Below are 229955 nucleotides of genomic sequence, written 5' to 3'. Positions count from 1 at the left end.
TCCGGTGCCCAGCCGCGGGGGCACCGGTGCATCTCGGCGTCGGCGTGTACCGGCGTCGGTGTGGCCAGGGAGGGGTGACGATGGCCGACGGACCGCACGGGACGGGCGCAGGCTGGCGGCCGGAGATCGCCGCCGTGCTGGATGCCGCCGACGAGCTCGGGTTCGTCGAGGTGATCGCCGAGTCGGTGCGTCCGGACGACCTGCCCGCCCCGCTGCTGGGGCACGCCCGTCGCGGAGCGGTGATCCCGCACGGGGTGCGGCTGTCGCTCGGCGGCACGGAACCGGTGGACGGCCGGCGGGTCTCGCACCTGGCCGCCTGCGCGGAGGCCGTGGACGCGCCGCTGGTCAGCGAGCACGTGTCGTTCGTCCGGGCCGGTGGGCGGGAGGCCGGGCACCTGTTGCCGCTGCCGCGCACCCGGGATGCGCTCGACGTGCTCGCGGCGAACATCGCGCGGGTGCGCACCGAGGTCGACGTGCCGATCGCCGTCGAACCGATCGCGGCCCTGTTCGACTGGCCGGAGGACGAGTTCGACGAGGCCGGGTTCCTCACCCGCCTGCTCGACCGGACCGGCGCGCTGCTGCTGCTCGACGTCGCGAACGTGCACGCGAACGCCCGCAACCGGGGCCGTGACCCGCGGGAGGTGCTCGACGCGCTGCCCCTGGACCGGGTCGCGTACTGCCATGTCGCGGGCGGCGCCGACCACGACGGCTTCTACCACGACACGCACACCGACCCGACGCCGGACGAGGTGCTCGACCTGCTCGCGCACGTCGTGGACCGGCACCCCGGGCTGCCGGTAATGCTGGAGCGGGACGGGCGCTACCCGCCCGCCGCCGAGCTGCGGGCGGAACTGGCCGCCATCGCCCGGGTCGCCGGGCACGCCCCGCCCCCGGCCGACCGCCCTGCGTCCCCGGCCGACCGCACCGCGCCGCCGACGGACCGCGCCGCTTCCCAAACCGACCGCCCTGCTCCGGTGTCCCGCCGCACCCCACCCGCCGGTGCCGCACCCCCTACCGGCGTGCCGCACCCGTCGCAACCGGTGCGACACGCCGAGAAGGGGTGCGCGGCCCCGCACACCGGCACCGTGAGCGAGTCGGCCGACACGGCCGGGCGGCAGGCCGCGCTCGTGGACGCCCTGGTCGCGGACGGTCCGGATCCGGACGGTGTCGACGCCCGACGGCTCGCCGCGACCCGGGCCGCGCTGCTGCGCAAGCGCGCCGGACTGGCGGCGAAGGAGTGGCCGCGGCTCGCCGCTGCGCTGGGCGACGGTTGGCAGCGGACGTTCGCGGACCGGTTCGCCGGCATCCCACCGACCGACGCTCTGCGGGAGGGTTGGGACCTCGCGCGGGAGCTGCGCGGGCGCGGGGAGCTGCCGGCCGGAGCCGTCGCGGAGCTGGACGAACGGGAGGCCACGCTGCGCTACGACGGGCGCACCCCGCCCACGCGGCGTGCCCGGCTGGTCGCCGCGGCACGCCGGCGGCTCGCCCGGTCGTGACGCTCGCCTCCCCCGGCGTTGCCTTTACCACATCTCCCATCGGGAACTTCTCGATCCACCACTCCTAGACTGCCCGGTAACCCTGCGCCGGTGCACCGGGCCGGCGACACGACCACGAGGAGAGTTCCACCGTGCCCGCACTGAGCAAGGTCCTCGTCGCCAACCGCGGAGAGATCGCCGTCCGGGTGATCCGCGCCGCCAAGGACGCGGGCCTCGCCAGCGTCGCGGTGTACGCGGACCCCGATCGCGACGCGATGTTCGTCCGGCTGGCCGACGAGGCGTTCGCGTTGGGCGGCTCCACCGCCGCCGACTCCTACCTCGACTTCGACAAGGTCATCGGCGCCGCCAAGCAGGCGGGCGCCGACTCGATCCACCCGGGCTACGGCTTCCTGTCCGAGAACGCCGACTTCGCGCAGGCCGTGATCGACGCCGGGATCATCTGGATCGGCCCGTCGCCGCAGTCGATCCGCGACCTCGGCGACAAGGTCACCGCCCGGCACATCGCCACCCGCGCCGGCGCGCCGCTCGTGCCCGGCACGAACGATCCGGTGTCCGGCGCGGACGAGGTGATCGAGTTCGCGAAGGAGAACGGCCTGCCGGTCGCCATCAAGGCGGCGTTCGGCGGCGGCGGCCGCGGCATGAAGGTCGCCCGCGAGGAGTCCGAGATCGCCGAGCTGTACGAGTCGGCGGTCCGCGAGGCGACCGCGGCGTTCGGACGAGGCGAGTGCTTCGTCGAGCGGTACCTGGACCGTCCCCGCCACGTCGAGACGCAGGTGCTGGCCGACCAGCACGGCAACGTCGTCGTCGTCGGGACGCGGGACTGCTCGCTGCAGCGCCGGTTCCAGAAGCTCGTCGAGGAGGCCCCGGCGCCGTTCCTGACCGAGGAGCAGACGGCGACGCTGTACGACGCGTCGAAGGCGATCTGCAAGGAGGCCGGCTACTACGGGGCCGGCACCGTCGAGTTCCTGGTCGGCGAGGACGGGCTGATCACGTTCCTCGAGGTCAACACGCGGCTGCAGGTCGAGCACCCGGTGTCCGAGGAGACGACCGGGCTGGACCTGGTGCGCCAGCAGTTCGTGATCGCCGAGGGCGGCGAGCTGGAGATCGACGGCGACCCGGAGCCGCGCGGCCACGCGATCGAGTTCCGGATCAACGGCGAGGACACCGGTCGTAACTTCCTGCCCGCGCCGGGCACCGTGTCCAAGGTCTGGTACCCGTCCGGGCCGGGCGTCCGGATGGACGCCGGGGTCGAGGACGGCTCGGTGATCGGCGGGCAGTTCGACTCGCTGCTGGCCAAGCTGATCGTCCGCGGCGCCGACCGCCGTCAGGCGCTGGAGCGCTCGCGCCGCGCGCTCGACGAGTTCCAGGTCGAGGGCATGGCCACGGTGCTGGACTTCCACCGGCTCGTGGTCCGCGACCCGGCGTTCACCGCAGAGACCGGCGACGACTTCGCCGTGCACACCCGGTGGATCGAGACCGAGTGGGACAACACCGTCCCGCCGTTCGAGGGCGGCGAGGGCGCGGACGAGGACAGCTCGGAACGCCAGACCGTCGTCGTCGAGGTCGGGGGACGACGGCTGGAGGTCTCGCTGCCCGGTGACCTCGCGCTCGGCGGTGGCGGCGGGAACGGAGCGGCCAAGGCCGCCGCCCCGCGCAAGCGCGGCTCCCGCGGCGGCGGCGCGAAGGCCTCCGGCGACGCGGTCACCGCGCCGATGCAGGGCACGATCATCAAGGTCGCGGTCTCCGACGGCGACACCGTCTCGGCCGGCGACCTGATCGTCGTGCTCGAGGCGATGAAGATGGAGAACCCGGTGACGGCGACGAAGGACGGCACCGTGACCGGCCTGAACGCCGAGCAGGGGTCGTCGATCTCGCAGGGCACCGTGATCTGCGAGATCAAGGACTGAGCGCGCAGCGGAGCGGAGCCGCGCGTAAGCACTGCCCACCTCGAGCTACTCGCAGGCGACGCCGTCGCCGTCGCCGTCGAGCTCACGGCTGTAGCCGGGGTCGCCCGCGTAGAGCGGTGCGGCCCCGGCCGCCGTCGCGGAGGCACAGTCGGCGTGGACGACCTTCGGGGGTCCGGACGGGAGCGTCGTGTAGCAGCGGCGGCCGTCGCGGTCCAGCGCGCGCAGGCTGTCCAGGTAGGCCGGCGACGCGTCGTTGAAGCCCCGGTAGGCGGCCGTGTGTCCACGCTGGACCATGTACGACCCGAGATCACCGACGCCGGGGACCTCGACGTAGCGCAGCAGACGGCCGTCGCGGTCGACGTCCTCGCGTCCGGACGGCTCGCGCCGCAACGTGACGGTGGCGCCGTCCAGCACACGCGCGGCGTCGTCGCGGGCGGCCGGGCCCGCGTCGGTGCGCATCTCGCACGAGTCCGCGGCGAGCACCCGCACGACGCCGCCGCCCTCGATCACGAACGAGTCGCCCTCCCCGACCTCGACGACCGTCGCGGTCCGGTCCATCTGCCCCGGCGGCGATACGTCGGCGGCGGTCTGCCCCGGGAGCGTCGGAGCGGAGGCCGACAGCAGGCCGGTCGCGTACGCACCGCCGCCGAGCAGGAGGAGGACTGCGGTTCCGGCGACCGGGATCAGCCAGGCCCGCCGACGGCGGAGTCGGTGTCGTCCGGTCATGAACCCAGAGATCGCGATCGCCGCCCGCATTGTTACGTCGCGCAGCTTGTTGCGCACCCTGCGTAACGAACACCCCGATCCGGTGACGCACCGCGCAGGCACTGTCCACACAACGTGTCACAGGCTGTGGACAACGCGTTGACGGGGGACCGGCCGCCGCTTACCGTTCTCGATCGCCAGGTACGAACCACTGCCTCGCACCGCACTGAACAACTGCACAGCGACGCAGTGACCACCCGTGTGTCCGATCCACGGGGCCCGGTTCATTCCGCCACGCGGGACGACCGCGCCGCGGATCCGCTCGTCACGTCGGCACAGCCACGCCGCGAGCACGTCATCGACTCCTTCGACGACTCAGGATCCGTCATGCCCCCCACCCTCGTGGAGGGGTTGTCGCATTACGTGACCACCCACATCCACACCGACGGCCCGATCCCGGGCCCGCACTCCCTGCTCACCCTGGCCTCGACCGCGTTCACCGCGGACGGGGCCCCGATCGGTACGTTCACCGCGAACCTCCGGGAACTGCCCGGTGCCGGCCTGCACCCGACCTCGCTGAGCGACTGGCGCAGCCGGGCCGAGGACTGGCTCAGCACCCGGCGGGCGACCCGCCCGCCCGCAACGGTCGCGACCGCCTACGCCGCCTGGATCTCCGATCTCGGTGGCCGGCCGGCGTTCGTCACCGGACCGGACGAACCGGACCACCTGTTCTGCTACTGGTACCTGCAGCGATTCACCGGGTCGTGGCCGTTCGTGGCCACCGTCCCGGCATCGCAGCTGGACGCCCGGTTCCGCACGGTCGGACTCTGCACCCTCTCCGGCTGCCGGGACGAGACGCTCGTCCTGGCCGCCTCCTGAGGCGTTCGACGCTCGACGCCCCCGCTGTTCCGGATCGCGACCGGAGCGGTCGGGGGCGTCGTCGTGTCCGGGCGGCGTCCGGTTCGCGATCGCAACGGATCCGGGCGCGATCCGGGTCCGGAGGCCTTCCCCGGCCCTACCGTGACGACGTCCGTCACTGCCCGGAGGGGATTCATGCCCGACTCGCCCGCCCCCGACCTGCGCGTCGATCCGCACGAGCTGCCCCGCCTGCGGTCCGCCGTCGACGCGGCGCTCGAACGGGTCGACGCCTCGCTGCGCACGCTCGAGTCGAACGCCCGGCTACCCCGGCCGTGGCTCGGGGACCCGGTCAGCGCGCGCGCCGCGGCCGACTACGCGCGGGGCAGTACCGACGGGCCGTCGGCCGCGGTCGCGGCCCTGCGCGCCTACCGCGACGAGCTCGTCCGGGTCCGGGACTCGATGGGGGCGTCCGGACGGACGTACGCCGGGACGGAGGATGCGGTGGCGTCCTCGTTCGGGTCCGCCCGATGACCGGGCCGGCCGGTGACGAACCGCGTTGGGAGGGACTGACCCACCAGGAGATCCACCGGATGGTCGCCGACGGTCCGGGCGGCCAGGGATCGACCGCCGCCGAGCAGGCCTGGCGCGGGGCGGCCGACGCGCTCGCGATGCTGCGGCAGGATCTCGGCGCGCGGGCGGGCTCGCTCCCGGCCGGCTGGGAGGGCACGGCCGCGGACGGGGCGCAGGGCGGGCTGACCCGGCTCGCGTCCTGGACCGGCTCCGCCGCGGACGGTGCGAAGCGCACCGCGGACGGACTCGGCGAGCAGGCCGGGCTCGCCGCCGAGCTGCGCACCCGGATGCCACCGCCGTCCGAGCCGGGGCCACCGGACGTCGCCCCGACCGGGCAGGCCCTGCTCTCCGACTGGGCCGCGTCCGACGTCTCCGCGACGAACGGGGCGCAGCGTGCGGCGGAGCTGATGACGCGCTACGGCGAGGACAGCCTCGTGGTCGCCGCGTCGTTCGGTGGCTGCCCGTCGCCGCCCGTCGTCGTCGCCGTCGGCGGGGCGGTCGCGGGTGCCCCTGGCGAGGCCGGTTCCGCGCCGCAGGCTGCGGATCCTCCTGCGGCGCAGACGTCCGGGACGACCGCCGCCGGTGCGGTCGCGGGCGGCGCCACCGGTCTCGCCGGTGCGGCCGGGCGGGGTGGCGGTTCCGGCTCGGCGCCGGCCTCCGGTGATGCGGTCCGTCCGACCGGTCCTCAGGCGTCCCCGGCCGGATCGACGCCGTCGGCCGGACCGTCCACATCGGCCTCTGCCGCACCGGGGAGTGGTGCACCGGGTGCAGGCAGCTCCGGGCCGGATGCCTCGGTCCGTCCGGGAAGCGCGCCCGGTGCGCAGGGCGGCACTCCGCCCCCGGCCGCGACGGCGGGGTCCGGATCTCCGGGTACGGCCGGGTCGTCCGGGACGAACGGAGCCGGGTCCGCCGCCGCACCGGGTGTGCGCACGTCCGGCGCGCAGCACCGGCCGCCGTCCGGCCGTCATCTGACGAGTGGCCAGCGCGGTCGGTCCGGGACCGGTACCAACAGCCGCCGCGAGCGGGGAGGCACCACCGGCGACGGAACCACCGCCACGACACAGGCGTCCGGAGCCGACGGGACCGACCGGTCCGGGTCGGCGCAGTCCGGCACCGGGTCGTCCGGGCCGGGAAGCGGCACCGGCGCGGGTGGGGCCGGCTCGTCGGCCCTCGCGGCACCGTCCGGGGCCTCGGCGGTCACGGCTACCGGTGGACACGGTCACGCGGCGATCCACGGCGACCCCGGCACCGCGGGGGCGATGGGGCACGCGACCGGGTCGGGCACCGGCGGGTCGGGCACCAGCGGGACCGGTTCGGCCGGCGGGACCGGAGCCGGCGCAGGCGCAGGAGGGTCCGGCCCGGGCGGGGTCGGCGCGGGCGGATCCGGCAGCGGCACGACCGGCGGCACCGCTCCGAGCGGCGGCGGACCCGGCGGGACCCCGTCGGCGGGTGGCGCACCCGGCGGCGCTGTCGCAGCGGGCGGCGCCCCGAACGGCGGCACCGCACCCGGCGCGGCTGCGGCACACGTCGCCGTTCCCGGAAGCCCCACGACGGGTGCCGGCTGGACGGTCGGGACACCCGGCGGCCACACCGCAGCGGCCCCGGATCCGTCAGCCCTCGGCGCGGGGCAGCACGGGCTCCTGCCCGGCCACGCGGCGGCAGGCGGGCAGGCGGGCCACGTCCCACCCACCGGAACGGTCCCGCCCGCCGGCGCGGCGGCAGGTCCCGGCTCGCCGACAGGGTCCGGGCCCGGACTCCCGCCCGGCATGCCGATGCCCGTCGGCGCGGCGGCCGCGGGGACGCCCGCACACGCGGCGGGCCATTCCGGCGTCACGCTCGGACAGTCCTCCGGCCCCGGTCCCTCTGGCGACCCGGACCGGGTGCCTGCGTGGCGGATGATCGTCGACCAGCACGCCGTCGAGAACCCGGACGACACGTCGTGGGCCGACGTCCCGGACGCCGTCGACCCGCCTGCGCCGGCGGAGCTGCCGTCCGGTCTGTCGGCCGCCCCTGCCGTGCTGCGCCCGGAGGACCCGTGGCGGCACCGTGCCTGAGCAGCCGCGGGTCGCGACGTTCCCGGCCACCCCGGTCCACCACGTACTCACCGAGGCCGAGTTCGACGTGCTGTGGGACGAGCTGCGTCTGGGACCGACCCCGGTCGTGCTGCGCCTGCCGTCGCCGGGCCGCACCCGGGCCGAGCGGGCCCGGATCGTCGCGGCCGGACGGGACGGCCTGCGCCGCCGCGGGCTGGCCGACCTCACGGGCCCGGCGCCCGGACCGGCCCGTCTGCTCGGCCTGCTCGCCGCGCCCCGTCGGCAGCTCGAGCTGCGCGGCTGGTTCGGACGACCGGTGCGGGCTCTCGCCGCGGAACGCGACGGCGACGGCGCGCTGGCCGTACGCCGCGACGGCCGGGTCGAGCTGCACGCGGCGGGCACGCCCGCCTACGCCGTCCGCACCACGATGCCGGACCGCGCCGCAGGACGCGGACGCGCGGTGTCGCTGCCGACCGACGTGCTGGCGGACGTCGTCGCCACCACCGACGGCCGACCCGCCCCGGACGGCGTCGTCACCGGACCGTCCACCCGGGACACGCTGTCGCCGGAGGACACGGCCCTGGTCGCGCGGCTGGTCGGAGGGTCCGGCGGCCGGGCGCAGGTCGCGGCCGTCGTCCACGACCGCTGGGGCAGCCCGCACCGGCCGCTGTCGCACCTGACCGTGCTGGACACCCCGGTCGGCCGCTACCGCCTCACCCGTTCCGTCGCGGGCGACGGGACCGACTGGTCGACGCTCGCCCCGGTCGACGACCGCGGCCTGCACGCCCTGCTGACCGACCTGCTCGACGACGCCGACGCTGAGATCGCGCGGACCTGAGTCACTCCAGGTCGGAGTGCTGCATCAGCTGCCTGCCCGCCTCGGTGATCGACCCGGAGAGCGACGGGTAGACCGAGAACGTGTTCGTCAGGTCGTCCACGTCGAGCCCGTTCTGCACGGCCATCGCGATCGGCAGGATCAGCTCGCTGGCCACCGGCGCGACGACCACGCCGCCGATCACGACGCCCGACGCGGGCCGGCAGAACAACTTGACGAACCCCCGCCTGAGACCCCGCATCTTCGCCCGCGGGTTCGTCGAGAGCGGCAGCATCACGGTCCGGGCCGCCGTCTCCCCGCTGTCGATCGCGCGCTGGCCGATCCCGACGGTCGCGATCTCCGGGCGGGTGAACACGTTGCCCGCCACCGTCCGCAACCGGATCGGGGCGACCCCCTCACCGAGCGCGTGCCACATCGCGATCCGGCCCTGCATCGCCGCGACCGACGCCAGCATCAACACGCCCGTGCAGTCACCCGCCGCGTAGACGCCCGGCTCCGACGTCCGTGAGACGCGGTCGACCGGGATGAACCCGCCCCGATCGGTCTCGACGCCGATCTTCTCCAGCCCGATGTCGGTCGTGTTCGGCACCGACCCGACCGTCATCAGCGCATGCGACCCGGTGACCGTGCTGCCGTCGGACAGCGTGACCTCGACGCCGTCACCGGTGTTCCGGACGGACTCGGCCCGCGAGCGCGGCAGGATCTGCACGCCACGCTCGGCGAGCACCTCCTCCAGCACGGCGGCGGCGTCCTGGTCCTCGGTCGGGAGCACCCGGTCGCGGCTGGAGACGAGCGTCACCTCGCAGCCGAGCTCGACGTAGGCGGACACGAACTCGGCGCCGGTGACACCCGACCCGATCACGATCAGGTGCTCGGGCAGCTCGTCGAGGTCGTAGAGCATGCGCCAGTCGAGGATCCGGTCGCCGTCCGGGCGGGCGCTGTCCAGCACGCGCGGCGTCGCGCCGGTGGCGACCAGCACGACGTCGGCGACGAGCTCGGAGACCGTGCCGTCGGCGTGCGTCGCGGTGACACCGTGCGCGGCCCGCGCCGAGGCCGGTCCGCTGAACTGTGCGGTGCCGTTGATGATCCGCACGCCCTCGTGCTCGACGCGGGCCCGCACGTCCGCGGACTGCGCCTGCGCCAGCGCCTTGACCCGGCGGTTCACCGCCGGAAGGTCCACACGGGACGATCCGCGGTCGACGAGCACGCCGAGCTCCTCGGCGCGGTGCAGGTCGACCCGGACCCCGGCCGAGGAGATGAACGTCTTCGACGGCACGCAGTCGTCGAGGACGCAGGCACCGCCCATGCCGTCGCGCTCGACGACGGTCACCTCGCTGCCGTGCTGGGCCGCGACCAGCGCGGCCTCGTACCCGGCCGGTCCACCGCCCATGATCACGATGTGGGTCACGGGAAGATCTCCTCCAGGATTCGACGACGGGGCGGGGTCGCCGTTCGGCGCCGGACGGGACGCGGTCACCGTACGCGCGTTGCACCGCACGGGCGCCGAGGAGGCGACCGACGGGTGAGCGTCTACCCTGGCGCCCGTGCCGCTGTACGCCGCCTACGGGTCGAACATGGACCCGGAGCAGATGAAGGAGCGCGCCCCGCACTCGCCGATGGCCGGGACGGGGTGGCTCCAGGGCTGGCGACTGACGTTCGGTGGTGAGGACTACACCTGGGAGGGCGCGCTCTCGACGGTCGTCGAGGAGCCCGGCTCCCAGGTGTTCGTCGTGCTCTACGACGTGCCGGAGCACGACGAGGCCCAGCTCGACCGCTGGGAGGGCGGCGAGATGGGGATGCACAAGAAGCTCCGCCTGCGCGTGGCCACGCTCGACGGCAGCGCCCTGGCCTGGATCTACGTGCTCAACGCGTACGAGGGCGGCCAGCCGAGCGCCAGGTACCTCGGTGTCCTGGCCGACGCGGCCGAGTCCGCCGGTGCCCCTGACGACTACGTCAACGACCTCCGCAGCCGCCCCAGCCGCAAGTCCGGCTGACCCGCCCGCACCCGGCGCCGGCCCACCCGCCTCGCCGCGCCACCTCCCTCTCCCCGAACGAACGGCACCTTCGTTCACGAAGGGTCGCGCGTCCACACCGAACGAGGGGCACCTTCGGGCAATCAGATTGCTCGAAGGTGCCCCTCGTTCGGGACGGATGGGGTGGGGTGGAACGGGCCGGGGTGACGCCGGCGGTCAGGCCTCGGCGAGGGCGGCCAGGGCCGACTGCACGAGGACCCGGACGCCGAACGGGATGGCCCGCTCGTCCAGGTCGAACGTCGGCTGGTGCAGGTCGCGCTTCGGACCCTCCCCCGGCCACACCCCGAGGCGGGCCAGCGCACCCGGCGCCTCCTCGAGGAACCAGGCGAAGTCCTCGCCGCCGCTGGACTGCTCGGTGTCGGCCGCCGCCTGCTCGCCGCCGACGGCGATGCCCGCGTCGCGCAGGATCCGGGTCGACGACGCGTCGTTGACCACCGGTGGCACGCCACGGACGTGGTCCAGGACGTATCCGACGCCGGTCGGCGCCAGCACGGAGGCGACCAGCGAGCGGATCGTCTCCTCGAGCGAGGTCCAGGTCGCGTGGTCGGCGGTGCGCAGCGTGCCGCGGACCAGACCGGTCTGCGGGATCGCGTTGGCCGCCTCGCCCGCGTGCACCGCGCCCCAGGTCAGGACCGTGCCGGAGCGCGGGTCGACGTGCCGGGTGAGCAGCAGCGGGAGCTGCGTGACGATCAGGCCGAGCGCCTCGACGAGGTCCGCCGTCAGGTGCGGGCGCGACGTGTGCCCTCCCGGCGAGGTGAGCCGCAGCTCCAGCAGGTCGCAGGCCGAGGTGATCGGGCCGACCCGGGTGCCGAGCTTCCCGACCTCCAGGCGCGGGTCGCAGTGCAGGGCGAACGCGCGTCGCACCCCGTCCATCACGCCGTCGGCGACCATGTCGAGCGCGCCGCCCGGCTGGACCTCCTCGGCGGGCTGGAACAGCAGCCGGACCCGGCCGGGCAGCGACGGCGCCGAGGCCAGCGCCAGGCCGGCGCCGAGCAGCATCGCGGTGTGCGCGTCGTGCCCGCAGGCGTGCGCGACGCCGGGGACGGTGGACGCGAAGTCCAGGCCGGTCTGCTCGGCCAGCGGCAGCGCGTCCATGTCCGCACGCAGCGCGACGAGGGGCTCGCCGCGGCCGACGTCGCAGACCAGACCGGTGCCCCCTGGCAGCGTCCGCGGCTCGAGGCCGGCGCGCAGGAGCGTCTCGGACACGCGCTTGGTGGTCAGCTCCTCGCACCGCGCGAGCTCGGGCTGGGCGTGGATGGCGCGGCGCCAGCCGACCACCCGTCCGCGGTTCTCCCCGACCCACGCGTCCAGCCAGGCAGGACCCGACCCGGCGCCGAGGTCGACGACCGGCACGTCCGCCATCACGGACGGGTCGGCACGGTCCTGCAGCGCAGTCACCTGGACCTCCGGAGCGTCGGGCGGGCACCTCGTCACGACATGCCTCGCGGGTGTGTGTCTCCTGTCATGGTGCTCACCCGTCCGGCGGTGTTCCACTCGAATCCGCTCCGATCGCGATACGCGCGGCGAGGGGTCGCCGGGATGCTGCGGACGGAGAAACGGTCCGTGCCGAGCGGCATCCCCTGGGGCGACGAACGGGCGTAACGGCCGCTCGTCGCCTCGCGGATGTCCCGTTCGTGATCTGACCGTGCGTCACCCGTGTCCGACGTCTCGTGACCACGGACCCGGGGCCGACCGCGCCGCGCACGGCGGCTGGAACAATGAGGCCCGTGTCCGTTCCGGGTGGCGAGGTGCAGCGCCAGATCGCCGGGCGTTACCGCGTCGACGGTCCGCTCGGCTCCGGAGCCATGGGCACCGTCTGGTCCGGTTTCGACGACGTGCTGCAGCGCCGCGTCGCGATCAAGGAGCTGAAGTTCCCGGAGGGCATCCCGGCGGGCGAGGAGCTCGAGCTCCGCGAGCGGATGATGCGCGAGGCCAGGGCGCTGGCCGGCCTGTCCCACCCGAACGTCGTCACGGTGTTCGACGTGCTCGACGCCGAGGGCGACCCGCTCGTGGTGATGGAGCTCGTCCCGTCGCGCAACCTGGCGACCGCGATCACCGAGCTGGGACGCCTCGACCGGTCGCAGGCCGCCGTCGTCGGCTACGGCACGTCGGCGGCGCTGCGCGCAGCGCACCGAGCCGGCATCACGCACCGCGACGTCAAGCCGGGCAACGTCCTGATCTCCGACGACGGGCGGATCAAGCTCACCGACTTCGGCATCGCCCGCAACGAGTCGGACGCGCCGATGACGTCGGCGGGCCTCGTCCTCGGCTCCCCCGCCTACATCGCGCCGGAGGTCGCCGCAGGCCAGCCGGTGACGCCCGCCGCGGACCTCTGGGGCCTGGGCGCGACGCTGTTCGCGGCCGTCGAGGGCAGGCCCCCGTACGACGTGGACGGCGACCCGGTCCGCACGCTCACCGAGGTCGTCGACGGCACGGTGCCGCGGGTGTCCGACCCCGGCCCGCTCGGCGACGTGATCGCCGGCCTGATGGTCAAGGAGCCGGCCGGGCGGATGCCGCTCGACGAGGTCCGCGTCCGGCTGAGCCCGCTGCTGGCCGACCCGAGCGATCCGATCTTCCCGGGATCGCCGGACGTCCCGACGGTCACCGGCATGGTGCCGCCGAACGTCGCTCCGCCGAGCGCGGCGTCCGGCCCGTCGCGCGGTCGTGCGACGCGGTCGCTGCTGCGCGGACGCGCCGTGCCCGAGTCACCCGCCCGGCCGGACGCGAGCGGGCCGAACCGGGTCGCGTCCTCCCAGCCGGGGCAGGCGGCGGCACCGCTGTCCTCCGATCCCGGACCGCTGCCCGGAGGGTTCCCGGCACCGGCGGACCAGGGCCCCCGCGCCACCGGGCACTACCCGGCCCCACCGCCACCGGTACGCCCGCAGCCGGCCCCGCAGGCCGTCCGGCCCGCACCGGCCGCCCCGCGCAAGCGGATGGGCGTGCTCACCGCGATCCCCCTGGTGATCGGCGGCGCACTGATCATCCTGCTCGGCGCCGTCGGTGGCTACGCTGCCGTCCGCACCGTCGCCGGGCAGGAGGCGTTCAGCACGGTGACCGCGACGACCGACCGCGCGCACCGCGTCCCCCGCCCCGACCCGCTCGGCTTCACCGTGTCCGTGCCGGAGGCGTGGTCCCAGTTCCGCTGGGACGGCGGGCGGGCCCCGACCGTGGTCCGCTACGTCAGCCCGGACGGCAGCGAGGAGCTCGCCGTCCGCAGCGCGGCATCCGCCCGCGAGGTCACCGACAACCTGAACCCGCAGGCGCTCGGCGTCGACACGGCGACCACCGCGGGCTACGGCACACCTCCGTCCGGGACCGAGCAGATGGTCGTCCGCACCGCCGACGGCCCGCAGCGGCGCACGATGTGGCTGCGGATCGTCCCGGCCCGCGACGGGAGCGTCTGGGCCGTCTCCCTGACCGTGCCCGGCAGCCGGTCGGAATCGATCTCGTCGAACCTGTTCGAGGGGCTCGCCGACGACTTCCGCGCGACCGGCTGAACGGGTCGCCGACACTAGGGTGGCCCCATGAGCTCCCCCGAGCCCGACGACCTGGCCCGTCGCGCCGCCGACGACCTCGCCCGCGCGAGCGGAACGGACCGCCACGACGTCGCCGTCGTGCTCGGGTCGGGCTGGCGTCCGGCCGCCGACGTGATCGGCGAGGCCGCCGTCGAGATCCCGATGGCCGAGCTGACCGGCTTCGTGCCGCCGTCGGCGCACGGGCACCACGGCACGGTCCGCTCGATCCCGGTCGGTGACCGGCGCGCGCTGGTCCTGCTCGGGCGCACCCATCTCTACGAGGGACACGGTGTCGAGCCGGTGGTGCACGGCGTCCGCACGGCGGCCGCGGCGGGCTGTCGCACCGTGGTGCTCACGAACGCGGCGGGCGGGATCCGCGATGGCTTCTCCGTCGGCCAACCGGTGCTCGTGTCCGACCACCTGAACCTGCTGGCGCGCTCCCCCCTGACCGGCGCCCGGTTCGTCGACCTCACCGATGCGTACTCCCCCCGCCTGCGCGGTCTGGCCCGCGAGATCGACCCGTCGCTCGTCGAGGGCGTCTACGCGGGCCTGCCCGGCCCGCACTTCGAGACGCCCGCGGAGATCCGGATGCTGCGCGGCATGGGTGCGGACCTGGTCGGCATGTCCACGGTGCTGGAGACGATCGCGGCGCGCGCCGAGGGACTGGAGGTCGGCGCGATCTCGCTCGTCACGAACCTGGCCGCGGGGATGAGCGGGCAGCCGCTGAACCACGAGGAGGTCCTCGAGGCCGGTCGCGTGGCGGCCACGCGGATGGGCGAGCTGCTGCGCGAGCTGCTGGCGAAGGCGTGAGCGCTGCCATGATCGGCGGTCCGGCAGCGGATCCGGACAGATCCGTCCGCGCGCGCTGCCGAACCGGCGATCACCGGCGGGACCGGGCGCGGCCGTGGCCGGCCTGACCCCGTCCCTGCGGGACACGGCGATGCGCTGGATCGCCGACGACCCGGATCCGTCCACGCGGGACGAGCTGCAGCGCCTGCTGGCCACGGCGATGGCCGGCGGCCCGGGTGTCGACGAGCTCGCCGACCGGATGTCCGGACCGCTGCGGTTCGGCACGGCCGGGCTGCGCGGACCGGTGCGGGCGGGTCCGTCCGGGATGAACGTGGCCGTCGTCCGACGCGCGACGGCCGGGCTCGCGCACTGGCTCGTCGCGTCCGGTCGTCGCGGCGGGACCGCCGTCGTCGGGCGGGACGCGCGGTTCGGGTCCCCGGAGTTCGCCGCGGCGACGGCCGGCGTCCTCGCCGCCGCCGGGTTCGACGTCCGCCTGCTCGACGGCGCCGTCCCGACCCCGGTGCTCGCGTTCGCCGTCCGGCACCTCGGCGCGGTGGCCGGCGTGCAGATCACCGCGTCGCACAACCCGCCGGCCGACAACGGCTACAAGGTCTACCTCGACGACGGCGCGCAGCTGGTCCCGCCTGCGGACGCCGAGATCGAGGCGGCGATCGCGGCGATGCCGGCCGCCGTCTCGATCCCGGTGGCGCCGGTCGCGGCCGTGGAGCCGGTGACGGAGTCCTATCTGGACCGCGTGGCCCGGGTGCCGCGCACCGGCAGCAGGGGGCTGCGGATCGCGCTCACCCCGCTGCACGGCGTCGGCGGCGAGACGTGCGTGCACGCGCTGTCCCGAGCCGGGTTCGACGACGTGCGGGTCGTCGCATCGCAGGCCGCGCCGGACCCGTCGTTCCCGACGGTCGCGTTCCCCAACCCCGAGGAGCCCGGCGCCACCGACGCCGTGCTGGCACTGGCCGCGGACACCGGGGCGGACCTGGCCGTGGCACTCGACCCGGACGCGGACCGGTGCGCGCTCGGCGTCCCGGACCGGTCCGGGACGTGGCGGATGCTGAGCGGCGACGAGACCGGCGTGCTGCTCGCCGACCACCTACTGCGCCACGGCGCCGTCTCCGGCGACGTCGGTGATCCTCTCGTCGCGACGACGGTCGTCTCGTCGTCGATGCTGGGCGCCGTCGCGTCGGCGTACGGCGCGCGTTACGCGCAGACACTGACCGGGTTCAAGTGGATCGTGCGCGGCGGGCCGGGGCTCGCGTACGGCTACGAGGAGGCACTCGGCTACTGCGTCGACCCGGACGCCGTGCGCGACAAGGACGGCATCGCCGCCTGTGTGCTCGCCGCCGACCTCGCCGCTTCCCTGCGCACGGCCGGGTCCACCGTCGACGACCGGCTCGACGAGCTCGCCGTCGCGCACGGCGTGCACCGCACCGAAGGTCTCTCGTCGAGGATGGAGCCGTCCGTACGGGATGCGGCCGTGGCCCGGCTGCGCGACGCTCCCCCACCCGGCTGGGACGTCGACCGGCCGGCGCCCGACGTGCTGTGTCTGCGACGGGAGGGGGCTCGCGTGGTCGTCCGTCCATCCGGGACGGAACCGAAGCTGAAGGCCTACCTCGAGGTCGTCGAGCAGCCGTCCGGTGTGGACGATCTGGCGACCGCACGGGAGCGGGCCGATGAGGTCCTCGCCGCGCTACGCGCCGAGATCGACGATCTCCTGCAGGATGAACCCTGATGGCCCGCCTGCTGATCGTGCACCACACCCCGTCGCCCGCGACCGCGGAACTCCTGGCCGAGGTGCAGCGGGGTGCGAACGACCCGGAGATCACCGGCGTCGAGGTGACGTCGCGCGCCGCACTGGCCGGGACCGCGTCGGACCTGCTCGCCTGCGACGGGATCCTGCTCGGCACCCCTGCCAACATCGGCTACATGTCCGGGGCGCTCAAGCACTTCTTCGACCAGGTCTTCTACGTCTGCGGAGACGACACGCGCGGGCTGCCGTACGGGGTGTGGGTGCACGGCGGGTCGGACACGAGCGGGGCGGTCACGGCTGTCCGGACGATCACCGACGGAATGGGCTGGACGGCCGTCGCGGCCCCGGTCGAGGTCACCGGCGCGCCCGACGCGGCCGCCCGGGAGGCCTGCTGGGAGCTCGGCGCGACGGTCGCGGCCGGGCTGATGGAGGAGTAGAGATGCAGGGACAGGTCACCGTCCACATGGACGCGCCGGCGGAGAAGGTGTGGGACCTGGTCTCCGACGTCCGCAACACCGGCCGGTTCTCACCGGAGACCCTGGAGGCCGAGTGGCTCGGCGGTGCGACCGGCCCTGCCGTCGGCGCGAAGTTCCGCGGGCACGTCAAGCGCAACGGCCGCGGACCCATGTACTGGACGGTCTGCCGCGTGACGCACAACGAGCCGGGCCGCGAGTTCGGGTTCGTCGTGCTCGGTCCGGGCGGTCGCGAGATCAACCACTGGCACTACCGCTTCGAGCCGGCCGCCGGAGGCACCGACGTCACCGAGTCCTTCCGGCTGGAGGAGAACCCGCTGCTGAAGATCTACTCGGCGATCGCGGGCCGTGCCCGCACGAAGACGAACGACCGCAACATGCGCGAGACGCTGGAGCGGATCAGGGCCGTCGCCGAGAGCGGGTAGGTGCTCAGACGGCGCCGAACTGGCGGTCCCCCGCGTCGCCGAGGCCGGGGACGATGAACGCCGAGTCGTTCAGACGCTCGTCGACCGAGGCCGTCACGAGCGAGACGGGCAGGCCGCTCTCCCGCAGGCGGGCGACCCCCTCGGGGGCGGCGAGTGCGCAGAGGGCGGTCACGTCGTCGGCGCCGCGGCGGGTGAGCAGTTCGATCGTGTGCACCATCGACCCGCCGGTGGCGAGCATCGGGTCCAGCACGAACACCGGACGCCCGACGAGCGAGTCCGGCAGCGACTCCATGTAGGGCACCGGTTCGTGCGTCGTCTCGTCCCGCGCCATCCCGACGAAGCCCATCTGGGCCTCCGGGATCAGGTCCAGCGCCGCGTCGGCCATGCCGAGCCCGGCTCGCAGCACCGGCACCAGCACCGGCGGCGTCGCCAGCCGGTGACCGACGGTCCGGGCGACCGGCGTGTGCAGCGGCTCCTCGGCCAGCGGGGCGTCCCGGGTCGCCTCGTAGACCAGCATCAGCGTGAGCTCCCGCAGCGCGGCGCGGAACGTCGCGTTGCCGTTGCGGGCGTCGCGCATGCTGGACAGCCGGGCGCGAGCGAGCGGGTGGTCGACGACGCGGACGTCCATGGCGGGCAGCGTAGTTCAGGGACGCGGTGGTTCAGGGCGTCGCGCGGCCCGGTGTCTCGCTCGTCCAGGTCCACCGGCCGTCGGAGTCCCGACGCGCCCGCATGACGTCCTCGGCCGCGGGGCGCTGCTCGTGCTCCCGGCTCCCGGTCGCGCTCCACAGGCTGAGCACCACCTCGTCCGCCGTCGCGTCGAGCCGCAGGAACGACTTGAACAGCGGCGGGTTGTCGCCGTCGAACAGCACGGACATCAGGTTGTGCCCGGGCGCCGAGCCGCGCGTCGGCAGCCGGTAGATCACGTCCGCGATGCGTTCCTTGATCCACGACACCGTGCCCGCCCTCCCCCGCGGCGGCGTCATCCCGAGCCGCTTGGCCACCAGCCTGGTCGCCTCGACCGGCGTCAGCGCGAACAGGCCGCGCCCCAGTCCGAGGATCCGGTCGTAGCGGTGGCTGTAGTACGCCAGCGAGTCACCGCGCAGCGGGTAGCAGCGGAAGCCCTCCTCGGCCACGTCCACATCGGGCACGGTGTCCAGGTTCGGGATCGTGTGCGTCGCCGACATGTAGGCGCCGCTGCCACCCGCCACCAGGTACAGCAGCGTCCGGCCGTCACCGAGGTCGACCGGGTAGCGCTGGTAGTTGTGGTCGTCGCCGCCGATCACCGCCAGGTAGCGGGCCGCCGGGTCGGTGACGATCTCGTCCACCGAGCGCGGGCCGCCGGGGCGCGGGTCGCGGACCTCGCAGCGCTGGTACCTCGCGTAGGTCAGCAACGGCTTGCCGGTCAGCAGGATCTTCGGCCGGGAGTCCTCGTAGGACACCCGTCGGAGCCAGTCGGCCTGGTCCGCGTCGATGCCGCCGTGCAGCCCGGTGTCGATCAGCACCAGCCGGACCGGGCCCGCGTCGACCGCGCAGTACGGGCCGGGCTGGGTCGCCTGCTGGTCCGGATGCGGCCGGTACTCGCGGCGGATCGCGTCCACATCGGTCTGCGACGCGCGGGGCGCCCGTCGCCAGGTCAGCCTGCGCAGTGCCCGTCGCCATCCGGGTCCCGGCCCGGCGACCGTCGGCGGACCGCCGTCCGGCGGCTGGCCGCAGAACACGGCCATGAAGCCGAGCAGGTCGTCGTACCAGTCGTGGTTGCCGGGCAGGCCGTAGATCGGGGCCCGGTAGTCGCGGTAGGCCCGGTGGTGGTGGTCGGCGTAGGTGTCCACCCCGCCCGCCGGGTAGATCACGTCGCTGACGACGACGGCGAGGTCGCAGCCGTGCCCGCCGCCCGCGACGGTCTCCAGCACCGGCACGACGACGTACTGCGACGCGTCGCCCTCGCCGGGGTCGCCGAGCAGCGCGACCGAGATCCGGTCGCGTCCGGCGAACCGGTCCACGACACGGGTGTCCAGGTCCCGGGCCGGGTCGGGGTGCGTGCTCATCCGCTCCAGCCACGCCGTGCGGACCTCGTCCGTGGGGTCGCCGAACCATCCGGCCACCCGGTCGTTGCGCGACATCCACAGTGGAACGGGCGAGAGCCAGTTCAGACGACGGCGGGTCGGCACCAGGTCGAGGTAGCGGCCCGGCGTCTCGACGCCCCACCCGGCGTCGTGCTCGGTCGTGCGCGACGGCGGCGCCGCCGTGAACCCCCACGGCTCGGACCCGAGGCCGGTCACCTGGCGAACTCCACGACGGCCGCGGCGAGCTCCGGCCCGGCGTCCTCCTGGAGGAAGTGCCCGGCACCGGCGATCGTCGGATGCTGCCGCGCCGCCGCGCCGGGCAGCTCGCGGGCCAGCAGCGCCCGCCAGGGGCCGGTGATCGGGTCCGAGTCGGAGAACGGGCACAGCACCGGGATCTCCAGCGCCCGGAGCACGTCCCAGGCCGCGCGGTTCGCGTCGCTCGCCGGATCGTCCGGCGCGGTCGGCACGAGCAGCGGCATCGCCCGCGGGCCCGCCGCGTACGAGAGGTCCGGGAACGGCGCCGCGTAGGCGGCCCGGACGTCGTCGGACATCGGGTGGACGCACCCGGACGCGACGAGCCGCCCGACGTCCAGCGTCCCGGCCGCGCCCGCCTTCTCCACCGCCCGCCGGAACGCCCACCAGACGTCGGGCATGTCGGTGTCGCCGGTCGGGAGGCCGGTGTTCGCGGCGACCACCCGCGCGAACCGCTCCGGGTGCTCGGCGACGAGCCGCAGCCCGATCAGCCCGCCCCAGTCCTGGCCGACAACGGTCACCCGCTCCAACCCGAGGACGTCGAACGCCAGCGCGCGCGTCCACTCGACGTGTCGCGCGTAGCTGTGGTCGCCGATCTCGGCGGGCTTGTCCGAGCGGCCGAAGCCGACCAGGTCCGGCGCGATCGCCCGGAACCCCGCGGCGGCGAGCACCGGGATGACGGTCCGGTAGAGGAACGACCAGGTCGGTTCGCCGTGCAGCAGCAGCACCGGCGGCCCGTCCTGCGGCCCGTCGGCGACCCACGCCATCCGCAGCGTCCCGCCGTCGCCGTCGGGCACGTCGGCGTAGGACGGTGCGGGCAGGGGACCGGGCAGACCCACGAAGCGCTCGTCGGGGGTGCGGAGCACGCGCATGCCGCAGATCCTGACATCCTCGGCCCCGTTCCGGCCCGCCGCGGACCTTGACACGGGTGAGTGTCAGGGTTCACCGACCGTGTCGGAGCGGTCGACCCCGACGAGTGAGCGCCAACCCCGGTCGCCGCGCCGCCTGGTCCGCCCGGGTGGCGCCCGGATCACACCCGCAGGCATTGCGTGACACCGGATCCACGGACGGCCGAGAGATGACGATCAGTGTCGGTCCGGACGCGTAACGCTCACCCCATCGCATGACGATCCGCAACGAGTGATCCGGACAGCACTCAAGGTCGCCGATTTCGGGATTCACCTGACCCGAACGGGTGGTATGGCCGAAACGGTGTCACATCCGGAGCGCCGCCGACGCTGTACTAGAAGACAAGGAGGTGATCCGGTGCCGGAGAACACGACTTCCGAAGAGGCGACACTGATCGCTGCGGCGGAAAGGCTCACGCAGTGCGACGGATACGTCGTACTGGCGGTGGACCCGCAGACCGGGGAGGTGGACGCACACGGGCCGTTCGACGGGATGACCGCGACGGTGAAGGCCGACCAGCTGCGTCGCGACTTCGACCGCGGGGGACTCGAGGACGTCTCGATCGGCGTCGTCCGACTGCACAGCCAGGCCTGACCACGGACGTGCCGGCCGGCGTGCGCGGCGGACCCCGATCCGTCGTGACGCCCGGCCGGAGTTCCGGCCTCGGTGTCGGAGGACCGCCCCGACGGTCCCGGCCCCGGCCGGCATCGACCCGTTCCGTGCCGTCGTCCCGCCCCGAGGGGACGGCGGCACGCAGCGCTGTCGGGGGGCGACGCTAGGCTCGGCGTGTGGCAAGCGACATCGTGCCGATCCAGCTCGCCCTCACCCGGGGGGACGTCGTCACCCTGTGGGCCCCCCGATGGCGGGAGGACGGCGAGGAGTGGGAGGCCTTCCTCGGCGACGAGGACTCGGTGTTCGCGTTCGACGAGGTGGCCGCGCTCGCGGCGTTCGTCCGCACGGCGCGCGAACACGATCTCGTCGACCATCCCGCGTGGCCGACCGTGCCGAGCCTGTCGGTCGGCGAGCTGACCCCGGACGACCAGCACCGGTTCGACGTCGTCGGCCTGCCGGAGATCGCCGCGGGCGACCCGGACCAGTGGACGGTCGGCGAGCTCGACGAGACGATCGCGATCGTCCGGTCGATCGCCGACGTCTGCGATCTCACGGACGTCACCGGCATCCTCGACGGTGAGCCCGGCTTCGAGCTGCTGCGCCGCGGATCGGTGGCGTTCGCCGGCCGCGAGGGCCTGAAGCAGTGGTCCGCGCTCTCGGACACGATCGGCTCCCGCTGGGACGAGGTGGTCGACGCGCTGGACGAGCTCGTCGCCACGCCCGACGTGGACGCCGGCGCGCTGGACAAGTCGCGCGCCGAGGCCGAGGCCCTCGCCGAGGCCGACGATCTCGCGAGCGACGCCGACGACGACGCGGACGACGCCGAGATCGAGGACGAGACGGTCGACGACGCCGACGACGACGAGGCCGACGGCCCGACCGGTTTCTGGGCCGAGGTCGGCATCGACCCGATCCGGATCGAGACGTCCGACGGCGAGGGCGTGACCCTGCGCTGCTACCTCGACGACAAGCCGGTGTTCCTCGGCTCCGACGGCCGGATCGACGTCTACGGCACCGAGCGCGCACTGGTGCGGGCGCTCGCCGACCCGGACGAGACGATCGCCGGGACCGACCTGTCGGCCGTCGCCACGTGGCAGGAGGTCCTGGACGCCGCGCAGACCGGCGATCTGGACGCGACCGTCGAGGACATGAACACCTACGTCCTCACCGGCATCGGTGACGACCTCGCGAGCGGCGAGCTGGACATCGACCCGGTCCAGCTCGACCTCGCCGTGGAGCTGCTGCAGGACGTCGGCGACTGGGCGGGCGACGACGACGCGTCCGAGGCGCTGGCCGAGGCGAACCCGCTCGGCTGGCTCGTGTCGTTCGTGGTCCGTCCGAACCCGGCCCGCCTGGCGCCGACCCCGCCGTTCGACGCAGAGGCGGCCCGGTGGGGCGAGCTGGTCCGGGGGCTGCAGGCGCGCCTGCGCAGGCACTGAGCACGGAGCCGGCGGAGCTGCGGCCGCACCGAGCCGGCGGATCAGTCCGCGCGCAGTGCCGCGTACCCCGGCTTGATCACGTTCTCGATCAGGGCGAGCCGCTCGTCGAAGCCGATGAACGCCGACTTCATCGCGTTCACGGTGAACCACTGCAGGTCGTCCCAGCCGTACCCGAACGTGTCGGCCAGGCCGGTCATCTCGCTCGTCATGGTGCAGTCCGACATCAGCCGGTTGTCCGTGTTGACGGTGACGCGGAAGCGCAGCCGCGCGAGCAGACCGATCGGGTGGTCGGCGAGCGACGTCGCGGCCCCGGTGTGCACGTTGGACGTCGGGCACATCTCCAGCGGGATCCGGTTGTCCCGCACCCACGCCGCCAGCCGCCCGAGGCGCGGCGGCTGAGCTGGGTCGTCTCCCCGCCCACCCGACTCGATGTCGTCGACGATCCGCACGCCGTGCCCCAGCCGGTCGGCACCGCACCACTGCACGGCCTCCCAGATCGACGGCAGTCCGAACGCCTCGCCGGCGTGGATCGTGACGTGGGCGTTCTGCTGGCGGACGTACTCGAACGCGTCCAGGTGCCGGGTGGGCGGGAAACCCTTCTCGGCGCCCGCGATGTCGAAGCCGACCACACCGGAGTCCCGGTGGCGTACGGACAGCTCGGCGATCTCACGCGAGCGGGCGGCATGGCGCATGGCCGTCAGCAGGCAGCCGACCCGGATGGTCCGCCCCGCCGCCGCGGCCCGGGCGGTGCCGACCGCGAATCCCTCCAGGACCGCGTGCACGGCGCCATCGAGGTCCATGCCGTTCTCGACGTGCAGCTCCGGCGCGAAGCGCACCTCCGCGTAGACGACGCCGTCGGCCGCGAGGTCCTCCGCGGCCTCGGCGGCGGCGCGGGACAGCGCGTCCGGGGTCTGCAGCACGGCGACCGTGTGCCCGAACGTCTCCAGGTAGCGTTCCAGCGAGCCGGAGTGGGCGGCGCCCAGGAACCAACGGCCGAGCTCGGCGGGATCGGTCGTGGGCAGGTCGCGGTACCCGGCGGCGTCGGCCAGCTCGATGACGGTGCCCACGCGGAGCCCTCCGTCGAGGTGGTCGTGCAACAGGACCTTGGGAGCGGACCGGACGGTGTCGTCGTTCAGCGCAACAGGCACGAGCGCACCGTAGGATACGATCACGATCGGTCCTGTCGGTGCTGGTCGGATGCCCCGGACGGCCCAATGCATGACCGTCCGTCGATACTCGGACGGCAGTCGCTACCCTCTGGGTACTCCCCACTTGGCTCAGAGGAAGCGCACAGATGCCATGAGCGACACGAACCTCTCGTTCGATCGGATGCGCGGCATGCTCATGCGCGCGGCCGAGATCCGTGACAGCGAGCAGCAGCAGATCTTCGACTCCCTGGACGAGATCCACGCCCGGCTGGCGGCACTGGACGCCATCGGGACGGTCCGCAAGAAGCTGACCGAGATCCCGGACCGGACCGAGATCAGCGTCCTCGCCGAGCGGCTCGACGAGACCGTGAACAAGCTGGACAACCAGGAGGTCACGCTCGGCGCGGTCACCCGCGCGATCGAGTCGCTGCCGGACAAGCTGGCCAAGCCGATCGCCCAGCTCGACGGGCGCCTCGACGGGATGGGCGGGCGCCTGGAGGGCGTGTCCGGCCGGATGGACGGCCTGGACGACCGGCTCGGCGGGCTGCACAAGCGCCTCGACGACCTGGACAACCGTCTGGACCGGCACGAGATGCGCCTGGACGCGATGCCGAACGCTGTCGCCACCCCGATCAAGGAGCGGGTGGAGGGCGTCGAGCGCCAGGTCAAGGAGCAGCTCGATGCCGCCACGCACTCGTTCGAGGAGACCGGGGAGGGCCTGCGGAACCTGCTGGGCGACACCAGCGTCGGCCTGCACCGCCGTCTCGAGGAGCTGTCGGCGCGCCCGGCCGTCGACCCGACGCCGGCGTTCGACGCGCTCACCGAGCGCCTGGACGCGCTGACGGCGCGTCTGGAGCAGATCGGCGACCGGCTGGACTCCGTGGAGAGCGGCATCGACGGCAAGTTCGGCGAGCTGGGCGGCTCCGTCGACACGAAGCTGGGCGAGCTCGGCGGCTCGGTCGACTCCAAGCTCGGCGAGCTGGACCAGGCCCTGCGCACCCGCCCGGACACCACGTCGGTGAGCGCGCTGGTGGCCAAGGCCAACGAGGAGTCCGAGCGCCGCAGCGCCGGCCAGCTGGACGAGGCGATGGCCACGTTCGCGGAGCTGATCATGGGGCGTGGCGCCCAGTACCAGCAGCCGCAGCAGCCGCCGCCCCCGCCGCGCCCGGCGCAGCGCCGCTCGAGCCGTTCCAAGGCCGCCGTGAAGAGCGGCACGAACGGTTCCGCCGTGGACGTCGTCACCGACGACCCGGACGAGTAGGCACCGAGTCACCCGCGGACGCCGCGGCTCCCACCAGGGGTCGCGGCGTTCGTGTGTCCAGTGCCCCCTAGCGGGTCGACGCGCGCCCCTTCACGGCCGCCCAGCCGCCGGTGACGAGGAACAGCACGATGCCGACGATCGCGAGCCAGAACAGGCCCTTGATCACGAATCCGAGAACGGCCAGCACCACCCAGACGATCAGCAGTGCGAGAAGCAGACGCAGCATGGCGACGACGCTACGCCCGGGTGCGGCGCACGGCGCGTCAGCGACGTGAGAACCGCCGGAACACGGCGTCCAGCTCGTTGACCCGCAGCACGCGCATGCCGAGCAGGGTCACCGGCAGCGCGACGAGCGTGCCGATCACGAGCAGCGTCCACGCGCGACCGACGGCGGGCCAGTCGGCCAGCCACGCGGCGTCCAGCCCCCTGCCGACGCCCCACGCGGCCGCGGCACCGACGACGGACGCGACGAGCGTCTTGCCGAGCGTCACGACGACCTCGCGTGTCCGGATGTGCCCGAGCCGCTGGTACAGGAGCCACTGCCCGATCAGCACGCCGACCACGAACGACAGCCCGTTCGCGGCGGCGAGACCGAGCACGACCTGCTCCGGCTCCAGCAGCACCGGGCAGAGCAGCAGCAGCGGGATCTTGACCACGATCATCCCGACCTGGATCAGCGTCGGCGTCCGCGAGTCGGTCATCGCGTAGAACACACGCAGCTGCAACATCGTCACGGCGTAGGCGAGCAGGCCGAACGCCGACGCGGCCACGGTCGCGCCGAGCCGGGACGCCCCGGAACCGCTGCCCGCGCCGAGCGAGAACAGCGCGACGCCCAGCTCGGTGCCGAACACGGTCAGCAGCGCGGCGATCGGCAGCAGGCCGACCGTCGACAGGCGCGCGCCCAGCGACAGGTCGGTGACCACCTGGTTCGTGTCGCCCTGCGCGGCGGCGCGGCTCATCCGCGGCATCAGCGCCGTCAGCAACGAGACGCCGATGACGCCGTACGGGACCTGCAGGAGCAGCCACGCGTTGGAGTACGTGGACACCGAACCCGCGTCCGCGCCGGCGGCCACCCGCGTGGTGACGATGTACCCGGCCTGCCCGGCCAGCACGTAGCCGACGATCCACAGCGCCATTCCGCCGGCCGTCGACAACCGCGGGTCCCAGCCCCACAGCGGGCGGTACCGGAAGCCGATCCTCCGCATCGACGGCAGCAGCACGACGGCCTGCACGACGATGCCGATCGTGGTGCCCAGCCCGAGGACGAGCAGCTTCGGGTCGCCCATCCGGACCGGGTCGGTGGAGATCTCGCCGGGCACCAGCACGTACACGCCGAGCACCAGCAGCATGACGACGTTGTTCAGCACCGGTGCCCAGGCGAACGGGCCGAACACCTGCTTGGAGTTCAGGACGGCGCCGAGCAGCGCGCCCATGCCGTAGAAGAAGATCTGCGGCAGCAGCAGCCAGGCGAACGCCGTCGCGAGCGCGGGGTCGGCCTGTCCGGAGTCGCCGGAGCCCAGGTAGAGCCGGGTGAGCAGCGGCGCGGCCACCATCGCGATCAGCGTCGCGACCAGCAGCCCGGCCCCGACGACCGTGAGCAGCCGCCGGGTGAACGCCTCGCCGCCGTCGGTGTCGTCCTGCTGGGCGCGGACCAGCACCGGGATCATCACGCTGGTCAGCACGCCGCCGAGCAGCAGCTCGTAGACGATGTTGGGCAGCGTGTTCGAGACCGTGTAGGAGTCGTTGACCACGGCCAGGCCGAGCACGGCGACGATCGCGAGGTTGCGCAGGAAGCCGGTGAGGCGGCTGACCAGGCTGGCGATCGCGATCAGGCTCGACGAGCGCACCAGCGACCCGGCCTGCTCGCCGCCGGACGCACCGGACGGGCCCGCGTCGACGACCGGCTCGATCGGTGCCGTCGTCTCGGTGCTCGGCCGGACCGGGTTCGGGATCGGCCGGGTCATCTCCTCGGCCGACTCCGGCGGCACCGGGCCGCGCCCGACGGGGCCCCCGTGCACGGGGGGTGCCGGGGAGACCGCGGGCCGTCGCTCGTCACGCATCGTCGACCATCGTGCCCGACCGGCGCCACGACGTCGGCGGCGACCCGCACGGCCGACCGGAGCACCACACACCGTGCATGATCGGCCGAAATGTCCGGATCACGGCCACCCGGAACCGAACGAACGGCACCTTCGAGCAGTGTGATTGCTCGAAGGTGCCGTTCGTTCGCCGGGGGAGGCGCGGAGTGGGTAGGGCGCGGCGGCCCGCGCGCCTCAGCCGGAGCGGACGGTGTCCAGCACGAGGTCGCGGGGGCGGGTGGCGTCCGGGTCACCGACGATCAGCAGCGCCGCTCCGGTGACGGCCCGGCGCGCGCCCTGGAACCGGTCCGGCGTATCCGTGTGCAGCTCCAGCAGAGGCGTGCCGGCCTGCACCGGGTCCCCCGGTCCGACGAGCAGGCGGACGCCGGCCGCGGCCTGCACGGAGTCCTCCTTGCGGGCACGACCGGCACCGAGCCGCCACGCCGCGGTCCCGACGGCGAGCGCGTCGGCGCCGGAGAACACGCCGTCGCGGTCCGCGGTCACGGTCTCCACGTGTCTCGCCCGCGGCAGTGGCGCCGACGGGTCGCCGCCCTGTGCCGCGATCATCGCCTCCCACACCGGATAGGCGGCTCCGGACGCGAGCACCTCCGCCGGGTCCGGGGCGTCGGTCAGCCCGGCCAGCCGGAGCATCTCCCCGGCCAGGGTCACGGTCAGCTCGACGACGTCCGGCGGCCCGCCGCCGCGCAGCACCTCGACCGCCTCGGCGACCTCCAGTGCGTTCCCGACGGCCCGGCCGAGCGGGCGGGACATGTCGGTGAGCAGCGCCGTCGTCGGCAGGCCGTGGGCGCCGCCGATCCGGGTCATCGCGTCGGCCAGCTCGCCGGCCCGCGCGGTCGTCTTCATGAACGCCCCGGTCCCGACCTTGACGTCGAGCACCAGCCCGCCGGTCCCCTCGGCGATCTTCTTGCTCATGATCGAGCTGGCGATCAGCGGGACCGACTCGACGGTGCCGGTGACGTCGCGCAGCGCGTAGAGCTTGCGGTCGGCGGGGGCGAGCGACGGCGTCGTCGCGCAGATGACGGCCCCGACGTCGGCGAGCTGGGCGCGGATCTCGTCGGTCGACAGCGACGCCCGCCATCCGGGGATCGCCTCCAGCTTGTCCAGCGTGCCGCCGGTGTGGCCGAGCCCGCGCCCGGACAGCTGCGGCACGGCGGCGCCGCAGGCCGCGACGAGCGGCGCGAGCGGCAGGGTGATCTTGTCGCCGACGCCGCCGGTGGAGTGCTTGTCCACCAGCGGGCGCCCGACGTCGCCCAGGTCCAGGCGCTCCCCCGAGTCGATCATCGCCTGGGTCCAGCGCGCCGTCTCGCGGTCGTCCATGCCGTTCAGCAGGATCGCCATCGCGAGCGCGGCCATCTGCTCGTCGGCGACCTCGCCGCGGGTGTACGCGCCCACGATCCAGTCGATCTGCTCGGCGGTCAGCTCCCGGCAGTCCCGCTTGGCGACGACGACGTCGACGGCGGACATGCCGTTCGGCCCGGTCACGGGATCGAGCGGCGGCGCGGGCGCGCTCGTGTCCTCGCCCCAGCCCACTCCCCGGATCATCGCGGCGCTCCCGGCAGGTCGGAGGGCCCGAACGCGTCCGGCAGCACCTCGGACAGCGGGCGCGGGCCGTGCGGCGTGTCGACCAGGCACTCCGGCCCGCCGAACTCGTGGAGCACCTGGCGGCACCGTCCGCAGGGCATCAGCAGGTCGCCGTCCACGGAACGGCAGGCCAGCGCGCGCAGCCGGCCGCCACCCGTCAGGCGCAGCTGCCCGGCCAGCGTCACCTCGGCGCAGACCCCGAGCCCGTACGAGGCGTTCTCCACGTTGCACCCGGTGACGACGCGGCCGTCGTCACACAGCGCGGCCGCGCCGACGAGCAGTCCCGAGTACGGCGCGTACGCCGACGAGGCGGCCGCACGCGCCGCGTCACGCAGGTGCGCCCAGTCCAGCGCGGCCTCGGCACGGGCCTCGCGCATCAGGTCGCGACCGGCTCCGCTGGGTCCTCCACCGGCCATCAGTGCCTCGCCAGGGGACGTCGATGCCGAGATCGGCGGATCCGGGCGTCCGTCGGCAAGGCGCTGGCCGGCCCTCGTACCGGGCGTACTCGGGTCGGCCGGCAACGCCGCCGACGGGCGTCCGGGCCGTCGAGGTCCGTTTCGATCGTTCCCTGGTGGGGCACGTTACCCGCCCTCTCCACGCCGGTACTCGACGCCGAGGGCCGCCGGTGGTCGCAGTCGCTGCGACGCGACGGCCAGCACGAGCAGCGTGACCAGCTGGGGGGCGTAGGTCGCGAACTCGGTCGGCACGGTGTCGATCGTCCAGTACAGACCGTAGACGACGAGACCGCCGACGAGGGCGAGCGCCGCAGGCACCCACCGCCGTCGCGCCACCCACAGCACGGCGACGACGACGGCCAGCAGCGTCGCGGCGTAGAGCAGGGCGTGCACGGCCTCTCCGCCGGCGCGCAGCTGCAGCCCGTCGACGTAGCCGAACAGCGCGGAGCCGGCCAGCAGCCCGGCAGGCCGCCAGTTGCCGAAGATCATCGCGGCGAGCCCGATGTAGCCGCGGCCGCCGACCTGGTTCTCCAGGTAGCCGAGCTGGCCCGGGTTGAGCGCGAGCGCGGCACCGCCGAGGCCGGCCAGACCGCCGGACACGATCACGGCCGCGTACTTGTGCGCCACCACGTTCACGCCGAGCGTCTCGGCCGCCACCGGCGACTCGCCCGCCGCGCGCAGCCGGAGCCCGAACGGCGTGCGCCACAGCACGAGGTAGGAGACCGGCACGAGCAGCACGCCGAGCAGCACGACCGGCGTCAACCCGGTGACCAGGCCGCCGAGCAGCCCGGCGAGGTCGGACACGAACACCCGCTGCTGCTGTTCCAGCGCGCGCAGTCCCGAGCTGAGCAACGGCACGTCGAACTCGGTGAAGCCCTGCAGCCGTGGCGACTCACGCGGGTTCTGCGAGATCGGCTCGAAGATCAGTGTGGACAGGTACTTCGTCAGCCCCATCCCGAGCAGCGTGATCGCGACGCCGGAGACGATGTGGTTGACGTTGAACGTGACGGTCGCGACGGCGTGCAGCAGGCCGCCGAGCGCGCCGAACACGAGACCGCCGACGAGCGCGGCCCACGGGCCCCACTGGTAGCCGGCCCACGCCGCACCCCAGGTACCCAGGATCATCATGCCCTCGAGGCCGATGTTGATGATCCCGGCCCGTTCGGACCAGAGACCGCCGAGCCCGGCGAACAGGATCGGCAGCGCGAGCCGGACGGCCGCCTCGGCCGTGCCGGACGACGTCAGCTGCGTCTGGCCGGTGAGCGTGACGGTGATCGCCAGGATCAGGACGAGGAGGAGCGCGATCAGGAACGGACGGGCCCATCGGGGCACGGACAGCGAGCGGGCCCGGTCCAGGACCGTGGTCATGTCGCAGCCTCCGCCGTCTCGGTCGATGGCGCGGGCGCGGCGGCCACACGCCGTTGCTCGGCCCGCTGCCCGGCCCGTCGCACGATCTCGTAGGCGACGACCACCGACAGCACGATCAGCCCCTGCATGATCAGCACGATCTCCCGCGGCACGCCCACGACGTCGAGCGCGACGGCCGCCTTGTCCAGGAACGCCCACAGCAGGGCGCCCAGCGCGATGCCGACCGGGTGGTTGCGGCCGAGCAGCGCGACGGCGATCCCGGTGAAGCCGTAGCCCTGCGGGGACACCAGCGTGTACGCGTGGTCGCGCCCGAGCAGCTCCGGCAGGCCGACCAGCCCGGCCACCGCCCCGGACGTCAGCAGCGCGACGAGGATCATCCGGCGCGCGTTCACCCCACCCGCCGCGGCCGCCGTCGGGGACTCGCCGGACGCCTTCAGCTCGAAGCCGAACCGCGTGCGGGACAGCAGGAACCAGTAGCCGACGCCGAGCGCCGCTGCGACCAGCACCATGCCGAAGATCTCCCCGGACCCGACCGGGATGCCCGGGAACCACCCGGACTCCGGGATCGGCGGGGTGGTGATGTTGTTGCCGGCCAGCTTGCCGAACGTGTCCGGGCTGATCAGGAACGCGATCATGCCGATGGCCACCGCGTTCAGCATGATCGTCGAGATCACCTCGGACACGCCGCGGTACGCCTTGAGCAGCGCAGGGACCGCCACCCACGCGGTCCCGGCCAGCACCGCGACGACCAGGATCACGATCGTGTGCAGCACCGGCGGCAGCACCACGGTCCCGCCGACGATCGCGGCCACGCACGCCGCGACCCGGTACTGGCCCTCGACACCGATGTTGAACAGCTTCATCTGGAAGCCGATCGCGACGGCCAGCGCCGCGACGTAGTACACCGACGCCGAGTTGATCGTGTCGACGACGACCGTCCCGGACCCGATCTGGCCGACCAGCGTGGTCAGCGCCGTCAGCGGGGACGAACCGCTGATCAGCAGCGCGACGGCGCACAGCAGGGCCGCGACGACGATCGCCAGTACCGGGGCCAGCACCGCCCCGCGCCACCGCGCGATCATCGCCGCACCACCGCCCCGGTGCCGCACCGGTGACTCCACCGTGCGCGACAGCTGTTCCCGTCCGACCCGGGTGGGCGGACGGAGCGCTCGTCCGGGGATCGGGCCGGCGGGGTCATGCCGCGGCACCCGTCATGGCGGTGCCGAGCTCCTCGGGGGTGACCGTTGCCGGGTCCGCGGTGCCGACCAGCCTGCCGTCGAGGATCACGGCGAGCGTGTCCGACAGGCCGATCAGCTCGTCCAGGTCGGCGGACACGAGCAGCACCGCCAGCCCGGCCGCGCGCGCTCGTCGCAGCTCGGCCCAGATCCCGGCCTGCGCCCCGACGTCGACGCCGCGGGTCGGGTGCGCGGCGATCAGCAGGACCGGGTCGCCGGACAGCTCCCGGCCGACGACGAGCTTCTGCTGGTTGCCACCGGAGAGCGCGGCGGCGGTGACGTCGATGCCGGGCGTGCGGACGTCGAAGTCCCGGACGATCCGTTCGGTGTCCGAGCGCGCGGCGGACCGGTCGACCAGCCCGTGCCGCGCGATCGGGGTGCGGGTCTGGAACCCGAGCACCCGGTTCTCCCACAGCGTCTGCTCGCCGAGCAGCCCGTACCGCGACCGGTCCTCCGGCACGTAGCCGACACCGGCCTCGCGACGGGCCATCGTGCCGGCCCCGGTCAGGTCGCGGCCGCCGAGCAGGACCCGGCCGCGCGCCCCGCGCCGCATACCCATGATCGTCTCGACGAGCTCGGTCTGGCCGTTGCCCTCGACGCCGGCGATGCCGACCACCTCACCCGCGTGCACGACGAGGTCGATCCCGTCCAGCAGGTCGCGGTCACCGGACGGGGCGGGCAGCCCGAGCCCCTCGACGCGCAGCACCTCACGGTCGGTCACGGTGGACGCGCCCGCGTCCGGTGTGGGCAGCTCGGAGCCGACCATCATCTCGGCCAGCTCGCGGTTCGTCACCGTCGACGGGTCGGCGGTGCCGACCGAGCGGCCCCGCCGGATCACGGTGATCCGGTCCGCGATGGCGCGCACCTCGTCGAGCTTGTGCGAGATGAACAGGAACGTGTAGCCCTCGGCGCGCATGCCGCGCAGGGTGGCGAACAGCTCGTCGACCTCCTGCGGCACGAGCACGGACGTCGGCTCGTCCAGGATCACCGTGCGGGCGCCGCGGTAGAGCACCTTGAGGATCTCCAGCCGCTGCCGGTCGGCGACCCCGAGACGCTCCACCCGTTCGTCGGGTGCGGCGTTCAACCCGACCGTGCGGGCCAGCTCGGCGATCCGCTCCCGCGCGGCCCGCCCGATCCCGCCGGACGCCCCGAGCAGCACGTTCTCCGCGACGGTGAGGTTGTCGGCCAGCATGAAGTGCTGGTGCACCATGCCGATCCCGGCCGCGATCGCGTCCGCGGGCGAGCGGAACGCGACCGGCTCGCCGTCGACGCCGACCGTCCCCTCGTCCGGCGCCTGCATCCCGTAGAGGATCTTCATCAGGGTCGACTTGCCGGCCCCGTTCTCCCCGCACAGCGCGTGCACCTCGGCGCGCGCCACGACGAGGTCGATCCGTGAGTTGGCGACGACGCCCGGGAACCGCTTGGTGATCCCGCGCAGCTCGACCGCCGGAGCGGTGTCGACGCGCGCTCCGTCCGCTCCGCGCTCGCCGTCCGTCACTTCGTGGACTTGACCTGGATCTGGCCGGAGATGATCGCCGCCTTGTACGCGTCGAGCTGGGCCTTGATGTCGTCGACCTGACCACCGGACGTCGAGTACCCGACGCCGTCGACCTTGAGGTCGAAGCGCTTCGGCAGCGACGAGGTGTCGTTCTTGGCGATCGCGTTGATGTAGTCGTACACCGCGACGTCCACCCGCTTGATCATTGACGTCATGATCACCTGCTTGACCTGGGCCAGCTGCGGCGAGTTGTACTGGTCGGAGTCGACGCCGATGGCCTTCTTGTTGCCGGTCTGCGCGGCCGAGAACACGCCCTGGTTCGACTTGCCCGCCGCGGCGAACGCGATGTCCGCGCCGCCGTCGTACTCGCCGCCCGCGATCTCGGTGCCCTTGGTGGCGTCGTTGAAGCCGGTCGTGTCGCCCGCCGGGGAGATGTACTTCGCGTCGACCTGCGCGTTCGGCGCGACGGCCTTCACGCCCTGCGTGTAGCCGGCCTCGAACTTCTGGATCAGCGGGTTGTCCACGCCGCCGACGAAGCCGACCTTGCAGGTGGTCGTCTTCAGCGCGGCCGCGGCGCCGACCAGGAACGAGCCCTGCTCCTCGGCGAACACCAGCGGCGTGACGTTCGGCAGCGTGACCGTGTCGTCGTCCACGATCGCGAAGCGCACCTGCGGGTTCTCGGTCGCGACGGTCTTCAGCGCGCTCGCGTAGTTGAAGCCGACCGCGATGATCGGGTTGTGCCCGGTCGCGACGAGCTGGCGCAGCCGGTTCGCCGAGGCGTCCTCGCTCTCGCCGGGCTGGGCCGTGGCCTCCGTCGCCTTCGGCATCTTCAGCTGCGCGGACGCGCGGTCGATCCCGGCGGCGGCGGCGTCGTTGAAGGACGCGTCACCGCGCCCGCCGATGTCGTAGGCCATACCGACCTTGAGCTTGCTGGCGTCACCGGGCGTCGGCGACGGCGCGGGCTGCGCCTGGGCCGCGTCCACCGACGGCGGGGGGTTGCGCGGGCAGTTGTCCCCACCGCCGCCCTGCGCCTGTCCACCCCCGGTGTCCCGGGCGCACCCGGCCAGGACCATCGCGGTCGCCATCGCGACCGCAACCACCGCAACCCCACGTCGTGTACGCACGCCGAGTTCCCCTCCCCGCGTCCCGTCCGGTTCTGGCGGGACCGTAGTCGCTGCGGGGCCGGTGCACGAGAGCCGAAACATCGCCGTGACCAACACGTTCGCGGAGCGGGCCCTGTACCGTCCGCGGCGACGATCACCCGAGGGAGGGCGCGTGGACCAGGCGAGTGTGCGGGTCGCGGCATCGCCGGAGCGGGTCTGGGCACTGGTCACCGACATCACGCGGATGGGCGAGTGGAGCCCGGAGGCGACCGGTGGCCGGTGGCGCGACGGCAGCGGTCCCCGGCTCGGGGCGCGGTTCGTCGGGAACAACCGGCACGGTCCGATCCGGTGGAACACGCACTGCAGGGTGACCGAGTGCGAGCCGCCGTCGCGGTTCACGTTCACGGTCGCCGAGAACCGGATGGCGTGGGGCTGGCTCCTCGCCCCGGACGGTTCCGGCGGAACCGAGCTCACCCAGTGGCGCGAGCACCTCGGGCCGACGCCGTTCCTCGCGAACCTGCTGGTGATCAGTGGCCTGATCGGCCGCGACCGCGAGCACGCGATGGTCGACGGGATGCACCGGACGCTGGAGGCCGTGCGCACGACGGCCGAGCGCGCCACCTGACCTCCGGTGCGCGCCAGGGCCGTCGCCGTCACCGTCGCGCTGACGGCCGCACTGCTCGCCGGGTCCGCCGCACCGGCGCTCGCCGCGGCACCGACCGCTCCCGCCGCGGCGCCATGCCCCGGGCAGGCCGCGCCACCCGGGCCGCCGGCCGACGAGGAGACCGTCCCGGTGACGCCGCTCCCGGTTCCCGACCAGCCGGTCGGCGGCCCCGGCATGGGGACCTGCGGGGAGGTGCGCTCCCCCGGCACGGCACCCCCTCCGCCGGTCGGCGTCGCGTCCTACGTGGTCGCCGACCTGGACTCCGGCGCCGTGCTCGCGGCCCGCGCGCCGCACGCGCGGGAGCGGCCGGCGTCGACGTTGAAGATGCTGCTCTCGCTCGTGGTGACCGACCGGCTGGACCCGTCCACAGTGGTCGTCGGGACACCGGAGGACGCGAACGTGGACGGCAGCAGGGCCGGGGTCGGGCCGGGCGGCCGGTACACGGTGGACCAGCTGTTCCACGGCCTGATCCTCAACTCCGGCAACGACACCGCGAACGCCCTGGCCCGCACGATGGGCGGGATCCCGGCCACGCTGGCCGCGATGCAGTCCGAGGCGCGCACGCTCGGCGCGCTGGACACCCGCCCGGCCACGGTGTCCGGACTGGACGGTCCCGGGATGTCGTCGTCGGCCTACGATCTGGCGTTGTTCTTCCGCGCCGTGGCACAGCGGCCGCGGATCACGACCGTCATGCACACCCGGACCTACCCGTTCCCGGGGTTCGCGGACAAGCCGGGGTTCCTGACGTCGAACGACGACCCGCTGCTGGACACGCCGGGGTTCATCGGCGGCAAGACCGGCTTCACGGACGCCGCGCGGCACACGTTCGCCGGCGGCGTCGACCGCAACGGGCGCAGGCTCGTCGTCGTGATCATGCGCGGCGAGCAGCACCCGGTCCGGATGGTGGACCAGGCGAAGGCGCTGCTGGACTGGGGGTTCGCGACGCCGCGGACGGCCGCCCCGGTCGGGACGCTCGTCGACCCGGCGCCGACACCCCCCTCGGACACGGCGACCCCGGCGCAGCCGGCCCCCGCGGCCGCCGCGTCGAGCACCGCGTCGACCGTGGCGATCGCCGCGGGAGCCCTCGCCCTGCTCACGGTGGTGGCGCTGCTCGTCCTGCGCCGCCGTCGTCGAAAAGCCTGATCGCCCGTCCCGCACAGGCCGGAGCGCCCTCGCACATGCTCGGGCGTGTGCGAGCGCACCACATCCCGTGCGAGGACCGGGTCAGCGCCTGCGGAACGCCCGCACGCCGATGAGGCCGCCGATCGCGCCGACCGTGAGCAGGCCCGCCGTGGCCAGGGCGCCGGGACCCTCGCGCACGACCATCTGCGGACGGATGACGGCCGCGGACGGGACCTCCGTCGGGTCGTAGTCCTCCTCCTCGGCGCTGGCCGCCCACGCCGTCACGAACAGCAGGAACCGCGACGTGAAGAAGATGAACACGAGCAGGCCCAGGATGCCGCCGAACGCGGCACCGGCGGGCGACGACGTCACCGAGCCGAGGTAGTAGACCATCACGACCTGCAGGATCTTGAAACCGACGGCGCCGAACACGGCCGCCTTCATCGCACTGCGCAGCGAGACCGGCTCACGCGGCAGGCGGGCGATCACCCAGAGGAACACCAGCCAGTTCGCCGCCAGGCCGATCACGATCGTCGCCAGGACCAGCAGGAACTGCGCCCAGCCGACGTCGCCCAGCCCGACGAGGTTCAGGAGCGTCCTGCCCAGCGAGCCGCCGACGGCGGAGATCGCGAACGACGCGACGAGCGCCAGCCCGAGGCCGACCAGGGCGATCAGGTCGGAGCCGAGCCGCTTGAGCACCGGCGGAGCGTCCTCGCGCTGGCCCCACTGCTCGGACAGCGCCTCGCGCAGGTTGCCCATCCAGCCGATCCCGGAGTACAGCGCACCGACCAGACCGATCACACCGATGGCACCGGCACTGGTGGTCGCCGTGTCGACGACGCTGCCGAGCAGGTCGCCGACACCACCCGGTGCGGACGTCTTGATCCCGTCCCGCAGCGCCTGCAGCAGCTCGGGGTTGCCGCGCAGCACGAACCCGGCCACCGCGAACGCCACCATCAGCAGAGGCACGAGCGCCAGCACGCTGAAGTAGGTGATCGCCGCGGCGTAGTGGTCGCCGTGGTTCTCGGTGTAGCGCATCCCGGCCCGGACGAGGTGGTCCAGCCACGGCCAGCGCTCGCGGTAGCGCTCCAGGGCGGTCTTCTCACCGCCCTCGTCGGCGTACTCCGGTCGAGAGTCGACCCGCTTGTCGGCAGGCGTATCCGGCACCCGGGTCTGCGCCACGGCGGTTCACCCCGTCATCTCAGGTCGGCGGCAGGAACCCGATCCTCTCGTGAACCCGCTGCAATGTCGCGCCGGCGACGTCCCTCGCACGGGTGGCGCCGGCGGCCAGCACCCGGTCCAGCTCGGCCGGGTCATCCAGGTACCCACGGACGCGTTCGGCAAACGGTTCGGCGAACTCGGCGACCACCTCGCCCAGGTCCTTCTTCAGGTCGCCGTAGCCCTTGCCCGCGTAGTCCGACTCCAGCTCGGTGATCTTGCGGTCGGTCATCGCCGAGAAGATCGTCAGCAGGTTCGCGACGCCCGGCTTGTTCTCCGGGTCGTAGCGGATCTCCCGCTCGTTGTCGGTGACCGCGGAGCGGATCTTCTTCGCCGACGTCTTCGGTGGGTCCAGGAGCTCGACGATCCCGCCGGGCGAGGACGCCGACTTGGACATCTTCGACGTCGGGTCCTGCAGGTCGGCGATCTTCGCGGCGCCCGGCGGGATGTAGGGCTCCGGGACGACGAGCGAGCGCCCGAACCGGGAGTTGAACCGCTGCGCCAGGTTGCGGGTCAGCTCCAGGTGCTGGCGCTGGTCCTCGCCGACCGGGACCCGGTCCGCGTCGTAGAGCAGGATGTCCGCGGCCATCAGGTCCGGGTAGGTGAACAGGCCGACGGTGGCGCGGTCGGTGCCCTCCTTGGCCGCCTTGTCCTTGAACTGCGTCATCCGGCTCGCCTCGCCGAAGCCGGTGAGGCACTGCAGCACCCAGGTCAGCTCGGAGTGGGCGGGCACGTGCGACTGCACGAACAGCGTGCACCGGTCCGGGTCCAGCCCGAGCCCGAGCAACTGCGCCGCGGCGACCCGGGTCCGGCGGGCGAGCTGCTTCGGGTCGTGCTCGACGGTGATCGCGTGCAGGTCCGGGATGAAGTAGAACGCGTCGTGGTCGTCCTGCAGGGCCACCCACTGCCGCAGCGCGCCGAGGTAGTTGCCGAGGTGGAACGAGTCGGCGGTCGGCTGGATCCCGGACAGCACCCGGGGTCGATGCGGGGTGGGCGTCGTCATGGGCCCATTCTCCCGGTGCGGACCCCGCGTCCGACAGCCGGTTACCGGCCGCCGGGTTCCCGGAACGCGGGCGCGACGGAGGTCCGCTCGAACGGCACGCCGCACGCCGCACAGTCCAGCCGGACCTCCAGCGACTTCCCGCACGCACGGTGCCGGACGTCCACGTCGACCGGGTCGCCGTCGTCGCGCTCCCAGCGGTTGGCCCAGTCCACGAGACAGGCGTGGATCGCGAACGCGGCCCGCCCCTTGTCGGTCAGGCGGTAGCCGGACTGCCCGGTCCGCACCAGCACACCGTGCTCGACGAACCGCCGGAGCCGGTCGGTCAGCACCTCCGGTGAGATCGACATGACGTCGGCGAACTCGGAGAACGTGCGCAGCCCGACCAGGCAGGCGCCCAGCAGCGTCGCGCCCCACCGGTCGCCGACGATCTCCATCGCGCCCGGCAGGAACGACAGCGGATCGCTCGGCAACGGTCCACGGGTCCGCCGCGGGTGGAGCCTGGCGAGGTCGGCACCGCCGGTCACCGCGGCCACGTCCACCTCGGTGTCCCGTGGGCCGATCGGTGTCCCGCAGTGCGCGCAGCTCAGCACGACGTCGGTGACGTTGCCGCACACCTGGTGCACGACGTCCGGCAGCGGCACCTCGCGCGGCTCCCACGCACGTTCCCAGCTCCACGTCGCCAGCAGCAGCCGCCAGGTGTCGATGCCGCGCTCGGTGAGCCGGTACTCCTGTCTCGACCGGCCGCCGTCGCGGTACGGGACGGTCCGCAGCAGGCCGTTCGCGGTCATCGAGCGCAGTCGGGCGGCGAGCGTCGCGTCCGAGATGTTCAGCGTGGCCCGCCAGCCCGCGTACCGGCGCACGCCGAGGAACGCCCGCTGCAGGATGAGCAGCGTCCAGGTGTCCGCGAGCACCCCGAGCGTCCGCCCGACGGCGCCCGCCGCACCGTCCACGCGTTCCCCGGACTTCCCCGACCGCACGAGGCGACTCCTCTTGACCTGCTGCGCCCATGATCGTACCGTCGGACCTGACTCTGCCGATCGAAGTTTGCCGGCCGCGGGGACCACGCGTGGCCGGTCGTGGATCGACAGGGGGGTTCGATCCACACGGGTGGCCGGCCGGCGCCGGCGACGGCCGACTGCTGAGGGGGAAGGCCGCGTACGGGCCGGCCGGCACATCCGCCGGAGGTGAGCAGATGACCGCGGTCGAGCAGCCGAACCGCTCCGGCGTCGGGGACACCGACGAGGTGAACCCGTACCTGACCGGCATCTTCGCCCCGGTCCAGGACGAGATCACGGCGGACGATCTCGAGGTGGTCGGCGAGATCCCGCGCGACCTGAACGGCGTCTACCTGCGCAACGGGCCGAACCCGCGGTACGCACCGCAGGGCCGCTACCACTGGTTCGACGGCGACGGCATGGTCCACGCGATGTCGTTCGAGAACGGCACGGCGCGCTACCGCAACCGCTACATCCGCACCCGCGGCCTGGAGCGCGAGGAACAGGCGGGCGCTCCACTCTGGACCGGGATGATCGAGAACCCGGCGGGGAACCCGCTGGGCACGGCGCGCGGCCTGCCGTTCAAGGACACCGCGAACACCGACCTGACGTTCCACAGAGGACGGGTGCTGGCCACCTGGTACCTGTGCGGGCAGCCGATGGCGATGGACCCGCTGTCGCTGGAGACGCTGGGCGCCGAGACGTTCCTGGACACGCTGCACGGCGACGTGATGGCGCACCCGAAGCTCGACGAGCGCACCGGCGAGCTGATGTGGTTCGACTACGGCACCCGCGACCCGCTGCTGCGCTACGGCGTCGTCGGCGCGGACGGCGCGATCGAGCACGAGGTCTCCCTCGACCTGCCGGGCCCCCGGATGCCGCACGACATGGCGATCACCGAGAACTTCTCGGTGCTGATGGACCTGCCGCTGGTCGCGGACCCGGAGGCGGCGCGCAAGGGCCGCCACAAGCTGATGTTCGACCGCTCGATGCCGTCGCGGTTCGGTGTGATCCCGCGGCGCGGGGCGGCATCGGAGATCCGCTGGTTCGAGGCCTCGCCCTGCTACATCTATCACGTGGTCAACTCCTGGGAGAACGGCCGGACGATCGTCCTCGACGTCTGCCGGGTCGCCCGCCCGGAGCCGCGCCCGACCCGTCCGGGGCCGATGGGAAAGCTCCTCGGCTACCTCAAGCTGACCGCCCACCTGCACCGCTACGAGTTCGACCTGGACACCGGCACGACCACCGAGACCCAGCTCGACGACGTGAACGCCGAGTTCCCGACGATCGACTCCCGCGGTCAGGGCACGCCGGACCGCTACTCCTACGGCGTGCACATCGCCGACGCCGAGACCGTCCGCTTCTCCGGGCTGTGGCGCCGGGACGCGACGACCGGGCAGCGCACCGACCACTGGTTCGGCGGCGGCCGGTTCGGCAGCGAGGCGCCGTTCGCACCGCGCGACGGCAGCACCGGCTCCGACGACGGCTACCTCGTCTCGTTCGTGACCGACGAGCGCGACGGGCGCTCCGAGGTGGAGATCCTGGACGCCGCCGACCTCGCGGCCGGGCCGGTCGCGCGCGTACGGTTGCCGCAGCGCGTGCCGCTCGGTTTCCACGCGACGTGGGTGCGGCCCGACCAGTTCCGCACCGCCCGGTAACGACCGTGAGGCCGCACCCGCCGGAGCGGATCGACGAGTTCGTCGCGGCCGGGTGGTGGTCGCACGATCCGGCCCGTTCCTGGGACGAGATGCTCCGCGCCCGCGTCGCCGACCGTCCGGACGCGACGGCGCTGGTGGATCCGGCGAACCGCCGTGACCTCCTCGGCTCCCCGCTGGAGCGGCTGACCTGGGCCGGCCTCGACACCCGCGTCTCGCTCACCGCAGCGGCACTGGCCGAACACGGGATCGCGGTCGACACGGTGGTCGGCACCCAGCTCCCGAACACCGTCGAACTGCTGGTCACGACGCTGGCGATCGCCCGGCTCGGCGCGATCGTGTGCCCGTTCCCGACGGCGTACCGCGAGCACGAACTGTCCACACTGGCTCCGGTCGCCGGGCTCGCGGCGATGGTCACGGTCGGATCGCTGGGCGGACGCGACCTCGCCGGGCCGGCCGCGTCGACGGGCGTGCCGGTACTGGAGTGGGGCCCGGACGGACTCCGCGCCGCCGGCGGGACGGCGCCGGGCGGTGTGGGCGGCTCCGACAGTGCGGGGCGTCCCCACGTCGGAGACCGGACGCGCGGCGTGGACACCGTTCCCCGGCTGCGGCGGCACCCGTCGGAGGTCGTGACGCTGTGCTGGACGTCCGGCACCGAGTCGACGCCGAAGGCCGTCCCGCGCTGCGCGAACAGCTGGCACGTGATCGGCACCGGGTGCGCGGCGGCACCGGCGCTGACCGCCGACGATGTGATCCTCTCGCCGTTCCCGCTGGTCAACATGGCCGGATTCGGCGGGGTGCTGGTGCCGTGGCTGCTCACCGGAGCCACGCTCGTCTGCCACCATCCGTTCGACCTGCCCACGTTCCTCGGCCAGATCGCGACCGAGCGGGTCAGCTACACGCTGGCGCCGCCCGCACTGCTGGTCGGGATGCTCGACGCGCCGGGTCTGCTGGAGAGGGCCGACCTGTCGTCGTTGCGGGTGATCGGCTCCGGGTCCGCCCCGCTGCCGCCACGGCTGATCGCGCAGTGGCGCGAGCGCACCGGCATCGAGGTGACGAACTTCTTCGGCTCCAACGAGGGCATCGGCCTGATCTCCGACCAGCACACCGTGCCCGACCCGGAGCAGCGGGCCGCGTACTTCCCCTGGTTCGGAGGGCCCGCACCGGACGGGGGCACGCTGAGCTGGCCGAACCCGATCGCCGGCGCGTTCGACACCCGTCTCGTCGACCCCGCGACCGGCGAGGAGATCACCGAGCCGGACCGTCCCGGCGAGCTCCGCGTCGGCGGCCCGACCGTGTTCGCCGGGTACTGGACCTCCTCCGGACTCGACCCCTCCGCCTGGTCCCCCGAGGCGGCGTCGCCGTCCTCTGCCGCGCCGGCCACCCGCGGTCCCGGCTCAGCGATCGCGGGACCGTTCGACGAGCACGGGCGCCTGCGCACGGGCGACCTGTTCGCGATCGCGGCGCACGACCCGACGCTGCTGCGCTACGTGGACCGGGCGCGCGACGTCGTCGTCCGCGGCGGCGCGAACATCGCCCCGGCCGAGCTGGAGGCGCTGATCGGCGCCCTACCCGGGATCGCCGAGGTCGCCGTCGTCGGGACTCCGGACGATCAGCTCGGCGAGCGCGTCACGGCGGTCGTCGTACCCGCTGCGGACGCCGATCCACCTCCCACGCTCGACTCGGTCGTCACCGCGCTGCGCGAGAAGAAGATCGCGTCCTACAAGCTGCCGGAGCGTCTCGAGACCGTGGAGGCGTTGCCGCGCAACGCTCTCGGGAAGGTCCTCAAGCGGGAGCTCCGCGCCGCGCTGGTGTGAGCAGGGGATCCGGCGACGTCGGCGGGGAAACTCGTACGAGTCTCGGACGAGTTCCCGGAGGCTGACTCGCGCCGGGTGCACCGTCGACCGCCGGCGCGTCGACGCGACGTTCCCCTCGGTCGGTACCCGGCATCGGCAGGCACGTCGCGGTCGTCGCCGGCGCCGTGCTCAGTCCTCGGTGTCCGGCTCCGACTCGTCGGACGGCTCCGGGGTCGCGCGGTGGACCGGCTGCAGCTGAACGACGCCGGACTCCAGGTCGATCGGGCCGAGGCGGAACTTCTGCCCGTCGGCGGCCGCGTCCGAGTCCTCGGTGATCTTCGGCTGCGGGAACAGCGAACCCATCACACCCATGCCCCCACCGTACCCGGCCCCGCGCCACCCCTGACTCCGAACGAAAGGGAGGGGGTGTGGCGCGGGAGGTGAGTGCCGGGCGTGGGTAGGGCCGGTCAGGCGGGGGTCAGAGGCAGCATGCGCGGGCCGGACGGCGTGGCGGGGGTCAGCTGCGACGGCGAGCCCTGGTACGTCGTCGTGCGCTGGCGGACCGGGCGGCCCGCGGACGCGGCGATGGCGGTCAGCTCCTCCACCGAGCGCTCGGAGCCGTTCTCCGAGCCGGCCATGCGGCTGATCGTCTCCTCCATCAGCGTGCCGCCCATGTCGTCGGCGCCGCCGCGCAGGATGTCCGCGGCCGGCCGGTCGCCGAGCTTCACCCACGAGCACTGGACGTGGTCGATCCGGCCGTGCAGGGCGAGCCGGGCGAACGCGTGCACCGCACGGTTGTCCCGCTCGGTGGGGCCAGGACGGGCGAGCCCGGCCAGGTAGATCGGCGCGTTGTGGTGCACGAACGGCAGCGGCACGAACTCCGTGAAGCCACCCGTCCGGTCCTGGATGGACGCCAGCGTGCGCAGGTGCCCGAGCCAGTGCCGCGGCTCGTCGACGTGGCCGTACATCATCGTCGACGACGACGGGATCCCCACCTCGTGCGCCGTCGAGACCACCTCGATCCACTGCGACGCCGGCAGCTTGCCCTTCGTCAGGACCCAGCGGACCTCGTCGTCGAGGATCTCGGCGGCGGTGCCCGGGATCGAGCCGAGCCCGGCCGCCTTCAGCTCGGTCAGCCACTCCCGGATCGACACACCGGCCTTCGAGGCGGCGGACACGATCTCCATCGGCGAGAACGCGTGGACGTGCATGCCGGGCACGGCCTCGTGCACGGCACGCACCAGGTCGGCGTAGAACGACACCGGCAGCTGCGGGTCGATCCCACCCTGCATGCACACCTCGGTGGCCTGCGCCCGTGCCGCCTCCGCGGCCCGCGCGGCGACGTCCGGCAGCGACAGCCGGAACGCGTCCGCGTCGCGCTCGCGCTGCGCGAACGCGCAGAAGCGGCAGCCGACGTAGCAGACGTTCGAGAAGTTGATGTTCCGGTTGACGACGTAGGTCACGTCGTCGCCGACGACGTCGCGGCGCAGGTCGTCGGCCAGGCGCGTCATCTCCTCGAGTGCCTGCCCGTCGGCCAGGATCAGCGCCATCGCCGCGTCGGTGTTCGACTCCTCGAGCAGCGCCCCCGGGTTCGACGCGGCCAGGTCCAGTCCGGCGCGGACGTCCGCGTCCAGCCGCTCCGGAGCGACGGCCGGGTCCGAGCCGTTCCGCGACCGCTGCGACGCCAGCTCGGCCGCGACCTCGTCCCAGTCGCCGTACACCGACGCGAAGTCGCCGCGACGATCGTCGGTCCGCCCGGTCGTGTCGATCGAGGTGTTCAGGTCGGTCCGGCCGGTGGACTCGAAGCCGCCGTCCGGCTCCTGCCATGTGCGGCCCTCGACGACGGCGTCCTCGCGCGCCAGCCCGTCCGGTCCGGCCAGCGCGCCGACGTGGGCGTGCAGCCGGGTGTCGATCCAGGGCGAGCCCGCGGTCACGTATTTCGGGTACGCCGTGAGCCGCTCGCGCAGCGCGAACCCGCCCTCGGCCGTGTGCCGGGCCAGCTCGTCCAGGGCCGGCCACGGCATCTCGGGGCTGACGTGGTCGACGGTCACCGGGGAGACGCCGCCCCAGTCGTCGATGCCGGCGCGCAGCATCAGCGCGTACTCCGACCCGACGAGGTTCGGCGGCGCCTGCAGCCGCATCTTCGGCCCGAGCACGAGCCGGCTGACGGCGATCGTCGCGGCCAGGTCCTCCAGGTCGGCGTCCGGGTCGTTCGCCATGGCGGTGTCCGGCTTGGCCCGGAAGTTCTGGACGATCACCTCCTGCACGTGCCCGTGCGCACGGGAGGCGGAGCGGATCGCGAAGATCGACTCCGCGCGCTCGGTGCGGTTCTCGCCGATCCCGATCAGGATGCCGGTGGTGAACGGGACGCCGACCCGGCCCGCGTCGGTGAGTGCCCGCAGCCGGACCGCGGGCTCCTTGTCCGGGCTGCCGTAGTGCGGGCCGCCCTTCTCCGACCACAGCCTTTCCGACGTGGTCTCCAGCATCATGCCCATGCTGGCCGCGACCGGCTTGAGCCGCGTCAGCTCGGCCCAGCTCAGCACGCCCGGGTTCAGGTGCGGCAGCAGCCCGGTCTCCTCCAGGACGGCGATCGCGCACGCGCGCACGTAGTCCAGTGTGGAGTCGTACCCGCGGGCGTCCAGCCACTCCTTGGCCTGCGGCCACCGCTCCTCTGGGCGGTCGCCGAGCGTGAACAGGGCTTCCTTGCAGCCCTGGGCCGCACCCTGCCGCGCGATCTCCACGACCTCGTCGCGTTCGAGGTACATCGACTCGACGCGGTGCGGGACGGTCGCGAACGTGCAGTAGTGGCAGCGGTCCCGGCACAGCCGGGTGAGCGGGATGAACACGTTGCGCGAGTACGTGACCACGCCGGGGCGGCCGGCGTCGACGAGTCCCGCGTCGCGCACCCGGGACGCGTGGGTCAGCAGCTCGTCCAGGTGTTCACCGCGGGCCGCGAGCAGGACCGAGGCCTCGGTGACGTCGAGGACGGCGCCGTCGCGGACCCGGCGCAACGCCCTGCGGAGAGCGGAGTCACTGGGAGCGGGCTCCGCGGTGCCGGCGGGGGCGGCGGGCACGGTGGGATCCGGCAGGTCGGCCATCCCTCCACACTAGGTTCAGATCATCAATCGGGCGACAACGTCGCGTCACACCACATCGGCGGGCGTGCCCCCGGTGACGCGGACCAGCTCGTCGAACGTCGTGGGGAACACGGCGCGGGCGACGCCGCCCGCGGCCCACACGACGTCGAACTGCGCGAGGGCGGTGTCCACGAGCGTCCGCAACGGCGCCGGGTGCCCGACCGGCGCGACACCGCCGATCACCTGCCCGGTCGCCTCCCGCACGAGCTCCTTCGACGCGCGGCCCAGCGAGCCGATGCCGAGCAGCGCGGCGACCTTGTCCGTGTCCACCCGGTGCGCACCGGAGGTGAGCACGAGCAGCGGCTCGCCGTCCGCGTCGAACACCAGCGAGTTCGCGATCTGCCCGGTCTGCACGCCGAGCGCATCGGCCGCGGCCGTCGCCGTCGTCACCGCGTCCGGCAGGAGCAGCAGCCCGTCGATGCTCGCCGTCGCCGCACCCGCGTCGCGCAAGGCCTGCCGCACCCGCGCGACGCTCGGGTGGTCCGTCTCGTCCGTCATGGGTCCATCGTGGTCGACCCGTCGAACGGGTTGCGTCAGAACCCGATGACGAGGACCAGCAGCCCGATCACGATCAGGGCCAGCACGGCCGCCGCGCCGAGCAGCAGCCGTCGCGAACGACCGAGGTCACCGGAGGTCGGCCGTGGCCGGGCGGCGCGTTCCAGCAGCACGGCGGCCTCCGCGGGGCCGAGACGCTCGGCCGGGTCGGCCGCGGTCAGACCGGTGATCACTTCAGTGAGCGGACCGTTCGCCGGGGGACGGCGGCCGACCGCGTGGTGCAGCACGGCGCCGAGCGCCCACAGGTCCGCGGACGGTGCATCCGATCCACCCGCACCGCGCTCCGGGGCGGCGAACGCGCCGGGGTCGACGCTGCCGTTCGTGCCCACCGGGCGCGGCCCGACCGCACGGGCCAGGCCGATGTCGGTGACGAGCGCGCTGCCGTCCGTCGTGAGCAGCACGCAGTCCGGGGTGAGGCCGCCGTGCACGACACCGCTGTCGTGCATCGCGCGCAGCGCCACCAGCACGTCGCGCCCGACGGCCGCGACCGTCCGCACCGGCATCGGCCCGTCCGCGAGCGCCTCGGACAGCGATCGGGCCTCCGGCCGTTCGGTCACCAGGTGCTCGCGCAGCGATCCGTCGCGTGCCCGGTCGGCGACCAGGTCCTGGACCGGCACGACGCCCGGGTGGCGCAACCGGCCCGCCGTCCGGACCTCGGTGAGGAGCCGGTCGCGCAGCGAGTCCGGGCGGTCCGGAGGGTCGGGCAGCCGGATCTCGGTGACGACGACCTGGCGTCCGGTGATCCGGTCCTCGGCACGGAACGCGGGGCCGAACCCGCGCCGGTCCAGCTCGGCCAGCAGCAGGTAGCGCCCCCCGACGACCCGGCTCTCCATCACGGCCACCCCCCTGACGCCGGCGCGTACCGCACCGTGACCGGCGCGTGGTCCGACCAGCGCTCGGCGTGCGACGGCGCCCGGTCGACGACGGCGTCCTTCGCCAACACCGCGAGTCCGGGCGTCGCGAGCTGGTGGTCGATCCGCCAGCCGACGTCGTTGTCGAACGCCCGCCCGCGGTAGGTCCACCACGAGTACGGGCCATCGGCGTCCGGGTGCACCGACCGCACGACGTCCACCCAGCCGCGCTCGAGCAGCCCGGCCCACCACGCCCGCTCGTGCGGCAGGAACCCGGAGTTCCGACGGTTGCCCTTCCAGTTGCGGACGTCCGCCTCGGCGGGGGCGAGGTTCCAGTCGCCGCACACGACCATCTCGCGGCCGTCGCCGCGGGCCCGCCGCCACGCGTCGTCGAGATAGGGGGCGAAGCGTTCCAGGAAGCGGTCCTTGCGCTCCTGCTTCGGCGTCCCGGTGACGCCCTTCGGCAGGTACAGCGAGGCAGCCGTCAGCCCGGGGAGGTCGACCTCGAGGTAGCGGCCCTCGTCGTCGGACTCCGGGTCGCCGAAACCCACCCGCACGGCCAGCGGCTCGGTCCGGGACAGCACCGCGACACCGTTGCGCCCCTTCGCGGTCTCCGACGGCGCCAGCGTGAGATGCAGGCCGCGCTCGGCCAGCAGGGCGGTCAGCGCGTCCGGCACCTCGTCGGGCCGCGCCCGGACCTCCTGGAGGCAGATCACGTCCGCGTCGACGGCGACGATCCACTCCAGCAGGCCCTTGCCCGTGGCAGCCCGGACGCCGTTGACGTTGGCGGTGCTCACGGTCGGCATCGGCTCACCCTGTCGTACTACGGGCCCGCTCCGGGACCGGGGTGCTCAGCACACGCTGCCCGACGTCGCGGCCACGGATCCCGCGGGCACCCAGCGCTGCCCGCCGGTGAGCTTGCGGAAGCCGCTGTCCACGACCTTCTCCGCGCCGACCTCGGTGCCCCGCCGCAGGGTCTCGATCGGCTGCCCGGACGTGCTGGGGCTGGACCGGACCGAGACCTGGTCGGCCTGCACGGTCATCGTGCACTCGTCCCCGAGGTTGCCGGTCGCGCTGCCGTAGACGAGCGCGACGGCGGCCAGCCCGATCCCGAGGATCCCGACGAGCGGCCAGCCGGTCAGCTTCGGCACCTTGAGCCCGGGAATCGTCAACCGGTTCGGCACGACGCGTCTCTCCTCACCCGCCCGGGGGCGGCCGCCCGGACGCACCCACGGTATCCGAGCGGACCACGGCGACGGGACCGTTCCGGCCGATGTCGGACGTGTTACTCCTGCGGGCGCTCCCGGACATCGGGGGGATAGCGTGTCGGCCAGCGGGTGCCGCCGCCGGACGTCGTCGCCGGGTCCGGCCGCCGGTCCCCACCGACTTCCACGCCGACGAGCCAGGGGCAGACACCGCGATGAAGCTGACCTACACCTACACCGACGAGGCGCCGGCGCTGGCGACCCACTCGTTCCTACCGGTGATCGAGGCGTTCGCCGACAAGGCCGGGGTGGATGTGGAGACCCGCGACATCTCGCTGGCCGCCCGCATCCTCGCGCAGTTCCCGGACCGCCTGACCGACGCGCAGCGCGTCCCGGACGCGCTCGCCGAGCTCGGCGAGCTGGCGAGGACGCCGGACGCGAACATCATCAAGCTGCCGAACATCAGCGCGTCGATCCCGCAGCTCAAGGCCGCGATCACCGAGCTGCAGGGCGCGGGCTACGACGTCCCGAACTACCCAGAGGACCCGCAGACCGACGAGGAGCGCGCCGCCCGCAAGGCCTACGACGCGGTCAAGGGCTCCGCCGTGAACCCGGTGCTGCGCGAGGGCAACTCGGACCGCCGCGCGCCCGCGTCGGTGAAGAACTTCGCCCGCAAGCACCCGCACTCGATGGGCGCGTGGGCGTCGGACTCGGCGAGCCACGTCGCGACGATGACCGGTGGCGACTTCCGGCACTCCGAGACGTCGTTCACCTCCCCGGCCGACGACACGCTCCGGATCGAGCACGAGGCGTCCGACGGCACCGTCACCGTGCTCAAGGAGTCGGTGAAGGTACTGGCCGGCGAGGTCGTCGACGGCGCCGTGATGAACCGCGACGCGCTGCGGGCGTTCCTCGCCTCGCAGGTCGAGGACGCCAAGGACAGGGGCGTCCTGTTCTCCGTGCACCTCAAGGCCACGATGATGAAGGTCTCGGACCCGATCATCTTCGGGCACGCCGTGCGCTCCTACTTCGCCGACGTGTTCACCGTGCACGCCGACGACCTGGCCTCGGTCGGCGCCGACCCGGACGACGGGCTCGCCTCCATCCTCACCGCGATCGAGAAGCTCCCCGCCGACAAGAGGGAGTCGATCGAGAAGGCGATCACCGAGGCGTACTCGACCGGCCCGAGCCTGGCCATGGTCGACTCGTCGCGCGGCATCACGAACCTGCACGTGCCCAGCGACGTGATCATCGACGCGTCGATGCCGGCCGCGATCCGCACGTCCGGCCAGATGTGGAACGCCGACGACGCGCAGCAGGACGCGAAGTTCGTGATCCCGGACTCGTCGTACGCCGCGCTCTACGACGAGACGGTCAAGCACTGCCAGGTGAACGGCGCCTTCGACCCGACGACGATGGGCACCACGCCGAACGTCGGCCTGATGGCGCAGAAGGCCGAGGAGTACGGCAGCCACGACAAGACGTTCGAGATCGCGACCGGCGGGGTCGTGCGCGTCGTCGACTCCTCGGGTGCGGTGAAGCTGGAGCACGAGGTCTCCGAGGGCGACATCTGGCGCGGCTGCCAGACGAAGGACGCCCCGATCCGGGACTGGGTGCGCCTGGCCGTCGAGCGCGCGCGGGCGACCGGAGCGCCTGCCGTGTTCTGGCTCGACGAGACGCGCGCGCACGACGCGCAGCTGATCGCGAAGGTGCGCGAGTACCTCGGCGAGCACGACACCGACGGCCTGACCATCGAGATCCTCGACGTCGCCGCGGCCACCCGCTACACGCTGGAGCGGGCACGCGCGGGCGAGGAAACGATCTCGGTCACCGGCAACGTGCTGCGCGACTACCTGACCGACCTGTTCCCGATCCTGGAGCTGGGCACCAGCGCCAAGATGCTCTCGATCGTCCCGCTGATGAACGGCGGCGGGCTGTTCGAGACGGGCGCGGGCGGCTCGGCCCCGAAGCACGTCCAGCAGCTGCAGAAGGAGAACCACCTGCGGTGGGACTCGCTCGGCGAGTTCCTGGCGCTGGCCGTGTCGCTGGAGATGCTGGCGTCCAAGACGCCGGAGCCGCTGCGTGCCCGGCTGCTGGGTCAGTCCCTCGACGACGCGACGGGCGCGCTGCTGGAGAACGGCAACTCGCCGTCGCGCCGGGTCGGCGAGCTGGACAACCGGGGCAGCCACTTCTACATCGCGCTGTACTGGGCCCGCGCGCTCGCCGAGCAGACCGAGGACACCGGCCTGGCCGAGATCTTCCGTCCGCTGGCCGAGAAGCTCGGCGCCGAGGAGGAGACGATCGTCGGCGAGCTGAACGCGGTGCAGGGGTCCCCTGTCGACCTGGGTGGCTACTACTACGTCGACCGCGCCAAGGCCGACGAGGTGATGCGCCCGAGCGCGACGTTCAACGCCGCGATCGACGGGTTCCGGGCGGGCTGACGCCACACACCCTCTCCGGGGCCGCGGTCGCGAGCGGCCCCGGAGGGTTCACCGTGAGCGGTTCCGCGCGTCCGCGCGGCGCAGGACCACGGTCATCGCCAGCACGGCGAGGACGACCGGCGTCGCCACGAGCGCGAGCTCGACCCCGCCGAGACCCCACGGCAGGTCGAACACGAACCCGGCCACGACCAGCAGGACGCCGAGAACCAGGACCCCGATGAGCACGAGATCGGTCCGAGGGCCACGCCGCGACACCACGGGTGCGTTCACCGGGACCTCCTCACGTGCGGCCATTCCGGAAAGCTAACGACCGGGACGTCGCCGGTGCGCGGTGGACCGGCCCAGGTCATCACTATTGACGATCGGACCGTTCCGGGTCAGCCGCTCGCCGCGACACCGGGGATCCGGCCCTCCCGGAACGCGTCCACGAACAGCGCGTGGTCGGCGCGCACCCGGCCGGCGTACTCGTGGGCGAACGCCGTCACCCACTCGACGAACTCGTTCTCCCGGCCGTCCACGACGTGGACGATCGCCTCCTCCGTCTGGAACGCGACGAGCGAGTGGTCGGCGTCCGAGTCGGACACGCAGTGGATCTTGGCGGTCGCCCGGCCCAGGTACTCGACGACGGGGGCGATCTCGTCCGGCTCGGTGAGCTCGGACCAGTCCAGGTCGTCCTCGTACGGCGAGACCTCGCTGACCACGAACCCGACACCGTCCAGGTCGGTCCAGCCGAGCATCGGATCGGCGTGCGCCTGCAGCGCGCGCTGGGACACGGCCGTGCGGTGCCCGTGGTGGTGGAAATGCGCGGCGACGCCCGGATCGGTGACGACGCGCGAGGGGGCCGCGACGTTGCCCTGCTTCATCGAGACGACGACGTCGTTGTCCAGCGCCTGGTTGTAGCCCTCGACGAGCACGGTGTAGGCGGGCAGTCCCGCGCTGCCGATCCCGAACCCGGCCCGGCCGGCGATGTCCTTGACCTGGTACGTGACGCCCGGATGGCGCTTGTGCTCGGGAATCGTCTCCACGTAGCGCCCGAAGGCGTCCTCGGCCCGCGACCGCTCCTCGTCGCCGAGGCGGCGGACGCCGGGACCGTCGCGCAGGATCCGGTCGTAGCCCTCGGTCTCGGTGACCGAGTCCAGCAGCGCGACGCGGGTGCGCAGCTTCGCCTGCTCGAGCACGTCGTGCACGGGTCCGTCGGTGGTGTCCAGGCGCAGCGAGAACGCCCGGTCGTCGGAGGACGAGACGAACCACCGGACCTGGTCGAGGTAGGCGCGGACGTAGCGTCCGACGAGCGCGGAGATGTCGTCGTCGGAGATCGCCTTGCGCCAGCCGAGCAGCGCCATGCTCGCCGCGAACCGGGTGACGTCCCAGGTGAAGTGCCCGACGTACGCCTCGTCGAAGTCGTTCACGTCGAAGATCAGGACGCCGTCGCCGTCCATGTAGGTGCCGAAGTTCTCGGCGTGCAGGTCGCCCTGGATCCAGACCCGGGACGTCCGCTCGTCCGCCCACGGGTCCTCGCGCTCGGCGACGTCGGCGTAGAACAGGCAGGCGCTGCCCCGGTAGAACGCGAACGGGTCCGCCGCCATCTTGCGGAACTTCGTGCGGAACGCCGCGGGATCGGCGGCCATCAGGTCGTCGAACGCGGTGACGAGGGTGTCGACGATCAGGCCGGTCCGGCGCCGAGGCTCGTTCCGCCTGCGCTCCGCTCGCTCCATCCGGACATCATGCCCACGGGTCGGCTTCCCCGTCCGGAACGGACACCCGGAACACGCGCATCTGCAGCGCGAGCAGGCCGTAGTAGCCGACGAGCGTGGTCAGCTCGACGAGCCCCGCGTCACCGAGCACGTCGTGCGCGGCGGCCCAGGCGTCGTCGTCGAGGTCGCCGGTGTCCAGGAGCTCCCTGGTCGCGACGAGTGCGGCGCGCTCCACCGGGTCGTCCGGCAGTGGCCCGGTGCCCGAGCGGGCGGCGTCCACGAGCGCGTCCGGCACGCCCGCGTCGGCGGCGATCCGCGCGTGCGCCCACCACTCGAACCCGCTGCGGTGGTGCGCCGCGACGGCCAGGACGGCCAGCTCGCGGGCACGGGCAGGCAGACGGCCGCGGGTGCGCAGCGCGGCGCCGAGCTCCTGCAGCTCGGCGCCGACCCACGGGGCGTGCAGCATCGCGTTGAACGGTCCGTGCAGGCTGCCGCCCGGGCCGGTCGGGACGCCGCCGCGCGGCCCTCCGGTGATCGCGGAGTAAACCGCGCGTTGCGCGTCGTCGAGGTTCTGACGACCAAGATCGGGCAGGCGTGATCCAGTAGGCACGCCGGAGACGGTAAACCCGGACCCGGCCTGCATGATCGGATGTCGACCCGTATCGTGACCCGGGCGATGAGCATCCCCAGGACACGCGAGCAGCTCCCCCGACGCGCGGCCGACACCCTCCCGGGCCGTCGCGCGGCGCCCGTCGTGCACCGGGTGCGGAACACGAGCTCTGGCCCCGGCCGTCCCGGGAGCAAGCGGCCTGCGGGTCCGCGCAGGCCACCGACCCGCAAGCCGGCCACCCGCGTCAGCTGACGGCGAGCGAGCCCCGCGTGATCGTGAGGGCGAGCACCAGCACGGCGAAGCCGAAGCCGCTGTAGCAGAGCGCGTCGGCCATCCGGCCGCGGATCGCGAGCAGCCCCACCCGGTCGGCGGGCAGCGCGAGCCGCAGACCGGCGGCGGCCAGTGCTGCGACACCGAGCAGCGCCGACCCCTCGCGCCAGTGCTCGGTCAGCACCCTCTGCAGACCGACGAGGACGACGAGCAGCACCAGCAGGACCGGCCAGTACGCGGCGACCCGGGCCCGCAGCGAGTGCCCGGACATGCTGCTCACCGGGTTACACCCCGGCCGGACGCGGCGCAGGGAGCCGGTGTCGACCCCCGTGTCGACCCCCCTACGGTCGGGGTCCGACCGCGCGTCGACCGGCCGTCGAGCCGCTCCGCGACCCCGGCAACGCCGTCCATGACCCGTGCACCCACGCCGGCCATCCTCCCAGAACCCCCGCTCGGGTACTCCGCTCGGACGCCGCCGCTCGTCCATCACAGGCGCGTCACGGCCGGGTCACGAGGGAGGGGTCAGGCCCCCTCCTTCGACCTGACCCTGTGGTGGGGCGTGGACGGGAAGTAGAGGGTGCCTGATCGACGACCAGGCGATACGCGGAGTGAACGTGCCACAAAGGTCGAGGTCCCGGTCTGCCCGATGGGAGGGGTGAATTCAATCTTGGTGAGAGCAGAATCACTTTGCCGGTGTCGGACCGGCCACACTCGACTCGACGAGGAGTATCCCCATGAGCGTGGAGAGCGACACGGCGGGGGCGCACGCCGCCGCGGAGGCACCACCTGCGACCCCTGCTCCCAACCCGACGGCCATGGGCCTGATCACCTTCATCCCGGGCGGGATGATCCTGGGCCTGTGGTTCGTCGGGTACCTGCCCACGTCCGAGCTGCCGGGCGGCATGATTCCGATCGTCCTGTTCTGCACCGGCCTGTTCGAGCTGATCACCACCGTGCTCGCGATCCGTGCGGGCCAGAACGCGGTGGGGGCGATCTTCGGTGTCTTCTCCTCGTTCTGGATCAGCTTCGGCGTACTGCTGCTCCTGCTGAACAACGGTCTGATCATCAATGCAACCGGGGCCGACGCGGCCTCCCAGACACTGACCACCGCGCAGTCCTTCCAGATCCAGGCCGCCTACCTACTGGCCTACACGGTCACGTTCATCCTGCTCACGCTGTTCACGCTGCGCCTTCCGATCGCGTTCACCACGGCGTTCGTGTTCGTCACGGTCACGTTCGTGCTGGCCTACCTCGGTGTGGCGCTCGGGGCGACGGGACTGTTCCCGATCGCCGGCATCACCACGTTCATCTTCACGCTCCTGTTCGCGTACATCCTGTTCGACGCGTTCAACCAGGAGCTGGGCGGCAAGGCGCTGGCGATGGGCAACCCCATCCAGAAGTAGCCCCTTCCCGCGTCCGGCCCGGAGCGGGCCCCGCCGATCCGGCGGGGCCCGCTTCGGCCGTTCCGGGCCTCATCGGAAATCACGCGACCGTACGGCCACCGCGAGTGGGAGCCGCTGCAGCCGGTCGGCCAGCAGGTTGAGCACACCCTCCGGGCTGCGCTCCAGCCGTCCGCGCACGAGCAGCGCGGCGCTGCCCAGCGCCACCGTCCGGTAGCGCGCCCACAGCCCCTCCGAGCACGTCACGTTCAGCATCCCGGACTCGTCCTCCAGGTTCACGAACGTCACCCCGCCCGCCGTCGCCGGGCGCTGCCGATGCGTCACCAGGCCTCCGACGAGCACGCGGGGCGGGGCGTCCGTGTCATCTCCCGCCCGCCCGTGGTTCCGTCCCACGTCGTCGAGCCGGTCGATCCGGACCGCCCCGAGGTCGTCCATCTTCTCCCGCAGGTGCTGCATCGGGTGGCTCTGCGGCGACACGCCGGTGGCCCAGACGTCGGAGACGGTCAGCTCCGCGTCGGTCATCCCGGGCAGCGCCGGCGCCTCCAGCCCGACCGCCGTGCCCGGCAGGTGCTCCGGGCGCACGCCGGCCACCACGCCCGCCGCCCACAGCGCCTCCCGGCGGTCGACCCCGAACGAGCCGAACGCCCCGGCCGTCGCCAGCGCCTCGGCCTGCGGCCCGGTCAGGCGCACCCGCCGCGCCAGGTCCGCCAGATCGCGGAACGGGCCGGACGCGTCCCGCTCGGCGTCGATCTTCTCCGCGAGCTCGGTGCCGATCGTGCGCACCTCGGCCAGCCCGAGCCGGATCGCCTGCCCGCCCGCGGAGTCCGTGTCCGGTTGCAGGACCGCCTCCGCACACCCGTCGTTGACGTCCGGGTGCCGGACGAGCACGCCGTGCCGCCGCGCGTCGGCGACCAGCGACTGCGGGGAGTAGAAGCCCATCGGCTGGGCGTTCAGCAGCCCCGCGCAGAACGCCGCCGGGTGATAGAGCTTGAACCAGGCCGAGTAGTAGACCAGCGACGCGAAGCTGATCGAATGGCTCTCCGGGAAACCGAAGTTCGCGAACGCCAGCATCTTCGTGAAGATCGTCTCAGCGAGTTCGCCGGTGATCCCTTTCGCGGCCATGCCGTCGTAGAACCGGCCGCGCAGCCGCTCCATCTTCTCGGTGGAGCGCTTGGCGCCCATGGCGCGGCGCAGCTCGTCAGCCTCGGCCGCGGAGAACCCGGCCACGTCCACCGCGATCTGCATCATCTGCTCCTGGAACAGCGGGATGCCGAGCGTCTTGTGCAACGCGGGCTTGAGCAGCGGGTGGTCGTGCTCCCACTTCTCGATGTCGTTGCGACGGCGGATGTACGGATGCACCGAGCCGCCCTGGATCGGGCCGGGGCGGATCAGCGCGACCTCGACCACCAGGTCGTAGAACTCGCGTGGGCGCAGCCGGGGCAGCGTCGCCATCTGGGCGCGCGACTCCACCTGGAACACCCCGACCGAGTCCGCGCGGGAGAGCATCGCGTAGACCTCCGCGTCGGACTCCCCCAGCGCGTGCAGCTCGACCTTCTCGTTCTCGTGCTCGGCGACCAGGTCGATCATCAGGTGCAGCGCGGTGAGCATGCCGAGCCCGAGCAGGTCGAACTTGACCAGTCCGGCCGCCGCGCAGTCCTCCTTGTCCCACTGCACGACGGTCCGGTCGGCCATCCGGGCCCACTCCACCGGCACCACCTCGGAGACCGGGCGGTCGCAGATCACCATCCCCCCGGAGTGGATGCCGAGGTGCCGGGGAGCGCCCATCAGCTGCCCGGCCAGGTCCACCAGTTGGTCCGGCATCTCCGACGGGAGCGCGCTCGCCTCCAGCGCGTGCCAGCGCTCGACGCGCTTGCTCCACGCGTCCTGCTGGCCCGGCGAGAACCCGAGCGCGCGGGCGGTGTCCCGGACGGCGGAGCGCGGGCGGTAGGTGATCACGTTCGCGACCTGCGCGGCCTGCAGGCGGCCGTAGCGCTCGTAGACGTACTGGATCGCCTCCTCCCTGCGGCCGGACTCGATGTCCAGGTCGATGTCCGGGTAGCCGTCCCGATCCGGGGACAGGAAGCGCTCGAACAGCAGGCCGTGGCGCACCGCGTCGACGCTCGTGATGCCCAGCGCGTAGCAGACCGCGGAGTTCGCGGCGGAGCCCCGGCCCTGGCAGAGGATGTCCCGACGCCGGCAGAACGCGACGATGTCCTGCACGATCAGGAAGTAGCCGGGGAAGTTCTTGGCCTCGATGATCGCCAGCTCGTGCTCGACCATGTGCACGGCGCCCGGGTTCTCGTCATAGCTGCCATAACGCTCGACCGTCCCGCGACGGGTCAGCACGCGCAGCCAGCTCGCCTCGGTCTCGCCCGGCGGCACGTCGAACGGTGGCAGGTCCGGGGCGACCAGCCGCAGCTCGAACGCCAGCTCCCGCCCGAGCTCGGCGGCCCTGGCGACGGCTCCGGGGTGGCGGCTCTCGAACCGCTCGGCCATCTCCGCGCCGCCGCGCAGGTGCGCCGTCCCGGCCGGGGGCAGCCACGGGTCGATCTCGTCCAGGCTGCGCCGGGCCCGCACGGCGGCCATCGCCGCGGCCAGCGGGGCACGGTCCGGCGTCGCGTAGTGCGCCGCCGTGGTGGCGACGGTCGCGACGCCCGCGTCCGCGGCGAGCGCGGCGAGCGCGTCGTTCCGCTCCGTGTCGGTGGGCAGGCCGTAGCGGGTCAGCTCGACGCGCACGTTCTCCCGGCCGAACAGGTCCACCAGTCGCGCCAGCTCCACCGCGGCCGCCTCGGGTCCACCGCGCTCCAGGGCCCGGGGCACGGCGCCCTTGCGACAGCCGGTCAGTACGACGACGTGGCCGGCGGTGTCCGCGACGACCTCGCCCAGGTCGTAGACCGGGCGGCCCTTCTCCGCACCGCGCAGCTGGCCGGTGGAGATCGTGCGGCACAGCGCCCCGTACCCCTCCGGGCCGCGGGCGAGCAGCAGCAGGTGCTCGCCCTCCGGGTCCGCGACACCGTTCTGCGGCGCGGACAGGCCCATGCTCAGCTCGGCCCCGAACACCGTCCGGATCCCGAGCGCACGGGCCGCCTCTGCGAAGCGGACGACGCCGTACATCCCGTCGTGGTCGGTGAGCGCGATCGCCTCCAGGCCCAGCTCCGACGCACGCTCGGCCAGCTCCTCGGGGGACGCGGCACCGTCGAGGAAGCTGAAGTTCGAGTGGCAGTGCAGCTCGGCGTAGGCGACGCCGGACTCGCCGCGGCCCAGTCCCTCCGGCGGCTCGTACGGCCCGCGGTGCGCCGACCACGCCGGCGCGTCGCCGCCGTCCGCCTCGGGTCCCCCGGACAGGCTCGACCCGGTGCGCACCCGGCCGGAGAGCGTCGCCTCCAGCTCGCTCCACGGGACGTCCGGGTTCTGCCAGCCCACGAGGCGAGTCTAGTCGAACATGCATTCGAAGGCGACGGAGTGGCCGTGGGGACCGGTCGGTCGCTCTCCAGAGCGCCGGCCGGTCCCGCACGGCGGATCCCCGAAGCCGGGCGGCCGGCGGCTCCCCAGCGCCGACACTCGCCCGTCCCCCGGGGGAGGCGGGCCCGCACCCCGTGAGGTGCGGGCCGGGACGTCTTTCCCCGTGATGGAGCCCAGTCCACACCCCGATTCTGTGGAGAACCTGAGGGGAGCCCGTGAGCGCGCCGTGGATCAGCGACGGGCATCCACACCGGATGATCACAGCTGTGGACAGTCCTGTGGACAACTGCTCGGGCTGCGCCGAACGGCCCATGAGGTGCCACGATGTCCCCGGCGCGATCCGGACAGCACGGTCGACGGGAGACAGATGCGAACCACGGCGCGGCACGTCCGGACCACGGCGACGACGGCGTTCCTGGCTGCCGGGCTCGTGCTGCTCGCCGCGTGCTCGGACGCGGCACCCCCGCCCGGACCCGCCGCTCCCGCGGCCGTGGCCGCGGATCCCGGGCTCCCGTCCCGGTTGGCCGGGCAGGTGAGCGGACGGTCCGCGACCACCCACCTCCAGTCCCTCGAACGGATCGCCGACGCGAACGGCGGCAACCGGGCCTCCGGGACGCCCGGGTACGACGCCAGCGTCGACTACGTGGTGGGCGTGCTCCGGCAGGCGGGCTACGACGTGCAGACCCCGACGTTCGAGGCCCGCACGTTCTCCACCCAGTCCGAGCGCCTGACCCTGGGGAACGAGCCGGTCCGGGCGACGGCGCTCGGTTTCTCGCCCGCGACACCGCCCGCGGGGATCACGGCTCCGATCGTCGTGATCCCGCCCGCGCCTCAGGACCCGACACCGGGCTGCGACGCGTCCGACTACGCGCAGTTCCCGCGCGGCGCCGTCGCCCTGGTGCAACGCGGGGTCTGCCCGTTCGGGCAGAAGTCGCAGCTGGCCGGCGCGGCCGGTGCGGCGGCGGTGATCGTGGCGAACACCGACGACACCCCGATCCAGGCGACGCTCGGCGAGACCCCCGGCGTCGTGCCCAGCGCCTCGGTCACGAGGACCGACGGAGGGCGCCTCGCCGCGCGGGCGGGCACCCCGGTCACGCTGACGCTGGCGACCACGATCCGCCAGATCACCAGCCGCAACGTGGTGGCCCAGACCAGGACCGGCGACCCGGCGAAGGTCGTCACGGCGGGCGCCCACCTGGACTCCGTTCCGGAAGGGCCCGGCATCAACGACGACGGCAGCGGCACCGCCGCGCTGCTCGAGATCGCCACGAGGATGGGCGCCTCCCCGCCGGTCGGCCAGGCCGTGCGGTTCGCCTGGTGGGGCGCCGAGGAGGCCGGACTGGTCGGGTCCACGAAGTACGTCGAGGGTCTGTCCGAGGCCGACCGCAGGGCGATCGCGGTGTACCTGAACTTCGACATGGTCGGTTCGCCGAACCCCGGCTACCTGGCCTACGACGGGGACAACTCGGACAACGTCGGTGAGGGCCCCGGTCCGCCCGGGTCGGGTGTGCTGGAGCAGGTGCTCGTCGACGGGCTGGCCGCGGTCGGCGTCCGGGCGCAGGGCACCGACTTCGACGGCCGCTCGGACTACGGGCCGTTCATCGAGGCCGGGATCCCGTCCGGCGGGCTGTTCACCGGCGCCGAGGAGAACAAGACGGCCGAGCAGGCGCAGCTGTGGGGCGGGGAGGCGGGCCGCGCCTACGACCCCTGCTACCACCAGCGCTGCGACCGGGTGTCCAACGTGGACCAGGTGGCGTTCGACCGGAACGTCAAGGCGATGGCCACCGGCATCGGGCGGTTCGGCGTGTCGCTGGACGGGATCCCGCCCCGGTAGCTCCGGTGCGCTGCGCTCAGTGCCGCCTGTTCGCTCCGACGAGCTCCGCTCAGTACACACCGGTGACCCACCACCGTCCGCCGGTGTGCGCGAGCAGCAGGGCCTCGCCGTCGTCGAGGACGACCTGGACCCGGACCGTGGGGCCGGGCCCGCCTCCGGGAGCCCACCAGCGCGTCTCGACCGGCCACGGCCCGGCCCAGTCCCGCACCTCGCGCGCGGTGCGCCCGGTCTCCACCAGCCGCGCCGGGGCGGCGTCGAGCAGATCCGTCCCGGACGGCCGGACCTCCTCGCCCCCGGCCGCCAACAGGCCCACCGCCACCGGCTCCGGCGGGACGACGGACGGCGAGGGCGCGGGAAGCCTGCCCGGCCAGGACGCAGGCGGGTCCGGGACCGGACGCCGGACGGGCGCGGGCGGGTCGGTCTCGCGTTCCTCGCCCCACGGCACCAGGCGGACCCGCTCGGCAGGGTCCCGTCCGCCGGTCAGCACCGGGGTGACCACGCCGTCCGGGCCGAGCAGCGCCTGCGCCCGCACGAGCGCACGGCCCGCGCGCTCGTCGGCCTCCCCGACGTCGCCCCAGAGGCCACGTTGCAGCACCCCGGCCACGACCGTCTCCTCCGGCGTGAGCCGCAGCGCGACGAGCGCGCCGGACCCGCCGCGACCGAGCCAGGAGTCCAGCTGCCAGCGCACCCGGTCCACGGTCCCGCCGGGGGTGAGCGGCTCCGCGCAGCGCCAGACGCGCAGCAGCTCCTCCCCGGCCTCGGTCCGGGCGTGCACTCCGAGACGGGTGCACGCGAGCCCGTGACCGGCCAGCGCCTCGTGCAGCCGCCCGGCCAGCCCGCGGGCGGCGAACGCCGCGGCGTCCACCCGGTCCACCGGCGGGTCCAGCTCCATCGCCGCGGCCAGCTCCTCCGGCACCACCCGCCGGGCGGGCGGCCGTGGGTCGAGCCCGCGGGCCAGCCGGTGCGCGGCCACCGCGTCCGCCCCGAAGCGGGAGGCCACGTCGGCCGCGGGCAGCGCGGCGAACGCGCCCAGTGAACGCAGACCCAACCGGCGCAGCAGGTCCACCAGCTCGGCGCGGTCCACCGCGGGATCCCGGTCCAGTTCGGACACCTCCAGCGGGGCCAGGAACTCCGCGCTGCGCCCCGGGGGCACGCCCCTCCCGCGGCGGGCGGCCAGTACCGCGGCGAACGTCCCGTCGGCGACGCCGACCTGGCACTCCGTCCGGGTGCGCAACGCCACCTGGTCGATCAGCCGCTCCGCCGCGGCGCGCTCACCGCCGAACCAGCCGACCGGGCCGCGCGCCGGCAGCACGAGCAGCCCCGGCCGGACCACCTCCACCCCCGGCGCGATCTCCTCCACCGCCCGCACCACCGGCTCGAACAGCCGGGCGTCACGACCGGTGTCCGGGGTGAGCACGGCCAGCTCCGGACACCGGGCCTGGGCCTCGCGCCTGCGCAGTCCCCGCCGGATGCCCTGGCTGCGCGCGGTGGCCGAGCAGGCCTGCACCCGGTTCGCGTGGAACACCGCCGCCGGCCGGTGGGCGGGCACGTGTGCCGCGCGGGCGGCCGCGGTGACCGGCCAGTCCGGTGACCACAACGCCAGCACGCGTTCGGCGCCGGTCCCGGCGCCGAACCCGGCGCGGGCCTCAGCACGGCCCTCGGCGCGGCCCTCAACGCGGCCCTCGGCACCGGCCTCAACACCGGTGGCGGCGCGGGCCCCAGCACCGGTGGCGGCACGGGCCTCAACACCGGTGACGGCGCAGGCCCCAGCACCGGTGGCCGCACGGGCCCCAGCACCGGTGACGGCACGGGCCTCAACACCGGTGACGGCGCAGGCCCCAGCACCGGTGGCCGCACAGGCCCCAGCGCCGGTCCTGGCCCCGGTCTCAGCGTCCTGCACCATGCCACCCCCGGCTCCGCCGTCGTGCTCCCGCAGCCCTCGCGGCGCCGAAATGCGGCTCAGCGGGCCGCAGCGATCGCCGAACCCCGCTAGACCGCATCTCGGCGGGAACCGGCGGGGGACCACCCACCGCCGACCCCGAAGCACCGCCGATCATCCGGCCCTCGCCGCGCCGAGATGCGGTTCAGCGGGCCGCGGCGATCGTCTGGCCCCGGTAGGCCGCATCTCGACGGGAACCGGCGAAGGACCACCCGCCGCCGACCCCGGAATGCCGCCGGTCATCCGGCCACCGCCGCGACCGGACGCAGACCCGGCCGTAGATCCGGCTGGGGCGCCGCCCGCCCGGGAGCCGGGGCCACCGCACCGTCCGGCCCCGGCAGCAGCAGCTCGGCGGACCGCCCCGGCGCACCGGTGCCGCGCCCGGACACCCGCACCTCCACCCGTCGTGACCGCAGCCGTCCCGCCCCGGCCTCCGGCCCCTCCCAGTGCACCCCCGCGCACCGGAGCTGCACGTCCGCGCCGGGCCACGACCCCATGGCCACCAGCACCGCACCGCGCTGACGCGCCCTGGCCGCGAGCCGCTGCCGGTCCGCCGCGCGGACGCCGGCCCGCTCCGCCCCGGCCACCACGACCAGGTCCAGCCCGTCCAGCAGCGCGACGGTGACCGCGACCAGGTACGTCCCCGGCTCCGGGACCAGCGCCAGCCGCTCCGGACGCACCCCGGCCTCGACGGCGGCGACCACCCCCAGGTCCGGACGGCCGACCACGCCTGCCCACGCCCCGGCCGCGGACGCCTCGGCGAGCAGCCCGAACAGCAGCGATCCGTCCGCCGGACCGCTCGCCACCGACACCGTCGACCCGCGGCGCAGTCCCCCGCCGGGCAACAGCCCGGCCAGCACCCCGGTCACCGGCAGCAGCCGCCCGTCCTCACCCGGCGTCGGGCGGGCCCTGACCTGCTCCGAGCGGTCCTCCATCCGCCGCAGCAGCCCGCGGGCGCGTTCCAGCCGGCCCTCCACGTCCGGCACGTCCGGCGCACCGGCCACCGCCACGCCCCCGGTACCCTCGGCCACCTCGTCCCCTCCCCCGCGTCCACGCCCGTGCCGCACCGCCGGGCGCACCGCCCGGAAGCCGGCCGACGCGCCGCGGGGAAGGCGGCGTATCGAACCGATGTTCGAACACTAGGCCGCCGCGACGGGCCGGCTCAAGCCCCCGTCCGGGGGAGCCGCCTCACCACCCGTACGACGGCAGCTCGATCGCGTCCGCCTTGGCGAAGATCCGGTCCATCATCGGGCGCATCGGCCAGCGCTGCGCCCACCGCATCGACGCCCGCATCGTCCGGACCCGCAGGGCACCGCGCGGCGCATAACCGTCCACACCGGACGGTGGCAGTTCCTGGGCCTGCGTGACGTACGGACGCAGGACCCGCTCGTACCCGGCGAACGCCTCGGCGTGCGTCGACGCCCCGGCCAGTTCCCCGGCCAGCACGTACGCCCCGACCAGCGCGAGGCTGGTGCCGAGCCCGGTCAACGGCGTCGGGCAGTACCCGGCGTCGCCGACCAGCACCACCCGCCCGGTCGACCACGACGACATCCGCACCTGCCCCATCGACTCGAGGTACAGGTCCTCGGCGTCCCGGGCCTGCCGGACCAGCCGCTGCGCCTCCCATCCGACGTCGGCGAACGAGCGCTCCAGGAACGCGACCTGCGCGGCGCGGTCCCTGCGGTTCACGACCTCGTCGCTGCGCACCGACAGACCCGCCTTCTGCTCCGACGGCAGCCGCCCCGGCCGCAGCGACGCGACGCGGCCGCCCGGGTCGTTGTGCATCAGGTACCAGCCGTCCAGGTCGACCTCGGCCGGCACCGTGAACCACGCGGTGAGCAGGCCCAGCGGGCGGAAGAACTCCGCCGACGGCCCGAACGCGGCCCTGCGCACCGCGGAGTGCATCCCGTCCGCACCCACCACCAGCGCGAACCGGCGCTGCGGCGCGTTCTCGAACGTGACGTCCACACCGTCGTCGTCCTGGGAGATCGCCGTCACCGTGTCGTCGAACAGGAACTCCACGCCGTCCTGCGCCGCGCCGTACAGCACGTCCGACAGGTCACCCCGGAGGATCTCCTCGGCGGAGACGATCCCGTTGCCGCCGAACGCCTCCACCGGCATCTCGGCGCGGTGCCGCCCGTCCGCGTCGATCCACGCCAGGCCCCGCTGCTCGATCGTCATCGCACGGACCGCGTCGCGCAGCCCCATCCGGTCCACGACGGTCCGTCCGGCGCCACGCAGGTCGACGGTCTGCCCACCGGGGCGCGGCGCGGGTGCGCGCTCCACCACGGTCGGCCGGAACCCGTACTCGCGTAACCAGTACGCCATTGCACAACCGGCGATGCCGGCCCCCGCCACCAACACGTCCTTGTTCTGCATGACCTGTAATGTACAGCGTACAACGCACTAGTCAACGTCTTATTCGCAGCTCAGATGCATTGATCTGCATGGTGTACTAGTGCGCAAACCGGACGTCGGCGAACGACACCGGCGAACCACCGGGTAATGTCCGGTCACGAGTGCACTAGTACAGGGAGACGAGATGGACGAGCCGCCGTCAACACGCATCGCCGGGGAGCTCCGCGAGCGGATCCGCTCCGGGGAGCTGGCGCAGGGGGACCGCGTGCCGTCCACACGGGACATCACACGGCAGTGGGGCGTCGCGATGGCCACCGCGACGAAGGTGCTGTCCGCCCTGCGCGACGAGGGACTGGTGCGTGCGGTGCCCGGCGTTGGCACCGTCGTGGCCGGGCCGGACACGGAGCCGGTCCGCCGCCGGGCGACCGGCCTGCGCGCCGGCGAGGACGGCGGGCTCGTGCTGGACCGGATCGTGCGGCACGGCATCGCGATCGCCGACGCCGAGGGGCTCGCGGCCGTCTCCATGCGTCGCGTCGGCGCCGAGCTGGGGGCGGCGACGATGTCGCTCTACCGCCACGTCGCGGACAAGGACGACCTGGTCACCCGCATGATCGACGTCGCGTTCGGCGAGGTGGGCGCCCTACCCGATCCCCCACCGTCCGGCTGGAGGGCGCAGGTCGAGGCGGCCGCGCACGACCTGTGGGCGACGTTCCGGCGCCACCCGTGGCTGGCCGCCGCGCTGTCGTTCACCCGGCCCCAGCCGACGGTCGCCGGCATGGCCTACAGCGACCGCGTGCTCACCGCACTCGAGGAGCTCCGGCTCGACGCGGTGACCGCATTCTCCGCGCACCTGATCGTCTTCGACCACGTGCGTGGCGCCGCCACGAGCCTGGAGCCGGAGCGTCAGGCCGAGGCGGACACCGGCGTCACCGGCGACGAGTGGATGGACACCCGCGGCCCCGAGCTCCGCGCGACGATGGCCACCAGGGACCTGCCCGTCCTCGTCCGAACCATGGACGAGCTGATGACCGACGGCTACGACCACGACCTCGACGCGCTGTTCGCCACCGGCCTGACCTGGCTGCTGGACGGACTCGAACGCCGGCTGGCCGGCTGAGCGGGCCATGGCAGCTCGACGGCGGGCCACGGCCAGCCGGACACGACGTGCCGGGAGCGCCAGAAGCCCAGCCCCATCACGATGCCGAAGATCAGGTGGCCGACCAGCGACAGCGTGATGGTCACGGGGGTGAGCGGGAAGAGCATCTGTTGGCCGCGAGGAGCGAGCGCCACCGTCCCGATCAGCCCCGCCCACACCGGGAAGACGGCGAACGCGACGGCCGCGAGCACGACGTCGCGGCGCCGGTAACGATCGAGCCCGACGGCGGCCGCGACCACGAAGAACGTGATCCCGATGCCGCCGCCGTCACCGATGTAGCGCCAGAGGTAGCCGACGAGTGCGCCGTCCCACGCGCCGGGTGTGCCGCCGCTGACCCAGCTGCCCATGGACGGGATGAAGTCGCCCCACCAGCCGAGCACGTACACCGTGTCCAGGCGGAACAGGTCGTAGAGCACGCAGCCGACGACGCCCCACACCAGCCCGGCGGTCAGGACGCGGTCCACCGGGTGCGGCGCGAACATCGCGAGGCAGGCCACGACGATCACCGCCGGGACGATCAGCCAGGCCAGCGCCGTGCGCATCTCCATCACGCCGAAGACCTGCGCCGAGATCGCGAGCAGCGGGAGCGCGGCGAGGCCGAGGTGCAGTCCGACCCTGCCCAACGCCGCCGGGCCGCCGTCCGGTCCGGACCGCGCCCGCACTTGGGCGAACCATCCTGCGGGTTCGACGGCGGGCAGCGGTCCGCTCGGATGGAAGCGGTCGTCGACCGGGTGGTCGGCGGCGGGGAAGCGGCGGCCGCTCACCCGGGAGTTCGGGCGGCCCTCGCGATCCACCGTCGGATGCCCGCCGGTCCGACGCGACCGCGGCTCGCCCCGGTCGGCGACCTCGGCGGCCCAGCTACCGTCGATCGCCGGACGGGCACCGCTCCGACGGGAACGGACACCCCCGTCGTCGACCGCCGGGGTCGAGCCCGTCCGACCGGAGCGCGGCACGCCGCCGTCGCCGACCGCCGGGGTCGAGCCGGTCCGACCGGAGCGAGGCACGCCGCCGTCGTCCACCGCCGGGGTCGAGCCCGTCCGACGGGAGCGAGGCACGCCGCCGTCGTCGACCATCGGGATCGAGCCCGTCCGAGGAGAACGGGGCACGCCGCCGTCGCCGACCGCCGGGGTCGAGCTGGTCCGGCGGGAGCGCGGCTCGCCCGGACGGGCGTCGTCGACGGCCGGGTGCGCACCGCTCCGACGGGAGCTCGGCTCGCCGTGGTCGACGACCGCCGGGTGCGCACCGCTCCGACGGGATCGGACGCCGCCGTCGTCGACGGCCGGGTACGAGCCGGTCCGGCGGGAGCGCGGCTCGCCGGGACGAGCGTCGTCGACGACCGGGTGGGCGCCGCAGCGGCGCGAGCGCGGCTCGCCGTCGTCATCGGCTGGGTGCTCGCCGTACCGGTCCGCAGGTCGTCGTGGCTCGATGACGGCGTGACGACCGGAGTCGCGGGTGCCGTACCGCGCGGAGGCGGTGGACCGGCGGGGCGGGGGAACCGAGCCGGTCGGTGGATAGGAGGGCATGGGTCGGGCGTCCGGGTCGGCCTCGCCGGGGGAACGGGGCCGGGTCTCGGAGCCGCGCACGCCGTGGGGAGGCAGCGTTCGTGGCATCGAGACGACGGTAGGCCGACACGGCACGTCACACGTCGAACCTGAGCAACCCCGGACCGACGTACGGTGATCGGCCCGACCGGGCGGCGAGCGGGACGTGCAGGTGCTCCGAACGGAGGTGTCGTCCCTCCGACCGGACGAGCCGACTCTCAGGAACCCACCCGGCCCCGGCGCCGCGACCGTCCGGCGCGCGCCGACGGGGTTCCCGCGCCCGTCCTGGAGCGCGCGGGAACAGGTTCCGCGCGGGACCGCCCGTGACGGACCCGGACGAGATTCGCCGAACGGCCTCGGGCGCTGCGCCCGGTCCCTACGGTGTCCGGTGGCGACGGCTGTGCCGGGGAGGGTCGCGATGGACGACGGGTTCCACGTGGACGTCACCGCGCTCACCCGGATCGCGGACCAGATCCTGGACGCCGTCCGCTCGGTCGGCACCCCCGTCGTCGACGGCGGGGCGGAGGTCGTCGGGCACGCCCGCCTGGCCGCCGGGATCACCGGCTTCCACGACCGTTGGGCCGCGGGTGTCGCCGACCTGACCGGTGACGCGCGGGAGATCGCCACCCGGCTCGCCGACTGCGCAGAGGCCTACCGGCGGGGCGAGCAGGACGTCGCCGGCCTGGTCGTGCGGGCGCACGATCCGGAGCCGCGCACATGACGGCGCCGCAGTCCACCGTGCCCGGCGATCCCGTCGCGGTCGGCCGGGCGGCGGCCGCGATGGCGTCCTACGGCGACGCGCTGCACGAGACCGGGATCGCGCTCTCGCGGGTCGACCCCACCGACGGGTGGGAGGGACGGACGGCCGACCTGTTCCGTTCCGCCATCGCGAAGGAGCCCGGTCGCTGGCAGGAGGCGGGCGACGGCTTCCACCGGGCCGCGCAGGCGCTCGAGCGGTACCGGGCCGTGCTGCAGTGGGCGCAGGACCGGCTCGCGGACGCCGGTCGCCTCATGGCCGACGGGACCGGGGCCGCGGCCGAGGAGGCCGAGGATCTGGTGCGGCGCGTCCTCGACCAGCTCGAGCAGGCGGGGGACGCGGCGGCCCGCGTCGTCGAGGAGGCCACGGGGCAGGCGCCCGACGGCCGGAGCTGGCCGGAGCAGCTCGCCCGGCTGACGGGAGAGGCGGTCGACACGGCGGCGCGCGTCGGCGAGGACGTCCTGCAGGCCGCTGCGGACGTGATCGGGCCGGGCGACGAGCCCGCACTGCCCTGGGACGACCCGGCCGTCCGCGAGAAGATCCCGGACGAGTGGGGCGAGGGGCGCGACAACCAGAAGGGCGTCGGTCACCGGTGGCTCGACCCCGTTCATCCCTCCGCCGCAGGGGTCCGCATCGACCAGGGGAACCCGGACAACTCACAGCCCACCCAGCAACAGGACCATGTCATCGTGCGCGATGGTGGGAAGATCATCGGCAGGGACGGGCGACCGATCCCGGGCGCGATCGACAAGTTCCCCGAGGACGCCCACATCCCGCTGAGCGAATGGAGGACCTGGCGATCATGGAATCACCCGTAGAAACGATCAGATACGGGGACTTCCGCGCCGCGGTCGTCGATGCGCTTCGCGTGCTGGCGGATCCCGAGTACCAGGAGCGGGTCTGGATCCGCCACGAGTTCCCGCCGGGTATCAAGTACGACGAGCTCGACTACCGAGTCCATATCCTGTTCGACGACATGGTGGTGCTCCCGGATCCCGAACCCGCCATCGGTGCATTGATCTACCCGGACGAGGTGGACACGCTACGAGCACTCGGAGCGGTATTCGAATCCCTGATCGACGAGCTCGGCGACGTCGGCGACGCCGAGTACCTCGCCCATCCACGGTGGACGGACGTGGTCCGGGGCGCCGCCGAGGCGTACCGGGTCCTGCACGCCAACGACGTGGCGCGCGGGGCCGGATAGTCAGTGCGCGAAGTGGCGGGTGCCGGTGAGGTACATCGGGACGCCCGCCTCGGCGGCCGCGGCGATCGACAGCTCGTCGCGCACCGATCCGCCGGGCTGCACGACGGCGGCGACGCCCGCGTCGAGCAGGACGCGCAGACCGTCGTCGAACGGGAAGAACGCGTCCGACGCCGCGACCGACCCCCGCGCGCGGTCCCCGGCCCGCTCCACCGCCAGCTTCGCCGCGTCCACGCGGTTGACCTGGCCCATCCCGACCCCGACGGCCGCACGGGAGTGCGCCAGCAGGATCGCGTTCGACTTCACCGCGCGGCAGGCGCGCCACGCGAACGCCAGGTCGGCCAGCGTCTCGTCGGAGACCGGGTCGCCGGTCACGAGCTTCCACGACGACGGGTCGTCGCCGTCGGCGTTGACCAGGTCGCGCTGCTGGAGCAGCAGCCCACCGGAGATCGGCCGCATCTCCGCACCGGCGCGGACGTAGCCGCCCGGGATGCGCAGCAGCCGGATGTTCTTCTTGCCCCGCAACACCTCCAGCGCACCGTCCGCATAGGACGGCGCGACCACGACCTCGGTGAAGATCTCCGCGACCTGCCGGGCCATCTCGACGCTGACCTCGGCGTTCACGGCGATCACGCCACCGAACGCGCTGGTCGGGTCCGTCGCGTGTGCCTTGCGGTGCGCCTCGGCGACGTCCGCGCCGACCGCGATCCCGCACGGGTTCGCGTGCTTGATCACCGTGACGGTCGGGGCGTCGCCGTGGTCGTGCGCGGCCCGCCACGCGGCGTCCGAGTCGACGTAGTTGTTGTAGGACATCTCCTTGCCGTGCAGCTGCTCCGCGCCGGCCAGCCCACCGCCCGCCGACGCGGTGTAGAGCGCGGCGGCCTGGTGCGGGTTCTCGCCGTAGCGCAGGGTGCGCTCCCGGTCCCAGGTGGCGCCGACCCACGCCGGGAACGGGCCGCCGTCGGTCTCCGGCGCGAGCACGCTGCCCATCCAGGACGCGACCGCCACGTCGTAGGACGCGGTGTGCCGGAACGCCTCCGCGGCCAGGCGCTGCCGGTCGGCCAGGACGAACCCGCCCGCGGCGACCTGCTCGAGCACCCACTCGTAGCGCGACGGGTCGACGACGACGGCCACGCTCTCGTGGTTCTTCGCCGACGCCCGCACCATCGCCGGCCCGCCGATGTCGATCTGCTCGACGGACTCCTCGACGCCCGCGCCGGACGCCACCGTCTGCGTGAACGGGTACAGGTTGGACACCAGCAGGTCGAACGGCGCGATCTCCAGCTGGGCCAGCTGCTGTACGTGCTCCTCCTTGCGCGTGTCCGCCAGCAGGCCGGCGTGCACCCGGGGGTGCAGCGTCTTCACCCGGCCGTCGAAGCACTCCGGGAAGCCGGTGACGTCCTCGACGGCCGTGACCGGGACGCCCGCGTCCGCGATCCGCTGGGCGGTCGAGCCGGTGGAGACGATCTCCACGCCCGCCGCGTGCAGCCCGGTGGCCAGATCGAGCAGACCCGCCTTGTCGTACACGCTGATCAGGGCCCTGCGGACCGGCCTGCGCTCACTCATGAAAGTCCACTCATCTCATCGCTCGGCCCGCCGCGCGGGCTCGTGTGGATCTCGCCTGCCAGCCGCCGTACGACGTCGACCAGCAGGCGTCGTTCCGCCACCTTGATCCGTTCGTGCAGGGTCGCCTCGGTGTCGCCGTCCCGGACCTCGACCGGCACCTGGTCCAGCACCGGGCCGGTGTCGGTGCCGGCGTCCACGACGTGCACGGTCGCGCCCGTCACGTCGACGCCGGCCGCGAGCGCGTCGCGCACCGCGTGCGCCCCCGGGAACGCCGGCAGCAGCGCCGGATGCGAGTTGATCATCCAGCACCCGATGCCGTCGAGGAACGCCGGCGAGACGAGCTTCATGAATCCGGCCCCGACCACCAGGTCCGGCCGGTGCTCGCGGACCCGCGCCAGCAGCGCGGCGTCCCACGCCACGCGGTCGGGATGGTCGGCCGTGCGTTCGACGAACGTCGGCACGCCCGCCCCTCGGGCCCGGCCGAGCCCGCCCGCGCCCGCGCGGTCCGATCCGGCCGCGACGACGGCGGCCGGCATGTCCGGCGCGGCGCACGCGTCGAGCAGCGCCTGGAACAGCGACCCGTCACCGGAGAGCAGCACGACGAGCCGGCAGCGGTGTGCGGGCAACGACGGCTCCTCGGTCCGGGCAGGCGGGTACCCGTCCAGACTAGGACGGACGCCCCGGGCCGGGCTGGGGGGCCGCGACGCGCGTCTCAGCGCTCGGCGTCGTCCTCCTCGTCACGTCCGGTGTCCGTCTGCTCCGGTGCCGGGTCCGGAGGGTCGTCCGCGTGCTCCCGGTCCTTCTGCGCGACCAGGTCCCCGACGGTCCGTGGTCGCGGTCCCGGTTCGCGTTCCGTCCGGCTGGACGGTCCGCGGCCGGTGCCACCCGGGGAGGAACCGTTCGGGGTCGCGGCATCCCGCTTCCGGGGGCGCGACGGTCCGTCGGAGGAGGGTCGCGACGGGCGGTCGCGGGCAGGGGCCTCGCGGTCCTCGCCCGCCGGGTCGTCACGTATCCCGGTCTCGTCACCCGACGTCGTGCGCGACCGGTCACGGGACGTGCCGCGCTCCGGCGTCGACCGCTCGCGCCGGGCCGGGCCGGTGCGGCGGTCGGAACCGGTGGAACGGGCATCGTCGCGCGATCGCCCCTCGCGACGCGCGGCCGCGCGTTCGGCCGCGGACCCGCGCGTCGCCTGCGGACGGCGACCCAGCAGCTCGTCGATTCCAACGGCGGCGATCGTCGCCGGTATCCCCAGCAGCACCAGTGCCGCCAGGAGGACACCGACCGGCGACAGCGACACCGGGTCGTAGGGCCCTCCGGCCAGCGACCCGCCCGCGACGGCGGCCACGATCCCGGCACCGACGGCCGTCGCACCGGCCGCGGAGCCCGCGGCGGAGGCCCGGTCACGGACCGGGGCCGTCGCACCGAGCGCGCGGCGGCACACGAGGCCCACGGCCACACCCGCACCCACCGGCAGCAGCAGGACCAGCGCTCCCCACAGCGGGACCGCCTCCGTCGGCACGGCTGCGAACAGCGGGAACGGCGGCAGCGGACCGGCCTGGACGTCGAACGGACCGTACTGCGCGGCACCGATCGCGACCCCGGGCCCGAGCGACCAGGCCGTGCCCGCTACCAGCGCGTTCGGGAGGTAGCCGACGGCGAGCAGCAGCGCCCCGAGGCTCTCCCCGACGCCCGGCGCGAGCCCGGCGAACGAGCCGGCCACGGTACCGGCCCGCACGGCCAGACCCAGCAGGAGCACGAGCGTCCCGGACAGCAGCAACCCGGCCGCGCCGATCCGGGCCCCGGACGACGCCGCGCGCGGCCAGCCGTCCAGCCGCCGCGACCACTCCGGCGGCAGACCGCACGCCCGGAGCACACCCACACCGGCGGCGAGCCCGGCCAGCAGCCCCGCACCGACCATCGACGCCCACGGCGTGGTGACCGACACGTCACCCGGCAGCAGGGCACCCGCCAGCACGGCCACGGCGGCCGCGGCTCCGGCCTGCGAGGCGACGACCGGGCCCGCGTCGTGCCGGATCCGGCAACCGAGCCGTCGCACCGACCAGTTCGCGGCGACGGCCACGACGGTCACCACGACGGCCGTCGGCAACAACGGCAGCACGCCGAGCGCGCGGCCGTCGACCTCGACCGGGATCTGGTGCGCGGCCAGCCACATCGGGACGGCGACCGCGAACGCGCCGTCGAACGAGCCGCTCCCGCCGGACATCAGCAGCAGCACGGCGACCGGGACCAGCAGGGCGTACCCGACCAGCACCGCGCCCATGGCTCCCGCCAGCAGGATGCGCAGGCGCTCGAGGCCTTCGGGGTGCCGCTCGGTGCGCCGGGTCCGCGCGCCCGGACGGGCGCCGCGGCGCTCGGTGGGGGCGGATGCCGTGCTGCTCACCCGTTCAGGGTCGCAGCGCGGGTCCGATCACCGGGCCCGCCACGCCGTGCGGGACCCGGTCGAACAGGTGAGAGGGCTCTGCTCAGGACCCGGAACCGGACGAACCGTCGCCCGGCCGGAACGAGTGGGTGCGGTCGTCGTCGCCCTCGGCGAGCGTGTCCCCGCCGGTCGCCGGGACGCCGGGAGTGGTCGCCTCCGGGGTCTTGTCGCCACCGGGCGCGAGCGTCGGCGCCCCGGGCGTGCCGGGAGCCTGTGCCCCGGATCCGGGAGCGGCGCCCTCCGGCGAGCCGTACGTCTGCTGCGCGCCGGAACCCTGCGCGCCCGCGGCCGGGGTGGCCGACTGGGGGCCGGTACCGGACGGCGTGCCGTAGGTGCCCGGCTGCCCCGAGGCCCCGTACGCCGGGGCGCCGTAACCGGCCGAACCCGGGTGGCCCTGCGAGCCATACCCCTGCGAGCCGTACCCCTGGGCGCCGTAGCCCTGCGCACCGCCGTAGCCGCCCGCACCGACCGCGCCGTAGCCGCCGGTCGACGACGGGGACGCGGGCGGAGCGGGAGATCCCGGAGCGGCCCCGTAGCCCTGCGCGGCGTATCCGGGCTGGCCGTAGCCGGGCGCCCCGTAGCCCGCCTGGTACCCCGGCGTGCCGTAACCGGCGCCGTACGGCGCGCCGTAGCCGGGCTGCTGCCCGCCGCCGTACCCCGGCTGGTTCGGGTCGAACATGCCGGGCTGCTGCGGCTGGCCGGGAGCGGCCCCGTAGCCGGGCTGGCCGGGCTGGCCGTACGGGCTCCAGCCCTGCTGCGGTGCCTGCTGACGGGCCGGGCGGGGGGCGGGTGCGGTCAGCACGCCCGCGTCGAACATCAGTGCGGCGACGACCGCTGCGGCGCTGAACAGGGCGAGCGCCAGCGCGATCCAGCGCACGGCACCTGACGAACCGATCGACGACGTGCTGGTCACGCTCAGCAGGAGCAGGAAGAACCCGATCGCGGACAGCAGGGCGGCGGGCACCAGTACCCGGCCGACCGTCGGCAGCAGGCCGATCAGCGCGAGCAGCCCGCCCGCCAGCACCAGGATGATCGGGATCGAGAACTCGAACGCCCCGAAGAACCCGCACAGGTAGGTCAGCAGGCCCAGCACCGCGCCGGCCAGTACGGCGGGTCGGACGGCGGAGGGAGCAGGGGCCGGGGTGGCGCCCTCAGCGGCGGGCTGCGCCGCGCCGGGGCCGGTGGGGTCCGGCGGCTGGCTGGTCGTCATCTCGAGAACATCTCCTGCTCACCACGGCCTTGCGGCGCGGCGTCGGCAACACGGTCCGCTCCCGCGCACGCTAGCCCATCGAGGGAGCGCGGCCGCAGCGGTCTGCTCGGTCGGGTGACAGGACAACGCGCGGGCCCCAGGAGGGTTCCCGGGGCCCGCGCGGACGGGTGAACGTGATCGGCTACTTCGAGCCGACGATCTCCTTCATCAGCGCCGCGGTCTCGGACGGCGTCTTGCCGACCTTGACGCCCGCCGCCTCGAGGGCCTCCTTCTTGGCCTGGGCGGTGCCGGCCGAGCCGGAGACGATCGCGCCGGCGTGGCCCATCGTCTTGCCCTCCGGCGCCGTGAAGCCCGCGACATAGCCCGCGACCGGCTTCGTCACGTTGGCCTTGATGAAGTCGGCCGCGCGCTCCTCGGCGTCGCCGCCGATCTCGCCGATCATCACGATGGCCTCGGTCTCCGGGTCCGCCTCGAACGCCTCGAGCGCGTCGATGTGCGTGGTGCCGATGACCGGGTCGCCGCCGATGCCGATCGCCGTGGAGAAACCGATCTCCCGGAGCTCGTACATCATCTGGTAGGTCAACGTGCCGGACTTGGAGACCAGGCCGATCTTGCCGGGACCCGCGATGTTCGCCGGGATGATGCCGGCGTTCGACTTGCCGGGCGAGATGATGCCCGGGCAGTTCGGGCCGATGATCCGGGTCTTGTTGCCCTTGGCCGACGCGTGCGCCCAGAAGTAGGCACTGTCGTGCACCGGGATGCCCTCGGTGATCACGACGGCGAGCCCGATCTGCGCGTCGACGGCCTCGATCACGGCGTCCTTGGCGAACTTCGGCGGCACGAACAGGACCGACACGTCCGCGCCGGTCTCCTTCATCGCCTCCTCGACCGTCCCGTACACGGTGACGTCGGTGTCGCCGACCGTGTGCGTGGTGCCGGCCTTGCGGGCGTTCACGCCGCCGACGATGTTCGTCCCGGAGGCGAGCATCTTGGTGGCGTGCTTGGTGCCCTCACCGCCGGTGATGCCCTGGACGATGACCTTGCTGTTCTCGTTGAGGAAGATCGACATTTCTCAGGCTCCAGCCGCCAGCTCGGCGGCCTTCGCGGCCGCGTCGTCCATCGTGCCCACCACCGTGACCAGCGGGTGGTTCGCGTCGGCGAGGATCTTCCGGCCCTCGTCGACGTTGTTGCCGTCCAGCCGGACGACGAGCGGCTTGCTGGCGTTGTCGCCGAGGATCTTCAGCGCCTCGACGATGCCGTTGGCCACCGCGTCGCACGCCGTGATGCCGCCGAACACGTTCACGAAGACGGACTTCACGTCGTCGTCGCCGAGGATGACGTCCAGGCCGTCCGCCATGACCTGGGCCGACGCGCCGCCGCCGATGTCCAGGAAGTTGGCCGGCTTCACGCCGCCGTGTGCCTCACCGGCGTAGGCGACGACGTCGAGCGTGCTCATCACGAGGCCGGCGCCGTTGCCGATGATGCCGACCTGGCCGCCGTCGAGCTTCACGTAGTTCAGGCCCTTGGCCTTGGCCTTCGCCTCGAGCGGGTTCTCCGTGCGCTCGTCGACGAGCTGCGCGTGCTCGGAGTGGCGGAAGTCCGCGTTGCCGTCCAGCGTGACCTTGCCGTCCAGGGCGATGATCCTGCCATCGGGGTCACGGACCAGCGGGTTCACCTCGACGAGGGTGGCGTCCTCGGCGACGAACGTGTCCCACAGCTTGACGATCACGTTCGCGGCCTCGTCGGCGACCTCCGCCGGGAGCTTGCCCGCGGCGACGATCTCGTCCGCCTTCGCCTTGTCCACCCCGGCGATCGCGTCGACCGGGATCCGGGCCAGCGCGTCCGGGCGCTCGACGGCCAGCTGCTCGATCTCCATACCGCCCTCGGCCGAGCACATGGCCAGGAACGTGCGGTTCGAGCGGTCCAGCAGGAACGAGAAGTAGTACTCCTCGGCGATGTCGCTGGCCTCCGTCACCAGGACCCGGTGCACCGTGTGCCCCTTGATGTCCAGCCCGAGGATCGCGTTCGCCTTCTCCCGCGCCTCGTCCGGGTTCTCGGCGAGCTTCACGCCGCCGGCCTTGCCGCGGCCACCCGTCTTCACCTGCGCCTTGACGACGACGGCGGTGCCGATCTCGGACGCCGCTGCGGCCGCGTCGTCGGCGGTCTCGACGGTCCGGCCCGGCAGCACCGGGACGCCGTGCGCGGCGAAGAGGTCCTTCGCCTGGTACTCGTACAGGTCCACTCGGCTTCTCCCGCTCCACTTCGCTCACGCCGCGACTGCGCGGTGCCGTGCGGGGCGGTGAACCCCGGCGGGGCCGCAGCGGTCACGACGTCGACTGTGCTGCTGCTCCGGGAGCCTAACGAGGGCGACCGGACCGGTCCTGACCTGGGCCGGTGACTGCCGTCACCTCCCGACGAGACCCTCCTTTCGTGGGGTGTCGCGAGATCAGGAGTGGGCACGATCACGTCCCGTCGCTTACCGTCGTCCCATGGCGACGGCGCACGCAGGGCTGCGGCGCCTGCGCGCCCTCGCGGACGGCGTCGGTTCCGTCGCCGCCGAGGTCGCCCAGGCGGGGAACTACGCACTGCGGACGTTCGCCTCACCCGCCGGGATGCGCGGCATGGCCGTCGAGTGGCTGTGGCTGGCCACGCACGTGGCCCTGTACCCGGTCGGTCTCGCCGAGGAGACGGTCCGCCCGCAGGGCGTCTACCGGACGGACAGCCTGCCCCCGGCCAAGCGCAGCCTGGTCGTCGCGGACCCGGCCGCGGCGGGGACCCCGATCCTGCTGATCCACGGGATCATGGACAACCGGTCCGTGTTCACCGTGTTCGGGCACGCGCTGCGCCGCCGTGGGTTCGGCGTCGTGCACGCGATCAACTACAGCATGCTGACCGGCGACCTGCGGGACGCCGCGAACGAGCTGCGCAGCCACGTCGAGCGGCTGCGTGAGATGACCGGCTCGGACAAGGTGCACATCGTCGGGCACTCGCTCGGCGGCATGATCGCCCGCTACTACGTGCAGCGGATGGGCGGCGACGAGGCCGTCGACACGCTCGTCACGCTCGGCAGCCCGCACCACGGCAGCAACGCCGCCTACCTGCTGCCGATCCCGCTGGCCCGCCAGCTGCGGCCCGGCTCCGACGTCGTCTCCGAGCTCGAGGAGCCCGCTCCGCGCTGCCGGACCCGGTTCCTGGTGGTCTGGAGCAGGCTGGACGAGATGGTCGTCCCGCAGCGCAACGCCCGCCTGCGGCACCCGGACCTCGACGTCGAGGAGCTGGAGCTGCGCGACGTCGGGCACCTGTCGCTGCCGATCGACCCGCGCACCGTGCACTGGGTGGCCGGCACGCTCGCCCGCGGTGAGCGGGAGCGGGCCGAACGGGACCGGATCCGGGCCAGCCGGCTCGGCACCGGGAGCCTGCGCCTGGCCGGACGGCACGCCCGCGACTCCGCGTCCTGACCGCCGCGGCCGACACAGCGCGTGACGACCCGTTCGGCGCGCCGGGGGCCGGTCGGGTAACCGGTACCACCCGACCGGTCGTCGCGCCGGTCCGACCGTTTGCACCGCTCGGGCGCCCTGCCGTTGCCCGCCTACGACGGACGGGTTAGCTTTCTCCGGTCCACGTCACGGACCGGTCACGGTGACCGGACACCGGCCCCGAACCGGTGTCGCTCCCCGCCGGAGTCCCCCGCTCCGCCGATCACCGGACAGGTACGAGGACGACCTGAGACCAGAAGGGCAGGTCTTGGCGCGCCACCGCTCCCCGAGCGGCGCACCACTCGACTCCCGGCACGGCGCGACCCCCGACGCCCCCGCCGCGGGTGGGCACCGCCTCCCGGCGCCACCGCCGTCGACGCGGTGCGCCCGGATCACGGTCACCGCCGCAGCGGGCGGTGCGCTCGTCGCCGCAGGGCAGACGTTCGCCAGCGCGTTCGGACTCACCCCGGACCCGGCCAGGGCCGCCGAGGACGCCGCCGTCGCCCGTCTCGCGGCGTCGGCGATGCTGCCGGTCAACGACGTCAGCACGGCCGACCCGACGGCCCCCGCCGTCACGAACGCGATCGGCGGGGAGCAGCTCACCGCGGACGGGTCGCTGCCCACGCTCGCCGACACCGCGAAGGTCGACGTCGCCAACCTGGCCAAGGCCGCCCGCCTCGGCACCGAGGCGGCCAAGGACGAGGGCACGGCGAAGAGCGCGATGGCGCAGGGCGCCCCGCAGGCCGTCGTGTACGACGGGACGACGTACGTCCTGCCGACCCGCGGCACGTTCACCTCCGGATTCGGCGGCCGCTGGGGCGTCACGCACTACGGCATCGACCTGGCCGCCCCGATCGGCACGCCGATCTACGCCCTCACCGACGGCGTCGTGGAGAAGTCCGGACCGGCCAGCGGGTTCGGCATGTGGGTCGTGCTGCGCCACACCGACGGCACGGCCTCGGTGTACGGCCACGTCAACCGGTCGTTCGTCGAGGTCGGCCAGAAGATCAAGGCCGGCGACCAGATCGCCGAGGTCGGCAACCGCGGCCAGTCCACCGGCCCGCACCTGCATCTCGAGGTCTGGGAGCAGGACGGCACGAAGACGAACCCGCTGCCGTGGTTGCTGCAGCGCGGGATCAACGTGACCGGCCCGGCTCTGGCCGAGGCCGAGAAAGCCGCCTGACCCCCGGCCGCTACAGCTTCTGCAGCGGAACGCCGCCGATCAGCATCAGCCGCACCGTGCCGTTGCTGCCGAAGTCGATCGTCACGGTCGCCTTCTGCCCGACGCCGTCCGCCGCGACGACCGTGCCGAGGCCGTACTTGTCGTGGTTGACCCGGTCACCGACGTCCAGGCTGATCGTCGCGTTCATCGAGCGCTCCGGGACCTTCCAGTCCCCGCGGTCGCCGCTGCCGCGCCGCGGGCCCTGCCGCCCGAAGCCGAACCGCCCGACCGGCGCCGACCGGCTGCGCTCCTGCTCGATCGTCTCCTCGGAGCGCTTCCAGTCCACGAGCTCGACCGGCACCTCGTCCAGGAACCGGGAAGCCGGGTTCGTGCTCGGCTGCCCGAACGCCGTCCGCACGATCGCGCGGGACAGGTAGACCCGCTGGCGCGCGCGGGTGATGCCCACGTACGCGAGCCTGCGCTCCTCGGCCAGTTCCTTCGGATCCCCCAGCGTGCGCAGGTGCGGGAAGATCCCGTCCTCCCAGCCGGTGAGGAACACGACCGGGAACTCCAGGCCCTTCGCCGTGTGCAGCGTCATCAGCGTGACCATGCCCTGGTCGTCGTCCGGGATGGAGTCGGCGTCCGCGACGAGTGCGACCCGCTCCAGGAACGCGGCCAGCGACCCGGGGGCGGGGGCGCCGGCATCCGTGTCGTCGTCCGCGCCGGGGCCGTCGGTCGCCTCCGGGGCCGCCTGCGTCGCCGGGGTCTCGACGGGCGCCCGCCCGCTCCCGATCGCGGCGCCCGCGACGTCCGGGTCGGTGGAGAGCGCCGCCAGGTCCGCGACGGCGGCGTCCCCGGCGAACTCCCTGGCCACCGTGACGAGCTCGGCCAGGTTGTCCATCCGGGTGCCGTCCTGCGGGTCCTCGCTGGCCTGCAGCTCCTCCAGGTACCCGGTCTTCGCGTAGACCGTCTCCAGGATGTCGGCGGTGTCCTCGCCGCGGTCCACCATCTCGCGCAGCTCGTCCATCATCCGGACAAAGCCCGCGATGTTGCGCTGCGAGCGCGTCGCCAGTGCCGGGACCAGCTCCGGCTGCTCGGCCGCGGTCCGCAGCGCCGCCGCGAACGACGTGCGCTCCCGTTCCGCGTGCTCGGCGACCAGGGACTCGGCACGGTCCCCGATGCCGCGCTTGGGCACGTTGAGGATCCGGCGCAGGCTGACCGTGTCCTCCGGGTTGGACAGCACCCGCAGGTAGGCCAACGCGTCCCGGATCTCCCGGCGCTCGTAGAACCGGACGCCGCCGACCACCTTGTACGGCATGCCGACCCGCAGGAACACGTCCTCGAACACGCGGGACTGGTTGTTCGTCCGGTAGAAGACCGCGATGTCCGAGTTGCGGTACTCGCCGGAGTCGACCAGCCGGTCGATCTCGGCGGCGACGAAGCGCGCCTCGTCGTGCTCGTTGTCCGCGACATAGCCGATGGCCTTCTCGCCGTCACCGGAGTCCGACCACAGCCGCTTGTCCCGGCGCTCCGGGTTCCGCGCGATCACCGCGTTCGCCGCGGACAGGATCGTCTGCGTGGACCGGTAGTTCTGCTCCAGCAGGATCGTCCGCGCGTTCGGGAAGTCCTGCTCGAACTCCACGATGTTCCGGATGCTCGCGCCGCGGAAGGCGTAGATCGACTGGTCCGAGTCGCCGACCACGCAGAGCTCCGCGGGCGTGGCCTTCTCGTTCGCCGGCAGTACGAGCTGGCGGACGAGCTCGTACTGCGCGTGGTTCGTGTCCTGGTACTCGTCGACGAGCACGTGCCGGAACCGGCGGCGGTAGTACTCGGCCACCGCGGGCATCCGGTCCAGCAGCGAGACCGTCTCCATGATCAGGTCGTCGAAGTCGAACGCGTTCGCCTGGCGCAGCCGCGCCTGGTAGACGCCGTAGACCTCGCAGATCCGGCGCTCGTGCTCGGTGGCGGCCTGGGCCTGCGCGTCGTCCGGGGAGAGCAGCTCGTTCTTCAGGTTCGAGATCTGGGCGGCCAGCGCGCGGGCGGCGAACTTCTTCGGGTCCAGCTCCAGGTCCCGCGCGACGATACCGACGAGGCGGCGCGTGTCGTCCGCGTCGTACACCGAGAACGCGCTGCGGACGCCGAGGTGCTTGGCCTCCCGGCGCAGGATGCGCACGCACATCGAGTGGAACGTGGACACCCACATCGGCCCGGACCGGCGGCCGACGAGCGCGTCCACCCGCTCCTTCATCTCGGCCGCCGCCTTGTTCGTGAACGTGATCGACATGATCTCGCCCGGGTGCACGCCGCGTTCGGCCAGCAGCCAGCCGATCCGGTGCGTGAGCACGCGCGTCTTGCCCGACCCGGCCCCGGCGACGATCAGCAGGGGCGAGCCCGCGTGCGTCACGGCCTCGCGCTGGCGGTCGTTCAGACCCTCCAGCAGGTCGCGGCCACGCTTCGTCTTCGGGGAAACCACGTCGGTCTCCTGGGCGGGGAGTTCGAACAGCGCACTCATCGTGTCGAACACGGTACCGCCGGACACCGACAGTCCTCGCGCTCGGCCGGTCCGCCACGCCCGCCGATGTGACAGACTTGCCGAACCATGGCCGTGTCCGACTCCTCCGTGCCCCGCGTACCCACGACGGAGGAGGAGATCGAGACCCTGCGCGGCGAGATCGACCGGCTGGACGCCGAGATCCTGGAACGGATCAAGGAGCGGACCGACGTGTCCCGCCGGATCGGCGCGGCCCGGATGGCCGCGGGCGGCCCGCGGATCGTCTACAGCCGCGAGATGGCCGTCCTGGACCGATTCTCCGACCTCGGCCCGGAGGGCCGGGATCTGGCGATGATGCTGCTGCGCCTCGGGCGTGGACGGCTCGGCGGGCGGGGCGCCGGCACGTCGTCGGACCCGACGGCCTGACCCCGCCCCGCGACGACCCTGAGGGACCCTGATTCCGTCCCTGAACACCGGGCGATCCGCGCCGTCACGACGCCGTGCCGTGGCACTCTGACTGCATGGGAATCCTCGCGACACTCATCGCCCTCGCCGGCCTGCTGGCCGCGCTCGGCCACGTCGGATACCTCGGGATGCTCTCCAACGCGGCGCGCAAGAAGGGCGCGTCCGGGGCGGAGATCGCCCAGCGGACGAAGAGCCGCATGCCGGTCGCCGTCGGCGCGTCCGGTGTCGCGCTGCTCGGGCTGCTGATCACGAGCGGCGGATTCTTCGCCGACGTCATCGGCATCCTGCTCGCCGTGGGCGGCGGTGTCGTCGGTTACCGCGGCCTGCGGCAGGAGCAGGAGAGGTACCGCACGCCCTGACCGCCACCGGGTCGGCGCAGCGATCGATGACCGTCGGTAGGCGTCCGCCCGACCGGGCGATGCGCCGCCTCAACGCTGACATCAAGATCACGATACGACCGCTCGCCGATTCACGGCGGAGACACAGACGCCACCCGTCACCGCCGCTCGCACGGCTGTGACCAGCAGAGTCGGCAAACGGCCTACAGGTGGCCGGTTGCGCCCCGTCGCAACGACAACGCCCAACGGTCGGATGCGGCCGACGAACGGGATTCACCCGTTCGTGCGACCTGCGGCGAGCGGGATGCTCCCCCTTGGTGATCGCCCTGGACTCGGGTAAATCTTCTCGGGCCACACTCACCGAAGGAGGAACAGCGGCCGTGACCGAGTTCCCGGTCGGATCCCCGCTCCCCGGCACCACGGGATCCGGACGTCGCGAGGTACTGACCGTCGCGCAGCTTCTCTCCCGTGTGTCGTCCGGGCGAGGAACCAGCTACACCCCGGTCGCACGGGAGTCCGCGACGGTCGCGACGCAGGTCGTGTCCGTCGGCTCGCTGCTGCGGCGCGAGGGACGTGCCCCGCACGCCCAGGACCGCCCGCTGCAGCCGCGTGCCGCCCGCCAGGCCGAGGCCGCCGCCGCGTCCGGCGCGTGGCCGGCCCGCCCCGCCTCCGGCCGTCGCCGCGCGACCGCCGTCGCGGGCGCGCTCGTCGCGGCCGGCTCGGTACTCGGCGCCGCGCTCTACAACGGCGCGGCCTCGCACAGCTCGGACGCCCAGGCGGCTGCGGACGGCCTGTTCCCCGGCCTCGGCATGCCCGCCGCCACGACCGGTGGGGCGCTACCGGACGGCTACCTCCCGACGAACGTGGCGTTGACCAGCCCGCTCCCGGCCCCCGCCGTGCTGTCCTCTGGCAGCACCGACTGGGTCAGGTTCGCGTTCCCCGCCCCCGCGGCCACCACGGGGCCGTCCGCGGCGGGCAGCGCGCTGGCGGCCTCGACGACCACTCCGTCGTCGGTCGCGAACGCCGTCCCGGCCGCGCGCACCGCCGCCGCGGGGGCACCGTCGCAGGGCGGCGGGTCCGGAGGCGGCCTGATCTCCGAGCTGCCGGTCGTCGGTGGCGGCAACGGCGGTGGCGGCCCGGTCAACGGGAACGTCCTCGACCCGATCCTGGGCGGCGGCGACCCCACCGGTTCCCCGGCCAACGGCGGTGGGCAGGGCCCGCTCGCCCCGGTCGTCACGGTCGCGCGGCCGGTGACCGACGGCGTCGCCGACGTCCTCCAGCCGGCCACGAACGCCCTCCCGCCGGTCACCCAGGCGGCCGGGAACGCCCTCAAGCCCGTCGCGGGCCTCGCCGCTCCGGTCACCCGGACCGTCGGGGACGGCGTCCTGGCCCCGGTCTCGAACGGCCTCGCCCCGGCGACGCAGGCCGTCGGCGACGTCGTGAAGCCCGTCGCGGACGCGGGCGCTCCGGTCGGCGACGCGCTCGGCGGCGTGACGCAGCCGGTCGGCGAGGTGCTCGAGCCGGTGACGAACGGCCTGAAGCCGGCGACCAAGCCGCTGACCGACGTCGTCGACCCGATCACGTCGCCGGTGCTGGAGGGCGTGTCCCCGCTGACGACGCCGGTCCTGCGGAGCACCGAACCGCTGACCGGCCCGGCCCTGAAGGGTCTGGCCCCGGTCACCGGGCTGCTGGACACGTCGCTGGCGCCCGCAGGGTCGTCGGAGAAGAAGTCGGCGTCGAAGGCGTCCACGACCGACGACTCCACGGCGACGTCCAGCGGCAAGCACGTCCGCACGGCGGCGACCGACCCGGCGAACACGGTCTCCGGGCTCACCGACCGTCTCGGCCTCCAGCAGACGCTCGGCGGGAACCAGGGTGGCTCCGACGAGCAGGCGGACGCGACGTCCGACAAGCAGGCCTCGACGGCGTCGTCGAACTCGGGCCAGGGCTCCGGCAACTCCGGCTCCGCGCCGAAGGCAGGGGACCTGCTGGGCTCGACCGTGGGCGCGCTGACCGGGAAGTAGTCCCGCTCGGACCAGCCTGCGGTCGGGGTGGAAGCTCCCTCCGGCTCGTTCCGGGCCCGGGCGGCCCTACACGAGCCTGCGGTCGGAAGCCCAGCGGGACAGCTCGTGCCGGTTCGACGTCTGTGTCTTGCGCAGGACGCTCGACACGTGCGTCTCGACGGTCTTCACCGAGATGAACAGCTCGCCCGCGATCTCCTTGTAGGAGTACCCGCGGGCGAGCAGGCGCAGGACGTCCCGCTCGCGGCGGGTCAGCTGGTCCACCTCCGGGTCCACCGGAGGCGCCATGCCCGGCCGGTCGGAGAACGCGTCGAGCACGAACCCGGCCAGCCGCGGTGAGAACACCGCGTCGCCGGCGTGCACGCGCCGCACGGCGTCCGCCAGGTCCGGCCCGGAGATCGTCTTCGTGACGTAGCCACGAGCCCCTGACCGGATCACGCTGATCACGTCCTCGGCGGCGTCGGACACGGACAGGGCCAGGAACACGGCCTCGGTCGGCGTCTTCCCGCCGGTCGTGTCCCGGGTGCGGCGCAGCACCTCGGCGCCGCCGCCGTCGGGCATGTGCACGTCGAGCAGCACGACGTCCGGGCGCAGGTGTCCGACGCCGGCCACGGCCTCGTCCACCGACCCGGCCTCCCCGACCACGACGACCGGTGGGTCGCCGCCGTCGCCACGGTCGAGCTCGGCCCGGACCCCGGACCGGAACAGCCCGTGGTCGTCGACCAGATAGACGCGGATCTCCCCGTCGCTCACCGCACGGCCCCCGCTCGCTGGCGCTCGCTCATTGCTCACCCTCCCGAGTCACTGCGGTCGTCGCACCGCCACCGACCGGCTCGCCGTCGTCGCGCAACGGCATGGCCAGCCGGATCTCCGTCCCCTCGCCCGGCGCGGTCCGCAGCCGGACGGTACCGCCATGGCGCTCCATGCGGTTGCGCACCGAGTCGGCGAGACCGTGCCGGTCCGGGCCGACGGCGTCCGGGTCGAAGCCGGCACCGCGGTCGCGCACGAACACGTTCACCTCGCCGCCTCCGCCGGCGGGCCCGTCGCGCTCGACCTCCGCGTACACGCTGATCTCCCCGACGCCGGCGTGCTTGGCCGCGTTGACCATCGCCTCGCGTGCCGCGAGCACGAGGGCCCGCAGGTCCGGGTCCATCGTCGCGTCGCCGACGACGACCGGGTTCACGGTCACCGCGTAGGTGTCCTCCACCTCGGCGGCCGCGCTCCCGAGCGCCGCCGAGAGCTGCTCGTCGGCGGGCCGCTCCCGGTCGTGGTCCGGACGCCCGTAGCCGCCGGGGCCGTAGAGCCACGCCCGCAGCTCGCGCTCCTGGCCGCGCGCCAGCCGGTGCACCTCCCGCGGCGAGCTCGCCTGGCGCTGGATCAGCGCGAGCGTCTGCAGCACGGAGTCGTGCAGGTGCGCGGCGATCTCGGCGCGCTCCGCGGTGACGATCCGCGCGCGGCGCTCCTCGGTGAGGTCGCGGACCAGGCGCACCCACCACGGCACGGTCAGCACGGCGACGCCGAGCAGCGCCGCGACGGCGGCCAGCAGGCCGAACCGCACCTGGTCCAGGTCGAGGTTGCCGAGCAGGAACACGGCCAGCCCGACCGCGACGAGCACGGCACCGATCAGGCTGCGCCACAGGCCCGCCCGTCCACCGCCACGGGCTCCGCTGGCCCACCGGCGTCGCTGCGCGCCGTCGGCCTCGCGCCACACCACGGCCGCACCGATCGCGGCCACACCCAGCGGGCCGAGCAACCATCCGAACAGGACGTTCCCGGTCGCGGCACCGACCAGCCCGAGGCCGAGCCCGAGCGCGGCCAGCCCGATCGCCTGCTGCCGCTCGGACCGGTCGACGGTCCGCTGGGCGTCGCCCTGCTCCTGCTTGACGAACACCCACAGCAGCGCGTACGCCACCACACCGGACCACCCGAGCACGGCGAGCACGACGAACGCCGCGCGCACCCACCGGACGTCGGCGCCCAGGTGGTCGGCCACCCCGCCCGCCACGCCCGCGACGAGACGGCCCGACCGCCGCCGGACCAGCGGCGACCGTGGTTGTGTACCGGGAACGCTCACGACACCATCGTCACACGACGGCACGCCAGGAGGATCCGGACAGTTCCGGGGATACCTCGGGGTCACCCCGGAGCCGCGACGACCGCGCAGGGAGCAGAGTCACCGCCCATGGAGGAGACGGCTCGGCGCCGCACCGCACGTCTGTCCGACGCGTGGGCGACGCGTCCCGCCCGGCCCCGCGAGGGCCGGATGGTCGCCGGCGTGGCTGCGGCACTCGGTGAGCGCTACGACATCGACCCGGTACTCGTGCGCGTCGGATTCGCGACCGCGGCGTTCTTCGGGCCGGGCATCCCGCTGTACCTCGTCGGCTGTGCCGTGCTGCCGGACGCCGGGAGCGCAGGCTCCGGGCGCTCGCGGACGGCACTGTCGACGGTGCTGCTCGTCGGGGCCGCGGTGATCGTCGCCGCGCTGATGTTCGGCGGCGACGGGGGCTGGGTCGCGCCGCTGATGGTCTCCGTCGGGCTGCTCGCCCTGCTGCACATCACCCGCGGCGGGCCGCGTGAGGTGACCGCGAGCGGTTCGGCGGGGGCTCCCGGCCCGGGGTCGGCCGGTGCGGTCGCGGCGTCCGGCACGGGCGCGACGACGGCCACGGCGCCCGCTCCCGTCCGGGCCTCCGGGACCCCGTTCTCCGACGCTCCGGTCTCCCGCGCCCCGGCGTCCGACGCTCCGGCTTCCGCCGTTCCGGCGTCCTCCGCCCCGGCCTCCGACGCTCCGGCCTCCGACGCTCCGGACGTCGCCGGCTCGGCCCCGGACGCCCCGGCCACGGACGACGCCCCGACCGTCGCCACCCCGATCGCGGACGCGGCGGTCTCCGGCACCGCGACGACCGACCACGTCGCCGGTCCGGACGCTCACACCGTGACCGGCCGCCTCCCGGCCGATGGCACGGCGCCGACCGGTACGGCACCGACCGACACGGCGGCAACCGGCGCGGCGGCGACCGGTGCGGCCGACACGGCGGCTCCGGGCACGGGGGCTCCGGGCACGGGGGCGATCGGCGCATCGACCACCTCCGCGCCGGTCCCCGACCCGCACGCGTCCGGACGGATCACGGGGCACGGGACCGCTCCGTACCCCGTCGCGACGAACGGATCCGATCCGGCGGCGACGCCGCCGTCCTGGGACCCGCTCGGCGCCGCACCGTTCGCGTGGGACCTGCCCGATCTCGCGCCGGAGCAGGGACCGGAACCGCCGCCTGCGCGGCGGTCGCGGGTCACGGCCGTGACGCTGGCCGTGGCGCTGCTCGCCACGGGCGGAACCGGTGCCGCCGCGCTGACCGTCCCCGGCGTCGTCGCACCGGCGATGGTCCCGGCGGCGGCGCTCGCCGTCATCGGGCTGGGCCTGGTGATCGGCGCGTTCCGGCACGCCGGGCGGTGGCTGCTGCCGTTCGCGGCGCTGCTCGCCGTCACGACCTGGCTGGTCGCGGCGCTGCCGTGGGCCGACCTGCGCGGAGGCGTCGGGACGATCGCCGACGCACCGACGTCCGCCACCGCCGTCGCACCGGAGTACCGGCGCGGCGTCGGGGACGTGGCGCTCGACCTGAGCGGGCTCGACCTGCGCACCCCGCCCGGAGCGCCCGCACCGGTCGTGCGCACGGCGGCGCGGGTCGGGATCGGCTCGATTGCGGTGACCGTCCCGCGCGATGCCGACATCGTCGTCCGCGGCTCCAGTTCGTTCGGCGACGTCACCGTGGACGGGCAGTCCCGCAGCGGCGACGCCCCGGAGCTGACCGTCGTCGACGTCGGACCGGACGGCCCCGGCGGCGGCCGGATCGAACTGGACGCGCACGCCGCCCTCGGCTCGGTGACGGTGGGCCGTGAGTGAGCCGCGGCGGCGCGTACCGGATCCGGTTGCCCTGATCGGCGGGCTGCTCGCGCTCGGCGTGGCGGGCTACGGCGTCAGCGGGATCGATCCAGGATCCGGTGTGGACATCCGGTGGGTGTTGGCGCTGGTCGCGGTCGTGGCGGGCGCCATATTTCTCCTTGCCGGTTTGCGTAACTCCCGGCACCGTTCCGACGACTAGTAGACATCGGTCCACCGGCGGGCTGGGGAGCGTCGCCGGGGACCGTCTCCGCCCGTGAGGTCGCGGATCCGACGGGGGTCGGGCCGCAACGGGACCCGGGCGGACGGGGCGGGGCCGGCGCTACCACCGGCCCCGCCCCTATTTCACTCCCACTCGATGGTGCCCGGCGGCTTGCTCGTCACGTCCAGCACGACGCGGTTCACCTCGGCGACCTCGTTCGTGACCCGGGTGGAGATGCGCTCCAGCACGTCGTAGGGCAGGCGGGTCCAGTCCGCGGTCATGGCGTCCTCGGAGGACACCGGCCGCAGGACGATCGGGTGACCGTACGTGCGGCCGTCGCCCTGTACCCCGACGCTGCGTACGTCCGCCAGCAGCACCACAGGGCACTGCCAGATCTCGCCGTCCAGCCCGGACGCGGTGAGCTCCTCGCGGGCGATCGCGTCCGCGGCGCGCAGCGTCTCCAGCCGGTCCGCCGTGACCTCGCCGATGATCCGGATGCCGAGGCCGGGCCCCGGGAACGGCTGGCGGCGCACGATCACCTCGGGCAGCCCCAGCTCCGCGCCGACCGTGCGCACCTCGTCCTTGAACAGCGCACGGAGCGGTTCGACGAGCGTGAACTCGACGTCGTCGGGCAGCCCGCCGACGTTGTGGTGGCTCTTGATCGTCGCCGTGCCGGACCCGCCGCCGGACTCGACGACGTCCGGGTACAGCGTGCCCTGGACCAGGAAGTCGACCGTCTCCTCGGCCAGCACGTCGGCCGTCGCCACCTCGAACACTCGGATGAACTCGCGGCCGATGATCTTGCGCTTCTGCTCCGGGTCGGACACCCCGGCGAGCGCGTCCAGGAAACGCCGCTCGGCGTCGACGGTGTGCAGCTTCGCCCCGGTCGCCGCGACGAAGTCCTTCTCCACCTGCTCCCGCTCCCCGGCGCGCAACAGCCCGTGGTCGACGAACACGCAGGTCAGACGATCCCCGATGGCGCGCTGCACGAGAGCGGCGGCGACCGCGGAGTCCACCCCGCCGGACAGCCCGCAGATCGCCCGCCCGTCTCCGACCTGCGCGCGGATCGCGTCCACCGTCTCGTCGATGATCGACGCGGTGGTCCAGGCCGGGGCGATACCCGCGACGTCGTGCAGGAACCGGCGCAGCACCTCCTGGCCGTGCGGCGAGTGGCCCACCTCGGGGTGGTACTGCACGCCGGCCAGGCGCCGGTCGGTGTCCTCGAACGCGGCGACCGCGACCCGGTCCGACGACGCCGTGACCGTGAACCCCTCCGGTGCGCGGACCACGGAGTCGCCGTGGCTCATCCACACCGGGTGCCGCGACGGCAGGCCGCCGTGCAGCGCGCCGGACGTGTCGGTCAGGCTCAGTTCGGTGCGGCCGTACTCGCGGGTGCCGTCGTGCGCGACGTCGCCGCCGAGCGCGCGGGCCATCGCCTGGAAGCCGTAGCAGAGCCCGAGCACCGGGATGCCGGTGTCGAACAGGGCCGGGTCGAGCGCGGGTGCGTCCTCGGCGTAGACGCTGGCCGGCCCGCCGGAGAGGATCACGGCCACCGGCTCCCGCGCGACGATCTCCGCGACCGGCGTGCTCGCCGGGACGATCTCGGAGTAGACGTCGGCCTCGCGCACCCGCCGGGCGATCAGCTGGGCGTACTGCGCGCCGTAGTCGACGACGAGGACGGTCGGGGTCTGCACGCCGACCAGGGTAACGACGGCCGGTCCCCGCTCCGTCCGACGGCCGCGTCGCTACGATCCGGGCATGAGCGCCGAGGTCGAGAACGCACCGGTCGAGGGCGAGGCGGTCGACGACCGGACGGGCCCGGCCATCGCCGTGGCCTGCTCCCGCTGCGGGGAGCGCGCCCTCCTGCGCCCCGGCGGGCTGTGCCCGGCCTGCGTCGCGGCCATCGGCCTGGCCGAGGACCGCACGGAGTACGACGAGTGGCGCTCCCGCGTCGAGGCCGGGATCGCCGCCGGACCCTGACCCGCCGGAACGGCTCGAGATGCACGTCACGGTCGTCCGGAGCGCGCGGAACGACCGTGGTGTTCACGCCGGCATCCGCCCCCGACGGTTCTCAGTCGAACGGGTCCTCGTGCCGGCCGCGGGAGCGGTGCGGCGGAGGCTGGACCGCTCCCAGCAGCGCGCGCAGGTCGGCCGATGTCGCGGCCCGTCGTTCCAGGTCCACGGCGATCACGGGGGCGGTCTGGCGCAGCCGCCCGAGCACCCCGCGGTCGGTGACGTCGTGCGCGCCGTCGACCAGCCCGGTGATGATCGCGTCCGGGCGCTTCGCGGCGACCGCGTCCGGGTCCGGTGATCGCGACTCCCCGACGGCGTCCACCCCGTCCAGCGCGCCCGCGCAGCCGGTGACGGTCGCGCCGAGCTCGAGCAGGAGCGCGCCGACCTGCTCGTCGGTCGCGACGACCGTCGTGATCGGCCCCCGCAGCGGGACCGGCGAACCGGTCGCGTCGACGAACGCGCGCCCACCGCCCATCGCGGCACCTGCGGTCGGACGGGACATGCCGGATCTCCCTCTCGTCGACGACGGGACGGACCCCATCGTGCTACGACGGCGCCCGGTGCCGGGAGGGAGGCTCACCGGTCATCGGGGTCGCAGGACGTACCCGGTGTAGCCGTAGTCCGCGCCGTGCGCGCGCCGGACCTCGATCTCGTGCCCGACGTCGTCGACGAGTGCCGGGGAGACGCCGTCGTCGCGCATCCGGTCGAGGTTCGACGCGAGCGGCTCGTAGTAGGCGTCCCAGTCGACGTCCGGGAGCAGGTAGGTGCCCGCGACGGTCCAGCCCGTCTCCTGCGCCGCGCGGACGTTCTCCCCGGTCGTGCGCATCGACGGGTACGCCTCGTCCCAGAACTCCCGTGCGCCGGTCGACGGGTCGGGCGTCGTCCACTCGGCCTCGGTCAGCACGAGCGCCCCGCCCGGGGCGACGAGCCGTCGCCAGGCCGCGAGCGCCGCGTCGAAGCCCATGACGTAGGCCGAGCCCTCGGCCCAGACCAGGTCGAACGCCGTGTCCGGGAACGGGAGATCCTGCATCGACGCGACGTGCGTGCGCACCCGGCCGTCGACGCCGGCGGCGCGGGCCCGTGCGCCGAGCTCGGTCAGGTACGGCTCGTGCAGGTCGACGGCGTCGACGGTGCCGCCGGTGAGCTCGGCGAGCACGAGAGTGGCCGGTCCGGTCCCGCACCCGATGTCGACGACGCGCGGTGCGGCGGGCAGCGGTCCGCACATCTCGAGCAGTAGCCGGGTGGTGCGCTCCGAGCCCGGTGCCTCGCGCGGCAGCCCGTCGTGCGCCCGTCGGAACGCGCTCATCATGTCCACCGTCTCCACGGCGCGGATCGTGCCACGTGACCGGGTCAGGAATCCCCCAGCAGACGCTCCACGCCGTCCAGGATCAGGGCGAGTCCGAGCTCCCAGGACTGGTCGACACGCTCGTCGAACCCGCCCGCCTCCCAGAGGCGGGTCATCGTCGGGAACCGCTCCTGCGAGAAGTAGGTGCCCCAGAAGCTGGAGCGGGACTCCCAGTACTCGTCGTACGCGACGCCGGTCCGGGCCGCGACGCCGGTGTCCGTGACCGTCGCCCGCGCCGCACCGAACACGTGCGACTCGACCAGTCCGGCGATCTCGACGACCCGCGCCGCGGGGAGCCCGGTCAGCCCGACGGCGCGGTAGAGGTCCTCCTGCGCGTCGAGCACGTGCGGCCCGAGCGGCGTCCGCCAGAGGTTCGAGTGGATCAGCCACGGCTCGTCGCGGTACATCCGCCACGCCTCGTGCGCGTGGAACTCGACCTGCTCGCGCCAGCCGAGCGACCGGTCCGGCAGCTTCCGGCCCGCCCACGCGCGGTCCACCATCAGCTCGAACAGCTCGTCGCGACCCGGCACGTAGGTGTACAGGCTCATCACCCCGACGCCGAGCTGCGCCGCGAGCCCGCGCATGGACAGCTCCGCGCCACCGCTCCGACGGGCGAGCTCGGTCGCGGCCCCGACCACCTCGTCGAGCGTGAGCCGCTGCCGGGGCCCGCGCGCCGACGGCGGCGGCGGGTTCCAGAGCAGCTCGATCATCGCCCGGCCCGCCGGCGTGCCCCAGGTGTCCGGTTCGTCCGTCACGGGAAACTCCTTGCGCTCAACTCCGTACGGTGTACAGTATCGCAGGCTCATTCAGTACGGTGTACGGGATACGGAGATCGATGATCCACACCGAGTCGCTGACCCGGACGTTCCGGGTCGGCAAGGAGACGATCGAGGCCGTCCGCGGCATCGATCTGGACGTGGGCGCGGGCGAGCTCGTCGCGTTCCTCGGTCCGAACGGCGCCGGGAAGTCGACGACGCTGCGGATGCTCACCAGCCTGCTACCGCCCAGCTCCGGGACGGCCGTCGTGGCGGGCGTCGACGTCACGTCACAGCCGGCCGAGGTGCGCCGCCGGATCGGCTACATCGGACAGAAGGACGGCGCCGGCCACAACTATCGGGTCTGGGACGAGCTCCTGATGCAGGGCCGGTTCTACGGCATGCGCAAGCCCGCAGCCGTCGCGTCGGCCGAGCGTCTACTGGAGACACTCGACCTCGCCGCCCTGCGGATGCGCAAGGTCAGCTCGCTGTCCGGCGGGCAGAGGCGACGCCTCGACATCGCACTCGGCCTGATCCACGCACCCGGCCTGCTGTTCCTCGACGAGCCGTCGACCGGGATGGACCCGCAGAACCGGGCCAACCTGTGGGAGCACATCCTGCGGGTGCGCGAGGAGCACGGCACGACGATCGTGCTGACCACGCACTACCTGGACGAGGCGGACGCGATGGCCGAGCGCGTCGTCGTGATCGACCACGGGCGGATCATCGCCGACGACGCGCCGGAGACGCTCAAGGCCAAGCAGGCCGGCGACCGGCTGACCGTCGTCGTCCGGCCGGACCAGGCCGCGGCGGCGCGGGCGCAGCTGGCGACGGTCGGCACCGGTGCCGAGGAGCGGCCGGATCCCGACGGCGTCGCCGTGACGGTCCGGGTGGAGGCCGCGTCGCGCGCGATGCCCGGGCTCATCGGACGCCTCGCATCGTCCGGTGTGGACGCCGTCGCCGCGTCTGCCCGGACGCCCACATTGGACGACGTGTTCCTCAACCTCACCGGCCGCAGCCTGCGCGAAGGAGAAGCAGCATGACCATGGCCCTTCCGGCGCGGGCCGGCGTGCTGGCCGACGTCGGCAACGTCTGGTGGCGCGAGACGCTGACGATCGTCCGGGACCCGTTCTCGCTGATCTTCTCGCTCGTCCAGCCACTGGTGTTCCTCGGCCTGTTCGGGCCGCTGCTGGCCGGGCTGGCCGGCGACGGGAGCCTGTTCGGCGGGTCGTCGCTGCAGTGGTTCCTGCCCGGCGTGATCGTCATGATCACGATGTTCGGCACGTCGATGACCGGCTCGAACCTGCAGTTCGAGATCATGACCGGGGCGTTCGAGCGGATGCTGGCGACACCGCTGTCCCGCTCGTCGCTGATGATCGGCCGGGCGCTCAAGGAGCTCACCCCGCTGGTCGCGCAGGCCGCGCTGGTAGCGCTGATCGCGGTGCCGTTCGGGTTCGTGCTGTACCCGCTGCACGCGCTCGTCGGCCTGGTGCTGCTCGGCGTGTTCGGCGTCGGGATCGGTGCGTTGTCCTATGCACTGGCGATCGCGGCCCGGAACACCGAGTGGATCTTCTGGGCGGTCCAGCAGTCGCTGCTGTTCCCGCTGCTGATCCTGTCCGGCATGATGCTGCCGCTCGAGACCGGTCCGGAGTGGATGCGGATCGCGTCGCTGATCAACCCGCTGACCTACGTCGTCGACGCCGAGCGTGCCCTGTTCGCCGGGACGTTCGCCGATCCGGTGGTGCTGTGGGGCTTCGTCGCGGCGCTGGTGACCGCCGCCGTCGGCCTGTGGGTCGGCGTGCGCTCGATCCGCGGGGCGACGATCTGATGTCCGACGTGCAGCCCGCCGCGGCCGGCTACGCCGCGAGCGACGCGGAGGTCCGCGAGATCCTGGACTGGTTCGACGACTACGACGCGCTCGTCGCGGCCGGGGACCTCGACGCGATGGCCGACCGGGCCGCGTTCCCGATCAACGAGGTGACCGACTCCGGCGGGTTCGGGATCGCCGCACCCTGCGACCGCGAGCGGTTCCTCGAGCAGATGCGCGACGCCGTCGGCGCAGCGGGCGAGGTGTCCATGGAGTCCGTCCGGCACCCCGTGTTCCTGAGTCCGGCCCTCGCGTTCGTCGTGACCGACGCGACGATCACCGCCGGCGGGGACACCCACCAGCTGCGTTACGGCGACCTGCTGATCCGGACCGCGGACGGATGGCGGTTCCAGACCATGGTCGCCGGCGGGTTCGGCGACCAGATGTAGGCGCCGCACCTCCCGTCGGCGTGCCGCATCCGCTGCGACGGGTGCGGCACGCCGGTACGGGGTGCGTGGGCGGGCTCACGCGGCGGCGAGGGCCGGCTACCTATCGTCAACTCTGCCGATTCCCGGAGGGTTCTCCGCCGTCCGGGCTAACGACCACTCCCCGGGTGCGCGATGGCGAGGTATCCGTCCCGCGCCGAAGGGCCTGAAGATGACCGCCTCGCACCCACCGCGCCGCGCAGCGACGCCGCGCCCGGTGGACACCCCCACGACGCTGCTGTCCGCGGTGATCCCGTCCCAGCGGCCGGCTCCGGAGCGGACGGAACATCCCGCCACGGTGCCGACGCAGCGCCCGGCTCCGGTGCCGTCGCCCCACCCGGTGCCGACGCAGCGTCCGGCGGGCGTCGTCGCGCAGCACCCCGCAGCGCCGCACCCCGCAGCGCCGCACCCCGCAGCGCCGCACCCCGCAGCGCCCCACCCCGCAGCGCCCCACCCCGCAGCGCCCCACCCCGCAGCGCCCCACCCCGCAGCGCAGCACCCCACAGCTCTGCCACACCCCACAGCCGCGATGCAGCCGGCCGCGTTGCCGCCGCTGCCGGTCCACCCGGCGAGCCCGCTCGCCTACGCCCCGCCCGCAGGCCTCCCGGTCGGTCACGAGCCGATCCGGAAGCGCTCCGTCGGCCCGGTCCTGCTCGCCGCGGCCGCCGCGTTCGTCGTGGTCACCGGCGGCGTCGTCGCGATCGGGAACCTGGCCCGCGACTCGTCCACAGTGGCCGGCCAGACGGGAGCACCCGCGGTGTCCACGTCGGACCGGATCGCCGGCTGGCGGGACGGCGGCGGGCTCTCGCGGATGCAGGCGATCCAGGATGACCTCGCGTCGATCGGTGACGCGGGCGCCCGCACCGACCCCGACGACATGAACACTGCCTGCCGGTCGCTGCAGCGCGACATCGCGGCCGCCCAGGCGTACGACCCGGTGCCGGACGCGCAGGTCCAGTCGTCGTGGGCCGGTGCGCTCACGCACGGGGCCCGCGCCGCGACCTACTGCATCGCCGGCACCGAGCAGCTCGACGCCGACATGCTGAACCGCTCCGCGGACGAGCTGACCGAGATGGGCCGCGACCTCGACGACGGCGCCGCCCGCCTCGGCGCGATCGCTTGACAGCACGCTCCCGATCGACGAGAACGAACCGCGACCGGATGTCGACAGGGAGGCGGACCGCCGTGCCGATGCTCGACCCGCTCGCGACGTTCCTGATGCGTGTCCTGGCCGCGGGGAACGACGTCGAACCGGCCGGTGCGCTGTTCAAGAACCCGGACGCGATCTCCGACGACCAGCGGGCCATGGTCGACGAGCTCGCCCGCCGGGGGCGGGAGAACGGCTACATCACCGGCGACGACAGGGTGTCGGTCACCGCCGACGGGCAGCAGTTCCTCGAGGACGCAGGCCTCTGACCGTCGGTCAGCGGTCCGGGGCCCGGCGCCCGAGGCCGCGTTCAGGGCTGCGCTCCAGGGCTGCGCGGCGGGCACTCCCGGTCCGTCGCGGCGGCCGCGACCGCGGTGCCGGCGAGCGGCATCACGGTCACCTCGCCGGACTCGTCGAGCTGGGGCTCAGCCCCGGATGGTGAGTCCGACGCGCTGGAACTCCTTGAGGTCGGAGTAGCCCGTCTTGGCCATCGCGCGGCGCAGGGCGCCGAACAGGTTGGTCGTGCCGTACGGGCTCTCCGTCGGTCCGAACAGGACCTGCTCCAGCGAGCGGCCGGACCCGGCCAGACCGGTGATCTCGGAGCGGGGCAGCGACGGGTGCGCCGCCGACGACGTCCAGTACAGCCCGCCCGCCGGGGCCTCCTCGGCGTCGGCGAGCTGCTCGCCGAGCATGACGGCGTCCGCGCCGCAGGCGATCGCGCGGGCGATGTCGCCGGACGTCGCGATGCCGCCGTCGGCGATCACGTGCGCGTAGCGCCCACCGGTCTCGTCGAGGTAGTCGCGACGGGCGGCCGCGGCGTCCACGATCGCCGTCGCCATCGGGACGCCGATGCCGAGGACCTCGTCGGTCGTCGTGGAGCTGGACTGCCCGTACCCGACGATCACGCCGGCCGCTCCGGTGCGCATCAGGTGCAGCGCCGTCCGGTAGTCGCCGACACCGCCTGCCACGACCGGGACGTCCAGGTCGGCGATGAAGTCCTTCAGGTTCAGCGGTTCGCCGTCCGAGACGTGCTCGGCGGAGATGATCGTGCCCTGCACGATCAGGATCTCCACCCCGGCCGCCAGCAGGGCAGGGGTGAGCTCGCGGGCGCGCTGCGGGCTGACCCGAGCGGCGACCGGGTTGCCGGACTCGCGCAGCGGGCGGAGCGCCTCGGCGATCAGGGCCTCGCTGATCGGCGCGCGGTGCAGCTCCTGCAGCGTGGCCAGCGCGCTGTCCGGGTCGTCCCCCGCCGCGGCGGCGACGACCTGCGCGAGCGCGCCCTCGGCGTCACCGTGCCGGGCCCAGAGGCCCTCGGCGTTCAGCACGCCCAGCCCACCCAGCTTGCCGAGCGCGACGGCGCTGGCCGGGGACACGACAGCGTCCGTCGGGTGGGTCATCAGCGGGATGTCGAAGCGGTAGGCGTCCAGCTGCCACGCCGTCGACACGGCCTTCGAGCTCCGGGTCCGCCGGGACGGCACGATCTCGATCTGGTCGAGGTCGAACGCCCGGCGGGCCTCGCGGCCCATCCCGATCTCCACGGTGTCACGCACGCCGTAGAGCCTAGGTCCCTAACGAGCGGCGTAGTTCGGGGCCTCGACGGTCATCGTGATGTCGTGCGGGTGGCTCTCCTTGAGCCCGGCCGCCGTGATCCGGACGAGCTGCGCCTGCTGCAGGTCGGCGATCGTCTGCGCGCCGACGTAGCCCATGCCGGACCGCAGGCCGCCGCCGAGCTGGTGCACGACCGAGGACAGCGGCCCGCGGAACGGGATCCGGCCCTCGATGCCCTCCGGGACGAGCTTGTCCTCGCTGAGCACGTCGTCCTGGGCGTAGCGGTCCTTGGAGTAGGACCGCCCGGCCGCGCCCGCCCGGCCCTGCATCGCGCCGAGCGAGCCCATGCCGCGGTAGGTCTTGAACTGCTTCCCGCCGACGAGCACGACCTCGCCGGGGGACTCCGCGGTGCCGGCGAGCAGCGAGCCGAGCATGACCGTCGACGCGCCCGCCGCGATCGCCTTGGCGACGTCGCCGGAGTACTGGATGCCGCCGTCGCCGATCACCGGGACGCCGTGCGGCGCACACGCCCTGGTCGCCTCGTAGATCGCGGTGATCTGCGGGGCACCGACGCCGGCCACGACGCGCGTGGTGCAGATCGAGCCCGGCCCGACACCGACCTTCACAGCGTCCGCGCCCGCCTCGACGAGCGCCTGCGCGCCTTCGTAGGTCGCGACGTTCCCGCCGACGACGTCGACGTGGTCGCCGACCTCGGCCCGCAGCTTGGACACCGTCTCCAGCACCCGTCGCGAATGTCCGTGCGCGGTGTCCACCATGAGCACGTCGACGCCGGCCTCGACGAGCTGCATCGAGCGCGCGTGCGCGTCCTCACCGACACCGACGGCCGCGGCGACGACCAGGCGGCCGTCCGGGTCCTTGGTGGCCAGCGGGTACTGCTCGGTCTTGTTGAAGTCCTTGATCGTGATCAGTCCACGCAGGACGTCCTCGCCGTCCACGATGGGCAGCTTCTCGAGCTTGTGCCTGCGCAGCAGGCCGAGCGCCGCCTCCGCCGTCACCCCGACCTTCGCGGTGACCAGCGGCGCGCGTGTCATCACCTCGGACACCGCGCGGTCCTGGTCGACCTCGTAGCGCATGTCCCTGTTCGTGATGATCCCGAGCAGTCGGCCGCGCTCGTCGGTCACCGGCACGCCGGAGATGCGGAACTTCGCGCACAGCGCGTCGACCTCGGCCAGCGTCGCCTCCGGGGAGCAGGTCACCGGGTCGGTCACCATGCCCGCCTCGGACCGCTTCACGACCTCGACCTGCGCGGCCTGCTGGTCCGGCGGCAGGTTCCGGTGCAGCACGCCGAGTCCGCCGGCGCGGGCCATGGCGATCGCCATCCGCGACTCGGTGACCGTGTCCATCGGCGACGACACCAGCGGGACCTGCACCCGCACCCGTCGGGTCACCTGCGACGAGGTGTCCGCCGTGCTGGGGACCACGTCCGACTCCGCGGGGAGCAGCAGGACGTCGTCGAAGGTCAGGCCGAGCATCGCGAACTTGGACGGGAATCCGCCGATCTCGCTCGTCATTGGTGGACACGCACCCCTTCGCATCGCACGTCTGCGCCGAGCCTCGCCACAGAAGTTCATGGTACGTCTGCCCCCTCCGGCACCGACCCGGGCGGGGCGCGCGTCACGCCGTGCGACAGCCGTCACGGCGGGGGCGTGCGACCGGGTCCGACGACCGGCCGAGTACCGTGTACGACGTGTCACCAGAGGGGCTGCCGCCGGACCCGTTCGCCGGAGACCCGGACGACCCTGCGCTCTGCATGGACCCGGGCTCCGAGGGGCGGACCGACGGCGAGGACGCGGAGCTGACCGACTCGGACCGCAGCGAGATCCTGGCCGATCTCGCCGACCTGGCCGTCTACCAGGCCCTGCTGTCCGGCCGCGGGGTGCGTGGCATCGTCGTGGACTGCACCGACTGCGGTGAGCAGCACTTCCACGAGTGGAGCCTGCTGCGGGCCAGCCTGCAGCAGCTGCTCGACGAGGGGCAGATGCGCCCGCACGAGCCGGCCTACGACCCGGATCCCGCGCACTACGTCACGTGGGAGTACTGCCGCGGCTACGCGGACGCGACGCTCGCCGACGACTGAATCCCCCGCATACGAGAACGGCCCCGGAGGAGATCCTCCGGGGCCGTCGTCGATGGTGCGGGTGTCACCGCGGGGTGCTGCTCACCCCACCGGCCGTCGTCGACGGGTCCGCGCTCCCCTCGCCCGACGCCGTCGGGCGGGTGGTCGTGGTCGTCGGGTCGGCCGAGCCCTCTGTCGTCGGCGACGTGGGGTCCGCCGGCGCGGTCGGGCTGGTCGTGGTCGGTGCGGTCGGACCGGTTCCCGGCCCCTGCAACGACCGCGGGTCGCTGCCCGGACCGGTGGAGCCCGGCGGGAGGCCGGTCCCCGGACTGGTCCCGCTCGGTGCCTGCGGCGACGTCGCGGTGCCCGGACCCGGGTCGGCGGAGCCTTCCGTCGACGGCGGGAGCGGCGCGGCGGTGCCGTTGCGCAGCGGGGCCGTCGGGTCGGTCGGCTGCCCCGGCGGCGTCTCGGCCACCTTCGCCGTCAGGAACTGGCGCTGCTGGTCGAAGTAGGCCTGGTCGGACCCACCGGGCTCGACCTTCGCCAGCAGCGGCCCCATCGCGTCGAGGTCCTGCTGGGCGCCGATCGTGTCCCCACTGGCCAGCTTCGCGTTCACCCGGTCGATGCCGGTACGCAGGTCGCTCGCGGCCTGGACCTGCTCGGCCCGCTCGGCGTAGAGCACCTTGCTCAGGCCCCAGAGCGAGTCGCCCGGCTGCGCCTCGTGCGCGCTGACCGACAGCACACCCAGGCCGCACGCCGCCACGGCGACCGCCGCGATGACCGGACGCAGGTAGCTGACGCGACGCGAGCGCCGCTGCGGAGCGAGTGCCTCCGCCGCGACGTCCGGTTCGACGAGCTGCGGCATCGGCTCGGCGTCCACGTCGGCACGCCACGCGGAGAGCATCGCCACGAGATGGTCGTCGGCGTCGTAGCCCTGCCTGCCGGGACCGCTGACCGTGAGCCCCGACGACAGCGCGTTGATCAGCTCGTCGTCGGCCTGGAGCTCGATCAGGTCGAGCGGACCGTCCTCGTCGAGCATGTCCGCGTCGAACGGGCGCCCGGGTGACGGGTGGTGCGTATGGCCGTTCGTGCCCGTCGGGCCGGGGCGGCGCCCCGACCAGTTCGGGCCGGGAGCCGGTGGCCGCTGACCGGGTCCGTGTCCTCCATGTTCCCGCATCTCAGACCACCTCCTCCTCGCTCATCGACCTGCGCAGCCGGGTCAGGGCCCGGTGCTGTGCGACCCGGACGGCGCCCGGGGTACTGCCGACGGCTTCCGCCGTCTCCTCCGCGGAGAGTCCCACCACCACGCGCAGCGTGATGATCTCCCGATGCTTCTCGGGGAGGATCTCGAGGAGTTTGGACATCTGTTCGGACAGTTCCACCTGGAGCGCCCGGCTCTCCGGCCCCTCCGCGATCTCCATCCGGTCGGGCACGTCGGCGACGGGTTCCGAACGGTTGCGAGATGCAGCGCGGTGCGCGTCGATCACCTTGTGCGACGCGATGCCGTAGACGAAAGCGAGGAACGGGCGTCCTTGGACGCGATACCCCGGTAACGCCGTCAGCACGGCAAGACACACCTCCTGCGCGACGTCGTCCGCCGAGACGGACGAGCGGTCCGTGCCCCCCAGTCGCGCCCGGCAGTAGCGCACGACCAGAGGCCGAATGACACCGAGAACGCGCTCGACGGCGGATCGGTCACCGGCCATGGCGGCCGCGATCAGCTCGTCGGGTACGTCTCTTGATTCACTCATCGTGCAGGACCGCCAACGCGTTAACAGGCTCCGAAGAGATCACCGGACATCATCCGTTCGTGGAACCGGACCCCCTGTCGAGATGCCCGGACGTCGGCGCAGGTGCCGCCCGGAACACCGTAGCGAAGGACTCGTCGACATCGGGACCGGCTCCACGACAGAGAAGACGAGTCGGACAGGCCGGAGGTTGTCCGCGGCCCGTGCGCCGGCGGCGACAGGGCGGACACGGGCGGCGAACGGCACGTCACCGACCAGGGAAAACGTTCGACCCGCAGGTGGAACGCGCGGTGAACGGAGGCAGTGAGGAAGAGCCGTCGCGCGGAGCGGCGCGGCGCATACGCGGCACATCGGATTCGGCCACGTGGGGGACATCGACGGCGCCACCCGGGGGGCGGCGGGCGACACCGTGACGACCGTGCGTACCGGACCCGCCGACGAGCGGCGGGAATCCGGCGTCCGGCGGGCCGCAAGCGCGACCCGGCGGTCCGGACGGGTGAAACTAGGAGACGAGACCCCGCCGGAAGCCGTGCGCGACGGCCTGCGCGCGGTCCCGCACGCCGAGCTTGCGGAACAGGCGGCGCGCGTGCGTCTTCACCGTGTCCTCGGACAGGTACAGCTCGCGACCGATCTGGCCGTTGCTCTTGCCCTGGCTCATCCCGCGCAGGACCTGGAGCTCGCGCTCGGTCAGCTGGACCCCCGGGTCGGTCGGCACGCGCGGGGTCGGCACGGATGTGCTCGCCAGCGTGTGGGCGAGCGCGGCGACGAGCTCCGGACGGGACGCGTCCCACCGGAGATAGCCGCGCGCGCCGCCCGCGATCGCCGCGGCGATGCTGCCCGCGTCGTCGGGTGCGCCGAACACGATCACGTTGGCCTGGGGGTGCGCCGCCACGAGGCGGCGGGTGGCCTCGACACCGGTCGGCACGGCACGCTGCGTCCCGACGAGGACGACGTCCACCGTCTGCCGGGCGTAGCGGGCGAGCAGCTCGTCACCGTGCGCCACGCAGTCGATCCGCTGGACCCCGGGCACGGCGGACATGACGCGGGTCAGACCCTCGCGGACGCTGCGACGATCGTCGCAGATGAGTACCGTCGTCACGACGATTCCTTCCTGCAGCTTCCTGCAGCCGGGTGATATTCACCCTCCGAATCGGCGGGTGACCCTCTCACCTTGACACGGTCGGGGCGAATTTGTGCCCTCCATTTGGGAAGATCCGGCCCGCATCTGCCTTGCCATGTGGGTGATCTTGCTCGAATGGAGTAGTCAGTACGGTACCGCGCCCGGCGGCATGAGCCACGCAGACTCCCGCATTCCGGCCCTGGTGACGGGGTCCGATCGCAGGTAGACGACGTTCGCCGCGATCATCGTCGCATGTCGGCGACTCTGCGCAACCGTCCGGCGACCGAGCGTATCGGGTAGCCACCCTCCGGCGTGTCGTCCGTTCGGACCCGGCCCGATGTCGTCCACCCGTGGCCCGGTAATCGTGTCCCCGGCGGCGACGAGAGCCGCCCAGCGGAGCGGGAGCAGGCCGGCGGCGCCGGCGTCGTCGGCGACCGCGTCGAGCTCGCCGTCGACCGCCTCCCCGGCGACCGACCGCGCGACGGCGTGCACGAGCCGGGACTTCACCGCGTGCCGGACCGAGCCGAGGGACGGGGCGAGCGTGCAGGCCGTCCCGGAGGCGACCACGGCGGCCCCGGCGTCGCCCGCCAGCAGCGCCGTCTCGGCCCGAACCCACAGCCAGCGCACGGCTGTCCGGGAGACCGGAGGGCGCTCGTCGTCCGGCACACCGCACCACGGCGCGGCACGGTCCAGCAGCCGGCGGGCTCCCACGGCGTCCCACCGCCCGATCGCGTCCGCGGCGAGTCCGGCCAGGGCGTCGCCGAGTGCCGCGGCCACGCCGGTCCCCGCGCGGTCGGACCCCGGTTCCGGCGCCCGATCCCCGGCGAGCGGGCGGGCGACCCGGACGGCCGCGGCGTCGTGGACGGCCGCCCGGCCGTGCGACCCGACCTGACGCAGGTGTGAGGCGCGCGTCACGGCCGCGTGGGCCCGGAGGTGCCCTGGCACGCCCGGTCCGGTGCGGAGGGCGCGCAGCAGCGACTCCGCCGCCGCGTAGTGGCCGTATCCGCCCAGGTCGACGGCACGGTCCCAGTTCCCCGCCACGTCGTCGGACACGTCACCTCCCCGGTTCGCGCTGCCACCGTCGACGATCGTCGACGATGTCGGGTACCCACACACCGGCCACCACCGCAACTCGTGGGGTGAACGAGGTTTGCCGCCCCCGACCCGGGGGCATTTGAGAGGCATCGAGCGTCGAAAAGCTAGAGGCAGGTGACGAACATGGCGGACATCCGGAGGCTTCCCGGCCCGGTCGCCGACATCTACGACTGGCAGATGGAGGGAGCCTGCCGGGGGATGGACAGTGCGTTCTTCTTCCATCCCGAGGGTGAGCGCGGACCCGCGCGGGCCCGTCGCGAATCCCGCGCCAAGCAGGTCTGTGCGGAGTGCCCGGTGGTGGCGCAGTGCCGCGAGCACGCGCTGGAGGTCCATGAGCCCTACGGGATCTGGGGCGGCCTGTCCGAGTCCGAGCGTGACGCGATCATCCGTGGTCCGCGCCGCACACCGAAGATCGCGGACCCGATCGTCGCCGAGCCGGTCGTCGCCGAGCCGGTCGCGGGCCTCGACTCCGCGTAACACCGACTCGACGACGAAGGGGGCGGGTGGCCGATGGCCACCCGCCCCCTTCGTGTGTGGGCTACGGACTAGTGCCCGTGACCGTGGCCGCCGTGACCACCGGCGGCGGGAGCGGGCTCCTCCTCCGGCTTGTCCACGACGGCGCTCTCCGTGGTGAGCACCATGCGGGCGATCGAGGCGGCGTTCTCGACGGCCGACCGGGTCACCTTGACCGGGTCGATGACGCCGTCCGCGACCAGGTCGGAGTAGGTCTGGGTGGCGGCGTTGTAGCCGGTGCCCCAGCCCTTCTCGGCCACCCGCGACGTGACGATGGCGCCCTCGTCGCCGCCGTTCTCGGCGATCCAGAACAGCGGGGCGGACAGCGCCTTGCGGACGATCGCGACACCGGTCGCGGCGTCCCCGGTGAGTCCGAGGTTCCCCTCGAGCTCGGCCGCGGCGTGCACGAGCGCGGAACCGCCGCCGGGCACGATGCCCTCCTCGACCGCGGCCCGGGTGGCCGACACCGCGTCCTCGATGCGGTGCTTGCGCTCCTTGAGCGCGGTCTCGGTGGCGGCACCCGCCTTGATGACCGCGACGCCGCCGGACAGCTTCGCGAGGCGCTCCTGGAGCTTCTCGCGGTCCCAGTCCGAGTCGGCCTCCTCGATCTCACGCTTCAGCGTGGCGACCCGACCCTCGACGTCGGCCTTCGAGCCGCCGCCCTCGACGATCGTCGTGTTGTCCTTCGTGACGACGATGCGACGCGCCTTGCCCAGCAGGTCCAGCCCGGCCTCGGACAGCTTGAGCCCGACCTCCGGGTTGATCACCTGACCGCCGGTGGCGATCGCCAGGTCGTCCATGAACGCCTTGCGGCGGTCACCGAAGAACGGCGACTTGATCGCGGCGACCTTGATCGTCTTGCGGATCGAGTTGACGACCAGGGTGGACAGCGCCTCGCCCTCGACGTCCTCCGCGATGATCAGCAGCGGCTTGCCCTCGCCCAGCACCTTCTCCAGCAGCGGGAGGAGGTCCTGGATGTTGCCGATCTTGTCCCGGTGGAGCAGGACGTAGGCGTCCTCGAGGACGGCCTCCATCGACTCCGAGTCGGTGACGAAGTACGGCGACAGGTAACCCTTGTCGAACTGCAGGCCCTCGGTGATCTCCAGCTCGGTGGAGAGCGTGGAGCCCTCCTCGACGGTGATCACGCCGTCGTTGCCGACGGTGTCGATCGCCTCGGCGATCATGTCGCCGATCTCCTGCTCGCGCGACGCGATGGCGCCGACCTGAGCGATGTGCTCCTTGCCGTTGACCGGGGTGGCCTTGGCCAGCAGCACGTCGGAGACCTTCTGCGCGGCGGCGGCGATGCCCTCGCCGAGCGCGGCGGGGCCCGCGCCCGCGGCGACGTTGCGCAGGCCCTCCTTGACCAGTGCCTGGGCCAGCACGGTCGCGGTGGTGGTGCCGTCGCCCGCGACGTCGTTGGTCTTCGTGGCAACGGTCTTCGCGAGCTGCGCCCCGAGGTTCTCGTACGGGTCCTCGAGGTCGATCTCGCGGGCGATGGTCACGCCGTCGTTCGTGACGGTCGGGCCACCGAACTTCTTGTCCAGCACGACGTGGCGCCCGCGCGGGCCCAACGTCACCTTGACCGCGTCGGCGAGCTGGTTGACGCCGCGCTCGAGCGCGCGCCGGGTCTGCTCGTCGAAGCTGATCTGCTTCGCCATGGTGTGGCTGTCCTGCCTCTCTGTGTCCTCGTCAACGCACGCCGCCCCGGGACCCGTCGAGCGGGTCGCCGGGGCGGAAGGCGGTCACGGTCCTAGTTGACGACCGCGAGCACGTCGCGCGCGGAGAGGATCAGGTACTCCTCGCCGTTGTACTTGACCTCGGTGCCGCCGTACTTCGAGTAGATGACGACGTCGCCGACGGCCACGTCGAGCGGAACGCGGTTGCCGTTGTCGTCGACCCGGCCCGGGCCCACGGCGAGGACCTTGCCCTCCTGGGGCTTCTCCTTCGCGGTGTCCGGGATGACGATGCCGGAGGCCGTGGTGGTCTCCGCCTCGCTGGCCTGGACGACGATCTTGTCCTCGAGCGGCTTGATGTTCGCCACGACGATGACCTCCCCTTCCTGGGGTGAATGTCGAACTCACTCTTCTGGTGAAGTGTCCGCGCACCCGGTCGGTGAGGACCCCGCCGTCGCGGGGGTCGGGGTCGCCGCTGTCCCGGGGTGCGCCCTGGCACTCTACCCATGAGAGTGCCAGAGCATGAGAGAGGTCTCAACCGGCACTTGCCGGCGTGGCGGAAGCCCGATTCGTCCCCCGGGATTTCACCGGGCGACCGACCGCGCGTCACCCTTTCCACGCCGGGATGGCGTTACCTGCACATGATGCCCACCACGCCCCGTTCCCGCAGGACCGTGCTGCGCGCCGGCCTCGTCGCAGGCGCCGCCCTGACCGCCACCGGGACGCTCACCGGCCCCGCGCTCGGCGCCGTACCCACCCGCTCGTCCGCACCCGGATCCGCGGCGCCCGGTGATCCGTTCGGCCTCGGTGTCGCGTCCGGGGAGCCGGACGCGTCGAGCGTCGTGCTGTGGACCCGACTCGCGTCCGACCCGACGGCCGAGGACGGTCTCGGCGGCCTCGGCGACCGGTCCACCGACGTCGAGTGGGAGGTCGCCGAGGACGAGCGCTTCTCCCGCGTCGTGCGCCGGGGGCGCGTGCGCACCGGCCCGGACGACGGGCACAGCGTGCACGTCGAGGCCGGCGGTCTGGCTCCGCAGCGGGACTACTGGTTCCGCTTCCGCGCCGGCCGTGCCGTGTCGCCGGCCGGGCGCACCCGCACCGCACCGCCCGCGGCCGCCATGACGCCGTTGACCATGTGCTTCACGTCGTGCTCGCAGTTCGAGCACGGGTGGTTCACGGCGTACCGGAGGCTCGCCGAGGAGCACCCGGACATCGTGCTGCACCTCGGCGACTACATGTACGAGTACGGCAAGGGCGGCTACGACGCACCTGGCGGCAACGTCCGCGACCACGCCGGCCCGGAGACGACGACGCTCGCGAACTACCGCCAGCGCTACGGCCAGTACCACGCCGACACCGACCTGCAGGCCGCCCACGCGGCGGCGCCATGGCTCGTCGTGTTCGACGACCACGAGGTCGAGAACAACTGGGCCGGGAACGTCCGCGAGCTGCCGGTCGACCCGCCCGGCGACTTCGCCGCGCGCAAGGCCGCCGCGTTCCGCGCGTACTGGGAGAACATGCCGCTGCGCGCCGCGCAACGCCCGCGCGGGTCGTCGATGCGGCTCTACCGCCGCGTCCCGTTCGGCGGCCTGGTCACGTTCCACATGCTCGACACCCGTCAGTACCGCGGCGACCAGCCGTGCGACGACGAGTTCGGGAAGGACTGCCCATCGCGTACGGATCCGGCCCGGTCGCTTCCCGGCTCGGCGCAGGAGCGCTGGATCGCCGACGGGTTCGCCGGGTCGCGGGCCCGCTGGGACGTGCTCGGCCAGCAGGTGTTCTTCTCCCAGGTCGACTTCACGCCGGGCGCCGGGCGCGGTTTCAACCCGGACGCGTGGGACGGCTACCCCGGGTCCCGCGACCGCGTCGTCGACGGGTGGGTGGCGGCCACCGAGCGCGGGCGGGCACGCAACCTCGTCGTGCTCACCGGGGACGTGCACGCGCACTGGGCGGCGGACGTCAAGCGCCGGTTCGACGACCCGTCGTCGCCGGTGATCGGCACGGAGCTCGTGTCGAGCTCGATCACCTCGGGTGGTGACGGGTCGGAGCAGAAGAAGGAGACGGCCGCGACCCTGGCCGAGAACCCGCACGTCCGCTTCTACAACAACCGCCGGGGCTACGTCCGCACCCGCTTCGAGGCGGGGACGATGACGAGCGAGTTCAAGGTCGTCCCCTACGTGAAGAAGCCCGGCGCCCCCGTCGAGACGAGGGCCCGCTTCGTCACCGAGGACCGCCGCCCGGGCCTGACCCCGGCCTGACCGCCGCTCCCCCCCTTCTTCCGAACGAACGGCACCTTCGAGCAATGACATTGCTCGAACGGCACCCTCGTTCGGGCGGTGGGGGGTCTGCGGGGCGTCGGGGGCGCTGCGAGGCGCCTCGGGGTGGGGCCTGGGTAGCGTCCTGCGTGTGGCGGAGTTGTGTCTCGGGGCGAACGTGTTCGGGTGGACGGCCGACCGGGAGGCCTCGTTCGCGGTGCTCGACGCGTTCGTCGACGCGGGCGGGACGATGATCGACACCGCCGACTCGTACACCTGGCGGGCACCCGGCAACTCCGGCGGCGAGTCGGAGACGATCCTCGGCGAGTGGATGTCCGCGCGCGGGAACCGGGACGCCGTCCGGATCGCGACGAAGGTCGGCGCGCTACCCGGGCGCGAGGGCCTGTCCGCGGACAACGTCGCCAAGGCCGCGCGGGACTCGTTGCGCCGCATGGGAACCGATCGGATCGATCTTTACTACGCCCACCGCGACGACCCGGACACCGCGCAGGAGGAGACGCTCGACGCGTTCGACGGGCTGGTCCGCGACGGCCTCGTGCGCGAGATCGGCGCGTCGAACTTCTCCGCCGAGCGGCTCCGGTCCGCGCTGGAGATCTCCGAGCGCGACGGGCTGACCGCGTTCACCGCGATCCAGCCGCACTACAACCTCATGGAGCGCGACGACTACGAGGCCTCGCTCGCGCCGCTCGCCGAGTCGTCGAACCTGGCCTGCTACCCGTACTTCGGGCTGGCCAAAGGCTTCCTGACCGGCAAGTACCGCCCGGACTCCCCCGCGCCGGAGACCCCCCGCGCCGAGGGCGCCTCGGCGTACCTGGACTCCCGCGGACGGTCCGTGCTCGCCGGCCTCGACGAGATCGCGGCCGGTCACGAGGTGCCGGTGCCCGCCGTGGCGCTCGCCTGGCTGGCCGCGCAACCGACCGTCACCGCCCCGATCGCCAGCGCCCGGACCGTCGAGCAGCTGGCCGGCCTGCTCCCCGCCCGCACGCTCGAGCTGACGCACGACGAGCGACGGTTCCTGTCCTATCTGAGCGCGACGAGCTGACCGCGGCGGTCCGGGCCCGCACCGATGAGTCGGGCGGGCGGGACCGGTCGGAACGGACATGACGGAACGCATCGCGACCGTGGACGGCGTCCGCATCTGCTTCGAGACGTTCGGCGACGACGGCGATCCGGCCGTGCTGCTGCTGTCCGGGATGGGCCAGACGATGGACGCCTGGGAACCCGGGTTCTGCGAGCGGCTCGCGGCGGAGGGCCGGTACGTCGTGCGCTTCGACCACCGCGATGCCGGGCGGTCCGCGTCGAGCCCGGTGGGCGCGCCGGACTACGGCGTGCCCGAGCTCGACGGCGACCCGCTGCGGGTGCTCGACGCGCTCGGTGTCGCAGCCGCGCACCTGGTCGGCCTGTCGATGGGTGCGGGGATCGCGCTGACCATCGCCGTGTCCCACCCGGACCGGGTCCGGTCGCTCACGCCGATCGGCTGCAGCCCGCTCGACGACGGGCTCCCGCCGCCGGACCCGGCGCTGGCCGCGACGTTCTCCGACCCGGCCCCGGAGCCCGACTGGTCGGACGCCGAGGCGGTCGTCGCGTACCTGGTGGAGAACGAGCGCCCGTTCGGCGGGCCCGGCTTCGACGCCGATCGCACTCTCCGGGTGGCCCGCGCGACCGTCGGACGGACGGCGAGCGTGCCCGCGCTGCTCACCAACCACGGGATCGCACTCGGCAACGACGACGGCCCGTCGCCCCGCCCGGCCGACGTCACCGTCCCGACGCTCGTGCTGCACGGCTCGGCGGACCCGTTGTTCCCGCTGCCGCACGGCGAGGCGCTCGCAGCCGCGATCCCCGGCGCCGAGTTCCACGCCATGGACGGCGTCGGGCACGAGACACCGCCGCCGCGCACGTGGGACGTGGTCGTACCGCTGCTCGCCCGGCACACCGGGCACCGCCCGTCGACGTGAACGTGAGCGTTCCCCGGCCGTGATCGTCCGACCGTCACGTTCATCTCGACGGGTCGACGGGCGCGTGAGTCCGCGGCCGGCTCGGGTCGGTCGACGCGTCAGTCCGCGGCCGGTTCGGCGCCGAGCGGGTCGCGGCGCATCGTGTACGCGTCGGCGCCGCTCGGCCGGTAGTAGCGCTTGCGCACCCCGACGACGACGAAGCCGGTCGACGCGTACAGCGTCTGGGCCGTCTCGTTGTCCGTCCGGACCTCGAGGAACACGGTGGCGCGCACCTGGTCCGCGGCCTCCAGGAGCCCGTTGAGCAGCAGGCGCCCGAGCCCCGCGCCCTGCCACTCCGGATCGACGCCGATCGTGTGCACCTCGGCCTCGGCCTGCGGCGGGCCTGCGACGAAGCCCAGTCCGGCGTACCCGATCAGACGCCCGTCCGGACCGCGCAGGCCGAGGTAGAGATGCCCGGATCCGACGGCGTCCCGGAACGCCTGCGCGCTCCACGGGTCGTCGCCGGGGAACAGGATGCGCTCCAGCTCGGCGCACCGGTCGGCGTCGGCGCGGTAGAGCGGCCCGATCGACACGCGTCCGCCGGCGGCCGGCGCGCTCATGGTGCGGTGACCCGCTTGCGCCCGGTCGGTTCTTTCGCGTCGGGTCGGCGCAGGTAGAGCGGCTCCAGCGGGGTGGGCTCCGCGCCCGACCGCAGCGTGTCCGCCGCAGCGAGGACCAGGCCGTCCGGCGTCGGGGCGTGCGGCGCACCGACGGCGATGCCGAGCACCTCGGCGAACGCCGGGTCGCCGACCGCGCGCACGACGTCCAGCTCGGCCAGCCGGTCGGCGAGCACCAGCGGCGCCTCGACCGACGGGCCGGTCAGCCGCCGGGCCAGCTGCGACCCGGCGAACGAGTCGTAGGCGGCCCAGTACGTCTCCCGGCGGCGGGCGTCCGTCACCACCAGCAGGTTCCCGGTCTCCGCGTCCGGCTCCGCCGCGGCGGACAGGGCGATCGCGTCCAGCGAGCACACCCCGTGCACCGGCACGCCGAGCGCGTCGCCGAGCGCGGCGGCGGACACGATGCCGACCCGCAGCCCGGTGAACGGGCCCGGGCCGACCCCGACGACGACGGCGTCGACGTCACCGAGCGCGACGCCCGCCTCCTCGTACAGCTCGCGCACAGCGGGCATCAGCAGCTCGCCGTGCTTGCGGCCGTCGTGGGCGCGCGCCGCGCGGGTCGACGGGCGGCCGCCGTCCGCGGGCAGGTCGACCAGCCCCGCGGTGACGACCGGGGTGGCGGTGTCCAGGGCCAGAACCAGCACGTCCCCGAGCGTACGAGCGGCGCTCACCAGCCCGCGATCAGGCCCGGGATGTCGGCCAGGTCGTGCGCGACGGCGTCCGGCTCGACGTCCGTCGGCACCTGCTGGGCGGCCGGGATGTCGCTGTGCGGCACGAACACGGTGCGCATCCCCGCCCGGTGCGCGCCGGTCACGTCGTCGTACGGGCGGTCGCCGACGTACACGGCCCGCGACGGGTCGGAGACACCGAGCGCGTCCAGTGCGGCCCGGAACGCCTCGGGGTGCGGCTTCGTCCAGGCCAGGTCGCTGCTCCACACGCGGGCGTCGAACGCGTCGAGCACGCCGTCGCGGCGCAGCCAGTCCTCGTGCCAGTCGCCGGGCCACATCGTCGACGACAGCACGCCGAGCCGCATCCCACGTCCGCGCAACGCCTCCAGCGTCGGACCCGCCTCCGGGCGGGTGTGCGTGGTGGCCGTCCAGTAGTCCCGGTAGGCATCGAGGCCGGCGTGGTGGCCGTCGGTCCGGGTGTCCACGCCCACGGCGGTGAACACGTCGCCGATGCCGAACGCTTGCGCGGTGTCCTTGACCCGCATCCAGTGCGCGAAGTCGGCGTCGACGAGCGTCGCCGCGAGCGCGGCGGCCCGCTCGGGATCGTCGGGATGCACTGCCTCGGTGTACCGGCTCCAGCCGACCCTCGGGTCCATCGCCGTCCAGGGCGTCAGCGTGCCGCCCCAGTCGAATACGACGGCGTCGATGCTCGTTCCGGATGCGCTCCTCGCGGCGCCGGTCACGCCGTCACCCGGCGTCGCACCGTGGCGATCCGGACATCGTCGTCACGGCGCTCCAGCGTCACCTGCACCGCGCGCTCGGCGAGCCGCTCGGCCACCCCGGTGCCCCACTCGATGGCGACGACGGCGCCGTCCAGATCCGTGTCCAGGTCCAGGTCGTCCAGCTCGGCGGTGACGTCCGACCCGGTCCGCCCGTCGCCGAGTCCGAGCCGGTAGGCGTCGACGTGCACGAGCGCCGGGCCGTCCCCGGACGGCGGATGCTCGCGGGCCAGCACGAACGTCGGCGACGCGACCTGGCCGATCACACCCAGCCCGCGGGCGAGCCCGCGGACCAGCGCCGTCTTCCCCGCACCCAGCGGACCGGCCAGCAGCACGAGGTCACCGGCACGCAGCTCCGCACCGAGGCGCTCGCCGAGCCGCTCCGTGTCCCCCACGGTCGGCAGCTCGAGCTCGCCGTCCCAGATGTCACTGGTGTCGCCGCCCATCAGGCCCTCCGCCGCCGCGGCCGCCGCGGACGCTTCCCGTCGCCGCCCGGACGTTCGACGACGGGGTCCCCGTCCGCGGCAGGCGTCTCGTCGGCGGCGGGTGCCTTGCGGCCGCGCGGCAGCCGGAACCGGCCGCTGCGCGAGCGCTCCAGGCTGCGTTCGAGCAGGTCGGCGAGCTCGTCGTCGACCCGGTCCGCCTGCTCGAGCATCGGCATGTGCCCGACGCCGGGCAGCCGCACCAGCCGCGCCGTCGGCAGCGCGTCGGCGATCACCTCGCTGTGCCGGTACGGGATGATCCGGTCCGCGTCGCCCGCCAGCACGAGCACCTCGCAGCCGGACAGCCCGGGCAGTGCGGCGATCCGGTCGTGCGTGCCGAGCGTGTTCACGAAGTCGGTCAGCGCGCCGACCGCGTTGGAGTCGATCATCGTGTCGACCAGGTCCACCATCCGCGGGTCGACGCCGCGGTCGCCGTAGGCGAAGCGCTTCGTCACGGCCCAGATGACGTCCCCGAGCGCGCGGCGCCCGGTCTCCACCAGCCCCGGCTGCCAGGCCGCGAGCATCCCGAGCCCGCGGGTCAGCGGGTTGCGGTGGGACAGGAACGTGCCGGGCAGGCCGGACGAGGACATGTCCCCGGCCGACGTCGAGATCAGTGCCACGCCGGCGACCCGCTGGTGGAACAGGTCCGGGTGCTGCTCGGCGAGCGCCATCACGCTCATGCCACCCATCGAGTGCGAGACCAGCACCAGCGGTCCGTCCGGCGCCAGCGCGCGGATCACCGCGTCCAGGTCCTTGCCGAGCTGCTCGATCGTGCAGCTCTCCTGCGGGGCGCGCTCCGACCGGCCGTGGCTGCGCTGGTCGTAGAGCACCACCCGCACGCGGGGGTCGGCCAGCCCGGCCAGGAACGGCCGCTGCTCCTGCCAGGTCCGCCGGTCGAGCGCGAACCCGTGCACGAGCACGACGGTCAGCGCGGCCTTCTCGCCCTCCGGCGGCTCGATCTCCTCGGCGGCGATCCGGATCCCGTCGTCCGCGGTGACCGAGCACTCCTCGCCGGGCACCGGCGGGATCCGGGCGTGCTCGGACATCTCGGTGGCGAGGCTGCGGCGTTGCGTGGCGATGTGCCTGCGCTGCGCGGCCACCCCGACCCCGGCTGCCGCACCCGCGGCACCGACGATGCCGCCGACGATGCCCGCGGTCTGCCAACCCCTGCGACTCATGCCCTCGCTCCCCCCGGAACCGCCGCCCGGTCCGCCGTGTGCTCCCCGAGCACGGTCCGCCGGACCCGGCGGCCGTGCACCCCGGTGACGATCTCGTAGTGGATGGTGCCGATCTCGTCGGCCCACTCCCGGGCCGTGGGCCCGCCGCCCGCCCCGGTGCCGAACAGCTCGACCGTGTCCCCGGCGCGGACGTCGAGGTCGCCGCAGTCGACGACGACCTGGTCCATGCACACCCGCCCGACCACCGGGCGGATCTCGTCGTGCAGCCGTACCCGCATGCGGCCGCCGTTGTTCATCCGGCGCGGGACACCGTCGGCGTAGCCGAGCGGGACGAGCGCGAGGACGGCCGGCCCGGGTGACGTCCACTCGTGCCCGTAGGACACGCCGTGCCCGGCCGGGACCCGCTTGACCAGCGCCACCCGCCCGCGCAGCGTCATCGCGGGCCGCAGCGGGCTCACCTCGGGCTGCGCGATCGGGTCCAGCCCGTAGACGGCGATGCCCGGGCGCACCAGGTCGAGGTGCAGGTCCGGGCGGGTCATCGTGGCCGCGGAGTTCGCCAGGTGCCGGATCGGGTCGATCCCCCGATCACGCACGTGCCGGACCGCGTCGGCCAGCGCGGCGGCCTGGACGTCCTGCGTCGGGTGGGACGGCTCGTCGGCCTGCGCCAGGTGCGACCACACCCCGACGACCTCGGCCCGCCCGTCGGCCGCGGCCGCCACCGCGTCCTCCACCAGGCCTGGCCACTCGGCGGGCGGGGCGCCGTTGCGGCCGAGCCCGGTGTCCGCCTTCAGGTGCAGACGGGCCGGGCGCCCGGCGCGCGCGGCCCCGGCCAGCACGGCGGCGAGATGGTCCCGGGAGGACACCGACAGGTCCACACCCGCTGCGACGGCCGGCGCGAACTCCTCGTCCGGCACGTGCAGCCAGCACAGCACCGGCCCGGTGATCCCGGCGGCGCGCAGGTCGAGCGCCTCCTCCAGCGTCGCCACCCCGAGCCAACCGGCGCCCGCGGACAATGCGGCACGCCCGACGGCGGCGGCACCGTGGCCGTATCCGTCCGCCTTGACCACCGCCATCGTCGCGGCACCGGACGCCGCGGCGGCGCCGGACAGCAGTCCGACGTTGTGCCGGACGGCGTCGAGGTCGACGACCGCCTCGGCGCGCGGCCCGGGTGATCCCGGTTCTGATTCGGGCACGGCGGCATCATCGCATCCGACCCCGACGGTTTCCGCGCGCACGGGACGTGAGGAAGATCGTCAGCGGACCGTTCCGGTGGCGAACCAGGCGCGGGCGTCGAGCGGGAACGGCCCGTCCGGCACCAGCTCGCGGCAGGCGTCGCGCACCGCGGCCCGGCCGTCGGCGGGCATCGCGGCCAGGTACGACCCCGCCGGACCGACGCCGTAGGTGAACGGTTCCCAGAAGTCGTCGAACCCGGTGTAGTGCGCGGTCGCGGTGAGCGAACCGGCCGTGACGTCGTCCAGTCCGGCGGTCGTGAACCGCCGGGCGATGTCGCCCTCCGCGGTGCCGACCATCGCCGTCTCGCCCTCGGCGTCCGGAACGACCGTGCGCACGGCCCGCCAGAACGTGTCGAGCATGGTCATGCCGCCGGTCGCGATGTCCCACATGCACGCCGCGACCGTGCCACCGGGACGCGTGACCCGCGCCATCTCGCGCACGCCACGGTCGGCGTCCCGCATGAACCCGATGACCAGGCAGGACAGTGCCGCGTCGAACCCGTCGTCGGGCCACGGGAGATGCTCGGCGACGCCCTCGCGGACGTCGGCGCCCGGGTTGCGGTCCCGGCACGCGGCGGCGAACTGCGGGGCCGGGTCGATCGCCGCGACCCGCCCGGCACCGACCCGCTCCGCGAGCACGTCCGTCAGCGCGCCCGGTCCGCACCCGACGTCGACGACGCTCATCCCGGCGATCACTCCGGCGGCGTCCGCGAGCCGCGGCGCGAGCGACACGGCGAAGCGACCCATGTAACGGTCGTACTTCTCGGCGGGCGCTCCGAACTGCATGGGACTCACCCAACTCCCGGTCGGGGACGCGTCAAGAGCCCATCCGGCCCCCGGTACGTGGACGAACGCTCCTCTCGCGCGGTACGGCCGGGCGAGCGCTCCGCTCGGGCGGTACGGCGAGGGATCAGCTCAACGCGGCGCGCACGGCGCGGAGAGCCTCCGGGACGGCGGCCTGCAACCGCGATGCGGGCGCCGGGACGGGAGGCAGCCCGTGCTCGCGCGCGGCCGCCGTCGCAGCCCTGGCGTGGACGAACGTGGCGCACCCGGCCGCCCACCACGGCTCCAGACCGGCCGCGAGCAGCGCACCGGTCATGCCGGTGAGCACGTCGCCGGACCCGGCGGTCGCCGCCCAGGCGTCCGCGGCCGGGTCGATCAGCGTCCGCCCGTCCGGGTCCGCGACGACGGTCGCGTTGCCCTTGAGCAGCACCGTCACGCCCAGGTCGGCGGCCGCGCGGCGGGTGGCCTCGACCCGGTCGGCGCCGACGTCACCGGCGATCCGCGCGAACTCCCCGGCGTGCGGGGTGAGCACGATCGGACGTCCGTGTATCCGCTCCCGCAGGTCCGCGTGCTGGGCCAGCAGCGTGATCCCGTCCGCGTCGATGCACAGCGGCACGTCCCGGTCGAGCACGGCCTCCAGCGCCGCCCGGCCGTGCGACCCGGTGCCGATGCCCGGTCCGACCGCCCACGCCTGCGTGCGCCCGGCGTCGGTGATGTCGCCGGTCGCCACGATCTCCGGCCAGTGCCGCCGCACCTCGTCGGCGGCCGACCCGGCGAACCGGACCATGCCGGACGTGGACAGCGCGGCCGCACCGGCCGCCAGCACGGCCGCACCGGGGTAGGTCGCCGATCCGGCCGCGATCCCGACGACGCCCTGGGTGTACTTGTCGTCCGACGGCCCCGGCACCGGCCAGCGGTCGGCCACGTCGGCGTCGCGCAGCAGCCGCGCGTGCGGCTCCGGCAGGAACGGACCGAGCCCGAAGTCGACGAGCCGCACCGGCCCGCACAGCGGAGCCGCCAGCGCGTGCACCGGCTTGCGCGCCCCGAACGTGACGGTGACCGCGGCCCGCACGCACGGCCCGTCGGTCTCGCCGGTGTCCGCGCCGACACCGCTCGGCAGGTCGCAGGCGACGATCGGCACCCCGGAGGACTCGGCGGCGGCCACCAGCGCGGGTGCCGGGTCGCGCAGGCCGGGTGTGCCGGAGATGCCGACGATGCCGTCGATCACCACGTCAGCACGGGCCACGGCATCGACCGCGGCCGGAGCGGTGCCGACGAGGACCCGCCCGCGCGCCCGTCGGAACGCCGACAGCCCGGCCGGGTGCGCACGGTCCGGCGTCAGCAGTACGGCGGTGACGGCCGCCCCGCGACGTCGCAGCTCCACACCGGCCCACAGCGCGTCGCCCCCGTTGTCCCCGGCGCCGACGAGCAGCGTCACCCGCCGGCCGTACGCGCCGCCGAGCCGGTCGATCACGTGCGCGGCCAGCCCGTAGGCCGCCCGGCGCATCAGTACGCCTTCGGCGACCGTCTCCATCATCGCGCCCTCTGCGGCGCGGATCTGGTCGGCGGTGTAGACCCCGTCCATCACTCCACCGTGACGGACTTCGCCAGGTTCCGCGGCTTGTCGACGTCGTAGCCGCGGGCGCGGGCGATCTCGGCCGCGATCACCTGCAGCGGCACGGTCGCCACCAGCGGCTGCAGCAGCGTCGGTACCTGCGGCAGCTCGAACAGGTGGTCGGCGAACGGCTTGACCGTCTCGTCGCCGGTCTCGGCGATCACCACGGTCCGGGCGCCGCGTGCCTTGACCTCCTGGATGTTGGACAGCAGCTTCGAGTGCAGCACGGCCCGTCCGCGCGGCGACGGCATCACCACGACGACCGGCAGCCCGTCCTCGATCAGCGCGATCGGCCCGTGCTTGAGCTCACCGGCGGCGAACGCCTCGGCGTGCATGTAGGCGAGTTCCTTGAGCTTGAGCGCGCCCTCCAGCGCCACCGGGAACCCGACGTGGCGGCCCAGGAACAGCACGGCCTTCGACGGCGCCAGCTCCTGCCCCAGCGCACGCGCCGCTCCGAGCGACTCGAGAACTTCCTCGACGGCCTGCGGGACGGCTTCGAGCTGCTCGAACTCGCGCACGACCTCGTCCGGGTACTTCGTGCCGCGGGCCTGCGCGAGCGCGAGGCCGACCAGGTAGTTCGCCGCGACCTGGGCGGTGAACGTCTTCGTCGCCGCGACCCCGATCTCCGGCCCGGCATGGGTGTAGATCACCGCGTCGGACTCGCGCGGGATCTGCGCCCCGTTCGTGTTGCAGATCGCGAGCACGCGGGCCTTCTGCTCCTTCGCGTGCCGCAGCGCCTCCAGGGTGTCCGCCGTCTCGCCCGACTGGGAGATCGCGACGACGAGCGTCGATCGGTCCAGCACCGGGTCCCGGTAGCGGAACTCGCTGGCCAGCTCGATCTCGACGGGCAACCGCGTCCAGTGCTCGATCGCGTACTTCGCGAGCAGCCCGGAGTGGTACGCCGTGCCGCAGGCGACGACGAACACCTTGTCCACGTCGCGCAGGTCCTGGTCGGACAGGCGCTGCTCGTCGAGCACGATCCGGCCCTCGACCAGGTGACCGCGCAACGTGTCCGCGATCGCGGACGGCTGCTCCTCGATCTCCTTGAGCATGAAGTAGTCGTGGCCGCCCTTCTCGGCGGCGGCCAGGTCCCAGGTGACCCGGAACGGCGAGACCTCGACCGGGTCCCCGTGGAAGTCGGTGGCGTCGAACCCGTCGCGGGTGATCGTCACGACCTGGTCCTGCCCGAGCTCGACGGCGTCGCGCGTGAACTCGATGAACGCCGCGACGTCCGAGGCCAGGAACGTCTCGCCGTCTCCGATGCCGAGCACGAGCGGCGAGTTGCGCCGGGCCGCGACGATCCGGTCCGGCTCGTCGGCGTGCGTCACGACGAGCGTGAACGCGCCCTCCAGCCGTCGAGCCACGGCCCGGACGCTGGCCGGCAGATCACCCTTCGTCTCACCGTCCCCGAGTTCTCCGGTGTACGCGAGGGAGACCAGGTGCGCCGCCGTCTCGGTGTCGGTGTCCGACTCGGCCCAGATCCCACGGGCCTCGAGCTCGGCGCGCAGCGGCAGGTAGTTCTCGATGATCCCGTTGTGCACGACCGCGACGTCCCCGGACGCGCTGCGGTGCGGGTGGGCGTTGCGGTCGGTCGGCGGGCCGTGCGTCGCCCAGCGCGTGTGGCCGATGCCGGACGTGCCGGTGAAACGGTCCCGGCCGACGTCGTCGAGCTGCTTCTCGAGGTTCGCCAGCGCCCCCGCCTTGCGCTCGACGAGCAGCGACCCGTCCAGTGGGAGTGCGACACCCGCGGAGTCGTATCCCCGGTACTCGAGGCGGCGCAGACCTGCCAGGACCACGTCGAGTGCGCTCCGGTGCCCGACGTAACCGACGATGCCACACATGGGTGTCAGGGTAGGACGGGCGAGATCACCGGATTCCACCGCTCCGAGGCGAGCCGTGAACGGCGCGGCGTCACCGACGACGGTACGGTGCCGCACGTGAGTCGGACCAGCACGTTCATCCGTCCCCCGGCGATGAAGGGGGCCAAGGACGCCCTCGGTGTGCTGTCCCGGCCCGGGCCGCACGAGGTCCGCCACGGCGACCTCGGCCTCGTCGGGATCCCGGGGATCATCTACACGCCGGTCGCCGGTCTCGGCCTGCCGGCCGTGGTGCTCGCGCACGACTGGCTGCAGCCGGTCCGCCGGTACGTCGAGCTGCTGCGGCACCTCGCGTCCTGGGGCATCGTCGCGGCCGCCCCTGACACCCAGGGCAGCCCCGTGCCCAGCATCAGCCGCTTCTCCACGGACCTTCTGACCACGCTCGACGTGTGCGTCGGCGTCCGGCTCGGCGACGGGCGGATCAGCGTCGACTCGCGGCGCACGGCGCTGGCCGGGCACGGGATCGGCGGTGGGACGGCGCTGCTGGCCGCGTCCCGGCGCGAGCGCCTCGGCGCGGTCGTGACGCTGGCGCCCGCCGAGGTCCGGCCGTCCGCGATCGAGGCGGCGCGCTCGGTGACGGCCCCGACGCTGCACCTGGCCGCCGAGGTCGACTCGATGGCCCCGGCCGCCGGGCACGCTCAGAAGATGGCCGAGGCCGCTGGCGGGCCGGTCCAGCTCCGGACGCTGGCCAAGGCCGGGCACCTCGGGTTCTGCGAGGGTCTGCACTGGACCGGGATGCTGACCGGCGACAAGGCGCAGCCGAAGGTCCGCAAGCTGACCCGCGCGCTGGTCACGGCGTACCTGCTGGACCAGCTCATGGACGAGAGCCGCGTCCGGTCGCTGACCGAGGGCGACGTGAAGGGCGCCCCGCTCGTCGACCTCACCGCCGAGGAGGACGAGGAGGCCGCTGCCGAGAGGCGCGACCCGCTCAAGATCCTCGGGCCGGCCTGACCCGCTACGGCGGCGGCAGGGTCGGGACGACCACACCTCGACGGCCGGTGGTCCGCGTCCCGGTCTGAGCCCCGAGCAGTACGCCGACGGGCCCGTCGGCCGTTCCAGGGTCGGTCACGCCGGTCGTGCCGCGATCGGTCGCGGCGCCCCGCGCGCGGTCAGTCGCGTCGCCCGCTCCGCGGAGTGGCGCGTCCGCCACGCCACGGTCGGTCGCATCGGCCTCGCCGCGGTCGGTCGCATCGGCCCCGCCGCGGTCGATCGCGTCGGCCCGGTCGAACAGGTCCGTCGCCAGGTCGTCGAGGTCGTGACCGACCCGCCGCAGGCGCTCGGCCCAGCTCCGGCCGGTCATGTCGCTCCACGCCTCGGCCAGACGTGCGACGACGTCCGCGGTCGCCCCGGCGGCGTCGTCCAGCACGCGACCGCGGCGGCGCAGGTCGTCCGGTGTCGGCCCGATCACCGGAACCGCTCCGCCGCGTCCCGGTCGGCGTCCCGCGCCCGCCTCGCCGCGTCCTCGGCCGCGTCCGCGAACGCGAGGAGGTCGACCGCCGCACCGCCGTCGGCCACTCCGGCGAGATCCTCGACGATCCGCCGGGCACGACGAGCCAGGTGTTCGACGACGTCGGGGTCGATCTGCAGGTCGGCTTCCATTCGATCAGGATGAGCCGCCACGCACCCGGACCGGGGCGGAACGCCGGGATCCGGTCACGATCGCACTCACGCATGCGATCGCCACCCGGCTGTCCGGACGACCGGGTCGGCGCCGGTCGAGCCCCCGGGACCGGCCGGGCGTCACCTCCTGGTCGTCACGACAGCCGGAACGTTCCACTCGACCCGTATCCACGATCGAGAGGCGCGTTCCGGTCGTCGCGACCGCCGGAACGTTCCACTCGATCCGCGTCGGCCGTCGAGCGCCACGTTCCGGTGGTCCGTCAGGACGCGCGCCGCGCCGCCGTTCGACGCCGGCACGGCCCTCAAGGGACCGGACACCGGTCGGGCGAGCGGCGGCCGGCCGGACCGGCGGCCCCTCAGCGCACCGCGGCGACGACCTCGGCCAGGCGGGAGGCGGTGGACTGCGCGTCCTCCGGCGTCGGGGCCTCGACCATCACGCGCACGAGCTCCTCGGTGCCGGACGGCCGGAGCAGCACACGTCCCGTCTCACCCAGCTCGGCCTCGGCCTTCGCCACGGCCTCCGCGACGGCGTCCGACGCGGACACGGCGGCCTTGTCGGTCACCCGCACGTTCTGCAGCACCTGCGGGAGCGGCGACACGATCCCGGCCAGCTCGGCCAGCGACGAACCGGTCCGCGACATCCGGGACATCAGGCTCAGTGCCGTCAGCAGACCGTCCCCCGTGGTGGCCCTGCCCGGCAGCACGACGTGCCCGGACTGCTCGCCACCCAGCGAGAACCCGCCCTCGCGCAGGCGCTCCAGCACGTAGCGATCGCCGACCTGGGTCGTGGTGACGGCGATCCCGGCGTCCCGCATGGCCAGGTGCAGGGCCAGGTTGCTCATCACGGTCGTGACGAGCGTGTCGTCCGTGAGCTGCCCGTCGGCGTGCATGCCGACCGCGAGCACGGCCATGATCTGGTCGCCGTCCACGACCTGCCCCGCCGCGTCCACGGCCAGGCAGCGGTCGGCGTCGCCGTCGTGCGCGATCCCGAGGTCCGCGCCGTGCTCGACCACCGCACGCTGCAGGACGGCCAGGTGCGTCGACCCGACGCCGTCGTTGATGTTCAGACCGTCCGGCTCCGCCGCGATCGCGACGACGTCGGCGCCGGCCCTGCGGTACGCCTCCGGGGCGACGGCGGACGCCGCACCGTGCGCGCAGTCGACGACCACGCGCACGCCGCGCAGCGGCTCGGGGAGCGACGCGAGCAGGTGCTCGACGTAGCGCTCGGCGCCGTCGGTGCTGTCGTGCACCCGGCCGACCGCGGCACCGGTCGGACGCTCCGGAACGGGCGTCTCGAGGGCGCGCTCGATCTCCGCCTCGCGCTCGTCGGGCAGCTTGTGGCCACCCGCGGCGAACAGTTTGATGCCGTTGTCCGGCATCGGGTTGTGCGAGGCGGAGATCATCACACCGAAGTCGGCATCGAGTTCGCCGACCAGGTGCGCGACGGCCGGGGTCGGCAGCACACCGACCCGGACCGCGTCCGCACCCGCGGAGGTCAGCCCGGCCACCACGGCGGCCTCGAGCATCTCGCCGCTGGCGCGGGGGTCCCTGCCGACCACGGCGACCGGACGCGAGTCCGGCGTGCGGGCCAGCGTGCGTGCGGCCGCAGCACAGACGACGACGGCGAACTCCGGAGTGAGGAGTTCGCCGTTCGCCAGGCCGCGGACGCCGTCGGTTCCGAAGAGGCGACGCATCCGGGCCGCGGTCAGCGCTTGGAGTACTGGGGCGCCTTGCGGGCCTTCTTGAGCCCGTACTTCTTCCGCTCGACCGCGCGGTCGTCACGGGTGAGGAAGCCGGCCTTCTTGAGCGGCGGGCGGTCCTCGGAGTCCAGCTCGGCCAGCGCGCGGGCGATGGCCAGGCGCAGCGCACCGGCCTGCCCGGACGTGCCACCGCCGTGCAGGTTGGCGTGGATGTCGAAGCGCTCGGTCTTCTCCACCGTGGTCAGCGGGTCCTTGACCAGCTGCTGGTGCAGCTTGTTCGGGAAGTACTCGTCGAGCGCCTTCCCGTTCAGCGTGAAGTTGCCGGAGCCCGGAACCATGCGGATCCGGACGACGGCCTCCTTGCGGCGGCCGACCGTCTGCACCGGGCGGTCGCCGAGAACCGGCGCCTCGGCCGCGAACGCGTCGGCGTCGAAGTCGGACGCGTCGCCGATGCTGTAGTCGACGTCCGCGACCTCCTCACCGATCGTCTCGGTGAGCTCGCCTTCGGTGGCCTCGGCCTCGACGCCCTCGGTCTCGACGCCCTCGGTCTCGACGCCCTCGGTCTCGGCGGTGTAGGCGACCTCGTCCTGGCCGTCCTCGGGGCTCGTCACGGGCTGTCCCTCTTCGTTGCTCGGGGTGGTCACTGGCTGACCTGGTTGATCTCGAACGGCTGCGGGTTCTGCGCGCCGTGCGGGTGCGACGGCCCGGCGTAGACCTTCAGCTTCTTGGCCATGGCGCGGCCGAGGCGGTTCTTCGGGAGCATGCCCTTGACCGCCTTCTCGACCAGGCGGTCCGGCTGCTGGTCGATCATCTGGCCGACCGACTTCTGCCGCAGGCCGCCCGGGAAACCGGAGTGCCGGTAGACGAACTTGTCCTCGCGCTTGTTGCCGGACACGGCGACCTTCTCCGCGTTGATGATCACGACGAAGTCGCCGGTGTCGACGTGTGGCGCGAAGGTGGGCTTGTGCTTGCCGCGCAGCAGTGTGGCCGCGTGCGTGGCGAGCCGACCGAGCACCACGTCGTTGGCGTCGATCACGTGCCAGGCGCGGGTGATGTCGCCGGGCTTCGGGCTGTACGTGGGCACGGATCTACCTCGTCGTCGTTCTCACCGCGAGTCTGCTGGCACGCAGGCCCGAGCGGGTGTCACTGTGGTCACTGTCTGCGCGTGCGATCCGTGGTGGACGCCGACGACCTCAGTCGCGGGTCTCCACCTTCCGCACAACGAGAGTCAATCGTACCCGCCCGATTCGCAGGGGGTGACCCGGGTCCGCCCGGGCCACCCCGTGACGCTCCGGCGCCGCGGCTCAGGCTCCCCAGCGTGCCGCGTTCGCCTGCTCGGTGCTGCGGTAGTTGTCGTGCGCCGCACCGAGCGCGACGCCGATCCGGCCGAGGACGTCGGCGAGGTCGTTCGCCGACGTGTCCCACTTGCGCTGCGTCGCCTGGTACTGGACGGCGGCGTCGCCGGTCCACGTGGCGACCATCGGCGCGAGGTAGCGCTTCAGATCGTCGAGCTGGGTGCGGATCCGACCCGCCGTCGCCGCGACGTCCGCCTGCGCCGTGGACAGCGCACCGAACGTGACCTTGATCTCCGGACTGCTCATCGTCTTCTCCCTCAGCCCAGCGCCGACGCGATACCGGACATGGCCTGTGCCTGTTCCTGCTCGCGCTGCTCGTAGCTCACGCGGGAGCCCTGCAACGCGTCACCGATCGTGGCCAGCGCCTCGGCCAGCCCGCGCGCGTCGGTGTCCCAGCGCTGCATCAGCTGCGCGAACTGCAGCGACGCCTGCCCGGTCCACAACCCGGCCAGCGGCTCCAGCTTGCCGCGCAGGGCGGCCAGCTCGGCCTTCACCGACTCGTTCACCTGCCCGACGTGCTGGGCCGCCCGGGCCATCTCCTCGGTCGTCGTACCGAAACCGTCGGCCGTTCCGGCCATCGCGGTCACCCCGTCTCCTGGTGGCTGCGCCCGGTGCGTGACGACCGGACCCGCCGACGGTCGCAGTTGCGACGCCACCGCCGAGGCCGAACGGACGGATCGTTCGCGCTCGCGAACCGCCGTGCCGGCGGCGACAGGGCAGAGCGCGCCGAGATGCAGCTCAGCGGGGTTTGTCGATCTCCCCGGCCCTGGGAACCGCATCTCGGCAGGAGCCTCAACTTGGCGCGGTCCGCACGGATCCGACGACGTCGGCGCAGGCCCGCCCGATGTCCGGCACACGCGAGGGGCGGCGGCAGCCGACGACGAGCTCGTCGGTGCCGTCGAAGCGCACGAACCAGTCGACGACGGCGTCGGGTCCGGCCTGCTGGACGTAGCGCGTGACGGCGCGCCCGGCGACGGTGTCCGGACGGAGCTCCCCGAGACCGCCCTCGGCCCGGTGCGCCGCGGCCAGCTCGTCGCGGGCCCGGTCCGGCTCGGACGCCGAGTCGTAGCCGAGCGGACTGCGCTCGACCGAGATCAGCTCGACGCCGTCGGGGGCGGCGGTGCGCGTGAGGAGGGTGCGACGACGCTGCGGGTCACCTCCGGTGTGCTGCCATCCGGCGGGCAGGGTGATCGCGTAGCCGTACTGCACGAGCGTCCCCGACGGCGGCGGCGCGGGGTCCGCGGTGGCGCCCAGTGCCGTCCCGGTCCCGACGAGCAGGACACCGAGGACCGCGATCACGGGGAGCAGGCGACCGTTGCGCAGACGGGACGCCCGGACGGGCCCGGACGCGGTTCGGCGGGAGCCGCCGAACGAACCGGTCACGTCGGCGACACCCGCCCCGGCAGGCGCGTGGCCGGCCGCCCCGGACGGAGCATCCGCGGCTGCGGGACGGGCCACCCGGTAGTCGCCCCCTGGGCGGCCGAGCAGCTCCAGTGCACCGCGGACCGCGGCGAGCTCGGGCTCCGGCAGCACCCGCACCGGGACGTCGACACGCTCGTCGAGCATCTCGGCCGGCAGAGGCGTGCGGGCGAGGCCTCCGGCCACCACGACCTCGTCCACCCCGGCGGCCATGGACGGAACGTGCGCCAGCACCGCGTCGAACTCCGGGTGGAGCAGGGCGTCCACGGTGGACGCGTCGAGCGAGCCGAACCCCGGCACCTCGATCCGGTCGTCGGTCGAGAGCCTCTCCCGGGCCCGTCGTACGAGGTCGGCCGGGCATCCCGTCGCGGCGGCGACCACGGCGTCCAGCCGATCCCCGCCCACCGGGACCCGCACGGTGGACCGGACGCACCCGTCGTCGACGACGGTCAGCGTGGTCCCGGACCGACCGGCGTCGACGACCAGGAACCGGCCCGCCCGCCCGGCGAGCACCGCGACCGGCGCCGGAACCCACCGGACGTGCAGGCTCGGGACGGCCCCGTCACCGCCGGACCCGTCCACGGCCGGCGCGCCCGGCACGAGCCCGCCCACCGCCGGGCCGTCCGGGCCGTCCGGGCCGTCCGGGCCGTCCGGGCCGTCCGGGCCGTCCGGGCCGTCCGGGCCGTCCGGGCCGGAGCCGACCTCGACCGGGCCGGTGCCCGAACCACCCGGGACCCCGCCGTCCGGCGGACACACCACCACGATCGGTCCGGGCGACGGACCCACCAGCTGCTCCACCGCCGTCGCGACCGACGTCCCGGCCGGCAGCACCGCCACCGGCTCCGCACGGCCGTCCGGGCCGGGGACGACGAGACGCGTCGCGTCCGTACCCCGCTCGACGGCCGCCGCGGTCACGCCGGGTCCGGTTCCAGCCAGGCCAGTTGCACCCGCCTGCGCCCGCGGCGCCGGTCGACCAGGACCGACCGCCCCGGCGGCAGCGACGCCGGCTTCACGGACTCCACCAGCGCGCCCTCGTCGGGGCTCCCGTTGCCGACCAGACCGGGCGCGCCGAGCTCGCGCAGACGTCCGAGCACCGGGTCGAACAGCGCCCGTCCGGCACCGCCGCAGCGTCGCGCGACGACCACGTGCAGCCCGACGTCCTTCGCCTGCGGCAGGTACTCGGCGATGGCGAGGAGCGGGTGCGCGGTGGTGGAGCCGGGCGGGGCGACGAGGTCGTAGTCGTCGACGAGCAGCCACACGTCCGGGCCGCTCCACCAGGAGCGCTCGCGCAGCTGCCGGGGCGTCACGTCCGGGCCGGGCAGCCGCCGCCCGAGCGACCCGGCGATCTCCCCGGCCGCCTCGGTGGCGGCCGCGGCCGTGCTCGCGTAGCCGATCAGATGCGTGTCCGGGACGGCGCCGAGCAGCGTCCGTCGGGGATCGATCACGACGATCCGGGCCCGGTCGGGTGTGCGGGTCGCGCAGATGCCGTGCGCGACGGCCCGCAGCAGCGCCGTCTTGCCGGACTCGGCGTCGGCGAAGCAGAGCAGGTGCGGCTCGTCCGGGTCCAGCTCGACGGTCGCCAGCCGGTCCTCGTCGATCCCGATCGGGATGCCGCTCACCGGTGGCAGCTCGTCGAGCGCGATCCGGTCCGGCAGCAGGCGGACCGCGGGCATCCCCGGACCCGACCATCCACGCGCGACAGCGCGCAACGTCGCCGTCGCGTCTCCCGTGGACTGCAGGCGGGGCGCGGCCAGCACGGCGGGCTCGCCGTCCGGCGCGAGACCGTGGCCGGCGTGCGCGGGCACCGCGGCGGCCCGCTTGCGGTCCACCTCGGAGTCCGACGGCTCGCCGAGTCGGAGCTCGACGCGGCTGCCGAGCAGGTCCTTCACCGCGGAGCGGATCTCGGTCCACCGACCGGCCGTGACCGCGAGGTGAACCCCGTAGGCGAGCCCCTGCGCGGCGAGCGCGGTCAGGCTGTCCTCCAGGTCGCCGAACTCGGAGCGCAGCGTGAGGTAGCCGTCGAGCACGAACAGCAGGTCGGTCGCCGGCTCGTCCGCGAACTCGCCGGCCGCACGCCGGACGCGGAACTCGTCCACCGACCCGATCCCGGACTCGCGGAACAGCCGCTCGCGGCGGTCCAGTGCCGTCGCGGCCTCGGCGAGCGTGCGGCGCACCAGGTCCGGCTGCTGGCGGTCGGCGACGGTCCCGACGTGCGGCAGCGTCGAGAGTGGACCGAGCGTGCCGCCGCCGAAGTCCAGCACGTGCACGCCCAGCTCGTCCGGCGTGTGCGTGCAGGCCAGCGAGAGCACGACCGTCCGCATCGCCGTCGACTTCCCGGACCGCGGCCCGCCGACGACGGCGACGTGCCCGGCCGCCCCGGACAGGTCCAGTACCCAGGGGTCGCGACGCTGGTGGTACGGCCGGTCGACGAGCCCGATCGGCGCGCACAGCCGCCCGACCGGGCCGCCGGCCTGCAGCCCGCGCTCCCCGTCCGGCGCGACCGGACCGAGCAGCTCGTCCAACGGCGGCGGCTCGTCCAGCGGCGGCAGCCACACGCGGTGCGCACGCGGCCCCGGGCCGCGCAGCGACGCCACCACGAGGTCCAGCACCGACGTCGCCGGCTCTGTCTCCACATCGGACGGCGTGACGGCCCGTGCGGCCGGGACGGCGACGGCCGTCGCCGGGAACGGCAGCACCCGCGCCGGAACGCCCGGGGTGCGCGCGGCGCCGCGGGCCGGTGTCGCGGGTGGACCGGACACGTAGGCGGCGCGGAAGCGGACCAGCTCGTCGGTGCCCGCGGACAGGTAGGCGGCGCCGGGCGTCGGCGGCAGCTGGTGTGCGTCCGGCACCCCGAGCACAGCCCGCGACTCGGACGCGGAGAACGTGCGCAGCGCGATCCGGTAGGACAGGTGCGACTCCAGCCCGCGCAACCGGCCCTCGTCGAGACGCTGCGAGGCGAGCAGCAGGTGCAGTCCCAGCGACCGGCCGAGCCGCCCGACCGTGACCATCAGGTCGATCATCTCCGGGCGCTGCGCGAGCAGCTCGGAGAACTCGTCGACGACGATCAGCAGCGCGGGCAGCGGCACCAGGCCCGGACGGGCCCGGCGGGCGAGCTCGTAGTCGGACAGGTTCGCGACGTTGCCGGCCGCCCGCAGCAGCTCCTGGCGCCGGGTGATCTCGCCGGCGATCGCGTCGCCCATCCGGTCCACGAGCGTCAGCTCGTCGGCCAGGTTCGTGATCACGGCCGAGACGTGCGGGAGGTCGGCCACGCCGAGGAACGTCGCGCCGCCCTTGAAGTCGACCAGCACGAGGTTGAGCTCGTCGGCCGTGTGCGTGGCGGCCAGCCCGAGCACGAGCGTGCGCAGCAGCTCCGACTTGCCCGATCCCGTCGCGCCGATGCACAGCCCGTGCGGCCCGGAACCGCCCTGCGCGGACTCCTTGAGGTCGAGCAGGACCGGTCGCCCCGAGGAGTCCGTACCCAGCGGCACCCGCAGCAGGTCGGCCCGGCCACGGCGGTTCCGCAGCGCCGCCACCCGGTCCGGCGCCAGCCCGTCGAGGCCCAGCAGATCCGGGAGCCCCGACGGCCCGGCGGGGGCGTCCGCCACGGCCACCTGCCCGACCGGCCGGTAGCGCGCCAGGCGCCGTGCCAGCGCCCGGCACTCGGCGACCGAGAACGCGTCCGGACTCCCGAGCGTCGTACCTCCGTCCGGGCCGGGACGGACGAGACGGTCCGCACCGACGGCCAGCCGGACCACGGACGGCGCCGCGCGGTGCCCGGACGGCTCGCCGATCCGCAGCACGGTCACGCCCGGTACACCCGCCCACGCCCCGGCACCGCCGGACACGCCGTCCATCACGACGAGCAGGTGCCGCTCCGCCGCGACCGGCTCGCCCGTCCACCAGCGCCGCACCGTCTCCGGGTCGCCGGTCAGCATCCGAAGTGGACCGACGGCGTCGGTGAGCCTCGGGTGCGCGACGTGCGGCAGCCACTTCGCCCACTCCCATCCGGTGCCGGCCGAACCGGGCGCGACGACGGCGAGCTGCGCGTCGGCCGGGCTGTGCCACACCACGTACTGGGCCACGAGTGCCCTGGCGAGCGCGCGGGCCGCCGTCAGGTCCCCTGTGGAGTCCGGCTCGAGGCGCACCGTCGCGCTGGAGCGGGCGTCCACCGCGACGGGCAGGTCCGGCACCACCGACCAGCGGCGCAGGAACCGCCGCAACGCGAGCGCGGAGATCGGCTCCAGTCCCTCCACCGGACCCGTCTGCGGCGCCGTCAGCCTGCTCGCCAACCGCTGCGGACCACGGCCGACCCTGAGCTGGCCGAAGTCCGGATCGGACGGTCGTCGTTCCCACAGGCGTTCGGCGGCCAGGACGGCGGGCCACGCGGCCGGGTCCGGGTGCACGGTCTCCAGCACGCGCCGCTGCTCGTCGGCGACACCGCGGACCCGGGTGCCGAGCACGTCGAGGTAGCGCAGGTAGTCCCGCCGGTCCTCGTCCATCTGCGCGGTGCGCGCGCCTGCGCCCCGGCCGCCGCCCGAGGCGAGCATGCCCAGCGCCGACAGCGCGAACATGCCGCCGAACAGCCACGACGTCGGATCGTTCGGCCGCACCAGGACGAACGCGAGCGACCCGACGACCATCACCAGCGGCAGCAGCCGGTGCATCATCCCGGCGGGCACCATCCGCTCCGGTTCCGGCGGCGCCTCCAGCACCACCTCGCCGCCCGGCACCTGCGGCACGTTCCGCCGCGGCCTGCGCAGACCGACCGTGCTCGACATCGGCTCCTCGATCACCGGTTCTCCCGAACGCCCACGGTGGGCCGGGTGGTGTGCCGATACTGGCAGCCGCACTGGCCCGCCGAGGCCGTTCGCGCAAGTCCGCAGGAGGAAGCCCGTGACCACCACCGCGCATCCCCCGGCCGACCGGTGGTGCCGCGCCGGGGTGCTGACGCCGCGCGGCCGGGTGGATCTCGCGCTGCCCGCGGACGTGCCGGTGGCCGAGCTCGTACCGATGGTGCTGGAGCTGATCGGCGAACCGTCGAGGCAGGACGAGAGCGGCGGCTCCCCCGTGCCGGAACCGTGGCGGCTGTGCGGACCGGCGGGTGGACCGCTGCCGCCGGAGGCGACGCTCGACGGGCTCGGGGTCCTCGACGGCGAGCTGCTGCACATCGGTCCGCGCGCCGCGGCTGTCCCGCCGCCGGTGTTCGACGATCCCGCCGACGCGCTGGCGGCCGCGGTCCGCGACGGAGGGTCGGCCGGATCGTGGCGGCCGGGTCCGGTCGCCGCGCCCCTCGTCGTGACGGCCGCCGCCGTGCTGCTCGCGACGGTGCGGACGTCATCGGTGCCGGTGGTGGTCGCGGCGGCGGTCGTCGCCGTGCTCGGGGCCGGCCTGGCGGTCCTGCACGCGCGCCGCGTGTCCTCTCGGGACGGAGCCGCGGCCGGCTCGGCCGCGCTCTGCGCGACCGCCCCGGCCGCAGCTGCCGGTGTGCTCGTGCTGCCGGGGCCGCTCGGGTCGGGGCAGGTGCTGCTCGGAGCGCTCGGCGCGGGGCTCGCCGCGGTGCTGGGCCTGGCCGTGCTGCGTTCGGTCACGCCTGCGCTGCTCGCCGTGGTCGTGGTCGCGCCGGCGCTCGTCGTCGCGGCGGTGGTCCGTCTCGGCACGGACGCGCCGATCGGGGCCATCGGCGCCGGGCTCGCCGCCGTCGCGCTCGCCGCAGGGCCGGTCCTGCCCCGCGCGGCGCTTCGGGTCGCCGGGATGCCGGCGCCGGTCGTGCCCACCGATCTCGAGGAGATCGCGCGGGCGGACACCGCGGTCCTACCCGCGCCGGAGCTCGGCAGGCGCGCCGACCTGGCCCGCGGGCTGTTCGCCGGGCTCTCCGCGGGGGCCGCGCTGCCGGCCGGAGGTGGTGCCGTCGTCGCGGCCGCCGACGGATCGTGGTCCGGCGTCGCGCTCGCCGCCGTCACGGTCGTCGTGCTGCTGCTGAGGGCCAGGGCGTTCGCCGAGGCCGGGCCGGCGCTCGTGCTGGCGGCGACGGCCGTCGGTACCGCGGTCGGGACCGGGTTGCTGGCCGCGACGGCGCACGGCCCGGTGGTCCGCCTGGTGGCGGCCGGCGTGCTGGGGCTCGGCGTGCTCGTCGCGGTCCGGACGGCGGGGACCACGCTCTCGCCCGTCGGGCGCCGGACGCTCGACGTGCTGGAGCTCGTCCTGACCGCGGCGGCGATCCCCGCGGCGCTCGCCGCGATGGGACTCTTCGCGCTGGTGCGCGGGCTGTGACGTCGAGTCCCTCCGGCGGTCGCGCCGGGTCCGTCCCACCGGGCGGGAGCCGGTCCGGTCGCAGGATCGGGCCCGGTCGCGCCGCTGCGCGGACGGCGGCAGCACCCGGTTCCGTCGGGCCCGTCCGAAGGGGCCGATGCCCGGCCGTCCGGACGCGGCTCGTCGGGCTCGTCCTTCCGGGCCGGAACACGGCCCACGCGTCCGGCGACGGGCGGGCCGTCGGCCGATCCGGACCGGGTCGAGCCGCCGCGCAGCCGCCGCGAACCGCATCGGCCACCGGTCTCGCCGTACTCGTCACGCCGGGCCGAGGTACGACCGACGCGGCCGACGACACCGGGCTCGCCCACGGGAGCGGCCCCGGCCGTGCTGCCCATCGGACGGCGTCCGCCGCCGTTCACGCCGGTGCACCAGCTCTGCGGGCGAGGCTCGTCACCGGTCCGACCGGGCTCGTCCCGACGAGCGGCAGCCCGACCGACGACACCGAGCCGGCTCGCCGGGGCGGGCTGTGTCGCGCGCGTACGCGGGCCGTGCGAACCGCACTCGTCACCGGGCTCGTCGGGCTCGCGCTGCTGGGCGGGGGCCCGGCCGCCATGGCCGACGATCCCGGGCCCGGTGCGCCCGGCCCGGCCGAGGGTGTGCAGCAGCGCCAGGAGTGCGCGCCGACGGCCACCGGACGCGCGACCGGTTCCGGCGACCCGCTGGCTGCCGTCCACCGGCTGGCCGACGGGACAGGGCAGCGGATCGCGGTGATCGACACCGGCGTGTCCCCGCACCCGAGCCTGGCCGGACGGCTGAGCGGCGGCGGCGACTACGTGGCGGGAGGCGACGGGCTCTCCGACTGCGACGGTCACGGCACCGAGGTCGCCGGACTGCTTGCCGCAGCACCGGACCCGGTCACCCGCAGCGGCGGCGGCATCGCGCCGGCGGCGGAGATCCTCTCGCTGCGCCAGTCCAGCTCCCGGTTCACGGTCACCGGCCCGGACGGGCGCGACCGGCCGGCGGGCGAGATCGACACGCTCGCCGCGGCGATCGAGCGGTCCGTCGCCATGGGCGCGACGGTGATCAACATTTCGGAGGTCGTCTGCGTCCCGGCCGACCGCGCGGTCGACGCAGGCGCGCCGTTGCAGCGGGCCGTGCGGAAGGCGACGGAGGCCGGCGTCGTGGTCGTCGCGGCCGCCGGGAACGCGGACCCGTCCGGCACCTGCACCGGCGACCCCGGCCTGCGTCCGATGCCGGCGCTGTTCGACGACGTCGTCGCCGTCGGCGCGGTCGACGGCGCCGACCGCCCGGCGCCGTTCAGCGTGCCGGGCGACTGGGTGGACGTGGCCGCGCAGGGGGTCGACGTCCGCCCGTCGGCGACCGGGAACGGATCGTCGCTGCTCAGCGGCACGTCCTACGCCGCCCCGGTGGTCTCCGGCATCGCGGCGCTGCTGCGCGAGCGCTTCCCGTCGTTGACCCCGGACCAGATCGCCGACCGGATTCGCGCCACCGCCCGGCACCCGGCCCACGGTCGCGACGAGCATGTCGGCTTCGGCGTCGTCGACCCGCAAGCGGCGCTGACGGCCGAACCGCTCCTGCTCCGCCCGGCACCGGATCCCGCGGCCGCACCCGTCCCGAGAGACACGTCGGTCCTGCCCGGCCTCGGCGAGCGGCCGGTCGACCACACGCCCGCCGTCCTGGGTGGACTGTTCGCCGCCCTGATTCTCGGCATCGCGACGACGGCAGCGATCCGCCGCGTACGCGCCACTCCGTCCCCGCCCCACCCACATGATCGGCTCGGCGGTCCACCGGATCTCCCGGTACTCGCACGGCCAGGTGACTCCGCCCGACCCAGCAGCTCCGCCCGACCCAGCAGCTCCGCCCGACCCAGCGGCTCCGCCCGACCCAGCGGTTCGGCCCGGCCAAGACCCTGCGGACCCCCCACCGACCGGCCCAGCATCGACGGTCCTGCCACCGGTCGCCCGTGGACCGGCCCGCCCTCGACCGGCGGGCCCGGCGCCGCTCGATCCACCACCGGCGGAGCGCCCCACGGCTCGCCCGGCACCGGGCGAGGCTCAGCCACGCGTCCCGACGTCCCACCACCGCGATCGGCGCCACACGGCCGAACGGCCCCGCCGCCGACGCGCACACCGGTGGGCCCACCCGCCCCATCGACTACCCCCACACGCCACCCCGAGCGCGCTGCTCGCCGGTGAGCCCACCCCGATACCGAACGAACGGCGCCTTCGAGCAATGTCATTGCACGAACGGCACCTTCGTTCGGGATGAGGGCCGACCGACGGCGCGGCGCGGCGCGACCGACGGACGGCCCGGCCGTGCAGCGCCCATTCCTGCTCGATCCTCCGGGACGGGTCCGGGGCGCACGAGGGATCCCAGCCGGCCTCGGACGCGACCGGCAACAGTGACATTCCCGTTGAGATGGCGCTCATGGCTGTCCCGAGCACCCGGGAACAGCCATGAGCGCCATCTCAGCCGGATGATCATCGCGCCACGCGCGGAAACCGCGTCGACGCTCGACCGCGCCAGCAGCCCGGGCCGATCCCTGTCGCCGCCCGCCCACCGAACGAACGGCACCTTCGAGCAGTGTCATTGCACGAACGGCACCTTCGTTCGGGATGAGGGGCCGACGGGCGGGGCGGGTGACGTGCCAGGTCAGTTCCCGGCGACGTCCCGGACGTCGCGGACCGTGCTCAGGTCCAGAGCAGGAGCGCGGGGAAGGAGGCGCAGGGCCTCCTCCGGTGCTCGGCCGGCGGTGGTGACACCCAGGGCCTCGGCCGTGCGGTCGTCGGCCAGGCCGTGGAGGGCACCGGTCGTCGACAGCAGCCAGCGGGTTCCGCCTCCGGTGCTGCCGCGCGACTCGATCGGTCCGGTCCCGCTCGCAGGCAGGACGACGGCGTCCGGGCGCGGTCCGGCGCCGTCCGCGGCGGCCAGGTCGACGGTCACCGCGCCGTCCGCGACGGGCAGGCGGTCACCCGCGGAGAGTCCGGTGCGGCCGTCGCGCCACGTCCAGCACACCGACGGAGAGGACGCCGGATCGACCTTCGGGAGCCGCACCGACGGCCATCCGGACGGATCGACGCCACGGCCGGGTCCGTCGTCGATCGTGTTCCGGGCGATCAGGTTCTCGGCCATCGTGGCCGGTGTGCCCTGCCCGGTCGCGGTGCGGATCGCATCGGCGAGTGTCGCCGGGATCGGGAGCACACCAGCGGGACGGCCCGCGGACGGGCCGAGGACCACGAAGAACATCTCGCCGCCCCCGAGCGGGTTGCTGGTCACGACGTCACCGACCCGGCCGAGCTCGCCGACGGTCGTGCCTCTGCCCGGGCCACCGCCCGAACCGGCGCCCGACCCGGCGGAGCCACCGTCCGAGCCGCCGCCCGAACCACCGCCGCCCGAACCACCATCCGAGCCACCGCCCGAGCCGCCCGCGATGTCCGGCGTCCGCAGCGGGGCACCCTCCGGCAATGCGGACAGCAGCCCGTCGGCGACCTGCCGCGGAGCGACGTCGAGCAGTCCGAGAGCGGACATCGCGGGGGTGTCGTCGGGGTCGATCCGGTGCCGGACGCCGTCGAGGACGACCGACGTCGAGCCACCCTGCGCGGCCAGCAGCAACCCGCCCGCGGGTGCCGACGGGCCGAGCGACCCGGCCAGCACGGTCGTCGCGCCGGTGCCGCCTCCCGCCGGGTCCGGGTTGGTGTCGCAGACCGCCCAGTCCGGAGGGACCGGCGGACCGTCCGGCCGCACCCCGACCGCGCCCGCGACGTCGGCAGGCGGCGTCCGCGGGGCGGTGGCCAGCGTGTCGTCGGAGACCGTGACGGGCACCGCGGTCGGGGCGGGCGAGCCGAGCGCCGCCAGCACGAGCCGTCCGGCCAGCATGTCCGGGACCGGGACGAGCTGCTGCGGCCCCGGGTTCGCGGGCGTCACCGCGTACACCGTGCCGGAGCGTTCGCCCACGACCAGTGACTGCGTCTGCCACTGGGTGTCCGGCACGACATGAGCCAGCACGAACGCCCCTCCGAGACCGAGCAGTCCCAGCGCGATCCCGGCGAGCGACGCCCGGCGCTGCGCGCGCAGCTGCTCGTGCAGCGGCACCGGGTCGGCCCGCACGAGCGCCGCCTCCAGCCGTCGCTGCCCGAACCGGTGCGCGTCGACCTGGTCGCGGGTGGCCGGGGCACGCAGCGCGCGGGCCGGCGGCGCATCAGGGTCCCGCCGGGTGGTCCGCTCACCGGCCGGGGTCTCGGTGACGGTCACGGCCAGGACGGTAGGAGCGACGACGGCCCGCCGCGGACGTTCGGAGAGGTGCGCGTAGTTCTACTCGCCGACGACGCCGATGTCCTCGTTCCACAGGTCCGGACGCTCGGCGACGAACGACTCCATCAACGACACGCACCGCGGGTCGTCGACGATCCGGATCTCCACGCCGTGCGACGCCAGCCAGTCGTGTCCGCCGTGGAACGTGCGCGCCTCGCCGATCAGCACCGCCCCGATCCCGAACTGGCGGACCAGGCCGCTGCAGTACCAGCACGGCGACAGCGTCGTGACCATCGTCGTGGACCGGTAGTCGCGCTGGCGCCCGGCCGACCGGAACGCGGCCGTCTCCCCGTGCACCGACGGGTCGTCGTCCTGCACGCGGCGGTTGTGCCCACGGCCGAGCACCGTCCCGTCGGCCGCGACGAGCGCGGCGCCGATCGGGATGCCGCCGGACGCGAGCCCGGTGCGGGCCTCGTCCAGCGCGACGTCCAGCCACGAGTCGTCCATGCCGCAGAGCGTGGCACAGCCCGTAGTCGTACGGATCCGGCGGAGGCGCATCGGAGGCAGCATTCGCCACGAATGGCGATTCGGACGTCGCCCGAGCAGGGGGAGGATCACCTCGTGAGAGCGAGCCTGAACGTGGCGCTGCAGTTCGCCGCGCTGGTCGTGTTCGCGGGCCTGCGGCTGCTGTCGGCGGGCTGGCTGCTGGTGATCCTGATCGTCACCGTCGTCGGCCTGCTGGTGCTCGCGGTGCCGCCCGTCCTGTCGCTGGTGGCGCTGCGACGGAAGGTGCTCCCGGATGCCCTCACCGCTCCGTTCGTGACGTGCGCCGGGCTGCTGCTGCTCGCCGGCGCGACCATGCCCGACTTCGGGGACGTGCGCAGCAACCTCGCAATCTGGTCGCTGATCGCCGGGCCCGACGCGCCGGTGCCGGACGTGTTCGGGTTCGTCGGCACGTTCGCGACGGCGGGCTACCTCGGCTCGATCATCTGGCTGATCATCGCGCTGGCGAGGACGGGCGCCGGGTCCCGGCCGCCGGCTCCTCCCGTCGGCCCGCCGTACGGCTACCCGGCCTGGCCTGCGGCACCGCTCGCGCAGCAGGGCCCGGTCACGCCCGAGCCGCAGGCTCCGCCCCGTCCCCCGGCACCCGGATCCGCCGGGTGACCTCGGCGCGTGCGGCGAGCTCGTCGTCGACCGGATAGTCGACGGCCGTGAGCGCCAGCCCGTGCGCCGGCGCGACCGTCACCTCGGACGCCCGACGGTCCCGGGTCAACAGACCCACCGGCCAGTCCGGCCACCGGTGCCCACGACCGACCTCGAACACCGCGCCGACCAGGCTGCGCACCATCGAATGGCAGAACGCGTCCGCGGACACGGTCGCGACGAGCACACCGGGCTCGCCGGGGGCGGGCGCCCAGTCGAAGCGCTGCAGGGCCCGCACCGTCGTCGCGCCGTCGCGGCGCTTGCAGAACGCGGCGAAGTCGTGTTCGCCGAGCAGCCGGGCGGACGCGTCGTTCATCGTGTCCGGGTCGAGCGGATACGGCCACGCGACGGTGTCCCGTGCCCGCAGCGGTTCCGCGCCGAACGCGGCCGTCGTGACCCGGTACCGGTAGTGGCGGCGCAGGGCCGAGAACCGCGCGTCGAACTCCGGAGGGACCGGCGTCAGCGCCCGCACCCGGACGTCCGCGGGGAGCAGCCGGTTCAGCCGCCGCAGCAGCCCGTCCGGGACGGAGCCCGGCAGGTCGACGTGCGCGACCTGCCCCGTCGCATGAACCCCGGCGTCCGTCCGGCCGGCCACGGTGAGCCGCAGCGGCACGCGGGCGAGCGTGGACAGCGCGTCGGTCAGCACGCCCTGCACGGTCCGCTGGTCCGGCTGCGCCGCCCAGCCGTGGAAGTCCGTGCCGTCGTAGGCGATGTCGAGACGGACCCGGACCGCGTCGGCGGCACAGACGGGACCGGGCCCGCCGTCCGTGGGGACGACGGGCCCGGTCGGGTCCTGCGTGTCGCTCAGGAGTCGGACTCCTGCTGCGACGCCGGCTTCGTGAAGCCGGCCGCCTCGGCGGCCTCCTCGGAGGCGAACCAGACCTCGGCGGTGGTCTGCGCGTAGTGCGACGAGCCGGGCACGTGGTAGAGCTTCGAGTCCTCGTTGCCCTTGATCTCGAAGCCCTCCGGCGCCTCGGCCGCGTCGGCCAGCGGGGCGTGGCTGCCCTCGCCGTACGGCGCGTCCTCGGTGGAGCCGGACTCCTCGAAGACCTCGGCGGCCTCGGCCGCGGAGTCCGCGGGCTCGTCGGCAGCCTCGGCCGTGGCGTCGGACGCCGCGGCTGCGGCCTCCTCGGCGGCGACAGCGGCGTCGACGGCCTTGTCCGCGGCCTCCGACTCCGGAGCGGCCTTCTCGGCCTCACCGGCGGCGTCCACCGCCGCGTCGGCGGCGTCCTCTGCGGCGTCCACCGCAGCGGCCGGGGCGGCCTGCTGCGAGCCGGCCGCGCGACGCGCCCGGTTCGCCTCGTCGGTCACCGTCTTCTGCTGGATCAGCTCGATGACCGCCATCGGGGCGTTGTCGCCCTTGCGCGGCATCGTCTTCGTGATCCGGGTGTAGCCGCCGTTGCGGTCCGCGTAGAACGGGCCGATCTCGGTGCAGAGGCGGTGCACGACCTCCTTGTCACGGATCACCTTCATGATCTCGCGACGGTTGTGCAGGTCACCGACCTTGGCCTTGGTGATCAGCCGCTCCGCGTACGGACGCAGCCGGCGGGCCTTGGCCTCGGTCGTGGTGATCCGGCCGTGCTGGAACAGCGACGTCGCCAGGTTGGCCAGGATCAGCCGCTGGTGCGCGGGCGACCCGCCGAGGCGGGGGCCCTTGGTGGGCTGGGGCATGGCTACAACTGCTCCGTTTCTGCGTAGTCCTGACCGTCGTCACCGAACGTGTCCGGGTCGAAGCCACCGTCGGCGCCGTAGTCGGCTGCCGCGGCGGACGGGTCGAACCCGGGCGGGCTGTCCTTCAGGGCCAGGCCGAGGCCGACGAGCTTCATCTTGACCTCGTCGATCGACTTGGCGCCGAAGTTCCGGATGTCGAGCAGGTCCGCCTCGCTGCGGCCGACCAGCTCGCCCACCGTGTGGATGCCCTCACGCTTGAGGCAGTTGTAGGAACGGACCGTCAGGTCCAGCTCCTCGATCGGCATCGCGAAGGCCGCGATGGTGTCCGCCTCCTGCGGCGACGGTCCGATCTCGATGCCCTCCGCGTCGACGTTGAGCTCGCGGGCCAGCCCGAACAGCTCCACCAGGGTCTTGCCGGAGCTGGCCAGCGCGTCCCGGGGGCTGATCGAGGGCTTCGACTCGACGTCGAGCACCAGCTTGTCGAAGTCCGTGCGCTGCTCGACACGGGTGGCCTCGACCTTGTACGTCACCTTGAGCACCGGCGAGTAGATCGAGTCGACCGGGATCCGGCCGATCTCGGCGCCGGTGGCCTTGTTCTGCATCGCCGGGACGTAGCCGCGGCCGCGCTCGACGACGAGCTCGACCTCGAGCCGACCCTTGTCGTTCAGGGAGGCGATGTGCAGGTCCGGGTTGTGCACGGTGACGCCGGCCGGCGGCACGATGTCGCCGGCGGTGACCGCGCCCGGGCCCTGCTTGCGCAGGTACATCGTCACCGGCTCGTCCTCCTCGGAGCTCACGACGAGCTCCTTGAGGTTCAGGATGATGTCGGTGACGTCCTCCTTCACCCCCGGGACGGTGGTGAACTCGTGCAGCACGCCGTCGATCCGGATGGACGTGACGGCAGCGCCCGGGATGGACGAGAGCAGCGTGCGACGCAGGGAGTTGCCGAGGGTGTAGCCGAAGCCCGGCTCGAGCGGCTCGATGACGAACCGCGACCGGGTCTCGGTGATCGTGTCCTCGGTGAGGGTGGGGCGCTGAGAGATCAGCATGGTGTGTGCCTCCTATGCACCCGCGACAACCGCTATTTGATGTCGCGGAGAGCCCGCCGCCCCACCCTGCGGGGCGACGGGGACGTCGAGTCGCTACTTCGAGTAGAACTCGACGATCAGCTGCTCGGTGACCTGCGTGTCGATCTGCGCACGCTCGGGCAGCTGGTGGACCAGGATCCGCAGCGTGTTCGGCACCACCTGCAACCAGGCCGGGACCGGCCGGTCGCCGTAGAGCTCACGCGCGATGACGAACGGGTCCATGTTCCGGGACTTGTCCCGGACGTCGATCACGTCGTACTGAGACACCTTGTAGCTGGGGATGTCCACGTTCTTGCCGTTGACCATGAAGTGGCCGTGGTTCACCAGCTGACGCGCCATCCGTCGCGTCCGGGCCAGGCCCGCGCGGTAGACGACGTTGTCCAGGCGCGACTCGAGGATCTGCAGCAGCTCGTCACCGGTCTTGCCGGTGCGGCGGTGCGCCTCCTCGTAGTAGCGACGGAGCTGCTTCTCCTGCAGGCCGTAGGCGAAGCGGGCCTTCTGCTTCTCCTGCAGCTGCAGCAGGTACTCGGTCTCCTTGATCCGGATCCGGCCGTGCTGGCCGGGCGGGTAGGGACGACGCTCGAACGCCTGGTCGCCGCCGACGAGGTCGGTCTTCAGTCGGCGGGACTTGCGGGTCATGGGGCCGGTGTAGCGAGCCATGTCAGTACTCCCTTCCCCTAGACCCGGCGCCGCTTGGGCGGACGGCAGCCGTTGTGCGGCTGCGGGGTGACGTCGGAGATCGTGCCGACCTCGAGGCCGGCGGCCTGCAGCGAACGGATCGCGGTCTCGCGGCCGGAGCCCGGACCCTTCACGAACACGTCGCACTTCTTCATGCCGTGGTCCATGGCCTTGCGCGCGGCGTTCTCGGCGGCCAGCTGGGCGGCGAACGGCGTCGACTTGCGCGAACCCTTGAGGCCGACGTGCCCGGAGCTGGCCCAGGCGATGACGGCGCCGGTCGGGTCGGTGATCGACACGATCGTGTTGTTGAACGTCGACTTGATGTGGGCGTGCCCGTGCGCGACGTTCTTCTTCTCGCGGCGACGGACCTTCTTGGGTCCGGCCGCGCCCTGACGAGTGCGGGGCGGCATTACTTCTTACCTGCCTTCTTCTTACCGGCGACGGTCTTCTTCGGACCCTTGCGGCTGCGCGCGTTGGTCTTCGTGCGCTGGCCGTGGACCGGAAGGCCGCGACGGTGACGGATGCCCTGGTACGAACCGATCTCGATCTTCCGGCGGATGTCCGCCTGGATCTCACGGCGCAGGTCACCCTCGACCTGCAGGTTCGCCTCGATGTACTCACGGAGCTTGCTGACGTCCTCGTCGGTCAGGTCCTTCGACCGGAGGTCGGGGCTCAGCGCCGTGGCCTCGAGGATCTCCTTCGAGCGGGTTCGTCCGACCCCGAAGATGTAGGTGAGCGCGATCTCCAACCGCTTCTCGCGGGGGAGGTCGACGCCGGCAACACGTGCCATGCGGCGTGGTTCTCCTGTCGATTTGTGCCGGGTCTTCCCGATGTCCGTCCCGATCCACCGCTGCGTTCGGGCCCCGGCCCGGTGCCGGGGGTGTGACCGGGCCCGTGTGGCCCGGCAGGTACACCGAGTGCTTCTGTGTTGCGTGCTCAGACGGTCCGTGACCGGCTGATCAGCCCTGGCGCTGCTTGTGCCGCAGGTTCGAGCAGATCACGATGACCCGGCCGTTACGGCGGATCACCTGGCACCGGTCGCAGATCTTCTTGACGCTCGGCTTGACCTTCACGTCGTCTGCCTTCTGTTCTCGGTTGTCACTTGTAGCGGTAGACGATGCGGCCGCGAGTGAGGTCGTAGGGCGACAGCTCGACGACCACACGGTCCTCCGGCAGGATCCGGATGTAGTGCTGGCGCATCTTGCCGCTGATGTGCGCGAGGACCCGGTGTCCGTTCTCCAGCTCCACGCGGAACATCGCGTTCGGCAGGGGTTCGACGACCCGGCCCTCGACCTCGATCGCCCCGTCCTTCTTGGCCATGTCCTCCGCTATCCCGTGACGGGTGGTGTGGGCGTCCCGTTCCGGGGGCGCTCACCGTGCACGGCGCATCCTGAACGAACAGCGGAACCAGGGGTGCGGAGAGCACGACGGAACCGGCGCCGCAGAGGCGCGCCGAATCACCAGTGTACGGACTCCGCGCGCGCCGCGAGCAGGCGGGTCCGTGACGACGGCACGGCCGGATCGTGCGTCTCCTTCATGGTGCACTCCGGACGCCGGACGTGGCAACCATCGGACGCGGCGCGCCCCGGCGACGTCCGGCACTGGCCGTCCGGCACTCGGTGATGATCTCCTGAGCGGGTGGGGGACACACAGCGGGCGCCCGGTTCCCGCCTGCCCCGCGCGCTGCGGCCGTTCCGGCACCGCGAGTACCGGCTGCTCGCGACGTCACTGGCGCTCTCGCTGCTCGCCTCCGGCGTCTGGCTCGTCGCGATCGTGTGGCAGGTGATCGGGCTCGGCGGCGGTCCGGCGACGCTGTCGCTCGTCTCGGCCGCGGCGAGCGTGGGGCTGCTGGTGAGCGTGCTGGCCGGTGGCGTGGTCGCGGACCGGGTGCCGCGACGACGGGTGCTGCGGTCCGTGGAGGCGGTCCGGGTCGCGGCGACCGGGCTGGCCGCGACGCTGTCCCTGACCGGCCTGCTCGCCGTGTGGCACCTGGTGGTGCTGGCGTTCGTGGTCGGCGCGGCCGAGGCGTTCTACTTCCCGTCCCTCACCGCGCTCCTGCCCGCCGTGCTGCCCGCCGACGAGCTGCTCGCCGCGAACGGCGTCGAGCAGACGCTCCGTCCGGCCGCCACCCAGGCGTTCGGCCCGGCGCTGGCCGGCCTCGTGGTCGGTGCGCTCGTCCCGGGGGCGGGCCTGCTCACCGCCTGCCTCGCCTACTGCGCGGCGCTCGTACCGCTGCTGGCGCTGCGCATCGGAGCGACCCGGGCCGGCCCGGACGACGGTCGCGGCACCGTGCTCGCCGACCTGCGCGAGGGGTTCCGGTACCTGCTCCGCACGGGATGGCTGTTCGCGAGCCTGTCGTTCGCGATGCTCTACGCACTCGTCGTCGTCGGTCCGGTGCAGGTGCTCGTCCCGTTCGCGGTCCGGGACCAGACCGGCGGCGGGCCCGGCGCCTACGCGTTCGTCCTCGCCGCCTACGGCGCGGGTGGGGTGGCCGGTTCCCTGCTCGTGGCCTCCCGCCGGATGCCACGCAGGTACCTCACGGTGATGCTGACGATGTGGGGGTTCGGGGCCCTGCCGCTCGCCGCGCTCGGGGTGGCCGACGTGCTCGCCGTGATGGCCGCGGCGGCGTTCGTCGTGGGCCTCACGAACGCCGGTGCGGGAGTCGTCTGGGGCACGCTGCTGCAGCGGCGGGTCCCCGAACACCTGCTCGGTCGAGTCTCCAGCCTGGACTTCTTCGTGTCCCTGGCGCTGATGCCGGTGTCCATGGCGCTCGCCGGCCCGGCGGGCGTCGCCATCGGTATCCCGGCGACGTTCCTGGTCGCCGCCGTCGTCCCCGCGGTACTCGCGATCGTCGCGATCGTCGCGTTCCGCCTGCCCCGCGACGAGACCACGCACCCGCTGGACGCCTGACGCGCCCACCCGGTCAGGGCTGCGGGCCGCGACACGCTCCGGGACCGACAGGACAGGCCAGCGCGTCGTAGGGCGGCAGACCGCTGTCGATCAGACGGCGATGCTCGTCCCACTGGTGACTCAGCCAGCGCCCGACACACAGGATCGTCACCCGGGAGGCCCCGACTGCCTTCAGCGTCAGCGCCGCCGACTGCGCCTTCGCACCCGACACCCACGTGTCGTCCACGACGAGAACGTGCCTGCCCCGCACGGCAGCCGCGTGATCCGCCGGCATCGTGAACGCACCGCGCTGCGGCCGCCGATCGACCGTGGACAGGTCGTCGGTCGGCGCGAGCACGACACGGTCGACTCGACGGCCGTGATCGAACACCCGGCGCGCCAGACCCACCACCGGATGGTCGACCCCACACCGCGTGACCGACGGGACGAAGGTCAGCACGTCCCACCACCCCACCTCCGACGCGATGCACGGTCCGTGGATCGCAGACGCCGCAGCCACCATCAGCTCCAGGTCTTCCGCGCACCGGGCGGACGGGTGGAACAGCGACTTGTAGCGCCGGACGTGGTGCTGCGACTGGTGCGGGGGCGACATCCAGCCCTGTACGTAGGCCAGCGGAACGACCAGGTCGGCGAGCTCCGAGCCGAACTCCGCACGCTGACGGGAACATTGCTGGCACGCCAGGAACCCTGGCGCACCGGTCGGGCCGGTGCACACCGCACAGTGACCCGGTCCACGGGCCGTGTTGGCGAAGATCGCACCGACTCTCGCGTACAGGACGGCGCGGGCCCGATCCGCGAACTCCGGCGATCCGGTCATCGCCCCGCAGGTGACCGCAACAGCGACAGCAGCTCGTCAGGACCCGCCAGCGTCTGCTCGATGATCCCGATGATCTCCGCCGGTGCAGACGCGACATACACCCCGGGCCGATCGACCATGACCCGGGCCCACTCGTTCGCCTCGACGACCGCGTCCGTGAGCACCACGGTGCGTCCGTGCTCGACGGCGCGGCGCGCCTGGATCCGGGCCCCACTCTGCTCGCCGGCCTCGACGACGATCGTCGCCCGGCCGAATCCGGACATCACGGCGTTGCGCATCGGGAACGTCTGCTTCGTCGGTGGCGCATCCGGCCAGAACTGCGAGAGCAGCAGGCCGGACTCCGCGATGCGGTCTTGCAGCGCGCGGTTCTCGGCCGGGTAGTACCGGGTGATCCCCGTGCCGATCACCGCGACGGTCCGACCGCCGGCCTCCAGCGCCGCGGTGTGCGCGGCCGCGTCGATTCCCGCGGCCAGCCCGGAGAGGACCGTCATGCCGGTCTCGACCAGCGCGGACGCGAGCGACCGGGCCAGCTCCCGACCCCTGGGAGAAGCCTTGCGGGAGCCGACGACGGAGACGGCCGTCTCGCTCCCGACGAGGGTTCCCCGATGGAACAGGACGGGCGGCAGGTCGTGTACCTCCCGGAGCTGGGCCGGGTAGTCGTCGTCCAGGAACGTCCGGAAACCGAGCCCGGCGGCGCGCCACGCGGCGATGTCCCGCCGGGCAGCCACCAGCTCCACCTGCTCCGCGCCCGTGTCGAACAGGTCGGCGGGATGGAGCTCCTCCCAGAGCGCGAGCGCGCTCGACCGCACGTCCACGTCGGCGGCGATCTGCGACCACGTCATCCCGTGCGGACGGGTGCGCAGGAGGGCGACGAGCGCCGCACGCTCGTCGTCGTCCCACCGTGCACTCATGCGCGGCAGCCTAGAACCGTCGCCGTCGGCCGTGGTCACCCGTCCTCCGTCCGCAGCATCATCGAACACCAGTTCGACTGTGCCAGATCGAGGCCGTTCCGACCAGCACGCAGGACGGCGTGTCGACCGACGCCCGCGCCCGGGCCCACCGCCGGCCCGGGGAGGCCCTGCGCCGTCCTACAACGCCTTGAGCTCCTCGGTCACCTGCTCCACCGACGACTTCGCGTCGCCGAACAGCATCGACGTGTTGTCCAGGAAGAACAGCGGGTTCTCGATCCCGGCGAACCCGGAGCTCATCGAGCGCTTCAGCACGATCACGTTGTGGCTCTGGTCCACGTTCAGGATCGGCATGCCGTAGATGGCCGAGTTCGTGTCGTTGCGCGCCGACGGGTTCGTGACGTCGTTCGCCCCGATCACCAGCGTGACGTCGGTGCGGGAGAAGTCGTCGTTGATCTCGTCCATCTCCTTGAGCACGTCGTAGGAGACCTCGGCCTCGGCCAGCAGCACGTTCATGTGCCCCGGCATGCGGCCCGCGACCGGATGGATCGCGTACCGGACCTCGACGCCCTTGCCCTCCAGCAGCTTGGCCATCTCCTTGATGGCGTGCTGGGCCTGTGCCACGGCCAGGCCGTAGCCCGGGACGATGATCACGCTCTCGGCGTAGGCCATCTGGATCGCGGCGTCCGCCGCCGACGTGGACCGGACCGTCTTGTCCGGGTCGTCGTCCGCCGCGGCCACCGACGCACCGCCGAACCCGCCGGCGACGATCGCCGGGATGGTCCGGTTCATGGCCTTGGCCATCTGGTTCGTCAGGATCGAGCCGGACGCACCGACGATCATGCCGGCGACCATCATCGCCGTGTTGCCCAGCGCGAGACCGGCGGCCGCCGCCGCGAGACCCGTCATGGCGTTCAACAGCGAGATGACGACGGGCATGTCCGCGCCGCCGATCGGCAGCACGACCATCACGCCGAGGATCCCGGCCAGCACCAGCACGGCGACGATCCACAGCACCGACGTGTTGCCGGTCCCGGCAACCACGGCGCAGGCGATCGCGCCGAGCAGCAGGATGCCGTTGACGAACTGCTGGGCCTTGCCCAGGCCGATCGGCGACGACGAGACGATCTCCTGGAGCTTGCCGAACGCGATCAGCGAGCCCCAGAACGAGATCGACCCGATCAGCGCCGAGAACAGCGACGCGATGATGAAGACCGTCTCGCGGCCGTCGAAGCCGGGCGTGGCCAGGAACTCCGACCAGGAGATCAGCGCCACCGCGCCGCCGCCGACGCCGTTGAACAGCGCCACCATCTGCGGCATCTGGGTCATCTTGACCTGGCGCGCCGAGGGGACGCCGACGATCGTGCCCACCACCAGCGCGGCGAGGATGAGCCAGATGTTGTGGGCGCCGTGCACGATCACCACGATCAGCGCGGTGATCATCGCGATCGCCATGCCGACGGCCGCGATCCAGTTGCCCCGGACCGCCGTGCGCGGACCGGTCAGGCCCATCAGGCCGTAGATGAACAGCGCGAACGCGACGAGGTAGAGGATCGGTTCCAGAACGTCCATCACGAACCGCCCTTCGCTGCCTTCTCGGCCGTGATGACCCCGGCGTCGTCCTTCTCTTCCTCGGCACCGGGCTTCGCGGGCTGCTTGCCCTTGAACATGCCGAGCATCCGGTCGGTCACCAGGAACCCGCCGATGACGTTGATCATGCCGAACGCGATCGCGACGAACAGCAGGATCTGCTCCAGCACCGACGCGTTCTCCAGCTCACCGAGCACGACGATGCCGCCGAGCACGACGATGCCGTGGATCGCGTTCGTGCCGGACATCAGAGGCGTGTGCAGTGTGTTCGGCACCTTCGAGATGACCGCGAACCCGACGAACCCGGCCAGCACCAGGATCGCGAGGTTCGCCAGCAGGCTTCCCGACTCCATCAGGACTCTCCCTCGCTCTTCTCGGTCTCGCCGTCGGAGCTGCTCGCGGCGGGCTCGTCGGTGTCGACACTCGTTCCGCCGGCGCTGCTCTCGCGCGTCACGCAGGACTTCGCCAGCACCTCGTCGTCCCAGTCCGGCGACAGCTCACCCTCGTCGAGCATCAGCTCGAGCAGTGCGGTGATGTTGCGTGCGTAGAGCTCCGACGCGTGCTCCGGCATGGTCGCCGGCAGGTTCAGCGGGGACACGATCGTCACGTCGTGCTTCACGACGGTCTCGCCCGGCTCGGTCAGCTCGCAGTTGCCGCCGCCCTCACCGGCCAGGTCGACGATCACGCTGCCCGGCCGCATACCCTCCACGGCCTTCTCGCTGACCAGCTTCGGCGCCTCGCGCCCTGGCACCTGCGCTGTGGTGATCACGATGTCGAACCCGGTGATCGCCAGCTCGAGCTGGTCCTGCTGCTTCTGGCGCTCCTCGTCGGTCAGCTCGCGGGCGTAGCCGCCCTCGCCGGCCGCCTCGATGCCGAGGTCCAGCCACTGGGCGCCGAGCGACTTCACCTGGTCCGCGACGTCCGGGCGCACGTCGTAGCCCGTCGTGCGCGCGCCGAGCCGCTTCGCGGTGGCCAGCGCCTGCAGCCCGGCGACGCCGACGCCCAGCACCAGCGCGGTCGCGGGCTTCACCGTGCCGGCGGCCGTGGTCAGCATCGGGAAGAACCGGGTCGACGCCTGCGCCGCCTCCAGCACCGCCTTGTAGCCGGATACGTTCGCCTGCGACGACAGCGCGTCCATCCCCTGGGCGCGCGAGATGCGCGGGATGGACTCCATCGCGAACGCCGTCACGCCCTGGGACTTCAGCTTCTCGATCGTCTCCGGCGACGTCAGCGGGGCGAGCATCCCGATCAGCGTCGTGCCGTCGCCGAGCTTGGAGATCTCTTCCTCGGTCGGCCGCCCGACCTTCACCACGACGTCGCACGACCACGGGTCGCCGATCTCGGCGCCCGCCTCGGTGTAGTGCTCGTCCGGGATCAGCGCCTCGACCCCGGCGCCGGACTCGACGACGACCCGACCACCACGCTTGGTCAGCTTCTCGATGACCTTCGGGACGAGCGCGACACGGCGCTCACCCTCCGCCGACTCCTTCGGGACGCCGATCGACGTCGTGCGCCCCTGCGCCGATTCTCGCTCCGCCTGCGCATCGCTCGGCGACTGCCCGGCCTCTTCGCCCATAGCGGGAGAACCTAGTGCAGCACCTGGCTCCCCCGCGCGCGGTGGTGATCGGCATCCCAACCACGACCCGACCGTAAGTCGGGGTCAGGCCGCGCCGGTCTCCTCGGCCGGGGCGGTGAGCAGCCACGGCCCGTCCTCGGTGATGGCGACCGTGTGTTCCCAGTGCACGGCACGACGACCGGAGGCGGTCACGACGGTCCAGCCGTCGGCCAGCTCCTTCGTCTCCGGATCGCCAGCGGTGAGCATCGGCTCGACGGCCAGCGCCATCCCGGGGCGGAGCTTCGGGCCGCTCCCGGCGTCGCCGTGGTTCGGCAGGAACGGGTCCATGTGCATCGACGTGCCGATGCCGTGCCCGCCGTACTCGGCGACGATCCCGTAGTCCAGCCCGTCGCGGCGCGCGGACTCGCGGCAGGACTCCTGGATCGCGTGCGAGACGTCGGTGAGGCGTCCACCCGGACGGGCCGCCGCGAGACCGGCCAGCATCGCCTCGCGACACGCGGCCGACAGCGCCAGGTCGTCGGCGGGCACGTCGCCGACGGCGATCGTCACCGCCGCGTCCCCGTGCCAGCCCTCGACGATCGCGCCGCAGTCCACCGAGATCAGGTCGCCGTCGGCGAGCACCTGCCCTGACGACGGGATGCCGTGCACGATCTGCTCGTTCACCGACGCGCAGATGCTGGCCGGGAAGCCGTGGTAACCGAGGAACGACGGGACGCCGTCCCCGGCACGGATCGTGCTCTCGGCGATCGCGTCGAGCTCGGCGGTACTGACGCCCGGGCGGGCGGCATCGGTGACCGCGGCCAGCGTCGTCGCGACGAGCAACCCGGCGCGGCGCATCGCCTGCAGCTGCGCCGGCGTCTTCAGCTCGATGTCGCGTCCGCGGTAGCGGGCGATCGCCCCGCGGACACCTCCCCGGCCCGAGTGCACTGCTGCCGTCCTCTTCCTCGGTGTCCTAGCCCTTGCCGAGCGCCGTGAACACGCGCTCGGTGATCTCCTCCACCTCGCCCACCGCGTCGACGGTGACGAGACGGTCGGCGTAGTACTGCAGCAACGGCGCGGTCTCGTCGCGGTAGACCTGCTGCCGGTTGCGGATCGTGTCCTCGTTGTCGTCACTGCGGCCGCGGCCGAGCAGACGCTGCACGACGACCTCGTCGTCGACCTCGAACTGCACGACCGCGTCGAGCTCCAGGCCCTTGTCCTTCAGGATCCCGCCGAGCGAGTCCGCCTGCGCGGTCGTGCGCGGGAACCCGTCGAGGATGAAGCCCTTCTCGGTGTCGGCGTCGCCGAGCCGGTCGCGCACCATGCCGACGGTCACCTCGTCGGGGACCAGGTTGCCCGCGTCCATGTAGCGCTTCGCCTCGAGACCGAGCTCGGTCTCCTGCTTCAGGTTCGCCCGGAACAGGTCACCGGTCGAGATGTGCGGGACGTCCAACCGCTCGGCCATCCGCTCCGCCTGGGTTCCCTTGCCCGCACCCGGCGGACCAACCAGAACGAGTCGCACGTGAACCCGCCTCCCTGAGATCGACTGTGGAACGTGCCATCCGGGATCCGGACGGCGGGACCGGCGCCCTCACAGGGGCGGCCACCTGCGACGAGCCTAACGCAGGAAACCTTCGTAGTTCCGCTGCATGAGCTGGCTCTCGATCTGCTTCAGGGTGTCCAGACCGACCGTGACCATGATCAGGACGGCGGTGCCGCCGAACGGGAAGTTCTGGTTCCCGCCGGTGCCGGTGATCCCGAGGAAGAAGTTCGGGAGCACCGCGATGATGCCGAGGTAGAGCGAGCCCGGCAGCGTGATGCGGCTGAGCACGAAGTTCAGGTACTCGGCGGTCGGGCGGCCCGGGCGGATGCCGGGGATGAAGCCGCCGTAGCGCTTCATGTCCTCGGCCCGCTCGTCGGGGTTGAACGTGATGCCCACGTAGAAGTAGGTGAAGAAGATGATCAGTGCGACGTACAACAGAATGTGCACGGGGTTGGACTGATCGACCAGATAGGTCTGCACGAACTGCTGGAGCCCGCCGCCCTGCGAGCCGGCCAGCCGGGCGACCAGGTCGGGAAGGTAGAGCAGGGAGCTACCGAAGATCACCGGCACGACACCGGCCTGGTTGACCTTCAGCGGGAGGTACGTCGACGTGCCGCCGTACATCCGCCTGCCGACCATGCGCTTGGCGTACTGCACCGGGATCCGGCGCTGGCCGTTCTCGATGAACACGACGCTGGCGATGATCGCGAGACCGAACACGCAGACGCCGGCGAAGACCAGGCCGCCCGCGTTGTCCAGGATCTGCTTGCCCTCGGCCGGGATGCGGTGCGCGATCGAGGCGAAGATCAGCAGTGACATGCCGTTGCCGATGCCGCGCTCGGTGACCTGCTCGCCCAGCCACATGACGACCGCGGTGCCCGCCGTCATGACGATGACGATGACCGCGAGGGAGAAGACGTTCCCGTTCGGGATGATCGGGAGGTTGCAGCCCTGGAACAGCTGACCGCGCTCGGCGAGCGCGACGAAGCCGGTCGACTGCAGGATCGCGATACCGATCGTCAGGTACCGCGTGTACTGCGTGAGCTTCGCCTGGCCGGACTGGCCTTCCTTCTTCAGCTGCTCGAAGCGCGGGATGACGACCTGCAGCAGCTGGACGATGATGCTGGCCGTGATGTAGGGCATGATGCCCAGCGCCAGGATGGACAGCTGGAGCAGCGCCCCGCCGGAGAACAGGTTGATCAGCGAGTAGACCGACGAGTTCTCGCCGCCCTCGACCTGCTTCACGCACTCCTGCACGTTGACGTACGACACCCCGGGCGAGGGGATGTTCGCGCCCAGCCGGTAGACGGCCACGACCACCAACGTGAAGATGATCTTCTTGCGAAGGTCCGGCGTGGTCAGGGCCGCTCGGAACGCGCTGAGCACTCGGGGCTCCTCCTACGACTTCATGGGTTCTCGACGAGCACACATGCGGCTCGGGACCCGTGCGGCGACTGTACAGCGCGCCACACAGCAGTTCGGCGCCGCCCGCGACGACGGGCTTCCTCGCAGGAAGCCGGCCGTGTCCGCGGACGACGCCGGTGGAACTACAGCTCGGAGACCGACCCGCCGGCCGCCGAGATCTTCTCGCGCGCGGACGCGGAGAACTTGTGGGCAGAGACGGTCAGCGAGACGCCGTCCAGCTCGCCCTCGCCGAGCACCTTCACCGGCTCGTTGCGGCGCACCGCACCGGCCGCGGCCATCTCGGCCGGACCGATCTCGCCGCCCTGCGGGAACAGGACGGCGAGCTCGCCGACGTTGACGACCTGGTACTCGACCCGGAACCGGTTCTTGAAGCCCTTGAGCTTGGGCAGCCGCATGTGCAGCGGCATCTGCCCACCCTCGAAGCGCGGCGACACGGTCTTGCGGGCCTTCGTGCCCTTCGTGCCCCGGCCGGCCGTCTTGCCGCCCTTGCCGCCTTCGCCGCGGCCGACGCGCTGCTTGGCCTTCTTCGAGCCGGGCGCCGGACGCAGGTCGTGCAGCTTGATGATCTCATCGCTCACGACCCCACCTCCTCGACCTTCACGAGGTGGCGCACCGTGTGGACGTACCCGCGGGTCTGCGGGTCGTCCGGGCGCTCCACGCTCTGGTGGATCTTGCGCAGCCCCAGCGAGCGGAGCGTGTCGCGCTGGTTCTGCTTGCAGCCGATCCGGCTCTTCACCTGGGTGATCTTCAGCGTCGCCATGGCGCTCACGTCCTCGCCGCTTCGGCCGCGGCGGCGCGCTGACGCATCATCTGGGTCGACGCGACGTCCTCGATCGGCAGGCCGCGGCGGGCCGCGACCTCCTCCGGACGCGAGATCGACTTCAGCGCGGCCACCGTGGCGTGCACGATGTTGATCGCGTTGTCGCTGCCCAGGGACTTGGACAGGATGTCCGAGATCCCCGCGCACTCCAGCACGGCGCGGACCGGGCCACCGGCGATGACGCCGGTACCGGGGCTGGCCGGGCGCAGCAGCACCACGCCCGCGGCCGCCTCGCCCTGCACGCGGTGCACGATCGTGCCGCCGATGCGCGGGACGCGGAAGAAGTTCTTCTTCGCCTCCTCGACGCCCTTGGCGATCGCCGCGGGCACCTCCTTGGCCTTGCCGTAGCCGACGCCGACCAGCCCGTCGCCGTCGCCCACGATCATGAGCGCGGTGAAGCTGAAGCGCCGACCACCCTTGACCACCTTGGCCACGCGGTTGATCGTGACCAGGCGCTCGATGTACGGGGTCTTGTCCTGCGCCCCGCCACGGCCGCCGCCGTCCCGGCGGTCACGCCGGTCGCGGTTGTTGTTGTTGTCGTTGCCGCCGCCGGGGCCGCCACCACTGTTGGGGCCGCCGCCGTCGCGCCGTGCACGTCCCGGCATCAGACGATCCCTTCCGTGTCCTTGCGTGTCACCATCATCAGAACTCGAGGCCTCCCTCGCGCGCGGCGTCCGCCAGCGCGGCGATCCGGCCGTGGTAGGACAGCCCGCCGCGGTCGAACACGACCGCGGTCACGCCTGCCTCCCTGGCGCGGGCGGCGATCAGCTCGCCGACCTTCTGCGCCTTGGCCTTCTTGTCGCCCTCGACGGTGCGCACCTCGGCGTCCAGGCTCGACGCGTGGGCCAGCGTGTGGCCGGCCAGGTCGTCGATCAGCTGGACGGCGATGTGCCGCGAGCTGCGGTTCACCGACAGGCGCGGACGCACCGGCGTGCCGGAGATCTTCTTCCGCAGACGGGCGTGACGGCGGAACCTGGAGTCCCGGCGCTTGCGTGCCACCTGCGAGGCCATCCGGCGCCGCGCGGCACCGGAGACCTGGGGCTCGTTGCTCTCGGCCATCACTTACCCGTCTTTCCGACCTTGCGGCGGATCTGCTCGCCGGAGTAACGCACGCCCTTGCCCTTGTACGGGTCCGGGCGGCGCAGCTTGCGGATGTTCGCGGCCGTCTCGCCGACCACCTGCTTGTCGATCCCCTGGACCGAGAACCGGGTGGGCGACTCGACGGCGAACGTGACGCCCTCCGGCGGCTCGATCACGACGGGGTGCGAGAAGCCCAGGGCGAACTCGAGGTTCTGGCCCTTGAGCTGGACGCGGTAGCCGACGCCGTGGATCTCGAGCTTCTTCTCGTAGCCGGCGCTGACGCCGACCACGATGTTGTTCACGAGCGAGCGGGACAGGCCGTGGAAGGCCTTGTTCTCGCGCTCGTCGTCCGGGCGCTTGACCAGCACCGCGCCGTCGTCGTCGCGCTCGACCGTGATCGGCTCGACCACGGTGTGCGACAGGGTGCCCTTCGGGCCCTTCGCGGTGACCGTGCGGCCGTCGATCGTGATCTCGACACCGGACGGGACGGTGACGGGCAGCTTTCCGATGCGTGACATCGTCAGTTCTCCCTTCTCACCAGACGTAGGCGAGGACTTCCCCGCCCACGCCGCTCCGGTAGGCCTGCTGGTCGGTCATCAGACCCTGAGAGGTCGAGATGATCGCGACGCCGAGGCCCCCGAGGACCCGCGGCAGGTTCGTCGACTTCGCGTAGACGCGCAGGCCGGGCTTGGACACCCGGCGGACGCCCGCGAGGCTGCGCTCCCGGTTGCGCCCGTACTTCAGCTCGACGACCAGGGACTTGCCGACCTCGGCGTCCTCGGTGTGGTGCGCGGCGATGTAGCCCTCCTTCTGAAGGACCTCCGCCACGGCGACCTTCAGCTTGGAGTGGGGCATCACGACGCGGTCGTGGTAGGCCGAGTTCGCGTTCCGCAGACGCGTCAACATGTCTGCGATCGGATCGGTCATCGTCATGGTGTGGAGTCTCTTCTCCCGCCGTGGTTCCCCTCGGGGGCCTGCGGCGATAGGAAACGAACCGGCGACCCGGAGGTCACCAGCTGGACTTGCTCACGCCCGGGAGCTCGCCGGCGTGCGCCATGTCGCGCAGGCACACACGGCACAGGCCGAACTTGCGGAACACGGCACGCGGCCGGCCGCACTTCTGGCAGCGCGTGTAGCCCCGCACGGCGAACTTCGGCTTCGAGTTCGCCTTGTTGATCAGCGCCTTCTTCGCCATCCTCAGCTCTCCTTGAAGGGGAAGCCCAGGTGCCGCAGCAGCGCCCGGCCCTCCGCGTTCGTCGTCGCGGTGGTGACGACGGTGATGTCCATGCCGCGCGGCCGGTCGATCGTGTCCGGGTCGATCTCGTGGAACATCGACTGGTCGGAGACGCCGAACGTGTAGTTGCCACGGCCGTCGAACTGGTTGCCCTCGAGCCCGCGGAAGTCGCGGATACGGGGCAGCGCGATCGTCAGCAGCCGGTCCAGGAACTCCCACATCCGGTCGCCGCGCAGCGTCACCTTCGCGCCGATCGGCATGCCCTCGCGGAGCTTGAACTGCGCGATCGACTTGGTCGCGCGGCGCAGCTGCGGCTTCTGGCCGGTGATCGTGGCCAGATCGCGCAGCGCACCGTCGATCAGCTTCGAGTCGCGGGCGGCGTCGCCGACGCCCATGTTCACCACGACCTTGGTCAGGCCGGGGATCTGCATGACGTTCTTGTAGCCGAACTCCTCGCGCATCGCGGGAAGGATGTCCCCGCGGTAGCGCTCCTTGAGCCGCGGGATGGTCTTCTCTGCGGTGGTCATGTCAGAGCTCCTTCCCGTTGCGCTTGGAGATCCGGACGTTGCGGGTCTTGCCGTCCTCGCCCTCGACGGCCTTCTTGCCGATCCGGGTCGGGTTGCCGTCGGAGTCGCAGACCATCACGTTCGAGACGTGGATCGCGGCCTCCTGCGTGACGATCCCGCCGGACTCGGCACCGCGCTGGTTCTGGCTCACCCGGGTGTGCTTCTTGATCCGGTTGACACCCTCGACCAGGACGCGCTGACGCTCCGGGTAGGCCTGGATGACCTTGCCCTTGGCGCCCTTGTCCTTGCCGGCGATCACCAGGACGGTGTCGCCCTTCTTCACCTTCATCTTGACCTTCTGGGCCTTCGACTGGGCCATGACTCAGAGCACCTCCGGTGCGAGGGAGATGATCCGCATGAACTTCCGGTCGCGGAGCTCGCGACCGATCGGTCCGAAGATGCGGGTCCCACGCGGTCCGTTGTCCGGACGGATCAGGACGGCGGCGTTCTCGTCGAACCGGATGTAGCTGCCGTCCGGCCGGCGCTTCTCCTTGCGGGTGCGGACGATGACCGCCTTGACGACGTCACCGCGCTTGACACCCGCACCGGGGATGGCCTCCTTGACCGTGGCGACGATGACGTCACCGATCCCCGCGTAGCGCCGAGCCGAGCCGCCCAGCACCCGGATGCACAGGATCTCCTTGGCACCGGTGTTGTCCGCGACGCGCAGTCGCGACTCCTGCTGGATCACTTCTCGACTCCTACTTGGCCTTCTCGAGGATCTCCGTCAGCCGCCACCGCTTGGTGGCCGACAGCGGACGGGTCTCCATCAACCGGACACGGTCGCCGACACCGGCCGTGTTCTCCTCGTCGTGCGCCTTGACCTTGTTGGTCCGGCGCATGACCTTGCCGTAGAGCGGGTGCTTGACGCGGTCCTCGAGCTCCACGACCACGGTCTTGTCCATCTTGTCGGACACGACCAGGCCCTCTCGGATCTTGCGCTCGCCGCGCTCGCGGCTGTCGGGCTTCTGCCCCTCCGGCTTCACGTGCGCCGTCTGCGGCGCGCTCGCCGCGGTGGCGTCGTCGGCCACGGTGCGCACGTCGGCGCTCGTGCCACTGGTGCTGTCGCTCACGCCGCACCCTCCCCGTCGATCGGGGCGGCCGACAGGCCCAGCTCACGCTCGCGCATGACGGTGTAGACCCGCGCGATGTCGTGGCGGACGGTACGCAGCCGCCGGTTGTTGTCCAGCTGCCCGGTCGCCATCTGGAAGCGGAGGTTGAACAGCTCCTCCTTGGCCTCCCGCACGCGCACCGTGAGCTCCTCGTCGGTCAGCTCACGCAGCTCCGCGGCCTTGGTGCCACCAGCCGCCATCAGATGTCACCACCCTCACGGGTCACGATCCGGCACTTCATCGGCAGCTTGTGGATGGCCCGGCGAAGGGCCTCCTTCGCCGTCGCCTCGTTCGGGAAGCTCATCTCGAACAGGATCCGGCCGGGCTTCACGTTCGTGATCCACTTCTCCGGCGAGCCCTTGCCGGACCCCATGCGGGTCTCGGCGGGCTTCTTCGTCAGCGGACGGTCCGGGAACACGTTGATCCAGACCTTGCCGCCACGACGGATGTGCCGGTTGATCGCGATACGGGCCGACTCGATCTGCCGGTTCGTCACGTAGGCCGGCTCCAGCGCCTGGATCCCGTAGTCACCGAACGACACCCGCGTACCGCCGGTGGACAGGCCACTGCGGTGCGGACGGTGCTGCTTGCGGTGCTTGACCTTGCGGGGGATCAGCATGGCTAGGACTCCCCACCCTCGTTGTTCTGCGGCGACTCCACCGGCGCGGTCGGGTCCTGCGTGGACTCCTGGACCGCCAGGTTGCCGGCGGGCTGGGCGGCGGCGCGGCCGGCCTCGGTGCTGGTCGCGGTCGTGCCGGACGCACCGGAACGACGACGGGCCGGGCGCTCGCGGCGCGGGGCACGGTCCGGAGCGGCGGCGGCCGGGGCGCCCTCGCGGCGGCCGCCGACGACGTCGCCCTTGTAGATCCAGACCTTGACGCCGATCCGGCCGAACGAGGTCCGCGCCTCGAACAGGCCGTAGTCGATGTCCGCGCGCAGCGTGTGCAGCGGCACCCGGCCCTCGCGGTAGAACTCCGACCGCGACATCTCGGCACCGCCCAGACGTCCGGAGCACTGCACCCGGATGCCCTTGACCTGCGGGCTGCGCATGGCCGACTGGATGGCCTTGCGCATCGCACGACGGAACGCGACGCGGTTCGACAGCTGCTCGGCCACGCCCTGCGCGACGAGCTGCGCGTCGGACTCGGAGTTCTTGACCTCGAGGATGTTCAGCTGGACCTGCTTCTTGGTCAGCTTCTCGAGATTGCCCCGGATCCGGTCGGCCTCCGCGCCGCGGCGGCCGATCACGATGCCCGGACGGGCGGTGTGGATGTCCACCCGCACCCGGTCACGGGTCCGCTCGATCTCGACCTTGGAGATGCCGGCCCGCTCCATGCCCTTGGAGAGCATCTTGCGGATCTCGACGTCCTCCTTGACGTACTCCGAGTACTGCTTGTCGGCGTACCAGCGCGACTTCCAGTCCGTGGTGATGCCCAGGCGGAACCCGTGCGGGTTGATCTTCTGCCCCATCAGCGGGCCCTCCCCTTCGCACCACGACGACGGCCACCGGCGTTCTGCGCCGGACGGGACTCGACCTCGATGGTGATGTGGCTCGTCCGCTTGCGGATCCGGTACGCGCGGCCCTGGGCCCGCGGACGGATGCGCTTGAGCGTCGGCCCCTCGTCGACCATCGCCGCGGAGATCACAAGGGTCTCCGGGTCCAGGTCCAGGTTGTTCTCGGCGTTCGCCGCGGCGCTCGCCACGACCTTCGCCACCGGCTCGGCGGCGGCCTGCGGCGAGAACCGCAGGATCGCCAGAGCCTCGTTCACCGGCAGGCCGCGGACGAGGTCCACGACGCGACGGCACTTCATCGGCGCCATCCGGACGAACCGGGCCTTGGCGTGCGCGCGAACGGGCTCGAGCGCGGCGCCGGTGGTCTCGGCTGTGTCAGCCATCTGACTCCACCTCTCCTAGTCGCTACTCGGTCCGCTCTAGCGCCTGCGCGCCTTGCGGTCGTCCTTGATGTGGCCACGGAACGTGCGGGTCGGGGCGAACTCGCCCAGCTTGTGCCCGACCATCGAGTCCGAGACGAACACCGGCACGTGCTTGCGGCCGTCGTGCACCGCGATCGTGTGGCCGATCATGTCCGGGATGATCGTGCTCCGGCGCGACCACGTGCGGATCACGGTCTTCTTGCCCGACTCGTTGAGGGCGTCCACCTTCTTGAGCAGGTGGTCGTCGACGAACGGGCCCTTCTTCAGGCTGCGCGGCATGTCTTACCTCCTGCTCTAGCGCTTCTTGCCGGTGCGACGCCGGCGGACGATCAACTTGTCGGACGGCTTGGTGCGACGGGTCCGGCCCTCCGGCTTGCCCGCGGGGTTGACCGGGTGGCGTCCACCCGAGGTCTTGCCCTCACCACCACCGTGCGGGTGGTCCACCGGGTTCATGACGACACCGCGGACGGTCGGGCGCTTGCCCTTCCACCGCATGCGGCCGGCCTTGCCCCAGTTGATGTTCGAGTGCTCGGAGTTGCCGACCTCGCCGATCGTCGCGCGGCAGCGGACGTCGACGTTGCGGATCTCGCCGGACGGCATCCGGAGCTGGGCGTACGGCCCGTCCTTCGCCACCAGCTGGACTCCGGCACCCGCCGAGCGGGCGATCTTCGCGCCGCCACCGGGGCGGAGCTCGATCGCGTGCACCACGGTGCCCGTCGGGATGTTGCGCAGCGGCAGGTTGTTCCCGACTTTGATGTCGGCCCGCGCGCCGTTCTCCACCCGGTCGCCCTGCTTCAGACGGGCCGGCGCCACGATGTAGCGCTTCTCGCCGTCCACGTAGTGCAGCAGCGCGATCCGCGAGGTGCGGTTCGGGTCGTACTCGATGTGCGCGACCTTGGCCGGCACACCGTCCTTGTCGTACCGCTTGAAGTCGATCAGCCGGTAGGCCCGCTTGTGGCCGCCGCCCTGGTGCCGGGTGGTGATCCGACCGTGCGCGTTGCGACCGCCCTTGTTGTGCAGCGGACGCAGCAGCGACTTCTCCGGGTGGTCCCGGGTGATCTCGGCGAAGTCCGCGACGCTCGAGCCGCGCCGGCCCGACGTCGTCGGCTTGTACTTACGAATGGCCATGGGTCAGCTCGCTCCTCAGCTCGCCGGGCCACCGAAGACGTCGATCGCCTTGCTCTCCTCGGAGAGCGTGACGACCGCGCGCTTGGTGTCCTTGCGCTTGCCGTAGCCGGTGCGGGAGCGCTTGCGCTTGCCGGGGCGGTTCAGCGTGTTGACGCTGGTCACCTTGACCCCGAACACCTTCTCCACGGCGATCTTGATCTGGGTCTTGTTCGCGTCCGGACGGACGAGGAACGTGTACTGCCGCTCGTCGAGCAGGCCGTAGCTCTTCTCCGACACCACCGGCGCGAGCAGGATGTCCCGCGGGTCCGTGAGGTCAGTCGCACTCACTGTCCGGCCTCCTTCTCACGACGCGGCCGCCGGCCGTCCTTCGGGTTGGCGATCGGGCCGGCCAGGAACTCCTCGAGCGCCGTCTGCGTGAACACGACGACGTCGTTGATCAGCACGTCGTGCGTGTTGAGCTGGTCCGGCGCGATGAGGTGGACCTCGGGCAGGTTCCGCAGCGACAGCAGCGACGTCGTGGCGTCGCGCTCGACGACGGCCAGCACGCGGGTGCCCGTGCCCTCGGTGACCGCCTCGACGGCCTGGCGCGCGGCCTTCGTCGACGGGGTCTCGCCGGAGACGAGCTCGGAGACGACCCGCACCCGGCCCGCGCGGGCCCGGTCGGACAGCGCACCGCGCAGCGCGGCGGCCTTCATCTTCTTCGGCGTCTTCTGCGAGTAGTCCCGCGGCGTCGGGCCGTGCACGGTGCCACCGCCGGTGAACTGCGGCGCACGCACCGAGCCCTGGCGGGCGCGGCCGGTGCCCTTCTGGCGGTACGGCTTCTTGCCGCCGCCCCGGGTCTCGCCGCGGCCCTTGGTGTCGTGCGTGCCCTGGCGGGCGGCGTTCAACTGCGCCGTCACGACCTGGTGCATCAGCGCGATGTTCGCCGTCGTGTCGAAGACGTGCTCCGGCAGCTCGACGCTGCCGTTCGTCTTCCCGTCCGGCGTCTGGACGTCCACGTTGGTCACTTGCCATCACCCTTCGCGGGGGTCTTCACGACGACGACCCCGTTGCGCGGTCCCGGGACGGCGCCCCGGACCAGCAGCAGCCCGCGCTCCGCGTCCACGCGGACGACCTTCAGGTTCTGCGTGGTCTGGCGGTTCTGACCCATCCGGCCTGCCATCTTCTGGCCGCGGAACACGCGACCCGGGGTGGCGCAGCCGCCGATCGAGCCCGGCGAGCGGTGCTTGCGCTGGACACCGTGCCCGGCACCCAGACCGTGGAACCCGTGGCGCTTCATGACACCGGCGGTGCCCTTGCCCTTGGTCGTACCGACGACGTCGACCTCTGCGCCCTCGGAGAACACCTCGACGGTGACCTCCTGGCCCAGCTCGTACTCGGCGGCGTCCCCGGTGCGGAACTCCAGCAGGTGCCGGCGCGGCGTGACGCCCGCCTTGGCGAAGTGGCCGGTCTCCGGCTTGTTCACCTTGCGGGGGTCGATCGCGCCGTGGGCCAGCTGGATCGCGGAGTAGCCGTCCTTGTCCTCGGACCGGACCTGCGTCACCACGTTCGGCGTCACCTGGATCACGGTCACCGGGACGATCCGGTTGTTCTCGTCGAACAACTGGGTCATGCCGAGCTTCGTGCCGAGCAGACCGTGGATGTTCTTGACCTGGTAGGTCTTCTGCGTAGTCATCGTGTCACCCACCGCCTACTGGATGTTCACGTCGACGCTGGCCGGGAGGTCGATGCGCATGAGCGCGTCCACCGTCTTCGGCGTCGGGTCGAGGATGTCGATCAGCCGCTTGTGCGTGCGCATCTCGAAGTGCTCGCGCGAGTCCTTGTACTTGTGCGGCGAGCGGATGACGCAGTACACGTTCTTCTCGGTCGGCAGCGGCACCGGCCCGACGACCCTGGCACCGGTACGCGTCACGGTCTCCACGATCTTGCGAGCAGACGCGTCGATTGCCTCGTGGTCATAGGCCTTGAGCCTGATGCGGATCTTCTGTCCCGCCATGGTCGTCGGTCGTCCTCTTCTTCCTGCCGCTCACGTTCGCGGTGTTCGCCTCGCGGCGTCCCGCGCCGGCCCCGGCCCTCGGGGGACCGTCGGGCGGCTGCGGCCCACGCGCTCTGTTCACAAGTTCGCCGGCGCGGACCCCGCTTCGAGCAGGGAACCCGCCGAGGCTCTCCGGTCCACGAGGTCGGGCGTGTCGCGCCTTGACCTCACATGTGTGCCCGGGTCACCGCTGCCCACCCGGGGTGGGCTGTCCGATCACTGGCTGACGACGGACGCGGCGCGTGGAGCCCTGTCCCCGCCTTCTCGCGGGGAGACGCATCCACGCGCCACACCCATCGTGCAACCCGTCAAGGATGCCACACCCGTGTGTGGCCACCTCGACCGGGGGGTGACCTGTGGGCGGACGCTCTCGCGCCCGCCCACCGGATCACTTGTTGATCTTCGTGACCTGTCCGGCGCCGACGGTCCGGCCACCCTCGCGGATGGCGAACTGCAGACCCTCCTCCATGGCGATCGGCTGGATCAGCTGAACGCTCATGGCGGTGTTGTCGCCGGGCATGACCATCTCGGTGCCGCTGGGCAGGGTCACCACGCCCGTCACGTCCGTCGTGCGGAAGTAGAACTGCGGACGGTAGTTGTTGAAGAACGGCGTGTGCCGGCCGCCCTCGTCCTTGCCCAGGATGTAGACCTGGCCCTCGAACTCCGTGTGCGGCGTGATCGAGCCGGGCTTGACCACGACCTGGCCGCGCTCGACGTCGTCGCGCTTGATGCCGCGGAGCAGGAGGCCGACGTTCTCACCGGCACGACCCTCGTCGAGGATCTTGCGGAACATCTCGACACCGGTGACCGTGGTCTGGGTGCCCTTCGGACGGATGCCGACGATGTCGACCGTCTCGTTGACCTTCACGACACCGCGCTCGACGCGGCCGGTGACGACCGTCCCGCGACCGGTGATCGTGAAGACATCCTCGACGGGCATCAGGAACGGCTTCTCGATGTCGCGCTCCGGCTCCGGGATCGCCTCGTCGACGGCGTCCATGAGCTGGAGGATGTTCTCCGCCCACTTCTCGTCGCCCTCGAGCGCCTTGAGCGCCGAGACGCGCACGATCGGGAGGTCGTCGCCCGGGTAGTCCTGCGAGCTCAGCAGCTCGCGGACCTCCATCTCGACGAGCTCCATGATCTCCTCGTCGTCGACCATGTCGGCCTTGTTCAGCGCGACGACGATGTAGGGCACGCCGACCTGACGGGCGAGCAGCACGTGCTCACGCGTCTGGGGCATCGGGCCGTCGGTCGCCGCGACCACCAGGATGGCGCCGTCCATCTGCGCCGCACCGGTGATCATGTTCTTGATGTAGTCGGCGTGACCGGGGCAGTCCACGTGGGCGTAGTGCCGCTTCTCGGTCTGGTACTCGACGTGCGCGATGGAGATCGTGATACCGCGCTGGCGCTCTTCCGGCGCCTTGTCGATCATGTCGAACGCCGACGCCTCGTTGAGGGTCGGGAACTTGTCGTGCAGAACCTTCGTGATGGCCGCCGTCAGCGTGGTCTTGCCGTGGTCGATGTGACCGATGGTGCCGATGTTGACGTGCGGCTTGGTCCGCTCGAACTTCGCCTTCGCCACTGCAGGGTCCTCCTGGACTGAGTTCTGATCTTGTCCGCCGTGCTGACGGCAGGTCTGTGGGGGGTGGTGCGGGCCGCGGACCCTACCGGGCCGCGGCTCGCACCCTGCGAGCAGTCGGTACTACTCGCCCGTCGCCTTCGCGATGATCTCCTTCGCCACCGAGGCCGGAACCTCGGCGTAGGAGTCGAAGACCATCGTGTAGTTGGCCCGGCCCTGGGTCCGCGACCGGAGGTCGCCGACGTAGCCGAACATCTCCGAGAGCGGGACCTGCGCCTTCACGACGCGGGCGCCCGCCCGCTCCTCCATGGCCTGGACCTGGCCGCGGCGGGAGTTCAGGTCACCGATCACGTCGCCCATGTAGTCCTCGGGCGTCATGACCTCGACGGCCATCATGGGCTCGAGGATGGCCGGGTCCGCCTTGCGGGCCGCCTCCTTGAACACCATCGAACCGGCGACCTTGAACGCCATCTCGGACGAGTCGACCTCGTGGTACTGGCCGTCCAGAAGGGTGCACTTGACACCCACCACCGGGTAGCCGGCGAGGATGCCGTACTGCATGGCGTCCTGGACACCGGCGTCCACCGACGGGATGTACTCCCGCGGGATGCGGCCACCGGTGACCTTGTTCTCGAACTCGTACAGCGCACCGTCGCCGGTGGTGAGCGGCTCGAGGTTGATGATGACCCGGGCGAACTGCCCCGAACCACCGGTCTGCTTCTTGTGCGTGTACTCGTACTTCTCCACCGGCCTGCGGATGGTCTCCCGGTAGGCGACCTGCGGCTTGCCGATGTTGGCCTCGACCTTGAAGTCGCTCTTCATCCGGTTGACCAGCACCTCGAGGTGCAGCTCGCCCATGCCGGCGAGGATGGTCTGCCCGGTCTCCTCGTCCAGGGACACCTGGAACGTGGGGTCCTCCTCGGCGAGCCGCTGGATCGCCGTGGAGAGCTTCTCCTGGTCCGCCTTCGTCTTCGGCTCGACGGCGACCTGGATCACCGGCTCCGGGAACGTCATCGACTCGAGCACGATCGGCGACTGCGGGTCGCAGAGCGTCTCGCCCGTCGTGGTGTCCTTCATGCCGACGATGGCGTAGATGTGCCCGGCCATGGCCTCGTCGACCGGGTTCTCCTTGTTGGAGTGCATCTGGAAGATCTTCCCGATGCGCTCCTTGCGGTCCTTCGTGGAGTTCAGGACCTGGGAGCCCGACGCGACGCGTCCGGAGTAGACCCGGATGTAGGTCAGCTTGCCGTAGAACGGGTGCGCGGCGATCTTGAACGCCAGTGCGGAGAACGGCTCGTCCTTCGCGGGCTTCCGGCTCGCCGGGGTCTCGCCGTCGGTGAGGAAGCCCTCGACCGGCGGGAGGTCGTACGGCGACGGCAGGTAGTCGATCACCGCGTCCAGCATCGGCTGGACACCCTTGTTCTTGAACGCCGAGCCGCAGAGCACCGGGTAGGCGATCCGGTCGGTGACGATCTTGCGGATGCCGAGCTTGATCTCCTCGACGGTCGGCTCCTCGCCGCCCAGGTACCGCTCCATGATGTCGTCGTCGGTCTCGGCGACGGCCTCGACGAGCTTCTCCCGCCACTCGGCGACCACGTCGGCCATGTCGGCCGGGATCTCCTCGACGGCGTAGTCCTCGCCCTTGGCCACCTCGCCGCGCCACGTGAGCGCGCGCATGCCGACCAGGTCGACGACGCCGATGAAGTCGCTCTCCGACCCGATCGGCAGCTGGATCGGGAGCGGACGGGCGTTCAGCCGGTCCTGGATGGTGCGCACGGTGAAGTAGAAGTCCGCACCGAGCTTGTCCATCTTGTTGACGAAGCAGATCCGCGGGACGTCGTACTTGGTGGCCTGCCGCCAGACCTGCTCGGACTGCGGCTCGACCCCCTCCTTGCCGTCGAAGACCGCGACCGCGCCGTCGAGCACACGCAGGTTGCGCTCCACCTCGACCGTGAAGTCGACGTGACCGGGCGTGTCGATGATGTTGATCTGGTGGTCTTTCCAGAAGCAGGTCGTCGCGGCGGACGTGATCGTGATGCCGCGCTTCTGCTCCTCCTCCATCCAGTCCATCGTGGCCGCGCCGTCGTGGACCTCACCGATCTTGTAGTTGATCCCGGTGTAGTACAGGATCCGCTCGGTGGTGGTGGTCTTACCGGCGTCGATGTGGGCCATGATGCCGATGTTGCGGACCTTGGTGAGGTCCGTCAGCACTTCCTGTGCTGCCACTGCTCAGCTCTCCCTCGAGGGTTTGGCGCCCGACGGTCGGCCGGTCACCAGCGGTAGTGGGCGAAGGCGCGGTTCGACTCCGCCATCTTGTGCATGTCCTCGCGCCGCTTGACGCTGGCGCCGAGGCCGTTGCTCGCGTCGAGCAGCTCGTTCATCAGCCGCTCGACCATGGTCTTCTCGCGGCGCTGGCCGGAGTAGGTGACCAGCCAGCGCAGGCCAAGGGTGGTCTGCCGCACGGCGCGGACCTCGACCGGGACCTGGTAGGTCGCGCCACCGACACGGCGGCTGCGGACCTCGAGGGCCGGCTTCACGTTGTCCAGCGCGCGCTTGAGCGTGACGACCGGGTCGGTTCCGGTCTTGTCCCGCGTGCCCTCCAGGGCGGCGTAGACGATGCGCTCGGCGAGCGAACGCTTGCCGTCCTTGAGCACCTTGTTGACCAGCTGGGTGACCAGCGGCGACCCGAAGACCGGGTCGTTCACCAGCGGACGCTTCGGCGCCGGGCCCTTGCGCGGCATCAGACACTCTCCTCGTTCGTCGCCTTGGCGGGCTCGCTGGCGCTCGCCGGCGCCGGGGCAGCGTTTGGGCGCGGCATCAGCTCTTCTCCTTCTTCGCGCCGTAGCGGCTGCGGGACTGCTTGCGGTTCTTCACGCCCTGCGTGTCCAGCGAGCCCCGGATGACCTTGTAGCGGACGCCCGGCAGGTCCTTCACTCGGCCACCGCGCACGAGCACGATCGAGTGCTCCTGCAGGTTGTGGCCCTCACCGGGGATGTAGGCCGTGACCTCGATGCCGCTCGACAGCTTGACGCGGGCGACCTTCCGCAGTGCCGAGTTCGGCTTCTTCGGCGTGGTCGTGTAGACGCGTGTGCAGACCCCGCGGCGCTGGGGGCTGCCCTTCAGTGCGGCGGTCTTGGTCTTGGCGACCTTGTCCTCGCGGCCCTTGCGGACCAGCTGCTGGATCGTGGGCATGAACCGTCTACTTCTTCCCGTCGACGTGGCTCGACTGTCTCGCTGTCGTGGTTCGTGTGGGCTCCGGGCGCCGGTCCGTGGACCGTCGCACCGAGACCCGAGGTCGGGCGTGTCGCCTCCGTCGCGCACCCGGGCCGAGGCCGGCGGGGACTGACGGGACGTCTCCCCGGTACCCGCTGCGGCCCACCCGGGACCGGCGTCGTCGTCGACACCGGACAGAGCCGGGCGCCACGGGCACACGGAGCGGCCCGACCGAGGTCGAGCGCAAGACAACAGCGTACTCGGCCCGCTCGACGAGGGTCAAAACGGGTCCGGCATCGGCTGACGCTGTCCGCGCGAGCCTGCCCGAGGAGTGCGCTGCAGGCAAGGCGACTCACCCGCTCGTCGCACAACGCCGTCCGCTCGTCGTGCATTCCCCGCAGGTCAGCGGGGACCTCCGGGGCGGGTCCGGATACGGTCCGGTGTGCATCTTCCCCTCGCGGCCAACCGCTTCCTGACCTCGGCCGTCGTCGCGCCCTTGCTGTCGCCCACGCTGCCGGTGACGGTGCGGCGTCGGCTGCTCGACGTGACCGGTGCCGTGCTCCCGCTCCCCCGCGGCGTCCGCAGGGCCTCGGGCTCGCTGGGCGGTGTCCCGGCCGAGGTCGTGTCCGGCGTCGGCGCGCCCGGTCCGCACCGGGTGCTGTACCTGCACGGCGGCGGCTACCTCGTCGGATCGCCGGCGTCACATCGCGCGCTGCTCGCCGGCCTGAGCCGCGCCACCGGAACTCCGGTGCACGCCCTGGACTACCGGCTCGCGCCGGAGCACCCGTACCCCGCGGCCGTCGACGACGCGCTGGCGGCGTTCCGCGCGCTCCGGGCGGCCGGGCACCCGGCGCGCTCGATCGCGGTGGCGGGCGATTCCGCCGGCGGTGGGCTGGCGATGGCGCTCGTCCTGCGTCTGCGCGCCGCGGGCGAGGAACTCCCCGGCTCGGTCGGGCTGATCTCCCCGTGGCTGGATCTGGACTGCGTCTCGCCGGTGCTCACCCGCAACGCCGCCACCGACGCGATGCTCGACCCGTCGTGGCTCCCGCAGGCGGCCCGCGACTACCGCGGCGCCACCGGTGCGACGGCCCCCGAACTGTGCCCCCTGGACGCGGACCTGACCGGCCTCCCGCCCCTGCACGTCGTGGCCGGGTCGGACGAGGTCCTCGTCGACGACGCCGACCGTCTCGTCGAGCGCGCCGGAACCGCCGGGACGACGGTCACCTACCACCGTGCCGACGGCATGTGGCACGCCTTCCCGGTCCTGGCGGGCACCCTGCGCGAGGCCGACCGCGCCCTCGATGAGCTCGGCGCCCACCTCCGCGCCGACTGCTCCGCCTGACCCGCCGAGATGCGGTCCACCGGCCCATGGAGATCGACAGGCCCTTCTCAGCCGCATCTCGACGGGTAGTGGCTGAGCCGGCCGGTGGCCGTCGTCGGTCGCCCGCCGGACGTCCCGCGTCCCGATCCTCGCTGAGATGCAGTCCACGGGGCCGTAAAGATCGGTAGGGCCCGCTCAGCTGCATCTCGGTAGTGGCCCGAGCCGGCCGGTGGCCATCGTCGGTCGTGCGCCGCACGTCCGCGCACAATCCGCACCGAGATGCGGTCCAGCGGGCCGCGGAGATCGTCAAACCCCGCCCAGCCGCATCTCGGCGGGTGGGCCTAAGCCGCCCTGGTCCGCCAGCGGTCACGCGCCGGACCCACCCGCGCCCGAGCGACGCCGAAATGCGGTCCAGCGGGGCTCGATGATCGTCACGGCCCGCCCAGCCGCATCTCGATGGGTAGTTGGCCCCAACGTCCGCCAGCGGTCTGCGCCGGGGCCGTCCCGCGCCCGCCCCGCGCCGAGATGCGGTCCAGCGGGCCGCGGAGATCGTCAAACCCCGCCCAGCCGCATCTCGGCGGGTGAGCGGCGGGCCGGTTCGCGATCGGGACCGGTTGCGGGCGAACGGGTCCGGTGCGGGCGGCCGAGCCGCACCATCCCGGTCATGACGGTTCCCGGGTGGCCCGAGGTGTTCCGCGGGACGGCCGCGGTGGCCGCCGGCCTGGTCACCGCGGACCGGTTGCGAGGCCCCGGGTTCTACCGGCTGCTACCCGATACGTACGCCCCGGCCGGTGAACCACCGGACCTCCGGCTGCGATCGCTCGCCGCGTACCACTGGGCCGGCCCCGGTGCCGTGCTCGGCGGCTACTCGTCCGCCGAGCTCCTGGGCCGGTCGTGCGCGCCGTGGCACGCCCCGGCCGAGGTGGTCGGGGCGGGCCTGCGGTCGGGAGCCCGGTCCCGGGCCGGGGTGATCGTGCGGCGGGACACCCTCCGTCCCGACGAGATCGTCGAGCTCGACGGCGTGCGCATCACCGGCCGCCTGCGCACCGCGTTCGACCTCGCCCGGCTGCTCCCGCCGACCGAGGCGATCGTCGCCGTCGACGCCCTGGCCCGCGGCCAGTTCGACCCTGCGCTGCTGCTCGACTTCGCCGTCCGCCGCCCGGGGCTGCGCGGCGTCCGCCGGGTGATCGACACCCTGCCCTGGGTCGATGCCCGGTCTGGATCACCGACGGAGACCCGGCTCCGCCTGATCCTCGTCCGGGGTGGGCTCCCGCGGCCGGTGGCCCAGCACCCCGTCGTCGACGACCGCAGGCGCATCCTCTGGCTCGACCTCGCCTATCCCGAGCAACGGCTCGGCGTCGAGTACGACGGCGGCGACCACTTCGCCACACCCGAGGCGGCCCGGGCGGACGCACGGCGCCACACACGGCTCGTCGCTGCGGGCTGGCGGGTGCTGCGCTACACGTCCGACGACATGCGGAATGCGCCGGGCCGGATCGTCGCCGAGGTCCGCGGCGCGCTCGAGCGATCACATCCGCGCCGAGATGCGGCTGAGCGGGCCGCGACGATCATCGAAGCCCGCTGAACCGCATCTCGGCGGGATTCGAAACGCGAACGGGGCCGGGCACCTCCACGGGAGAGAGGTGTCCGGCCCCGTTCGGGACCCTTCGGTCGGCCCGGCCCCTGCCGTCGCAGGGGCGGGCCGGTGCGCCTACCTCAGCGGTAGTCGCGCCCGAAATCGTAGTCGTCCAGCGGCACCGCGGCACCGGTGCCCGTGCCGAACACGTCGGGGCTGTAATAGCCGTCGTCGTAGCTCGGCAGCGCGTAGGCGGCCGCACGGGCCTCCTCGGTCGGCTGGACCGTGATGTTGCGGTACCGGTTGATGCCGGTACCCGCCGGGATCAGCTTGCCGATGATCACGTTCTCCTTGAGCCCGACGAGCTTGTCGCGCTTTCCGTTGATCGCGGCATCGGTGAGGATCCGGGTGGTCTCCTGGAACGACGCCGCGGACAGCCACGACTCCGTCGCCAGCGAGGCCTTCGTGATCCCCATGAGCACCGGACGGCCGGAGGCCGGCTCGTTGCCCTCGGAGACGACCCGGCGGTTCTCCGACTCGAACTCGCCCCGCTCGGCCAGTGCGCCGGGCAGGAACTCGGTGGCACCCGAGTCGATGATCGTGACCCGGCGCAGCATCTGCCGGACGATCACCTCGATGTGCTTGTCGTGGATGTCCACGCTCTGCGTGCGGTACACCTTCTGCACCTCACGCACGAGGTGCAGCTGCACCTCACGCGGGCCCATGACACGCAGCACCTCGTGCGGGTCGGCCGTGCCCTCGAGCAGCAGCTGCCCGACGTGCACGTGGTCGCCGTCCGCCAGCGGGCGCTCGACGCCGTCGGCCTGGGTCATCCCGAGCCACTGCCGCTTGGACAGCTTGTCGTAGACGATCTCCTCGGCGCCGTCGTCCGGGATCAGCGTGATCTTCCAGAAGCGGTCGCCGTCCTCGATGCGGATCCGGCCGTCGACGTCGGCGATCGGCGCCTTGCCGCGCGGGACACGGGCCTCGAACAGCTCCGTGACACGCGGCAGACCGGTCGTGATGTCGTCCCCGGCCACACCACCGACGTGGAACGTACGCATCGTCAGCTGCGTGCCCGGCTCACCGATGGACTGCGCGGCCACGATGCCGACGGCCTCGCCGACGTCCACCAGCTTGCCGGTGGCCATCGAGCGGCCGTAGCAGAACCCGCAGATCCCGGTCGCCGACGCGCAGGTCAGCGCGCTGCGCACGCGGATCTGCCGGACGCCGGCCTCGACCAGCGCGTCCAGGGCGGGGTCGCCCAGGTCGTCGCCCTTGCCGACGATCACCGTGCCGTCGGGCGCGGTGACCTCCTCGGCCGAGGACCGTGCGTACACCGAGGTGCGCAGGTAGCGGTGCGGGATGAGCCGGCCGTCGCTGGTCTCCTCGGTGACCGGCATGGTCACGGCGCGCTCGGTGCCGCAGTCCACCTCGCGGACGATGACGTCCTGCGACACGTCGACCAGACGACGGGTCAGGTACCCCGAGTCGGCGGTCCGCAGCGCGGTGTCCGCCAGGCCCTTCCGGGTGCCGTGCGTGGAGATGAAGTACTCCAGCACGGACAGGCCCTCGCGGAAGTTCGACTTGATCGGCCGCGGGATGTACTCGCCCTTGGGGTTCGCCACCAGGCCCTTCATGCCCGCCAGCTGGCGGACCTGGGCCATGTTGCCGGCGGCACCGGACTGGACGATCGTCGGGATCGGGTTGTCCTGGGGGAAGTTCTCCTCCATGGACCGCGCGACCTCTTCCGAGGCCTGCGTCCAGATCTTGACCATCTCGTCGTTGCGCTCCTGGTGCGACAGGGCACCACGCTGGTAGCGCTTGTTGATCTGGTCGGCCTTCTGCTCGTACGAGTCGAGGATCTCCTGCTTGTTCGGGGGAACCACGACGTCGTCGATCGCCAGCGTCACGCCGGAGCGCGTCGCCCAGAAGAACCCGGCGTCCTTGAGCCGGTCCAGCACCTGCGCGACCTCGGTCATCGAGTACCGCTCGGCCAGGTCGTTGATGATCGCGGCCTGGCGCTTCTTCGGCAGCGGCTCGTTGACGAACGGGTAGTCCGCGGGCAGGAGCTCGTTGAACAGCACCCGGCCGAGCGTCGTGTCGGCCTTCCAGACGCCGTCCTCGCCGACCTCGGAACCCGCCGTCGGGGCGACCCCCGTCAGCCGGATCTTGATCGGCGCCTGCAGGTGCAGCACCTTCCGGTCGTACGCCATGATCGCCTCGGCGGACGAGCCGTAGTACTTGCCCGCGCCGAAGGCCTCGTCGCGCTGCCGGGTCAGGTGGAACAGACCCGTCACCATGTCCAGGCGGGGCATGGCCAGCGGCCGGCCGGACGCCGGGGACAGGATGTTGTTCGACGACAGCATCAGGACCCGGGCCTCGGACTGCGCCTCGGCGGACAGCGGCAGGTGGACCGCCATCTGGTCACCGTCGAAGTCCGCGTTGAACGCCTCGCAGACCAGCGGGTGCAGCTGGATCGCCTTGCCCTCCACCAGCTGCGGCTCGAAGGCCTGGATGCCGAGTCGGTGCAGCGTCGGCGCGCGGTTCAGCAGGACGGGGTGCTCGGAGATGACCTCCTCGAGCACGTCCCACACCTGCGAGCGGCCGCGCTCGACCATCCGCTTGGCCGACTTGATGTTCTGCGCGTGGTTGAGGTCCACCAGGCGCTTCATCACGAACGGCTTGAACAGCTCCAGCGCCATCTGCTTCGGCAGACCGCACTGGTGCAGCTTCAGCTGCGGGCCGACGACGATGACCGAACGACCCGAGTAGTCGACGCGCTTGCCGAGCAGGTTCTGGCGGAACCGGCCCTGCTTGCCCTTGAGCAGGTCGGACAGCGACTTCAGCGGACGGTTGCCCGGCCCGGTGACCGGACGTCCGCGGCGGCCGTTGTCGAACAGCGCGTCGACGGCCTCCTGCAGCATCCGCTTCTCGTTGTTGACGATGATCTCGGGCGCGCCGAGGTCGATCAGCCGCTTGAGCCGGTTGTTCCGGTTGATCACGCGGCGGTACAGGTCGTTCAGGTCGCTCGTGGCGAACCGGCCGCCGTCGAGCTGCACCATCGGGCGCAGGTCCGGCGGGATGACCGGCACGCAGTCGAGCACCATGCCCATCGGCGAGTTGCCGGTGGACTGGAACGCCGCGACGACCTTGAGCCGCTTGAGCGCGCGCAGCTTCTTCTGGCCCTTGCCGCTGCGGATGACCTCGCGCAGCTTCTCGGCCTCGGCCTCGATGTCGAAGTTCTCCAGCAGCTTCTGGATCGCCTCGGCACCCATGGCGCCGGTGAAGTAGTCGCCGTAGCGGTCGTACAGCTCGCGGTAGATCGACTCGTCGGCGATCAGCTGCTGGACGTCCAGCTTGGTGAACGTCGACCAGATCTCGTCGAGCCGGTCCAGCTCGCGCTGGGCACGGTCGCGGAGCTGGCGCATCTCGCGCTCGCCGCCGTCCTTGACCTTGCGCCGCACGTCGCCCTTGGCGCCCTCGGCCTCGAGCTCGGCCAGGTCGGCCTCGAGCTTCTGGGCGCGGGCCTCCAGGTCGGAGTCGCGGGTCTGCTCGACCCGCTTGCGCTCCATGGCCATCTCGTTCTCGAGCGTGGACATGTCGTTGTGGCGCAGCTCGGTGTTCACCGAGGTGATGACGTACGCGGCGAAGTAGATGATCTTCTCGAGATCCTTCGGCGCCAGGTCGAGCAGGTAGCCGAGCCGGCTCGGCACACCCTTGAAGTACCAGATGTGCGTGACCGGCGCGGCCAGCTCGATGTGGCCCATCCGCTCACGACGCACCTTGGCGCGCGTGACCTCCACGCCGCAGCGCTCGCAGATGATGCCCTTGAACCGGACGCGCTTGTACTTGCCGCAGTAGCACTCCCAGTCCCGGGTCGGACCGAAGATCTTCTCGCAGAAGAGTCCGTCCTTCTCGGGCTTGAGGGTGCGGTAGTTGATCGTCTCGGGCTTCTTGACCTCGCCGTGCGACCACTGGCGGATGCCCTCGGCGGTGGCCAGGCCGATTCGCAGTTCGTCGAAGAAGTTGACGTCGAGCACGTATGTCCTCTGTTTCTTCGTTAGCTAGAAGGCGGAAGGAGGCGGACTCGTATCAGTTGACGACGTCGTCGACGGTCATCGACTCGGCGCCGGGGCGGCTGGACAGGTTGATGCCCAGGTTCGCCGCGGCCCGCTCGAGGTCCTCGTCGTCGGAGTCGCGCATCTCGATCGCCGCACCGTCGCTGGAGAGCACCTCGACGTTCAGGCAGAGCGACTGAAGCTCCTTCAGCAGCACCTTGAACGACTCGGGGATCCCCGGCTCCGGGATGTTCTCGCCCTTGACGATCGCCTCGTAGACCTTCACGCGGCCCACGACGTCGTCGGACTTGATCGTCAGCAGCTCCTGCAGCGTGTACGCCGCGCCGTAGGCCTGCATCGCCCAGCACTCCATCTCACCGAAGCGCTGGCCACCGAACTGCGCCTTACCGCCCAGCGGCTGCTGGGTGATCATCGAGTACGGGCCGGTGGACCGGGCGTGGATCTTGTCGTCGACCAGGTGGGCCAGCTTCAGGATGTACATGTAGCCGACCGCGACCGGGAACGGGTACGGCTCGCCGGAGCGGCCGTCCAACAGGTTCGCCTTGCCGTCCGGGCCGACCATCCGGTCGCCGTCGCGGTTCGGGCGGGTCGACGCCAGCAGCCCGGTGATCTCGTTCTGCCGGGCACCGTCGAAGACCGGCGTGGCCGTCTTCGTGTCCGACGGCACCGAGTAGAGCTCCTCCGGCATCTTGGCCGCCCACTCGGGCTCGCCCTCGATCTCCCAGCCGGACTTGGCGATCCACCCGAGGTGGGTCTCCAGGATCTGGCCGATGTTCATCCGTCGCGGCACACCGTGCGTGTTCAGGATGATGTCGATCGGCGTGCCGTCCTCGAGGAACGGCATGTCCTCCGCGGGGAGGATCTTGCCGATGACGCCCTTGTTGCCGTGCCGGCCGGCGAGCTTGTCACCGTCGGAGATCTTGCGCTTCTGCGCCACGTACACCCGGACCAGCTCGTTCACGCCGGGAGCCAGCTCGTCCTCGTCGTCCCGGGAGAAGACCCGGATGCCGATGACCTTGCCGTTCTCGCCGTGCGGGACCTTGAGCGACGTGTCGCGGACCTCGCGCGCCTTCTCACCGAAGATCGCGCGCAGCAGCCGCTCCTCCGGCGTCAGCTCGGTCTCGCCCTTCGGCGTCACCTTGCCGACCAGGATGTCGCCGGGCTGGACCTCGGCGCCGATCCGGATGATGCCGCGCTCGTCCAGGTCGGCCAGCACGTCCTCGGAGACGTTCGGGATGTCCCGGGTGATCTCCTCGGCGCCCAGCTTGGTGTCCCGGGCGTCGATCTCGTGCTCCTCGATGTGGATCGACGTCAGCACGTCGTCCTGCACCAGGCGCTGCGAGAGGATGATCGCGTCCTCGTAGTTGTGGCCCTCCCACGGCATGATCGCCACGAGCAGGTTCTTGCCGAGGGCCATCTCGCCGTCCTCGGTGCACGGCCCGTCGGCGAGCACCTGGCCCACCTCGACCCGGTCGCCCTCGTCGACGATCGGCTTCTGGTTGTTGCAGGTGCCCTGGTTGGACCGGCGGAACTTGTTCAGACGGTAGGTCTGACGCTGCCCCTCGTCGTCCATCACCGTGATGTAGTCGGCGCACAGCTCCTCGACCACACCAGCCTGCTCGGCCACCACGACGTCACCGGCGTCGACGGCGGCGCGCAGCTCCATGCCCGTGCCGACCAGCGGCGACTCGCTGCGCAGCAGCGGCACCGACTGGCGCTGCATGTTCGCGCCCATCAGCGCGCGGTTCGCGTCGTCGTGCTCGAGGAACGGGATCAGCGCCGTCGCGACCGACACCATCTGGCGCGGCGAGACGTCGATGTACTCGACGCCCTGCGGCGTGATCAGGTCGACCTCGCCGCCCTTCCGGCGGACCAGGACGCGGTCCTCCTGGAAGGAGCCGTCGGCGTTCAGCGGCGCGTTCGCCTGCGCGACGACGTACCGGTCCTCCTCGTCGGCGGTCAGGTAGTCGATCTGCTCGGTGACCACACCGTCGGTGACCTTGCGGTACGGCGTCTCGATGAAGCCGAACGGGTTCACCCGCGCGAAGCTCGAGAGCGAGCCGATCAGGCCGATGTTCGGGCCCTCCGGCGTCTCGATCGGGCACATCCGACCGTAGTGCGACGGGTGCACGTCGCGGACCTCCATGCCCGCGCGCTCCCGGGACAGACCGCCCGGGCCGAGCGCGGACAGGCGGCGCTTGTGCGTCAGCCCGGCCAGCGGGTTGTGCTGGTCCATGAACTGGGACAGCTGCGAGGTGCCGAAGAACTCCCGGATCGCGGCCGTGATCGGCCGGGTGTTGATCAGGGTCTGCGGGGTGATCGCCTCGACGTCCTGCGTGGTCATCCGCTCGCGGACGACCCGCTCGGTGCGGGACAGACCGACCCGGACCTGGTTCTGGATCAGCTCGCCGACGGTGCGCAGGCGCCGGTTGCCGAAGTGGTCGATGTCGTCGGTCTCGACCGGGATCTCGGAACCGTCCGTCGAGGTCATCTCGGTCTCGCCGGCGTGCAGGCGGACCAGGTACTCGATGGTGGTGGCGATGTCCTCCTCGGTCAGCGTGCCGACCGAGTTGTCCACGCCGAGGCCGAGCTTCTTGTTGGCCTTGTAGCGCCCGACCTTCGCCATGTCGTAGCGCTTGTCCTTGAAGAACAGGTTCTCCAGGAGGGCCTGCGCGCTCTCGCGGGTCGGCGGCTCGCCGGGGCGGAGCTTGCGGTAGATGTCGAGCAGCGCCTCGTCCTGGCCTGCGGTGTGGTCCTTCTCGAGGGTCGTCATGACCGTCTCGGAGAAACCGAACCGCTCCGCGATCTGCTCGTTCGTCCAGCCGAGCGCCTTCAGCAGCACGGTGACCGGCTGGCGGCGCTTGCGGTCGATCCGGACGCCGACGGTGTCGCGCTTGTCCACGTCGAACTCGAGCCACGCGCCGCGGCTCGGGATGATCTTGACCGAGTAGACGTCCTTCTCGGTCGTCTTGTCGATCGCGTGGTCGAAGTAGACACCGGGCGAGCGCACGAGCTGCGACACGACGACGCGCTCGGTGCCGTTGATGATGAACGTGCCCTTGTCGGTCATCACCGGGAACTCGCCCATGAAGACCGTCTGGGACTTGATCTCGCCGGTGGTGTTGTTCGTGAACTCCGCCGTGACGAACAGCGGGGCGCCGTACGTCATGTCCTTGTCCCGGCACTCCTCGACGGAGGCCTTGACCTCGTCGAAGCGCGGGTCGGAGAACGACAGCGACATGGAGCCGGAGAAGTCCTCGATCGGCGAGATCTCGGTGAGGATCTCCTCGAGACCGCTGACCGGGAGCTCGTCGCCGGCGTCGATGCGGCGCTGGAACCAGGCCTCGCTGCCGACGAGCCACTCGTAGGACTGGATCTGCAGGTCCAGGAGATCCGGGACCTCCAGCGGCTCCGCGATCTTCGCGAAGCTGACGCGGGTCGGTGCACCGGGGTAGTTCGGGTTCGCCGAAGCGGGAACGGTCGAGGTGGTCGCGGCGGCGCGGGAGACAGCCAAGATGCGTCCTTCCGAGAACTGCGCTTCTCGTCTGGCGTACGCCTGGACCGAGCGCTACCGTCTCCCCGATCACGAGGTCCTGGCACCCCGGATCGGACGGCAACGCCGGGCCACGAGCACGCCGTCTGTTGTCGTGCGCGGCCCACGACGAGATCCCGCGTGCACCACCCACGACGACGCTCAGGCGGCCGGATCAGCCGGCGGGATTCGTGGTGTGCACGCGCGACCTGGACGCAGGCAGCGCAAAGAAGAAGTCTAGCTGCTCAGAACGCAGCTGTCGAGACAGGTCGCCGATTCCACCATCAAGGCAACCATCGAGACCTAAGAGTGACCTGCCTGACGCACCGAGTCAAGCCTCTACGCGTCGATAAGTGGTTATCCCAGCGGGACGACCGGCGGAAATTTCGCTCGCGCTCCGGGCGTGGCGTCCCTCACCGACCGTGCGCCCGCCCGTCGACGAGCACCGAGCCTACCCGCGTACGGACCCCACGCCCGTCCTTGACACCCCGTGACGGCCGCAACAACGATCGGGTCGCCGATCCACACCGTCGCGGATCAAGGAGTCGTACATGTCCGACGCAGCAGGTGCCACCAAGGGTGGCCCCGTGAACCCGATCGTGATCCGCTGATGGCCGGCTACGCGGACCGTCCGTGGCTGCCTCGCTACGACGACGACCTGCCGCACGACATCACCCCGGACACCGACGACGCGCTCGCCATGGTCGCGGCCACGATCGCCGCGAACCCGGACGGCGACGCGATCCGCTACGTGGACTCCGCGATCACCTGGCGGGAGCTCGACGAGCTGTCCGACGCGTTCGCGTCCGGACTGTTGGCGGACGGGCTGTCGTCCGGTGACCGGGTCGCGATGTACCTGCAGAACGTGCCGTGGTTCGTGATCGGCATGGTCGGCATCTGGAAGGCTGGCGGGATCGCCGTCTCGATCAACCCGATGAACCGCGAGCGGGAGCTGAACGAGCTGCTCACCGACTCCGGCGCGTCGGTGCTGGTCTGCCTGGAGACGCTCTACCGTGACGTGGCCGCGTCCGTGGTCGGCGGCACCGCCGTGACGCGCGTGTTCACCTGCTCGGAGCTGGAGTTCCAGACCGGCAACGACCCGCGCCTGTTCCCGAACCAGGAGCGGATCAGGGGCGAGGGCACGACCGACCTGGCCGCGTTCTGCGAGGAGCACCGCGGGCAGAAGCCGCCTGCCGTGTCCTACACCCGCGACGACATCGCGTTCCTGACCTACACCTCGGGCACCACCGGGCCGCCCAAGGGCGCGATGAACACGCACGGGAACGTCACCTTCAACTCGTTCGCCTACCGCGAGTGGTGTCACGTCTCCTCCGACGACGTGGTCCTCGGCGTCGCACCGCTGTTCCACATCACCGGGCTGATCGCGCACATCACGCTGTCGCTGTGCACCGGCGCCCCGCTGGTGCTGTTCCACCGGTTCGAGCCGTCGGCGGCGATCGAGATCATCGAGCGGCACCGCCCGACGTTCACCGTCGGCGCGATCACCGTGTTCATCGCGCTGATGAACGCGCCGAACGCCTCCGAGGGCTCGTGCGAGTCGCTGACCAAGATCTGGTCGGGTGGCGCGCCCATCCCGCCGTCGACGGTGAAGGCGTTCCAGTCCACGTTCGGCCGCTACATCCACAACATCTACGGGCTGACCGAGACCACCTCGCCGAGCCACGGCGTGCCACCGGGCGGCGACGCGCCCGTCGACGAGGCGTCCGGTGCGCTCTCGGTCGGCGTCCCGATCTTCAACACGGTCGTCCAGATACTCGACGACGACGGCAAGGAGCTCCCGGCGGGCGAGGTCGGCGAGATCGTGACGACCGGGCCGCAGGTCGTGAAGGGCTACTGGAACAAGGCCGAGGAGACGGCGAACGCGCTGCCGGGCGGGTCGCTGCACACCGGCGACGTCGGCTACATGGACGACCGCGGCTGGTTCTACATCGTCGACCGCAAGAAGGACCAGATCAACGCGGGCGGGTACAAGGTCTGGCCGCGCGAGGTGGAGGACATCCTCTACGAGCACGAGGCGGTGCGGGAGGCCGCCGTCGTCGGCGTCCCCGACGAGTACCGGGGAGAGACGGTGAAGGCGTTCGTCTCGCTGAAGTCCGGCACGACGGTGGACCCGGACGAGCTGATCGCGTTCACGAAGGAGCGGATGGCCGCCTACAAGTACCCGCGCCAGGTGGAGATCCTGGACGAGGTGCCGAAGACGGTGACGGGCAAGGTGCTGCGCAGGGAGCTCCGCGACCGGTAGCCCGTCGCCACCCGGCCCGGCGCGGCTCCCCGAGACGCGAACGAGGGGCACCTTCGAGCAATGTCATTGCTCGAAGGTGCCCCTCGTTGCGGGTGGAGCTCAGGTCACTTGACGGAGACCTTCGCGCCGGCCTCCTCGAGCTTGGCCTTGGCGGCCTCGGCGGCGTCCTTGGCGACACCCTCGAGCAGCGGCTTCGGCGCGGCCTCGACGAGGTCCTTCGCCTCCTTCAGGCCCAGGCCCGAGACGACCTCGCGGACGACCTTGATGACCTGGATCTTCTTGTCGCCGGCGCCCTCGAGGATGACGTCGAACTCGTCCTTCTCCTCCTCGGCGGCCGGGGCCTCGCCACCGGCGGCGGGGGCACCCGCGGCCGCGACGGCGACCGGGGCGGCGGCGGTGACGTCGAACGTCTCCTCGAACTTCTTCACGAACTCCGACAGCTCGATGAGCGTGAGCTCCTTGAACGCGTCGAGCAGCTCGTCGGTGGACAGCTTCGCCATCGTGGCGGTCCTTTCTCTCACAAAGACGGGGTGTGGCTGGTGGTCAGCCGGTGTACCGGTGGTCAGGCCTCGGTCGCGGCCTCGGCGGGGGCATCGGCCTCCGCGTCGGCGGCGGGGGCCTCAGCGGCGTCGGACGACTCCTCGGCCGGGGCGGCCTCGGCCGCCGGGGCTTCGCCGGCCTCGGCCTTCTTGTCGGCCAGTGCCTGGGCCAGACGCGCGACCTGCGAGGCGGGCGCGGCGAACAGACCGGCCGCCTTGGAGAGGTTCGCCTTCATGGCGCCGGCGAGCTTGGCCAGCAGGACCTCGCGCGACTCCAGCTCGGCGAGCTGCTCGACCTCGGCGGAGGACAGGGCGCGCCCGTCCATGTATCCGCCCTTGATCGACAGACCCGGGTTGTCCTTGGCGAACTTCTTGATCGCCTTGGCCGCGTCGACGGGCTCGCCCTTGATGAACGCGATGGCCGTCGGGCCGGCGAGCAGGTCGTCGAGACCCTGCACTCCTGCGTCCTCGGCGGCGCGCTTGACCAGGGTGTTCTTCGCGACGCGGAAGCTCGCGTCCTCGCCCAGGTCCCGGCGCAGCTGAGTCAGCTTCGCGACGGAGAGACCGCGGTACTCGGTGACCACCGATGCGGACGCATCCCGGAACCGGTTGGCGATCTCGTCGACCGCCGCGACCTTGTCGGGTGGGGCCATCCCTGCCTCCTCTCGGGTGGTGTGGTGCGGTGCGGTCCACCGCTCTCGGGACCCCGGAGACGACGAACGCCCCGTGCGCAGTCGGCACGGGGCGTCACGGGTGCGGGTGCAGAGAAGCACCCGGGGGTTGGCCTCGTCCTCCTGCGCGGGTCGCCCGTCGGAACGGGACCTTCGTGTGACCGGCCGGAACCGGGCACAGACCTGCGGTCTTCGGTGGAACGCGGACCACGATACGCGACGGCGCCGACCTCGCCGTGAGCGGGGTCGGCGCCGTGACGTGCACACTCAGGCCGGTGTCATGCCGGAGATCTTCCAACGGCCGTCCACGTGGTCCGCGTCCACCCGCAGCCGGGCGGCGGCCGTGCCCTCCTGGGGCTTGCCCGCGTCGTCGACGCGCCGGATGACCTGGTTCACGAACACGTACATCGTCGCGTGGTCGCCGTCGATGCTGGAGACCGCGGACTTCGGGATGGTCGCGGTGACCACGGCCTGCTGCTTCGGCGCCAGCTGCCGGACGTTGCCGAAGATCTGGTCGAACTGCCCGGTGAACGGACCTGTGATCACGCCGCGCGCGTCCGACTCGGCCTGGTCGAGCCGGGCGAAGTCGAACGAGTACACCTTCGTCACGGCGTCGTTGACCTGCTCGCTGACCGTGGCGGTGGCACCGACGTCGGTCAGCGCCGTGTTCGACGTGGCGCCGGAGAACGCCAGGCGTCCCCAGGACACGGCGAAGAACGCGGCCGCCGCGACGAGCAGGATCGTCACCGCGAGCAGCGCGGCTGTCCCGCGACGGGTGGCCGGGGCCTGCGGCAGCGGGATCCGGCGCACGCGGGCGAGGACCGCGGAGCTCCGGGACTCCGGCTTCTCGTCGGCCTCCCCGCTCCGCACGGCCGGGGCGGCGGGGAGTCCGCCGTCCTGCGTGTCCGCGGAGATCTCGCGCGTCTCGGAGGACTCCGGAGCCTCGGTGCCCGCGACGGCCTCGTCGTCCGACGGGCGCGTGGCCGGGCGGGTCACGGTGCGCGAGCGCGGGGAGTCGGTCGGCGCCTCGACGGTCTCCGACGGCGACGGGGCCGTGCGGGCGGTCGTCCGCTCGTCCGTCCGCTCGTCGACGGCGAGGCCGCCCTCCGCGGTCTGCTCGGCGTCGGTCGTGCCTGCGGACGCGGTGCGCGGACGGCCCGCGACCTGGGGTCGGCGGGGTGAGCCGGTGGGGCGTCGGCGAGAGGTGGACATTGCGGTGACCTCCTGAGCGGAGCTTGCGGAGCGAATGTCAGCGCTGTGTCGGTCGGCCCGAGGCCGAGAACAGGGAGCGGATCAGCCTTGTCCGTTGCCGGGCGTCAGCAACGGGTCCAGGGCGCTCACCTTCCAACCGTCGTCGGTGCGGGTCATCTCCGCCTCGATCCGCTGGCGGGTGACGGTGGGCTGCTGACCCTCCGGGGTCACCGTGACGTCGACGCCGATCAGCACGCGCGCGACGCCGGTGCGGTCGTCCAGTTCGCCGACGGCGGCGTCCGCGATCGTCGCGGTGGTGGTGCGCTTCTGCTGGGTGACCAGCTGCGCGTACGCGTCGCGGTTCTTCTGGAACTCGTCGCGCACCGATCCCGTCGAGGACTGGATCCAGAGGTCCAGCCCGGCCGGCGCGTTGTGGTAGTCGAGCGTGTTGAGGTTGAGCACGGCCTGGCGCGCGTCACGCAGGACCGCGTCCCGGTCGGACGCGACGGTGACCGACTCGCTGTTCAGCGCGATCAGCCAGAGCGCGCCGAACACGAGCGCGAGCACGGCGGCCACGACGGACGCGACGGGCAGCAGGCGGCCGAGACGCGACGGCGTCCGCGGGGACGGGGCCTCGTCGGAACCGGGTCGTTCGTCGGTGAGGGTCATGGGGAGCTTCCTCCTAGCCGGCTGCGGGGGACAGCCGTCAGGCCCCGCCCAGGATCTGGGCGAAGTCGGTGACGAGGGCCGGCGGTGCGGCCTGGCCGGTCGCGGCTGCCGGGTCCGGACCCGCCGCGGGTGGCGGCGCCGGAGTGTTCCCTGCGTCGGCAGGCGGCATCGGGGTCTCCGCCTTGGGAACATTCTGCATACCACGCACGCTGGTCGGGCTCCCGGGGGGTTCGGCGCAGTAGGCGGCCGAGTTCACCGGGACCTCGGAGACGTCGTCCGGGTCACGCCGCGTCGTGCCGTCGTAGCCACGCGTGCAGACCGGGGGGTTGTTGACGTTGAGGACCAGGCCGAGGTGTGCCGTGCCGTCGCCGGGCACGACCTTGGGTGCGATCGCGACCAGACCCGGGTACGTGACCAGGATCTGCTTGAGACCCGCCTGCCGGTTCTCCAGCAGCTCGGTGATCTGACGCAGGTTCGCGATCGACTCGCCGAGTCCGGGGCCGCTCTCCCGCAGCAGGCCGCTGACCTGGTCGCCGAGCCGTGGGCCGTCGGCGATGATCCGGCGCAGGTCCGGGTCGGACTGCTTGAGCTGCGCCGTGACCTGGTTCAGGCTCGCCGCGAACTCCTTGAACTGCGGCGCGACCTCGTTCTGCGTGGTCAGTACCGGACGCGAGTCCTGGATCAGCGCCGTCGTCTGCGGCAGCGCGTCCGTCGCGGCCTGGGTGAACTGCCCCGTCGTGTCCAGCAGCTGCTGCAGCGGCTGCGCGGTGTTCGCGAAGCCGTCGCCGAGCTCGGAGACGACGGTCCGCAGGTTGTCCAGCGGGACCGTCCGGACCAGGTCGTCGAGGTTCACGACGAGGTCCTCGACCCCGACCGGCGTCTGCGTCCGGTTCTGCGGGACCACCGAGCCTGCCGCGAGCATCGGGCCCGCGTTCGTGGCCGGCTGCAGGTCGACGTACTGCTCACCAATCGCGGACAGGTTGCGGATCTCGGCCTTCGTGTCCGACGGGATCGGCGGCGCACCGTTGTCGATGTCCAGCTGCACGTCGACACCGCGGTCGGTGAGCGTCAGCGGGCCGACCCGGCCCACGCTGACCCCGCGGTAGCTGACGTCGGCGCCGGTGAAGATGCCGCCGGAGTCGGCGAGCTGGACGGTCACCGGGTACGTCGTCGCACCGAAGATGCGGTCCAGCCCGGCGTACCGGAAACCGGTGTAGCCGATGCCGACGACCGCGACCAGCACCAGCGCGATCAGCTGCAGCCGGACCGTCCTGGTGATCACGAGCCACCTCCGAAGAGCCCGCCGAACAGACCGCCGCCGCTCTTCGGCGCGGGGGTCGGCGTTGGCGTCGCCGGCGCGGGTGCGGCGGGGGCCGGGGCCGGGGCGCCCGCCGCGGGCGGCGCTCCCGGGGCACCGCCCGGCGCCGGTGTCTGCTGGCCCTCGTTCGCCCCGAGCAGCGGGGCGAGCAGCCGTCCGGTGGGCGGCAGCTGCCGGGTCAGCGGGTTGTTCGCCAGCGGCGTCTGGTTGCTGGACAGGATGTTGTTCAGGATGACGCCGAGGTCGATGTCCGCCTTGATGTACAGGTTCGCGTAGTCACCGGCGACGGCGTCCGTCGCGGCGTCGGTGAACGGGATCGTCAGCAGCAGCTGCAACGAGTTCGGCAGGTCCTGCCCGGAGTCGGCCAGGTTCCGCAGGACCGGCCGCAGGTTCTCCAGATCCGCCAGCGTGTCCTCGCGGCTCTTGTTGATCACGTTCGTGGCCACGCCGGAGAGCCGGTCGAGCGACTTGAGCATGTTCACCAGCTGCGCGCGCTGCGCCTCCAGCTCCCGCAGGCCGGGGCTGAGGTTCTGCAGCGCGTTCTCGATCTGCGGACGGCGCTCGGCCAGCGTCGCGGACAGGCGGTTCAGCCCGTCCAGCGCGCGGTTGATGTCGTCGCGGCTGTCGTCCAGTGACCCGACGAGCTTGTTCAGGTTGTCCAGCAGCTCGCGGACCTGCGGCTCGCGGCCGGTCAGCGCCTTGTTCAGCTCGGTCGAGATCGTCTTGATCTGCGCGACGCCGCCGCCGTTGAGCAGCATCGACAGCGCGCCGAGAACCTCCTCGACCTCGGCCGCGCGACCGGAGTCCTGCAGCCCGATCTTCCCGGTCTGGGCGAGCGAGCCGGGCGCCGGCTTGTCCGGGGCGTCGAGCTCGACGAACTTCTCCCCCAGCAGCGACGTCGTCCGCACCTTGGCCGTCGCGTTCGACGGCAGCGAGACGTCCCGGTTCACCAGCACCGTGACCATCGCGTTCCACGACTTCGGCTCGACGCCGATGCTCTCCACCGTGCCGACCGGCACGTCGCCGACGCGCACGAGCGACTGCGGGACGAGGTCGACGACGTCCGCGAACTCGATCTGGACCCGGTACGGGTCGTCGCCGAGCGAGGCGCCACCGGGGAGCTCGACGCCGCGCAGGCCGCCGGAGAGCACGCCGCAGCCGCTCGCCGTCACGCCGACGACGACGAGCAGCGCCACCAGCCGGGTCAGACGTGCCCTCACGAGCCACCTCCGAACAGTCCGCCGAGCAACCCGCCGTCGTTCTTCGGGGCGGGCGTCGGCGAGGCCGGCGCCGGGGCGGTGCGCTGCTGCGGAGCCAGCGGGTTCGCCAGCGGCGCCGACGGGTCGGCCGTCGGGGCCAGCGGCGTGCCGGGCAGCGGGTTCAGCGGCAGGCCGGGCGTCGCCTGGCCGGTCGTCGCCGGTGCCGGGAGCCCGCCCTGCGTGCCCTGCGGGGCCAGCGGGTTCGGCAGTCCGCCCAGGCCGGACAGGATCGTCGAGCAGGCGTTCCCCAGGTCGACCGGCAGCGGCAGGTTGCCGGCCTGCGACTGCGCCAGCTGGCAGACCAGCGCCGGGAACGGCTGGGACAGCTCGTTGAGGTTCGCCCGGGTGTCCAGCGTCTCCGACGACCCGTTGTAGATGTTCGTCAGGTTGGACAGTGCCGCCGGCGCGATGTCGGAGATCTCGGCCAGAGCCTTCTGGTGGTCGACGATCTCCTGCGTGACGCTGGTCAGCTTGTCCACGTTCGACTTCAGCGTCGCCCGGTTGTCCTGCACGAAGTCGGCCACCTCGCCGAGCGCGAACGACAGCTCGCGCAACGCGTCGCCGAGCTGGCCCCGCTGCGACGCGAGGAAGCTCGTGACGTCGGCGAGCTTGCCGTTCAGCTCACGGACGCCAGGGTCGTTGTCCTTGATCGTGGACACGAACTTCTGCAGCTCGGTGATCGTCCCGAACAGGTCGGGCGCGGAGCCGTTCAGCGTCGCGCCGAGCCCGCCGAGGTTGCGGATCGTGTCGTTCAGCTTACGGCCGTTGCCGTCCAGGTTCGCCGCGCCGACGTTCAGAGCGTCGTTCAGCGCGCCGGTCTTGTTCGCGCCGTCCGGACCGAGCGCCCTGGACAGCTCGGTCGCCGTGCGGGCCAGGTCGTCGACGCCGAGCGGCACGGCCGTGCGCTCGACCGGGATCACCTGGTTCGTCCACTCCGGACCGCCGGAGTAGGTCGGCGTCAGCTGCACGTAGCGACCGGTCACCAGGCTCGGCGAGACGATCGCGGCCTTGACGTCCGCCGGGAGGACCAGGTCCTGGTCGTCGATCGTCATGTCGACGCGGACCTGGTTGCCGTCCGGAGTGATCGCGTCGACCTTGCCGACCGGCACGCCGAGCACGCGCACGTCGTTGTCCGGGTACAGCGCCGACGTGTTCGTGAAGTACGCCGTGATCTGGCGTCCGCCCCGGTCGGTGACCAGCCAGAAGCCGGCCGCGACGAGGACGGCGACGATGCCGGCGAGCGCCGTCAGCTGCAGCGCCCTGCGGTCCGAGGCCCACGATCCCATCAGCAGCCACCACCGATCGGACCGATGGGCGGCGGCAGCAGGCCGCACGCGTAGTTGTCGAACCAGCGGCCGTTGGACAGCGCGTTGCCGAACACCCGGAGGAACACCGCCTCGTTGTCGAGCAGCTCGCCCAGGTCGTCCCGGTTGCGCTCGAGCACCCCGAGCACCTTGTCCAGGGTCTCCAGCGTCGGCCGGAGCTGGTCCTTATTGTCCGCGACCAGCCCTCGCAGCTGGACGGACAGCTTCTTCGTGCCGTCGAGCAGGTTCGCGATCGCGGTCTTCCGGGCCTGCAGCTCACCGAGGAGCAGGTTGCCGTCGTTGACGAGCTTCACGATGTCGCCGCGACGGTTGGCCAGCGTCGTGGACAGCTGCCGCGTGTTGGCCAGCAGCGTCTTCAGCTGGGCGTCCCGGCTGGAGATCGTCTGGGACAGGCGCGACAGGCCGTCGAGCGTGCCGCTGACCTCCGGCGGTGTGTTCCGGAACGTGTCCGACAGCGTCTGCAGGCTCTGCGCCAGCTGGTCGGTGTTCAGCTGGTCGATCGTCCCGGACAGGCCGTTGAACGCGTCCACCACGTCGAACGGCGACTTCGTCCGGTCCGCGGTGATCACCTGGTCCGGGTCCTGGTCGCCGTCGCCGCGCGGATCGAGGGCCAGGAACTTCGAGCCGAGCAGCGTCCGGATCTCGATCGAACCGGTGGTCCGGTTGCCGACCCACGCGTCGGTCACGTTGAACGTGACCAGGACGTGGTCGCCCTCCAGGTCGACGCTCTGCACCCGGCCGACCTCGACGCCCGCGACCGTCACCTGGTCGTCGGCCTGCAGGCCTGCGGCTTCCGTGAACTGCGCCTCGTAGGTGCTCCCACCGCCGAACAGCGGCTTGAAGTTGAACGCGACGAGCGTGATCGCGAGGATCACGACGATCCCGATCGTGGCCAGCAGGACCGGCCTGCGCTCCCCCACCCCGGCCATCTAGTTGCCTCCCGGGGTCGGGGCGGGCAGCGCGGGCAGCAGCGGAGCCGCCGGGTTGCTGCTGGAGTCGGTCGGCGGCGCGCCCCCACCGCTGGTCAGGGCGTCCAGCGACTGTGTCGTCGGTTCCTGGGCCGCGGGACCGGCCGCCCTGTTGTCGGGATGCGGCTGGTCGCCACCCGTCCGCCCGGGGATGTCCCCGTTCGCGACGCTCAGACCGTCCTGGTCCGGGTCGGCGCCACAGCGGGGCGCGTCGTCCTTCGGCAGGTTCAGGTCGAGCGGGAAGCCGGGCAGCTGCGGGAAGTTCGGGAAGCCGGGGACCTCGCTGACGTCGACCGTCGCGCTGAGCTGGCAGACGTAGAACTGGAACCAGCTGCCGTAGCTGCCCACCCGGGCGATCTTGTTCAGCTTGTACGGCGCGAGCTGCAGGAAGTGCTCGACGGCCGGGCGTCCCTGGTCGAGCTGCGTGGACAGGTCGCCGAGGTTCTTGATGTCGTCCTTGAGCGGCGGCCGGGCCTGCTGCACGAAGTCACCGGTGACCTGGGTGAGCGTCCCGATCGACTCCAGCGCCTGGCCGATCGGCTGCCGGTCCTGGGCCAGGCCGGACACCAGCGCCTGCAGCGAGCTGATCAGCTCGTTCAGCCCTTGGTCGTTGCGGTTCACGGTGTCCAGCACCGCGTTCAGGTTGTCGATCACCTGCCCGATGACCCTGTCCCGGTCGGCGATCGAGTTCGTCAGCGACGCCGTGCTGGCCAGCAGGCTCTGCACGGTGCCGCCCTCGCCCTGCAGCGTCTGGACGATGTTCAACGACAGCTGGTTGATCTGCTGCGGGTCGAGGCCCTGGAACAGCGGCTGGAACCCGTTGAACAGCACGGTCAGGTTCAACGCCGGCCGCGTCCGCTCCAGCGGGATCTGGCCGCCCGCCGGCAGCAGCTCACCGGTCGGGCCCGCGCCCTGGTCCAGGGAGACGTAGCGCTGGCCGATCAGGTTCCGGTACTTGATCGTGGCGTTCACCGTGGCCGGCAGCTGCTGTCCGGAGTCGACCGAGAAGTCGACCTGGGCGACCTTGCGGTCCACGACCTCGATGCTCTTCACCGTGCCGACGACGACGCCCGCGATCCGGATGTCGTCGCCGGGCAGCAGGCCGGTCGCGTCCGAGAACCGGGCGCTGTAGTCGGTCACGTCGCCGCCGCGGCCGTTCGCGATCGTCACGCCGAGGACGACGGTGAGGATCGCCGTGATCACCGAGAAGATCAGGAACTTGACGAGCGGGCCGAGAGGGAGGCGACTCACGAGACGGTCACCTCCGCACCGCGGTACATCGGCGCGACCATCATCGTGCTCCAGGCCGGGACCGCCTTCGGCGCTCCGCCGCGCTGGGTGGCCAGCAGCTCGGACACGATCTGCTGCTCACCGGGCGAGTTGCCGATGCCCATGTCGGAGGAGTTGTACGAGCTGGGCGTGATCCCCGGCAGCACGCCGGCCAGGGGCGTACCCGACAGCGGCGACGCCGGCAGGACCGGGAACGGGCCCGCCCCGTTGATCGCGGTCTGGTCCTGGATCAGGCCGAACGAGTTCGTCCCGTCGTAGGTCCCGAAGTCCTCGACACCGAACTGTGCCGGCGGTCCCATCGGCTGCCCCTCCGGTGCCGGCCCGGGCACCGACCCGTCACGGAACGGGCCGTCCGGCGGGTACTGGGTGCCCTTCGGCGTCGGGATCGGGTAGCAGCGCGGCCCGCGGTCGTCGCCGTACTCCGGCTCGTCCTGGTTCGGCAGGTACTTGCCCTTGTTCGCGACGATCTCCAGCGTGATGTGGACGCCGGGATCGGTGTCCGGGTGGATCGCGTCGTTGATCTTCGGGATGAGGTCCACCAGCTGGCGGGTCAGGCAGGGGAACTCCGGCGAGTACCTGGCCAGCGTCTCCAGCGTCGGCCTGCTCGCCTTCGTCAGGCCGATGATGTTGTCGCCGTTGGCGTCCAGGAACGCCCGCAGGTCGTCGGACGCGGTCGTCACCTTGCCGAACAGGTTGCGCAGACCGTCCCGCTGCTCGACGACCGTGCGCAGCGTCGTCGTCAGGTTGTCCGTGGAGGCCAGCAGGTCCGGTGTGGCGTCGGACAGGTTCTGCGAGAAGTCCGCGAGCTGGCGGATGTCCTCCTGCAGGTCCGGCACCGACGGGTTCAGGCCCTTGGTCAGCGTGTTCAGCTGCTCCAGCGTGCGCCCGAGCTGGTCGCCCCTGCCCTGCAGCGCGGACGACAGCGCACCGAGCGTCGACGCGAGCTGGTCCGGGCGGACGGCCTGCAGCAGCGGCAGCAGGTCGTCGAGCACGCGCTCGACCTCTCGTGCGGACTGGCTGCGGTCCTCGTCGATCACGTCGCCCGCGGCCAGCGGCTTCGTCGAGGGCCCCTGCTGCGGCACGAGCGACACGAACTTCTCGCCGAACAGCGTCTTGGGCAGCAGCCGTGCGGTCACGTTCGACGGGATCTGGTCGATCATCGCCGGATCCATCTGCATCGTGATCGTCGAGACCGGGCCGTCCGTGGAGACCTGCGAGACCTGGCCGACGATCAGTCCGCGCACCTTGACGTCGGCCCGCTCCTGCAGCTGCGTCCCGACCCGGTCGACCTTCAGCTGGACGTCGTCGGACTGCTTGAACACGCCTGCGTAGGACGCCACCGACAGGCCGAGCAGACCGACGATCACCATCACGAACGCCAGGCCCTGCAGCACCTTGCGGGACGATCTCACGCCGGCACCCCCGCTCCCGACCGCCGCGTCATCCCGCGACCCGCACGGACGTGTCGGTGCCGAAGATGACCAGCGTCAGGAAGAAGTCCAGGATCGCCGTCGAGACGATCGACAGCCGCACCGCGCGACCCACCGCGACGCCCACACCGGCCGGGCCGCCGGTGGCCCGGTAGCCGTAGTGGCAGTGGATCAGGATGATCACCGCGGCGAAGATGATCACTTTGAGATACGAGTACAGGACGTCGCTGACCGGGAGGAACAGGTCGAAGTAGTGGTCGTAGGTCCCGCCGGGCAACCCGTTGATCAGCGTCACGTTCAGCCGGGACGCGACGAAGCTCGCCAGCAGGCCGATCGTGTAGATCGGGATGACCGCGATGATCCCGGCGATCACGCGCGTGGTGACCAGGTACGGGACGCTGGGAACGGCCATGACCTCGAGCGCGTCGATCTCCTCGGAGATCCGCATCGCGCCGAGCTGCGCGGTGAAGCCGGCGCCGAGCGTCGCCGTCAGCGCGGACGCCGCGACGAGCGGGGCGATGTCACGGGTGTTGAAGTACGCCGTGATGAAGCCGGTCAGCGCCTCGACACCCAGCGAGTCGAGCGCCCGGAAGCCCTGCAGGCCGACCAGCGACCCGACGAACAGCGACAGCGACGCCATGACGCCGGCCGTGCCCAGGATGACGATCAGCGCGCCGGACCCGAAGGACACCTCGGCGAGCAGCCGGGCGACCTCCTTGCCGTAGCGGGTGATCGTCTTCGGCATCCACAGGATGGACCGGATGTAGAGCGAGAGCTGGTCGCCCAGCTCCTCGAGCTGGTCCAGCGGCGCCTGCAGCGAGCGCCGCAGCCGGGCGCCGAGCGGGGACGAGGTGACGGCCATGACTCTAGAGACCCTTCGGCGGAACGAGCTCGAGGTAGAGCGCCGTCAGGACGAGGTTGATCAGGAAGACGAGGACGAACGAGATGACGACGGACTGGTTCACCGCGTCGCCGACGCCCTTGGCACCGGGCGGCGGGTTGAGCCCGCGGTAGGCCGCGACGATCCCGGCCACGAGCCCGAACAGGAACGCCTTGACCTCGCTGACGACGATGTCCGAGACCTGCGCGATCGCCGAGAAGCTCGCGATGTACGCGCCGGGCGTCCCGCCCTGGATGATCACGTTGAAGAAGTAGCCGCCGGTGACACCGACGACCGTGGCGAGCCCGTTGAGCACGACCGCGGTCGTGGCCATGGCCAGCACCCGCGGCACGACGAGCCGCTGGATCGGCGAGATGCCGAGGACCTCCATCGCGGAGATCTCCTCGCGGATCGTCCGGGCACCGAGGTCGGCGCAGACCGCGCTGCCGCCCGCCCCGGAGATCAGCAGCGCCGTGACGATCGGTGCGGCCTGCTGCACGATCGCGAGCACCGAACCGGCACCGGTCTGCGACTGCGCACCGAACTGGCGGGTCAGCTCGCCCAGCAGCAGCGCGATCGTCGCACCGAACGGGATCGTGAACAGCGCCGTCGGCAGCGCCGAGACCTTCGTGACGAACCAGGTCTGCTCGACGTACTCGCGGAGCTGGAACGGCGGCCGGAACGCCTGCCTGCCGATGTCGGCGGCGAGGCCGAACATCTTCCCGACGGGCGTGAGCGCCCGCGTGATCGGGCTCGGAGCGGTCACGAGGCCTCCTCGCCGGCGCTCGTCGGCCGCGTTCCCGGCGGTGCTGCGTCTGATGGTTCGCTCGCACGCTCGCTCACGAGTCGTCCCCCTTGCCCCAGAACCGCAGCCGGCGACGGCCGCCCTTCTCCGCCTCGCCGGCGCCGCCCTCGTCGCCGCCGCCCTGGTTCTCGTGCGGGTCGGCGGTGTAGGCGTCGGCGACGTACGGGTCACCGGAGCCCTCGCTGTACGGATCGGTGTACGCGTCCGGGGACGCCGAGCCCTGCACCGCCCGGCCGGTCCACGCGTCGTCCTCGCGGGCGGGCGCGCCGTCGACCGGCGTGAGCGGGCGGACGTCGGTGGGCCGGTCGTCCGGCGCCGGGCCGTCGTCGGTCACCTTCGGGTGCACGTCGGTCGGGCGGTCGTCGGGGTCGTCGCGGCCGTCGGTGAGCGTCGGGTCGAACGGGGCGGGCGCGGCCTGCGCCTGCTGCTCGCGCGGCGCCTCCTGCGTCCTCTCCTCCGACGCCGCCGGCTGACCGGCCGACACGACCGTGACCTGCTCGCGCTCGCCGCCGTCGGGCCGGGCGTACTCGCGGGTGTCGCCGCCGCGCGCGTCGCCGCTCTGCTGGTCGTACGAGCGGCGGATCGCCTGCTGGGCCGGCTCTGGCAGCTCGTGCATCATCGCCTCGACGCGCTCGCGGCGCCGGTGCACCGCCTGCCGGTCCGGCATCCCGGTGGACGCCTCGAGCTGCGGCTTCATCTCCGGCAGGCCCTCGAGCTCACCCGCCTCGGCCATCTCCTTCTCGGCCTGGGCGGTGTCCTTCTCCTCGCTCATCCCGATCGGGCCCTCACGGCGACCGTTCAGGAACTGGGCGACGACCGGGTCGTCGGAGGTGAGCAGGACCTCGCGCGGGCCGAACATGGCCAGGTGCTTGCGGTAGAGCATCCCGATGTTGTCCGGAACGGTCTGCGCGGTGTTGATGTCGTGCGTGACGATCAGGAACGTCGAGTCCGTCTGCGCGTTCAGATCGATGATCAGCTGGTTCAGGTACGCCGTGCGGACCGGGTCCAGACCGGAGTCGGGCTCGTCGAACAGGATGATCTCCGGGTCCAGCACCAGCGCGCGGGCCAGGCCGGCCCGCTTGCGCATGCCGCCGGAGATCTCGCCGGGCAGCTTCGACTCGTCGCCGGTGAGGCCGACCATGTCCATCTTCTCGGCGACGATGTCGCGGACCTGCGCCTCGGACTTCTTCGTGTGCTCGCGCAGCGGGAACGCGATGTTGTCGTAGAGGTTCATCGACCCGAACAGCGCGCCGTCCTGGAACAGCACGCCGAACAGCTTGCGCAGCTCGTAGAGCCGGGACTCGCCACAGCGGACGAGGTCCGTGTCATGGATGACGATCGAGCCCTTCTCCGGCTTGAGCAGCCCGATCAGCGACTTCAGGAAGACCGACTTGCCCGTTCCGGACGGGCCGAGGAGCACACTGACCTCACCAGGAGGCAGCGTGAGCGTCACGTCGGACCAGATGTTCGCCCGGCCGAAGGACTTCGTCAGTCCCTCGACCTTGACCTCCACACCGGTCACTCGTCCGCCTCCTCGCGTTCGACCGCTGACACACCGGGGGCCCGGATGCCGGGGAGCGCAGGCCACTCGTCGGTGCTGAACCACCCAACGAGTGGCGCGGGGCGAGGTTACTGACCCGTACTGGCGGGTAACGAGGCAGATCCGTACCGTAGATTACGTTACGGTGACCCAGGGTCGCGAGCGGCGACGCTCCGTCGTGGACCGCGGTGGGGATTGGGCTCGTCCGTGCAGCGGGCTGGTCCGATCGGCCGGAACCTCACGCAGCGCGGCCGGTCCGCGATGATCACCTGTCCCGCCCGAATGTCACCCGATCGGCGGGCTCACGTCCCGCAGGTGCGCCGGCGCGTAGGACAGGATCAGCCGCTGGTAGTCGTCGAACATCGTGCGCAGCAGGTCGCGGTCGCGCGGGTCGCACGTCTGCTGGAACCCGACCATCAGCGAGATCCCGAGCACGGCGAGCCGGTGGGCGTCGGCGCCCTCGCCGACGACGTCGGCGACGACCTGCTCGAGCGCGACCGTCCGCTGCTGGTCGACGCGTCGCTGCGCGCCACCGACGTCCGGGTCGCTGTCCGACCAGGCCCGGATGGCCGCCTCCGCGTCGTGGCGCAGCTCGACGGTCAGGCGCTTCACCACGAGCATCCGCTCGACCGGGTCGGCCGTGGCGCGGGCCAGCTCGACGATCCGGTCGGTCTGCTCGGCCTCCCAGTACCGCAACAGGCCGCGCACGAACCCGGCCCAGCCGTTGAAGTGGTGGTAGAAGGAACCGCTGGTCACACCGAGCGCCCGGCACAACGGACCGATCTTCAGACCGGCCGCCCCGTCCCGCGCGAGGATCGTCATGGCCGCGTCGTAGTACTGCTCGGCGACGACCTGCCGGCCCGCTCTCCTGGGCACCCGCTGCTCCCGTTCCGATGTGGCGCTCTGTCCGCTCCAGCCTGCCACGGCCGGTCAGAAGATCCGGCGCAGCAGCCGTTCCGTGCGGCCGTCGTAGGGCGGGTAGACGAATCCGGGGTCCGGCCGGGTCGGCTTGCGCAGCACCGACCGCCGGTGCGAGAACGTCTCGAACCCGAACCGCCCGTGGTACGCGCCGGTCCCGCTGCGCCCGACGCCGCCGAACGGCAGCTGCGGGGCGAGCACGTGGAACATCAGATGGTTGACCACGGTCGCGCCCGCCGGGACGTCGCGCGTGACCCTCCGCGCCGTCGTCGACGACGCGGTGAAGACGTAGGCGGCCAACGGCTTCGGTCCGGAGTTGACGTGCGCGACGGCCGCGTGGACGCCGTCCACGGTGAGCACCGGCAGGATCGGGCCGAAGATCTCCTCGGTCATCAGCCGGGAGCCCACGTCCGGGTCGCGCACCACGGTCGGCTCGACCGTCCGGGCATCCGGGTCGACGGTCCCGCCGGTCACGACCGTGCCGCCGTGCCCGTCCAGCAGGCCGGACAGCCGGGTCGCCTGCCGCGCGTCGACGACGCGCAGCCCGCCCGTTCTGCCGCCGCGGAAGCGCGTCGTCTCGGCCACGATCCGCTCGGTCAGGTCGTCGGCGACGGCGGCGTCGGCGAGCACGTAGTCCGGCGCGATGCAGGTCTGGCCGGAGTTCATCAGCTTCGTCCAGGCGATCCGCCGGGCGGCGACCTCGACGTCGGCGTCCGCGGCGACGATCACCGGGCTCTTGCCGCCGAGCTCGAGCGTCACCGGCGTCAGGTGCGGGGCGGCCGCCTCCATCACCTTCGCGCCGACCTCGGGACTGCCGGTGAAGAACACGTGGTCCAGGCCCTGCGCGAGCAGGGCCTGCGTCTCGTCGGGACCACCCGGCACGACGGCGACGGCATCCGGGTCCAGATACCGCGGCAGCAGCGTCCCGAGCAGCTCGGCCGTGGCCGGGGCGTACTCGGACGGCTTGACGACGGCGCAGTTGCCCGCGGCCAGTGCCGCGACGAGCGGCGCGAGCGTCAGGTACGCGGGGTAGTTCCACGGCCCGATCACGAGCACGACACCGAGCGGCTCGTACTCGTAGTGCGCCCGGCCCGGCAGCACCGACAGGGGGAGCCCGGTCCGGCGGCGGCGCATCCATCGTCGCAGGTGGCGGCGGGCGTAGTGGGACTCGGCGGCGGTCGGCGCGAGGTCGGCCAGCCAGGCGTCGACGGAGGGCCTGCCCAGGTCCGACGCCAGCGCCGCCGCGAACTCGTCCTCGCGCTCGGCGAGCATGCGCTCCAGCCCGCGCAGCTGCCGGATCCGCCAGCCGCGGGCGCGGGTGCGGCCGGTGGCGAACGTCGAGCGCAGCCGGTCCACCTCGGCCACCGGGTCGGCGCGTCGGGTCGGCACGGCGGTGTCGGTCATCGGTTCTCCCGCGTCGTCGAGGGTCGGATCGGCTTGACGATAACGTAATCTACGTTATGTTCGGCGACGCAACCGACCACACGACGACGTGGAGGACCCGTGCCCGGCTTCGCCGACGAGGACGAGCTGTACCGCTACATCGGCGGGATCTTCGAGACCGCGCTGGCCGATCCGGAGCTGGAACCCAGGCTCCGCGCGACCGGACTCGTGCTGCGCCAGCAGTGCACCGAACCGGACTCGGCGCTGATCATTGACCTGCCCGGCGGCAAGGTCTGGAAGGGCTCGGACCCGGGCGCGCCGGAGGCGTCGGCCACGATGACGATGGCCACCGAGACGGCGAATGCCTACTGGCAGGGCAAGGTCAACCTGACGTTCGCGATGGCCAAGAAGAAGGTCACCGTGGAGGGCGGGGTCACGAAGCTGCTGCAGCTCGCGCCGCTGTCCAAGCGCCTGTTCCCGGTCTACGTCGAGAAGCTGCGTGCCGACGGCCGCGACGACCTGCTGGTCTCGTCGTGAGCCGTCGCGTCCTGGTGACAGGGGCCGCGTCCGGGATCGGCGCCGAGGTCGCCCGCCGGTTCGCCGACGCCGGCGACGACGTCACCTCGCTCGACGTCAAGGACCCCGCCGTCCCCGTCGACCGGCACGTCCACTGCGACCTGTCCGAGGTGGACTCGATCGACGCGGCCGTCGCCGCGCTGGACGGGGAGTTCGACGCGCTGTGCAACGTCGCGGGCGTCCCGGGCACCGCGCCCGCGGAGCTCGTCATGCGGGTGAACCTGCTGGGGCTGCGCCACCTCACGGAGGCCGTCGTCGAGCGGATCGGGCCGGGCGGCGCGGTCGTGAACGTCGCGTCGATCGCCGGCTACGACTGGGCGTCCCGGCTGGACGCGCTGCGCGACCTGCTGGCCACCGACACCGTCGACGAAGGACTGGCCTGGTTCGCCGCGAACCCGCAGCCCGGCAACGCCTACAACTTCTCGAAGGAGGCGCTGATCGTCTACACGATGCTGATGGCGCCGGTGTTCGCGGAGAACGGCGTGCGGATGAACGCGGTCTGCCCCGGACCGGTGGAGACGCCGATCCTCGGCGACTTCGAGGAGTCGATGGGTAAGGAGAACCTGGACGCGCTGGCCGCGTTCCTCGGCCGGCACGCGACGCCGTCGGACATCGCCGGGCCGGTCACGTTCCTGGCCGGACCGGACTCGTCGTGGATCAACGGTCACGCGCTCGTCGCCGACGGCGGTATCAGCGGGGCCGTCCTGACCGGCATGGTCCCCGCACCGCAGATCTGAGGAGGGAGCGCCGTGACCACCACCGAGACGCGGCCGCACGACCCGATCGACATCTCCAGCCAGGCGTTCTGGGCTCAGCCGCCGGACGTGCGTGAGGAGTCGTTCGCCGAGCTCCGTCGCGAGCGCCCGCTGTCCTGGCACCGCCCGGCCGAGACCGACCTGCTGCCCGACCCGGAGGCCCCCGGGTTCTGGGCGCTCGTCACGCACGCCGACATCGTCGCGGTGTCGAAGGACGCCGAGGCGTTCGCGTCCGGCCAGCAGTACGGCGGCGTCATGCTCGAGGACGTGCCGGAGGACATGCTCGAGGCGGCGCACTCCATCCTCGCGATGGACGCGCCCCGGCACCGGACCCAGCGCAGGGTGATCGCCTCGGTGTTCACCCCGAAGCGCACGAAGCAGATCGAGGACCAGATCGCGAACCAGGCCCGGCTGATCGTCGACGACCTGCTGGGGTCCTCGGGCGAGGTCGACTTCGTCACCGCCGTCTCCGCCCGCCTTCCGATGTGGACGATCTCGGAGATGATCGGGATCCCGGAGGAGCGGCGCCAGGAGGTCGCGGACGCGGCGAACGCCATGGTCGCCTGGAACGACCCGGAGTTCATCGGCGACGGCGACCCGATGGGTGTCCTGCTGAACGGGCTGATGACGCTGCACACGGCATCGTTCGAGCTGTCGGAGGCCCGGCGCGAGCAGCCGGCCGACGACCTGATGACCGCGCTCGTCCAGGCCGAGGTCGACCGCGAGTCGCTCACCGACGAGGAGATCGCCGCGTTCTTCGTGCTGCTCTGCGTCGCCGGCAACGACACGACCCGCCAGACGGCCAGCCACGCGGTGCTGGCGCTGGACCGGCACCCGTCGCAGAAGGCTCTGCTCGTGGACGACTTCGAGAACCGGATCGACGCCGCCGTGGAGGAGTTCGTGCGGTGGGCGACGCCGGTGCTCACGTTCCGGCGCACGGCGACCCGCGACACCGAGATCCGCGGGCAGCACATCGCCGAGGGCGAGAAGGTGGTGATGTTCTACATGTCCGGCAACCGGGATGCCGACGCGTTCGATGCCCCGGAGGAGTTCGACATCACCCGGGACAGGAACCCGCACGTCGGCTTCGGCGGCGGTGGCCCGCACTTCTGCCTCGGCTCCCACCTGGCCAGGACGCAGCTGCGCTCGCTGTTCGGCGAGCTGCTCTCGCGGGCGCCGGACCTGTCGGTCGGCGAGCCGGAGTGGCTGGCCGGGAACTTCATCAACGGCATCAAGCGCCTGCCGGTGACCGTCGGGAAGGACGGCTCGTGAAACTGGGGCTCGCTCTCGGCTACTGGGGATCCGGGCCGCCGCCCGGCGTCGAGGAGAAGGTCGCCGCGGCCGAGGACCTCGGGTTCGACTCGATGTGGTCGGCCGAGGCGTACGGCTCGGACGCGTTCACGCCGCTGTCCTGGCTGGGCGCGCGGACGTCGCGGATGCGGCTCGGCACGTCGGTCGCGCAGATGTCCGCCCGCACCCCGACCGCGACGGCGATGGCCGCGATGACACTCGACCACCTGTCCGGCGGGCGCGCGGTGATCGGCGTCGGCGCGTCCGGACCCCAGGTCGTCGAGGGCTGGTACGGGCAGCCGTACCCCAAGCCGCTGGCGCGCACCCGCGAGTACGTGCGGATCATGAAGGACACGATCGCGCGCGAGAAGGTCACGTCCGACGGGCCGCACTACCCGATCCCCTACCCGGGCGGCACCGGGCTCGGGAAGCCGCTGCGGTCCACGTTGCACCCGTACCGGACGGATCTGCCGATCCTGCTCGCCGCGGAGGGCCCGAAGAACGTCGCGCTGGCCGCCGAGATCGCCGACGGGTGGCAGCCGCTGTTCTACGCGCCGCGCCAGGACGGGCACTACCGGGACTCGCTCGAGGAGGGCTTCGCCGCGCGCGGTGGGCGCCCGGACGGCTTCGAGGTCGTGTGCATGGTCCAGGTCGTGGTCGACGACGACGTGGAGGCCGCCGCCGACCGGATCCGCCCGTTCCTCGCGCTCTACATCGGAGGGATGGGCGCCCGCGGCGCGAACTTCCACTACGAGGTGTTCGCGCGCATGGGCTATCCGGACGACTGCGCGCGAATCCAGGATCTCTATCTGGACGGCCGCAAGGACGACGCCGCGGCGGCCGTCCCGACGTCCATGGTGGAGGAGATCTCCCTGGTCGGGCCGGCCGCGAAGATCGCCGAGGAGCTGCCGGTGTTCCGGGACTCGCTGATCACGACGATGGTGGTCGACGGGTCACCGGAGCACCTACGCCAGATCGTGGACCTGGTCGGCTGAGCGACCGGACGGTCCACCGGCCCTCGACGTGAACACCACGGCTGTCCGAACGCTGCCGGACGACCGTGGTGTTCACGTCACCGCTCCGGTGGCCGAGCCTCAGCCCGCCGCGGCCGCGACGAGCTCCCGCTCGTCCTCGGCGTGGAACTGCTCCTCGAGGTTCTCCGGCTCGGCGTCGACGTCGATCACGTGCAGGTCGGCGCCGCGCGCGGACTCGATCGCGCCGAGACGGCGGCCGAGCTTGTCCATCGCGTACTCGGCCAGCTCGTTGATGTCGATGCCGAACGGCGTCTCGCCCTCACCGAAGCGGTCCACCGTGCCGGTGACCACGCCCATCGCCGGGACCATGAGCTCCTGCATGCGCTCGTCGACGAGGTCCCAGTTCGCGTCGTCGGCGGCGACGTGGCGGCGGCAGGTGAACGTGCCCCACGCCATGTGGCGGCGCTCGTCGTCGCCGATGTGCTTGATCACCTGCTGCATGCCGGGCAGGATGCCGCGCTCGGCGCAGATCTTGTGCCATGCGAAGTAGCCGGTGAGCGCCAGCGTGCCCTCGACGATGTGGTTGTAGGTCACCGACGCGCGGATCTGGCTGCGCGGCGACGGGTCGTTCTGCAGCGCGTACAGGCTCTCCGGCAACGCCTGCGTGAAGATCTGCATGTAGTGCTCGTTGTCGTCGATGTACTCGTGAAGGTCGCCGGTCATGCCGACCGCGTCGAACCACAGCCGGAAGGCCTGCGTGTGCTTGGCCTCCTCGTAGACGAACTGCGTCAGGTACATCTCGTCGGCCAGACGGCCCTCGGAGGCCATCGCCGCGACGAACGGCTGCAGGTCCTGGGTCACCGACTCCTCACCGGCCAGGAACTGCGCGGCCAGCGCGCAGGTCTGCCAGCGCTCGTCGTCGGTCATGGCGGCGAAGTCCTTCGCGTCCTGCGAGAAGTCGATCGACGCCGGGTCCCACGGCTTCGCGTTACCCTTGCGGAACAGCCGCATCGGGAACGAGTCGGGGTTCAGGCCCCCACCCGTCATCGGGGACAGGCTGGCGAACCCGTCCCGCTTGCCGTGCTCGATCGTCCGCTTCGTGCTCACGTTCCTGGCTCCCTTGCCGTCCGGTGGTGGGCTGGCGTCAGATGATCAGTATCGGATCAGGCCCCGGATGTTGCGGCCCGCGCGCATGTCGGCGTAACCGTCGTTCACCTGCTCGAGCGTGTACTCCTTGGTGATCAGCTCGCGGAGCTTGAGCTGTCCGAGGTTGTGCATCTCCAGCAGGCGGGGGACGTCGTGCTGCGCGGCGGAGCTGCCGAACAGCGCGCCGCGGATCTGCTTCTCGTAGAGCGTCAGCTCCAGCAGCGACAGCGACGCCGTGTCCTGTTCTGCGTGCCCGAGCGCGGTGACGACGACGCGTCCGCCCTTGCCGACGAGCTGCAGAGCGGGCTGCAGGTCGGCGCCCTCGGCCACGCCGGTGCACAGGATCGCGGCGTCCGCGAGCTGCCCGCGGGTCAGCTCGGACACGATCTCCCACGCCTCGTCGATGCTCGTCGCGACGTGCGTGGCGCCCAGCGCCCTCGCGTGCTCGTGCTTGGACTCGACCGGGTCGACGGCCACGACGTACCGGCAGCCGGCGATCCGCGCGCCCTGCACGGCGTTCGCGCCGATGCCACCGACGCCGATCACGACGGTGGAGTCACCGGCCCGCAGGTCGGCGCTGCGCACGGCCGAGCCGAAGCCGGTGGTGACGCCGCACCCGACGAGCGCGGCGAGGTCCAGCGGGAAGCCCTCGTCGATCGTCACGACGGACTTCACCGGGACGACGGTGTGCTTCGCGAACGTGCCGAGCAGGCACATCTGCCCGACGTCCTCGCCCCGCGCGTGGAACCTGTAGGTCCCGTCGAGCTGCGGGCCGAGCGTGGCGCCCGCGCCGTCGTTGCAGAGGTTGGGCAGGCCGCGCGCGCAGTACGGGCAGCGCCCGCAGGACGGCAGGAACGTCATCACGACCGGGTCGCCGACGGCGACCTCGGTGACGCCCTCGCCGATCTCGAGCACCCGTCCGGCACCCTCGTGACCGCCGACCATCGGGTACGCGACGGGCAGGTCACCGGTGACCAGGTGCTCGTCGGAGTGACAGAGTCCGGATGCCGTCAGTTCGACGAGAACCTCTCCGGCCTTCGGCCCGTCGAGCTCGACCTCCTCGACCTCCCACTTGCCGCCCGGTTCCCACAGCACCGCCGCCGTCGTCCGCATGGCACGGGATCATGGCGCACGTCACCGGCGCCCCACACCCGCCGTGGGCGCCAGCACTGGCCCCCACGTGCCAGCCGTCGCGAGACCGCGCGAACGTGCCACTCGACGCCGGCCACCGACCGAGTGGAACGCTCCGGTCCTCCCGGCCGCGGGAACGTACCTGCCGATTCCGCCGACGCGGTCGAGTGGAACGCTCCCGCTGCCGCGGGGTCACGCCGGCGGGAGCGGCAGGTCCAGACGCGCCACCAGCCCGCCGTCGTCGCGTGGCAGCAGGCTCAGCTCTCCGGCCATCGCCGTCGCGAGCGCCTCGGCGATCCACAGCCCGAGCCCGGCCGTGCCGCGGCGCTCCCCCAGCGCCACCCCCTTCGCCGTCACCAGTCCTTCCTGGCCGGCGGGCAGGCCCGGGCCGCGGTCACGGACCTCCGCGGTCAGCGTCGTGCCGTCGTGCCGCAGATCGAGTTCGACGGGCGCGTCCCCGGAATGGCGGGCGGCGTTCTCGACGAGGTTGGTCAGCAGCCGACGCAGCCGCTGCGGATCGCACTGCACGGCGGCGCCGTCCGGTTCGACATGCGGGCGTCGGCGCTCCTCCGCGACGCCGGCCGCGTCCAGCACCGCCTCCGCGAGGTCGGCCAGATCGACCCGGCGTGGACGGACCCTGCCGAGCGGACTGCCGTCGATGACGGCGAGGTCGGCCAGGCCGTCGAGCATGTCCCGCAGGTGTGCCGCGTGCTCCGCGAGCAGGCCGGTCGCGCGTCGGCGGGCGTCGTCGGAGAGCCGGTCGGCGGCCAGGTCCGCGGACAGCGCCGTCAGGGACGCGACCGGCGTGCGGAACTCGTGCAGCACGACGCGCGCTCCGTCGAGCCGCGCCCGGCCCTGCGCCCGTTCGGAGAGGTAGCGCTCGTGCTCGGTCTCCGCGCGGGCCCGCGACTCCGCCGCGACGGCCAGCTGCCGTTCCAGGAGCCGCACGAACACGCCGACGAGCACGGCTGTCGCCAGCAGGAACCCGGTCCACCACAGTCCGATCAGGACACGGGAGCCGAGCGACTGCGACGGCTCGGACCCGAGCACGGCGGCCGCCGTGTACCCGGCACCGAGCGCGAGCGCGGCCAGCCGGGCGACCGACTGACCCGCGCGCAGCGCGGCGGCGATGGCGACCAGCGGCAGCGCCGCGACCATCAGGCTCCGCGCACCCCCGGTGAGCCCGCACGCCAGGACCACGAGCAGGCCGTCCACCCCGGTCAGCAGCGCGGGCTTCACCGGTAGCGGCCCGCGCAGGCCACCGACCAGCAGCCCGGCCGCGTACACGGCCGCGACGGCGACGAGCACGGCGGCGACCGTGAACCGCTCGCCCGCCACGTCCGGGTCGAGCACGAGCAGCACCGCCGTCGCCGCGACGACGGCGACCCGGATCACGACGGCCGTGCGCTCCTCGGCGGTGCGCTCCGGCATCTCGTCCACTGCGACTCCCGCGGATCGGAGGCTGGTCGGGGAAGACTAGTGCCGTGTCGTGGGGCGTCGTTGCCGTGACCGGCGGGTCCAGGCGTTCGCAGGCACGGCGCCGCCCGCGGCTCCTACCGGGCGTCCTCGCACGGGCGGCAACGACGCCTGCGGGCGCGCCTGGGCCACCGAGTCCGGTGCCGGACGCCCCGCGGCGCGGCACTAGGGTCGGCGCCGTGCCGGACGGTCCGCTCCGGGTGGTGATCGTGGACGATCACGCCTTGTTCTCGCAGGGTCTCGCCCTGCTGCTGCAGGCGCGCGCCGGGGACACGTTCGTCGTCGAGGGGTCCGCGACGGCGGGTGAGGAGGCCGTCGCGCTCGTCGGCAAGCACCGGGCGGACATCGCGATCGTCGACCTTGCGCTGCCCCCGCTGGGCGGTGTGGAGACGATCCGGCGGATCAAGTCGTCGTACCCGTCGACCCGGGTGCTCGCACTGTCCGGCACCGAGGACCTCGATCTCGCCGCGGCGGCCCTGCGCGCGGGCGCCGAGGGCTACCTGGGCAAGTCGGCGGACCCCGAGGTGCTCGTCGCGCCACTGCTGGCGATCTCCGCCGGGGTGCGGGTGCTCCGCGCCGAGCTGCTGGACGCACTGCTCGTCGCTGCCGACCGGACCGCCGACGGTCTACTGGACCGGCTGTCGGACAAGGAGATCGAGCTCTGGCGCCTGCTCGCCCACGGGCTGGAGACGGCCGACATCGCCCGCCCGCTCCTGGTCAGCGAACGCACCGCGAAGCGCATGATCGCCTCGCTGCTGCACCGCCTCGGCGTCGCGAACCGGATCGAGGCCGCCGCGCTCGCGGGACGCTGCGGGTTGCTCGATCCGGAGTGAGGCCCGGCCGGGCCACGCCTGGCCCGGCCGCGGCGTGCCCGTCGAACCCGGGGCACGGCAGACTCCCCCGAAAGCCGGGCGACGGCGCCCGGACGCAGCACGGGAGGAGACAGCCGGTGGCACTGTTCGCCGACGAGGCCGAGGTCTACGACTACCTCGGTGGCGTGTTCCGGATGGGCCTGGAGGACCCGAAGCTGGTCGAGGCGCTCGGGCCGTCCGGCGTGGTCCTGCGGATCGTCTACACCGACCCGGACGCGGTCATCACCGTGGACATGCCGAACGCGGAGATCCACACGGGTGCCGGCGCAGGCCCCGACCCGAACGTCGAGCTGTTCATGACCGCCGACACCGGGAACCGGTTCTGGCTGGGCAAGGTCGTGCTGCCGGTCGCGCTCGCGAAGGGCGACGTCCGCGCCAAGGGCCCGGTCGCGAAGCTGCTCAAGGTGCTGCCGTTGGCCAAGCAGCTGTTCGGCCCGTACAGGCAGAACCTCGAGCAGCGCGGCCGCCAGGACCTGCTGGCCGCCTGATCGACCGTTCGAGTGAGATCGGCGCGTCGGATCGCCGGGGTGGGGTCGCGTCCCGATACTGCGTCCGGGGATCTGATCTCACCGGAGAGGCCCGACACATGAGTCTGTGGCTCGACGTCCACCAGTGGCAGCCGCTGCGCGGCAACCTGCACCCGATCGCGGACGTCGAGTGCGAGCCACCCGACCCCGCGCCGGACTCCCCGGCCGGCTGGCACGACTGGGCCGGCGAGTGCCTGACCGAGGTCGCGGACAAGGACCGGTGGCAGTCCGGCCGGTACCACTTCACGGTCCAGGAGCGCGACGACGAGGGCCGCAACCTGAACGAGATCGCCCAGGGCTACTGGGAGTGGGCGGCCGACCAACCCGTGCAGCCCGGAAAACGCTGACCTCGTCCCGGCCACGCGGGACGTAAGGTCACCTGCGGGACGACGTGGTCGAGGAGAGGAAGTACCTGCAGTGACCAGTGGAAGCGGACCGCTCGCCGGACTCAAGGTGGTGGAGCTCGCCGGGATCGGCCCGGGCCCGCACGCCGCGATGATCCTGGGTGACCTCGGCGCGGACGTCGTCCGCGTCGACCGGCCGTCGGGCGGGCTGAACCTCGGCTCCGACGACGTGCCGGACCCGACGCTGCGCGGACGTCGCACGGTCGCCGCCGACCTGAAGGACCCGGCGGGACGGGAGACCGTCCTGCGCCTCGTCGACCACGCCGACGTGCTGATGGAGGGCTACCGGCCGGGCGTCACCGAACGCCTCGGCGTCGGACCCGACGAGTGCCACGCCCGCAACCCGCGCCTGGTGTACGCCCGGATGACCGGCTGGGGGCAGGACGGGCCGATGGCCACGCGGGCCGGCCACGACATCAACTACATCTCGCTGACCGGCGCGCTGCACGCGATCGGCAGGCCCGGGGAGCGCCCGGTGCCGCCGTTGAACCTCGTCGGTGACTTCGGCGGCGGCTCGATGCTGCTGGTGATCGGCATCCTGTCCGCGCTGTGGGAGGCGCAGCGCTCCGGGCAGGGCCAGGTCGTCGACGCGGCCATGGTCGACGGGTCCAGCGTCCTCGTGCAGATGGTGTGGGGGATGCTCGCGCACGGCGCATGGAACGACGACCGCGGCGTCAACCTGCTCGACGGGCACGCGCCGTTCTACGACACCTACACCTGCTCCGACGGCCGCCACGTCGCCGTCGGCTCGATCGAGCCACAGTTCTACGCGCAGCTGCTGCAGGGACTCGGCATCGACCCGTCCGAGCTCGGTGAGCAGTTCGACCGCTCGCACTGGGACGACACGTCGAAGCGGTTCGCCGAGGTGTTCGCCACCCGCACCCGCGACGAGTGGGCCGCGGTGTTCGCGGACACCGACGCCTGCGTCACGCCGGTGCTGGCGTTCGGCGAGGTCGCCGACCACCCGCACCTGGCGGCGCGGGACACGATTGTCACGCAGGACGGCGTCGCGCAGGCGGCACCCGCCCCGCGGTTCTCCCGCACCGGCACGCAGGTGGCCGGCAAGCGGTCGGACGCGGAGGACGTCGACTCGGTGCTGGCCGACTGGGCCTGACCTCCCGCCCACGAACGAGGGGCACCTTCGAGCACTGTGAGTGCTCGAAGGTGCCCCTCGTTCGGTATGGGACCGCTCAGGCCTGGTCGTCGACCAGGAGGTTGCGGGTGCGGTTCGGGTCGACCGGGATCCCGGGGCCGACGTTCGTCGAGACCGTGATCTTCTTGACGTACCGGCCCTTCGCCGCGGACGGCTTGAGTCGCAGGATCTCGTCCAGTGCGGCGCCGTAGTTCTCCACCAGCTTCTCGGTGTCGAACGACGCCTTCCCGATGATCATGTGCAGGTTCGACTGCTTGTCCACCCGGAAGTTGACCTTGCCGCCCTTGATCTCGTTGACGGCCTTCGTGACGTCCGGCGTCACGGTGCCCGTCTTCGGGTTCGGCATCAGGCCACGCGGGCCGAGGATGCGGGCGATCCGGCCGACCTTCGCCATCTGGTCCGGGGTCGCGATCGCGGCGTCGAAGTCGAGCCAGCCGCCCTGGATCCGCTCGATCAGGTCCTCGGCGCCGACCGCGTCGGCGCCGGCGGCCTCGGCCTCGGTGGCCTTGTCACCGGTCGCGAACACGATCACGCGGGCGGTCTTGCCGGTACCGTGCGGCAGGTTCACGGTGCCGCGGACCATCTGGTCCGCCCGGCGGGGGTCGACGCCCAGCCGCATCGCCACCTCGACGGTGGCGTCGGTGTTCTTGCTGGACGTCTCCTGGGCCAGCTTCGCCGCCTGCAGCGGCGAGTAGAGGGCGTCCGCGTCGATCTTCGCGGCGGCCTCGAGGTAGGCCTTGCTGCGCTTAGCCATCTGTGTCTCCTAGGGAGTCAGTTCGTGGTGCGAGCCGCGCCCGGCTCTCCCACGCGTACGGGTGTCTGCTGCTCAGCCGTCGACCGTGATGCCCATCGACCGGGCGGTGCCGGCGATGATCTTGGCGGCCTGGTCGATGTTCGTGGCGTTGAGGTCGCGCATCTTCGTCTCGGCGATCTCGCGCACCTGGTCCATGGTCACCGAGGCGACCTTGGTCTTGTGCGGCTCGCCGGATCCCTTGTCCACGCCGGCCGCCTTGAGCAGCAGCTTGGCCGCCGGTGGCGTCTTCAGCTCGAACGAGAACGAGCGGTCCTCGAACACCGAGATCTCGACCGGCACGACGTTGCCGCGCTGGGCCTCGGTGGCCGCGTTGTAGGCCTTGCAGAACTCCATGATGTTGACGCCGTGCTGACCGAGCGCGGGGCCGACCGGCGGCGCGGGCGTGGCCGCGCCGGCCTGGATCTGGAGCTTGATGATCGCGGAGAGCTTCCGCTTCTTGGGTGGCATCGCCTTGTCCTGTCGTGATCGATGTACTGCTCCGCGACTCCCCTGCCTGTGGGTCGCGGCGTCTGTGGTGCTCCGGTCAGATCTTGGAGACCTGGTTGAACCCGAGCTCGACCGGCGTCTCGCGGCCGAAGATCGAGACCAGCACCTTCAACTTCTGGGCGTCGACGTTGACCTCGCTGATGCTCGCCGGGAGCGTCGCGAACGGGCCGTCCATGACCGTGACCGACTCGCCGACCTCGAAGTCGACCTCGATCGCCGGTCCGGAGCTGCCGCCGCCGTCCGACGCGGGCGCCGAGGCGCCGGCCTTGGCCTTCTCCGGCTGCTTCTCGGCGGGCTCGACCTTGGGCAGCAGGAACTTGAGGACCTCGTCCAGCGTCAGCGGCGACGGCCGCTGGGTCGCGCCGACGAAGCCGGTCACGCCGGGCGTGTTGCGCACGGCGCCCCACGACTGGTCGTTGAGCTCCATGCGCACCAGGATGTAGCCGGGCAGCACCTTGCGCTGCACCCGCTTGCGCTGGCCGTTCTTGATCTCGGTGACCTCTTCGGTGGGCACCTCGACCTGGAAGATGAAGTCCTCGACGTCCAGGGTCTGCGCCCGGGTCTCGAGGTTCGACTTCACCTTGTTCTCGTAGCCGGCGTAGGAGTGCACGACGTACCAGTCGCCGGGTGCGCGGCGCAGTGCCGTCCGCATCTCCTCGACCGGGTCGACGTCGGGGTCCGGCTCCTCGGAGTCGTCGTCGCCGTCCTCCGCGGTGGCCTCGGCCGCCTGCTCCTCCGGGGACTCCGCCTCCTCGGCGGCCTCCTCGGCGCGCTCGTCCTCGACGGTCTCGGCGGCCGCTCCGGGCGTCGAGACGTCGTCGGGGTCGGTGTAGTCGTCGGAGATCTCGGCGTCGCCGTACGCGACCTCGACGTCCGCGTCCTGCGCGGACTGCTCGGGCAGGTCGTCACCCGCGCCCGTGTGCTCCTCGACGGCCTCGATGGCCGCCTCGTTGGCGGCGTCGTCGGGGCTCTCGGGGTCGGACAGCCGCTGGCTGCCGTCTGGGGAGGTCACGTCCTTCTCGCTTCCTTCGTCGGTGTCGTGCGCGTCACCGGTCGCTGTTCAGGTGGTGGGTACGGGCCGCCGGCTAGTTGCCGAACAGCAGGGACACACCCTCGGCGAACAGGCTGTCCAGGGCGAACACGAGCGCGACCATGAACGAGACGAAGACCAGCACCGCGATCGTGTAGGTCACCATCTGCGGCCGGGTCGGCCAGATGACCTTCCGCAGCTCGGCCACGACCTCGCGGAGGAACCGCAGCAGCCGGGCGGGCGGGGAAGCCTTCGTCGCGGTGGCCGACGAGCTCCGCGACGGTGTCGCCTGGCCCTTCCCCGCGGTCCGCCCGGTCGCCTCGTCGCGCTGCTGCTGGGAGCGCCGGGCGCGCTGCCCACGCCGGTCCGCCGCGGTGCGCGGGCGTTCCCGCCCGGACCGCTCCGGATCGCGTTCGTCAGTCACGTCCACGCCCTCCGCCCGGGACGGTCTCGGCTCACCCGTCCTCGGTCCACGTCGTCGTTCGTCCTCACACCACCGGCCCCGGCACACCCGCCCGTCGGGCGGGTTCCGGAGGTTCCGGCGCCGTACCGCGCAGTGGCAGGGGTGACAGGACTTGAACCTGCAACCTGCGGTTTTGGAGACCGCTGCTCTGCCAATTGAGCTACACCCCTACGCGCCCGCATTGCGGGATGAGCACACCGGATAGTCCGGCGTGCCCGACCCGTCGAGTGTACGGCACGCGCCCGGACGCCCGACCGCGCGGCCCCCCGAACGACGTCAGGAGGGCAGGACGACCTCGGCCCTGGCGCGGCCCAGGACCGTCTTGCCGTCGAACCGGGCGGCGAGGTCGACGGTCGCGACGCGCGTGCCGTCGTCGTCCTCGACGTTCGAGACGGTGCCGGTCAGCTCGACCTCGGCGCCCTCGTCGTCGTCCGGGACGACGACCGGCCGCGTGAAGCGCGTCCCGTAGCTGCGGACCGACGACGGGTCGCCGGTCCAGTTCGTGACGACCCGGCCGGCCAACGCCATCGTGAGCATCCCGTGCGCGATCACCCCGGGCAGCCCGGCCCCGGTGGCCACACGGTCGCTCCAGTGGATCGGGTTGCGGTCGCCGGAGGCGCCCGCGTAGCGGACGAGGTCCGCGCGCGTGAGGTGCACGGTGATCGGGGGCAGCTCGTGTCCCTTCTCGACGGCGGCGAAGTCCGTCACGACGCGTCCTCGGCCGCGGTGACCAGCATCGAGCGCGTCGTGGCGACCGGTTCCCCTGCGTCGTCGGTGACCTCGCAGCGCAACGTGAGCATGTGGCTGCCGGCCCGGGTGCGCAGGTCGTCGACGTGGATCACGGTGGTCAGCTCGTCCCCGGCGTGGATCGGCCGGTGGAACGCGATCGACTGGTCGCCGTGGACCATGCGCGTGTAGTCCCACTCCAGCGCGGGACGACGCAGGAACGACTCGATCACCGGCATGGTGAACACCGTCGGGAACGTCGGCGGCGCGATGACGTCCGGGTGCCCGGCGGTGCGGGCGGCGTCGGGGTCGTGGCTCAGCGGGCAGTCGTCACCGATCGCGATGGCGAACTCGCGCACCTTCTCGCGACCGACCTGGTACGGGCCGGCGGGTTCGGAGACGTGCCCGACCCATGAGGCGTCGGGCAACGGTCAGCGAGTCTCGCGGTGCGCCCGGTGCGTGCCGCAGTTCCGGCAGAACTTCTTGATCTCCAAGCGGTCCGGGTCGTTGCGCCGGTTCTTCTTGGTGATGTAGTTCCGGTTCTTGCACTCCTCGCAGGCCAGAGTGATCTTCGGCCGTACGTCAGTGGCCTTGGCCATCGCGGGTGCCTCCCAGCAGGTACGTCGTGTCTCGTCGGTGTGGTAGCGGTGGCCGGACTTGAACCGGCGACACAACGATTATGAGCCGTTTGCTCTACCGACTGAGCTACACCGCCATGCGAAGCTCAGCGCGCTCCGCCAGAGCCCCCTTACGGAATCGAACCGTAGACCTTCTCCTTACCATGGAGACGCTCTGCCGACTGAGCTAAGGGGGCGGCAGTCCTGCCGGGGAGCGCACTCCCCGGCGGGCCGACACAACTCTACACACGTGTTCCGGCGGCCCGACACCGGGTTGCCGGCCCGCCGTCCACCGGGTCAGGCGTGTCCGCCGCCCGCTCGCACGCTGGCCACTGCGGCCTCGGTCCCGATCTTGTCGACGGCCCCGACCCCCTCCGTCGAGAGGCGGAGCCGGACGTGCCGGTTCTCGCTCGGCGGCCACTACCCGTCGACCGCATCCGGACGACCGGGACGGAACTCGGTACCGCGTGCCGTGGGAACCTCCGTCTACGATGACAATCGTTTTCGTTTACGATACGCCGGTCGGCAAGGCGGAGACGATCGGGAGGTCGCCGGTGGCGGAGCGGGAACGGACGGAGCTCGTGGTGCTCGTGGGCCTGGACAGGGACGGGACGGAAGCAGCCGCCGGGCGGCTGCTGGAACGGGACCCGGCGCTCGTCGTGCTGCATCACGACCTGCGGGATCTGCGACGCGGTCGGGTGCACCGGCGCCTGCGCGTCGGCGGGTCCGACGGCCGGTCGCTGCTCGAGCTCGCCCACGGGTGCGTGAGCTGCACGATCCGCGAGGACGTGCTGCCGACCGTCACGCGGCTGGCCGGCCGGGTCCGCCGGATCGTGCTGCACCTCGACCCCGCGCTGGAGCCGGAGGCGGTCTGCTGGGCGCTCGGTGCGGTGGCGGCCACCCCCGGTGGCCCGACCGTGACCGACCTGGTGTCGCTGCGCGGCGTCGTCACGGTCGTCGAACCGGTGCGCTGGCTCGACGACGCGACCGGCGACGACACCCTCCCCGAGCGCGGGCTGTCCACAGTGCCCGACGACGAGCGCACGGTCGCCCAGGTGGCCGTCGGTCAGGCGGAGTTCGCCGACGTGCTGGTCACCGTTCCGGCCGCCCCGGACGCCTGGGAGCTCGCCAGGGCGAACGCCGTGCTCGACCGGCTCGCGCCGCTGGCACCGCGGATCCGGCTGACCGGCCTCGAGCCGGCCGACGTGTTCTCCCCCGCCCTCCCCGCCGGGGCCCGTCGCGGCGTCCCGGGCGGCGTGCACGACCCGCTCCTGCGCGGCGCCCCTCCACTGGAGTCCGACGCCGGCGTACGCACGCTCGTGTTCGCCGCGCGCCGGCCGTTCCACCCGGAGCGGCTGCACGACGCGCTCGACCACCTGCTCGACGGCGTGGTCCGGTCCCGCGGACGGATCTGGCTGGCGACCCGTCCGGACGCGGTGCTGTGGCTGGAGAGCGCGGGCGGTGGGCTGCGGATCGCGCAGGCGGGCGAGTGGCTGGCCGAGCGTGACGCCGCCGCGTGGGACGCGGTGGACGACGACCGGCGCGCCCTCGCGTCCCTGGCGTGGCACCCGCGGTGGGGCGACCGGGCACAGGACGTCGTCGTGCTGTGTCACCGCGCCGTCCCGTCGGAGATCGAGGACGCACTGCGTTCCGCGCTCCTGACCGACGACGAGCTGGCCCTCGGCCGAGCGTCCTGGGCGGACCTGCCCGACCCGTTCGGTCACGTGCACGACGAGCCGTGCGCCGATCCCCTACCGGCCCGGTCCGACGCGACCGGACGACTCGACGAAGGAGAACGCTGATGGCCGTTCCGAAACGGCGCCTGTCCCGCGCGAACACCCGTACCCGTCGTGCGCGGTGGAAGGCCGCACGCCCGGACCTGGTGCCCGTGACGCTCGACGGGCGCAAGCACCTCGTGCCCCGCAACCTCGTCCCGGCCTATCGCCGCGGCCTCCTCCCTCCGCCCGGCTCATGACGCCCGCCCGGCTCCCGACGCCCGCGCGCTCCCGACCTGACGCCGCCCGCTCGCCCTGGTCCATGATCGGCGGAACCGGTCGGGGTGCGCCGCCGGTGGCGCAGTCCAGCCATTTCCGCCGATCAAGCCACGCTGACGCCCCGCTCCGCGCGCCATGATCGGTCAGCCCTCGACCCACCGGGCGGACTGAGGGACACCCCTTACCCCGCGCGCCCCGGGGAGCGCCGGACGTGCGTGATCGTCGGATCCGCCGGGGCACCCCTCAGGACGAGCGTGAACGTCGTGCTGACCAACGAGATCCCGATGGACGCCCTGACCGCACTCGTCGCCGAGCGGCGGGACAGGTACACGACCGAGGCGGAGTCGTTCCGCCTCGCCCGCACGGCGGCGCGTGCGATGCGGGCGGCGCGCAGGGCCCGTCGCGCACGAGCCGGTACCCGCCTCACCGTCGCCGAGCAGGTCGGGCGCTGCGCCTGATCCGTTCTCCGCTGGCGATATCCGGCCGGAACTGTCGGTGGGCCGTGCCACGATGACCGCCGTGCCGAGACCGGGAGCGGGGATCGGCCTGGTCGGGCGGGACGCCGAACGGGCCGAGCTGCTGGCCGTGCTGGACCGGGCGCGGTCCGGGCGGGCGGGCGCCGTGCTGCTGTCCGGGGACGCAGGGGTGGGCAAGTCCCGGCTCGTGGCCGAGCTGGCCGGCGCCGCGGGGGACGCGCACGTCGTCGTCGGGCGGTGCCTGGACATCGGGGACGCGTCGCTGCCGTACCTCCCGTTCACCGAGGCGCTGTCCGCGCTGCGCGGACCGCTGCCGGACCTGCTGGACCGGTGGCCCGCACTGCGCAGGCTGGCGCCGTGGCTGGAGGCCGAGCCGGACCCGGCGGTCGACCGTCCACCGGACCGGGAGCTCGGCCGTCTGCAGCTGTTCGACGGGATGTTGTCGGCGCTCACCGCTGCGGGCGGCGAACGCCCGTTGCTGCTCGCCGTCGAGGACCTGCACTGGGCCGACCGGTCGACCCGCGAGCTGCTCGCCTTCCTGCTGTCCCGTCTCGACGCCCAGCACCTGGCGGTCGTCGGCACCTACCGCTCGGACGACCTCCACCGCAGGCACCCCCTGCGGCCGGTCCTCGCAGAGCTCGCCCGCCTGCCCGCCGTGACCCGGCTGGACCTGGCCCCGCTGGACCTGGACCGCACCCGGGAGCTGGTCCGCGCCCTCAGCGGTGACGCCGCGACCACCGACGAGGTGGCGCGGATCGCGGACCGCAGCGAGGGGAACGCGTTCTTCGCCGAGGAGCTCGTCGCCGCCGGGTGTTCGGGGAGCAGCGGGTCGGGCGGCCTGCCGGACGGGCTCGCCGAGCTCCTGCTGGCGCGCAGCGAGCAGCTGTCCGCCCCGGCCCGCGCGGTGCTGCGGGTCGCCTCGGTGGCCGACCGGAGCGTGCGTCACGAATTGCTCGCCGCCGCGTCCGGACTCGGCGTCGACGAGCTGGAGGCCGCGCTGCGCGAGGCGGTCGTGCACCACGTCCTCGTCCCGGACGGTCAGGACGCCTACTCGTTCCGGCACGCGCTGCTGCGGGAGGCCGTGCACGACGACCTGCTGCCGGGCGAGCGGAGCAGGCTGCACGCCCGGTTCGCGGATCTCCTGGCCGAACGCCCCGACGAGCCCGGCGCGGCCGCGGACCTCGCCCGCCACGCGTTCGCCGCGCACGACCTGCCACGGGCGCTGGCCGCGTCCGTACGGGCGGCATCCGAGGCGGCACGCCGGGGCGGGCCGGCCGAGATGCTGCTGCATCTGGAGCGGGCACTGGAGATCTGGCCCGCCGTCGAGGACCCCGAGTCCGTCGCGGGCGCGCCGGAGACGCGGCTCACCCGGGAGGCGGCGTGGGCGGCGAGTGCATCGGGCGATCCGGAGCGCGGAGCGGCGCTGGGCCGCAGGGCCGTGGAGCTCGCCGACGCGCTCGGTGACCGTCTGGACCGCGCGGACGCCCGGATCCGGTATGCGTTGCGGCTGTTGGACGTCGGCGCGCTGATGGAGGAGACCGTCACGGTCACCGACGAGGCGGTCGCCCTGCTCGAGGGCGACGCCCCCGGCCCCGATCTCGCGTGGGCGCACGCCGTCGCCGGACGCGCGGCGCTCCGGTTCGACCTGCTCGAGCCGAGCCGTGCGCACGCCGAACGGGCCGCCGTCGTCGCGCGGGCGGTACTGGAGGCCGGCGCACCGGACGAGGCGACCCGCCGCGACGTACTCGCCGCAGAGGCCGACGCGTTGATCACGTGCGCGTTCCACGCCCAGATCGACGGCGGAGCGGAAGGGGCCCGCACGCTGCTCGCCGAGGCCGTCACGCTGGCCGCCGCGTCCGGCAATCCGATGGTCGAGCTGCGGACGATGTGGAACCGCGGGGTCTCGTTCCTGGAGGACGGCATGCTGGACGCCGCGCAGCAGGAGTTCGCCTCGGGAGAGAGCCGCGCCGCCGACTACGGGATCAGCTGGGGCGGGTACGGGCTGGACCACAAGGTCGGTCACCTGCGGGTCGCGTTCCAGCGCGGTGAGTGGGACGTCGCCGGCCGGATCGCGGCGTCCGTCGGTCCGGCCGTGTCCGCGGGTGTGGCCGGGCTCGTCGCCGCGGCCGGCCTGCTCGTGTCGGTGGCGCGCGGCGAGCTCGACGACGCCGAGGCCCGGATCCGTTCTCTCGGCACCGTGGAGCCGATGCACGACCAGACGGCCCTGCTGCTCGGTCAGGCCGGCGCCGAGTGCGCATTGTGGCGGTCGGACCCCACGACGGCCACGGAACGGGTGGACGCCGCGCTCCGGCGCCTGCGGCTGGAGGTGCCGTACCACCTGGGCGAGCTGGTGCTGAGCGCGCTCGGGATCGCTGCACTCGCCGACCGGGCGGCCGCGCACCCCGCCGACGCGGACCGGTTCCGCGCCGAGGCCGACGCGCTGCTCCACTCCGTGGAGACGGTCGCGGAACGCGGGCTCCCCCGCGGCACGGCGATCGGGCCGGAGGGCCGCGCGTGGCTGCTCCAGGCGCGCGCCGAGCACACCCGCGTGCACGACGTGCCGTCCCCCGACGCGTGGACCGCCGTCGTCGACGGGTTCGGCTACGGCGACCGGTACCGCGAGGCCCAGGCCCGCCACCGCCGCGCGGAGGCGTTGCTCGCACGTGCCGGGAGAGCCGCCGCGAACGGGTCCGCGGGCAGGCGGACGGACGCCGGCCGCGACCCGGACCGGCCTGCGGACCCGGCCGATCTGCGCCGCGCCGCGGCCGAGGACCTGCGGGCCGCCGCGGCCGTGGCCGACGAGCTGGGTGCGCGTCCACTGTCCGGCGCGGTGGCCGCTCTCGCGGCGCAGTCCGGCACCGCGATCCGCGCGGCCGCGGACCGTGCGGTCGGCGACGCCGGCCGTCCGGTGGTCGGTGACGTCACGACGGGCCCGCTCACCCCCCGCGAGCACGCCGTGCTCGAGCAGGTCGCGCTCGGGTTGACCAACCGGCGCATCGGCGAGGAACTGTTCATCAGCGAGAAGACGGTCAGCGTCCACCTGTCCCGGCTGATGGCGAAGCTGGGTGCGGCGGGGCGCGCGGAGGCGGTGTCCCTCGCCTACGAGCGCGGGCTGCTGGTCGCGGGCGACGGATCGACGCGGCGGGCCGGTCGTGCTACGTAGGACCGGACGATCCACGAGGACGAGGGAGCGGCGACGATGCCGATTCAGCACGCGGCCGACCTGTCCGATCTCGACGGCTTCTGGACGGCCCCGATCGTCGAGCGCGCCGCGGGATTCGCTGCGCTGCGGGCCGAGAGCGGCGTCCCGTGGTTCGAGCAGCCGCCGTCGGCGTTCGTCGACCCCGGCGACGGCTTCTACGCGCTGACCCGCCTGGACGACATCGCGACGGCCAGCCGCACGCCCGGCGTGTTCCGTTCCGGATCGGGAGCGACGTCGGTCGCGGACACCCCGCCGGAGTTCACCGAGTTCTTCGGCTCGATGATCAACACCGACGACCCGCGGCATGCGCGGCTGCGCCGGATCGTCTCCCGCGGCTTCACCCCGCGCCGGCTGCAGGACCTGGCCGAGGTCGTGGACCGGACGGCCGCGTCGATCGTCGACGACCTGGTGGACGCCGGGGAGTGCGACGCCGTCGAGACGATCTCCGCCCGGCTCCCGCTGACCGTCATCTGCGAGATGATGGGCGTGCCGCGGAGCCAGTACCGGTTCGTCTACGACCGCACGAACGTCATCCTCGGGGCGGCCGACCCGGAGTACGTGCCGGACTCCGGCGACATCGTCGGGGCGCTGCTCCGGGCGGGTGCCGAGCTGGCCGAGCTGATGCGGGAGATGGGTCGCGCCCGCGAAGCCACGCCGACCGGCGATGTGACGTCGGCGCTGGTCAACGCCGAGATCGACGGCGAGCGGCTGACCCCGGACGAGCTCGCGAGCTTCTTCATCCTGCTCGTCGTCGCCGGCAACGAGACCACCCGGAACGCGATCAGCTGGGGCCTGCAGCTGCTCACCGAGAACCCGGACCAGCGCGCCGCGTGGCTGGCCGACCCGGACGGCGTGACACCGGGCGCCGTCGAGGAGATCGTCCGGTGGGCCTCTCCGGTCATCTACATGCGCCGCACGCTGTCCGAGCCGGCCGTGCTCGGCGGTACCGAGCTGCCCGTGGACGCGAAGGTGGCGCTGTTCTACTGGGCCGCGAACCGGGACCCGCAGTACTTCACCGACCCGGACCGCTTCGACGTCCGCCGCTCGCCGAACCCGCACGTCGGGTTCGGGGGTCCCGGTCCGCACTTCTGCCTCGGCGCGCACCTCGCCCGACGGGAGATCGCGGCCGTGTTCACCGAGCTGCTGCGCCGGACACCGGACGTCACCGTGACCGGCGAGCCGCGCCGGCTCCGGTCGATGTTCATCAACGGCATCAAGCACCTCCCGGTGGCGGTGTCGGCGCGGGGGCGCTGAGCCCATCGGCCGTCGCGTTCGGGTGAGCGAGAGGCACGATCCGTTACGCCGAGTGGGCGTCCGGGTGGAAGCGCGTCACCGATGGGGTGTGGGCCTCATCAAGAAGGTTGATGCCGTCTGTGCTGGGATAACGGACCTCACGACCCGGCCGACATCCGGGGCGTAGGGCCGGTAGCGCGCACCGGTCCGGACCCGGCCCCCGACCGACCGTCGAGGGCTCCGCTCCCCGAGATCGGTGAACCCCATGACCGCGTTCTCCGCCACCGGCCTGTTCGTGCCGGCCCCGCGCGCCGCCACCCCGCAGATCCCGACCCCGCGTCGGCCCGTCGACACGGCGCCGGACCAGCACCCCGGTCGCCACCGGATCGCCGAGCCCGTCCGTACCCCACAGACCGCTCAGGCGCAGCAGCGCGCCCGGTCCGCCCGGGCCACGTCCCGGACCAGGACCGCTGGGCTGGTCACGATCGCCGCCCGTACCGGCAGCGTCGTCACGCTGGCCGCGATGCTCGTCGCCGCGGCGGCCACCGCGGGTCTCACCGACGGCGTCGCGCCGACCGGGGACGCCGCGACGGTCGCGTCGTCCACCTTGCGTTGACGACCGTCAGGCCGCGTCCGGACGCGTCTCCGCGTTCTTCAGTACGTGCTCGACCAGCTCCATGACCAGCCGGTTCCCGCCGAGGCGGTACCCGAAGTCCTCCCAGGACAGCAGCTCCCGCGAGACCAGCTCGCCAACCGGACCCGGGTAGATACGCGTCGCACGGAACGCCGCCGCACGGATGCGCATCTTCTCGTGGTGGTCCATCGGTGCAGGCTCCATGCCCATCACCTCCGCGATGTCGGGTTGTGAAGTGCTCGGCACGCTCCGCGCTGAGTCGCATCGCCTCTTCCATGGTGACCCACGAACGCGGGAACGGCGGCACAAGTGGGGCGAGTCTCAGATAAACACCCGATTACGGTGGGCCCATGGCCGACCGCACACGGGACCTTCTGTGGTCCGACGTCACCGGCATCCACGACGCGATCCTCGGGCACCCGTTCGTCACCGGGCTGACCGACGGGACGCTCCCGCACGACGCGTTCCGGCACTACATCGTCCAGGACGCCCACTACCTGCGCGGATACGCCCGGGCGCTCGCCGTGTGCGCCGCGAAGTCGCCCGGAGAGGACGAGCTCGCCATGTTCGCCGAGCACGCGGGCGGCGCGATCGCGGCCGAGCAGGAGCTGCACGGCGACCTGCTGGACGGCCTCGGGCTGACGTCCGAGCAGGCCCGCACGCTTCCTGTGGCCCCGGCCACGCAGGCGTACGTCAGCTACCTGCTGGCCACCGCCCACTCCGGCTCCTACGCCGAGGCGGTGGCCGCGGTGCTGCCCTGCTACTGGATCTACGCGAAGGTCGGGGAGCACCTGCTCGACGGCGGCTCGCCGGATCCGCTGTACCGGCGCTGGATCGAGATGTACGGCGGGGACGAGTACCAGGGCGTCGTCGAGGCGGTGCTGGACGCGACCGACCGGATCGGCGCGGTGGCGTCCGAGCGGGAGCTCGGGCTGATGCGCGAGCACTTCACCACGACCTCGCGCTACGAGTGGATGTTCTGGGACGCCGCCCACCGGACGGAGGGCTGGCCGATCTGAGCCGGTCGGGGAGGCTCGGCGTCGACGGTCGCTCGGCGGAGCTCCGCTCAGCGCCCGTCGATCTTGTCGGGGATGATCAGGTGCAGCACGAAGCCGACGATCGCCACGATGATCGCGCCCCAGAAGCCGGACCAGAACCCGTCGACCTGGAACGGCAGGTCGAGCAACCCCGCGAGCCAGCCGACCAGCAGGAACAGCAGGGCGTTCACGACGAGGCCGATCAGGCCGAGCGTGAGCACGTAGAGCGGGCACCCGAGCGTCTTGATCACGGGTTTCACCACGGCGTTCACCACGCCGAAGATCAGCGCGACGACGAGCAGCGTGCCGATCCGCGCGCTCGTCGAGGATCCGCCGAGCTCGATGCCGTCCACGAGCACGACCGCCACCCACAGCGATACGGCGACCACCAGCACGCGGACGACGAACGCGAGTCCGTTCGAGACAGCCATCTCCGGCTCCTCCTTCAGTCCTGGTCGACGATCGACTGGTAGACGAGCGTCTGCAGCTGCGCCCGGATCGGGTAGGCGCTCGACGGCATCACCTGCGTCATGAACAGCACCGTCAGGTCCTCGGCCGGGTCGACCCAGAACGCCGTCGACGCCAGGCCTCCCCACGCGAACGTGCCCTCGCTCGCGAGCTGATGGCTGGCCGGCCCGTCGATCACCACGGAGAAGCCGAGACCGAACCCGACACCGGTGAACGCGGACTCGGCGAAGATCGGCCGACCGAACGTGTCCAGGTCCGCGCCGCCGGGAAGGTGGTTCCGGGTCGCGTGGGCGAGCGTGCGCGGACCGAGCAACCGGACGCCGTCCAGCTCGCCTCCGCGGGCCAGCATCTGCGCGAAGCGGTGGTAGTCGCCGAGCGTCGAGGCGAGCCCTCCGCCGCCGGAGAGGTACTCCGGCTCGCGGGTGATGGAGTCGCCGAGCGCGCCGTTGCGGACCAGCTCACCACCGGGCCGGACGGCGTACAACGTGGCCAGACGCTGGTCGTCGGCGTCCACCCGGAAGCCGGTCTCGTCCATCCCCAGTGGACCGAGGATCCGCTCGGCGAAGAAGCGGTCCAGCGTCGTGCCGGACGCGACCTCGACGACGCGCCCGAGAACGTCGGTCGCGACCGAGTAGTTCCATTCGGTGCCGGGCTCGAACAGCAGCGGCAGGCCGCCCCACACCGCGCAGGCGCCCGCCAGGTCCACCCCGCGCGGGGCACCGAACTCGTATCCCGCGGAGCGGTACATCTCGTCCACCGGATGCGCGTGGTGGAAGCCGTACGTCAGACCGGAGGTGTGCGTCAGCAGGTGCCAGATCCGCATCGGGCCGGCGGCCGCGTCCGTGCCCGGGTTGAGCGCGGAGCCGCTGCGGTAGACGCGCTGGTCCGCGAACTCCGGGATGTAGCGCGACACCGGGTCGGTCAGCTCGAGCGCGCCCTGCTCCCAGAGCATCAGCGCGGCGACCGACGTGATCGGCTTCGTCATCGAGTAGATGCGCCACCGGGAGTCGTCCCCGACCGGTCGGCGGTCCTCCAGATCCAGGACGCCGTAGTGGCTCAGGTGCGCGATCCGGCCCTTGCGCGCCACCGCGATCGACCAGCCGGGGAGCCGTCCGTCGTCGACGTAGCGGCGGAAGTGGGAGTCCACACGGGCCAGCCGCTCCGCGTCCAGCCCGACCTCGGAGGGATCGGCCTCGATCTTCGCTTCGCTCACCCGTCCGACACTACCGGGCAGGCGCCTACGCACTTCTGATGATGTGTAGGTCCGAGTCGTCACGCGAGGCGCACACTTCTCGATGTAGTGAACGTGCACTCAAGGTGCACAGCGCGCCCGGGCGGGGGTCCGGTGCCGCGCCCGCCGCCGGGAGCTGGGGAGCGTCCGACGGCGAGGGATCGCGATGCCGTGGTCCGGGAGGCTGGGGAGCACACCCGGGCCACGGCGCGCGACAACTCCCCGTCCGCCCTCCGGCGATCAGGGCGCGAGCAGCTCGTAGCGCGCCAGGTTGTGGCCGCGCAGCCGCGACGTCATCCGCAGGGCGGTGGCCCGCGCCCGCGCCGCCGGTGACAACGCCCGCGACACCGCGTCCGGGACGGCGGCGACGTTGCGGGACTCCAGCAGCCGCAGGCCCCACGGCTGCAGCTCGGCCGGGTCCTCGCAGGTCCAGTCGAACGTCAGGGATCCCGACGACAACGGCTCGCTGCGTTCGAGGTACGACGCCGTCGTCCGCCCGATCGTGTCTGTCAGCAGCGTCGCGCCGGGCAGGATCGACCCGGCCGTGAACACGATCCGCTGCACGCCCTGCTCGGGCAGCAACGTGAGCACCGACTCGGACACCAGCAGGTACGGCGCCGGCATCTCGCGGGCCACGTCCAGCCAGTCCTCGTCCAGCACCGAGCCGGCGACCAGGCGGCGCTCGGTGCCGGGCAGCAGCTCGCGACGCAGCTCGGCCACGGCAGGCAGGTCCACGTCGACCCAGGTGGCGTCCACCCGGCCACCCCCGCGACCGGCCAGCCGCTCGGCCCGGGTGTTCAGCCCGGCCCCCAGCTCGACGACGGTGCCGCCCGGGTGCGCGTCGAGGAACTCCCGGACCCAGTGGTCGAACACGGCGCCCCGCAGCACGGTGGCGATGTCGTCGAACCGGTTCGACGGCACACCGTCGAACTCCGAGGCGAGGCCCACGGCGAGCGGATCCGGCGAGACCGGCCGACGCCGTCTCGCGTCCTGCGCTCTCGCCCGCAGCGGTGCGAGCATCGTCCGCTCCAGCGGACCGAGCTCCCCTGTGCCCCGTCGACTCACTGCCACCCCCGTCGCGGCGGAACCTAACAGCGGTCGGAGGGCGTTCCGGTGGGCGCCCCTGACCCGGCGCCACGCGGCACGCGGACAGCGGTGCGCGGTCTGTGAGCGGGTCGACCCGGGTCCGGGGCCGCACCGGGAGGAGGTTTCTCGGATGATGGAGGCATGCCGACCCGACCCGAGCCGGCCGCTCCCGCCCGCGGCGACCACGGCGACCGCGAGGTCCTCGACCTGATGCTGGCCCGCCGCGCATCCGGCAGCCGTCCGGGTGAACGCGCCGATCCACACTCGCTGGCGCTCGTCGTCGGTGGCGGCGGGATGCGCGGCGCCTACGCGGGCGGGATGGTGCACGCGCTGGAGGAGGCCGGGCTCGCCGAGAGCGTCGACACGGTCTACGGCGCCTCGGCCGGTGCGTTCGTCGGCACGGCGCTGGTGCTCGGGCACGGCGCCGACGCGGCGCGCATCTTCTCCGACGACATGGCCTCGCGGGACTTCATCGACCCGCGCCGGTTCGGGAGCCGCAGGCCGGTGGTCTCGCTGGACCACCTGCTCGACGACATCCTCGTGCACTCCAAGCCGACCGAGTGGCAGTCGCTCGCCGACAGCCCGGTGCCGCTGCACGTGCTGGTCACCCGCGCGGGCGACCTCAGCCCGCACGCGCTGACCGGGATGAGCAGGGGCGACGAGTGGAAGCGGGCGATGCGGGCGACGGCCGCGATCCCGTTGCTGACCGGCCGCCCGGTGACGATCGACGACGAGGAGTGGATCGACGGGTCGGTCGGCGACCCGCTGCCGGTGGCACGGGCGCTGCGCGACGGCGCTACCCACGTCCTCGCCCTGATGACCCGCACCGTCGGCGAGCTCAGCCGCCACGACCCCGGCGACCGCACGCCGTTGTGGGCCCGCTCGCTGGACCTGCTCGCGCCCGGTCTGGGGATGATGACCCAGGACGTCGCCCGGCACGGCGAGAGCCTGCGGTTGATCACCGACGCGGCTCATCCGGGCCGCGCGGGCGCGCATCTGCTGACCATCACGCCGTGCCGTTCTGCGGGTGTGCGGGGGCTGACCACCGACCGTGAGCGGGTCGCGCTCGCCGCCGAGTACGGCCACGAGGCCGTCACGGTCGCGATCGGCGATCCGGACTCCGAGGCCGCGATCGGGGCCTGAACGCCGCCCCGGCCCCCACCGGCCACGTCCGGCGAACCGGATCCCGGGCGATGGTCGGCGTACCGATGAGTTCCCGAGGTCGCGCCGGTCGGATCGGGTGGGTACCGGAGGACCGGTCACCCCGGCGCGGAGGGGGTGGAGATGGACGGCCAGGCTGCGTCGTCGTCGTTCCACTCGCGGTCGATCACCGTCGCCCCCGGCGAGGACCGTCCGCACGACGAGGACGAGTGGCAGGGCGCGCTGATCGTCGTCGAGGCGGGCGAGATCGAGCTGCGCTGCAAGGCGGGCGGGAGGCGGACGTTCCGGACCGGAGCCGTGCTCTGGTTCACGGGGCTCGACCTGGCGTCGGTGCACAACCCGGGCACCGAACCCGCCGTGTTCCGCGGGATCACCCGCGGGTGACTCACCCCGCGTGGTCCAGCGCGCGGAGCCAGATGCCGTTGCGGGTCTGCATCAGCCCGAGTTCCCCGGGATCCATGCAGACGCCCCGCCTGCGGTGCGTGTCCCAGAGCTCCGCGTCGTCGAACACGTGTCCGCATCCCCCGGTGCGAGCGCAGCAGTGTGCCCGGTCGGGACCCACCCACTCGCGCTCGCAACACCACATCCGCACCAACTGCACGGGCGCAGGCTACGTCGGGGCACCGACACTTCCGGGCTACCCCGTCCGGCTCCGTCGGGGCGGGGCCGGACGGGGATCCCTACGATCGTCCGTGTAGGCGGACGCGAATGTGGAGGTGGACGCGGTGGGCATCGCGGCACGGCTGGTCGACCGGCAGCTCGGGTTCGACGACCCGCCGTCCGTGTATGTGACCGACGACTCCCTGCGCGTCCCCATGTCGGACGGGGTGGAGCTGCTGGCCACGCTCTACCGCGCCCCCGGCCCGCTCCGGCCGCGGCCGACCGTGATGATGCGGACCCCGTACGGCAGGCACGGTCTCGGCACGATGATCGGGTCGCTACTGGCCCGGCGCGGGTTCCAGGTGCTGGTCCAGTCCACGCGCGGCACGTTCGGGTCCGGCGGGCAGTTCCGGCCGTTCCTGCACGAGCGGTCCGACGGGCTGGACACGCTGGCCTGGCTGCGTGCGCAGGAGTGGTCGGACGGGCGGGTGTCGACGGTCGGGCCGAGCTACGTGGGCCACACCCAGTGGGCGATCGCCCCGTACGCCGATCCCGGCCTGGTGTCGATGAACGCCGACATCACGGCGTCGGAGTTCACCAGCACGTTCTACCCGGGTGGCGCACCGGGGCTGCTGAACCTGGCGAGCTGGGTGAACCAGATCGGGCGACAGGAGCGCATCGGCGCGGTCACCGGGTTCCTCGCCACGCCGATCTTCTCGCGGCGCAAGCGCCGCGCGGTGGAGTCGCTGCCGCTGCAGGCCGCGGACGTCGCGCTGACCGGGGCGCCGGTCGTGTTCTGGCGCGACTTCGTCGACAACGCCGAGCGGGCCCGCGAGTTCTGGGCGCCCGCGGAGCACGACGGGTTCGACGCCGCCGCGATGCCGCCGGTCAGCATGGTCACCGGCTGGTGGGACCTGTTCCTGGATCGCCAGCTCGTCGACTTCGCCGCACTGCAGGCGGGCGGTGCGACGGCGCGGATCACGATCGGCGCGTGGACGCACGGCGACCGCGGCTCGATCGCGACGACCGCCCACGAGATGGTCGGCTGGCTGGACCGGCACCTGAACGGCGCCCCCGACGACGGCCGCGCGCCGGTCCGCGTCTACGTCCAGCACGCCGATCGCTGGACCGACCTGCCGTCGTGGCCGCCGCCCGCCGCAGTGCCGACCCGCTGGCACCTGGCCGCGGGCGGCCGTCTGTCCGCCGACGGCCCGGCGACCGAGGACGTCGCGGACCGCTTCGTCTACGACCCGGCCGACCCGACGCCGACCGTCGGTGGGCCGATGCTGCAGCCGCCGTCGAAGCAGCACGACAACCGCCCGACCGAGGCCCGTGACGACGTGCTCGTGTTCACCGGACCCCCGCTGGCCACCGACACCGACCTGCTGGGCGAGGTCGGCGCCGTCGTCTACCTGCGGACCGACTCCGGGCTCGGTGACGTGTTCGTCCGGCTCTGCGACGTCGATCCGGACGGCCGCTCGCTCAACATCACCGACGGCATGCACCGCCTGCGCCCCGGCTCGGAGGCCGAGGCGCCGGACGGGACGGTCGTCGTCCGGCTCGCGCTGAGCCCCACCGGATACCGCGTCCGGGCCGGGCACCGGCTACGGGTGCAGATCGCGGGCGCGGCGTTCCCGCGGTTCGCCCGCCACCACGGCACCGAGGACCCGGTCGCCTCGGCGACGACCGTGCGCCCGATCCGCTACGAGGTCCGCCACGGCGCCGACCACCCGTCGCACGTGCTCCTGCCCTACCACCCCTGACCGTCCTCAGGAGACGGTACGGAGGTCGCGAGCGACCGGGATCAGCCTGAACCCGGCGTGCCCGGGTCGCCCGTCGACTTCCCGCCGCCGGGGAGGTCGCCGATCACGACGAGGACGACACGCCCGACGCTCATGGGCCAGGATGGTGCCGCAGGGGGCGGTCCGATTCGGGGGAGATGCCGCAGATGGCCTGGAGTACCCGCCAGATCGCCGAGCTGGCCGGCACCAGCGTGCGGGCCGTGCGTCACTACCACGAGGTCGGCCTGCTGGCCGAGCCCGAGCGACGCTCCAACGGCTACAAGCAGTACGGCGTCGCGCACCTGGTCCGGGTCCTGCGGATCAAGCGGCTGACCGACCTCGGGTTCTCGCTCGGCCAGATCGCCGAGCTGGGCGACGCCGACGAGCACCCCGAGCAGGAGCTCCGCAAGCTGGACACGGAGCTGGCCGAGACGATCGAGCGCCTCGAGGGCGTGCGCGCCGAGCTGGCCGAGATCCTGCGCGAGTCCACGCCGACGGACCTGCCCGCCGATCTCGCCCCGACGAGGGCGCGGTCGGAGCTGTCCGAGGCGGACAGGGCGTTCCTCGTCGTCGCGGGCCGGGTGCTCGGTCCGCAGGGGCTGAAGACCTACGCCGAGATGCTCCAGACCTACGAGAACGGCCCGGAGATGAAGGACTTCGACGACCTGCCGGAGGACGCCGACGAGGCCACCCGGCAGGCGCTGGCCGAGCGCCTCGCCCCGGCGATGCGCGAGATCGTCGTCGAGTACCCCGCGCTGGCGGACCTGCACGCCGACGCACCGCGCGGAGCGCGACACGCCCAAAAGACGTTCGGGCTGGCCCTGCGGGACCTCTACAACCCGGCCCAGCTGGACGTCATGATCCGCACCGAGAAGCTGAACCAGGCGGTCGCGCGCGATGAGAACGCGGCCCGGAAGCGGTCCTGACGGTATGACGCAGACGTTCGCGACCGGGATCGCGATGGGCGAGTCCCCCCGCTGGCACGACGGCCGGTTCTGGATGTGCGACTGGACGACCGGCGAGATCCTGGTCTTCGACGACGGCGGCGCCCGCGAGACCGTCGCCCGCGTGGACGGGCTGCCGTTCTCGATCGACTGGTTGCCCGACGGACGGCTGCTGGCCACGACGCGGGACGGGGTGAAGGTCGGCACGGAGCTCGCGCCGTACGGGTTTCCGGGGACGGCCTGGAACGAGATCGTCGTCGACGCGGAGGGACGTGCCTGGGTCGACATGCCCGGGGCGATGCCCGGCGAGACGCCGAAGCCGGGCGTCGTCGGCGTCGTGCACCCGGATGGGAGCCACCGCATCGTCGCCGAGGACGTCTGGTTCCCGAACGGCATGGCGGTGACACCCGACGGCTCGACGCTGATCGTCGCGGAGTCGCACGCGGCACGGCTGACCGCGTTCACCATCACCGACGGCGGCGACCTGACCGACCGCCGGGTGTGGGCGGATCTCGGCGAGGGCGCGGCACCGGACGGCATCTGCCTCGACGCCGACGGCGCCTGCTGGTTCGCCGAGGTGCCGGGCAGGCGGTGCGTGCGGGTGGCAGAGGGCGGCGAGGTGCTCCAGGTGGTCGAGGCCGACCGCGGCTGCTTCTCCTGCACGCTCGGCGGAGACGACGGCCGCACGCTCTACATCACGGCGAACGCCTGGCGCGACGGTGGCGCGTCCGAGGGCGTCGTGGTCACCGAGCGGGTGGACGTCCCGCACGCCGGGCGGCCCTGAGCCGTGGACCGCGCCGTGCCGTGGGACGGGTTCGCGAACACCCGTGGTCTCGGAGGTCTGCCGCTGCGCGGCGGAGGGACGACGACGGCCGGCGTGTTCCGTTCCGCGACACTGCGTTTCGTGACGCCCGCGGGTTGGGACGACGCGTGGGTGGCAGGTGTGCGCACCGTGCTCGACCTCCGCAACGACGACGAGCTCGTCCCCCGCGCCGACGCCCCGCTCCCGGGCTCCGCGGTGTTCCGGGACGCACCGACCACGGCCGCACCACCGTCCGAGATGGACCGCGTCCGCGTCCCGCTCGACGACGTCGACGACGTCGCGCTCTGGGACGAGATCCGCTCGTCCGGACTGGACGGGACGCCGCTCTACTACCCGCTGTTCGCCGCGCGGAAGCCGGAGCGCTGCGCCGACGCCGTCCGTGCCGTGGCGCGCGCCCGTCCCGGCGGGATCGTGTTCCACTGCGGAGCCGGACGGGACCGGACGGGCCTGCTGGCGCTCCTGCTGCTGTCGCTGGCCGGCGTGAGCCGCGAGGCGATCGCGGACGACTACGCGGAGGCCGCGCGGACGGTGCCGTCCGTGCTCGCGGCCATCGGCGCACCGGACCAGGACGCGCTGATCGACGCCTCGCTGCGGCGGCACGGAACGACCGTCCACAGTGCTGCGCTGGACGCGGTCGACCGGATCGACGCGGAAGCGGTGCTGCGCGAGGGCGGCCTGACCGACGACGAGATCACCGCGACGCGTGCACGCTTCTCCTCCCACTTCAACGTATAGCGCGACCGGGGCCTTGCCACAAGACCCCGTCCACCCCTCAGAATCTCCGCCCGTAGCCGGGTCACCTGCAGAAATCCGGCGGGAACGGGGGGTTCGTGTTCGACGTGATCGTGGTGGGTGGCGGGCCGACCGGCATGATGCTGGCCGCCGAGCTGAGGCTGCACCGGGTGGACGTCCTCGTGCTGGAGCGCGACGAGGAGCCGACACCGGTCGTCCGGTCGCTCGGCCTGCACATCCGCAGCATCGAGATCATGGATCAGCGCGGCCTGCTGGAACGGTTCCTCGCGGAGGGGACGCAGTATCCGCTCGGCAGCTTCTTCGCGGCCATCACCCAGCGGGCGCCGGACGATCTGGACACCGCACACGGGTACGTCCTCGGCATCCCGCAACCCGTCACCGACCGGCTGCTGACCGAACACGCCACCGAGCTCGGCGCTGCGGTACGTCGCGGCTGTGAGGTCGTCGGACTGGAGCAGGACGACGACGGGGTGACCGCCGAGCTGGCCGACGGCTCGCGGTTGCGTTCCCGGTACCTCGTGGGCTGCGACGGCGGCCGCAGCACCGTGCGCAAGCTGCTCGGAGTCGGCTTCCCCGGCGAACCCACCCGGATCGAGACGCTGATCGGCGAGGTGGACATCGGCGTCGATCCGGAGACGGTGACCGAGGTGGTGGCCGAGGTCCGGAAGACCCGCCCCTGGTTCGGCGTCGGACCGAACCCGACCGGCGGCGGCACGTACCGGCTCGTCGTGCCCGCGGCGGAGGCCAGCGGCGGGCGCGAGGCCCCGACGCTGGAGGAGGTCCGGGAACGGCTGCGTGCGGTGGCGGGCACCGACTTCGGCGTGCACTCCCCGCGCTGGCTGTCCCGCTTCGGCGACGCGACCCGGCAGGCCGAGCGGTACCGCTCCGGTCGCGCGTTCCTGGCCGGCGACGCCGCGCACGTCCACCCGCCCGTCGGAGGACAGGGCCTCAACCTCGGCATCCAGGACGCGGTCAACCTCGGCTGGAAGCTCGCCGCCGCCGTGGACGGCTGGGCGCCGGAGGGCCTGCTGGACAGCTACCACGCCGAGCGGCACCCGGTGGCAGAGGACGTCCTGAACAACACGCGCGCCCAGACGCTCCTGATGACCCCGGAGCCCGGGCCACAGTCCGTCCGCAGGCTGATGCGCGAGCTGATGAGCTTCGACGACGTCAACCGCCACCTGATCGAGAAGATCACCGCGATCGGCATCCGGTACGACCTCGGCGGCGGTCACGCCCTGGTCGGGCGACGGCTTCGCGACCTGCCACTGGGGCACGGGCGCCTGTTCGAGCTGCAACGACGGGGGCGCGGTCTACTGCTCGACCGGACCGGACGGCTGTCGGTGCCGGGGTGGGCGGACCGGATCGACCACGTCGTCGACGGGTCCGACGCGCTCGACGTGCCCGCCGTGCTGCTGCGCCCGGACGGTCACGTCGTCTGGACCGGGGACGACCAGGAGGAGCTGCTCGCGAGCCTGTCCCTGTGGTTCGGCGCCGCGACCGTCGAACCCGCCTCTGCGTCGTAGGGTCGCGGACCTCTCCGGAAGGACTGTACGAACGGGCGGGGAGCCTCCCGGCGGCTAGGGTGCGCGTGGGGGGAACGCAAGCGGTCGACGGGGCTCGGGGGTGTGCGGGTGGAGCGGGAGGCAACCCCGCCTGCCGGGTTCGACGTCCGGTCCCGGGACCCGGAGGAGGCGAACCACGAGCTGCGGACGGCCTACGTCGACTTCACGGTCAGCCCTTCGGGCACCACCGAGGACTTCGAGTTCGTCCACTCCGGACTCACCGCGCCCGAGTTCGCGCTGGCGCGCGTGCGCTACAGCATGTCCGTGCATGTCGGCGCGCTCGGCACGAACCCGTCGCTGATCGTGCTGGAGCGCACCAGGGGCCGTCTGACCGCCGGGGCGGGCCGGGACTCGGTGGTCGCCGAAGAGGGTGCACCGGTGCTGATGCCGACCCACCGCGAGGGATGGTGGGTCGACATGGACGACCTCGACGAGGAGCTCGTGACCGTCGCCAGGCCCGCGCTCGACCGCGTCGCGACCGCCGTCGGGATCGCTCCGGACAAGCTGACGTTCAGCGGCATGACCCCCGTGTCGGCAGCGGCCGCGCAGTACTGGATGGGCGTCGTCCATCACGTGCGTGACGACGTGATGGCCAACGACGTCGCGGCGGCGAGCCCGCTCGTCCAGGCGAGCACGGCCCGGCTGCTGGCGACGGCCGCGGTGACGACGTTCGACAACTCCGCTCTCCGGCTGCTGGCCGACTCCGCCTCGCCGCCCGGCTGGTCGAGGCCGGCGGCGCTACGGCGGGCGCTGACGTTCATCGACGAGCACGCCGCCGAGGACATCGGCGTCGAGGACATCGCCGCGGCGGCCCGTATCGGTGTGCGCGGCCTGCAGGTCGCGTTCCGCAAGGAGCGGGGCAGCACCCCGCTGGAGGAGCTGCGGCGGGTGCGGATGGAGCGCGCCCGTCGTGAGCTGCTGGACGCGGACCCGACGCGCGGCGGTTCCGTCGCGGAGATCGCTGCACGATGGGGGTTCACGAACCCGGGCCGCTTCGCGGTCCAGTACCGGCACGCCTACGGCTGCCAGCCCCGCGACACGTTGCGGCGCTGAGCCCCTCCCGTGCGAGACGATCTCGGGAGCCCTCCCGACGTTCGTCCCTAACGTCCCGTTCGCGCTCCGGTCGACCATCGACGGGCCGAGACCGGGACGTCCACGGATCGTCGAGCAGCGCTCGAGGCCGGACCGGCCCGGCCGGTCCTCGGGCGACAGCAAGGAGAAATGATGTCGTCGTTCGTCCGGTGGTCCCGGCGGAGCCGCCGCGGGCGCGGCAGGCGGGGCGGCGAACTGCGCGTACAACAAGGCCACCGAGTGACCGTCGGTTCCCGAACCGTTCCGCGACGACGGCGCCGCCCCTGCCATCGGGGGTCGCGCCGTCGTGTGCTCCAGGGCCTGCCGGATCAGGGTCCGGATGCCCCGCCCTCGATGAGGATGATCAGACCGATGCCGATCAGGACGACCGGCAGGATGACGTGCCCCCAC

Annotated in this window: 221 protein-coding genes, 3 tRNA genes and 2 pseudogenes (1 of these 226 cut by a window edge); 75 read left to right on the top strand and 151 right to left on the bottom strand. The window is 72.8% G+C overall.

What is annotated here, in order from left to right:
- Positions 1–80 precede the first annotated feature (80 nt).
- Positions 81–1496 (top strand): MbnB/TglH/ChrH family RiPP precursor modification enzyme, encoded by a 1416-nt coding sequence (locus EV378_RS36435; RefSeq protein WP_132429254.1) that lies wholly within the window; start codon positions 81–83, stop codon positions 1494–1496.
- Positions 1497–1627: 131 nt separating this feature from the next.
- A complete protein-coding gene (locus EV378_RS22080; protein ID WP_132429252.1) occupies positions 1628–3403 on the top strand; it encodes an acetyl/propionyl/methylcrotonyl-CoA carboxylase subunit alpha in 1776 nt (591 codons plus the stop codon).
- Positions 3404–3448: 45 nt separating this feature from the next.
- Here the strand turns inward: EV378_RS22080 and EV378_RS35965 are convergent, their stop codons facing one another.
- Complete coding sequence (locus EV378_RS35965) at positions 3449–4129, bottom strand: thermonuclease family protein (RefSeq protein WP_243653698.1); 681 nt, start codon at positions 4127–4129, stop codon at positions 3449–3451.
- 366 nt (positions 4130–4495) lie between these two features.
- Here EV378_RS35965 and EV378_RS22070 point away from each other — a divergent pair, with 366 nt between their 5' ends.
- The 4 genes from EV378_RS22070 (at position 4496) to EV378_RS22055 (ending at position 8407) form a co-directional block, all read left to right on the top strand.
- Positions 4496–4987, top strand: a complete 492-nt coding sequence (locus EV378_RS22070) for a hypothetical protein (protein WP_207908825.1) — start codon at positions 4496–4498, stop codon at positions 4985–4987.
- A gap of 174 nt (positions 4988–5161) precedes the next feature.
- Entirely contained in the window at positions 5162–5497 is a 336-nt protein-coding gene (locus tag EV378_RS22065) for a WXG100 family type VII secretion target (protein WP_132429250.1), read from the top strand.
- Positions 5494–7590, top strand: a complete 2097-nt coding sequence (locus EV378_RS22060; protein WP_132429248.1) for a hypothetical protein — start codon at positions 5494–5496, stop codon at positions 7588–7590. The genes EV378_RS22065 and EV378_RS22060 overlap by 4 nt, the downstream gene beginning before the upstream one ends.
- Complete coding sequence (locus EV378_RS22055; RefSeq protein WP_165922421.1) at positions 7583–8407, top strand: ESX secretion-associated protein EspG; 825 nt, start codon at positions 7583–7585, stop codon at positions 8405–8407. Before EV378_RS22060 ends, EV378_RS22055 begins: the two co-directional genes overlap by 8 nt.
- Before the next feature lies 1 nt (position 8408).
- Here EV378_RS22055 and EV378_RS22050 read toward each other — a convergent pair whose 3' ends face one another.
- Positions 8409–9812: an NAD(P)H-quinone dehydrogenase gene (locus EV378_RS22050; RefSeq protein WP_132429244.1), complete on the bottom strand. Its 1404-nt coding sequence runs from the start codon at positions 9810–9812 to the stop codon at positions 8409–8411.
- Positions 9813–9948: 136 nt separating this feature from the next.
- Between EV378_RS22050 and EV378_RS22045 the strand changes: the two genes are divergently transcribed.
- On the top strand, positions 9949–10398 hold the full coding sequence (locus tag EV378_RS22045) for a gamma-glutamylcyclotransferase family protein (RefSeq protein WP_132429242.1): 450 nt from the start codon (positions 9949–9951) through the stop codon (positions 10396–10398).
- Positions 10399–10593: 195 nt separating this feature from the next.
- Here the strand turns inward: EV378_RS22045 and EV378_RS22040 are convergent, their stop codons facing one another.
- Entirely contained in the window at positions 10594–11799 is a 1206-nt protein-coding gene (locus EV378_RS22040; RefSeq protein WP_132432522.1) for an amidohydrolase, read from the bottom strand.
- A gap of 365 nt (positions 11800–12164) precedes the next feature.
- Between EV378_RS22040 and EV378_RS22035 the strand changes: the two genes are divergently transcribed.
- From EV378_RS22035 to EV378_RS22015, 5 genes are all read left to right on the top strand, one after another.
- Complete coding sequence (locus EV378_RS22035) at positions 12165–13934, top strand: serine/threonine-protein kinase (RefSeq protein ID WP_243653697.1); 1770 nt, start codon at positions 12165–12167, stop codon at positions 13932–13934.
- A gap of 27 nt (positions 13935–13961) precedes the next feature.
- Positions 13962–14762: a purine-nucleoside phosphorylase gene (locus EV378_RS22030; protein ID WP_132429238.1), complete on the top strand. Its 801-nt coding sequence runs from the start codon at positions 13962–13964 to the stop codon at positions 14760–14762.
- Positions 14763–14892: 130 nt separating this feature from the next.
- Positions 14893–16485 carry a phospho-sugar mutase gene (locus tag EV378_RS22025; RefSeq protein ID WP_132432520.1) on the top strand — a complete coding sequence of 531 codons (1593 nt, stop codon included), beginning with the start codon at positions 14893–14895 and terminating at the stop codon, positions 16483–16485.
- Entirely contained in the window at positions 16485–16940 is a 456-nt protein-coding gene (locus tag EV378_RS22020; protein ID WP_132429236.1) for a flavodoxin family protein, read from the top strand. The genes EV378_RS22025 and EV378_RS22020 overlap by 1 nt, the downstream gene beginning before the upstream one ends.
- A gap of 2 nt (positions 16941–16942) precedes the next feature.
- Positions 16943–17401 carry an SRPBCC family protein gene (locus tag EV378_RS22015; RefSeq protein WP_132429234.1) on the top strand — a complete coding sequence of 153 codons (459 nt, stop codon included), beginning with the start codon at positions 16943–16945 and terminating at the stop codon, positions 17399–17401.
- Positions 17402–17405: 4 nt separating this feature from the next.
- On the opposite strand, the gene upp is transcribed toward EV378_RS22015, so the two are convergent.
- From upp to EV378_RS22000, 3 genes are read right to left on the bottom strand one after another with little or no spacing between them, the layout of a single operon-like run.
- Positions 17406–18029: a uracil phosphoribosyltransferase gene (upp, locus tag EV378_RS22010; RefSeq protein WP_132429232.1), complete on the bottom strand. Its 624-nt coding sequence runs from the start codon at positions 18027–18029 to the stop codon at positions 17406–17408.
- A 31-nt stretch (positions 18030–18060) separates the two neighbouring features.
- Complete coding sequence (locus EV378_RS22005) at positions 18061–19680, bottom strand: hypothetical protein (protein ID WP_207908824.1); 1620 nt, start codon at positions 19678–19680, stop codon at positions 18061–18063.
- A complete protein-coding gene (locus EV378_RS22000) occupies positions 19677–20588 on the bottom strand; it encodes a haloalkane dehalogenase (RefSeq protein WP_132429230.1) in 912 nt (303 codons plus the stop codon). Before EV378_RS22000 ends, EV378_RS22005 begins: the two co-directional genes overlap by 4 nt.
- A 394-nt stretch (positions 20589–20982) precedes the next feature.
- Between EV378_RS22000 and EV378_RS21995 the strand changes: the two genes are divergently transcribed.
- A complete protein-coding gene (locus tag EV378_RS21995; protein ID WP_130292286.1) occupies positions 20983–21219 on the top strand; it encodes a hypothetical protein in 237 nt (78 codons plus the stop codon).
- A 194-nt stretch (positions 21220–21413) separates the two neighbouring features.
- Positions 21414–22676, top strand: coding sequence for a primosomal protein (locus tag EV378_RS21990; RefSeq protein ID WP_132429228.1), 1263 nt, complete (start codon positions 21414–21416; stop codon positions 22674–22676).
- 41 nt (positions 22677–22717) lie between these two features.
- Here the strand turns inward: EV378_RS21990 and EV378_RS21985 are convergent, their stop codons facing one another.
- Positions 22718–23824 (bottom strand): adenosine deaminase, encoded by a 1107-nt coding sequence (locus EV378_RS21985; protein ID WP_243653696.1) that lies wholly within the window; start codon positions 23822–23824, stop codon positions 22718–22720.
- 151 nt (positions 23825–23975) lie between these two features.
- Between EV378_RS21985 and EV378_RS21980 the strand changes: the two genes are divergently transcribed.
- Complete coding sequence (locus EV378_RS21980; protein WP_132429224.1) at positions 23976–25085, top strand: PA containing protein; 1110 nt, start codon at positions 23976–23978, stop codon at positions 25083–25085.
- 67 nt (positions 25086–25152) lie between these two features.
- Here the strand turns inward: EV378_RS21980 and EV378_RS35455 are convergent, their stop codons facing one another.
- From EV378_RS35455 to EV378_RS21945, 8 genes are all read right to left on the bottom strand, one after another.
- Positions 25153–25311, bottom strand: coding sequence for a hypothetical protein (locus tag EV378_RS35455; protein WP_165922420.1), 159 nt, complete (start codon positions 25309–25311; stop codon positions 25153–25155).
- 37 nt (positions 25312–25348) lie between these two features.
- Positions 25349–27145, bottom strand: coding sequence for a murein biosynthesis integral membrane protein MurJ (gene murJ / locus EV378_RS21975; protein WP_132429222.1), 1797 nt, complete (start codon positions 27143–27145; stop codon positions 25349–25351).
- A gap of 213 nt (positions 27146–27358) precedes the next feature.
- On the bottom strand, positions 27359–28648 hold the full coding sequence (locus EV378_RS21970) for a thymidine phosphorylase (RefSeq protein ID WP_132432518.1): 1290 nt from the start codon (positions 28646–28648) through the stop codon (positions 27359–27361).
- Positions 28649–28722: 74 nt separating this feature from the next.
- A complete protein-coding gene (locus EV378_RS21965; protein WP_243653948.1) occupies positions 28723–29142 on the bottom strand; it encodes a cytidine deaminase in 420 nt (139 codons plus the stop codon).
- A 204-nt stretch (positions 29143–29346) separates the two neighbouring features.
- Positions 29347–30588, bottom strand: a complete 1242-nt coding sequence (locus tag EV378_RS21960; RefSeq protein WP_132429218.1) for an ABC transporter permease — start codon at positions 30586–30588, stop codon at positions 29347–29349.
- The gene (locus tag EV378_RS21955) at positions 30585–31667 is read right to left on the bottom strand and encodes an ABC transporter permease (protein ID WP_132432516.1); all 1083 of its coding nucleotides are present in this window, start codon (positions 31665–31667) and stop codon (positions 30585–30587) included. The genes EV378_RS21960 and EV378_RS21955 overlap by 4 nt, the downstream gene beginning before the upstream one ends.
- A 115-nt stretch (positions 31668–31782) precedes the next feature.
- Positions 31783–33321, bottom strand: coding sequence for an ABC transporter ATP-binding protein (locus tag EV378_RS21950; RefSeq protein WP_132429216.1), 1539 nt, complete (start codon positions 33319–33321; stop codon positions 31783–31785).
- Positions 33318–34406 carry a BMP family lipoprotein gene (locus EV378_RS21945; RefSeq protein ID WP_243653695.1) on the bottom strand — a complete coding sequence of 363 codons (1089 nt, stop codon included), beginning with the start codon at positions 34404–34406 and terminating at the stop codon, positions 33318–33320. The genes EV378_RS21950 and EV378_RS21945 overlap by 4 nt, the downstream gene beginning before the upstream one ends.
- A gap of 190 nt (positions 34407–34596) precedes the next feature.
- On the opposite strand from EV378_RS21945, the gene EV378_RS21940 reads away from it, so the two are divergent.
- Entirely contained in the window at positions 34597–35049 is a 453-nt protein-coding gene (locus EV378_RS21940) for an SRPBCC family protein (RefSeq protein WP_132429212.1), read from the top strand.
- 6 nt (positions 35050–35055) lie between these two features.
- Complete coding sequence (locus EV378_RS21935) at positions 35056–36231, top strand: D-alanyl-D-alanine carboxypeptidase family protein (RefSeq protein WP_243653694.1); 1176 nt, start codon at positions 35056–35058, stop codon at positions 36229–36231.
- Between the two features lie 81 nt (positions 36232–36312).
- Here EV378_RS21935 and yhjD read toward each other — a convergent pair whose 3' ends face one another.
- The 3 genes from yhjD to EV378_RS21920 are packed head-to-tail and all read right to left on the bottom strand — an operon-like array spanning position 36313 to position 39408.
- On the bottom strand, positions 36313–37392 hold the full coding sequence (yhjD, locus tag EV378_RS21930) for an inner membrane protein YhjD (RefSeq protein ID WP_424511249.1): 1080 nt from the start codon (positions 37390–37392) through the stop codon (positions 36313–36315).
- Positions 37393–37411: 19 nt separating this feature from the next.
- Positions 37412–38431 (bottom strand): tryptophan--tRNA ligase, encoded by a 1020-nt coding sequence (gene trpS / locus EV378_RS21925; RefSeq protein ID WP_132429210.1) that lies wholly within the window; start codon positions 38429–38431, stop codon positions 37412–37414.
- A 41-nt stretch (positions 38432–38472) separates the two neighbouring features.
- The gene (locus tag EV378_RS21920) at positions 38473–39408 is read right to left on the bottom strand and encodes a winged helix-turn-helix transcriptional regulator (protein WP_165922419.1); all 936 of its coding nucleotides are present in this window, start codon (positions 39406–39408) and stop codon (positions 38473–38475) included.
- A gap of 215 nt (positions 39409–39623) precedes the next feature.
- On the opposite strand from EV378_RS21920, the gene EV378_RS21915 reads away from it, so the two are divergent.
- Positions 39624–41084, top strand: coding sequence for a carotenoid oxygenase family protein (locus tag EV378_RS21915; RefSeq protein ID WP_132429206.1), 1461 nt, complete (start codon positions 39624–39626; stop codon positions 41082–41084).
- Between the two features lie 5 nt (positions 41085–41089).
- Positions 41090–42898, top strand: coding sequence for a class I adenylate-forming enzyme family protein (locus EV378_RS21910; protein ID WP_132429204.1), 1809 nt, complete (start codon positions 41090–41092; stop codon positions 42896–42898).
- 168 nt (positions 42899–43066) lie between these two features.
- On the opposite strand, the gene EV378_RS21905 is transcribed toward EV378_RS21910, so the two are convergent.
- The 6 genes from EV378_RS21905 to EV378_RS21880 form a co-directional block, all read right to left on the bottom strand.
- On the bottom strand, positions 43067–43249 hold the full coding sequence (locus EV378_RS21905) for a hypothetical protein (protein WP_132429202.1): 183 nt from the start codon (positions 43247–43249) through the stop codon (positions 43067–43069).
- A gap of 95 nt (positions 43250–43344) precedes the next feature.
- On the bottom strand, positions 43345–45975 hold the full coding sequence (locus EV378_RS21900) for a bifunctional FO biosynthesis protein CofGH (RefSeq protein WP_132429200.1): 2631 nt from the start codon (positions 45973–45975) through the stop codon (positions 43345–43347).
- Between the two features lie 45 nt (positions 45976–46020).
- Positions 46021–46512, bottom strand: a complete 492-nt coding sequence (locus EV378_RS21895; RefSeq protein WP_132429198.1) for a YbaK/EbsC family protein — start codon at positions 46510–46512, stop codon at positions 46021–46023.
- A gap of 35 nt (positions 46513–46547) precedes the next feature.
- Positions 46548–47402, bottom strand: coding sequence for a serine/threonine-protein kinase (locus EV378_RS21890; RefSeq protein WP_132429196.1), 855 nt, complete (start codon positions 47400–47402; stop codon positions 46548–46550).
- A complete protein-coding gene (gene xth / locus EV378_RS21885; protein WP_132429194.1) occupies positions 47402–48226 on the bottom strand; it encodes an exodeoxyribonuclease III in 825 nt (274 codons plus the stop codon). Before xth ends, EV378_RS21890 begins: the two co-directional genes overlap by 1 nt.
- 45 nt (positions 48227–48271) lie before the next feature.
- Positions 48272–48604 (bottom strand): hypothetical protein, encoded by a 333-nt coding sequence (locus EV378_RS21880; protein WP_132429192.1) that lies wholly within the window; start codon positions 48602–48604, stop codon positions 48272–48274.
- 236 nt (positions 48605–48840) lie between these two features.
- Here EV378_RS21880 and EV378_RS21875 point away from each other — a divergent pair, with 236 nt between their 5' ends.
- On the top strand, positions 48841–51066 hold the full coding sequence (locus tag EV378_RS21875) for an NADP-dependent isocitrate dehydrogenase (protein WP_132429190.1): 2226 nt from the start codon (positions 48841–48843) through the stop codon (positions 51064–51066).
- A gap of 48 nt (positions 51067–51114) precedes the next feature.
- Here the strand turns inward: EV378_RS21875 and EV378_RS21870 are convergent, their stop codons facing one another.
- The 4 genes from EV378_RS21870 to EV378_RS21855 all read right to left on the bottom strand — a co-directional run bounded on the left by EV378_RS21870 (position 51115) and on the right by EV378_RS21855 (position 53911).
- A complete protein-coding gene (locus EV378_RS21870) occupies positions 51115–51336 on the bottom strand; it encodes a hypothetical protein (RefSeq protein ID WP_132429188.1) in 222 nt (73 codons plus the stop codon).
- Between the two features lie 107 nt (positions 51337–51443).
- Positions 51444–52781: a DUF2252 domain-containing protein gene (locus EV378_RS21865; RefSeq protein ID WP_132429186.1), complete on the bottom strand. Its 1338-nt coding sequence runs from the start codon at positions 52779–52781 to the stop codon at positions 51444–51446.
- A 7-nt stretch (positions 52782–52788) separates the two neighbouring features.
- Positions 52789–53370, bottom strand: a complete 582-nt coding sequence (locus EV378_RS21860; protein WP_207908823.1) for a carboxymuconolactone decarboxylase family protein — start codon at positions 53368–53370, stop codon at positions 52789–52791.
- Positions 53371–53614: 244 nt separating this feature from the next.
- On the bottom strand, positions 53615–53911 hold the full coding sequence (locus EV378_RS21855; protein WP_132432510.1) for a DUF3017 domain-containing protein: 297 nt from the start codon (positions 53909–53911) through the stop codon (positions 53615–53617).
- Between the two features lie 463 nt (positions 53912–54374).
- Between EV378_RS21855 and EV378_RS21850 the strand changes: the two genes are divergently transcribed.
- Positions 54375–55043, top strand: a complete 669-nt coding sequence (locus EV378_RS21850; protein ID WP_132429182.1) for a GPR1/FUN34/YaaH family transporter — start codon at positions 54375–54377, stop codon at positions 55041–55043.
- Positions 55044–55112: 69 nt separating this feature from the next.
- Here EV378_RS21850 and EV378_RS21845 read toward each other — a convergent pair whose 3' ends face one another.
- Positions 55113–58463 carry an error-prone DNA polymerase gene (locus EV378_RS21845; protein ID WP_132429180.1) on the bottom strand — a complete coding sequence of 1117 codons (3351 nt, stop codon included), beginning with the start codon at positions 58461–58463 and terminating at the stop codon, positions 55113–55115.
- A 406-nt stretch (positions 58464–58869) separates the two neighbouring features.
- Between EV378_RS21845 and EV378_RS21840 the strand changes: the two genes are divergently transcribed.
- The gene (locus tag EV378_RS21840; RefSeq protein WP_132429178.1) at positions 58870–60336 is read left to right on the top strand and encodes a M28 family metallopeptidase; all 1467 of its coding nucleotides are present in this window, start codon (positions 58870–58872) and stop codon (positions 60334–60336) included.
- Between the two features lie 49 nt (positions 60337–60385).
- Here EV378_RS21840 and EV378_RS21835 read toward each other — a convergent pair whose 3' ends face one another.
- The 3 genes from EV378_RS21835 to EV378_RS21825 form a co-directional block, all read right to left on the bottom strand.
- Entirely contained in the window at positions 60386–62239 is a 1854-nt protein-coding gene (locus EV378_RS21835; RefSeq protein WP_207908822.1) for a DNA polymerase Y family protein, read from the bottom strand.
- Between the two features lie 275 nt (positions 62240–62514).
- A complete protein-coding gene (locus EV378_RS21830; RefSeq protein WP_243653693.1) occupies positions 62515–63306 on the bottom strand; it encodes a hypothetical protein in 792 nt (263 codons plus the stop codon).
- 157 nt (positions 63307–63463) lie between these two features.
- Complete coding sequence (locus tag EV378_RS21825) at positions 63464–64654, bottom strand: FAD-dependent monooxygenase (RefSeq protein WP_132429174.1); 1191 nt, start codon at positions 64652–64654, stop codon at positions 63464–63466.
- Positions 64655–64817: 163 nt separating this feature from the next.
- Here EV378_RS21825 and EV378_RS21820 point away from each other — a divergent pair, with 163 nt between their 5' ends.
- Positions 64818–65750, top strand: coding sequence for a TetR/AcrR family transcriptional regulator C-terminal domain-containing protein (locus EV378_RS21820; protein WP_132429172.1), 933 nt, complete (start codon positions 64818–64820; stop codon positions 65748–65750).
- Here EV378_RS21820 and EV378_RS21815 read toward each other — a convergent pair.
- Entirely contained in the window at positions 65669–67399 is a 1731-nt protein-coding gene (locus tag EV378_RS21815; RefSeq protein WP_132429170.1) for a hypothetical protein, read from the bottom strand. The genes EV378_RS21820 and EV378_RS21815 overlap by 82 nt on opposite strands.
- Positions 67400–67748: 349 nt before the next feature.
- Between EV378_RS21815 and EV378_RS21810 the strand changes: the two genes are divergently transcribed.
- Genes EV378_RS21810 through EV378_RS21800 form a run of 3 tightly spaced genes read left to right on the top strand, consistent with a single transcriptional unit; the run spans position 67749 to position 69291 of the window.
- The gene (locus tag EV378_RS21810) at positions 67749–68051 is read left to right on the top strand and encodes a hypothetical protein (RefSeq protein ID WP_132429168.1); all 303 of its coding nucleotides are present in this window, start codon (positions 67749–67751) and stop codon (positions 68049–68051) included.
- Positions 68048–68905, top strand: a complete 858-nt coding sequence (locus EV378_RS35960) for a putative T7SS-secreted protein (protein WP_207908821.1) — start codon at positions 68048–68050, stop codon at positions 68903–68905. Before EV378_RS21810 ends, EV378_RS35960 begins: the two co-directional genes overlap by 4 nt.
- Positions 68872–69291: an SCO4402 family protein gene (locus tag EV378_RS21800; RefSeq protein ID WP_132429166.1), complete on the top strand. Its 420-nt coding sequence runs from the start codon at positions 68872–68874 to the stop codon at positions 69289–69291. Before EV378_RS35960 ends, EV378_RS21800 begins: the two co-directional genes overlap by 34 nt.
- On the opposite strand, the gene purH is transcribed toward EV378_RS21800, so the two are convergent.
- From purH to sucC, 6 genes are all read right to left on the bottom strand, one after another.
- Positions 69292–70854 carry a bifunctional phosphoribosylaminoimidazolecarboxamide formyltransferase/IMP cyclohydrolase gene (gene purH, locus EV378_RS21795; RefSeq protein WP_132429164.1) on the bottom strand — a complete coding sequence of 521 codons (1563 nt, stop codon included), beginning with the start codon at positions 70852–70854 and terminating at the stop codon, positions 69292–69294.
- Positions 70851–71480 (bottom strand): phosphoribosylglycinamide formyltransferase, encoded by a 630-nt coding sequence (gene purN, locus EV378_RS21790; protein WP_132429162.1) that lies wholly within the window; start codon positions 71478–71480, stop codon positions 70851–70853. The genes purH and purN overlap by 4 nt, the downstream gene beginning before the upstream one ends.
- A gap of 86 nt (positions 71481–71566) precedes the next feature.
- On the bottom strand, positions 71567–73255 hold the full coding sequence (locus EV378_RS21785) for a cell division protein PerM (protein ID WP_132429160.1): 1689 nt from the start codon (positions 73253–73255) through the stop codon (positions 71567–71569).
- Positions 73256–73337: 82 nt separating this feature from the next.
- Positions 73338–74504, bottom strand: coding sequence for a DUF5336 domain-containing protein (locus EV378_RS21780; protein ID WP_132429158.1), 1167 nt, complete (start codon positions 74502–74504; stop codon positions 73338–73340).
- Positions 74505–74685: 181 nt separating this feature from the next.
- Positions 74686–75573, bottom strand: coding sequence for a succinate--CoA ligase subunit alpha (gene sucD, locus EV378_RS21775; RefSeq protein WP_132429156.1), 888 nt, complete (start codon positions 75571–75573; stop codon positions 74686–74688).
- A gap of 3 nt (positions 75574–75576) precedes the next feature.
- Complete coding sequence (gene sucC / locus EV378_RS21770; protein ID WP_132429154.1) at positions 75577–76746, bottom strand: ADP-forming succinate--CoA ligase subunit beta; 1170 nt, start codon at positions 76744–76746, stop codon at positions 75577–75579.
- Positions 76747–76993: 247 nt separating this feature from the next.
- Between sucC and EV378_RS21765 the strand changes: the two genes are divergently transcribed.
- Entirely contained in the window at positions 76994–77962 is a 969-nt protein-coding gene (locus tag EV378_RS21765) for an esterase/lipase family protein (RefSeq protein WP_132429152.1), read from the top strand.
- Between the two features lie 286 nt (positions 77963–78248).
- Positions 78249–79163: a M23 family metallopeptidase gene (locus EV378_RS21760; protein WP_243653692.1), complete on the top strand. Its 915-nt coding sequence runs from the start codon at positions 78249–78251 to the stop codon at positions 79161–79163.
- 10 nt (positions 79164–79173) lie between these two features.
- On the opposite strand, the gene EV378_RS21755 is transcribed toward EV378_RS21760, so the two are convergent.
- The gene (locus EV378_RS21755; RefSeq protein WP_132432504.1) at positions 79174–81654 is read right to left on the bottom strand and encodes a UvrD-helicase domain-containing protein; all 2481 of its coding nucleotides are present in this window, start codon (positions 81652–81654) and stop codon (positions 79174–79176) included.
- Positions 81655–81741: 87 nt separating this feature from the next.
- Between EV378_RS21755 and EV378_RS21750 the strand changes: the two genes are divergently transcribed.
- The 3 genes from EV378_RS21750 (at position 81742) to EV378_RS21740 (ending at position 84460) form a co-directional block, all read left to right on the top strand.
- Positions 81742–82059, top strand: coding sequence for a chorismate mutase (locus EV378_RS21750; protein WP_132429150.1), 318 nt, complete (start codon positions 81742–81744; stop codon positions 82057–82059).
- Positions 82060–82154: 95 nt separating this feature from the next.
- Positions 82155–82457, top strand: coding sequence for a hypothetical protein (locus EV378_RS21745; protein WP_132429148.1), 303 nt, complete (start codon positions 82155–82157; stop codon positions 82455–82457).
- 359 nt (positions 82458–82816) lie between these two features.
- The gene (locus EV378_RS21740; protein ID WP_132429146.1) at positions 82817–84460 is read left to right on the top strand and encodes a hypothetical protein; all 1644 of its coding nucleotides are present in this window, start codon (positions 82817–82819) and stop codon (positions 84458–84460) included.
- A gap of 66 nt (positions 84461–84526) precedes the next feature.
- On the opposite strand, the gene EV378_RS21735 is transcribed toward EV378_RS21740, so the two are convergent.
- Both EV378_RS21735 and EV378_RS21730 read right to left on the bottom strand, forming a co-directional pair.
- Positions 84527–85210: a LuxR C-terminal-related transcriptional regulator gene (locus tag EV378_RS21735; protein ID WP_132429144.1), complete on the bottom strand. Its 684-nt coding sequence runs from the start codon at positions 85208–85210 to the stop codon at positions 84527–84529.
- 28 nt (positions 85211–85238) lie between these two features.
- On the bottom strand, positions 85239–86555 hold the full coding sequence (locus tag EV378_RS21730) for an ATP-binding protein (protein ID WP_132429142.1): 1317 nt from the start codon (positions 86553–86555) through the stop codon (positions 85239–85241).
- Between the two features lie 84 nt (positions 86556–86639).
- Here EV378_RS21730 and EV378_RS21725 point away from each other — a divergent pair, with 84 nt between their 5' ends.
- Both EV378_RS21725 and EV378_RS21720 read left to right on the top strand, forming a co-directional pair.
- Entirely contained in the window at positions 86640–88355 is a 1716-nt protein-coding gene (locus EV378_RS21725) for a PspC domain-containing protein (RefSeq protein ID WP_132429140.1), read from the top strand.
- On the top strand, positions 88348–88554 hold the full coding sequence (locus EV378_RS21720) for a hypothetical protein (RefSeq protein WP_132429138.1): 207 nt from the start codon (positions 88348–88350) through the stop codon (positions 88552–88554). Before EV378_RS21725 ends, EV378_RS21720 begins: the two co-directional genes overlap by 8 nt.
- 143 nt (positions 88555–88697) lie before the next feature.
- Here the strand turns inward: EV378_RS21720 and guaA are convergent, their stop codons facing one another.
- Positions 88698–90248 carry a glutamine-hydrolyzing GMP synthase gene (gene guaA, locus EV378_RS21715; RefSeq protein WP_132429136.1) on the bottom strand — a complete coding sequence of 517 codons (1551 nt, stop codon included), beginning with the start codon at positions 90246–90248 and terminating at the stop codon, positions 88698–88700.
- A 64-nt stretch (positions 90249–90312) separates the two neighbouring features.
- On the opposite strand from guaA, the gene EV378_RS21710 reads away from it, so the two are divergent.
- Complete coding sequence (locus EV378_RS21710; protein WP_132429134.1) at positions 90313–90534, top strand: hypothetical protein; 222 nt, start codon at positions 90313–90315, stop codon at positions 90532–90534.
- Positions 90535–90625: 91 nt separating this feature from the next.
- Here EV378_RS21710 and EV378_RS21705 read toward each other — a convergent pair whose 3' ends face one another.
- From EV378_RS21705 to EV378_RS21695, 3 genes are all read right to left on the bottom strand, one after another.
- Positions 90626–91069 carry a substrate-binding domain-containing protein gene (locus EV378_RS21705; RefSeq protein WP_132429132.1) on the bottom strand — a complete coding sequence of 148 codons (444 nt, stop codon included), beginning with the start codon at positions 91067–91069 and terminating at the stop codon, positions 90626–90628.
- A gap of 81 nt (positions 91070–91150) precedes the next feature.
- Positions 91151–91891, bottom strand: coding sequence for a class I SAM-dependent methyltransferase (locus EV378_RS21700; RefSeq protein ID WP_243653690.1), 741 nt, complete (start codon positions 91889–91891; stop codon positions 91151–91153).
- 26 nt (positions 91892–91917) lie between these two features.
- Entirely contained in the window at positions 91918–92667 is a 750-nt protein-coding gene (locus EV378_RS21695; RefSeq protein ID WP_243653689.1) for a TetR/AcrR family transcriptional regulator, read from the bottom strand.
- Positions 92668–92747: 80 nt separating this feature from the next.
- Here EV378_RS21695 and EV378_RS21690 point away from each other — a divergent pair, with 80 nt between their 5' ends.
- The 5 genes from EV378_RS21690 to EV378_RS21670 all read left to right on the top strand — a co-directional run bounded on the left by EV378_RS21690 (position 92748) and on the right by EV378_RS21670 (position 96375).
- Positions 92748–93710, top strand: a complete 963-nt coding sequence (locus EV378_RS21690) for an ATP-binding cassette domain-containing protein (protein WP_132429130.1) — start codon at positions 92748–92750, stop codon at positions 93708–93710.
- The gene (locus EV378_RS21685; protein WP_132429128.1) at positions 93707–94495 is read left to right on the top strand and encodes an ABC transporter permease; all 789 of its coding nucleotides are present in this window, start codon (positions 93707–93709) and stop codon (positions 94493–94495) included. Before EV378_RS21690 ends, EV378_RS21685 begins: the two co-directional genes overlap by 4 nt.
- Positions 94495–94923, top strand: coding sequence for a nuclear transport factor 2 family protein (locus tag EV378_RS21680; RefSeq protein WP_132429126.1), 429 nt, complete (start codon positions 94495–94497; stop codon positions 94921–94923). The genes EV378_RS21685 and EV378_RS21680 overlap by 1 nt, the downstream gene beginning before the upstream one ends.
- 565 nt (positions 94924–95488) lie before the next feature.
- Positions 95489–96082 carry a hypothetical protein gene (locus tag EV378_RS35450; RefSeq protein ID WP_165922417.1) on the top strand — a complete coding sequence of 198 codons (594 nt, stop codon included), beginning with the start codon at positions 95489–95491 and terminating at the stop codon, positions 96080–96082.
- 62 nt (positions 96083–96144) lie between these two features.
- Positions 96145–96375 (top strand): hypothetical protein, encoded by a 231-nt coding sequence (locus EV378_RS21670; protein WP_132429122.1) that lies wholly within the window; start codon positions 96145–96147, stop codon positions 96373–96375.
- 156 nt (positions 96376–96531) lie between these two features.
- Here EV378_RS21670 and EV378_RS21665 read toward each other — a convergent pair whose 3' ends face one another.
- Both EV378_RS21665 and guaB read right to left on the bottom strand, forming a co-directional pair.
- The gene (locus EV378_RS21665; protein ID WP_132429120.1) at positions 96532–97656 is read right to left on the bottom strand and encodes a GuaB3 family IMP dehydrogenase-related protein; all 1125 of its coding nucleotides are present in this window, start codon (positions 97654–97656) and stop codon (positions 96532–96534) included.
- Between the two features lie 18 nt (positions 97657–97674).
- A complete protein-coding gene (gene guaB, locus EV378_RS21660) occupies positions 97675–99186 on the bottom strand; it encodes an IMP dehydrogenase (RefSeq protein WP_132429118.1) in 1512 nt (503 codons plus the stop codon).
- A gap of 167 nt (positions 99187–99353) precedes the next feature.
- On the opposite strand from guaB, the gene EV378_RS21655 reads away from it, so the two are divergent.
- Positions 99354–99752, top strand: a complete 399-nt coding sequence (locus EV378_RS21655) for a DUF5319 domain-containing protein (RefSeq protein WP_424511248.1) — start codon at positions 99354–99356, stop codon at positions 99750–99752.
- A 64-nt stretch (positions 99753–99816) separates the two neighbouring features.
- Here the strand turns inward: EV378_RS21655 and EV378_RS21650 are convergent, their stop codons facing one another.
- The 4 genes from EV378_RS21650 to EV378_RS21635 all read right to left on the bottom strand — a co-directional run bounded on the left by EV378_RS21650 (position 99817) and on the right by EV378_RS21635 (position 103652).
- The gene (locus tag EV378_RS21650; protein WP_165922415.1) at positions 99817–100770 is read right to left on the bottom strand and encodes an anti-sigma-D factor RsdA; all 954 of its coding nucleotides are present in this window, start codon (positions 100768–100770) and stop codon (positions 99817–99819) included.
- 139 nt (positions 100771–100909) lie between these two features.
- Positions 100910–101482 (bottom strand): sigma-70 family RNA polymerase sigma factor, encoded by a 573-nt coding sequence (locus EV378_RS21645; RefSeq protein ID WP_132429112.1) that lies wholly within the window; start codon positions 101480–101482, stop codon positions 100910–100912.
- Between the two features lie 499 nt (positions 101483–101981).
- Positions 101982–102578 carry a response regulator transcription factor gene (locus EV378_RS21640; protein WP_132429110.1) on the bottom strand — a complete coding sequence of 199 codons (597 nt, stop codon included), beginning with the start codon at positions 102576–102578 and terminating at the stop codon, positions 101982–101984.
- Between the two features lie 165 nt (positions 102579–102743).
- On the bottom strand, positions 102744–103652 hold the full coding sequence (locus EV378_RS21635; RefSeq protein ID WP_132429108.1) for a hypothetical protein: 909 nt from the start codon (positions 103650–103652) through the stop codon (positions 102744–102746).
- A gap of 165 nt (positions 103653–103817) precedes the next feature.
- Between EV378_RS21635 and EV378_RS21630 the strand changes: the two genes are divergently transcribed.
- Positions 103818–104171 carry a WhiB family transcriptional regulator gene (locus EV378_RS21630; protein WP_132429106.1) on the top strand — a complete coding sequence of 118 codons (354 nt, stop codon included), beginning with the start codon at positions 103818–103820 and terminating at the stop codon, positions 104169–104171.
- A 68-nt stretch (positions 104172–104239) separates the two neighbouring features.
- Here the strand turns inward: EV378_RS21630 and groL are convergent, their stop codons facing one another.
- Positions 104240–105865 (bottom strand): chaperonin GroEL, encoded by a 1626-nt coding sequence (gene groL, locus EV378_RS21625; protein ID WP_132429104.1) that lies wholly within the window; start codon positions 105863–105865, stop codon positions 104240–104242.
- 92 nt (positions 105866–105957) lie between these two features.
- Positions 105958–106248: a co-chaperone GroES gene (gene groES, locus EV378_RS21620; RefSeq protein ID WP_010225616.1), complete on the bottom strand. Its 291-nt coding sequence runs from the start codon at positions 106246–106248 to the stop codon at positions 105958–105960.
- 276 nt (positions 106249–106524) lie between these two features.
- Between groES and EV378_RS21615 the strand changes: the two genes are divergently transcribed.
- The 3 genes from EV378_RS21615 to EV378_RS21605 all read left to right on the top strand — a co-directional run bounded on the left by EV378_RS21615 (position 106525) and on the right by EV378_RS21605 (position 110111).
- Positions 106525–108138, top strand: coding sequence for an alkaline phosphatase D family protein (locus EV378_RS21615; protein ID WP_132429102.1), 1614 nt, complete (start codon positions 106525–106527; stop codon positions 108136–108138).
- A 148-nt stretch (positions 108139–108286) separates the two neighbouring features.
- Entirely contained in the window at positions 108287–109198 is a 912-nt protein-coding gene (locus EV378_RS21610; RefSeq protein WP_207908820.1) for an aldo/keto reductase, read from the top strand.
- A gap of 58 nt (positions 109199–109256) precedes the next feature.
- Positions 109257–110111, top strand: a complete 855-nt coding sequence (locus EV378_RS21605) for an alpha/beta fold hydrolase (RefSeq protein WP_132429098.1) — start codon at positions 109257–109259, stop codon at positions 110109–110111.
- 98 nt (positions 110112–110209) lie between these two features.
- Here the strand turns inward: EV378_RS21605 and rimI are convergent, their stop codons facing one another.
- The 9 genes from rimI to glmS form a co-directional block, all read right to left on the bottom strand.
- Complete coding sequence (gene rimI, locus EV378_RS21600) at positions 110210–110710, bottom strand: ribosomal protein S18-alanine N-acetyltransferase (RefSeq protein WP_207908819.1); 501 nt, start codon at positions 110708–110710, stop codon at positions 110210–110212.
- The gene (gene tsaB / locus EV378_RS21595) at positions 110707–111411 is read right to left on the bottom strand and encodes a tRNA (adenosine(37)-N6)-threonylcarbamoyltransferase complex dimerization subunit type 1 TsaB (RefSeq protein ID WP_132429096.1); all 705 of its coding nucleotides are present in this window, start codon (positions 111409–111411) and stop codon (positions 110707–110709) included. Before tsaB ends, rimI begins: the two co-directional genes overlap by 4 nt.
- A 23-nt stretch (positions 111412–111434) precedes the next feature.
- Positions 111435–112178: an HAD family hydrolase gene (locus EV378_RS21590; RefSeq protein WP_243653688.1), complete on the bottom strand. Its 744-nt coding sequence runs from the start codon at positions 112176–112178 to the stop codon at positions 111435–111437.
- A complete protein-coding gene (gene tsaE / locus EV378_RS21585) occupies positions 112175–112660 on the bottom strand; it encodes a tRNA (adenosine(37)-N6)-threonylcarbamoyltransferase complex ATPase subunit type 1 TsaE (protein ID WP_132429094.1) in 486 nt (161 codons plus the stop codon). The genes EV378_RS21590 and tsaE overlap by 4 nt, the downstream gene beginning before the upstream one ends.
- Entirely contained in the window at positions 112660–113874 is a 1215-nt protein-coding gene (locus EV378_RS21580; protein WP_132429092.1) for an alpha/beta fold hydrolase, read from the bottom strand. The genes tsaE and EV378_RS21580 overlap by 1 nt, the downstream gene beginning before the upstream one ends.
- Positions 113871–115067 (bottom strand): alanine racemase, encoded by a 1197-nt coding sequence (alr, locus tag EV378_RS21575; RefSeq protein ID WP_132429090.1) that lies wholly within the window; start codon positions 115065–115067, stop codon positions 113871–113873. Before alr ends, EV378_RS21580 begins: the two co-directional genes overlap by 4 nt.
- Positions 115068–115127: 60 nt before the next feature.
- Entirely contained in the window at positions 115128–115892 is a 765-nt protein-coding gene (locus tag EV378_RS21570) for a class I SAM-dependent methyltransferase (RefSeq protein ID WP_132432494.1), read from the bottom strand.
- A 124-nt stretch (positions 115893–116016) separates the two neighbouring features.
- Complete coding sequence (locus tag EV378_RS21565; RefSeq protein ID WP_132429088.1) at positions 116017–117474, bottom strand: NAD(P)H-hydrate dehydratase; 1458 nt, start codon at positions 117472–117474, stop codon at positions 116017–116019.
- Positions 117474–119345, bottom strand: a complete 1872-nt coding sequence (glmS, locus tag EV378_RS21560; RefSeq protein ID WP_132429086.1) for a glutamine--fructose-6-phosphate transaminase (isomerizing) — start codon at positions 119343–119345, stop codon at positions 117474–117476. The genes EV378_RS21565 and glmS overlap by 1 nt, the downstream gene beginning before the upstream one ends.
- 132 nt (positions 119346–119477) lie before the next feature.
- Here glmS and EV378_RS21555 point away from each other — a divergent pair, with 132 nt between their 5' ends.
- Positions 119478–120332 (top strand): dienelactone hydrolase family protein, encoded by an 855-nt coding sequence (locus tag EV378_RS21555; RefSeq protein ID WP_132432492.1) that lies wholly within the window; start codon positions 119478–119480, stop codon positions 120330–120332.
- A gap of 4 nt (positions 120333–120336) precedes the next feature.
- On the opposite strand, the gene EV378_RS21550 is transcribed toward EV378_RS21555, so the two are convergent.
- From EV378_RS21550 to eccCa, 9 genes are all read right to left on the bottom strand, one after another.
- The gene (locus EV378_RS21550) at positions 120337–120789 is read right to left on the bottom strand and encodes a hypothetical protein (protein WP_132429084.1); all 453 of its coding nucleotides are present in this window, start codon (positions 120787–120789) and stop codon (positions 120337–120339) included.
- Complete coding sequence (locus tag EV378_RS21545) at positions 120786–120980, bottom strand: hypothetical protein (RefSeq protein ID WP_132429082.1); 195 nt, start codon at positions 120978–120980, stop codon at positions 120786–120788. Before EV378_RS21545 ends, EV378_RS21550 begins: the two co-directional genes overlap by 4 nt.
- A 377-nt stretch (positions 120981–121357) precedes the next feature.
- Entirely contained in the window at positions 121358–122695 is a 1338-nt protein-coding gene (gene glmM / locus EV378_RS21540; RefSeq protein WP_132429080.1) for a phosphoglucosamine mutase, read from the bottom strand.
- An 11-nt stretch (positions 122696–122706) separates the two neighbouring features.
- The gene (gene rpsI / locus EV378_RS36430) at positions 122707–123312 is read right to left on the bottom strand and encodes a 30S ribosomal protein S9 (protein WP_243653687.1); all 606 of its coding nucleotides are present in this window, start codon (positions 123310–123312) and stop codon (positions 122707–122709) included.
- 29 nt (positions 123313–123341) lie between these two features.
- On the bottom strand, positions 123342–123785 hold the full coding sequence (gene rplM, locus EV378_RS21530; RefSeq protein ID WP_132429078.1) for a 50S ribosomal protein L13: 444 nt from the start codon (positions 123783–123785) through the stop codon (positions 123342–123344).
- A gap of 220 nt (positions 123786–124005) precedes the next feature.
- Entirely contained in the window at positions 124006–124302 is a 297-nt protein-coding gene (locus EV378_RS21525) for a WXG100 family type VII secretion target (protein ID WP_132429076.1), read from the bottom strand.
- A gap of 11 nt (positions 124303–124313) precedes the next feature.
- The gene (locus tag EV378_RS35445) at positions 124314–124634 is read right to left on the bottom strand and encodes a WXG100 family type VII secretion target (RefSeq protein ID WP_243653946.1); all 321 of its coding nucleotides are present in this window, start codon (positions 124632–124634) and stop codon (positions 124314–124316) included.
- A gap of 214 nt (positions 124635–124848) precedes the next feature.
- Positions 124849–126390, bottom strand: coding sequence for a type VII secretion-associated protein (locus EV378_RS36805; RefSeq protein ID WP_165922413.1), 1542 nt, complete (start codon positions 126388–126390; stop codon positions 124849–124851).
- The gene (gene eccCa, locus EV378_RS21505) at positions 126387–130253 is read right to left on the bottom strand and encodes a type VII secretion protein EccCa (protein ID WP_132429068.1); all 3867 of its coding nucleotides are present in this window, start codon (positions 130251–130253) and stop codon (positions 126387–126389) included. The genes EV378_RS36805 and eccCa overlap by 4 nt, the downstream gene beginning before the upstream one ends.
- Before the next feature lie 115 nt (positions 130254–130368).
- Between eccCa and eccD the strand changes: the two genes are divergently transcribed.
- Both eccD and mycP read left to right on the top strand, forming a co-directional pair.
- On the top strand, positions 130369–131745 hold the full coding sequence (gene eccD, locus EV378_RS21500; RefSeq protein ID WP_165922412.1) for a type VII secretion integral membrane protein EccD: 1377 nt from the start codon (positions 130369–130371) through the stop codon (positions 131743–131745).
- A gap of 527 nt (positions 131746–132272) precedes the next feature.
- Positions 132273–133940: a type VII secretion-associated serine protease mycosin gene (gene mycP, locus EV378_RS21495; RefSeq protein ID WP_132429064.1), complete on the top strand. Its 1668-nt coding sequence runs from the start codon at positions 132273–132275 to the stop codon at positions 133938–133940.
- Between the two features lie 457 nt (positions 133941–134397).
- On the opposite strand, the gene EV378_RS21490 is transcribed toward mycP, so the two are convergent.
- The gene (locus EV378_RS21490) at positions 134398–135996 is read right to left on the bottom strand and encodes a type VII secretion protein EccB (RefSeq protein WP_132429062.1); all 1599 of its coding nucleotides are present in this window, start codon (positions 135994–135996) and stop codon (positions 134398–134400) included.
- A 60-nt stretch (positions 135997–136056) separates the two neighbouring features.
- Positions 136057–136503: a nucleoside deaminase gene (locus EV378_RS21485; RefSeq protein WP_132429060.1), complete on the bottom strand. Its 447-nt coding sequence runs from the start codon at positions 136501–136503 to the stop codon at positions 136057–136059.
- 114 nt (positions 136504–136617) lie between these two features.
- On the opposite strand from EV378_RS21485, the gene EV378_RS21480 reads away from it, so the two are divergent.
- Positions 136618–137160 (top strand): hypothetical protein, encoded by a 543-nt coding sequence (locus EV378_RS21480; protein WP_132429058.1) that lies wholly within the window; start codon positions 136618–136620, stop codon positions 137158–137160.
- Here EV378_RS21480 and truA read toward each other — a convergent pair.
- The 8 genes from truA to infA form a co-directional block, all read right to left on the bottom strand.
- Positions 137105–137911, bottom strand: coding sequence for a tRNA pseudouridine(38-40) synthase TruA (gene truA / locus EV378_RS21475; protein ID WP_243653944.1), 807 nt, complete (start codon positions 137909–137911; stop codon positions 137105–137107). The genes EV378_RS21480 and truA overlap by 56 nt on opposite strands.
- 92 nt (positions 137912–138003) lie before the next feature.
- A complete protein-coding gene (gene rplQ / locus EV378_RS36945; RefSeq protein ID WP_132429054.1) occupies positions 138004–138870 on the bottom strand; it encodes a 50S ribosomal protein L17 in 867 nt (288 codons plus the stop codon).
- Between the two features lie 2 nt (positions 138871–138872).
- A complete protein-coding gene (locus tag EV378_RS21465) occupies positions 138873–139919 on the bottom strand; it encodes a DNA-directed RNA polymerase subunit alpha (protein WP_132429052.1) in 1047 nt (348 codons plus the stop codon).
- A gap of 93 nt (positions 139920–140012) precedes the next feature.
- The gene (gene rpsD, locus EV378_RS21460) at positions 140013–140618 is read right to left on the bottom strand and encodes a 30S ribosomal protein S4 (protein ID WP_132429050.1); all 606 of its coding nucleotides are present in this window, start codon (positions 140616–140618) and stop codon (positions 140013–140015) included.
- A gap of 17 nt (positions 140619–140635) precedes the next feature.
- On the bottom strand, positions 140636–141046 hold the full coding sequence (gene rpsK / locus EV378_RS21455) for a 30S ribosomal protein S11 (RefSeq protein ID WP_132429049.1): 411 nt from the start codon (positions 141044–141046) through the stop codon (positions 140636–140638).
- Positions 141046–141426, bottom strand: coding sequence for a 30S ribosomal protein S13 (gene rpsM / locus EV378_RS21450; RefSeq protein WP_132429047.1), 381 nt, complete (start codon positions 141424–141426; stop codon positions 141046–141048). Before rpsM ends, rpsK begins: the two co-directional genes overlap by 1 nt.
- 169 nt (positions 141427–141595) lie before the next feature.
- Positions 141596–141709 carry a 50S ribosomal protein L36 gene (rpmJ, locus tag EV378_RS21445; RefSeq protein ID WP_132429045.1) on the bottom strand — a complete coding sequence of 38 codons (114 nt, stop codon included), beginning with the start codon at positions 141707–141709 and terminating at the stop codon, positions 141596–141598.
- Positions 141710–141734: 25 nt separating this feature from the next.
- Entirely contained in the window at positions 141735–141956 is a 222-nt protein-coding gene (gene infA, locus EV378_RS21440) for a translation initiation factor IF-1 (protein ID WP_028929190.1), read from the bottom strand.
- A 318-nt stretch (positions 141957–142274) separates the two neighbouring features.
- Between infA and EV378_RS21435 the strand changes: the two genes are divergently transcribed.
- Positions 142275–143546 (top strand): MFS transporter, encoded by a 1272-nt coding sequence (locus EV378_RS21435; protein WP_132429043.1) that lies wholly within the window; start codon positions 142275–142277, stop codon positions 143544–143546.
- Between the two features lie 13 nt (positions 143547–143559).
- On the opposite strand, the gene EV378_RS21430 is transcribed toward EV378_RS21435, so the two are convergent.
- From EV378_RS21430 to rpsL, 33 genes are all read right to left on the bottom strand, one after another.
- Entirely contained in the window at positions 143560–144363 is an 804-nt protein-coding gene (locus EV378_RS21430) for a hypothetical protein (protein ID WP_132429041.1), read from the bottom strand.
- A complete protein-coding gene (locus EV378_RS21425; RefSeq protein WP_132429039.1) occupies positions 144360–145274 on the bottom strand; it encodes a DNA-processing protein DprA in 915 nt (304 codons plus the stop codon). Before EV378_RS21425 ends, EV378_RS21430 begins: the two co-directional genes overlap by 4 nt.
- Positions 145275–145451: 177 nt before the next feature.
- Positions 145452–146843, bottom strand: a complete 1392-nt coding sequence (locus EV378_RS21420; RefSeq protein ID WP_132429037.1) for an NAD(P)(+) transhydrogenase (Re/Si-specific) subunit beta — start codon at positions 146841–146843, stop codon at positions 145452–145454.
- A complete protein-coding gene (locus EV378_RS21415; protein ID WP_132429035.1) occupies positions 146843–147214 on the bottom strand; it encodes an NAD(P) transhydrogenase subunit alpha part 2 in 372 nt (123 codons plus the stop codon). The genes EV378_RS21420 and EV378_RS21415 overlap by 1 nt, the downstream gene beginning before the upstream one ends.
- Positions 147214–148437: a Re/Si-specific NAD(P)(+) transhydrogenase subunit alpha gene (locus EV378_RS21410; RefSeq protein WP_132429033.1), complete on the bottom strand. Its 1224-nt coding sequence runs from the start codon at positions 148435–148437 to the stop codon at positions 147214–147216. The genes EV378_RS21415 and EV378_RS21410 overlap by 1 nt, the downstream gene beginning before the upstream one ends.
- A gap of 84 nt (positions 148438–148521) precedes the next feature.
- Positions 148522–149364: a type I methionyl aminopeptidase gene (map, locus tag EV378_RS21405; RefSeq protein ID WP_132429031.1), complete on the bottom strand. Its 843-nt coding sequence runs from the start codon at positions 149362–149364 to the stop codon at positions 148522–148524.
- A gap of 25 nt (positions 149365–149389) precedes the next feature.
- On the bottom strand, positions 149390–149938 hold the full coding sequence (locus EV378_RS21400) for an adenylate kinase (protein WP_132429029.1): 549 nt from the start codon (positions 149936–149938) through the stop codon (positions 149390–149392).
- A 96-nt stretch (positions 149939–150034) separates the two neighbouring features.
- Positions 150035–151345, bottom strand: coding sequence for a preprotein translocase subunit SecY (gene secY / locus EV378_RS21395; RefSeq protein WP_132429027.1), 1311 nt, complete (start codon positions 151343–151345; stop codon positions 150035–150037).
- 161 nt (positions 151346–151506) lie between these two features.
- Positions 151507–151962: a 50S ribosomal protein L15 gene (gene rplO, locus EV378_RS21390; protein WP_243653686.1), complete on the bottom strand. Its 456-nt coding sequence runs from the start codon at positions 151960–151962 to the stop codon at positions 151507–151509.
- Positions 151959–152144 carry a 50S ribosomal protein L30 gene (rpmD, locus tag EV378_RS21385; protein WP_132429025.1) on the bottom strand — a complete coding sequence of 62 codons (186 nt, stop codon included), beginning with the start codon at positions 152142–152144 and terminating at the stop codon, positions 151959–151961. Before rpmD ends, rplO begins: the two co-directional genes overlap by 4 nt.
- A gap of 5 nt (positions 152145–152149) precedes the next feature.
- Positions 152150–152809 carry a 30S ribosomal protein S5 gene (gene rpsE, locus EV378_RS21380; protein WP_132429023.1) on the bottom strand — a complete coding sequence of 220 codons (660 nt, stop codon included), beginning with the start codon at positions 152807–152809 and terminating at the stop codon, positions 152150–152152.
- Between the two features lie 37 nt (positions 152810–152846).
- Positions 152847–153215: a 50S ribosomal protein L18 gene (gene rplR, locus EV378_RS21375; protein WP_132432486.1), complete on the bottom strand. Its 369-nt coding sequence runs from the start codon at positions 153213–153215 to the stop codon at positions 152847–152849.
- Between the two features lie 47 nt (positions 153216–153262).
- Entirely contained in the window at positions 153263–153802 is a 540-nt protein-coding gene (gene rplF, locus EV378_RS21370) for a 50S ribosomal protein L6 (RefSeq protein WP_132429021.1), read from the bottom strand.
- A 16-nt stretch (positions 153803–153818) separates the two neighbouring features.
- Positions 153819–154217, bottom strand: coding sequence for a 30S ribosomal protein S8 (gene rpsH, locus EV378_RS21365; protein ID WP_132429019.1), 399 nt, complete (start codon positions 154215–154217; stop codon positions 153819–153821).
- Between the two features lie 76 nt (positions 154218–154293).
- Entirely contained in the window at positions 154294–154479 is a 186-nt protein-coding gene (locus EV378_RS21360; RefSeq protein ID WP_132429017.1) for a type Z 30S ribosomal protein S14, read from the bottom strand.
- A 2-nt stretch (positions 154480–154481) separates the two neighbouring features.
- Positions 154482–155045, bottom strand: coding sequence for a 50S ribosomal protein L5 (gene rplE, locus EV378_RS21355; protein ID WP_132429015.1), 564 nt, complete (start codon positions 155043–155045; stop codon positions 154482–154484).
- 1 nt (position 155046) lies between these two features.
- Complete coding sequence (gene rplX, locus EV378_RS21350) at positions 155047–155373, bottom strand: 50S ribosomal protein L24 (protein ID WP_132432484.1); 327 nt, start codon at positions 155371–155373, stop codon at positions 155047–155049.
- Positions 155374–155406: 33 nt separating this feature from the next.
- Positions 155407–155775 carry a 50S ribosomal protein L14 gene (gene rplN, locus EV378_RS21345; protein ID WP_132429013.1) on the bottom strand — a complete coding sequence of 123 codons (369 nt, stop codon included), beginning with the start codon at positions 155773–155775 and terminating at the stop codon, positions 155407–155409.
- Positions 155776–155785: 10 nt separating this feature from the next.
- Entirely contained in the window at positions 155786–156070 is a 285-nt protein-coding gene (gene rpsQ / locus EV378_RS21340) for a 30S ribosomal protein S17 (protein WP_132432482.1), read from the bottom strand.
- Positions 156071–156153: 83 nt separating this feature from the next.
- The gene (rpmC, locus tag EV378_RS21335) at positions 156154–156396 is read right to left on the bottom strand and encodes a 50S ribosomal protein L29 (protein ID WP_132429011.1); all 243 of its coding nucleotides are present in this window, start codon (positions 156394–156396) and stop codon (positions 156154–156156) included.
- The gene (gene rplP / locus EV378_RS21330) at positions 156396–156815 is read right to left on the bottom strand and encodes a 50S ribosomal protein L16 (RefSeq protein ID WP_132429009.1); all 420 of its coding nucleotides are present in this window, start codon (positions 156813–156815) and stop codon (positions 156396–156398) included. Before rplP ends, rpmC begins: the two co-directional genes overlap by 1 nt.
- Before the next feature lie 2 nt (positions 156816–156817).
- Positions 156818–157666, bottom strand: a complete 849-nt coding sequence (rpsC, locus tag EV378_RS21325) for a 30S ribosomal protein S3 (RefSeq protein ID WP_243653685.1) — start codon at positions 157664–157666, stop codon at positions 156818–156820.
- Complete coding sequence (rplV, locus tag EV378_RS21320) at positions 157666–158091, bottom strand: 50S ribosomal protein L22 (RefSeq protein WP_132429007.1); 426 nt, start codon at positions 158089–158091, stop codon at positions 157666–157668. Before rplV ends, rpsC begins: the two co-directional genes overlap by 1 nt.
- 36 nt (positions 158092–158127) lie before the next feature.
- The gene (gene rpsS / locus EV378_RS21315; RefSeq protein ID WP_020622935.1) at positions 158128–158409 is read right to left on the bottom strand and encodes a 30S ribosomal protein S19; all 282 of its coding nucleotides are present in this window, start codon (positions 158407–158409) and stop codon (positions 158128–158130) included.
- 15 nt (positions 158410–158424) lie between these two features.
- On the bottom strand, positions 158425–159258 hold the full coding sequence (gene rplB / locus EV378_RS21310; RefSeq protein WP_132429005.1) for a 50S ribosomal protein L2: 834 nt from the start codon (positions 159256–159258) through the stop codon (positions 158425–158427).
- Positions 159259–159273: 15 nt separating this feature from the next.
- Positions 159274–159585: a 50S ribosomal protein L23 gene (rplW, locus tag EV378_RS21305; RefSeq protein WP_132429003.1), complete on the bottom strand. Its 312-nt coding sequence runs from the start codon at positions 159583–159585 to the stop codon at positions 159274–159276.
- On the bottom strand, positions 159582–160265 hold the full coding sequence (gene rplD, locus EV378_RS21300; protein WP_132429001.1) for a 50S ribosomal protein L4: 684 nt from the start codon (positions 160263–160265) through the stop codon (positions 159582–159584). The genes rplW and rplD overlap by 4 nt, the downstream gene beginning before the upstream one ends.
- Entirely contained in the window at positions 160262–160933 is a 672-nt protein-coding gene (rplC, locus tag EV378_RS21295; RefSeq protein ID WP_132428999.1) for a 50S ribosomal protein L3, read from the bottom strand. Before rplC ends, rplD begins: the two co-directional genes overlap by 4 nt.
- 15 nt (positions 160934–160948) lie before the next feature.
- Positions 160949–161254 (bottom strand): 30S ribosomal protein S10, encoded by a 306-nt coding sequence (gene rpsJ, locus EV378_RS21290; RefSeq protein WP_003938093.1) that lies wholly within the window; start codon positions 161252–161254, stop codon positions 160949–160951.
- Between the two features lie 427 nt (positions 161255–161681).
- On the bottom strand, positions 161682–162875 hold the full coding sequence (tuf, locus tag EV378_RS21285) for an elongation factor Tu (protein ID WP_132428997.1): 1194 nt from the start codon (positions 162873–162875) through the stop codon (positions 161682–161684).
- Positions 162876–162995: 120 nt separating this feature from the next.
- A complete protein-coding gene (gene fusA / locus EV378_RS21280) occupies positions 162996–165098 on the bottom strand; it encodes an elongation factor G (RefSeq protein ID WP_132428995.1) in 2103 nt (700 codons plus the stop codon).
- Between the two features lie 44 nt (positions 165099–165142).
- A complete protein-coding gene (rpsG, locus tag EV378_RS21275; protein WP_132428993.1) occupies positions 165143–165613 on the bottom strand; it encodes a 30S ribosomal protein S7 in 471 nt (156 codons plus the stop codon).
- Between the two features lie 76 nt (positions 165614–165689).
- Positions 165690–166064: a 30S ribosomal protein S12 gene (gene rpsL / locus EV378_RS21270; RefSeq protein ID WP_037046087.1), complete on the bottom strand. Its 375-nt coding sequence runs from the start codon at positions 166062–166064 to the stop codon at positions 165690–165692.
- A gap of 463 nt (positions 166065–166527) precedes the next feature.
- On the opposite strand from rpsL, the gene EV378_RS21265 reads away from it, so the two are divergent.
- Together EV378_RS21265 and EV378_RS21260 are read left to right on the top strand one after the other, a co-directional pair.
- Positions 166528–167427 carry an alpha/beta hydrolase gene (locus EV378_RS21265; protein WP_165922410.1) on the top strand — a complete coding sequence of 300 codons (900 nt, stop codon included), beginning with the start codon at positions 166528–166530 and terminating at the stop codon, positions 167425–167427.
- Between the two features lie 643 nt (positions 167428–168070).
- The gene (locus tag EV378_RS21260; protein WP_132428989.1) at positions 168071–168991 is read left to right on the top strand and encodes a DUF559 domain-containing protein; all 921 of its coding nucleotides are present in this window, start codon (positions 168071–168073) and stop codon (positions 168989–168991) included.
- 131 nt (positions 168992–169122) lie between these two features.
- Here EV378_RS21260 and EV378_RS21255 read toward each other — a convergent pair whose 3' ends face one another.
- Together EV378_RS21255 and rpoB are read right to left on the bottom strand one after the other, a co-directional pair.
- Positions 169123–173025, bottom strand: a complete 3903-nt coding sequence (locus EV378_RS21255) for a DNA-directed RNA polymerase subunit beta' (RefSeq protein WP_132428987.1) — start codon at positions 173023–173025, stop codon at positions 169123–169125.
- A 52-nt stretch (positions 173026–173077) separates the two neighbouring features.
- Positions 173078–176578 (bottom strand): DNA-directed RNA polymerase subunit beta, encoded by a 3501-nt coding sequence (rpoB, locus tag EV378_RS21250; protein WP_132428985.1) that lies wholly within the window; start codon positions 176576–176578, stop codon positions 173078–173080.
- 628 nt (positions 176579–177206) lie between these two features.
- Between rpoB and EV378_RS21245 the strand changes: the two genes are divergently transcribed.
- Positions 177207–178859 (top strand): class I adenylate-forming enzyme family protein, encoded by a 1653-nt coding sequence (locus EV378_RS21245; RefSeq protein ID WP_132428983.1) that lies wholly within the window; start codon positions 177207–177209, stop codon positions 178857–178859.
- A gap of 104 nt (positions 178860–178963) precedes the next feature.
- On the opposite strand, the gene rplL is transcribed toward EV378_RS21245, so the two are convergent.
- The 15 genes and pseudogenes from rplL to EV378_RS21170 all read right to left on the bottom strand — a co-directional run bounded on the left by rplL (position 178964) and on the right by EV378_RS21170 (position 195066).
- Positions 178964–179359, bottom strand: coding sequence for a 50S ribosomal protein L7/L12 (gene rplL / locus EV378_RS21240; protein WP_132428981.1), 396 nt, complete (start codon positions 179357–179359; stop codon positions 178964–178966).
- A gap of 62 nt (positions 179360–179421) precedes the next feature.
- Positions 179422–180051 (bottom strand): 50S ribosomal protein L10, encoded by a 630-nt coding sequence (rplJ, locus tag EV378_RS21235; RefSeq protein ID WP_132428979.1) that lies wholly within the window; start codon positions 180049–180051, stop codon positions 179422–179424.
- Positions 180052–180336: 285 nt separating this feature from the next.
- Positions 180337–181281: a prolipoprotein diacylglyceryl transferase gene (locus EV378_RS21230; protein ID WP_132428977.1), complete on the bottom strand. Its 945-nt coding sequence runs from the start codon at positions 181279–181281 to the stop codon at positions 180337–180339.
- A gap of 81 nt (positions 181282–181362) precedes the next feature.
- Positions 181363–181929, bottom strand: coding sequence for a hypothetical protein (locus EV378_RS21225; RefSeq protein ID WP_132428975.1), 567 nt, complete (start codon positions 181927–181929; stop codon positions 181363–181365).
- 37 nt (positions 181930–181966) lie between these two features.
- Positions 181967–183211 (bottom strand): MCE family protein, encoded by a 1245-nt coding sequence (locus tag EV378_RS21220; RefSeq protein ID WP_132428973.1) that lies wholly within the window; start codon positions 183209–183211, stop codon positions 181967–181969.
- A complete protein-coding gene (locus EV378_RS21215) occupies positions 183208–184467 on the bottom strand; it encodes an MCE family protein (protein ID WP_132428971.1) in 1260 nt (419 codons plus the stop codon). Before EV378_RS21215 ends, EV378_RS21220 begins: the two co-directional genes overlap by 4 nt.
- A complete protein-coding gene (locus EV378_RS21210; RefSeq protein WP_132428969.1) occupies positions 184464–185792 on the bottom strand; it encodes an MCE family protein in 1329 nt (442 codons plus the stop codon). Before EV378_RS21210 ends, EV378_RS21215 begins: the two co-directional genes overlap by 4 nt.
- Positions 185792–186760 (bottom strand): MCE family protein, encoded by a 969-nt coding sequence (locus tag EV378_RS21205; protein ID WP_132428967.1) that lies wholly within the window; start codon positions 186758–186760, stop codon positions 185792–185794. The genes EV378_RS21210 and EV378_RS21205 overlap by 1 nt, the downstream gene beginning before the upstream one ends.
- A gap of 231 nt (positions 186761–186991) precedes the next feature.
- A pseudogene (locus EV378_RS21200) lies at positions 186992–188050 on the bottom strand (MCE family protein); the annotation flags it as partial.
- Positions 188047–189501, bottom strand: a complete 1455-nt coding sequence (locus EV378_RS21195) for an MCE family protein (RefSeq protein WP_132428963.1) — start codon at positions 189499–189501, stop codon at positions 188047–188049. The gene EV378_RS21195 and the pseudogene EV378_RS21200, both read right to left, overlap by 4 nt.
- A 28-nt stretch (positions 189502–189529) precedes the next feature.
- Positions 189530–190381, bottom strand: a complete 852-nt coding sequence (locus EV378_RS21190) for an MlaE family ABC transporter permease (RefSeq protein WP_132428961.1) — start codon at positions 190379–190381, stop codon at positions 189530–189532.
- A 4-nt stretch (positions 190382–190385) separates the two neighbouring features.
- Positions 190386–191117 carry an MlaE family ABC transporter permease gene (locus EV378_RS21185; protein ID WP_243653940.1) on the bottom strand — a complete coding sequence of 244 codons (732 nt, stop codon included), beginning with the start codon at positions 191115–191117 and terminating at the stop codon, positions 190386–190388.
- Positions 191118–191760: 643 nt separating this feature from the next.
- Positions 191761–192726: pseudogene (locus tag EV378_RS21180) on the bottom strand (ABC transporter ATP-binding protein); the annotation flags it as partial.
- A 303-nt stretch (positions 192727–193029) separates the two neighbouring features.
- Complete coding sequence (locus tag EV378_RS21175; protein WP_132428957.1) at positions 193030–193620, bottom strand: TetR/AcrR family transcriptional regulator; 591 nt, start codon at positions 193618–193620, stop codon at positions 193030–193032.
- Positions 193621–193674: 54 nt separating this feature from the next.
- Positions 193675–195066 (bottom strand): aldehyde dehydrogenase family protein, encoded by a 1392-nt coding sequence (locus tag EV378_RS21170; RefSeq protein ID WP_132428955.1) that lies wholly within the window; start codon positions 195064–195066, stop codon positions 193675–193677.
- 99 nt (positions 195067–195165) lie between these two features.
- Here EV378_RS21170 and EV378_RS21165 point away from each other — a divergent pair, with 99 nt between their 5' ends.
- Genes EV378_RS21165 through EV378_RS21150 form a run of 4 tightly spaced genes read left to right on the top strand, consistent with a single transcriptional unit; the run spans position 195166 to position 198661 of the window.
- Positions 195166–195582 (top strand): SCP2 sterol-binding domain-containing protein, encoded by a 417-nt coding sequence (locus EV378_RS21165; protein ID WP_132428953.1) that lies wholly within the window; start codon positions 195166–195168, stop codon positions 195580–195582.
- Entirely contained in the window at positions 195579–196358 is a 780-nt protein-coding gene (locus EV378_RS21160) for a coniferyl-alcohol dehydrogenase (protein ID WP_132428951.1), read from the top strand. Before EV378_RS21165 ends, EV378_RS21160 begins: the two co-directional genes overlap by 4 nt.
- 12 nt (positions 196359–196370) lie before the next feature.
- The gene (locus EV378_RS21155) at positions 196371–197648 is read left to right on the top strand and encodes a cytochrome P450 (RefSeq protein WP_132428949.1); all 1278 of its coding nucleotides are present in this window, start codon (positions 196371–196373) and stop codon (positions 197646–197648) included.
- Positions 197645–198661 (top strand): LLM class F420-dependent oxidoreductase, encoded by a 1017-nt coding sequence (locus EV378_RS21150; protein WP_132428947.1) that lies wholly within the window; start codon positions 197645–197647, stop codon positions 198659–198661. Before EV378_RS21155 ends, EV378_RS21150 begins: the two co-directional genes overlap by 4 nt.
- A 99-nt stretch (positions 198662–198760) precedes the next feature.
- Here EV378_RS21150 and EV378_RS21145 read toward each other — a convergent pair whose 3' ends face one another.
- The 3 genes from EV378_RS21145 to EV378_RS21135 form a co-directional block, all read right to left on the bottom strand.
- Positions 198761–199747: a R2-like ligand-binding oxidase gene (locus tag EV378_RS21145; RefSeq protein WP_132428945.1), complete on the bottom strand. Its 987-nt coding sequence runs from the start codon at positions 199745–199747 to the stop codon at positions 198761–198763.
- A 45-nt stretch (positions 199748–199792) separates the two neighbouring features.
- Positions 199793–200899: an NDMA-dependent alcohol dehydrogenase gene (locus tag EV378_RS21140; RefSeq protein ID WP_132428943.1), complete on the bottom strand. Its 1107-nt coding sequence runs from the start codon at positions 200897–200899 to the stop codon at positions 199793–199795.
- 210 nt (positions 200900–201109) lie between these two features.
- Positions 201110–202348 (bottom strand): sensor histidine kinase, encoded by a 1239-nt coding sequence (locus EV378_RS21135; RefSeq protein ID WP_132432479.1) that lies wholly within the window; start codon positions 202346–202348, stop codon positions 201110–201112.
- A gap of 224 nt (positions 202349–202572) precedes the next feature.
- On the opposite strand from EV378_RS21135, the gene EV378_RS21130 reads away from it, so the two are divergent.
- From EV378_RS21130 to EV378_RS21115, 4 genes are all read left to right on the top strand, one after another.
- Complete coding sequence (locus EV378_RS21130; protein ID WP_132428941.1) at positions 202573–203226, top strand: response regulator; 654 nt, start codon at positions 202573–202575, stop codon at positions 203224–203226.
- A gap of 116 nt (positions 203227–203342) precedes the next feature.
- A complete protein-coding gene (locus EV378_RS21125) occupies positions 203343–203753 on the top strand; it encodes a sterol carrier protein (RefSeq protein ID WP_132428939.1) in 411 nt (136 codons plus the stop codon).
- Between the two features lie 98 nt (positions 203754–203851).
- Positions 203852–204139 carry a hypothetical protein gene (locus EV378_RS21120; RefSeq protein WP_132428937.1) on the top strand — a complete coding sequence of 96 codons (288 nt, stop codon included), beginning with the start codon at positions 203852–203854 and terminating at the stop codon, positions 204137–204139.
- Between the two features lie 70 nt (positions 204140–204209).
- Positions 204210–205310, top strand: coding sequence for a CaiB/BaiF CoA transferase family protein (locus EV378_RS21115; protein ID WP_132428935.1), 1101 nt, complete (start codon positions 204210–204212; stop codon positions 205308–205310).
- Positions 205311–205386: 76 nt separating this feature from the next.
- On the opposite strand, the gene rplA is transcribed toward EV378_RS21115, so the two are convergent.
- The 10 genes from rplA to EV378_RS21065 form a co-directional block, all read right to left on the bottom strand.
- Positions 205387–206103 (bottom strand): 50S ribosomal protein L1, encoded by a 717-nt coding sequence (gene rplA / locus EV378_RS21110; RefSeq protein ID WP_132428933.1) that lies wholly within the window; start codon positions 206101–206103, stop codon positions 205387–205389.
- A gap of 72 nt (positions 206104–206175) precedes the next feature.
- Positions 206176–206610, bottom strand: coding sequence for a 50S ribosomal protein L11 (rplK, locus tag EV378_RS21105; RefSeq protein WP_132428931.1), 435 nt, complete (start codon positions 206608–206610; stop codon positions 206176–206178).
- 76 nt (positions 206611–206686) lie between these two features.
- A complete protein-coding gene (gene nusG, locus EV378_RS21100; RefSeq protein ID WP_424511271.1) occupies positions 206687–207589 on the bottom strand; it encodes a transcription termination/antitermination protein NusG in 903 nt (300 codons plus the stop codon).
- Positions 207590–207734: 145 nt separating this feature from the next.
- Positions 207735–208103, bottom strand: coding sequence for a preprotein translocase subunit SecE (gene secE / locus EV378_RS21095; protein ID WP_132428927.1), 369 nt, complete (start codon positions 208101–208103; stop codon positions 207735–207737).
- A gap of 133 nt (positions 208104–208236) precedes the next feature.
- Positions 208237–208312 (bottom strand) — tRNA-Trp (locus tag EV378_RS21090).
- A gap of 106 nt (positions 208313–208418) precedes the next feature.
- Positions 208419–208850 (bottom strand): MaoC family dehydratase, encoded by a 432-nt coding sequence (locus EV378_RS21085; protein ID WP_132428925.1) that lies wholly within the window; start codon positions 208848–208850, stop codon positions 208419–208421.
- A complete protein-coding gene (locus tag EV378_RS21080; protein ID WP_132428923.1) occupies positions 208847–209296 on the bottom strand; it encodes a MaoC family dehydratase N-terminal domain-containing protein in 450 nt (149 codons plus the stop codon). The genes EV378_RS21085 and EV378_RS21080 overlap by 4 nt, the downstream gene beginning before the upstream one ends.
- A gap of 3 nt (positions 209297–209299) precedes the next feature.
- Positions 209300–209467 carry a 50S ribosomal protein L33 gene (gene rpmG, locus EV378_RS21075; RefSeq protein WP_029240095.1) on the bottom strand — a complete coding sequence of 56 codons (168 nt, stop codon included), beginning with the start codon at positions 209465–209467 and terminating at the stop codon, positions 209300–209302.
- Between the two features lie 40 nt (positions 209468–209507).
- Positions 209508–209583, bottom strand: a tRNA-Met gene (locus EV378_RS21070).
- A gap of 26 nt (positions 209584–209609) precedes the next feature.
- A tRNA-Thr gene (locus tag EV378_RS21065) sits at positions 209610–209682 on the bottom strand.
- 357 nt (positions 209683–210039) lie between these two features.
- Between EV378_RS21065 and mrf the strand changes: the two genes are divergently transcribed.
- From mrf to EV378_RS21030, 6 genes are all read left to right on the top strand, one after another.
- Positions 210040–211287: a ribosome hibernation factor-recruiting GTPase MRF gene (mrf, locus tag EV378_RS21055; protein ID WP_243653684.1), complete on the top strand. Its 1248-nt coding sequence runs from the start codon at positions 210040–210042 to the stop codon at positions 211285–211287.
- Complete coding sequence (rpmF, locus tag EV378_RS21050) at positions 211287–211460, top strand: 50S ribosomal protein L32 (RefSeq protein WP_132428919.1); 174 nt, start codon at positions 211287–211289, stop codon at positions 211458–211460. Before mrf ends, rpmF begins: the two co-directional genes overlap by 1 nt.
- Positions 211461–211742: 282 nt before the next feature.
- Positions 211743–211937 (top strand): hypothetical protein, encoded by a 195-nt coding sequence (locus EV378_RS21045; RefSeq protein ID WP_132428917.1) that lies wholly within the window; start codon positions 211743–211745, stop codon positions 211935–211937.
- 61 nt (positions 211938–211998) lie between these two features.
- Positions 211999–215118 carry a helix-turn-helix transcriptional regulator gene (locus EV378_RS21040; protein ID WP_165922409.1) on the top strand — a complete coding sequence of 1040 codons (3120 nt, stop codon included), beginning with the start codon at positions 211999–212001 and terminating at the stop codon, positions 215116–215118.
- A 36-nt stretch (positions 215119–215154) separates the two neighbouring features.
- On the top strand, positions 215155–216411 hold the full coding sequence (locus tag EV378_RS21035; protein WP_132428913.1) for a cytochrome P450: 1257 nt from the start codon (positions 215155–215157) through the stop codon (positions 216409–216411).
- Between the two features lie 244 nt (positions 216412–216655).
- Positions 216656–217006 carry a hypothetical protein gene (locus EV378_RS21030; RefSeq protein WP_132428911.1) on the top strand — a complete coding sequence of 117 codons (351 nt, stop codon included), beginning with the start codon at positions 216656–216658 and terminating at the stop codon, positions 217004–217006.
- A gap of 6 nt (positions 217007–217012) precedes the next feature.
- On the opposite strand, the gene EV378_RS21025 is transcribed toward EV378_RS21030, so the two are convergent.
- Complete coding sequence (locus tag EV378_RS21025; protein ID WP_243653683.1) at positions 217013–217228, bottom strand: hypothetical protein; 216 nt, start codon at positions 217226–217228, stop codon at positions 217013–217015.
- Positions 217229–217374: 146 nt separating this feature from the next.
- On the opposite strand from EV378_RS21025, the gene tenA reads away from it, so the two are divergent.
- A complete protein-coding gene (gene tenA / locus EV378_RS21020; protein WP_132428909.1) occupies positions 217375–218043 on the top strand; it encodes a thiaminase II in 669 nt (222 codons plus the stop codon).
- A gap of 47 nt (positions 218044–218090) precedes the next feature.
- Here tenA and EV378_RS21015 read toward each other — a convergent pair whose 3' ends face one another.
- The 3 genes from EV378_RS21015 to EV378_RS21005 form a co-directional block, all read right to left on the bottom strand.
- Positions 218091–218492 (bottom strand): phage holin family protein, encoded by a 402-nt coding sequence (locus tag EV378_RS21015; RefSeq protein ID WP_132428907.1) that lies wholly within the window; start codon positions 218490–218492, stop codon positions 218091–218093.
- 14 nt (positions 218493–218506) lie between these two features.
- On the bottom strand, positions 218507–219742 hold the full coding sequence (locus EV378_RS21010) for a serine hydrolase domain-containing protein (RefSeq protein ID WP_132428905.1): 1236 nt from the start codon (positions 219740–219742) through the stop codon (positions 218507–218509).
- Positions 219743–220000: 258 nt separating this feature from the next.
- On the bottom strand, positions 220001–220780 hold the full coding sequence (locus EV378_RS21005; RefSeq protein ID WP_132428903.1) for a class I SAM-dependent methyltransferase: 780 nt from the start codon (positions 220778–220780) through the stop codon (positions 220001–220003).
- Between the two features lie 207 nt (positions 220781–220987).
- On the opposite strand from EV378_RS21005, the gene EV378_RS21000 reads away from it, so the two are divergent.
- Both EV378_RS21000 and EV378_RS20995 read left to right on the top strand, forming a co-directional pair.
- Entirely contained in the window at positions 220988–221989 is a 1002-nt protein-coding gene (locus tag EV378_RS21000) for a patatin-like phospholipase family protein (protein ID WP_132428901.1), read from the top strand.
- Between the two features lie 141 nt (positions 221990–222130).
- On the top strand, positions 222131–222391 hold the full coding sequence (locus EV378_RS20995; protein ID WP_132428899.1) for a cupin domain-containing protein: 261 nt from the start codon (positions 222131–222133) through the stop codon (positions 222389–222391).
- A 1-nt stretch (position 222392) separates the two neighbouring features.
- Here EV378_RS20995 and EV378_RS37105 read toward each other — a convergent pair whose 3' ends face one another.
- Positions 222393–222593, bottom strand: a complete 201-nt coding sequence (locus EV378_RS37105) for an FDXHR family putative zinc-binding protein (RefSeq protein ID WP_424511270.1) — start codon at positions 222591–222593, stop codon at positions 222393–222395.
- Between the two features lie 139 nt (positions 222594–222732).
- Here EV378_RS37105 and EV378_RS20985 point away from each other — a divergent pair, with 139 nt between their 5' ends.
- The 6 genes from EV378_RS20985 to EV378_RS20960 all read left to right on the top strand — a co-directional run bounded on the left by EV378_RS20985 (position 222733) and on the right by EV378_RS20960 (position 229526).
- Complete coding sequence (locus EV378_RS20985; protein ID WP_341540448.1) at positions 222733–224370, top strand: CocE/NonD family hydrolase; 1638 nt, start codon at positions 222733–222735, stop codon at positions 224368–224370.
- Positions 224371–224555: 185 nt separating this feature from the next.
- Positions 224556–225314 carry a helix-turn-helix domain-containing protein gene (locus EV378_RS20980; protein ID WP_132428895.1) on the top strand — a complete coding sequence of 253 codons (759 nt, stop codon included), beginning with the start codon at positions 224556–224558 and terminating at the stop codon, positions 225312–225314.
- 4 nt (positions 225315–225318) lie between these two features.
- On the top strand, positions 225319–226116 hold the full coding sequence (locus EV378_RS20975) for an SMP-30/gluconolactonase/LRE family protein (RefSeq protein ID WP_132428893.1): 798 nt from the start codon (positions 225319–225321) through the stop codon (positions 226114–226116).
- Positions 226117–226131: 15 nt separating this feature from the next.
- Positions 226132–226890: a tyrosine-protein phosphatase gene (locus tag EV378_RS20970; protein WP_132428891.1), complete on the top strand. Its 759-nt coding sequence runs from the start codon at positions 226132–226134 to the stop codon at positions 226888–226890.
- A 95-nt stretch (positions 226891–226985) separates the two neighbouring features.
- Positions 226986–228434: a rifampin monooxygenase gene (rox, locus tag EV378_RS20965; protein ID WP_132428889.1), complete on the top strand. Its 1449-nt coding sequence runs from the start codon at positions 226986–226988 to the stop codon at positions 228432–228434.
- 108 nt (positions 228435–228542) lie between these two features.
- Positions 228543–229526, top strand: coding sequence for a helix-turn-helix domain-containing protein (locus EV378_RS20960; RefSeq protein WP_243653682.1), 984 nt, complete (start codon positions 228543–228545; stop codon positions 229524–229526).
- 347 nt (positions 229527–229873) lie between these two features.
- Here EV378_RS20960 and EV378_RS20955 read toward each other — a convergent pair whose 3' ends face one another.
- A protein-coding gene (locus EV378_RS20955) for a cadmium resistance transporter (RefSeq protein ID WP_132428885.1) crosses the window boundary here: on the bottom strand, positions 229874–229955 show its 3' portion. It continues 515 nt past the right edge of the window; only the last 82 of its 597 coding nucleotides appear in the window; its start codon lies off the right edge, out of view; it ends in the stop codon at positions 229874–229876.

It is taken from the genome of Pseudonocardia endophytica, from assembly GCF_004339565.1.
GTDB lineage: Bacteria > Actinomycetota > Actinomycetes > Mycobacteriales > Pseudonocardiaceae > Pseudonocardia > Pseudonocardia endophytica.
The sequence above is the reverse complement of the archived record's forward strand: the minus strand, read 5'-3'. Positions and strand labels throughout refer to the sequence as shown.

Coding starts and splice junctions, on each gene's coding strand:
- EV378_RS21025 (WP_243653683.1), bottom strand. CDS start 217,228: ATGGAGCCTGCACCGATGGACCACCACGAGAAGATGCGCATCCGTGCG.
- EV378_RS21140 (WP_132428943.1), bottom strand. CDS start 200,899: ATGCGGACGACGGCGGCGGTGCTGTGGGAACCGGGCGGCAAGTGGGAG.
- EV378_RS22015 (WP_132429234.1), top strand. CDS start 16,943: ATGCAGGGACAGGTCACCGTCCACATGGACGCGCCGGCGGAGAAGGTG.
- EV378_RS21645 (WP_132429112.1), bottom strand. CDS start 101,482: ATGAGTGAATCAAGAGACGTACCCGACGAGCTGATCGCGGCCGCCATG.
- sucD (WP_132429156.1), bottom strand. CDS start 75,573: ATGTCGATCTTCCTCAACGAGAACAGCAAGGTCATCGTCCAGGGCATC.
- EV378_RS21135 (WP_132432479.1), bottom strand. CDS start 202,348: ATGCCGGAGCGCACCGCCGAGGAGCGCACGGCCGTCGTGATCCGGGTC.
- EV378_RS21485 (WP_132429060.1), bottom strand. CDS start 136,503: ATGGACGACTCGTGGCTGGACGTCGCGCTGGACGAGGCCCGCACCGGG.
- rpsH (WP_132429019.1), bottom strand. CDS start 154,217: ATGACGATGACCGATCCGATCGCAGACATGTTGACGCGTCTGCGGAAC.
- EV378_RS21960 (WP_132429218.1), bottom strand. CDS start 30,588: ATGACCACGGTCCTGGACCGGGCCCGCTCGCTGTCCGTGCCCCGATGG.
- EV378_RS22070 (WP_207908825.1), top strand. CDS start 4,496: ATGCCCCCCACCCTCGTGGAGGGGTTGTCGCATTACGTGACCACCCAC.
- EV378_RS21945 (WP_243653695.1), bottom strand. CDS start 34,406: ATGGCGACCGCGATGGTCCTGGCCGGGTGCGCCCGGGACACCGGGGGT.
- rpsD (WP_132429050.1), bottom strand. CDS start 140,618: ATGGCTCGCTACACCGGCCCCATGACCCGCAAGTCCCGCCGACTGAAG.
- rplR (WP_132432486.1), bottom strand. CDS start 153,215: ATGGCCTCGCAGGTGGCACGCAAGCGCCGGGACTCCAGGTTCCGCCGT.
- EV378_RS21810 (WP_132429168.1), top strand. CDS start 67,749: ATGGACGACGGGTTCCACGTGGACGTCACCGCGCTCACCCGGATCGCG.
- EV378_RS21745 (WP_132429148.1), top strand. CDS start 82,155: ATGGGAATCCTCGCGACACTCATCGCCCTCGCCGGCCTGCTGGCCGCG.
- EV378_RS21360 (WP_132429017.1), bottom strand. CDS start 154,479: ATGGCGAAGAAGGCGCTGATCAACAAGGCGAACTCGAAGCCGAAGTTC.
- EV378_RS21855 (WP_132432510.1), bottom strand. CDS start 53,911: ATGTCCGGGCACTCGCTGCGGGCCCGGGTCGCCGCGTACTGGCCGGTC.
- EV378_RS20995 (WP_132428899.1), top strand. CDS start 222,131: ATGGACGGCCAGGCTGCGTCGTCGTCGTTCCACTCGCGGTCGATCACC.
- xth (WP_132429194.1), bottom strand. CDS start 48,226: ATGCCGACCGTGAGCACCGCCAACGTCAACGGCGTCCGGGCTGCCACG.
- rplE (WP_132429015.1), bottom strand. CDS start 155,045: ATGACCACCGCAGAGAAGACCATCCCGCGGCTCAAGGAGCGCTACCGC.
- glmS (WP_132429086.1), bottom strand. CDS start 119,345: ATGTGTGGCATCGTCGGTTACGTCGGGCACCGGAGCGCACTCGACGTG.
- EV378_RS22020 (WP_132429236.1), top strand. CDS start 16,485: ATGGCCCGCCTGCTGATCGTGCACCACACCCCGTCGCCCGCGACCGCG.
- rpmD (WP_132429025.1), bottom strand. CDS start 152,144: ATGGCGACGCTGAAGATCACCCAGGTGAAGAGCCGGATCGGCTGCAAG.
- EV378_RS21580 (WP_132429092.1), bottom strand. CDS start 113,874: ATGAGTCGCAGGGGTTGGCAGACCGCGGGCATCGTCGGCGGCATCGTC.
- EV378_RS21570 (WP_132432494.1), bottom strand. CDS start 115,892: ATGCAGTTCGGAGCGCCCGCCGAGAAGTACGACCGTTACATGGGTCGC.
- rpsE (WP_132429023.1), bottom strand. CDS start 152,809: ATGCCGGGACGTGCACGGCGCGACGGCGGCGGCCCCAACAGTGGTGGC.
- rplV (WP_132429007.1), bottom strand. CDS start 158,091: ATGGCTGACACAGCCGAGACCACCGGCGCCGCGCTCGAGCCCGTTCGC.
- EV378_RS21525 (WP_132429076.1), bottom strand. CDS start 124,302: ATGAGCAGTCCGGAGATCAAGGTCACGTTCGGTGCGCTGTCCACGGCG.
- EV378_RS21170 (WP_132428955.1), bottom strand. CDS start 195,066: ATGACCGACACCGCCGTGCCGACCCGACGCGCCGACCCGGTGGCCGAG.
- rplJ (WP_132428979.1), bottom strand. CDS start 180,051: ATGGCCCCACCCGACAAGGTCGCGGCGGTCGACGAGATCGCCAACCGG.
- EV378_RS21030 (WP_132428911.1), top strand. CDS start 216,656: ATGACCGCGTTCTCCGCCACCGGCCTGTTCGTGCCGGCCCCGCGCGCC.
- EV378_RS21410 (WP_132429033.1), bottom strand. CDS start 148,437: ATGGGCGAAGAGGCCGGGCAGTCGCCGAGCGATGCGCAGGCGGAGCGA.
- rpmF (WP_132428919.1), top strand. CDS start 211,287: ATGGCCGTTCCGAAACGGCGCCTGTCCCGCGCGAACACCCGTACCCGT.
- EV378_RS21705 (WP_132429132.1), bottom strand. CDS start 91,069: ATGTCCCGTCCGACCGCAGGTGCCGCGATGGGCGGTGGGCGCGCGTTC.
- EV378_RS21875 (WP_132429190.1), top strand. CDS start 48,841: ATGAAGCTGACCTACACCTACACCGACGAGGCGCCGGCGCTGGCGACC.
- groL (WP_132429104.1), bottom strand. CDS start 105,865: ATGGCGAAGCAGATCAGCTTCGACGAGCAGACCCGGCGCGCGCTCGAG.
- EV378_RS35445 (WP_243653946.1), bottom strand. CDS start 124,634: ATGGCCGGAACGGCCGACGGTTTCGGTACGACGACCGAGGAGATGGCC.
- rpsM (WP_132429047.1), bottom strand. CDS start 141,426: ATGGCACGTGTTGCCGGCGTCGACCTCCCCCGCGAGAAGCGGTTGGAG.
- tsaE (WP_132429094.1), bottom strand. CDS start 112,660: ATGGGCGGCGACACCAGTGACATCTGGGACGGCGAGCTCGAGCTGCCG.
- rplB (WP_132429005.1), bottom strand. CDS start 159,258: ATGGCCATTCGTAAGTACAAGCCGACGACGTCGGGCCGGCGCGGCTCG.
- EV378_RS21210 (WP_132428969.1), bottom strand. CDS start 185,792: ATGGGATCGTGGGCCTCGGACCGCAGGGCGCTGCAGCTGACGGCGCTC.
- EV378_RS21415 (WP_132429035.1), bottom strand. CDS start 147,214: ATGGAGTCGGGAAGCCTGCTGGCGAACCTCGCGATCCTGGTGCTGGCC.
- rpsL (WP_037046087.1), bottom strand. CDS start 166,064: ATGCCCACGATCCAGCAGCTGGTCCGCAAGGGCCGCGAGGACAAGGTC.
- EV378_RS21230 (WP_132428977.1), bottom strand. CDS start 181,281: ATGTCCACCTCTCGCCGACGCCCCACCGGCTCACCCCGCCGACCCCAG.
- rpsK (WP_132429049.1), bottom strand. CDS start 141,046: ATGCCGCCCCGCACTCGTCAGGGCGCGGCCGGACCCAAGAAGGTCCGT.
- EV378_RS21780 (WP_132429158.1), bottom strand. CDS start 74,504: ATGACGACCAGCCAGCCGCCGGACCCCACCGGCCCCGGCGCGGCGCAG.
- EV378_RS21980 (WP_132429224.1), top strand. CDS start 23,976: ATGAGCGACACGAACCTCTCGTTCGATCGGATGCGCGGCATGCTCATG.
- EV378_RS21465 (WP_132429052.1), bottom strand. CDS start 139,919: ATGCTGATCTCTCAGCGCCCCACCCTCACCGAGGACACGATCACCGAG.
- EV378_RS22000 (WP_132429230.1), bottom strand. CDS start 20,588: ATGCGCGTGCTCCGCACCCCCGACGAGCGCTTCGTGGGTCTGCCCGGT.
- infA (WP_028929190.1), bottom strand. CDS start 141,956: ATGGCCAAGAAGGACGGGGCGATCGAGGTCGAGGGCCGGGTCGTCGAA.
- EV378_RS35960 (WP_207908821.1), top strand. CDS start 68,048: ATGACGGCGCCGCAGTCCACCGTGCCCGGCGATCCCGTCGCGGTCGGC.
- EV378_RS21005 (WP_132428903.1), bottom strand. CDS start 220,780: ATGCTCGCACCGCTGCGGGCGAGAGCGCAGGACGCGAGACGGCGTCGG.
- EV378_RS21650 (WP_165922415.1), bottom strand. CDS start 100,770: ATGCTCGACGAGGACGGTCCGCTCGACCTGATCGAGCTCCAGGCCGAC.
- EV378_RS21840 (WP_132429178.1), top strand. CDS start 58,870: ATGCGAACCACGGCGCGGCACGTCCGGACCACGGCGACGACGGCGTTC.
- murJ (WP_132429222.1), bottom strand. CDS start 27,145: ATGCGTGACGAGCGACGGCCCGCGGTCTCCCCGGCACCCCCCGTGCAC.
- EV378_RS21035 (WP_132428913.1), top strand. CDS start 215,155: ATGCCGATTCAGCACGCGGCCGACCTGTCCGATCTCGACGGCTTCTGG.
- EV378_RS21425 (WP_132429039.1), bottom strand. CDS start 145,274: ATGAGTGCACGGTGGGACGACGACGAGCGTGCGGCGCTCGTCGCCCTC.
- EV378_RS21690 (WP_132429130.1), top strand. CDS start 92,748: ATGATCCACACCGAGTCGCTGACCCGGACGTTCCGGGTCGGCAAGGAG.
- rplF (WP_132429021.1), bottom strand. CDS start 153,802: ATGTCACGCATCGGAAAGCTGCCCGTCACCGTCCCGTCCGGTGTCGAG.
- rpmC (WP_132429011.1), bottom strand. CDS start 156,396: ATGGCGGCTGGTGGCACCAAGGCCGCGGAGCTGCGTGAGCTGACCGAC.
- rpmG (WP_029240095.1), bottom strand. CDS start 209,467: ATGGCCAAGGCCACTGACGTACGGCCGAAGATCACTCTGGCCTGCGAG.
- rplA (WP_132428933.1), bottom strand. CDS start 206,103: ATGGCTAAGCGCAGCAAGGCCTACCTCGAGGCCGCCGCGAAGATCGAC.
- rpsS (WP_020622935.1), bottom strand. CDS start 158,409: ATGCCGCGCAGCCTGAAGAAGGGCCCGTTCGTCGACGACCACCTGCTC.
- upp (WP_132429232.1), bottom strand. CDS start 18,029: ATGGACGTCCGCGTCGTCGACCACCCGCTCGCTCGCGCCCGGCTGTCC.
- EV378_RS22060 (WP_132429248.1), top strand. CDS start 5,494: ATGACCGGGCCGGCCGGTGACGAACCGCGTTGGGAGGGACTGACCCAC.
- EV378_RS21015 (WP_132428907.1), bottom strand. CDS start 218,492: ATGGCTGTCTCGAACGGACTCGCGTTCGTCGTCCGCGTGCTGGTGGTC.
- EV378_RS21245 (WP_132428983.1), top strand. CDS start 177,207: ATGGCCGGCTACGCGGACCGTCCGTGGCTGCCTCGCTACGACGACGAC.
- EV378_RS21905 (WP_132429202.1), bottom strand. CDS start 43,249: ATGGGTGTGATGGGTTCGCTGTTCCCGCAGCCGAAGATCACCGAGGAC.
- EV378_RS20980 (WP_132428895.1), top strand. CDS start 224,556: ATGGCCTGGAGTACCCGCCAGATCGCCGAGCTGGCCGGCACCAGCGTG.
- EV378_RS21185 (WP_243653940.1), bottom strand. CDS start 191,117: ATGTTCGGCCTCGCCGCCGACATCGGCAGGCAGGCGTTCCGGCCGCCG.
- EV378_RS35455 (WP_165922420.1), bottom strand. CDS start 25,311: ATGCTGCGTCTGCTTCTCGCACTGCTGATCGTCTGGGTGGTGCTGGCC.
- purH (WP_132429164.1), bottom strand. CDS start 70,854: ATGAGTGAGCGCAGGCCGGTCCGCAGGGCCCTGATCAGCGTGTACGAC.
- rpsC (WP_243653685.1), bottom strand. CDS start 157,666: ATGGGGCAGAAGATCAACCCGCACGGGTTCCGCCTGGGCATCACCACG.
- EV378_RS21850 (WP_132429182.1), top strand. CDS start 54,375: ATGAGCGTGGAGAGCGACACGGCGGGGGCGCACGCCGCCGCGGAGGCA.
- trpS (WP_132429210.1), bottom strand. CDS start 38,431: ATGACGACGCCCACCCCGCATCGACCCCGGGTGCTGTCCGGGATCCAG.
- EV378_RS21915 (WP_132429206.1), top strand. CDS start 39,624: ATGACCGCGGTCGAGCAGCCGAACCGCTCCGGCGTCGGGGACACCGAC.
- EV378_RS21820 (WP_132429172.1), top strand. CDS start 64,818: ATGGACGAGCCGCCGTCAACACGCATCGCCGGGGAGCTCCGCGAGCGG.
- EV378_RS21685 (WP_132429128.1), top strand. CDS start 93,707: ATGACCATGGCCCTTCCGGCGCGGGCCGGCGTGCTGGCCGACGTCGGC.
- rplL (WP_132428981.1), bottom strand. CDS start 179,359: ATGGCGAAGCTGTCCACCGACGAGCTGCTCGACGCGTTCAAGGAGCTC.
- EV378_RS37105 (WP_424511270.1), bottom strand. CDS start 222,593: ATGTGGTGTTGCGAGCGCGAGTGGGTGGGTCCCGACCGGGCACACTGC.
- rpsJ (WP_003938093.1), bottom strand. CDS start 161,254: ATGGCGGGACAGAAGATCCGCATCAGGCTCAAGGCCTATGACCACGAG.
- EV378_RS21205 (WP_132428967.1), bottom strand. CDS start 186,760: ATGGCCGGGGTGGGGGAGCGCAGGCCGGTCCTGCTGGCCACGATCGGG.
- EV378_RS21765 (WP_132429152.1), top strand. CDS start 76,994: ATGGCGACGGCGCACGCAGGGCTGCGGCGCCTGCGCGCCCTCGCGGAC.
- EV378_RS20975 (WP_132428893.1), top strand. CDS start 225,319: ATGACGCAGACGTTCGCGACCGGGATCGCGATGGGCGAGTCCCCCCGC.
- EV378_RS21430 (WP_132429041.1), bottom strand. CDS start 144,363: ATGACCGGATCGCCGGAGTTCGCGGATCGGGCCCGCGCCGTCCTGTAC.
- EV378_RS21965 (WP_243653948.1), bottom strand. CDS start 29,142: ATGCGCGAGGCCCGTGCCGAGGCCGCGCTGGACTGGGCGCACCTGCGT.
- eccCa (WP_132429068.1), bottom strand. CDS start 130,253: ATGTCGAGCACGGTCGGTCTGCGCAGGCCGCGGCGGAACGTGCCGCAG.
- EV378_RS21825 (WP_132429174.1), bottom strand. CDS start 64,654: ATGCAGAACAAGGACGTGTTGGTGGCGGGGGCCGGCATCGCCGGTTGT.
- EV378_RS21630 (WP_132429106.1), top strand. CDS start 103,818: ATGGCGGACATCCGGAGGCTTCCCGGCCCGGTCGCCGACATCTACGAC.
- EV378_RS22065 (WP_132429250.1), top strand. CDS start 5,162: ATGCCCGACTCGCCCGCCCCCGACCTGCGCGTCGATCCGCACGAGCTG.
- EV378_RS35450 (WP_165922417.1), top strand. CDS start 95,489: ATGCAGCCGGCCGCGTTGCCGCCGCTGCCGGTCCACCCGGCGAGCCCG.
- rplC (WP_132428999.1), bottom strand. CDS start 160,933: ATGACTACGCAGAAGACCTACCAGGTCAAGAACATCCACGGTCTGCTC.
- EV378_RS21750 (WP_132429150.1), top strand. CDS start 81,742: ATGGCCGTGTCCGACTCCTCCGTGCCCCGCGTACCCACGACGGAGGAG.
- EV378_RS21890 (WP_132429196.1), bottom strand. CDS start 47,402: ATGGAGAGCCGGGTCGTCGGGGGGCGCTACCTGCTGCTGGCCGAGCTG.
- EV378_RS36435 (WP_132429254.1), top strand. CDS start 81: ATGGCCGACGGACCGCACGGGACGGGCGCAGGCTGGCGGCCGGAGATC.
- EV378_RS21605 (WP_132429098.1), top strand. CDS start 109,257: ATGACGGAACGCATCGCGACCGTGGACGGCGTCCGCATCTGCTTCGAG.
- rplQ (WP_132429054.1), bottom strand. CDS start 138,870: ATGCCCCAGCCCACCAAGGGCCCCCGCCTCGGCGGGTCGCCCGCGCAC.
- EV378_RS21225 (WP_132428975.1), bottom strand. CDS start 181,929: ATGACCCTCACCGACGAACGACCCGGTTCCGACGAGGCCCCGTCCCCG.
- EV378_RS21680 (WP_132429126.1), top strand. CDS start 94,495: ATGTCCGACGTGCAGCCCGCCGCGGCCGGCTACGCCGCGAGCGACGCG.
- EV378_RS22025 (WP_132432520.1), top strand. CDS start 14,893: ATGCGCTGGATCGCCGACGACCCGGATCCGTCCACGCGGGACGAGCTG.
- EV378_RS21545 (WP_132429082.1), bottom strand. CDS start 120,980: ATGGAAGCCGACCTGCAGATCGACCCCGACGTCGTCGAACACCTGGCT.
- EV378_RS22030 (WP_132429238.1), top strand. CDS start 13,962: ATGAGCTCCCCCGAGCCCGACGACCTGGCCCGTCGCGCCGCCGACGAC.
- EV378_RS21755 (WP_132432504.1), bottom strand. CDS start 81,654: ATGAGTGCGCTGTTCGAACTCCCCGCCCAGGAGACCGACGTGGTTTCC.
- rimI (WP_207908819.1), bottom strand. CDS start 110,710: ATGAGCGCGCCGGCCGCCGGCGGACGCGTGTCGATCGGGCCGCTCTAC.
- EV378_RS21710 (WP_132429134.1), top strand. CDS start 90,313: ATGAGCGCCGAGGTCGAGAACGCACCGGTCGAGGGCGAGGCGGTCGAC.
- rplP (WP_132429009.1), bottom strand. CDS start 156,815: ATGCTGATCCCCCGCAAGGTCAAGCACCGCAAGCAGCACCGTCCGCAC.
- EV378_RS21615 (WP_132429102.1), top strand. CDS start 106,525: ATGCCCACCACGCCCCGTTCCCGCAGGACCGTGCTGCGCGCCGGCCTC.
- EV378_RS21120 (WP_132428937.1), top strand. CDS start 203,852: ATGAGTCTGTGGCTCGACGTCCACCAGTGGCAGCCGCTGCGCGGCAAC.
- guaB (WP_132429118.1), bottom strand. CDS start 99,186: ATGACGAGCGAGATCGGCGGATTCCCGTCCAAGTTCGCGATGCTCGGC.
- EV378_RS35965 (WP_243653698.1), bottom strand. CDS start 4,129: ATGACCGGACGACACCGACTCCGCCGTCGGCGGGCCTGGCTGATCCCG.
- rpsG (WP_132428993.1), bottom strand. CDS start 165,613: ATGCCGCGCAAGGGCCCGGCGCCGAAGCGTCCGCTGGTGAACGACCCG.
- EV378_RS21800 (WP_132429166.1), top strand. CDS start 68,872: ATGGAGGACCTGGCGATCATGGAATCACCCGTAGAAACGATCAGATAC.
- EV378_RS21835 (WP_207908822.1), bottom strand. CDS start 62,239: ATGGTGCAGGACGCTGAGACCGGGGCCAGGACCGGCGCTGGGGCCTGT.
- EV378_RS21000 (WP_132428901.1), top strand. CDS start 220,988: ATGCCGACCCGACCCGAGCCGGCCGCTCCCGCCCGCGGCGACCACGGC.
- EV378_RS21725 (WP_132429140.1), top strand. CDS start 86,640: ATGGAGGAGACGGCTCGGCGCCGCACCGCACGTCTGTCCGACGCGTGG.
- EV378_RS21260 (WP_132428989.1), top strand. CDS start 168,071: ATGACGGTTCCCGGGTGGCCCGAGGTGTTCCGCGGGACGGCCGCGGTG.
- rplK (WP_132428931.1), bottom strand. CDS start 206,610: ATGCCACCCAAGAAGCGGAAGCTCTCCGCGATCATCAAGCTCCAGATC.
- EV378_RS21900 (WP_132429200.1), bottom strand. CDS start 45,975: ATGGCCGACCTGCCGGATCCCACCGTGCCCGCCGCCCCCGCCGGCACC.
- EV378_RS21970 (WP_132432518.1), bottom strand. CDS start 28,648: ATGTCCGCCGTCGACGTCGTCGTCGCCAAGCGGGACTGCCGGGAGCTG.
- EV378_RS21815 (WP_132429170.1), bottom strand. CDS start 67,399: ATGCCACGAACGCTGCCTCCCCACGGCGTGCGCGGCTCCGAGACCCGG.
- EV378_RS21865 (WP_132429186.1), bottom strand. CDS start 52,781: ATGGAGCGAGCGGAGCGCAGGCGGAACGAGCCTCGGCGCCGGACCGGC.
- EV378_RS21565 (WP_132429088.1), bottom strand. CDS start 117,474: ATGGACGGGGTCTACACCGCCGACCAGATCCGCGCCGCAGAGGGCGCG.
- tenA (WP_132428909.1), top strand. CDS start 217,375: ATGGCCGACCGCACACGGGACCTTCTGTGGTCCGACGTCACCGGCATC.
- EV378_RS21895 (WP_132429198.1), bottom strand. CDS start 46,512: ATGACGGACGAGACGGACCACCCGAGCGTCGCGCGGGTGCGGCAGGCC.
- EV378_RS21190 (WP_132428961.1), bottom strand. CDS start 190,381: ATGGCCGTCACCTCGTCCCCGCTCGGCGCCCGGCTGCGGCGCTCGCTG.
- EV378_RS21555 (WP_132432492.1), top strand. CDS start 119,478: ATGAAGGGGGCCAAGGACGCCCTCGGTGTGCTGTCCCGGCCCGGGCCG.
- EV378_RS22040 (WP_132432522.1), bottom strand. CDS start 11,799: ATGGCGGACGTGCCGGTCGTCGACCTCGGCGCCGGGTCGGGTCCTGCC.
- EV378_RS21420 (WP_132429037.1), bottom strand. CDS start 146,843: ATGGACGTTCTGGAACCGATCCTCTACCTCGTCGCGTTCGCGCTGTTC.
- rplX (WP_132432484.1), bottom strand. CDS start 155,373: ATGAAGGTGAAGAAGGGCGACACCGTCCTGGTGATCGCCGGCAAGGAC.
- glmM (WP_132429080.1), bottom strand. CDS start 122,695: ATGCGTCGCCTCTTCGGAACCGACGGCGTCCGCGGCCTGGCGAACGGC.